General features: G+C 58.3%; 195 protein-coding genes and 1 pseudogene (1 of these 196 only partly in view). 131 read left to right on the forward strand and 65 right to left on the reverse strand.

From position 1 onward, the window contains the following. Together WMP96_RS00790 and WMP96_RS00795 are read right to left on the reverse strand one after the other, a co-directional pair. On the reverse strand, positions 1-401 hold the start of the coding sequence (locus WMP96_RS00790) for an ABC transporter substrate-binding protein (protein WP_301715613.1). It extends 661 nt beyond the left edge of the window; only the first 401 of its 1,062 coding nucleotides appear in the window; the start codon lies at positions 399-401; its stop codon lies off the left edge, out of view. Between the two features lie 9 nt (positions 402-410). Beyond that, positions 411-1,391 (reverse strand): ABC transporter ATP-binding protein, encoded by a 981-nt coding sequence (locus WMP96_RS00795; RefSeq protein WP_200288878.1) that lies wholly within the window; start codon positions 1,389-1,391, stop codon positions 411-413. Between the two features lie 158 nt (positions 1,392-1,549). On the opposite strand from WMP96_RS00795, the gene WMP96_RS00800 reads away from it, so the two are divergent. Continuing rightward, positions 1,550-2,938, forward strand: coding sequence for a DNA polymerase IV (locus WMP96_RS00800; RefSeq protein WP_301715614.1), 1,389 nt, complete (start codon positions 1,550-1,552; stop codon positions 2,936-2,938). A gap of 4 nt (positions 2,939-2,942) precedes the next feature. Here WMP96_RS00800 and WMP96_RS00805 read toward each other — a convergent pair whose 3' ends face one another. Next, positions 2,943-3,830, reverse strand: a complete 888-nt coding sequence (locus WMP96_RS00805) for an asparaginase (protein WP_301715615.1) — start codon at positions 3,828-3,830, stop codon at positions 2,943-2,945. Positions 3,831-3,938: 108 nt separating this feature from the next. Here WMP96_RS00805 and WMP96_RS00810 point away from each other — a divergent pair, with 108 nt between their 5' ends. After that, positions 3,939-4,589 carry a hypothetical protein gene (locus WMP96_RS00810; protein WP_301715616.1) on the forward strand — a complete coding sequence of 217 codons (651 nt, stop codon included), beginning with the start codon at positions 3,939-3,941 and terminating at the stop codon, positions 4,587-4,589. Here the strand turns inward: WMP96_RS00810 and WMP96_RS00815 are convergent, their stop codons facing one another. Further along, complete coding sequence (locus WMP96_RS00815; RefSeq protein ID WP_023021221.1) at positions 4,590-5,531, reverse strand: hypothetical protein; 942 nt, start codon at positions 5,529-5,531, stop codon at positions 4,590-4,592. 41 nt (positions 5,532-5,572) lie between these two features. Between WMP96_RS00815 and lspA the strand changes: the two genes are divergently transcribed. The 5 genes from lspA to WMP96_RS00840 are packed head-to-tail and all read left to right on the forward strand — an operon-like array spanning position 5,573 to position 8,893. Beyond that, positions 5,573-6,064, forward strand: a complete 492-nt coding sequence (lspA, locus tag WMP96_RS00820) for a signal peptidase II (RefSeq protein ID WP_034655419.1) — start codon at positions 5,573-5,575, stop codon at positions 6,062-6,064. Then, a complete protein-coding gene (locus WMP96_RS00825; RefSeq protein WP_301715617.1) occupies positions 6,057-6,983 on the forward strand; it encodes an RluA family pseudouridine synthase in 927 nt (308 codons plus the stop codon). The genes lspA and WMP96_RS00825 overlap by 8 nt, the downstream gene beginning before the upstream one ends. Then, positions 6,980-7,516, forward strand: a complete 537-nt coding sequence (locus tag WMP96_RS00830) for a hypothetical protein (protein ID WP_301715618.1) — start codon at positions 6,980-6,982, stop codon at positions 7,514-7,516. The genes WMP96_RS00825 and WMP96_RS00830 overlap by 4 nt, the downstream gene beginning before the upstream one ends. Positions 7,517-7,576: 60 nt before the next feature. After that, a complete protein-coding gene (locus WMP96_RS00835; RefSeq protein ID WP_301715619.1) occupies positions 7,577-8,599 on the forward strand; it encodes an HNH endonuclease signature motif containing protein in 1,023 nt (340 codons plus the stop codon). Positions 8,600-8,623: 24 nt separating this feature from the next. Then, entirely contained in the window at positions 8,624-8,893 is a 270-nt protein-coding gene (locus WMP96_RS00840) for a permease (RefSeq protein WP_301715620.1), read from the forward strand. On the opposite strand, the gene rarD is transcribed toward WMP96_RS00840, so the two are convergent. Continuing rightward, positions 8,880-9,749 (reverse strand): EamA family transporter RarD, encoded by an 870-nt coding sequence (rarD, locus tag WMP96_RS00845; protein ID WP_086587414.1) that lies wholly within the window; start codon positions 9,747-9,749, stop codon positions 8,880-8,882. The two genes, WMP96_RS00840 and rarD, sit on opposite strands and share 14 nt — an antisense overlap. Positions 9,750-9,776: 27 nt before the next feature. On the opposite strand from rarD, the gene dnaE reads away from it, so the two are divergent. Continuing rightward, the gene (dnaE, locus tag WMP96_RS00850; protein WP_049361254.1) at positions 9,777-13,349 is read left to right on the forward strand and encodes a DNA polymerase III subunit alpha; all 3,573 of its coding nucleotides are present in this window, start codon (positions 9,777-9,779) and stop codon (positions 13,347-13,349) included. A 72-nt stretch (positions 13,350-13,421) separates the two neighbouring features. Beyond that, entirely contained in the window at positions 13,422-14,612 is a 1,191-nt protein-coding gene (locus tag WMP96_RS00855) for a cobalamin-independent methionine synthase II family protein (RefSeq protein ID WP_023021229.1), read from the forward strand. A gap of 48 nt (positions 14,613-14,660) precedes the next feature. Here WMP96_RS00855 and WMP96_RS00860 read toward each other — a convergent pair whose 3' ends face one another. Continuing rightward, positions 14,661-15,458 carry a hypothetical protein gene (locus WMP96_RS00860; protein ID WP_301715622.1) on the reverse strand — a complete coding sequence of 266 codons (798 nt, stop codon included), beginning with the start codon at positions 15,456-15,458 and terminating at the stop codon, positions 14,661-14,663. A 99-nt stretch (positions 15,459-15,557) separates the two neighbouring features. On the opposite strand from WMP96_RS00860, the gene ilvA reads away from it, so the two are divergent. Genes ilvA through WMP96_RS00880 form a run of 4 tightly spaced genes read left to right on the forward strand, consistent with a single transcriptional unit; the run spans position 15,558 to position 18,096 of the window. Beyond that, entirely contained in the window at positions 15,558-16,826 is a 1,269-nt protein-coding gene (ilvA, locus tag WMP96_RS00865; protein WP_023021232.1) for a threonine ammonia-lyase IlvA, read from the forward strand. Continuing rightward, on the forward strand, positions 16,826-17,464 hold the full coding sequence (locus tag WMP96_RS00870) for a YigZ family protein (protein WP_239204322.1): 639 nt from the start codon (positions 16,826-16,828) through the stop codon (positions 17,462-17,464). The genes ilvA and WMP96_RS00870 overlap by 1 nt, the downstream gene beginning before the upstream one ends. A gap of 2 nt (positions 17,465-17,466) precedes the next feature. Next, positions 17,467-17,706, forward strand: coding sequence for a hypothetical protein (locus WMP96_RS00875; RefSeq protein WP_049361101.1), 240 nt, complete (start codon positions 17,467-17,469; stop codon positions 17,704-17,706). Next, the gene (locus WMP96_RS00880; RefSeq protein WP_023021235.1) at positions 17,707-18,096 is read left to right on the forward strand and encodes an RNA-binding S4 domain-containing protein; all 390 of its coding nucleotides are present in this window, start codon (positions 17,707-17,709) and stop codon (positions 18,094-18,096) included. A gap of 10 nt (positions 18,097-18,106) precedes the next feature. Here WMP96_RS00880 and WMP96_RS00885 read toward each other — a convergent pair whose 3' ends face one another. The 5 genes from WMP96_RS00885 to WMP96_RS00905 all read right to left on the reverse strand — a co-directional run bounded on the left by WMP96_RS00885 (position 18,107) and on the right by WMP96_RS00905 (position 23,914). Further along, on the reverse strand, positions 18,107-19,105 hold the full coding sequence (locus WMP96_RS00885) for a GTP pyrophosphokinase (RefSeq protein WP_239204320.1): 999 nt from the start codon (positions 19,103-19,105) through the stop codon (positions 18,107-18,109). 10 nt (positions 19,106-19,115) lie between these two features. Beyond that, the gene (locus WMP96_RS00890) at positions 19,116-19,733 is read right to left on the reverse strand and encodes a hypothetical protein (RefSeq protein WP_301715623.1); all 618 of its coding nucleotides are present in this window, start codon (positions 19,731-19,733) and stop codon (positions 19,116-19,118) included. Positions 19,734-19,809: 76 nt separating this feature from the next. Then, positions 19,810-21,141 (reverse strand): exonuclease domain-containing protein, encoded by a 1,332-nt coding sequence (locus WMP96_RS00895; RefSeq protein ID WP_239204318.1) that lies wholly within the window; start codon positions 21,139-21,141, stop codon positions 19,810-19,812. Between the two features lie 13 nt (positions 21,142-21,154). Continuing rightward, entirely contained in the window at positions 21,155-23,353 is a 2,199-nt protein-coding gene (gene glgX / locus WMP96_RS00900; protein WP_340431869.1) for a glycogen debranching protein GlgX, read from the reverse strand. Positions 23,354-23,374: 21 nt separating this feature from the next. Further along, positions 23,375-23,914, reverse strand: coding sequence for a TetR family transcriptional regulator (locus tag WMP96_RS00905; protein WP_023021240.1), 540 nt, complete (start codon positions 23,912-23,914; stop codon positions 23,375-23,377). A 161-nt stretch (positions 23,915-24,075) separates the two neighbouring features. On the opposite strand from WMP96_RS00905, the gene WMP96_RS00910 reads away from it, so the two are divergent. Then, a complete protein-coding gene (locus WMP96_RS00910) occupies positions 24,076-24,846 on the forward strand; it encodes a hypothetical protein (RefSeq protein ID WP_301715625.1) in 771 nt (256 codons plus the stop codon). Continuing rightward, the gene (locus tag WMP96_RS00915; protein WP_232212597.1) at positions 24,821-25,333 is read left to right on the forward strand and encodes a hypothetical protein; all 513 of its coding nucleotides are present in this window, start codon (positions 24,821-24,823) and stop codon (positions 25,331-25,333) included. The genes WMP96_RS00910 and WMP96_RS00915 overlap by 26 nt, the downstream gene beginning before the upstream one ends. Positions 25,334-25,342: 9 nt before the next feature. On the opposite strand, the gene WMP96_RS00920 is transcribed toward WMP96_RS00915, so the two are convergent. After that, positions 25,343-26,239 (reverse strand): hypothetical protein, encoded by an 897-nt coding sequence (locus WMP96_RS00920; protein WP_340431872.1) that lies wholly within the window; start codon positions 26,237-26,239, stop codon positions 25,343-25,345. A gap of 125 nt (positions 26,240-26,364) precedes the next feature. On the opposite strand from WMP96_RS00920, the gene hisD reads away from it, so the two are divergent. The 15 genes from hisD to WMP96_RS00995 all read left to right on the forward strand — a co-directional run bounded on the left by hisD (position 26,365) and on the right by WMP96_RS00995 (position 39,514). Further along, positions 26,365-27,675 carry a histidinol dehydrogenase gene (hisD, locus tag WMP96_RS00925; protein ID WP_301715627.1) on the forward strand — a complete coding sequence of 437 codons (1,311 nt, stop codon included), beginning with the start codon at positions 26,365-26,367 and terminating at the stop codon, positions 27,673-27,675. Beyond that, positions 27,676-28,806 carry a histidinol-phosphate transaminase gene (locus WMP96_RS00930; RefSeq protein WP_301715628.1) on the forward strand — a complete coding sequence of 377 codons (1,131 nt, stop codon included), beginning with the start codon at positions 27,676-27,678 and terminating at the stop codon, positions 28,804-28,806. Next, positions 28,803-29,405, forward strand: a complete 603-nt coding sequence (gene hisB / locus WMP96_RS00935; RefSeq protein ID WP_301715629.1) for an imidazoleglycerol-phosphate dehydratase HisB — start codon at positions 28,803-28,805, stop codon at positions 29,403-29,405. Before WMP96_RS00930 ends, hisB begins: the two co-directional genes overlap by 4 nt. Before the next feature lie 5 nt (positions 29,406-29,410). After that, on the forward strand, positions 29,411-29,578 hold the full coding sequence (locus tag WMP96_RS00940) for a hypothetical protein (protein ID WP_023021247.1): 168 nt from the start codon (positions 29,411-29,413) through the stop codon (positions 29,576-29,578). Then, positions 29,575-30,825 (forward strand): MFS transporter, encoded by a 1,251-nt coding sequence (locus WMP96_RS00945; RefSeq protein WP_023021248.1) that lies wholly within the window; start codon positions 29,575-29,577, stop codon positions 30,823-30,825. The genes WMP96_RS00940 and WMP96_RS00945 overlap by 4 nt, the downstream gene beginning before the upstream one ends. 3 nt (positions 30,826-30,828) lie before the next feature. Then, positions 30,829-31,461 carry an imidazole glycerol phosphate synthase subunit HisH gene (hisH, locus tag WMP96_RS00950; RefSeq protein ID WP_301715630.1) on the forward strand — a complete coding sequence of 211 codons (633 nt, stop codon included), beginning with the start codon at positions 30,829-30,831 and terminating at the stop codon, positions 31,459-31,461. A gap of 14 nt (positions 31,462-31,475) precedes the next feature. Further along, the gene (priA, locus tag WMP96_RS00955; protein ID WP_239204306.1) at positions 31,476-32,264 is read left to right on the forward strand and encodes a bifunctional 1-(5-phosphoribosyl)-5-((5-phosphoribosylamino)methylideneamino)imidazole-4-carboxamide isomerase/phosphoribosylanthranilate isomerase PriA; all 789 of its coding nucleotides are present in this window, start codon (positions 31,476-31,478) and stop codon (positions 32,262-32,264) included. A 3-nt stretch (positions 32,265-32,267) separates the two neighbouring features. Further along, on the forward strand, positions 32,268-33,050 hold the full coding sequence (locus WMP96_RS00960) for an inositol monophosphatase family protein (RefSeq protein ID WP_023021251.1): 783 nt from the start codon (positions 32,268-32,270) through the stop codon (positions 33,048-33,050). A 30-nt stretch (positions 33,051-33,080) separates the two neighbouring features. Then, positions 33,081-33,851, forward strand: a complete 771-nt coding sequence (hisF, locus tag WMP96_RS00965; protein WP_239204304.1) for an imidazole glycerol phosphate synthase subunit HisF — start codon at positions 33,081-33,083, stop codon at positions 33,849-33,851. Further along, positions 33,848-34,210 carry a phosphoribosyl-AMP cyclohydrolase gene (gene hisI / locus WMP96_RS00970; RefSeq protein ID WP_023021253.1) on the forward strand — a complete coding sequence of 121 codons (363 nt, stop codon included), beginning with the start codon at positions 33,848-33,850 and terminating at the stop codon, positions 34,208-34,210. Before hisF ends, hisI begins: the two co-directional genes overlap by 4 nt. Beyond that, positions 34,207-34,845 carry a TIGR02234 family membrane protein gene (locus WMP96_RS00975; protein WP_301731938.1) on the forward strand — a complete coding sequence of 213 codons (639 nt, stop codon included), beginning with the start codon at positions 34,207-34,209 and terminating at the stop codon, positions 34,843-34,845. The genes hisI and WMP96_RS00975 overlap by 4 nt, the downstream gene beginning before the upstream one ends. 84 nt (positions 34,846-34,929) lie before the next feature. Further along, positions 34,930-35,760: an indole-3-glycerol phosphate synthase TrpC gene (locus WMP96_RS00980; RefSeq protein ID WP_340431881.1), complete on the forward strand. Its 831-nt coding sequence runs from the start codon at positions 34,930-34,932 to the stop codon at positions 35,758-35,760. 45 nt (positions 35,761-35,805) lie between these two features. Further along, the gene (gene lgt / locus WMP96_RS00985) at positions 35,806-36,759 is read left to right on the forward strand and encodes a prolipoprotein diacylglyceryl transferase (RefSeq protein ID WP_301715632.1); all 954 of its coding nucleotides are present in this window, start codon (positions 35,806-35,808) and stop codon (positions 36,757-36,759) included. Positions 36,760-36,917: 158 nt separating this feature from the next. Beyond that, positions 36,918-38,333 (forward strand): pyruvate kinase, encoded by a 1,416-nt coding sequence (pyk, locus tag WMP96_RS00990; protein ID WP_301715781.1) that lies wholly within the window; start codon positions 36,918-36,920, stop codon positions 38,331-38,333. 290 nt (positions 38,334-38,623) lie between these two features. Then, positions 38,624-39,514 carry a cation diffusion facilitator family transporter gene (locus tag WMP96_RS00995; RefSeq protein ID WP_005328806.1) on the forward strand — a complete coding sequence of 297 codons (891 nt, stop codon included), beginning with the start codon at positions 38,624-38,626 and terminating at the stop codon, positions 39,512-39,514. A 7-nt stretch (positions 39,515-39,521) separates the two neighbouring features. On the opposite strand, the pseudogene WMP96_RS01000 reads toward WMP96_RS00995, so the two are convergent. Then, positions 39,522-40,273, reverse strand: a pseudogene (locus WMP96_RS01000) (IS1634 family transposase); the annotation flags it as partial. Between the two features lie 36 nt (positions 40,274-40,309). Next, positions 40,310-41,653, reverse strand: a complete 1,344-nt coding sequence (locus WMP96_RS01005; protein WP_239204294.1) for an IS256 family transposase — start codon at positions 41,651-41,653, stop codon at positions 40,310-40,312. Positions 41,654-41,669: 16 nt separating this feature from the next. On the opposite strand from WMP96_RS01005, the gene WMP96_RS01010 reads away from it, so the two are divergent. Together WMP96_RS01010 and WMP96_RS01015 are read left to right on the forward strand one after the other, a co-directional pair. Further along, entirely contained in the window at positions 41,670-41,984 is a 315-nt protein-coding gene (locus WMP96_RS01010) for a hypothetical protein (RefSeq protein ID WP_239204292.1), read from the forward strand. A gap of 36 nt (positions 41,985-42,020) precedes the next feature. After that, positions 42,021-42,812 (forward strand): alkaline phosphatase, encoded by a 792-nt coding sequence (locus WMP96_RS01015; protein WP_301731940.1) that lies wholly within the window; start codon positions 42,021-42,023, stop codon positions 42,810-42,812. A gap of 72 nt (positions 42,813-42,884) precedes the next feature. Here the strand turns inward: WMP96_RS01015 and WMP96_RS01020 are convergent, their stop codons facing one another. Further along, positions 42,885-45,275, reverse strand: coding sequence for a glycogen/starch/alpha-glucan phosphorylase (locus WMP96_RS01020; protein ID WP_340431887.1), 2,391 nt, complete (start codon positions 45,273-45,275; stop codon positions 42,885-42,887). A 100-nt stretch (positions 45,276-45,375) separates the two neighbouring features. After that, positions 45,376-46,581 (reverse strand): amidohydrolase, encoded by a 1,206-nt coding sequence (locus WMP96_RS01025; RefSeq protein ID WP_023021261.1) that lies wholly within the window; start codon positions 46,579-46,581, stop codon positions 45,376-45,378. A 36-nt stretch (positions 46,582-46,617) separates the two neighbouring features. On the opposite strand from WMP96_RS01025, the gene WMP96_RS01030 reads away from it, so the two are divergent. After that, positions 46,618-47,016 carry a hypothetical protein gene (locus WMP96_RS01030; RefSeq protein WP_023021262.1) on the forward strand — a complete coding sequence of 133 codons (399 nt, stop codon included), beginning with the start codon at positions 46,618-46,620 and terminating at the stop codon, positions 47,014-47,016. Here WMP96_RS01030 and WMP96_RS01035 read toward each other — a convergent pair. Further along, positions 47,013-48,095 (reverse strand): glycerate kinase family protein, encoded by a 1,083-nt coding sequence (locus WMP96_RS01035; RefSeq protein WP_239204286.1) that lies wholly within the window; start codon positions 48,093-48,095, stop codon positions 47,013-47,015. The two genes, WMP96_RS01030 and WMP96_RS01035, sit on opposite strands and share 4 nt — an antisense overlap. Positions 48,096-48,293: 198 nt before the next feature. On the opposite strand from WMP96_RS01035, the gene gdhA reads away from it, so the two are divergent. Both gdhA and WMP96_RS01045 read left to right on the forward strand, forming a co-directional pair. Then, positions 48,294-49,640, forward strand: coding sequence for an NADP-specific glutamate dehydrogenase (gene gdhA, locus WMP96_RS01040; protein ID WP_340431890.1), 1,347 nt, complete (start codon positions 48,294-48,296; stop codon positions 49,638-49,640). 199 nt (positions 49,641-49,839) lie between these two features. Then, positions 49,840-50,598: a DivIVA domain-containing protein gene (locus WMP96_RS01045; RefSeq protein ID WP_023021265.1), complete on the forward strand. Its 759-nt coding sequence runs from the start codon at positions 49,840-49,842 to the stop codon at positions 50,596-50,598. A gap of 184 nt (positions 50,599-50,782) precedes the next feature. Here the strand turns inward: WMP96_RS01045 and WMP96_RS01050 are convergent, their stop codons facing one another. Further along, entirely contained in the window at positions 50,783-51,430 is a 648-nt protein-coding gene (locus tag WMP96_RS01050) for a hypothetical protein (protein WP_340431892.1), read from the reverse strand. A gap of 150 nt (positions 51,431-51,580) precedes the next feature. On the opposite strand from WMP96_RS01050, the gene WMP96_RS01055 reads away from it, so the two are divergent. From WMP96_RS01055 to ffh, 16 genes are all read left to right on the forward strand, one after another. After that, positions 51,581-52,126 carry a YceD family protein gene (locus WMP96_RS01055; RefSeq protein ID WP_023021267.1) on the forward strand — a complete coding sequence of 182 codons (546 nt, stop codon included), beginning with the start codon at positions 51,581-51,583 and terminating at the stop codon, positions 52,124-52,126. Then, positions 52,123-52,893, forward strand: coding sequence for a ribonuclease III (gene rnc / locus WMP96_RS01060; protein WP_023021268.1), 771 nt, complete (start codon positions 52,123-52,125; stop codon positions 52,891-52,893). The genes WMP96_RS01055 and rnc overlap by 4 nt, the downstream gene beginning before the upstream one ends. A gap of 2 nt (positions 52,894-52,895) precedes the next feature. Continuing rightward, the gene (gene mutM, locus WMP96_RS01065; RefSeq protein WP_023021269.1) at positions 52,896-53,711 is read left to right on the forward strand and encodes a bifunctional DNA-formamidopyrimidine glycosylase/DNA-(apurinic or apyrimidinic site) lyase; all 816 of its coding nucleotides are present in this window, start codon (positions 52,896-52,898) and stop codon (positions 53,709-53,711) included. A 53-nt stretch (positions 53,712-53,764) separates the two neighbouring features. Then, on the forward strand, positions 53,765-55,264 hold the full coding sequence (locus tag WMP96_RS01070; RefSeq protein WP_200288901.1) for an alanine/glycine:cation symporter family protein: 1,500 nt from the start codon (positions 53,765-53,767) through the stop codon (positions 55,262-55,264). Between the two features lie 22 nt (positions 55,265-55,286). Then, complete coding sequence (locus tag WMP96_RS01075; RefSeq protein WP_301715636.1) at positions 55,287-55,565, forward strand: acylphosphatase; 279 nt, start codon at positions 55,287-55,289, stop codon at positions 55,563-55,565. A gap of 78 nt (positions 55,566-55,643) precedes the next feature. Beyond that, entirely contained in the window at positions 55,644-59,102 is a 3,459-nt protein-coding gene (gene smc / locus WMP96_RS01080) for a chromosome segregation protein SMC (protein WP_340431894.1), read from the forward strand. 153 nt (positions 59,103-59,255) lie between these two features. Then, positions 59,256-61,220 (forward strand): signal recognition particle-docking protein FtsY, encoded by a 1,965-nt coding sequence (gene ftsY, locus WMP96_RS01085; protein WP_239207557.1) that lies wholly within the window; start codon positions 59,256-59,258, stop codon positions 61,218-61,220. Positions 61,221-61,591: 371 nt separating this feature from the next. Continuing rightward, entirely contained in the window at positions 61,592-64,570 is a 2,979-nt protein-coding gene (locus WMP96_RS01090; RefSeq protein WP_239207558.1) for a DUF4040 family protein, read from the forward strand. Beyond that, positions 64,570-65,046 carry a sodium:proton antiporter gene (locus WMP96_RS01095; protein WP_023021275.1) on the forward strand — a complete coding sequence of 159 codons (477 nt, stop codon included), beginning with the start codon at positions 64,570-64,572 and terminating at the stop codon, positions 65,044-65,046. Before WMP96_RS01090 ends, WMP96_RS01095 begins: the two co-directional genes overlap by 1 nt. Continuing rightward, on the forward strand, positions 65,046-66,587 hold the full coding sequence (locus tag WMP96_RS01100; RefSeq protein WP_023021276.1) for a monovalent cation/H+ antiporter subunit D family protein: 1,542 nt from the start codon (positions 65,046-65,048) through the stop codon (positions 66,585-66,587). Before WMP96_RS01095 ends, WMP96_RS01100 begins: the two co-directional genes overlap by 1 nt. Then, positions 66,588-67,121: a monovalent cation/H+ antiporter subunit E gene (locus WMP96_RS01105; RefSeq protein WP_023021277.1), complete on the forward strand. Its 534-nt coding sequence runs from the start codon at positions 66,588-66,590 to the stop codon at positions 67,119-67,121. Next, entirely contained in the window at positions 67,118-67,408 is a 291-nt protein-coding gene (locus tag WMP96_RS01110; protein WP_023021278.1) for a hypothetical protein, read from the forward strand. The genes WMP96_RS01105 and WMP96_RS01110 overlap by 4 nt, the downstream gene beginning before the upstream one ends. Position 67,409: 1 nt before the next feature. Further along, positions 67,410-67,778, forward strand: coding sequence for a Na+/H+ antiporter subunit G (locus tag WMP96_RS01115; protein WP_340431899.1), 369 nt, complete (start codon positions 67,410-67,412; stop codon positions 67,776-67,778). A 222-nt stretch (positions 67,779-68,000) separates the two neighbouring features. Then, positions 68,001-68,339 carry a P-II family nitrogen regulator gene (locus tag WMP96_RS01120; protein WP_086587453.1) on the forward strand — a complete coding sequence of 113 codons (339 nt, stop codon included), beginning with the start codon at positions 68,001-68,003 and terminating at the stop codon, positions 68,337-68,339. Positions 68,340-68,346: 7 nt separating this feature from the next. Beyond that, positions 68,347-70,470 (forward strand): [protein-PII] uridylyltransferase, encoded by a 2,124-nt coding sequence (locus tag WMP96_RS01125; protein ID WP_239207559.1) that lies wholly within the window; start codon positions 68,347-68,349, stop codon positions 70,468-70,470. A 51-nt stretch (positions 70,471-70,521) separates the two neighbouring features. After that, positions 70,522-72,171: a signal recognition particle protein gene (gene ffh, locus WMP96_RS01130; protein WP_239207560.1), complete on the forward strand. Its 1,650-nt coding sequence runs from the start codon at positions 70,522-70,524 to the stop codon at positions 72,169-72,171. A gap of 137 nt (positions 72,172-72,308) precedes the next feature. Here the strand turns inward: ffh and WMP96_RS01135 are convergent, their stop codons facing one another. Next, positions 72,309-74,576 carry an acyltransferase family protein gene (locus WMP96_RS01135; RefSeq protein WP_239204266.1) on the reverse strand — a complete coding sequence of 756 codons (2,268 nt, stop codon included), beginning with the start codon at positions 74,574-74,576 and terminating at the stop codon, positions 72,309-72,311. Between the two features lie 352 nt (positions 74,577-74,928). On the opposite strand from WMP96_RS01135, the gene rpsP reads away from it, so the two are divergent. After that, positions 74,929-75,444 carry a 30S ribosomal protein S16 gene (gene rpsP / locus WMP96_RS01140; RefSeq protein ID WP_005325261.1) on the forward strand — a complete coding sequence of 172 codons (516 nt, stop codon included), beginning with the start codon at positions 74,929-74,931 and terminating at the stop codon, positions 75,442-75,444. A 226-nt stretch (positions 75,445-75,670) separates the two neighbouring features. Here rpsP and WMP96_RS01145 read toward each other — a convergent pair whose 3' ends face one another. Both WMP96_RS01145 and WMP96_RS01150 read right to left on the reverse strand, forming a co-directional pair. Then, positions 75,671-76,357, reverse strand: a complete 687-nt coding sequence (locus WMP96_RS01145; protein ID WP_239204264.1) for a TetR/AcrR family transcriptional regulator — start codon at positions 76,355-76,357, stop codon at positions 75,671-75,673. A 38-nt stretch (positions 76,358-76,395) separates the two neighbouring features. Further along, the gene (locus WMP96_RS01150; RefSeq protein WP_239204262.1) at positions 76,396-76,800 is read right to left on the reverse strand and encodes a cupin domain-containing protein; all 405 of its coding nucleotides are present in this window, start codon (positions 76,798-76,800) and stop codon (positions 76,396-76,398) included. A gap of 104 nt (positions 76,801-76,904) precedes the next feature. On the opposite strand from WMP96_RS01150, the gene rimM reads away from it, so the two are divergent. From rimM to WMP96_RS01215, 13 genes are all read left to right on the forward strand, one after another. Then, positions 76,905-77,402: a ribosome maturation factor RimM gene (gene rimM / locus WMP96_RS01155; protein ID WP_034655408.1), complete on the forward strand. Its 498-nt coding sequence runs from the start codon at positions 76,905-76,907 to the stop codon at positions 77,400-77,402. Further along, positions 77,399-78,271: a tRNA (guanosine(37)-N1)-methyltransferase TrmD gene (gene trmD / locus WMP96_RS01160; RefSeq protein WP_239207563.1), complete on the forward strand. Its 873-nt coding sequence runs from the start codon at positions 77,399-77,401 to the stop codon at positions 78,269-78,271. Before rimM ends, trmD begins: the two co-directional genes overlap by 4 nt. A 495-nt stretch (positions 78,272-78,766) precedes the next feature. Further along, a complete protein-coding gene (locus WMP96_RS01165) occupies positions 78,767-79,396 on the forward strand; it encodes a hypothetical protein (RefSeq protein ID WP_239204258.1) in 630 nt (209 codons plus the stop codon). Between the two features lie 144 nt (positions 79,397-79,540). After that, on the forward strand, positions 79,541-81,874 hold the full coding sequence (locus tag WMP96_RS01170; RefSeq protein WP_340431907.1) for a Tex family protein: 2,334 nt from the start codon (positions 79,541-79,543) through the stop codon (positions 81,872-81,874). 363 nt (positions 81,875-82,237) lie between these two features. Further along, positions 82,238-82,582 (forward strand): 50S ribosomal protein L19, encoded by a 345-nt coding sequence (rplS, locus tag WMP96_RS01175; RefSeq protein ID WP_005325245.1) that lies wholly within the window; start codon positions 82,238-82,240, stop codon positions 82,580-82,582. Between the two features lie 185 nt (positions 82,583-82,767). Next, a complete protein-coding gene (lepB, locus tag WMP96_RS01180) occupies positions 82,768-83,571 on the forward strand; it encodes a signal peptidase I (protein WP_284798386.1) in 804 nt (267 codons plus the stop codon). After that, entirely contained in the window at positions 83,549-84,286 is a 738-nt protein-coding gene (gene lepB / locus WMP96_RS01185) for a signal peptidase I (RefSeq protein WP_200288918.1), read from the forward strand. Before lepB (WMP96_RS01180) ends, lepB (WMP96_RS01185) begins: the two co-directional genes overlap by 23 nt. After that, on the forward strand, positions 84,273-84,914 hold the full coding sequence (locus tag WMP96_RS01190) for a ribonuclease HII (RefSeq protein ID WP_301715642.1): 642 nt from the start codon (positions 84,273-84,275) through the stop codon (positions 84,912-84,914). Before lepB (WMP96_RS01185) ends, WMP96_RS01190 begins: the two co-directional genes overlap by 14 nt. Positions 84,915-84,976: 62 nt before the next feature. Next, positions 84,977-85,282: a DUF2469 domain-containing protein gene (locus WMP96_RS01195; protein ID WP_005325239.1), complete on the forward strand. Its 306-nt coding sequence runs from the start codon at positions 84,977-84,979 to the stop codon at positions 85,280-85,282. 172 nt (positions 85,283-85,454) lie between these two features. Beyond that, the gene (locus tag WMP96_RS01200) at positions 85,455-85,853 is read left to right on the forward strand and encodes a YraN family protein (RefSeq protein WP_086587468.1); all 399 of its coding nucleotides are present in this window, start codon (positions 85,455-85,457) and stop codon (positions 85,851-85,853) included. Beyond that, positions 85,840-87,402, forward strand: coding sequence for a YifB family Mg chelatase-like AAA ATPase (locus WMP96_RS01205; RefSeq protein WP_301715643.1), 1,563 nt, complete (start codon positions 85,840-85,842; stop codon positions 87,400-87,402). The genes WMP96_RS01200 and WMP96_RS01205 overlap by 14 nt, the downstream gene beginning before the upstream one ends. Next, positions 87,399-88,580 (forward strand): DNA-processing protein DprA, encoded by a 1,182-nt coding sequence (gene dprA, locus WMP96_RS01210; RefSeq protein WP_340431913.1) that lies wholly within the window; start codon positions 87,399-87,401, stop codon positions 88,578-88,580. Before WMP96_RS01205 ends, dprA begins: the two co-directional genes overlap by 4 nt. Before the next feature lie 35 nt (positions 88,581-88,615). Beyond that, entirely contained in the window at positions 88,616-89,533 is a 918-nt protein-coding gene (locus WMP96_RS01215) for a tyrosine recombinase XerC (protein WP_023021298.1), read from the forward strand. On the opposite strand, the gene WMP96_RS01220 is transcribed toward WMP96_RS01215, so the two are convergent. Next, positions 89,530-90,051: a M23 family metallopeptidase gene (locus WMP96_RS01220; RefSeq protein WP_023021299.1), complete on the reverse strand. Its 522-nt coding sequence runs from the start codon at positions 90,049-90,051 to the stop codon at positions 89,530-89,532. The genes WMP96_RS01215 and WMP96_RS01220 overlap by 4 nt on opposite strands. A 378-nt stretch (positions 90,052-90,429) precedes the next feature. Here WMP96_RS01220 and rpsB point away from each other — a divergent pair, with 378 nt between their 5' ends. The 5 genes from rpsB to WMP96_RS01245 all read left to right on the forward strand — a co-directional run bounded on the left by rpsB (position 90,430) and on the right by WMP96_RS01245 (position 94,989). Next, on the forward strand, positions 90,430-91,263 hold the full coding sequence (rpsB, locus tag WMP96_RS01225) for a 30S ribosomal protein S2 (RefSeq protein ID WP_301715645.1): 834 nt from the start codon (positions 90,430-90,432) through the stop codon (positions 91,261-91,263). Between the two features lie 300 nt (positions 91,264-91,563). Further along, positions 91,564-92,376, forward strand: a complete 813-nt coding sequence (tsf, locus tag WMP96_RS01230) for a translation elongation factor Ts (protein WP_023021300.1) — start codon at positions 91,564-91,566, stop codon at positions 92,374-92,376. Positions 92,377-92,644: 268 nt separating this feature from the next. Further along, positions 92,645-93,331, forward strand: coding sequence for a UMP kinase (pyrH, locus tag WMP96_RS01235; RefSeq protein ID WP_023027755.1), 687 nt, complete (start codon positions 92,645-92,647; stop codon positions 93,329-93,331). Positions 93,332-93,402: 71 nt separating this feature from the next. Then, the gene (frr, locus tag WMP96_RS01240) at positions 93,403-93,960 is read left to right on the forward strand and encodes a ribosome recycling factor (protein ID WP_023021301.1); all 558 of its coding nucleotides are present in this window, start codon (positions 93,403-93,405) and stop codon (positions 93,958-93,960) included. 150 nt (positions 93,961-94,110) lie between these two features. Continuing rightward, a complete protein-coding gene (locus WMP96_RS01245) occupies positions 94,111-94,989 on the forward strand; it encodes a phosphatidate cytidylyltransferase (protein WP_340431916.1) in 879 nt (292 codons plus the stop codon). An 87-nt stretch (positions 94,990-95,076) separates the two neighbouring features. Here WMP96_RS01245 and WMP96_RS01250 read toward each other — a convergent pair whose 3' ends face one another. Then, the gene (locus tag WMP96_RS01250; RefSeq protein ID WP_200288924.1) at positions 95,077-95,484 is read right to left on the reverse strand and encodes a LapA family protein; all 408 of its coding nucleotides are present in this window, start codon (positions 95,482-95,484) and stop codon (positions 95,077-95,079) included. A gap of 82 nt (positions 95,485-95,566) precedes the next feature. On the opposite strand from WMP96_RS01250, the gene rlmN reads away from it, so the two are divergent. From rlmN to WMP96_RS01265, 3 genes are read left to right on the forward strand one after another with little or no spacing between them, the layout of a single operon-like run. After that, positions 95,567-96,691 (forward strand): 23S rRNA (adenine(2503)-C(2))-methyltransferase RlmN, encoded by a 1,125-nt coding sequence (gene rlmN, locus WMP96_RS01255; RefSeq protein WP_198010463.1) that lies wholly within the window; start codon positions 95,567-95,569, stop codon positions 96,689-96,691. Positions 96,692-96,709: 18 nt separating this feature from the next. Beyond that, positions 96,710-97,540, forward strand: coding sequence for an ABC transporter ATP-binding protein (locus tag WMP96_RS01260; RefSeq protein ID WP_023021305.1), 831 nt, complete (start codon positions 96,710-96,712; stop codon positions 97,538-97,540). Between the two features lie 5 nt (positions 97,541-97,545). Then, complete coding sequence (locus tag WMP96_RS01265) at positions 97,546-99,138, forward strand: hypothetical protein (protein ID WP_340431919.1); 1,593 nt, start codon at positions 97,546-97,548, stop codon at positions 99,136-99,138. A gap of 180 nt (positions 99,139-99,318) precedes the next feature. On the opposite strand, the gene WMP96_RS01270 is transcribed toward WMP96_RS01265, so the two are convergent. Next, on the reverse strand, positions 99,319-99,780 hold the full coding sequence (locus WMP96_RS01270) for a DUF2631 domain-containing protein (RefSeq protein ID WP_023021307.1): 462 nt from the start codon (positions 99,778-99,780) through the stop codon (positions 99,319-99,321). Between the two features lie 177 nt (positions 99,781-99,957). On the opposite strand from WMP96_RS01270, the gene dxr reads away from it, so the two are divergent. From dxr to map, 5 genes are all read left to right on the forward strand, one after another. Continuing rightward, positions 99,958-101,118 (forward strand): 1-deoxy-D-xylulose-5-phosphate reductoisomerase, encoded by a 1,161-nt coding sequence (gene dxr, locus WMP96_RS01275; RefSeq protein WP_200288927.1) that lies wholly within the window; start codon positions 99,958-99,960, stop codon positions 101,116-101,118. A 15-nt stretch (positions 101,119-101,133) separates the two neighbouring features. Further along, positions 101,134-102,342 carry a M50 family metallopeptidase gene (locus WMP96_RS01280; protein ID WP_340431921.1) on the forward strand — a complete coding sequence of 403 codons (1,209 nt, stop codon included), beginning with the start codon at positions 101,134-101,136 and terminating at the stop codon, positions 102,340-102,342. A gap of 106 nt (positions 102,343-102,448) precedes the next feature. Then, positions 102,449-103,612, forward strand: coding sequence for a flavodoxin-dependent (E)-4-hydroxy-3-methylbut-2-enyl-diphosphate synthase (gene ispG / locus WMP96_RS01285; RefSeq protein ID WP_023021310.1), 1,164 nt, complete (start codon positions 102,449-102,451; stop codon positions 103,610-103,612). Positions 103,613-103,693: 81 nt separating this feature from the next. Next, positions 103,694-105,547 carry a penicillin-binding transpeptidase domain-containing protein gene (locus WMP96_RS01290; RefSeq protein WP_023021311.1) on the forward strand — a complete coding sequence of 618 codons (1,854 nt, stop codon included), beginning with the start codon at positions 103,694-103,696 and terminating at the stop codon, positions 105,545-105,547. A gap of 78 nt (positions 105,548-105,625) precedes the next feature. Beyond that, positions 105,626-106,495 (forward strand): type I methionyl aminopeptidase, encoded by an 870-nt coding sequence (gene map, locus WMP96_RS01295; protein WP_340431923.1) that lies wholly within the window; start codon positions 105,626-105,628, stop codon positions 106,493-106,495. A gap of 190 nt (positions 106,496-106,685) precedes the next feature. On the opposite strand, the gene WMP96_RS01300 is transcribed toward map, so the two are convergent. The 5 genes from WMP96_RS01300 to WMP96_RS01320 form a co-directional block, all read right to left on the reverse strand. Next, positions 106,686-106,859, reverse strand: coding sequence for a hypothetical protein (locus tag WMP96_RS01300; RefSeq protein ID WP_284839552.1), 174 nt, complete (start codon positions 106,857-106,859; stop codon positions 106,686-106,688). A gap of 69 nt (positions 106,860-106,928) precedes the next feature. Further along, positions 106,929-107,084, reverse strand: a complete 156-nt coding sequence (locus WMP96_RS01305; RefSeq protein ID WP_301715648.1) for a hypothetical protein — start codon at positions 107,082-107,084, stop codon at positions 106,929-106,931. Between the two features lie 47 nt (positions 107,085-107,131). Further along, the gene (locus tag WMP96_RS01310; protein WP_239204239.1) at positions 107,132-107,518 is read right to left on the reverse strand and encodes a hypothetical protein; all 387 of its coding nucleotides are present in this window, start codon (positions 107,516-107,518) and stop codon (positions 107,132-107,134) included. Positions 107,519-107,834: 316 nt separating this feature from the next. After that, a complete protein-coding gene (mtr, locus tag WMP96_RS01315; protein ID WP_301715650.1) occupies positions 107,835-109,238 on the reverse strand; it encodes a mycothione reductase in 1,404 nt (467 codons plus the stop codon). A gap of 27 nt (positions 109,239-109,265) precedes the next feature. Further along, the gene (locus tag WMP96_RS01320) at positions 109,266-110,297 is read right to left on the reverse strand and encodes an alpha/beta hydrolase (RefSeq protein ID WP_301715651.1); all 1,032 of its coding nucleotides are present in this window, start codon (positions 110,295-110,297) and stop codon (positions 109,266-109,268) included. A 264-nt stretch (positions 110,298-110,561) separates the two neighbouring features. On the opposite strand from WMP96_RS01320, the gene mqo reads away from it, so the two are divergent. After that, positions 110,562-112,058: a malate dehydrogenase (quinone) gene (mqo, locus tag WMP96_RS01325; protein WP_340431930.1), complete on the forward strand. Its 1,497-nt coding sequence runs from the start codon at positions 110,562-110,564 to the stop codon at positions 112,056-112,058. Between the two features lie 82 nt (positions 112,059-112,140). On the opposite strand, the gene WMP96_RS01330 is transcribed toward mqo, so the two are convergent. Both WMP96_RS01330 and WMP96_RS01335 read right to left on the reverse strand, forming a co-directional pair. Beyond that, entirely contained in the window at positions 112,141-113,496 is a 1,356-nt protein-coding gene (locus WMP96_RS01330) for a protein adenylyltransferase SelO (RefSeq protein ID WP_340431932.1), read from the reverse strand. Further along, positions 113,497-114,318: a PhzF family phenazine biosynthesis protein gene (locus tag WMP96_RS01335; RefSeq protein ID WP_340431934.1), complete on the reverse strand. Its 822-nt coding sequence runs from the start codon at positions 114,316-114,318 to the stop codon at positions 113,497-113,499. Between the two features lie 67 nt (positions 114,319-114,385). Here WMP96_RS01335 and WMP96_RS01340 point away from each other — a divergent pair, with 67 nt between their 5' ends. The 5 genes from WMP96_RS01340 (at position 114,386) to WMP96_RS01360 (ending at position 119,414) form a co-directional block, all read left to right on the forward strand. Next, a complete protein-coding gene (locus WMP96_RS01340; protein WP_301715654.1) occupies positions 114,386-115,573 on the forward strand; it encodes a sensor histidine kinase in 1,188 nt (395 codons plus the stop codon). Then, positions 115,566-116,309 carry a response regulator gene (locus WMP96_RS01345; protein WP_239204225.1) on the forward strand — a complete coding sequence of 248 codons (744 nt, stop codon included), beginning with the start codon at positions 115,566-115,568 and terminating at the stop codon, positions 116,307-116,309. The genes WMP96_RS01340 and WMP96_RS01345 overlap by 8 nt, the downstream gene beginning before the upstream one ends. Before the next feature lie 66 nt (positions 116,310-116,375). Then, positions 116,376-117,275, forward strand: coding sequence for an ABC transporter ATP-binding protein (locus WMP96_RS01350; protein ID WP_034655868.1), 900 nt, complete (start codon positions 116,376-116,378; stop codon positions 117,273-117,275). 45 nt (positions 117,276-117,320) lie between these two features. After that, the gene (locus WMP96_RS01355; protein ID WP_023021324.1) at positions 117,321-118,073 is read left to right on the forward strand and encodes an ABC transporter permease; all 753 of its coding nucleotides are present in this window, start codon (positions 117,321-117,323) and stop codon (positions 118,071-118,073) included. A gap of 27 nt (positions 118,074-118,100) precedes the next feature. Further along, positions 118,101-119,414 (forward strand): DUF4921 family protein, encoded by a 1,314-nt coding sequence (locus WMP96_RS01360; protein ID WP_239204223.1) that lies wholly within the window; start codon positions 118,101-118,103, stop codon positions 119,412-119,414. A 30-nt stretch (positions 119,415-119,444) separates the two neighbouring features. On the opposite strand, the gene yaaA is transcribed toward WMP96_RS01360, so the two are convergent. Next, positions 119,445-120,167, reverse strand: a complete 723-nt coding sequence (yaaA, locus tag WMP96_RS01365; protein ID WP_301715655.1) for a peroxide stress protein YaaA — start codon at positions 120,165-120,167, stop codon at positions 119,445-119,447. 31 nt (positions 120,168-120,198) lie between these two features. Between yaaA and WMP96_RS01370 the strand changes: the two genes are divergently transcribed. Then, positions 120,199-121,968, forward strand: a complete 1,770-nt coding sequence (locus tag WMP96_RS01370; RefSeq protein ID WP_239207586.1) for a proline--tRNA ligase — start codon at positions 120,199-120,201, stop codon at positions 121,966-121,968. Between the two features lie 40 nt (positions 121,969-122,008). Continuing rightward, entirely contained in the window at positions 122,009-122,371 is a 363-nt protein-coding gene (locus WMP96_RS01375) for a DoxX family protein (protein ID WP_239207587.1), read from the forward strand. 126 nt (positions 122,372-122,497) lie between these two features. Here the strand turns inward: WMP96_RS01375 and WMP96_RS01380 are convergent, their stop codons facing one another. Beyond that, positions 122,498-122,827 (reverse strand): transglycosylase family protein, encoded by a 330-nt coding sequence (locus WMP96_RS01380; RefSeq protein ID WP_301715656.1) that lies wholly within the window; start codon positions 122,825-122,827, stop codon positions 122,498-122,500. Positions 122,828-122,996: 169 nt separating this feature from the next. Continuing rightward, entirely contained in the window at positions 122,997-123,848 is an 852-nt protein-coding gene (locus tag WMP96_RS01385) for a DUF4439 domain-containing protein (RefSeq protein ID WP_301715657.1), read from the reverse strand. 38 nt (positions 123,849-123,886) lie between these two features. Between WMP96_RS01385 and rimP the strand changes: the two genes are divergently transcribed. The 9 genes from rimP (at position 123,887) to WMP96_RS01430 (ending at position 133,321) form a co-directional block, all read left to right on the forward strand. After that, on the forward strand, positions 123,887-124,426 hold the full coding sequence (gene rimP, locus WMP96_RS01390) for a ribosome maturation factor RimP (RefSeq protein ID WP_284798428.1): 540 nt from the start codon (positions 123,887-123,889) through the stop codon (positions 124,424-124,426). Between the two features lie 23 nt (positions 124,427-124,449). Further along, a complete protein-coding gene (nusA, locus tag WMP96_RS01395; protein WP_239204211.1) occupies positions 124,450-125,466 on the forward strand; it encodes a transcription termination factor NusA in 1,017 nt (338 codons plus the stop codon). Between the two features lie 84 nt (positions 125,467-125,550). Then, a complete protein-coding gene (locus WMP96_RS01400) occupies positions 125,551-125,898 on the forward strand; it encodes a YlxR family protein (protein WP_239204209.1) in 348 nt (115 codons plus the stop codon). A 106-nt stretch (positions 125,899-126,004) separates the two neighbouring features. Further along, positions 126,005-128,743 carry a translation initiation factor IF-2 gene (infB, locus tag WMP96_RS01405; protein WP_340431959.1) on the forward strand — a complete coding sequence of 913 codons (2,739 nt, stop codon included), beginning with the start codon at positions 126,005-126,007 and terminating at the stop codon, positions 128,741-128,743. A 263-nt stretch (positions 128,744-129,006) separates the two neighbouring features. Then, positions 129,007-129,450, forward strand: a complete 444-nt coding sequence (rbfA, locus tag WMP96_RS01410; RefSeq protein WP_023021335.1) for a 30S ribosome-binding factor RbfA — start codon at positions 129,007-129,009, stop codon at positions 129,448-129,450. Continuing rightward, positions 129,451-130,413 carry a DHH family phosphoesterase gene (locus WMP96_RS01415; RefSeq protein WP_239204205.1) on the forward strand — a complete coding sequence of 321 codons (963 nt, stop codon included), beginning with the start codon at positions 129,451-129,453 and terminating at the stop codon, positions 130,411-130,413. After that, a complete protein-coding gene (locus WMP96_RS01420; protein WP_023021337.1) occupies positions 130,410-131,750 on the forward strand; it encodes an MATE family efflux transporter in 1,341 nt (446 codons plus the stop codon). Before WMP96_RS01415 ends, WMP96_RS01420 begins: the two co-directional genes overlap by 4 nt. Positions 131,751-131,834: 84 nt before the next feature. Beyond that, positions 131,835-132,650 carry a metallophosphoesterase family protein gene (locus WMP96_RS01425; protein ID WP_301715659.1) on the forward strand — a complete coding sequence of 272 codons (816 nt, stop codon included), beginning with the start codon at positions 131,835-131,837 and terminating at the stop codon, positions 132,648-132,650. After that, the gene (locus WMP96_RS01430) at positions 132,647-133,321 is read left to right on the forward strand and encodes a 4'-phosphopantetheinyl transferase family protein (RefSeq protein ID WP_301715660.1); all 675 of its coding nucleotides are present in this window, start codon (positions 132,647-132,649) and stop codon (positions 133,319-133,321) included. Before WMP96_RS01425 ends, WMP96_RS01430 begins: the two co-directional genes overlap by 4 nt. Here the strand turns inward: WMP96_RS01430 and truB are convergent. Next, positions 133,318-134,211, reverse strand: coding sequence for a tRNA pseudouridine(55) synthase TruB (gene truB, locus WMP96_RS01435; RefSeq protein WP_301715661.1), 894 nt, complete (start codon positions 134,209-134,211; stop codon positions 133,318-133,320). The two genes, WMP96_RS01430 and truB, sit on opposite strands and share 4 nt — an antisense overlap. Positions 134,212-134,234: 23 nt before the next feature. Between truB and WMP96_RS01440 the strand changes: the two genes are divergently transcribed. From WMP96_RS01440 to WMP96_RS01455, 4 genes are all read left to right on the forward strand, one after another. After that, positions 134,235-135,257: a bifunctional riboflavin kinase/FAD synthetase gene (locus tag WMP96_RS01440; protein WP_284835407.1), complete on the forward strand. Its 1,023-nt coding sequence runs from the start codon at positions 134,235-134,237 to the stop codon at positions 135,255-135,257. After that, a complete protein-coding gene (locus tag WMP96_RS01445; protein ID WP_301715662.1) occupies positions 135,258-136,190 on the forward strand; it encodes a nucleoside hydrolase in 933 nt (310 codons plus the stop codon). It begins immediately after the preceding gene. 170 nt (positions 136,191-136,360) lie between these two features. Next, a complete protein-coding gene (rpsO, locus tag WMP96_RS01450; RefSeq protein WP_005278802.1) occupies positions 136,361-136,630 on the forward strand; it encodes a 30S ribosomal protein S15 in 270 nt (89 codons plus the stop codon). 143 nt (positions 136,631-136,773) lie between these two features. Next, positions 136,774-139,020, forward strand: coding sequence for a polyribonucleotide nucleotidyltransferase (locus WMP96_RS01455; RefSeq protein WP_301715663.1), 2,247 nt, complete (start codon positions 136,774-136,776; stop codon positions 139,018-139,020). Between the two features lie 94 nt (positions 139,021-139,114). Here WMP96_RS01455 and WMP96_RS01460 read toward each other — a convergent pair whose 3' ends face one another. Together WMP96_RS01460 and WMP96_RS01465 are read right to left on the reverse strand one after the other, a co-directional pair. Then, complete coding sequence (locus tag WMP96_RS01460; RefSeq protein ID WP_436406949.1) at positions 139,115-139,810, reverse strand: AMIN-like domain-containing (lipo)protein; 696 nt, start codon at positions 139,808-139,810, stop codon at positions 139,115-139,117. 127 nt (positions 139,811-139,937) lie between these two features. Next, positions 139,938-140,327: a VOC family protein gene (locus WMP96_RS01465; protein ID WP_239204191.1), complete on the reverse strand. Its 390-nt coding sequence runs from the start codon at positions 140,325-140,327 to the stop codon at positions 139,938-139,940. 141 nt (positions 140,328-140,468) lie between these two features. On the opposite strand from WMP96_RS01465, the gene dapB reads away from it, so the two are divergent. The 7 genes from dapB to WMP96_RS01500 all read left to right on the forward strand — a co-directional run bounded on the left by dapB (position 140,469) and on the right by WMP96_RS01500 (position 150,602). After that, positions 140,469-141,215: a 4-hydroxy-tetrahydrodipicolinate reductase gene (gene dapB / locus WMP96_RS01470; protein WP_301715664.1), complete on the forward strand. Its 747-nt coding sequence runs from the start codon at positions 140,469-140,471 to the stop codon at positions 141,213-141,215. A gap of 3 nt (positions 141,216-141,218) precedes the next feature. After that, positions 141,219-141,965, forward strand: a complete 747-nt coding sequence (gene thyX, locus WMP96_RS01475) for an FAD-dependent thymidylate synthase (RefSeq protein ID WP_049361193.1) — start codon at positions 141,219-141,221, stop codon at positions 141,963-141,965. A gap of 56 nt (positions 141,966-142,021) precedes the next feature. Continuing rightward, positions 142,022-142,930: a 4-hydroxy-tetrahydrodipicolinate synthase gene (gene dapA / locus WMP96_RS01480; RefSeq protein WP_301715665.1), complete on the forward strand. Its 909-nt coding sequence runs from the start codon at positions 142,022-142,024 to the stop codon at positions 142,928-142,930. Positions 142,931-142,932: 2 nt separating this feature from the next. Next, on the forward strand, positions 142,933-145,062 hold the full coding sequence (locus tag WMP96_RS01485; protein WP_023021349.1) for a ribonuclease J: 2,130 nt from the start codon (positions 142,933-142,935) through the stop codon (positions 145,060-145,062). A gap of 57 nt (positions 145,063-145,119) precedes the next feature. Next, positions 145,120-145,755 (forward strand): TIGR03085 family metal-binding protein, encoded by a 636-nt coding sequence (locus tag WMP96_RS01490; protein ID WP_239204185.1) that lies wholly within the window; start codon positions 145,120-145,122, stop codon positions 145,753-145,755. Between the two features lie 217 nt (positions 145,756-145,972). Next, complete coding sequence (locus tag WMP96_RS01495) at positions 145,973-149,311, forward strand: DNA translocase FtsK 4TM domain-containing protein (RefSeq protein WP_436407005.1); 3,339 nt, start codon at positions 145,973-145,975, stop codon at positions 149,309-149,311. A gap of 169 nt (positions 149,312-149,480) precedes the next feature. Beyond that, entirely contained in the window at positions 149,481-150,602 is a 1,122-nt protein-coding gene (locus WMP96_RS01500) for a TerC family protein (protein ID WP_340431972.1), read from the forward strand. On the opposite strand, the gene WMP96_RS01505 is transcribed toward WMP96_RS01500, so the two are convergent. Continuing rightward, entirely contained in the window at positions 150,599-150,886 is a 288-nt protein-coding gene (locus tag WMP96_RS01505; RefSeq protein WP_301715668.1) for a YciI family protein, read from the reverse strand. The two genes, WMP96_RS01500 and WMP96_RS01505, sit on opposite strands and share 4 nt — an antisense overlap. Before the next feature lie 59 nt (positions 150,887-150,945). Between WMP96_RS01505 and pgsA the strand changes: the two genes are divergently transcribed. The 4 genes from pgsA (at position 150,946) to WMP96_RS01525 (ending at position 153,481) form a co-directional block, all read left to right on the forward strand. Next, positions 150,946-151,530 (forward strand): CDP-diacylglycerol--glycerol-3-phosphate 3-phosphatidyltransferase, encoded by a 585-nt coding sequence (pgsA, locus tag WMP96_RS01510; protein ID WP_301715669.1) that lies wholly within the window; start codon positions 150,946-150,948, stop codon positions 151,528-151,530. A 10-nt stretch (positions 151,531-151,540) separates the two neighbouring features. Next, a complete protein-coding gene (locus WMP96_RS01515; RefSeq protein ID WP_301715782.1) occupies positions 151,541-152,038 on the forward strand; it encodes a CinA family protein in 498 nt (165 codons plus the stop codon). A 26-nt stretch (positions 152,039-152,064) separates the two neighbouring features. After that, positions 152,065-152,427 carry a helix-turn-helix domain-containing protein gene (locus tag WMP96_RS01520; RefSeq protein ID WP_301715670.1) on the forward strand — a complete coding sequence of 121 codons (363 nt, stop codon included), beginning with the start codon at positions 152,065-152,067 and terminating at the stop codon, positions 152,425-152,427. A 193-nt stretch (positions 152,428-152,620) separates the two neighbouring features. Then, positions 152,621-153,481: a PspA/IM30 family protein gene (locus WMP96_RS01525; protein ID WP_086587517.1), complete on the forward strand. Its 861-nt coding sequence runs from the start codon at positions 152,621-152,623 to the stop codon at positions 153,479-153,481. Between the two features lie 76 nt (positions 153,482-153,557). Here WMP96_RS01525 and WMP96_RS01530 read toward each other — a convergent pair whose 3' ends face one another. From WMP96_RS01530 to WMP96_RS01540, 3 genes are read right to left on the reverse strand one after another with little or no spacing between them, the layout of a single operon-like run. After that, a complete protein-coding gene (locus tag WMP96_RS01530) occupies positions 153,558-154,178 on the reverse strand; it encodes an energy-coupling factor transporter transmembrane component T family protein (protein ID WP_340431973.1) in 621 nt (206 codons plus the stop codon). A gap of 11 nt (positions 154,179-154,189) precedes the next feature. Continuing rightward, a complete protein-coding gene (locus WMP96_RS01535; protein WP_301715672.1) occupies positions 154,190-154,882 on the reverse strand; it encodes an energy-coupling factor ABC transporter ATP-binding protein in 693 nt (230 codons plus the stop codon). Next, positions 154,882-155,445, reverse strand: a complete 564-nt coding sequence (locus WMP96_RS01540; protein WP_086587520.1) for a biotin transporter BioY — start codon at positions 155,443-155,445, stop codon at positions 154,882-154,884. The genes WMP96_RS01535 and WMP96_RS01540 overlap by 1 nt, the downstream gene beginning before the upstream one ends. 163 nt (positions 155,446-155,608) lie before the next feature. Between WMP96_RS01540 and WMP96_RS01545 the strand changes: the two genes are divergently transcribed. The 5 genes from WMP96_RS01545 (at position 155,609) to WMP96_RS01565 (ending at position 160,051) form a co-directional block, all read left to right on the forward strand. Further along, positions 155,609-155,824 carry a DUF3046 domain-containing protein gene (locus WMP96_RS01545; RefSeq protein WP_301715673.1) on the forward strand — a complete coding sequence of 72 codons (216 nt, stop codon included), beginning with the start codon at positions 155,609-155,611 and terminating at the stop codon, positions 155,822-155,824. A gap of 182 nt (positions 155,825-156,006) precedes the next feature. After that, on the forward strand, positions 156,007-157,140 hold the full coding sequence (recA, locus tag WMP96_RS01550; protein ID WP_248098724.1) for a recombinase RecA: 1,134 nt from the start codon (positions 156,007-156,009) through the stop codon (positions 157,138-157,140). Between the two features lie 51 nt (positions 157,141-157,191). Beyond that, entirely contained in the window at positions 157,192-157,794 is a 603-nt protein-coding gene (recX, locus tag WMP96_RS01555) for a recombination regulator RecX (protein ID WP_301715674.1), read from the forward strand. A gap of 45 nt (positions 157,795-157,839) precedes the next feature. Further along, the gene (gene miaB / locus WMP96_RS01560; RefSeq protein ID WP_200288945.1) at positions 157,840-159,402 is read left to right on the forward strand and encodes a tRNA (N6-isopentenyl adenosine(37)-C2)-methylthiotransferase MiaB; all 1,563 of its coding nucleotides are present in this window, start codon (positions 157,840-157,842) and stop codon (positions 159,400-159,402) included. Positions 159,403-159,424: 22 nt separating this feature from the next. After that, on the forward strand, positions 159,425-160,051 hold the full coding sequence (locus tag WMP96_RS01565) for an Rv2732c family membrane protein (protein WP_023021364.1): 627 nt from the start codon (positions 159,425-159,427) through the stop codon (positions 160,049-160,051). A 40-nt stretch (positions 160,052-160,091) separates the two neighbouring features. Here the strand turns inward: WMP96_RS01565 and WMP96_RS01570 are convergent, their stop codons facing one another. Together WMP96_RS01570 and WMP96_RS01575 are read right to left on the reverse strand one after the other, a co-directional pair. Next, positions 160,092-161,222 carry a GNAT family N-acetyltransferase gene (locus tag WMP96_RS01570; protein ID WP_301715675.1) on the reverse strand — a complete coding sequence of 377 codons (1,131 nt, stop codon included), beginning with the start codon at positions 161,220-161,222 and terminating at the stop codon, positions 160,092-160,094. Beyond that, complete coding sequence (locus WMP96_RS01575; protein ID WP_023021366.1) at positions 161,222-162,526, reverse strand: DUF349 domain-containing protein; 1,305 nt, start codon at positions 162,524-162,526, stop codon at positions 161,222-161,224. Before WMP96_RS01575 ends, WMP96_RS01570 begins: the two co-directional genes overlap by 1 nt. A gap of 136 nt (positions 162,527-162,662) precedes the next feature. Here WMP96_RS01575 and WMP96_RS01580 point away from each other — a divergent pair, with 136 nt between their 5' ends. From WMP96_RS01580 to dapF, 3 genes are read left to right on the forward strand one after another with little or no spacing between them, the layout of a single operon-like run. Next, positions 162,663-163,262 carry a hypothetical protein gene (locus WMP96_RS01580; protein ID WP_340431978.1) on the forward strand — a complete coding sequence of 200 codons (600 nt, stop codon included), beginning with the start codon at positions 162,663-162,665 and terminating at the stop codon, positions 163,260-163,262. Next, positions 163,262-164,158: a tRNA (adenosine(37)-N6)-dimethylallyltransferase MiaA gene (gene miaA, locus WMP96_RS01585; RefSeq protein WP_239207608.1), complete on the forward strand. Its 897-nt coding sequence runs from the start codon at positions 163,262-163,264 to the stop codon at positions 164,156-164,158. Before WMP96_RS01580 ends, miaA begins: the two co-directional genes overlap by 1 nt. Before the next feature lie 5 nt (positions 164,159-164,163). Next, a complete protein-coding gene (dapF, locus tag WMP96_RS01590) occupies positions 164,164-165,024 on the forward strand; it encodes a diaminopimelate epimerase (protein WP_239204174.1) in 861 nt (286 codons plus the stop codon). Between the two features lie 23 nt (positions 165,025-165,047). Here the strand turns inward: dapF and WMP96_RS01595 are convergent, their stop codons facing one another. Then, positions 165,048-165,653 carry a hypothetical protein gene (locus WMP96_RS01595; protein WP_301715677.1) on the reverse strand — a complete coding sequence of 202 codons (606 nt, stop codon included), beginning with the start codon at positions 165,651-165,653 and terminating at the stop codon, positions 165,048-165,050. A 35-nt stretch (positions 165,654-165,688) separates the two neighbouring features. After that, the gene (locus tag WMP96_RS01600; RefSeq protein ID WP_340431981.1) at positions 165,689-166,486 is read right to left on the reverse strand and encodes a hypothetical protein; all 798 of its coding nucleotides are present in this window, start codon (positions 166,484-166,486) and stop codon (positions 165,689-165,691) included. 75 nt (positions 166,487-166,561) lie between these two features. On the opposite strand from WMP96_RS01600, the gene hflX reads away from it, so the two are divergent. The 3 genes from hflX (at position 166,562) to WMP96_RS01615 (ending at position 170,487) form a co-directional block, all read left to right on the forward strand. Beyond that, positions 166,562-168,055 carry a GTPase HflX gene (hflX, locus tag WMP96_RS01605; protein WP_301715679.1) on the forward strand — a complete coding sequence of 498 codons (1,494 nt, stop codon included), beginning with the start codon at positions 166,562-166,564 and terminating at the stop codon, positions 168,053-168,055. Positions 168,056-168,085: 30 nt separating this feature from the next. Then, positions 168,086-169,366, forward strand: coding sequence for a uracil-xanthine permease family protein (locus tag WMP96_RS01610; protein WP_340431984.1), 1,281 nt, complete (start codon positions 168,086-168,088; stop codon positions 169,364-169,366). 131 nt (positions 169,367-169,497) lie between these two features. Then, positions 169,498-170,487: an HNH endonuclease signature motif containing protein gene (locus WMP96_RS01615; protein WP_301715681.1), complete on the forward strand. Its 990-nt coding sequence runs from the start codon at positions 169,498-169,500 to the stop codon at positions 170,485-170,487. A gap of 69 nt (positions 170,488-170,556) precedes the next feature. Here the strand turns inward: WMP96_RS01615 and WMP96_RS01620 are convergent, their stop codons facing one another. Genes WMP96_RS01620 through WMP96_RS01630 form a run of 3 tightly spaced genes read right to left on the reverse strand, consistent with a single transcriptional unit; the run spans position 170,557 to position 173,965 of the window. Then, entirely contained in the window at positions 170,557-170,826 is a 270-nt protein-coding gene (locus WMP96_RS01620) for an HPr family phosphocarrier protein (protein ID WP_023021375.1), read from the reverse strand. Positions 170,827-170,880: 54 nt separating this feature from the next. Next, the gene (locus WMP96_RS01625) at positions 170,881-172,986 is read right to left on the reverse strand and encodes a PTS fructose transporter subunit IIABC (RefSeq protein WP_340431986.1); all 2,106 of its coding nucleotides are present in this window, start codon (positions 172,984-172,986) and stop codon (positions 170,881-170,883) included. A 13-nt stretch (positions 172,987-172,999) separates the two neighbouring features. Then, on the reverse strand, positions 173,000-173,965 hold the full coding sequence (locus WMP96_RS01630; RefSeq protein ID WP_301715683.1) for a 1-phosphofructokinase family hexose kinase: 966 nt from the start codon (positions 173,963-173,965) through the stop codon (positions 173,000-173,002). Between the two features lie 194 nt (positions 173,966-174,159). Between WMP96_RS01630 and ptsP the strand changes: the two genes are divergently transcribed. Then, positions 174,160-175,848 carry a phosphoenolpyruvate--protein phosphotransferase gene (gene ptsP, locus WMP96_RS01635; RefSeq protein WP_340431990.1) on the forward strand — a complete coding sequence of 563 codons (1,689 nt, stop codon included), beginning with the start codon at positions 174,160-174,162 and terminating at the stop codon, positions 175,846-175,848. 21 nt (positions 175,849-175,869) lie between these two features. Here the strand turns inward: ptsP and WMP96_RS01640 are convergent, their stop codons facing one another. Together WMP96_RS01640 and lexA are read right to left on the reverse strand one after the other, a co-directional pair. Further along, complete coding sequence (locus WMP96_RS01640; RefSeq protein WP_023021379.1) at positions 175,870-176,652, reverse strand: DeoR/GlpR family DNA-binding transcription regulator; 783 nt, start codon at positions 176,650-176,652, stop codon at positions 175,870-175,872. Positions 176,653-177,007: 355 nt separating this feature from the next. Continuing rightward, on the reverse strand, positions 177,008-177,712 hold the full coding sequence (gene lexA / locus WMP96_RS01645; protein WP_340431992.1) for a transcriptional repressor LexA: 705 nt from the start codon (positions 177,710-177,712) through the stop codon (positions 177,008-177,010). A 725-nt stretch (positions 177,713-178,437) separates the two neighbouring features. Here lexA and nrdR point away from each other — a divergent pair. Continuing rightward, positions 178,438-178,896, forward strand: a complete 459-nt coding sequence (gene nrdR, locus WMP96_RS01650; RefSeq protein WP_049361220.1) for a transcriptional regulator NrdR — start codon at positions 178,438-178,440, stop codon at positions 178,894-178,896. Here nrdR and hrpA read toward each other — a convergent pair. Continuing rightward, entirely contained in the window at positions 178,893-182,780 is a 3,888-nt protein-coding gene (gene hrpA / locus WMP96_RS01655; protein ID WP_301715687.1) for an ATP-dependent RNA helicase HrpA, read from the reverse strand. The genes nrdR and hrpA overlap by 4 nt on opposite strands. 106 nt (positions 182,781-182,886) lie before the next feature. On the opposite strand from hrpA, the gene WMP96_RS01660 reads away from it, so the two are divergent. Continuing rightward, positions 182,887-183,795, forward strand: a complete 909-nt coding sequence (locus tag WMP96_RS01660) for a hypothetical protein (RefSeq protein WP_239204157.1) — start codon at positions 182,887-182,889, stop codon at positions 183,793-183,795. A gap of 87 nt (positions 183,796-183,882) precedes the next feature. On the opposite strand, the gene WMP96_RS01665 is transcribed toward WMP96_RS01660, so the two are convergent. Next, on the reverse strand, positions 183,883-184,827 hold the full coding sequence (locus tag WMP96_RS01665; protein ID WP_340431997.1) for a hydrogen peroxide-inducible genes activator: 945 nt from the start codon (positions 184,825-184,827) through the stop codon (positions 183,883-183,885). Positions 184,828-184,987: 160 nt separating this feature from the next. On the opposite strand from WMP96_RS01665, the gene WMP96_RS01670 reads away from it, so the two are divergent. Together WMP96_RS01670 and WMP96_RS01675 are read left to right on the forward strand one after the other, a co-directional pair. After that, complete coding sequence (locus tag WMP96_RS01670) at positions 184,988-185,581, forward strand: peroxiredoxin (RefSeq protein WP_301715689.1); 594 nt, start codon at positions 184,988-184,990, stop codon at positions 185,579-185,581. A 97-nt stretch (positions 185,582-185,678) separates the two neighbouring features. Further along, on the forward strand, positions 185,679-186,203 hold the full coding sequence (locus WMP96_RS01675; protein ID WP_301715690.1) for a carboxymuconolactone decarboxylase family protein: 525 nt from the start codon (positions 185,679-185,681) through the stop codon (positions 186,201-186,203). An 88-nt stretch (positions 186,204-186,291) separates the two neighbouring features. Here WMP96_RS01675 and WMP96_RS01680 read toward each other — a convergent pair whose 3' ends face one another. Both WMP96_RS01680 and WMP96_RS01685 read right to left on the reverse strand, forming a co-directional pair. Next, complete coding sequence (locus tag WMP96_RS01680; RefSeq protein WP_301715691.1) at positions 186,292-188,835, reverse strand: DEAD/DEAH box helicase; 2,544 nt, start codon at positions 188,833-188,835, stop codon at positions 186,292-186,294. Positions 188,836-188,869: 34 nt separating this feature from the next. Next, a complete protein-coding gene (locus WMP96_RS01685; protein ID WP_340432000.1) occupies positions 188,870-189,934 on the reverse strand; it encodes a proteasome assembly chaperone family protein in 1,065 nt (354 codons plus the stop codon). Between the two features lie 242 nt (positions 189,935-190,176). Here WMP96_RS01685 and WMP96_RS01690 point away from each other — a divergent pair, with 242 nt between their 5' ends. After that, positions 190,177-191,277: a DUF4192 domain-containing protein gene (locus WMP96_RS01690; RefSeq protein WP_301715693.1), complete on the forward strand. Its 1,101-nt coding sequence runs from the start codon at positions 190,177-190,179 to the stop codon at positions 191,275-191,277. Here WMP96_RS01690 and galE read toward each other — a convergent pair. From galE to WMP96_RS01735, 9 genes are all read right to left on the reverse strand, one after another. Further along, positions 191,274-192,260 (reverse strand): UDP-glucose 4-epimerase GalE, encoded by a 987-nt coding sequence (gene galE, locus WMP96_RS01695; RefSeq protein WP_023021390.1) that lies wholly within the window; start codon positions 192,258-192,260, stop codon positions 191,274-191,276. The genes WMP96_RS01690 and galE overlap by 4 nt on opposite strands. A gap of 2 nt (positions 192,261-192,262) precedes the next feature. After that, on the reverse strand, positions 192,263-192,940 hold the full coding sequence (locus tag WMP96_RS01700) for a metal-dependent transcriptional regulator (RefSeq protein WP_023021391.1): 678 nt from the start codon (positions 192,938-192,940) through the stop codon (positions 192,263-192,265). 223 nt (positions 192,941-193,163) lie between these two features. Then, a complete protein-coding gene (locus WMP96_RS01705) occupies positions 193,164-194,177 on the reverse strand; it encodes a sigma-70 family RNA polymerase sigma factor (protein ID WP_023021392.1) in 1,014 nt (337 codons plus the stop codon). Positions 194,178-194,358: 181 nt separating this feature from the next. Then, complete coding sequence (locus WMP96_RS01710; RefSeq protein WP_023021393.1) at positions 194,359-195,150, reverse strand: helix-turn-helix transcriptional regulator; 792 nt, start codon at positions 195,148-195,150, stop codon at positions 194,359-194,361. A 146-nt stretch (positions 195,151-195,296) separates the two neighbouring features. Then, a complete protein-coding gene (locus tag WMP96_RS01715) occupies positions 195,297-196,670 on the reverse strand; it encodes an L-serine ammonia-lyase (protein ID WP_023021394.1) in 1,374 nt (457 codons plus the stop codon). Positions 196,671-196,716: 46 nt separating this feature from the next. Then, a complete protein-coding gene (locus WMP96_RS01720; RefSeq protein WP_200288970.1) occupies positions 196,717-198,105 on the reverse strand; it encodes an HAAAP family serine/threonine permease in 1,389 nt (462 codons plus the stop codon). A gap of 356 nt (positions 198,106-198,461) precedes the next feature. Beyond that, positions 198,462-198,905 carry a D-aminoacyl-tRNA deacylase gene (dtd, locus tag WMP96_RS01725; protein WP_239204147.1) on the reverse strand — a complete coding sequence of 148 codons (444 nt, stop codon included), beginning with the start codon at positions 198,903-198,905 and terminating at the stop codon, positions 198,462-198,464. Positions 198,906-198,948: 43 nt separating this feature from the next. Continuing rightward, the gene (locus WMP96_RS01730; RefSeq protein ID WP_239204145.1) at positions 198,949-200,520 is read right to left on the reverse strand and encodes a DUF7782 domain-containing protein; all 1,572 of its coding nucleotides are present in this window, start codon (positions 200,518-200,520) and stop codon (positions 198,949-198,951) included. Positions 200,521-200,535: 15 nt separating this feature from the next. Then, complete coding sequence (locus WMP96_RS01735; protein ID WP_023021398.1) at positions 200,536-200,910, reverse strand: DUF3099 domain-containing protein; 375 nt, start codon at positions 200,908-200,910, stop codon at positions 200,536-200,538. 104 nt (positions 200,911-201,014) lie between these two features. Here WMP96_RS01735 and WMP96_RS01740 point away from each other — a divergent pair, with 104 nt between their 5' ends. Continuing rightward, complete coding sequence (locus WMP96_RS01740; protein WP_049361236.1) at positions 201,015-201,299, forward strand: DUF3039 domain-containing protein; 285 nt, start codon at positions 201,015-201,017, stop codon at positions 201,297-201,299. Then, positions 201,296-203,062: a DEAD/DEAH box helicase gene (locus WMP96_RS01745; RefSeq protein WP_023027865.1), complete on the forward strand. Its 1,767-nt coding sequence runs from the start codon at positions 201,296-201,298 to the stop codon at positions 203,060-203,062. Before WMP96_RS01740 ends, WMP96_RS01745 begins: the two co-directional genes overlap by 4 nt. Positions 203,063-203,144: 82 nt before the next feature. On the opposite strand, the gene WMP96_RS01750 is transcribed toward WMP96_RS01745, so the two are convergent. Together WMP96_RS01750 and ppgK are read right to left on the reverse strand one after the other, a co-directional pair. Continuing rightward, positions 203,145-204,617 (reverse strand): RNA polymerase sigma factor, encoded by a 1,473-nt coding sequence (locus tag WMP96_RS01750; protein WP_301715694.1) that lies wholly within the window; start codon positions 204,615-204,617, stop codon positions 203,145-203,147. A gap of 200 nt (positions 204,618-204,817) precedes the next feature. Continuing rightward, positions 204,818-205,576 (reverse strand): polyphosphate--glucose phosphotransferase, encoded by a 759-nt coding sequence (ppgK, locus tag WMP96_RS01755; RefSeq protein ID WP_239204135.1) that lies wholly within the window; start codon positions 205,574-205,576, stop codon positions 204,818-204,820. Here ppgK and WMP96_RS01760 point away from each other — a divergent pair. Both WMP96_RS01760 and WMP96_RS01765 read left to right on the forward strand, forming a co-directional pair. Continuing rightward, positions 205,575-206,462, forward strand: coding sequence for an inositol monophosphatase family protein (locus tag WMP96_RS01760; RefSeq protein ID WP_200288990.1), 888 nt, complete (start codon positions 205,575-205,577; stop codon positions 206,460-206,462). The two genes, ppgK and WMP96_RS01760, sit on opposite strands and share 2 nt — an antisense overlap. Positions 206,463-206,574: 112 nt before the next feature. Further along, positions 206,575-206,865 (forward strand): DUF4193 domain-containing protein, encoded by a 291-nt coding sequence (locus tag WMP96_RS01765; protein WP_023021404.1) that lies wholly within the window; start codon positions 206,575-206,577, stop codon positions 206,863-206,865. Positions 206,866-207,024: the final 159 nt, after the last annotated feature.

Here is a 207,024-nt window from a genome sequence, read left to right on the forward strand (position 1 = left end):
ATCTTGTCCGCTCCCTCCGGCGTGTACTTTTCAAGAGCGCCGGACTTGTCCTGCTTGCTAGCTGCCGCCCACGAGGCGAGGTAGACGACGTCAGCCTGCGGGTTTGCCTCCTCTGCCTTGAGCTTGGCGGTGATCTTTCCGGTGGTGTCGGCAAAAACATTGACGTGGACGTTGGTCTTTTCTTCGAAGGCCTCCACGAGGGCGTCGGTGAGACCCTGTGGGTTAGCGGAGTAGTAATCCACCTCGCCGGATAGACCTTCAGGCGCTTTCCACTTCTCAGCAGAAGAGGTGGACTCGTCGGTGGCGGTTTCGGTGCTGTCCTCAACGGACCCGCAACCGGTCAAGGCGAGCGCTCCAGCAGCGGTGGTAGCGATAGCGGCAGTAAACTTTTTGGTGAACATGTGTGGCTCCTATGCAGAAAGAGAAGATGGATAGTTGAGGTGGACGGTCTCGCCGCGAGCGATGCGGCGCGGTGAATATGCCACCCACGGCTCCTCGGCCCCGGGAACATTGCAGCGCAACTCGTAGCGCCCACCGATGTAGTGAGCGCCAAGAACCTGCGCCTCGACCCGGCGCGGGGAGGCGCCGGTGTCCTCCTCCGCAGTGGTGACGGTGAGATTTTCTGGACGTACGCTGGGTAGCTGTGGGTGGCGGTTCATGGTGCCTACGAAGCCAGCGATGAAATCGGTGGCCGGCTGTTCGTAAAGGGTGACTGGATCCGCGAATTGTTCGATATGGCCCTGAGTCATAACTACGACGCGATCCGACATGGCAAGTGCCTCGGCTTGGTCGTGCGTGACGTAGATGACCGTCAGCCCCAGCTCCTGTGCCAGCTGGGTGAGCTCTGCGCGGATTTGCACGCGCAGCGCGGCGTCGAGGGCGGACAGCGGCTCATCCATAAGCAGGACATCTGGATTAGAAACCAACGCGCGGGCGATGGCAACGCGCTGCTGTTGGCCACCGGAAAGTTGGTTTGGCCGCGCCTTCGCTTTGGAAGCGATACCCACCATGTCCATGCAGGCTCGGACCTTCTCGGCCCGTTGGCCTGCCGCCACCTTATTGCCTGGGGTGGTCAGCGGAAACTCGATGTTCTTTTCCACCGTCATGTGTGGCCACAGTGCGAGGTCCTGGAAGACCATCGAAAGCCGGCGCTTATTGACGGCTACGTTGGTTCGTGGGCCAAATACCTCCATCTCTCCGAAGGAGATGGTTCCCGCGTCAGGCGTTTCTAATCCGGCTATGCAACGCAGCAGGGTGGACTTGCCGCAGCCGGAAGGTCCGAGAATAGAGACGAATTCACCGCGGTTGATGCTCAGATCGGTCTCGTGGAGGCCCGTATTATCGGCGAATTCGCGCTTAACGCCGCGCAAGATGACGTGGGGTGAGTCCATAATCAGCGAAATACTTTCTTCAAGAAATAACCTCGAAAAAGATAAGGCCGTAATATTGCATGTGGGTGACGTGAAGATGGAAGGGGATTAAAGCTTTAATTAACGGCACGCAAACACCCAGGAGTGCATGTAGAGGTACGCCTATTAGACTGGGCCGCATGCAACGCTGGGTTTTACATATCGACATGGACGCGTTTTTCGCCTCCGTCGAGCAGCTGACCCGGCCTACGCTGCGGGGGCGTCCGGTTTTGGTGGGCGGAACCAGCGGACGCGGCGTGGTGGCAGGCGCCTCCTACGAGGCGCGCGTGTACGGTGCGCATTCGGCCATGCCGATGTACCGCGCGCAGCAGCTCGTTGGGCTCCGTGCGGTAGTGGTGCAGCCGCGCCGGGTGGTCTATTCGGCGGCCTCGCGCCGGGTATTCGACATCATCGCGCAACACGTGGAGGTCATCGAGCAACTTTCCATCGACGAGGCCTTTATGGAACCCGCCGCCCTGCAAGGCGCGAGCGCGGATGAGGTCAAGCGCTGGGCGGATGAATTGCGCGCGCTCATCCGTAAGGAAACGGGGCTGCCGTGCTCCATCGGTGCGGGTTCGGGTAAGCAATTTGCCAAGATTGGCTCAGGCGAGGCGAAACCCGATGGCACCTTCGTCATCCCGGCCGAGCGCCAGCTTGAGATGTTGCACCCGCTTGCGGTGAACAAGTTATGGGGAGTCGGCCCAGTGACCGGCGCGAAGCTGAATTCCATTGGGGTGGAAACCATTGGACAGCTCGCGGCGATGACGCGCAAGGAAGTGGAGATTTCTATCGGCAGCGTGGTAGGTCTGCAGCTGTGGCAGCTGGCCCGCGGTATTGATGACCGAGAGGTAGCGCCGCGCGCTATTTCTAAGCAGATTTCTACCGAGCACACCTACCCGAAGGATTTGCTAACCGTGCCGGAGGTCGATGCAGCTATAGCCCGCGCGGCGGAGGACGCGCACCGCCGGCTGCTTAAGGATGGGCGTGGCGCACGCACCGTGACGGTGAAGCTGCGCATGGCGGACTTTCACATTGAGTCACGCTCAACTACCTTGCCGTACGCGACTGACGACGCCGCCGTGCTCACCGCCGCCGCCTTCAAGCTCGCCCGCTATCCCGATGAGCTCGGGCCCATTCGCCTAGTGGGAGTGAGCTATTCCGGGTTAGAAACCGCCCGCCAGGACGTGCTCTTCCCGGAATTGGACCGCGAAATCGTGCGGCCCGCGCCGGCAGATACGGACTATGAAACCGGAGTGAGCGACGACGTTGCGCCGCCAGTACCGACACCGACGGTGACGGTGGAAGAAGAAACCGATAGCCAGTGGCACGCAACGCAAGACGTATTCCACCCCGAATACGGCCACGGCTGGATTCAGGGCGCCGGGCATGGGGTAGTGAGCGTGCGCTTTGAAACCCGTGCCACGGGGCCCGGCCGTACCAAGTCATTCGCGGCCGATGACCCCGCGCTCGCGCCGGCGGATCCGCTCGACTCGCTTGATTGGCAGGATTGGCTCACCACCGAAGACTAAGCATTTACTGTCGGAATAGCTCAGCTGGGTCGGTGTCAGTGGCCAGTGCCGCTGCCAGCAAGATTCGCGCCTGGCTCGGGCGGAAAGACCCGGCGTTAATAGCGCCCAGTTTCCCAAGGCTCGCGCCACCGCCGTCGCCGCCGTAGGCCAGCGCTGTTGGGCCGTAGGGCGTGCGGGTAGAAATGACGACGGGGAGGCCGGCGCGGAGGGCGTCGGCAAGCGCGCGGCCCATGTCCTCGCCCATATTGCCCGAGCCCATGGCCTCGATAATGAGGCCGCTGGCAGGGGAATTGGCGGCGGCATCAACCAGCAGGCGGCCAGCTCCCGGATAGGCTGGGATGATCTCCACCGGATGCGGCGCCAGCGGGGCAGGAGCTAGGCGCGGCGTGGTGCCAGGGATACCCAGAGACTCGAATCCGCGCAGGTCACTAGTGTGCCGCTTGCGCGCACCGCGCGCCGGAATGCTCGCACCGCCAAAGCAGATAAACACCCCGGCGCGCCCGCTGGCTGCAAGATCGCGGGCATCGCGCAGGTTGCTAGGGCCGTCCGCCGCGGGGTGATCGTAGGAACGCTGCGCCCCCGTGAGCACGATGGGCTTTGCACCGCTACAGAAAATCTCCAGTGCCAACGCGGTCTCTTCCATCGAGTCGGTGCCATGGGTGATGATTACACCGTCGATGTCCTCCCGCGACGTTTGGGAATTAACCACCGCGATGAGCTCATCGAGGTCCGCCAAAGTGATAGAGGAGGAGTCGAGTTGCCGAAACTCCACTACCTCGGCGTCGATATCGGCGGCTAGGGTCGCGCCGGAGACGGTGGGAACAAGGGAACCATCGGCTGTGGTGGTACACGCTATTGTGCCGCCGGTGGCGATCAAAGCAATTCGGGTCATGTACCTAAGGTTAAAGAAATCTGCGTCCACGCGGCGGGCGCAATCCGGAAAAGGGTGGTGCAGCTGTAAACTGATGGGAGTTTGGAACCCACACGTGAGGAGTTAGAATTGAAATTCCGCAAGTTTAGCGCCGCGTGCCTCGCACTGACCGCGGCTACCGCCCTGGCCGCCTGCTCTTCCGACGATGAGCAGGACAATTCCGCCGCCGCCAACACCGAGGCAAAGGAATCCGCTTCCTCGGACGGCGATTCCGCCGCCCCCGCGCTGCCGTCCCCGGCCGACCTAAACGCAATTTTGGCCAAGGCCACCGACCCCAATGCCTCCGAGCAAGAAAAGACCTCCACCGTGCAAGGCGGCGAGACCGCGCCGGAAATCTTTGACACCATGGCAAAATCCAAGGCGGAATCCGGCGCTGAATTCGAGGTCGTGGATCCTGTACTGCCGGGCTATGACCCGCAGTCCGTGCTTACCACCGTGAACTTCACCACCGCTGATGGTCAGCAGCAGACCGCAGACCAGGTGGAGTTTGTGTATGAAAATGGCACCTGGAAGCTTTCCAAGGCTTGGGCTTGCACGCTTATCCAAAACACGGTGCAGCCAGAGCAAGTTCCAGAAATGTGTGCGGACACTGGCGCCGGTGCCTCCGCACCTGCCCCGGCTCCGGCCGAGGGCGACGGTGCACCCGCGGAAGGCGATGCCCCCGCTGCTGGTGCCGAGCAGGCCCCGGCAGAGGCTCCTGTAGAAGCCCCGGCCGAGTAACTAGGAAAAGTTCAGCTCCGTCAGGCTCGACTGCACCACGCGCAGCTCCGAGCCGGCGGCACCATAAATGACCTTAGTGTCGAAGGACACGTCACCGTCTACGGGCAGCGGCTTGCTCAAATCCACCGTGATGCTGCCCTTGGATTTGGTGCTGGAATCTAAAACCTTGAGCTCTTTGTTCTCCAGCTCCGTGCCCTGGGCTTGGCCTTCAAAGGACAGTGCGCCTAGCGAGGGCCGCTGTTCTACCTCTACGTTTAGTTTCACTCGGTCGCCATCGATGGAATCGACCGTATAGCGCGTGGTCTGCAGCAGGGTAGACTCGCCGGTCACGCGCGAATCCACCGACCAGCTCGCGCCCTTGCCCACCTCCTCGGTAGGGAAAACTACGGGTAGGGCCGTCAGCTTCATAATCGCCTGTTCGACGGAGCCGCGGGCGTCATCCGTGGCATTCTGGGGCGCGGCTAAGCGCAGCGAATTCATCTGGCCGGTGTCCTGGCCACGCCAACCAAATTGGAATCCCTCCGCCGAGGAGACGTCTTTATCTCCGGTAGATTCTGGAGTTCCGGCCGTGACGAAGGCATTGCGGCTGGCTGGTAGCTGGTCTTCGACGTCCTCGCTGGCCTTTTCTACCTTGGCCGATAGCGGCAGGGTAGTAGTGGTGGAATCGACGTCGGCGGCCTGAAACTTCTCAGCTGCGGACTTTTTGAGCAGGTCCTGCGCAAAGCCCTCGGTAACGCGGTAGTTTAGGTCCTGCGTGGAGTCGATATCGCGGTATTCCAGGAGTTTTTTCTCTCCGGTTCCGGGATTATCCACGGTGACGCGCGGGGCGTCGATGGTCAGGCCTACGGGTTGTTCCACCGCCGGGCCTGGCTTTTCAGAGGAACACGCCGTAAGCGCTACGGCGGCTGTGGTCAGGGCTGCAAAAACTTTGACTCGAAACACGCTTACCAAAATACCGGACGCTCCCGTTTAGAATAGACCGGGTGAGTCAAAAACGAAGGAGCAAGACAGGACTTATCGCCGCAGTAGTCATTGCCGTGGCGCTGGTGGATCAAGCCGTGAAGCAGGTAATGCTCTCCATCCTTAACGAGGGCGAACCCCTGCCGGTGATTGGGGACTGGTTCCGTTTTACGCTGCTTTTTAATCCTGGTGCCGCCTTTTCCATGGGCGGGGAGGGATCTACGTGGCTGTTTACTACCATCCAATTGGTCTTTGTGCTCGGCGTGGCCGTAGCCGCCCCGCGCATTACCCACTCCGGTCAGGCAGTAGGCCTAGCGCTCATTGCTGGCGGTGCGCTGGGTAATTTTGCCGACCGCATCTTCCGCGCCCCCGGCTTCTGGTTCGGGCACGTGGTGGACTATATTTCGGTTGGCTCTTTCGCCGTGTTCAATATCGCAGATGCGGCTATCACCTGCGGAGTGGTGCTTTTCATTATCACCATGGTGCTGGAGGAAAGGAAGGCCGAGCATGAATAGGCAGATGCGCAGCTTCCCCATCCCCGAAGGGCTAGAAGGCATGCGTGCCGACGCCGCCCTGGCCAAGCTCCTTGGCCTTTCCCGCAGCGCCACCGCGCAGTTGTGCGCCGAGGGCAGCGTGACCATCGATTCCCAGGAGCTGGGCAAGTCCGAGCGTTTGATTTCCGGCAACGTGGTCTCCGTGCTCTTGCCGGAGCCAGAAAAGCCGCTGCTGCCGCGCGAAGAGCTGGTCGAGGGCATGGACGTGCTCTACAGCGATGCCGATATCATCTGCGTGCATAAGCCGGTGGGCGTGGCCGCGCACCCCAGCGTGGGTTGGGACGGGCCGACGGTGATCGGCGGGCTGCGCGCGGCCGGCTATACCGTGGCTTCGTCCGGGCCGACCGAGCGCCAGGGAATCGTGCACCGCCTCGATGTGGGTACATCTGGCGTGATGGTCGTGGCTTCCTCGGAGCGCGCCTACTCTGCGCTCAAGCATGCCTTTAAGTATCGGAGCGTGAAAAAGACTTACCACGCTGTGGTCCAAGGCCTGCCAGATCCCATTGAGGGCACCGTCGATGCGCCCATCGGCCGCCACCCCAAGTCGGGCTGGAAATTCGCCGTGCTTGACGACGGCAAAGCGGCCGTTACCCACTACAGCCTTATCGAGGCCTTCCGCGAGGCCAGCCTCATCGAAGTGCACCTGGAGACTGGCCGCACCCACCAGATCCGCGTGCACATGTCCGCCACCGGGCACCCGTGCGTGGGCGATCCCATGTACGGCTCCGATCCGAACCTGGCCAAGCGCCTTGGACTCGAGCGGCAGTGGCTCCACGCGGTAAAACTCGGCTTTACCCACCCCGGCACCGGAAAATGGTTCGAGATTCAGGCACCGTATCCAGCCGACCTCGACCATGCCTTGGAGGTGCTGCGGGGATGAGGGAGGTCTACCGGCGGCGTCGGCTAGCGGCGTTGGCGGTGCTCGCGGTGCTTTTTCTGGCAGTGTTCGCGCTCTTCGGCGCGTTGGGGACCCAGGCTACCTCGCAGGTGCAAGGAGACCAGCTAGGCCCCGATGGGGAAACGCGCGCGGAGTATATTGCGCGCGTGGCGGGCAGCGACATTCCCAATGAGCCTGCCTACGCCCTGGTTACCTTCGACGAGGATCTACCGCCCGTAGCCGCCGCGGCCGCCGTTGCAGCGGCCCCGCGCATGGATGCCATCCTCATTGGCTCCACCGCCCCCATCGACGTCCCCGAACCGAGCGCTGGTGAGGACCGGGCCGCCGTCATCCAGCGCGCCTTCGACCGCATCGATGCTTCCTATGGGCAGCGGCCCAGCACGGTAAGCGCAGTTGTGGTGTGGGGATCGGGCGCCCAGCTTGCCGACGTCGCCTCCACCCCCTCCGTTGCCGCCGTCGAACCCGCGCCTGCCGACGCCGCCTGGGGCAGCTTCGCTATCCGCCCTCCCAGCTAATTTCGCCTTCTGTGCTCCCGCAGCGCGCAGTGCCCCCGCAGCGCTTTTAGCATCAGGGGCATGGAACATATTCGGGCCTATATCGCGGCACTGAACTCGGCAATGGATATCCTCGCCGAGGCCGCCGCCGTTTCTGCTGCCGACCTTGCCGCCGCCGGCATGCCCGATGCCGCAGCGGACTCTATTGCGCAGCTCGCGCAGGTCTACTTCGGCCCCACCAGCTTTCGCCGCCGCCAACGGCGCGCGGTGGATGGGGCGCGGCGTAACAGGCATTCACTGCCGACGCTGGAGGTCATCGAAAAGCATGCGCGTCGCGCGCCCACCCAAGCTCGCGCCTGGGCCCTGCGCGCCGAGCTCACCCACCTTGCCTGCGATACGCGGGAGATGGAAAGGCGTGCCCGCACCAAGCTGCGCAGGATGCGCGCGCCACGCGAGCCCAAGCCTGGCGTGCGGCTGCGGCGCCGCGCCGCCGGAAAGCCGTGGACGCTTTCTATCACCGGTCCTTCCGCGCTCATTGCGGAACTTCACCAGCATGCCGGCTCGCTTGCCGACGTCGCCTCCCTCTTCCGCACCGGTGCCTCTACCTCTACCGTGCGCACTAATGTTGTGGTGCCACTAGATAAATTGGTCGGCGTGGCCCATGGCAGTGATGATGTGGTGCTGACTATGACCAACGGCGCGCAGATAACCGGTGCCGAATTGGCCCAGCGCGCGCTGGCAGAGGAGGGGTTTGTCACCCTGCTGCATCCCGTGGAAGGTCCGGTGAATCTGTACCGCATGCGCCGCGGGGCGACCTGGAAGCAGTTTATGATGGCTGCGGCGGAAAACCCCACCTGCCCGGTTAAGGGCTGCCACAAGCCTGCCGATGAGTGCCAAGTCCACCACATATTCAGCTGGGCCGGCGGCGGGTGGACGAACGCGAAGAACCTCACCACCGCCTGCGCTTATCACAATGGCCGCAATGACGATCATCGCACCGGCCCGCCGCGCAACGGTCGCTTCGAGCGCACGGCCCACGGCGTGCGCTGGGTCAACCCCTGGGAAGAGCCCCCGCCGGATCTGGTTGACACTAGCCCTACCTAGGCGCCTGCCGCGTAGGCTAGACCTATGTTCTCGCAGCAGCCTTTTTCGCAGTGGATGCCCAACTACAAGTTTGCTTATATCGCCGCCTGGGTTGCGGCGGTGGTCTCCGGCATCGCACTGCTTACTGGCCTCGTTACTGGCGGCACCCCGATGACGCTGGTGTTTTCCGCGATCGTTTGTGCTTATGGCATCTTCCTTATCGCAGCGATGCCGCGTTGGGCGCTGAAAGCCGAGGAGGAACAGGCCGCCCGACGCCGTGCTCGCGCTGCCCGCGAGGAACTCAAGCGCTCCTAGCCATGCGCACCAGGTCGACCACGTAGATTGCTACCGCTAAGCCGATAATGCCGAAGCCGATCCACCGGTGGGTCGAAAAGTGCTCGTGGGTGACGAAAAGCGCCCATAGCATTTGCATGATGGGGGTGAGGTATTGGAGCATGCCGATCGTCGATAAGCGTAGCGTCCGCGCGCCCTCTGCAAAGCAGAGAAGCGGCAGCGCGGTGATTAAGCCGGCGCTTACCAAAAGCAGCGCGTGGCCGGTGCCTTCGCTAGCGAAGGTGCCTTGGCCGCTACTTTCTAGCCACAGGATGTAGCCCACCGCTAGTGGTGACATCACGAGCGCCTCCGCTGCCACCGAGACGGCCGAGGATACCCGCACCTGTTTTTTGAGCAGCCCATAAATCCCGAAGCTGAAGGCCAATAACAGCGAAATATAGGGCGCCTGGCCGGTAAAGAACGTCAAATACAGCACCGCGATGGCCGCAACCCCCACCGCGCCGGCCTGCCACGGCCGCAGCCGCTCTTTCAAAAACACCATGCCGAGGGCAACTGATACGAGGGGATTGATGAAGTACCCCAGCGCCGCATCGGCTACGTGGTTGCTATTAATCGCTACCACGTAGGTGCCCCAATTGGCCGTGATAAATACTCCCGCGGCCGCGAGCCAGCCCCACGTGCGCTTGTCCATGCGCACTAACTCGCGCCATCGGCCGGCGAGGCACAATAATCCCGTGACCAAGACCGCGGTCCACAGCACGCGGTGGGCTAGGATTTCTAAAGGCGATGCCGGCAACAAGAGAGGGAAAAACGCGGGGAAAAATCCCCACATGATGTAGGCGGCCAGCGTGTAGAGCATCACAAAATAATAGCCCATTTTGACCGCCCCGCTATGATGAGCCGCATGGCCAAAAACTCCTCCTTCGTCCACCTGCACAACCACACCGAGTTTTCCATGCTGGACGGCATGGCCAAGGTCGATATGCTGGCAGACGAGGTGGTCCGCCAGAAAATGCCGGCCGTAGGCATGACCGACCACGGCAATATGTACGGCTCCGATGCCTTCTACCGCCGCATGACCGGCGCCGGTATCAAGCCCATTATCGGCATCGAGGCGTATATGGCACCGGAGTCTCGCTTCAATAAAAAGCGCGTGCTATGGGGCACACCGGACCAAAAGCGCGACGATGTCTCCGCTTCCGGCGCCTACCTCCACCAGACAATGATTGCGGAAAACGCCACCGGCCTGCGCAACCTTTTTACCCTGTCCTCGTTGGCCTCCTATGAGGGCCAGCTGGGCAAGTGGCCGCGCATGGATGCTGAGCTCATCGCGGAGCATGCTGACGGCATCATTGCCACCACCGGCTGTCCTTCGGGCGACGTCCAGACCCGCCTGCGCCTCGGCCAGTTCAATGAGGCGCTTGAGGCTGCGGCCATGTGGCAAGACATCTACGGCAAAGATAACTTCTTTTTGGAGTTGATGGACCATGGGCTGGACATCGAAAAGCGCACGCGCGATGGCCTATTAGAGATCGGCCGCAAGCTGGACCTGCCGCCGCTGGTGACTAATGACTGCCACTACGTTTTGGAATCCCAGGCGCCGGCGCATGAGGCGATGTTGTGCGTGCAGACCGGCAAGACCTTTATGGACCCTGATCGCTTCAAGTTCGGCGGCACCGGCTACTACATTAAATCGGCCGCGCAGATGCGCGAGACCTGGGACGATATGATTCCAGATGGCTGCGATAACACGCTGTGGATTGCCGAGCGTGTACAAGACTATGGCGAGATTTGGGAAGAACACACCCACGATCGCATGCCTATTGCCGACGTCCCCGAGGGCCACACCCCAACTTCCTGGCTCACCCACGAGGTTATGGAGGGCCTGCAAGCTCGCTTCCCCGGTCAGGATGTTCCGGAGGAGTACATCGAGCGCGCGAAGTATGAGATTTCCGTTATTGAGATGAAGGGATACCCGTCCTACTTCCTTATCGTGGCCGAGCTCATCAAGCACGCGCGCTCGGTGGGCATTCGTGTGGGGCCAGGCCGTGGTTCGGCGGCCGGCGCGCTTGTCGCTTACGCGCTGACCATTACCAATATCGACCCCCTGGAACATGATCTCCTCTTCGAGCGATTCTTGAATCCCGAGCGCCCGTCCGCCCCCGATATCGATATCGACTTCGATGACCGCCGCCGCGGCGAAATGATCACCTACGCGGCCGAGCGCTGGGGCGAGGACAAGGTGGCGCAGGTGATTACCTTCGGCACGGTGAAGACGAAGCAGGCCATTAAAGACTCCGCCAAGGTGCACTTTGGCCAGCCTGGCTTCCAGATGGCCGACCGCATCAACGCGGCGTTGCCACCTGCGATCATGGCCAAAGATATTCCGCTTAAGGGCATCACGGACCCGGATCACGAGCGTTATTCTGAGGCCACCGAGGTTCGCCAGATGGTGGAATCCGACCCGGATGTGAAAAAGATTTATGACACGGCTAGGGGCTTGGAAGGCGTCGTCAGGCAGGCGGGCGTGCACGCCTGTGCGGTGATTATGGCCTCGGTCCGCCTCATGGACCACATCCCCATGTGGAAGCGCCCGGCCGACGGCGCCTACATTACTGGTTGGGACTACCCGGCGTGTGAGGCCATTGGCCTGCTGAAGATGGACTTCCTGGGCCTGCGTAACCTCACCGTTATCGGCGATGCCATCGAAAACATCAAGCGCAACCGCGGCGAAGAAATCCACCTGGAGCAGCTGCATGCCGACGACCCCAAAGTCTCCAAGGTCTATGACCTGCTCTCGCGCGGCGATACGCTGGGCGTCTTCCAGCTCGACTCCGGCGGTATGCAAGAGCTGCTCAAACGCATGAAGCCAACCGGCTTTAAAGATATTGTCGCCTCCCTTGCGCTCTACCGCCCCGGCCCGATGGGCGTCAACGCCCACTGGGACTATGCGGATCGTAAGAACGGCCGGAAGGAAATCACCCCGATTCACCCGGAGCTGGAAGAGCCCCTGAAGGAAATCCTGGATGAGACCTACGGCCTCATCGTCTACCAGGAGCAGATCATGCGTATCTCGCAAAAAGTGGCCAACTACACGGCCGGCGAGGCAGATGGCTTCCGTAAGGCGATGGGTAAGAAAAAACCCGAAGTGTTGGCCCAGCAGTACGACAAGTTCTGGGGCGGCATGCAAGAAAACGGCTATTCAAAGTCCGCCATGGACGCGCTTTGGGGCACCATCGAGCCCTTCGCGTCCTACGCGTTTAATAAGTCCCACGCCGCGGGCTATGGCCTGGTGTCTTTCTGGACGGCCTACCTCAAGGCCTACTACGCACCGGAATACATGGCCGCGCTGTTGACCTCGGTGGGCGATAAGAAAGACAAGTCTGCCATCTATCTTTCGGACTGCCGCCACCTGGGCATTAAGGTGCTCCCGCCTTCCGTCAACGAGTCCGAAGAAGACTTCCAGGCGGTGGGAGAGGATATCCGCTTCGGCATGGGCGCTATCCGCAACGTCGGCTCGGAAGTGGTGGAATCCATCATTAAGTCGCGCCACGACAAGGGCGCGTTTACCTCGTTTGGTGACTACCTGGACAAGATCGAGCTGACCGCCTGCACTAAGCGCGTAACAGAAGCGCTCATCAAGGCCGGTGCCTTCGATGACTTGAACCACCCGCGCAAGGGTCTCATGCTCATTCATGAAGACGCGGTGGATGCGGTGCAAACCACCAAGAAGGCCGCGGATAAGGGCCAGTTCGATCTTTTCGCCGGAATCGGCGGAGGAGAAGATAACGAGGTCGCCAATGCCTTTGCCATGGATATCCCAGAAGATGAGTGGGACCGAAAGCACGAGCTTGCCCTCGAACGCGAGATGCTTGGCTTGTACGTGTCCGGCCACCCGCTCGATGGCTTCGAAGAGGCGCTGGCCGCGCAAACGGATACCCCGCTGACTAAGATCCTCAACGATGAGGTGCGCAACGGCCAAGAGCTCATCATCGGTGGCATCATCTCGGGCGTGGACCGCCGCTTCTCCAAGCGCGATGGCTCCCCATGGGCCATTGTCACGGTGGAAGACCACAACGGCGCACAGGTGGAAATCTTAGTATTCAACAAGGTCTACTCTCTCGTCGCCCCACAGATTGTGGAGGACAACATCATCTTGGCGCGCGTGAACGTCAAGATTCGCGATGAGCGGCGTTCCCTGTTCTGCTCCGATATTCGCGTCCCAGACCTCGGCCCAGGCGGGGGTGCGGGCCTGCCGCTGCGCCTGACTATGCGCACGGACCAGTGCACCATGGAAAATATTGCCCGGCTCAAGCAGGTTCTGCTCAAAAACCAGGGCGAGTCGGACGTGTATCTCGAGCTTGTCGACGGCTCCGAGTCCACCACCATGATCCTCGGCGACCACCTGCGCGTGGAACGCTCCGGCAACCTCATGGGCGATCTCAAAGCCACCATGGGCGCGGGCATCTTAGGCTGAATCTAATTTCGGTGGCCGGCGACCCCCTCCACTAATATAGACAGCACAGTCTATTTTGATGGAGGAAACCTGATGGTTGCTAAGATTCGCACTACCCATGTCGGCTCGCTGCCGCGCACCCCGGAGCTCCTGGAGGCCAACCTGAAGCGCGGGGAGCTGCCGGCCGCGGAGTTCCAGGGGATTTTGGAGGCTGCGGTGGCGGACGTCGTCAAGCGGCAGCTTGATCTGGGCCTCGATATCATTAACGAGGGCGAATACGGCCATATCACCTCGGGCGCTGTGGACTATGGCGCATGGTGGAATTACTCATTTAGCCGCCTAGGCGGGCTGACGATGACGGATACCGACCGCTGGGAATCGGCTGAGGTAGTGCGCTCCAAACCGGGGGAGCCGCGGCTGACGTCGTTCATTGATCGCCGCGACCGCGCGCTGTTTTCGGAGGCCTACAATGACCCGGATTCTGGCATCTTCACCGGCCGAGCCAAGGTGGCAAACCCAGAATTTACCGGCCCGGTAACCTACATTGGACAAGATGAGGTCGCCGCCGATGTCCGCCTGCTTGCCGACGCCCTACCTTCCGGAACCCCAGGCTTCATCGCCGCCCTTTCCCCCGGTTCGGCTGCGCGCCTTAACAATCGTTACTACGACGATGAGCACCAGCTGCTTGCCGACGTCGGCCGTGCCATGCGCACTGAATACCAAGCCATCACCGATGCCGGGCTCACTGTGCAATTCGATGCACCCGACCTGGCCGAGGCCTGGGACCAAATCAACCCGGAGCCAACCGTAGAGGACTTCCGTGGCTTCATTCGTGAGCGCATCGACGTCCTTAATGATTCCATCGCCGGCCTGCCCAAGGAACAAACGCGCCTGCACATCTGCTGGGGCTCCTGGCACGGCCCGCACGTAACCGACGTCCCATTTGCAGATATCATCGAGGAAATTTTGCGGGCCGAGGTCGGCGGATTCTCTTTCGAAGCCGCGTCACCGCGTCACGCGCACGAATGGCGCGTGTGGCAGGACCACGCGCTGCCGGAAGGCACCGTGATTTACCCAGGCGTGGTTTCGCACTCCACCAACGCGGTAGAGCATCCGCGCCTCGTGGCAGATCGCATCATCCAATTCGCCGAGGTAGTAGGCCCTGAAAATGTTATCGCGTCGACCGATTGCGGTTTGGGCGGTCGCCTGCACCCCCAGATTGCGTGGGCGAAGCTGCAATCTTTGGTAGAAGGCGCTGACATCGCTACCCGCGAACTGTTCTAAAACGCCGAAAGCCGCTCCGAAACTCCGGAGCGGCTTAATCTGTGGCGTTTAGAAGCGCACGCCCAGCTGCTTGAGGGCGTTCTTCATCGGCTCCAGCACAGCCGGGTTTACCGTGGCAACCATGTTGAAGGCCTGCAGCAGCGCAGCCACGAGGCTGGCGGCCACGGTCACCCAGCTCGTGACCTCGAGGAACTTTTCGGGGGTGGAAGAGCCCCAAATAGGCAGACGCTCAAGTGCCTCGATCTGGTGCTGCTCCGCCTCCTTGGCGACGCAGTCCGGCTCCTTGGGCATTCCGGAAGAACCGTAGCCATTGGCAAGGCCCTGCATAAGCTCCTGCGGGGTGCGAGCGGAAGATCCGAGCTCGCCGCTCTTGATCTTTTTGAGGTGCTCTTCCTTGTCCTTGTCGACCTCGGCCTGGCACTCAGCCGAAAGTTGCTTTGGCTGCTCTTCTGCGGCAGAAGCGGTAGCTGGTGCGACGAGGCCTGCTGCCACGGCGGTGGCGGCCAGGCCAACGGGGCGCGCGGACACAGAGTTAATCTCCCTGTTACCACCAGCGGAGATGGCGCCGATCTTGTGCGGGTGGGAGGGATCGGAACCATCTAAGATATCGACCTCGCCGGAGCGCGCATTGACGGTGAGGATGCGCTGGGACGCGGCGTGATAAGCGACGATTTCGGCGGCCGATTTGCCCAGCACACCCGATTCATGAGAACCGATGGGGTTAAGCTGCAGCGCAGCGGTGGGCGCGGAATGCTCCAGCACGTTATCCACGACGTGGGCATGCGCGGCAGGGGAGCAGGCGAGGACGAGCGAGGAGGTAACGCAGAGAGAGATGCGTTTGAGCATAGATATTCCTTTCTTGTGGTTATGTCCACTATTGCCTACGTAGGTAACGGTGCAACTAAAGGCCAGTGAATTTCCAGCGAATGGGTAGACTGTCAAGACATGACTGATTCGACCATCCATGCATCCGATATCCAGCAGGCTCAGGCACGGATTAGCTCGGAAATCGCCCCGACTCCGCTGCAGTATTGCGCCCGGCTTTCGGCCGAGACGGGCTGCGAGGTCTACCTCAAGCGGGAGGATCTGCAGGACGTGCGCTCCTATAAGATTCGTGGCGCGTTAAACGGGATGTCGAATCTGCCGCAAGAGCAGCGGCACCGGGGAATTGTTACGGCCTCGGCCGGCAATCATGCGCAGGGCGTGGCTTATGCCTGCCGCACAATGGGAATCGCCGGCAAGATTTTTGTGCCAGAGCCCACGCCAATGCAAAAGCGCGACCGCATCCTGGTTCACGGCGGCGACCAAGTAGAACTGGTGGTAGTTGGTTCCAACTTCGATGAGGCAGCCGCAGCCGCGCATGCCGACGCCGCCGAGCGCGACGCCGCCTTCATCGAGCCCTTCGACGCCCGCGATACCATCACCGGGCAGGGCACCGTAGCCGCAGAGGTTCTCGCGCAGCTTTCGGCCAAGGGCAAGTCGCCCGATGCCGTTGTCGTTCCCGTAGGAGGCGGTGGCCTGATTTCTGGCATCACCTCCTATCTGGCGGATATGGCACCGGATACTCGGGTGGTGGGCATGGAGCCGGAAGGGGCGGCGTCGCTAAGAGCGGCATTTGACCACGGGGGCCCAGTCACGCTGGATGCGGTCGACCCCTTCGTTGATGGCGCGGCCGTAAAGCGCTTGGGCGCGCTGCCCTATGAGATTTTGGACGCCAATCGCGAGCGCCTGAGCTTTGACACCGTGTCCGAAGGCGCGGTGTGCACGGACTTGCTCAACCTGTATCAAAATGAGGGCATCATTGCCGAGCCGGCCGGTGCATTGTCGGTGGCGGGCCTGCACCAGCTGGACCTGAAACCGGGCTCGACGGTGGTGTGCGTGATTTCCGGCGGCAATAATGACGTGCTGCGCTATGCGGAAATCATGGAGCGCTCCCTAGTCCACCGGGGCCTCAAGCACTACTTCCTGGTGAACTTCCCGCAGGAGCCCGGGCAGCTGCGCCACTTTTTGCACGAGATTTTGGGTCCGACCGATGACATCACACTCTTTGAGTATCTCAAGCGCAATAACCGGGAAACTGGTGCTGCGTTGGTAGGCTTGCAGCTTAGCCGCGCCGAGGACCTCGACGGCTTGCTGCAACGCATGGGTGAATCCAAGATTTCGGTGCAGTACCTCAAGCCCGGTACTCCCGAGTATGAATTCCTCGTAGCCTAATGCAGAATTCTTATCGTCGCCCAGTAGGCCAGGTTGAACACGACATTGAAATCAAGCGTTCCCGATTTATTACTTTGATCGGCCGCGTCACCAATGAGGAAGAGGCCCGCGCGTTTATCGACGCCGCCCGCACCCGCTTTCCCGACGCCCGTCACCATTGCTCCGCCTACGTCTATCACGTCGACGGCGCAAACCCGGTGGAGCGCTCCTCCGATGATGGCGAGCCCTCCGGCACTGCCGGAAAACCCATGTTGGATGTGGTCAAAGGCTCCGGCATGCTCGATGTCTGCGCAGTGGTAGTGCGCTACTTCGGTGGCATCAAGTTAGGCGCCGGCGGCCTCGTGCACGCCTATGGTGGCGCGGTGAGTGAGGCCATGGAAAAGGTGCGTGCGGTAACCCGGGCGCGCCGGGAGCTCTATGCCGTGGAGTGCCCACATGCAACGGCCGGGCGAGTGGAAGCTGATCTGCGCGGGCGCGGCTATGAGATAACCGATACCGCCTACGCGGCCGCTGTAACCTTTACTGTGGCCGTGCGCCCAGGCGGGCTGGAAGAGCTGGAAGCAACGCTGGCAGCGATCTCGCAGGGCCAGCTCGCGGCGGCAGAAGCTGGCAGCGCGTGGGTTGAGGTAGGATCCTGAACATGAGTATGCAGCAGCGACCGAATAACCCCATTGCGCAGCGCAAGCAGCAGGTGCGCAAGCACTCCCGCAACGCCGTTGTGTGCGTGGCTGGCGGCCTCGGCGTGGGCGCAGTGCTGGGTGCGCTATCGGCTAGTTTCTGGGCCTGGATGTTGGTGGGCGCCATCGTCGCCGTAGTCGGTGGCGGCTATAACTGGCTGAAGATCCAGAAAATCGTCAACGAGAACCACAACCAGTATTAGATGCCGGCACCGCAACCTAGCGGCCGCCCAGTCCGGATTGATGCCTGGGTGTGGGCCGTGCGCATGTTTAAGACCCGTTCGGCGGCCGCGACGGCCGTGCGCGCCGGGCATGTCAAGATAAATGGCGAGGCTGTCAAGCCCTCCCAGCAGGTGGTGCCGGGCGACCGTGTGCGCGTGTGGCGCAATCACCACGAGCATGACCTTGAGGTCTTAGCGACTGTGGCCAAGCGCGTGGGCGCACCCGTGGCGCGTACGTGCTACACGGACCATGCGCCGCCGCCGCCACCCAAGGAGTTTATGCCGTCGGTACCCGTGCGCCCACGCGGGGCGGGCCGACCGACGAAGAAGGAACGACGCGATATGGAGAAATTCCGCGGCGGTTTCCGATAATCAGCCGAAACTAGTGGGCAGCGCGCAAAGCTTTCAGGCGCGCACTAAGCCGACGCTTGCGGCCCGGGCGGTCGCCGGATTCGGCGGTGGCCTCGATATGCTGCTTGCCAAATTTGTTGAGCAGCAAGTCGTCGATAAGCCGCACCTGGCCGGGACGAAAGCGGTAGCGCATGGCGTCGTGGACGTGGGCAATGGCAGTATCGTCAAGCAGCTGCTCGAGCTGGCTCAAGTGGCGCACGCCGTTTTGCTCCAATAACTCCGCCAAGAATCGGTAGTGCTCCGAGCGCGAGAGCGGGAAACGGTTGCCCAGGATAATGGCCAGCACGCCCGGTAGGGTCTCGGCGGTAAGCTCGACGTCGCGATCGGTTTCCGTACCTGGGGCCTTGAGTGCAGCAATCTCGTCGAATTGCTGGTCCGCAAGCTCGATAAGCCCCGCGGCCAAGGTAAAGAGGCGGTCCACTTCAGGTGAGGGCGGGTTGGGCCCTTGCTTGTAGCGGATATCGTGCTCAAACTCTGCCCATGCGTGCTGCAGAACGGTGCGAATCTGCACTTCAAAGGTCCAACCTACGTAGTTCGCGAGCTCTTCCATTGCGGCAGCGCTATCTTCGGTCACGGTGAGCACGAGGTGGTGGGAGCCGTAGCCAAAGCCGCCGGAAATGCGGGTCTCGGCTGCTTTATCAACGGAACGCTCGACTTTAAACGATTCACCAAAAACGCTCAGCGCTTCTGGAATCGCGGTGGAGTGAAACAGCGTGACCCGCACCCCCATCACATCGTGGATCTCCTGCCACGGCTGGGGGTAGACAAAATCGCCGTTCTCGCGGCGCTTTTTGGCCTTTGCCTTAAGCGAGGGCCAAGTCTTGACGCGGGTAGAAACGCGGTCGAAGATGATGCCGGCGTCATTGAGGAGATCCTCGATGGCGGTGCGGAAGTCCCCCGCAGCGGTGGGGTGGTTGCGCGCCCAGTCGTGGTACTGGTTGCTTAGCCGCGACATCCTACTTTCCGGCATGGTGCTCCTTTCATAACTCCCGCGGGAATCCGTTAGACCATACTAGCGGGCGCGGGTGGAGCACGGTGCGATGGTAGGGCACGCGCGCGACGGCATCGGCAGCCAGCTGGCAGGCATAGGTGTCCGGAAGGCGGGCAAAAACGAAGAGGGTGGCGGAGTCTGGGACAAGGTAGGTCAGCGAGTGCGAACGCAGGAGGCGGCGCATGTGCTTGTCCAGCACAGTAAATGTTTCTGGGTGAGCGATCCAGGAGGAAATCGGTGCGCCGTGGGAGCGAACCTGTAGGCCCCCGAGGTGGGAGGCGGAAGGGAGCTCGCAGGCAGCCGGACGAGTCCAGAAACGCAGTCCCTGCGAATCGAGGGCGGCGCGTTGCAGGTTATGTGAGGCGTGGTTCCACGCCCGGCGCGTGGAAATGTCCATGTCTGCCAAGCCGCGGTGGCTTAGTCGGCGAAAGCTACGCTTGCCTGGAAAGACAAGCACCATGGACAGGCTAGGGGAGAGCTGGATGGTGGCAAGGGAATCGCAAAAGCCGTCGTCGGAAAGCCGCTGTTCTTTCAGCCAGGAACGGGCAAAGAGGGCAGGCAGCAGGTTTGCGGTGGTAGGACGCGGCGAACGCAGGGCGACGGTCACGACGGGGCTCTCCAGTGGGGTAGGGTGCAGTCGCCTTTATTGGACTGGAGAAACCGCCGTTTGGTTCCCGGGAAAATTAAAAGGGCGGCTCGGCGTCGAGTTGGAGTTCGGCAAAGAGCTTATCGGCCGGCCAGATGTCGATTTTTTGGCCCTTGGCCTGCAGTTCCTCCGCACGCTTTTCCTTGGAGGTTTTCTTGGCCCATTCGCCCACGATAAGCAGCGTGGTCTTTTTGGTGACGTTTTTGGCTACCTGGCCGCCGCGCTCGGCGATGCCCTGCCACAGCACCCCCTTGTCATAGGGCTCGAAATCACCGGTGAGGGTGACATGCTTGCCATAAAGTGCGCCTTCCGGATCAGCGTCTGGATTGGGCTCGGGGATAGTATCCGGCGTGGCGACAGACTGCCAGGGGGCGGGGCCACCGGACTTCTTTTTTGCCGAGCCGGCCGCACGGGTTTGGTCGCGGAAGTCGGTGCCTGCGCCGAGGTCGGCGCCGGAGGTCGGGGCCGTGTGGGCGCGCAGGACGGGAAGGACGGCCGTGGACTCGAGGCGGCCAAGGGTGAACTCGCGGGCGGTGAATAGATCGCGGATGCTGCCGGTGTGTCCGAAGCGCTCTGCCAAGCGGGCGATGATTTCGCCGGCTGCGCGGGCATCTTCGGTGGCGTCGTGATGGCTAAAATCCGGAGCGGAAAGGTGGGCTGCGACGGTGGGCAGCTTGTGATTGCGCACCGAAATTACCTTGGCTTTAGAGGCGTCGCGGGCTAGCGCGAGGGAGCATGCCAGCGGCACCGTGGGTACCTCGGCGCCGGAGGCAAGCAGGCCGGAGCGCAGTGCGGTGGAATCGAATTGGGCGTTGTGTGCGACAAGTACGTCGCCGCCGAGGAAGTCGAAGAGCTCCTTGGCGACGTCGGCAAAAGCTGGCGCCCCTTCCACATCGCTCGCGGTTATGCCGTGGATGGAGACGTTGATATCCGCAAAGTGCTCTAGGCCCGGCGGAGGGGTGCACAGCCAGGAACGGGAGTCGGTCTCTTGGCCATCGCGGAAGCGAACCGCGCCGATTTGGCAGATAGAGCCCCAGTTATCATTGGCCGTTTCTACATCCACGGCGGTGAAATCGAGCCCCGGGATGGTGGCGGTGGCGGAGGGGGCCTCGCCGCGCTGGGCGGCGGCGATGGCGCGGGCGACGGCCTGCGGGTCTTGGTGCGGGGCGAAAGCGATGGAACCGGCGGCGCCAAGGTCGAGGGCGCCAAAGCCGGTGGCGGTCGGTTCATTCACGCGCACAGTGTCGATGGAATCGAGCGGGATATCCTGCGTGGCGGGGGCGCCAAGGCTGGTGGCCAGCAGCGTGCGGTGGAGCACGAGTTTATCCGCTGTGACATCGATGAGTACGCCGTGCGCGGGAAATGACACGAGGGGCCTTTCTCTAGGAGTCAAAAACGGGCGGCTCAACCTGACGCAAGATCAGCGTTGAACGCGGTTGCACCGTGATCGTACCCTCTGCCTCAATGAGGGTTTCCTCCGCGGGGTAGCCGCCGGAATCGGCGGTATCGACCATCAGCCGCCAGGTGGCGCCGAGATCCTTGGTAGGCAGGGTGAACTCGATTTCGCCGTCGTGGGAGTTGAATATCATGATGAAGGAATCATCGGTGATACGTTCGCCGCGGGAGGTGGGCTCCGTGATGGCATTGCCATTGAGGTAGACCATAAGAGCGCGGCCGAAATCGTGGTCCCAGTCGTCTTGGGTCATCAGGCGACCAGAGGGGACCAGCCAGGCGATATCGCGTTCTTTTACATCCGCGCCTAGCGGGCCACCGGCCAAGAAGCGTTTGCGGCGGAATACGGGGTGGTGGTTGCGAATGGCCAGCACGCGCTTGGTAAATCCCAGCATCGCGGCGGACTTTTCCTCTTTCAGCATGGACCAGTCCATCCATGCCAGCTCGTTGTCCTGGCAGTAGACGTTATTATTTCCGTCTTGGGTGCGGCCGAACTCATCGCCGTGCGAGAGCATCGGAGTGCCTTGGGAGAGTAGGAGAGTGGTCAGGAAATTGCGTACTTGGCGGCGGCGCAGCTTGCGGATTTCTTCGTTATCGGTGGGGCCTTCTTCACCGCAGTTCCAGGAGCGGTTGAAGGACTCGCCGTCGCGGTTGTCCTCGCCATTGGCCTCGTTGTGCTTGTCGTTATAGGACACGAGGTCGCGCAGAGTAAAGCCATCGTGGGCGGTGATGAAGTTGATAGAAGCGGTGGGGCGGCGGTCATTATCGGCATAAAGATCCGAAGAGCCGGTCAGTCGGGAGGCGAATTCACCCAGGGTAGCGGGCTCACCGCGCCAGAAATCGCGGACGGTATCGCGGTACTTGCCGTTCCATTCGCTCCAAATAGGTGGGAAGTTGCCTACCTGGTAGCCATCGTGGCCAATGTCCCAGGGCTCGGCGATGAGCTTGACCTGGCTGACAATGGGGTCTTGTTGGACAAGGTCGAAGAAGGTAGCGAGCTTATCGACGTCGTCAAGCTCCCGCGCCAAAGTCGCCGCCAGGTCGAAGCGGAAGCCGTCGACTCGCATCTCCGTGACCCAGTAGCGCAGGGAATCCATAATCAGTTGCAGCGAGTGCGGGTTGCGGACATTGAGGGAATTGCCGGTGCCGGTGTAGTCCATGTAGTGGGCTTCATCGCCTTCGACGAGGCGATAGTAAGCGCCATTGTCAATGCCGCGGAAGGCAATGGTGGGCCCCATGTGGTTGCCTTCGGCGGTGTGGTTATAAACCACGTCGAGGATTACCTCGATGCCTGCCTCGTGGAAGGCACGGACCATGGTCTTGAATTCGGAGACCACCTCGCCTGGCTTTTTGGCATAGGCGTAGTCATGGTGCGGGGCGAAAAAGCCGAAGGTGTTATAGCCCCAGTAGTTGCGCAGGCCCAAGTTGCGCAGCCGATCGTCTTGCAAGAATTGGTGGACGGGCATGAGCTCGACGGTGGTGACGCCGAGCTCCTTGAAGTAGTCAATGATGGCGGGGTGCGCCATGCCGGCGTAGGTACCGCGCAGTTCTTCCGGCACGTCTGGGTGGGTCATAGTCATGCCCTTGACGTGGGTTTCGTAAATGACCTTCTCGTTGTCTGGAATGTGCGGGCGATGGTCGCTGCGCCAGTCAAAGAAAGGGTTGATGACCACGGAGAGCATGGTGTGGCCCAGCGAATCTTCTTCGTTGCGGCCGGTGCCAGGTTCTTCGGCGTGGATGTCATAGGAATATAGGGAGGCATCGCCGTCGAATTCGCCGTCGAAGGCGCGGGCATATGGATCTACGAGGAGCTTGGAAGGATCGCAGCGCAGGCCGTTTTCAGGTTCATAGGGGCCATAAACGCGGTAGCCATAGCGCTGGCCAGGGGTGACATTGGGGAGGTAGACATGCCACACATGGGCGGTGACCTCTGACATTTCTATGCGCTCTTCATTGCCTTCTTTGTCGATGAGGCAGAGCTCGACCTTGTCTGCAACCTCAGAAAATAGGGCAAAATTGGTGCCGGATCCGTCAAAGGTGGATCCCAGTGGGGTAGGTTTGCCAGGCCAGATTTGGCGGCCGTAGTGCTCGGTGGGCGTGGGGACTGCGTCCATGGCGGGAGTGTTCATGCCCACGAGCATAACCACTTTTTAGTCTCCAGTGCCGTGCGTAAGCCCAGCGTGAATAATGCGAATGCCGCGATGGAGGTCGTCGCGATAATTAGAGCCAGGAGCCTCGCCGGTGGTTTCTGCAAGCTGGCGTTGGGACTGTTCCATCAAGGTGGCACCGAGTACGAGGTGAATGGCCGATAGGGCGGCGGCGCGGTGGGTACTGTCGGCTTCATAGGCACCACGCGCTGCGGCAGAGCAAAAGACGGATAAGAGGTAGTCCCAGGCGGGGGCCTGAGGCAGGGAGAGACCGGCAATGACTACCTCAGCGCCGTCGCGGTGGGCAAGTAGCGCATCGCGCAGGCTGAGGCTGAGCTCCTCGAGCGACTCCCCAGAAACGGGGGAGATAATGTACTCAGCCAAAGCCGCAATGAGCGCCTGTTTATTGGCAATGTGCCAGTAAAGCGCGCCGGGGGCAACGCCGAGGGAGGATGCAACGCGGCGCATGGTGACGTCGCCCAGCCCATAGGTATCAAGCAAGGAAATAGCGGCGTCGATAATACTCTCGCGATTGATATGCACCTTGGTGATTGTACGGACTAGGACTAGCGGGGCGGTAGCTCACAGGTTCCTTTAATGGAGTATCAATGTCATTTCCATCGTGGTGTTGTTAGTCTTGCGAAGACAAAAAGAAGCTGCCTTAAGGCGCTTCACATTCGCAAGATTGATTCAGGAGTTTTCCCTTGTCCTTTTTGACCCCTGCTAAGAAGTCCCTTATCGCAGTAGCGCTGGTTGCCCCCTTGGCGCTGGCTGCATGTGGTTCGGATGACAACAACGACGATTCTAAGAAGGCTGCCGCCACCACTGCCTCCAAGTCTTCTGAGGATAAGTCTGCAGACAAGTCCCAGGACAAAGACGCCGATAAGGACAAGGACAAAAACAAGGATAAGGATAAAGACAAGGACGGCGAAAACAAGGACGGCGCTGCTGGTGCAGAGGGCCAAGACGGCGAGGGCCCAGATCAGATGGCCAACCCGCTAAATAATGGCGAGGATCCTTTCGCTGGGGCGAAGGACATCAAGCCGATTGAAGGTGGCCAGGACGCAAATGATGCTGACAAGCAGGCCATCGAGCAGCTGGTCCGCGGTCAGCACGAAATCGATAATGTGAAGGAATACTTCAACTACATGCCGCAGCACGCCTGCCAAGCCGTGCGTGAAGGCCAGGCCAAGGAGTTTAGCCAGTACCAGCAGTACGTCGATAGCCTGCCGAACGAGTCCTTCGCTGAGTACGCCAACTCCATGCGTCAGCAGGGCGGAGGCAACGGTGAGGTAGAGAAGTTCGCTAGCCAGCTGGAGTCCATCCCGCAGTCGACCAAGCTGCAGTCTGTTAACGACATTGTGGTCAACGGTGACGATGCTTCTGCAACCGTGAGCGTGTCCAACTCTGAGGGCAATGAGACCTCTACGGTTCGCTTCCGTCGCGAGAATGGCAACTGGACCTTCTGCAACTAAATTGTCTCTTTCCCAGCGCCGCTTACCCCGCACCCTAGGTTTTGGTGCGGGGTTACTCGCGTGTGCGCTCTTGGTCTTTGGCGTGGCAGGTGCGCTGTGGGGGCTTTTCCGTCCGACGCTTGCCGGCCATGAGGTAGACGATGGTGGTTATGCCATCGAAGCGATGGGCAGCGCCCAGTTCATCGCCTTCATTACCTTTGCCCTCATTACCGGCCTACTCGGACTGCTCTTGGGCTTGGGTGCGTATCTGCGACGGCAAGAGCGGGGCTTGTCGATGCTCTTGTGGGTCGGCGTGTGCGCCTTGGCAGGCGCGGCCTCGTTTTACGTATTTGGCGGGGTCACCGCCACACATCCGCCCGAAAACCCCGGAGAGTTCGTGGAATTTGCACCGAAATTCTCCCCGGCCATCTCTTGGGCGGTGGCGCCTTTTATGGCGATGTTTTCCTACTGGTCCACGGCTTTTGTGAGTTCCGATGATGATTGGTAAGCCGCGCGCCTAGGGCCATTCCACGGGGGAGGCGCCGGTGACTTCCTGCGCGATGTCATCGATTCCGTGCAGGATGTGTTTAAGGCCGCGGCCGATAGCGCTAAAGAGTTGGGGCCGCGTTAGGCCGGCGGCGGCAATGGTCGTGGCATCCATCCGCACCTGCAGGCCTTCGGCGGTGTGGTGGCAATATGCAACGGCGCCGTGATGGGCGCGATTCCAGTCATTGCAAATAAGGAATAGGCGGGTAAATTCCGCTTCCTCCAAGCTAGGGTCCCAATGTCCCTTGATGATAAGGCTGGGGCCGTTGTCTAGAGCGAAGGAAAAGAGAACATCATTGACCCACGCGTAGATAGCCGTGGCGCCGTCGCTTTGGAAGCGTTGGATTCCGATAAGCGGCAGGATTTCGGCCAAGCTATCGAGGGTGAAAGGCTCTAAGGGGGCGTCGGCAAGCGGGTCTAGCTCCGGTGAGGCTTCGCGCACGAGGCCGGGACGGGATTGGGCAAGCAAGTCCATGAGGACCTCGGCATTGTGCAGCGCCGGTAAGACAAACGCCGCGAGCTGTTCCTGGCTCGGGGAGTTATCCGCCGGCAGGTAACTATGACCGGATACGCTCACGCACTCAGGCTGGTCAAAATCAACCACTACCGCCGGTGAGAGGCAATCGTGGTTCCACTCGTTGGCCACATGCGCCAGTTCGGATATTTCGCTGAGATTTACGCCGCCGCGGGGGCTGGTGTGTAGGTGGAGTACCGGTTCTTCTAGCTGGTCTATAAAGATGAAGGTAGATCCGCCGGCTGAGTGGGGTACTAAAAGTTCGCCTGAGGGTAGCGCCCAGCAGGACAAGCCATGTTCGCGGGCGATGGCGCGGACATGCGCGAGCAGAAGGGAAGGATCACTCTCGCTCATCACTGCCACCACCTTAAAGCTGTGTTGAGTCCGAGTCTATCGTCCAAACCCGCCCCCTCGCTGGCATTTGGACATTAGGATATTGTTTAATAATAGAAATCCGATAAGAATAATGGGAGCCGGAAATGCTTCGGACCATCGATTTGCGCGGCACAAAGCTGCGCCCTGCCCAGCTGCGGCGAGTCCTGCCACGCGGCGGCACCGACGTCGCCGCTGTAGTGGACAAAGTGGCACCAATGGTTCATCGCGTCCGTCAAGAAGGCGCCGCGGCGGCACTGGACTACAGCGAACTTTTTGATGGCGTGCGCCCGCGCCACCTGCGGGTACCGCAAGCGGAATTGGACAAGGCCGTCGCTGGCTTAGATCCACAGGTGCGCCGAGCAATTGAGGCCTCGATTGAGCGCGTCCGCAAGGTCCACCTCGAACAAAAACCGACCGCACATACCACCGAACTGGCTCGGGGCGCCACGGTGACCGAGGTCTTTCGCCCCATCGAGCGCGTCGGTTTGTACGTGCCGGGAGGCAAGGCTGTCTATCCCTCGTCTGTGATCATGAACGCGGTGCCGGCGCAGGCGGCCGGCGCAGAAAGCTTAGTGGTGGCCTCGCCCCCGCAAAAGGAGTTCGGCGGTCTACCGCACCCCACGGTGCTAGCTGTGTGCCAGATGCTTGGCGTAGATGAGGTGTGGGCTATAGGCGGTGGCCAGGCTATTGCGCTTTTGGCCTACGGCGATGATGATGCCGAGCTGGCACCAGTAGACATGATTACGGGGCCGGGAAATATTTTCGTTACCGCAGCCAAGCGCTTGGTGCGCGGGGTAGTGGGGACAGATGCAGAAGCAGGTCCGACCGAAATTGCCATCATCGCCGATGACACCGCAAACCCCGTGTATGTGGCTTATGACCTTATCTCCCAGGCCGAGCATGATCCGATGGCAGCGAGTGTGCTTATAACGGAATCAGAAAGCCTCGCTCAGCGGGTGAACGCGGAGGTGGAGGCGCGCTACGGCGCTACCGCTAATGCGGAGCGGGCGGCCGCGGCCTTAGGCGGCGAGCAATCCGGCATTGTGGTGGTCGATTCCCTGGACGCAGCGATTGCGGTGGCTAATGCCTATGCTGCCGAGCACCTGGAGATCCACACCGCAGAACCCGGCACGGTAGCTGAGCGGATTAAGCACGCTGGTGCCATCTTTGTGGGGGACTTCGCCCCTGTGCCACTCGGGGACTACGCTGCCGGTTCCAATCACGTGCTGCCCACCTCCGGCACGGCGCGCTTTTCGGCTGGCCTGTCTACCCACACCTTTATGCGGCCGGTCAACCTCATTAACTATGACCGAGCTGCGCTGGAAGAAATTGCCCCGCAGGTCATCGCCTTTGCTAAGGCTGAGGGGCTGCCTGCCCACGGCGAAGCAATCCGCGCCCGATTCGAGGAGAACTAAATGACGCAATTGACAGATCTTCCCCTGCGCGAGGAATTGCGCGGCAAGTCCGCCTATGGTGCGCCGCAACTCACTGTGGCCTACCAACTCAATACCAATGAAAATCCCTATCCGCCCTCTCCAGCGCTCGTTGCTGATTTGGTGGCGGAGACTCAGCGCCTTGCCTCCACGCTCAATCGCTATCCGGAACGCGATGCCGTAGAGCTGCGTAAAGCCTTGGCCCATTACGTTTCCGAACAGACCGGGGTGGGGGTTAGTTATGAGCAGGTATGGGCGGCGAACGGATCGAATGAGATTTTGCAGCAGCTTCTACAGGCCTTTGGTGGTCCAGGCCGCAGCGTGCTCGGCTTTACGCCGTCTTATTCCATGCACCCCATCCTTGCGGACGGAACCTACACGCAGTTTGTGGAGTGCCCGCGGGACGAGGATTTCCGCATAGACATGGACCGGGCTCTGGCGGCCGTGGCGCGGCACCAGCCGGATATCATCTTTGTGACAACGCCGAATAACCCCACCGGCGGGGTGACTAGTCTGGACGATATTGCCGCGCTTGCCGACGCCGCGCCGGGAATCCTCATCGTCGATGAAGCCTACGGCGAATTCTCCTCTTCGCCCTCCGCAGTGACGCTGCTGGATAAATACCCCACAAAGTTGGTGGTCTCGCGCACCATGTCCAAGGCCTTCGACTTCGCCGGTGGCCGCCTTGGCTATTTTGTGGCAGATCCGGCCTTTGTAGAAGCCGTCATGTTAGTGCGACTTCCGTATCACCTGTCTGTGCTCTCCCAAGCTGCGGCGACAGTGGCGTTGCGCCATAGCGCGGATACGCTCGCCACCGTGGAAAAGATCGCCAGCGAGCGCGAGCGCGTGGCAGCTCGCTTGCGGGAACTGGGCTATACGGTCCTGCCTAGTGAATCCAATTTCCTCTTCTTCGGCCGCTTTGCTGACCAGCAGCGCGTATGGCAGCAGTTCTTGGATAAAGAAGTACTCATCCGGGATGTCGGGATTGCCGGGCACCTGCGCATGACCGTGGGCCTGCCGGAAGAAAACTCGGCCTTTTTGGCAGTAGCTGAGGACCTTGCGGATACAGTAGTAGCGGATAATCCGGTCGGAGGAGAAAGGAGCGAACCATGAGCAACCGTGTAGGACGCGCCCAGCGGTCTACCTCTGAATCGCAGATTTCCGTGGTCATCGACCTAGACGGCACGGGACGCCGCGATATTTCCACCGGCCTGCCCTTTTTCGATCATATGCTGACCTCGTTTGCCACCCACGGCAGCTTTGATCTCACCGTGCAGGCAGCGGGTGATACCGAGATCGATGCCCACCACACCGTGGAAGATACCGCCATCGTGCTCGGTACCGCACTGCGGGAAGCAGTGGGGGATAAGGCCGGCATTCGTCGTTTCGGATCCCAGCTACTGCCCATGGATGAAACGTTGGTTGAAGCGGTGGTGGATTTTTCTGGCCGCGCTTATTTCGTGATGAACGGCGAGCCAGAGCACCTGCAGTGGCACATAATTGGTGGCCACTACGCCACGGTGATTAACCGCCACTTTTTTGAAACGCTTGCTGCCCACGCTGCGATAACGCTGCACCTCAACGTGCGCTATGGGCGCGATCCGCACCACCTTACGGAGGCGGAGTTTAAAGCCGTGGCGCGTGCGCTGCGCGCTGCCGTGGAACCCGACCCCCGTCGGACTGGAATTCCTTCGACGAAGGGAGCACTCTAAAAAGCATGCATGTTATGATCTTGGTTCTTTTCCTCGTGGCAGGCATGTTAGTAGGCGGTGCATGGACTGCCTACCAACAGGGGTCGAAGGCAATGACAGTAGTAGCCTCCCTTTTGGCCGCAATTACCGTGGTAGCAGCAATTTCGTGGATGGTAGGAGCGTTTGGTAAGTGAGCAAAACCCAAGAGACTAATATTTGGAAGATCCCGGGCTATACCGCCACTATGATGGCCATTGCCGCCGCTTTCGGCGCTTGGTCCATCCTCCTTCCGGTGGTGCCGCTCGCTGTCATTGACTCCGGCGGCTCAGCTACCTTGGCAGGCTCATCCACCGGCATCTTCATGGCCTTTACCGTGCTTACGCAGATCATTTCCCCGTGGCTGCTGCGCCGTTGGGGCTATCGCCGCGTGATGGCACTTTCCGCCTTTACCTTGGGCGTCCCCGCCTTCGGACATCTTTTGGGAACAGATGCTTGGGTTGTCCTACTCTTTTCCGCTTTGCGCGGGGTGGGCTTTGGCGCGCTGACCGTTTCCGAGTCTGCGCTTATTGCCGAGTTGGCACCTGTTCGCCTTTTGGGCAAGGCCACCGGCATGATCGGTGTGTTTACGGGACTAGGCCAAATGGTCTTTTTGCCCTTGGGCTTGGTCATGGCGGAAAAGCTGGGTTATGCCTCGACGTATATCACTGCCGGCATCATTGGCTTCGTGGGCTTTGGTTTGTGCTTGCGCATTCCCAAGATAAAGGTCACGCTGGCTTCTGATACCGAAGACGAGCCCAACCTAATCCGCGTTCCCACGTGGAAGCTGGTGGCAGTGCCTGCACTAGCGTTAACGACTTTCTCCATGAGCTACGGCGCCGTGTCGTCCTTCCTGCCGCCGGCGGTGCAGGAACTAGATGCAGAGCGTGGCGCCAGCCTTGCCGGCATCATGCTGTCCATCGTGGGTGGCGCGGCCATGATTTTCCGCTACTTCGCTGGCATGGTGGCAGACCGCGTGGGCACTCCCGGCCGGTTGTATATCCCCAGCCAGATCATGGCCATTGTGGGTGTGCTCGCCATCGCCGTCCCGCTCTACCTCGACGGCTCCGTGTGGTGGCTTGTGCTGGGTGCCTTCCTATTCGGCGGGGCCTTTGGCATTGCCCAAAATGAAGCCCTGTTGTCGATGTTTGACCGTCTACCGCGCGAGCGTGTCTCGGAGGCTTCGGCCATTTGGAATATCTTCTATGATGGCGGCACCGGCTTGGGCTCGACCCTTTTGGGTGCGTTGGTTGCCGGCTACGGCTACGCGGGGGCGTTTGGCGCCGGTGTGGCTATCCTCGGCGTTGGCGTACTAATGACGCTGGCAGATTTTATCCTTGGGCGCACCCGCGTGAGTGAAACCAACGATATCCGAACGCGTCTGCGTCGCATGCGTAAGGTATAGCCCATGGCAAAGACGGTCGCATTATTGGATTACGGCGCGGGCAATGTGCGCTCGGCACAGCGCGCGCTGGAGCGAGTAGGCGCGGAAGTTGCCGTGACTGCGGATCCCAAAGCAGCGGTGGACGCAGACGGTCTGCTTGTCCCCGGCGTTGGCGCTTTTGACGCATGTATGCGCGGGCTAAACGCGGTTCAGGGGCCAAGGGTCATCGGCCAGCGCCTGGCAGGGGAGCGGCCAGTGCTGGGTATTTGCGTAGGTATGCAGGTGCTTTTCGACGTCGGGGTGGAGCACAACATCAATTCCACCGGCTGCGGCGAGTGGCCCGGCACCGTTGAAAAACTTCACTCTACAGTCCTGCCGCATATGGGGTGGAATACCGTTGCGGTTCCCGTCGGCAGCGATATGTTTGCAGGCTTGTCCGAAGACGAGCGGTTCTATTTTGTGCATTCCTATGGCGTCCGCCGCTGGGAGTTGGAAACGGAAATCACCCGTCCACCCTTGGTCAGCTGGGCCGAGCACGCGGGTGATAGGTTTGTCGCGGCGGTGGAAAATGGCGCTTTGTGGTCGACCCAATTCCACCCGGAAAAATCCGGGGACGCTGGCGCACAGCTTTTGGAAAACTGGATGCGCACGCTCTAGGTAGGATGATGACTATGACTTTTACCCTTTTGCCCGCAGTTGATGTCTCTCAAGGTCAAGCGGTGCGCTTGGACAAAGGCGAAGCAGGCACCGAAACCTCCTACGGCGCGCCGCGCGATGCCGCATTGAAGTGGCAGTCCCACGGCGCGCAATGGCTGCATTTTGTGGACTTGGATGCGGCATTCGGCCGCGGTTCCAACCACGAGCAGATGGCGAATATCACCGCAGAGCTGGGCATAAACGTGGAACTTAGTGGCGGCATCCGAGACGATGCCGCAGTAGAGCAAGCACTGGCTACCGGCGCGCAGCGCATTAATATTGGCACCGCTGCTCTTGAACAGCCGGAATGGATAGAAGATATCCTTGCGCGCTATGGCGATAAGGTTGCCGTGGATCTCGCCGTGCGCGAGGAAGGCGGCGAGTGGCGCACTGCGGGCAATGGTTGGGTTTCCGATGGCGGCGACCTGTGGGAGGTGCTCGAGCGCCTCGATGCTGCCGGATGCCAGCGCTTTGTGGTGACAGACGTATCTAAAGACGGCACGCTAAGCGGACCGAATATCGAGCTGTTGCGCGAGGTCGCCATGGCTACGGAAGCTAAAATCACCGCCTCCGGTGGTATCTCTAGCGTGGAAGACCTGCGCGAGCTTGCTCTCTATGAAAATGAGGGCATTGATTCCGCCATCATTGGAAAAGCCTTCTACGAGGGGAAATTCAGCCTCGAAGAAGCTCTCGCAGCAGTGGCCGAGGTAGAGCCGCTGCCGGCGGAAGAAACCATTGACCCGTTCGACCCTGAGGACAACTAAGCCATGATGGAACCCCGCGAGTTGGTGGCCTTCGCGGAGGCGGCCGTAGACCAAGTAGAACCCATTTTTCGTTCCGGCCTTGGTGCGCAGCCCGCCCGCTTTAAAGGGCAGGGAGATTTTGCCACCGAGGTAGATCTCGTCATCGAGCAACAGCTGCGGGATATTTTGACTCAAATGACCGGCATCCCGGTGTACGGAGAAGAATCCGGCGGCAGCGTGCTAGATACCGTGTGGGTGGTAGATCCGATTGATGGCACCGCAAATTACTCCGCTGGAAACCCTTTAGCCGGCATCTTGGTGGCGCTCATCCATAAGGGCGCACCTGTTGTAGCGGTGTCTGATTTCCCATTATTGGGGCGACGTTTGGTCACTTGCGATGGCTCTCCACTGCGCTCAGTAGGCGGGCCTGCTACTGGCTTCGGCGGTGGGGAGGACGCGATGGGCTTCGATGAAGCGCGCGGACACGTGGGCTGCTCTTCTCATCTGCCCACTGAGATCTTCCACGAGCTGCGCGAAACCGGCCTGCGCCCGCGGATGACCGGTTCAGTGGGGCTGGATAATGCCTTTGTTGCGCAGGGCGTATTTGATGGCGCGATTAACTTCTCCCCACACCCGTGGGATAACGCCGCTGGTGCACTGCAAATTCAAACCGCCGGCGGAGTAGTGACTGATCCGGAAGGAAATCCGTGGACTGCGCAGTCGCGTGGCTTGGTCGCAGGTACCCCGCAGGTCCATGCCACTATCGTGGACATCCTGTCCCGTCATAGCGGTTCCTTTCACCGCTAAGACTTCATTCTCACAAAGGAGGCGGCCGATATGGCTGTAGCCGTACGTGTTATCCCCTGCCTAGACGTGGACCAAGGCCGAGTGGTCAAGGGCGTTAACTTCGAAAACCTGCGCGATGCCGGCGACCCGGTGGAGTTGGCCGCGCGTTATGACTCCTTAGGCGCTGACGAGCTTACATTTTTGGATGTATCTGCCTCAAAGCAAGGGCGTTCAACCATGCTAGAGGTTGTACGCCGCACTGCGGACCAGGTATTTATCCCACTAACAGTTGGCGGCGGGGTACGCAGCGTCGACGACGTCCGGGAGCTACTGCGCGCCGGTGCAGATAAGGTTTCCGTAAATACGGCAGCGATTAAGAATCCGGAAGTGCTGCGCGAAATGGCCGAGGTTTTCGGGGCCCAATGCATCGTGCTGTCCGTTGATGCCCGCCGGTGCCGGGAGGAGTTTGCGCCCTCTGGTTACGAGGTCACCACGCATGGTGGCACGAAGTCGGCCGGAATAGACGCCATTGAGTGGGCTCGCCGTGGCGAGGAACTCGGAGTAGGGGAGATTCTCCTCAACTCGATGGATGGCGATGGCACCAAGCAAGGATTTGATGTGGACCTGCTGTATGCCGTGCGCGAGGCAGTGACTATTCCCATCATCGCTTCTGGCGGTGCGGGCAGCGCCGCGGATTTCCCACCGGCCGTTGCGGCCGGTGCCGATGCCGTTTTGGCCGCAAGCATTTTCCATTTTGGTGAGGTAGAAATTTGCGACGTAAAGGACACCCTAGACGCCGCAGGTTACGAGGTGCGCCGATGAGTAACCCGGCCGACTATGAACTAGATGGGGGCATCGCCAAGCAGCTCAAGCGCAATGACCAAGGCTTGGTGCCGGCCATTGCCCAGGCTGAGTCCGGTGAGGTACTGATGATGGCATGGATGGATGACCATGCTTTGGCGCATACCCTTGCCACGCGCAAGGCCACGTATTTTTCGCGCTCGCGCAATGAGTACTGGGTCAAGGGTGAGACTTCTGGCCACACCCAAGAGGTGCTGGGCGTTCGCCTTGACTGTGATGGAGATACTATCCTGCTGACCGTGCGGCAGCGTGGCGGCGCCTGCCATACCGGTGACCGCACGTGCTTTGACGCCACAGATCTCCTAGGAGGACAATCGTGAAGGCTAAACGCCTTGGACCGTTACTTATCGCTGTAGGAGCCATCGTATTGTGGCTGTCTTCCCGTGTCACGTGGGTGGTTGCTGCCAGCGAAGATGATAAGGCCGGCTCCGCCGCCAATGACATCATAGGTTCGGCATGGTCGCTAGAGATTATGGCCTTGACCCTTGTGTTGGTTGCCGGCGCCGTCGCGGGAATGGCTCTGCGCCGCATCGGTAGGCGCGTAGTGGGCATTATTTGTGCCCTCGCAGCAGCGGCCAGTGCATGGACCCCGGTTAGCTTGCTGACGGCGGGCGCGGATGCTGAGCGCGCACAGAAGATCTTGCAGGGTGCCTCGGCTAATAAGAATGCAGTAGATTCCGCGCAAATTTCTAAATGGGCCACAGTCATTTCCACCGAGGTGCATGCCTGGGGGCCGATTTTGGCTCTGGCAGGAGCGGCAATAGCCCTTTTTGGTGCGGTTATGCTAGCGCGCAACCCAGGCGAGGATAAAGTGAAGGCATCTAGCAAATACGAGACGCCGGCAGCGCGGCAAGCGAAATTGGAGGAGGATTTGGAAACCTCCTCTGATTCTGGCCGCGTGATGTGGGACGCGCTTGATAGTGATATCGATCCCACTGATATGGATAAAAAATAGCCCCGTAGCCTGTGCAATTTCCGCAACTGCACGGGAGCGGGTTAACCTAAGTGTGATTTCAATCGCCCGTGGAGGGAGGTGCTGATGCCTACGCCCATTGCTGTTGACCACCTAGTAGCAGGAGTCTTAGAGGACGTCGCTGCGCGGGAGTCCCGTGTGTCGTTCCAGGAAGTAAAGGCACGCTCGCGTGACATGGAATCTCCCCGGGATGTGCGCGCAGCTCTCTTGCGCCCCGGCTGCTCCGTTATCACGGAGCTCAAGCGTGCCGTTCCCTACGGCGGTGAGATTGCACATGTTGGCTCTGCGGAGCACATGGCGCAATGGGCCCGCACCTTTGAGGACTGCGGCGTACACCTTATGGCGTGCCAGACTGATTTCCGCCGCTTCCACGGTTCTTTGGAGGACATGGCGGCTGCCCGCGCCGCGATTGATGTGCCCATGATGTCACGAGATCTCATCGTGGATCCCTACCAAATTCATGAGGCCCGCTGTTATGGGGCTGATGCTATTCCGCTGCAAGTAGAGCTGCTGGAGCAGGCTCGCTTGGAGGCGCTACTAGACCGCGTGGAATCGCTTGGTATGACCGCCATCGTCGAGGTACGCAACTGTGCGGAGGTCGACCGCGCTATTAAGGCTGGAAGTAGCGTTATTTCCATCAATGCGTGGTCTTTAGCCTCGGACGCGATTAACCGTGACGCGTTCAACGATATTGCCCCGGGCCTGCCCGAATCCATCCTGCGCATTGCAGTAGGTGGGGTAAACAACGCGCGCAACCTTTTTCACTATGCTTCCCGGGGCGCCGATGCGGTGCTCGTCGGCGAATCAGTCATGGCGGCCCAAGATTCTACAGCGTTGGCTCGGTCGTTGGTGGCCGCCGGCCAGCACCCAGCGTGCCCCGCGCGCAAATTAGAGTAATACCCCGACTAGCTGGCGGGGTGGGGGATAAGGCACACTGGCTACGTGCACACAGAAATTCTTGCAAATATTCCGTCTCCGCCGCAGGGCGTGTGGCAGGTGGGGCCACTTCCCATCCGTGCGTACGCGCTGTGCATCATCGTGGGCATTATCGTCGGCCTGCGCATGACCTTGCGCCGATATACTGCTCGCGGCGGTAACCCAGACACAGTGTGGGATGCTGCCATCGTGGTTATCCCAGCCGGCATCATTGGCGGGCGGCTCTACCACGTCATCACCGATAATCAGAAGTACTTCTGCGGTGGTTGCAATCCCGCGGATGCGCTGAAGATTACCAATGGCGGCCTTGGCATCTGGGGCGCTGTTGCTCTCGGCGCGCTGGCCTTGTGGGTACTTTTCAAAGTGAAGAAGGTTCCACTCGGCCCCTTTGCTGATGCGGTGGCCCCGGGCCTGGTCCTCGCGCAGGCGATTGGGCGGCTAGGCAACTGGTTTAACCAAGAACTTTACGGGCGCCCGACCGACGTTCCATGGGCTTTAGATATTTACTACCGAGTCAATGACAACGGCGGTTATGCGCCGGTTTCCGGGCACTCCACGGGTGAGGTTATGACTTCGGTGCATCCGACCTTTCTCTACGAGCTGGTGTGGAACGTCCTTGTATGTCTATTCCTCTTGTGGGCGCACAAGGCATGGAAGTTGGGGCACGGACGAGTCTTTGCCCTCTACGTCATGGGCTATACGTTGGGCCGGTTCTTTATCGAAGGAATGCGTTCCGATGAAGCTACCCATATCTTCGGGCTGCGCGTGAATATCATCGTCTCCCTGGTGATTTTCATCATTTCTGCGGTCGTCTTTTTCTTGCTTGATAGGCGCCGCCAAGGCCCAGAGTCTCCCGCAGAGGTAGATCCTAAGTATTGGGCCGAGCGCCGCGATAGTAACGGGCGTGGCGATGGTAGCGCGGTACCTGAGGGGCAGCATCCGGACTCTGCAGCAACGTAGGTTCTACCCCAGTATTTCCGAATAGGTTTGATTGTGTGGGGGTTGGGGCATTTTTGAGTGTCCGTTCGGAAAATGGGGGTCCAAAATTGTGGCCGCAATCCATACGAAGGAGTAGGTTGGGGAGTGTTCAGTTTCCCCGACGGAATAGGCCAATAATGCTGGATAGAAGAACAAAGATTGTCTGTACTCTCGGCCCTGCCGTTGCTAGCGAGGATGGCATTTTGCGCCTCGTTCAAGACGGCATGGACGTTGCCCGCTTGAATATGTCTCACGGCGAGCACGCGGACCACGAGGCGAATTACAACTGGGTGCGCCAGGCTACTGATAAGACCGGCCGCGCCGTCGGTATTTTGGCGGACCTGCAGGGCCCCAAGATTCGCCTTGGCCGCTTTATTAACGGCGAGGAGCAGTGGGATAACGGTGAAATCGTCCGCATTACCGTGGACGATATCGAAGGCACCCACGACCGAGTATCTACCACTTATAAGGGCTTGGCCAAGGACGCCAAGCCGGGTGACCGCCTGCTTATCGACGACGGAAAGGTCGCCGTTGTCTGTAAGGAAGTCGACGGCAATGACGTCGTGTGTGAGGTTACCGAGGGTGGCCCGGTTTCTAATAACAAGGGCGTTTCCCTTCCTGGCATGGATATCTCCGTGCCGGCCCTGTCGGAGAAGGATATCGCTGACCTGCGCTTCGCTCTGAAGCTTGGCGTAGACCTTGTCGCGCTTTCCTTCGTTCGCTCCCCAGCTGACGTGGATAAGGTCCACGAGATTATGGATGAAGAAGGTCGCCGCGTTCCGGTTATTGCGAAGCTGGAAAAGCCGGAGGCAGTCGATGCCCTCGAGTCTATCGTGCTGGCCTTCGACGCCATCATGATTGCCCGTGGTGACCTCGGCGTTGAGGTGCCACTTGAGCGCGTGCCGCTGTTCCAGAAGCGCGCTATCCAGATTGCGCGTGAAAACGCTAAGCCGGTTATCGTGGCTACCCAGATGCTGGATTCGATGATTTCCAACCTGCGCCCGACCCGTGCAGAGGCATCCGACGTGGCCAACGCCGTGCTCGATGGTGCCGATGCTGTCATGCTCTCTGGTGAGACTTCCGTGGGCATTGACCCGCAGAACGTTGTGCGCACCATGTCCAAGATTGTGGCTAATGCTGAAGACGGCGGCAAGGTTCCACCGCTTACCCACGTTCCGCGCACCAAGCGTGGTGTGGTGTCCTACTCCGCTCGCGATATTGCAGAGCGCCTTAATGCTAAGGCCATCGTGGCCTTCACCACCTCCGGTGATACTGCCAAGCGTGTAGCCCGCCTGCATTCCCAGCTGCCGCTGTTGGCGTTTACCCCGAATCCGGCCGTGCGTTCCCAGCTGGCGTTGACCTGGGGCGCGGAGACTTTCTTGAGCCCGCACGTTAAGTCCACCGATGACATGATGGAAGCCATCGATGACGCATTGCTGGAGATGGACAAGTACGAGGAAGGCGACATGATTGTCGTCATTGCTGGTACGCCTCCAGGAATTGCCGGCAATACCAACATGATTCAGTGCCACTTGTTGGGTGAAACTAAGAAGTAATTTTCTTCGCATAAGCGCCGCGCCCCACCCCTTAACACGTTCCACGGGGCGCGGCGCTTTCGGCTATTTATACAAATGTAGATTTATATTTACCTCGAGTACACTCAGCGGTTGCTTTCCTGACATGCGGCTGCAGTACTTTTTGGTTGTTCATGTTTCAGCTTCTCTACGCATTCAAAGGACAACTGCACAATGACCTAAATCAGGCCGACTTGGCCTCAGTGGCTGCGCTTACCGCCATCTATTTTCATTTAATTGTCAATAAGCGTCGACGGGGATAGGCTGAGTGCATGGCACACGAGCACCACGACCACGATCACTCCAGCACGCCGCTGCGCGCACTCTTGATTGCGCTAGGCATTACCGGCACCGTCTTCTTCGCGGAGCTGATCGGCGGCTGGTTGGCGGGTTCGATGGCGCTGATGGCGGATGCGATGCACATGCTTTCCGACGCTGCGGGGTTGATCATCGCGGTGTTAGCGGTGTTGGTTGGGCGCCGACAAGCATCGGCTCAGGCCACGTACGGCTACCGACGAGTGGAGGTGCTTGCTGCACTGGCGAACGCAGTGATGGTGCTGGCGATCTCGGTGTGGATTGTCGTCGAGGCGGTGCGCCGCCTGCAGAGCCCGGCCGAAGTGCAGGGAAAAACGATGCTGATCATCGCGGTGATCGGCCTGGTGGCGAATGCGCTATCGGCGTGGGTTCTGCACCGGCACCGCAAATCCTCGATCAACGTGGAGGGCGCGTTCTTGCACGTGTTAGTGGATATGCTCGGCTCGGTCGCAGTAATCGTGGCCGGCATCGTGGTACTGACCACGGGGTTTGTGGCGGCGGACGTGATCGCCTCCCTAGCGATCGCGGCGATGGTGCTGCCGCGCGCCTGGCAGCTCATGCGGCTTTCGGCGAGCGTGCTGCTCGAGCAAGTCCCGGCGGACTTCGACGCCAGTGCGATCGAGCCCGCGCTGCGGCAGGTCGAGGGCGTTGCTGACATCCACGACCTGCACCTGTGGAGCCTGGACGGCGTGAACGTGCTCACGACCGTGCATATCGTGCGCGACGGCACCGTCGGCACCGGCCCGCTGTTGGATGCCGCCCAGCAGGCCCTGCGCGAACACGGTATCGAGCACTCCACCATCCAGATTGAGCACCCAGAGCACGAATCCCACGAGACGGTGTGCTGATTCCCTTCTAACCTGACTTAGGCCAATTTTTGTGCGGAAGTTCGCGGCCGGTGATTACTTGGATGGTGGCAGTGAGGTCGGGCGGGAATGGTACGGCGGCGTGAATGGTTTCGCCGCCAACGACGAGTTGAAAGCTGCGGTATTTCTTGAGTGTTCTCACGAGGCGTTTGATGAAGTGACCACTGCGGGTCTCCATCAGGTGGGTCACGGCTAGTGCTGCCATCACAATATTGAGATGTGCTGTGATCGAGTTTTGTTTCCTCGCATAGATTGGGCGTGCTTTCAGGTCTGATTTCGACATCCGATACGACATTTTCAATGTGGAATAGCCTGCGGTAATGCCCGATAACCTCCAGGGCGGGAAGAGCGGTCAGGTCGGTTTCATAGCCTTTAATTCCGGCTAGGGCTCGGTGTTTGGCAGCAAGAGCGTAGTTGACCTTCTTGTTCGGGGTGGAAAGATCGAAATAGCGGTTGCGCTTAATGGCGATTTCGCCGTCAACAGCGCGTTTGGCTTTTGCGACTTGCTCTTTGATTCCGCGCAGGCCGCGTCTGGCCCGATCATAGGAGTACTGGAAGTGGGTCACCGTATTCGGGGCTGTGTGTTTGCGCGCATCGCTTGCCGAGGCTTGTGTCCAGATCCGGCCGTGGGCGTAGGCTTCACCAGGGATTTCCCGCCGCCAGGTTTCAATCACCTCAGGCACGGTGGGGTTTCACCGACAAAATGTAGTGCAGACCTGCATCTATCAATGCTTGCTTGTTCGGAGGGTGTCAAGTTGTTTGTGTGTGGGGCTAGGTTTATAGGTATTTGTCGAAGCTGTCGGGGTAGGCCACGGCCATTTGGTTAATGGCTTGTTTCCAGCCGGAAACTCGGGTCCCTTCCATGAGTCTGCCGGTTGTCGCTGAGACTCGTTTGCCCTGCTTCGCTCTCTTGGCAGCTCGTCTGTCTTCGATATTGCAGATCATCAACCATAGCGTCTTGAGCGCTGATTCATTGTTAGTGAACTGCACCCTGTTGCGGGTAGCTTTCCGCAGTTCATTGTTGAATGATTCAATCGAATTCTTCGTGTAAATGACCTTGCTGGCTGCTGGTGGGAACTGGAGAAACGGTACGAAACGCGCCCATGCATCTTGCCAGACTTTGACTGAGCGTGGATACTCTTCTGCCAATTCAGAGGCTTCAAATTCGTCTAAGGCAGCCTTAGCTGTGGACTCGTCCGTGGCGGTGTAAATCTTTTTCAACGCGGCCGATACGCCCCGGCGATCCCTGTAGGCTACCCATCGGTTAGCGGCACGAATCAGGTGCACGATACAGGTTTGCACCATAGAGTTCGGCCAGGTTGCCTTTACTTCTTCCGGCAAGCCTTTGAACCCGTTACAGCAAACGATAAAGACGTCTTTAACCCCACGGTTAGAAAGATTGGCGCATACTTGCGCCCAGGATGAAGCGCTTTCTTCTTTGGCAATCCACGATTCCAAAAAGTGCTTGATACCGTCGAGAGCCACGCCGATTGCCATGTACGCGGACTTATTGACCACTAGGCCGCCATCGCGGATTTTAATGCGCAGCGCGTCCAGGAAAATGACCGGGTAGAACTCGTCTAGCTGGCGGTTTTGCCAGACCATGACCTCATCGAGGACGGCATCGGTGACTGCGGAAATCGTCTCATGGGAAATATCAACACGCATCGCCGTTGCCATATGGTGCTGGATGTCCCTAATTGTCATCCCACCGGCGTACAAGCTAACGGTCATGTCATCGACATCGGTCAATCTCCTCGAGCCTTTAGGGACCATAGTCAGCAAGAATGTGCCAGCCCTATCCCTCGGCACATCAACGGTAACTGGCCCGTAGTTAGAATCCACGGTCTTTGGATACGACCCGTTGCGGTGATTGTCTGTTCTAGCTGCAGCTTTAGCGCTCCTGTCGCCAGACTCGTAGCCCAGGTGGGCATCCATTTCAGCGTTGAGTCCCCTGGTAATCGAGGCTTGCAACATGCCGCGAACCAGGTCGTTGGCATCCGTTGTAGACGTGCCTAGGTCATCAATCAGCTTCGCGATTTCAGGGTTAGCAAGAAGCTTCTTTTCAATCGCATCAATCTTGGCCTTATCAGCCGGATCTCGTCTCGCCACAGTAGTCATTCTGGTCCATCTCCTCATGCAGGTTAGGTACCCACACAAACCATCAGACACTCTCTATTCCGAAGCCTCTCCGGCGGCGTGGGCCGCGCACAACAAGGACCGCGATAAGCTGCAGGACATTAGCCGTGAGATGCTCGGCAGCGCCTTCGACTTGGTCATGGCCGCTGGCCACCCGTTCTACGATAATGACCACCAGAAGGTCGATACTCCCGACTATAGCTTCATGTACGAGGACGACTACGCCAAGCTTTCCGGAGGCGAGACCGACTGGAATTACTTCGAGTCCAACGATGACTTCAAGAAGATGGCGCAAGGTGACGTCAAGCCGTAGCAGAAGTATTGGGGTATCGCGCAGGTAGGTTCCACGTTGCAGAACTCCCGCTCGGGCGAGGCAAAGGCACCGTACTCTGACCCGCTTAACGACGTCGTGGATCTTCCCACCATGACCACCGGAGCGCTCAATGCTTTGGGGCAGGATGAGGATGGTTTCTCCGTCATGATTGAAGGCGGTGCCATTGACTGGGCCGGCCACGGCAATAACCCGGTGCGCGATATCGAGGAGACCCAGGATTTCAATAAGTCGGTTGACGCCGCCATTAAGTGGGTGGAGGAAAACTCCTCGTGGGAAGATACTCTGCTCGTTGTCACCGCGGACCACGAGACTGGCTATCTCTCCGGTGCGAATGAGGTGCCGACAGAAGACAACCCTGAAGCGGACAACCGCTTCAATGCTATGGAAGGTGAGAAGGGCAAGGTTGCCCGCCACGGTTGGTACTCCGGGCAGCACACTAACCAGCTAGTGCCGTTCTTCTTCAAGGGGGCCGGCTCGGAGGACATTATGGCCCGTACCTCTGGTACCGATTCGGTGCGCGGTGAATACATCGACAACACTTTGGTGGCCAATTTGGTCTTTGACGAGTGGTGGAACGATGGCACCGATTCCGCTGGTGACCCAGAACAGCCGGGAGATACTGCTAATCCCTCGGATGGCGAAGGCAAGGACGGTAGTAGCAAGGGCTTTGCCGCAGGCCTCGCTACCGGCCTAGGAATCCTGGGGGCCGTCGTCGGTGGACTCGGCTTCCTGGCTACGCAAATGGGTGTGCTCACTATTGACTTGCAACCTATTTATGAGCAGCTAAAGCGCATGGGCCTGCGCTAAACAGAATTGAGCACAGCGCCTTGCCAAAAAAATCCTGTCCTTCGCCACGAAAGCGAAGGACAGGACCTTTTCTTAGCGTGAGGAAATCGGGGTGGGCTGGATCTTCCACACCTCGTTCGCGTAGTCCGCGATGGTCCGGTCAGAGGAGAAGCGGCCGGAATAGCAGATATTGAGCCACGCCTTCTTAGCCCAAGCAAAGTTGTCTTCCTCATAGTCCGCAGCCATGCGGTCTCGAGTAGCGCGGTAGTCGGCGAAGTCACCGAGGACGTAGTACTGGTCCTGGGCGTGCTCCCCGTAACCATCGAGAAGCGAGGAGTGCAGGTCGCCGAAGATGCCGGCATTTTCGGCGCCCAAGGTGCCGTCGACAAGCGCATCAAGCACGCGGGCTAAGCCTGGCACGCTCTGGTAAAGCTCGCCCGGGTTGTACTCGGCGCGCAGCGCAGGAAGCTCCTCGTTGCGGGCGCCAAAGATATAGGCGTTGTCCTCACCGACTGCCTCTACGATTTCTACGTTGGCACCATCCATGGTCCCCAAAGTCAGCGCGCCATTCATCATGAACTTCATATTGGACGTACCGGAGGCTTCTTTGCCGGCTACAGAGATCTGCTCTGAGATATCAGCGGCGGGGATGATGTGCTCGGCAGGGGAGACGTTGTAGTTCTCCACAAAAACGACGCGGATGATGTCCTTGGTATCTGGGTCGTTATTGACTAGCTCCGCGATGCTGTTGATGAGCTTAATAATCGCCTTGGCGCGCTCGTAGCCCGGTGCGGCCTTTGCGCCAAAGATGAAGGTGCGCTTCGGCACCGTCTCGCCCTGGTCTTTGATGCGGAAGTAGAGGTCGAGGACGTAGAGGGCATTCATCAGCTGGCGCTTGTACTCGTGCAAGCGCTTAATCTGTACATCAAAGATGGAGTCGGGATTAACCTCGGCGCCTTGGTGGTCTTTTACCCAGTTAGCAAAGTCGCGCTTGTTGGCCTGCTTGATGGCGATGAGTTCGCGAAGCAGGTTCTTATCCTCGGCCTTATCAGCGAGGTTGGCCAGTTGGGTGAGGTCAGTGACCCAAGCATCGGAGCCAGCCTGCTGCGTGAGCAGTTCTGCTAAGCGGGGGTTGCACATCTTGAGCCAGCGGCGCGGGGTGACGCCATTGGTCTTGTTATTGAATTTCTCCGGCCAGAGTTCGTGCCATTCGGCCAACGTATCGGCCTTGATGATTTCCGTGTGCAGGGCGGCGACACCATTGATGGAGTAGGCGGCATAGCAGGCGATCCAGGCCATATGCACGTGGCCGTTGGATACCGGCGCCATGTAGTCGATGCGGCCCTGATCCAGACCGCGGTGGGCCATATCTTCGCGGAAGCGGCGGTCGATTTCCTCCACCAACTGCCAAATGCGCCAAAACAGCTTCTGGAAGATGGACACCTCCCAGCTCTCCAGCGCCTCCGCCAGCACGGTGTGGTTGGTGTAGGCGAAGGTTTCGGTGACGATCTTCCAGGCTGCATCCCAGCTCAGACCATGCTCATCGAGCAGGATGCGCAGCAGCTCCGGGATGGCAAGTACGGGGTGGGTGTCATTGAGCTGGATGGAGTTATACTTCGCAAACCCGGTGAGGTCTTCGCCGTGCTGGTCAATGTAGTTATCCACCATGGTCTGCAGGGAGGCAGAGACAAAGAAGTACTGCTGGCGCACGCGCAGTACCTTGCCTTCGTACGTGGTGTCATTGGGGTAGAGCACGCGGCAGATGTCCATAACACGCTCGCGCTCGACGATGGCCTCGGTAAAGCGCTGGGAGTTAAAGGCATCGTAATCGAAGTCATCGATGGGCTCGGACTTCCATAGGCGCAGGGTGCCTACGTTATCGGTCCCGTAGCCGGTGATAGGCATGTCATAGGGAATTGCGCGCACGTCCATGTCATCGAAGTGGACGCGGCGCTGTTCAGAGGCACGGCGAATGACAAAGTCATAGCCGTTTTCCATCCACGCATCTGGCTGTTCCTTCTGGAAGCCATCCCCAAAGGACTGTCGGAAAAGGCCGTAGCGGTAGAGAAGGCCATAGCCGGTTACGGGGTAGTCCTGAGTGACAGCGGAATCGAGGAAGCAGGCGGCAAGGCGTCCGAGGCCGCCGTTGCCGAGCGCGGCATCATGCTCGGCTTCGAGGACATCGCTTAGCTCGTGATCGGTTGCCTTGGCCGCAGCCTTGGCATCGTCAACAAGACCCAAGTTGGTGAGGTTATTGAGCAGCGCGCGTCCCTGCAGGAATTCCGCAGAGAAGTAGTGCTGTTGGCGCGTTTCCGCGTAGGCAGCACGGGTGCGCTCCCAATTATCGGCAATCTGCTCCATGACGGCACCGGAGAGGCCCGACCAGAACTTACGGTTGGAAGCGCTGTGCGGGCTCACGCCAGAGGCCGCGCGGACATGGGAGGGAACAGTGGATTCGAAAGCAGAATGCCGTGGCTGGCTCATTTTCAACCTTAAGTTTGTGGGGAGTCACGAAACGCCTGCCAGCTTAATAGCATTGGCCCTGCGCCGCAGGCGGGGGAATGAGAATACGCGTCTCGGGCACCTAGGGCGTGGCCAAGTAGGTCATTGCCGCACCATATGCCGCCCGGGTGGAGGCATAAACGGTGGGGGCATAGTCAGGCAGGAAGGTTGCTTGGTGGTTGACCGGAGGATCCTGCAACTCATCTTCCGGGGTGCAGCCGATGTGCCAAAAGACATAAGGTACCCCCCACGCCTGCGGCAGGTAGCAAAAGTCCTCGGAGGCGGTGGAGGGGGCCGCGATGACTGAGTCGGAGCCAAAAGCGGCGTCGAAAACCTCGCCTACTGGGGCATGGGCAGCGGCGTCATTATCGGTGACCTCGCCGTGGGCGTAGTACTCAAAAATAGGGTCCTGCTCGCTTCCGGAGGCGACACACTCGGCCTTAACCATGCGTTCGAGGGAGTGGTAGACCTTTTCTGCCAACGCGGGATCATAGTAGCGAGTATTGAGTACCAGCTCGGCGGAGTCGGGGATGATGTTGTTTTTATCGCCGGAGTGAAGCTCGCCTACGGAGATGACAAAGAACTCGTGCGGGGCGACCTCGCGGCCCACAATGGCTTGGAGGCGGGTGACGATCATAGCCGCGATGTAGGTCGGGTCGATGGAGTTATGGGGCATGGAGGCGTGGGCGGATTTGCCAAAGACGCGGATACGCAGGGAGTCGCATCCGGCCATGATCGGGCCGGCGGTGTGGCGAACCGTGCCGGCGCGGCCGGGCATGATGTGCTGGCCAAGGCAAATATCGGGGCGCGGGACGCGTTCAATGAGGTTATCGGCCAGCATGAATTTAGCCCCCATGGAGGATTCTTCGGCCGGTTGGAAAAGGGCGAGGAAGGTGCCGGACCAGGAACTACGGGAGGCGTCGAGAAGCGCGCAGGCACCTAGCAGCGCGGTGGTGTGCATGTCGTGTCCGCAGGCGTGCATATTTCCATTGGCAGCGGAATAGGAAACACCGGTGGCCTCCTCTACCGGCAGACCATCGAAATCCGCGCGCAGCAAAGCGGTGGGTCCATCGCCATTGCGGAAGATGGCGACCATCCCATAACCCCCGATGTTCTCTACTACCTCGCAGTCAAAATCGGCGAGCTTGGCGCGGATGCGACCGGCGGTTCGCTCTTCCTCGTGGGAAAGCTCGGGGTGGCGGTGCAGGTCCTCATAAAAGTCCTGCTGCCACTCCAGATCGGCCTGCTGGGAAGTGACGAGCTGGGCGATGCGGGCAGAATCAGACATGGTTTCACACCTTAGGAATTGGGTAGGGTTAGCGCTATGCCGGTTATTCAATTTGATGTTTTGGTTCCCAACGCACAAGCAGAGCGCGTCGCGGATATCTTTACCACTGCCACCGACAAGTTGGTAGAAAGCGGTTCATTAGCCTCCGCTGAGGTTACTCGCCCCGATGCGCCGCAGTTTCCAGAGGGGTTGGAAGAACAGCTGCGGCAAAATTATCGCGATGAGCATGAGGACCGCGACCTTGAGGACGCGAGCGTGTACCGCTACGACATTGCGGTAACAGGGGTGAGCGGCTCGGTTAACCAACTAGGCATGGTGCTCTCGCGCCTTCTTACCCCGCATGCAGTGCTGCCGAAAGACCACGTCTTGCTGGAAGATGAGCTGGCGCATGAGCAGCCAGCTATCTTCCCGTGGTCGCTGTCTATCCGGCCTTAGAGCTGCTTGACGATGTCCCTGGCGGCCGCCGCCAGCTGTTGCGCCAGGGGGCCTTCTTGGCTAAGCGATGCGCAGTAGGCGTCCATGTCATGCTCGAAGGAACCGGCGATAATGCCCATAGGCGTGCCTGCGTCCTGGGCGAGACCCGCAATGGTTCCGACGGCCTTTCCGGTCAAAGATTGCTCGTCAAACCGGCCCTCGCCGGTAATGACGAGATCGGCGGAGGATATTTTTTCTGGCAGCCCGAGTGCAGTGGCGACATGTGCGCCGCCGGATAAGACGCGAATATGCTCATCTGAGCCCCAGAGCGTGCGAGAAAGCCAGTGCAGGCCGATGGGAAGGCCACCCGCGGCACCGAAAAATTCGGAGTCCGCATCTGCGCCGGTGACTTCGCATGTTTGCAACATGGCACCGGCCAGCAGGGCTACCTGCTCGCCTTGCGCTCCTTTTTGGGGGCCGTACATGGTTGCCGCCTGTACTGGAGTAGCGCGGGTATCTGCCAGCAATGTGAAATCAAGCATGCCCGCCTTGATATTGAGCTGCGCGGTGTCAATGTGATCGAGCTGAACTAGGGGAGCGCCGCCCTTGGGCAGGGCGTAGCCGCGGGCGTCGTGCGCGGCAGCGCCGAGCGCGGTAAGGATGCCCATACCGGCGTCGATGCTGGCAGTTCCTCCCAATCCGAGCACAATCGAGGTGGCGCCGCGTGTTTCTGCATCCGCAATCAGCACGCCGGTGCCATAAGAATCGGCGTGCAGCGGATCAAGGCTGTCCTGCACTGCGGGTAGGCCGGTGGCAGAGGCGACGTCGATAAACGCAGTGGTTCCGGCCAGAGCATAGCTTGCCTGAGTCAAGCGGCCTATGGCGTCGGTGGTAGGCAGGGTGATGTTTTCGACGGATTGTCCGCCGGCCGCGGCCGCTTGTGCGAGGACGGCGGCGGTTCCCTCGCCACCATCGGCCATGGGCAGGGTGGTAACCGTGGCCTCGGGAAGAACCTGGCGCACCCCCATAGCAATGGCTGCTGCGGCCTCGGGCGCGGAGGCGGTGCCTTTAAACGAGTCTGGCGCGACGACAATATGCATGCCCGTGATTATAAAGCCCGCCTGCGAAAGGAGTCTGTGCAGCTGAAGATCCGAACGTTCTACAGAAAATATTTTACTTTATTGTCGCTGGTAAAGACGGTTCGGATCTATGCAAGGTCTAGAAACTGCTTGCTTTATCGGTAGTTTGATAGGAAACTGGTATCTGTTCTTATACGTCCACAGAATGGAATGCACGCCATGTCAGTAGATAGCCAAATTTCTGAGTACTACGACAAATTGCTCAAGCGCAATGCGGGAGAACCAGAATTCCACCAAGCGGTTTCTGAGGTTCTGGACTCGCTGAAGATTGTCCTAGAAAAAGACCCGCAGTACGCGGACTACGGCTTGGTGGAGCGTCTCTGTGAACCTGAGCGCCAGCTCATCTTCCGCGTGCCGTGGATCGATGACAATGGTGATATCCAAGTCAATCGCGGTTTTCGCGTCCAGTTCAATTCTGCGCTCGGCCCCTACAAGGGCGGACTGCGTTTCCATCCTTCGGTCAACCTGGGCATCATTAAGTTCCTCGGTTTTGAGCAGATCTTCAAAAATTCCCTGACCGGCCTGCCCATTGGCGGTGGCAAGGGCGGTTCTGACTTTGATCCCAAGGGCAGGTCCGAGGTGGAAATCATGCGCTTCTGCCAGTCTTTCATGACGGAGTTGCACCGCCACATCGGAGAATACCGCGATGTTCCAGCTGGTGATATTGGCGTCGGCGGCCGCGAGATCGGCTTCCTCTTTGGTCAGTACCGCCGCCTGACTACCCAGCATGAATCCGGTGTCCTTACTGGCAAAGGCCTGACCTGGGGCGGTTCCCTGGTTCGTACCGAGGCCACAGGCTTTGGCACGGTCTATTTCACCAATGAAATGATGAAGACCCATGGCGAGTCCTTTGATGGTGCCAAGGTCATTGTCTCTGGCTCGGGCAATGTTGCCATCTACGCCGCAGCGAAGGCCCAAGAACTGGGCGCCACCGTGGTGGCCATGTCCGATTCTTCCGGCTATATCACCACCCCACAAGGCGTGGACATCGAGCTTCTCAAGAACGTCAAAGAAACTCGTCGTGAGCGTATTTCCACTTATGCACAAGAGGCTGGCAGCGGCGTGGAATTCCATGAGGGCGGAAATATCTGGGAAGTAGGGGCGGACGTGGCACTGCCGTGTGCTACCCAAAATGAGCTGGACGGCGACTCGGCCAAAAAGCTTGTGGAAGGCGGCGTGCGCTACGTGGCCGAAGGTGCCAATATGCCGTCCACCCCGGAGGCCGTCCACATATTCCAAGAATCCAAGATCAACTTCGCGCCGGGCAAGGCCGCTAATGCTGGTGGTGTTGCTACCTCCGCGCTGGAAATGCAGCAAAATGCGTCCCGTGATTCTTGGTCCTTTGACTACACCGATGACCGCCTCCACGCGATCATGTCTACTATCTTTAAAAACATCGACAACACGGCGAAGGAATACGACCGCGAAGGCGATTACGTAGCCGGCGCAAATATCGCCGGCTTCAAGAAGGTAGCGGATGCCATGCTGGCACAGGGCGTCATCTAAAAATCGGCGTTTATTCAAGCTCCCCTTTTGCGCCACAGAGCGTGGCGGCAAAAGGGGCGCTTGTTCTTGTATATGCGTGCCATAAATTCTGTATGTGTGGGCGCGGACTGGCAAGACCGGTTGTGGAAGTAAAATCTGCAGTACACACTCGGTGCGTGGCCTCCACGCATGGCGGGTGAGGGTATGTAAAATTCGCGGTATGTACCGTGTCTTTGAGTCTCTAGATGAATTAGTTCAGCACTTGGAGGGGGCCCATGGCTTCCCCATGACCTCTAATTGCGTAGTTCCGCGCCATGAAATGCTCGCGCTTCTCGACGACCTCCGTAACGCGCTGCCCGTTGAGATTGATGACGCGCAGGATGTCTTGGATAAGCAGGATGAAATCCTGCACGGCGCTGAAGAGCGCGCGGACCAAACCATCAATGATGCTAATGCCCAGGCAGATGACATTGTGGGCCACGCCCGCGAGGAAGCAGATGCCACGGTGTCCCATGCAGAACAGCATGCCGCCAAGCTGGTGGCTGATGCTGAAGCTCGCGCTCAGTCCATGGTGGAGCAGGCCCGCGCGGAAGCAGACCGTACTATCGCTCAGGCGAATGATGAATATGAGCGTTCCGTCGCTGAAGGCCGCGCAGAGCAAGAGCGTCTGGTTTCGGAATCAGAAGTTGTTCGCCGCGCCGATGAAGAAGCACATCGCATTGTGGAATCCGCCCACACCGAATCTAACCGTCTGCGCAGTGAATGCGATGAATTTGTGGATGGCAAGCTAAGCGAATTTGAAACCACCCTTAATGGTCTGCTGCGTACAGTAAACTCCGACCGCTCTGCCCTGCGCGGCGGTGCCGGAGTGCGCTCCCGTGGCGGCGACTATTCGGCTCCGGGACGCGCCGGCGGCGCCGCAAGCAACACACGTTACGCGGAAGGCGAGACCTATGAGCGCCGCTATAACGAGCGCTAAAATTTTAGTTTCTTTATCGGCCTTAAGCTCTATGGTTCGGTGCACACCGGGCCGTAGAGTAAGGGGCTAGGAAAGACCTATACACTAGGCACGGCCAAAGGCCCTATTTGGTGAGCAGGCGGTTCGTCGTACACCGTCTACTCACCAAATAGGGCCTTTATTCATCGCCGCTGGTCTGAGTAAATTAGGTGGTGGCACGAGTGCGAGGTTGCTTAGCGGCAATGGCCTTTCCTTTTTCATGGGGAGTAGGCGTTATGTGGGTGTGTAGGGGAACGGAGATGTCTTCCTGCTGCGGGAGAAGGTGTGCAGGCGCGGCGGATTGGACGGCCATGCATGCTGCAATAATCGCGGTTACCAAGCCTGGAAAAAGGAACGCAACGAGTGCAGTGAAGAAATAGGAAGACAATGATGTCAAGGGATTATCACTGAAATTTTGTGGAAAGCACACGGCACACACGCTAAGGAGCACACCGGTAGCTAGCACCATCGTGCCCACAGAAATGAGCGCGGTAGGAATGGTCGCGCGGGAGAACCAAGTAATAGCACCTGCGCTTAGGGAAAAGATGAGCGCGCCGGTAAGGACCGAAAGGTCCATGCCGGTGGGCAATACTAAAATGGCACCGGCTACCAAACCGGCAACGACGCTACAGATGAGTGCGGTAAAGAGGCGAATGCCACGCGCGCCGTACATGCCTGAACGGTCCGGGCGTGGAGTGGCGTGAACGAGCATACCGGCAGTAGCTAACACCGCAGCGGGAAGACAGCTAAACACGGTGAAACCGAGCGCTATGCTGCGTAGATCCGTGGAGGCTAGTGCCAAGTGGTAGGTCATGCTTCCAGACTAAGGACGGCTTTCGCTCGGGAAAAGGCTAATCCGCAAAGGCATATGTCCTTTTACATTAAACGCCAGATTCTTGACAGAAACTTTCCTCGCGCGGGCCGCTAGGCGGAGTTTGCGGGGCAAGGTAGACTACCTAGTGTTATGACATCACCATTGAAGTTCGATGTGGGCGAATTGTTGAACGCCCAAGGCGCTGACGCACTGCCGGAACAACGCACCCAAACCGGCCCCTCACCTGAGAGGATCGGCGTGGAGATGATCGCCATCCCGCAGGGCGAAGAGCTCACCGTAGACGCTACCTTGACCCCTCTTGGTGCAGGTGTCTTAGTGGATGCCAACGTATCCGGACAGCTGACCGGGGAATGCGCTCGCTGCTTGAAGGAATTGCACCCACAGTTGGACTTGCACGTCACACAGGTCTTTGCAGCCGACGAATCCTTTGTCTCGGGAGATACCCCTTCAGACGGTGACGAAGGATCCGGAGATGAGATTCCAGAGATTGAAGATGATGAGCTGGATCTTTTGCAGGCCGTGATCGATGAGGCAGGCCTTAATCTTCCCTTTGCCCCGGTATGCGAAGATGGCTGCGAGATTGACACGCCTGAGGGCGTGACCACGGGTATCTCTGGCGAAGAGGACGAAGAAAAGGTCGATCCCCGTTGGGCTGGTTTGGAGAAGTTCCTATGAGCCGCAAGAAGAAGCTAACTGGGGAAGAGGCACTGGCTGCCGAGTTCGCTGCAGTAGACCATTCCCCGTTGTTGGAATCGCTCGGTGTGGAATTGCAACCAGAGCACCTGTGCCTAGCATTGACCCACCGTTCATTTGCTAATGAAAATGGGCACTTGCCAAACAACGAGCGCTTGGAGTTCTTGGGCGATGCGGTGCTGGGCCTCTCGGTAGCCTCTCAGCTCTACATCACCTACCCGTCCCGTCCGGAATCGGATATTTCCAAGATGCGCGCATCGATTGTCTCGCGCTACGGCCTGTCTGATATCGCCCGGGAAATAAACCTAGGACCGCACATTTTGTTGGGTAAGGGCGAGCAGTCCACCGGTGGCCGCGATAAAGATTCCATTCTTGCGGATACCACTGAGGCAATCTTTGGTGCCATTTACCGCGAGCATGGTTTTGAAACGGCGCGTGACGTCATCTTGCGCTTATTTGCGGAAAAGATCGAAAATGCGACTGTGAGCGGGCGCCACTTGGATTGGAAGACCACTTTGCAGGAGCTGTGCGCGGAGCTAAAGGCGCCGATGCCGGTTTATTCGGCTACTTCCACCGGACCAGAGCATGACCAGACCTTTAATGCAGTAGCTACTGTGGCTGGTCTGACCGTAGGAAATGGTGTGGGCCACAATAAAAAGTTGGCCGAGCAGCAGGCAGCTCAGGAGGCCTGCCAGACCCTGCGCGAAACTCCGCTTTTGGTGCAAGGCACTGCACATAAAGAGGGCTGAGCATGCCGGAATTGCCGGAAGTCGAGTCCGTCCGCCGTGGCCTTGCACCACACGTGGTGGGACGGACTTTTGAGTCTGTAGAGGTGTTACACCCGCGTTCCAATCGTGGCCAAGATGAGCCGCTTTCCGGTCTCCTTGAGGGCAAAGAGATCTCTGCGGTGGCCAGGCGCGGGAAGTTTATGTGGCTGGAATTTGTGGGCGAAGATGCCATGGACCCCCACCGTGACGTCCTCTTTATCCACCTAGGTATGTCGGGTCAGATCCGAATAGGTGCCACCGAATCTTCGCACCTTCGCATTACCGCCCAGCTGAGCGGTGGGGTAGAGGTGTGCTTTGTTGACCAGCGCACCTTTGGGTATTGGTTGTATGCGCCGTGGGACAAGATTGCGCACATTGGCATTGACCCGCTGGAACCGGATTTCGATAGTGCGGCTACAGCACGGCGCCTGCGTGCGAAGAGGACCGCAGTGAAGACCGCGCTTTTGGATCAAACGCTGACCTCTGGAATCGGCAATATTTACGCTGATGAATCCCTGTGGGCCGCGCAAATCTCACCCCGCAAGAAAGCCTCGACCTTGCGGCAAAAAGATGCTGTTGCTCTGCTTTCGGCAGCTCAGGAGGTCATGACAGCGGCCCTAAAAGTGGGTGGCACGAGTTTTGATTCCCTGTACGTAAATGTGAACGGCGAATCGGGGTATTTTTCGCGTTCCTTGGCCGCGTATGGGCGTGCTGGCCAGCCCTGTCTGCGGTGTGGAACGCCCTTGGAGCGCTGCATAATTTCAGGGCGGTCCACCCATTTTTGCCCCCATTGTCAATAATTTATGGCGCATGGGGTTCACGTTGTGAACCTTAAGGCAGTAAATTATTCTGCATGGATTTTCTTGAAAATGTCGTAACGACATTTAATGACGGCGTGTGGTCGTGGATTTTGCCGTGGCTGCTGATTGCTGCGGGCCTATTCTTCGGCATCCGTACTGCTTTGGTGCAAGTGCGCATGGTGCCGGATATGTTCCGCGCCGTCGTCGAGCGCCCCAAGGGGGAGGGCCGCGATGAGGACGAAGACTATGGCGGAATCTCCGCGTTTAAGGCCTTCACCATTTCAGCTGCTTCCCGCGTTGGCACCGGTAACGTTGCCGGCGTGGCAGTGGCCATTTCCGTTGGCGGCCCAGGTGCCGTCTTCTGGATGTGGCTGATTGCCATCCTGGGTGGCGCTACTGCGTTCATCGAGTCAACCTTGGCCCAGCTGTGGAAGGTCCGCGATGGCAATGGGTACCGCGGTGGTCCGGCGTATTATATGAAGCGCGGTTTGGGGTGGGGACCGCTCGGCGTGCTTTTCTCCATCGCCATCGCCTTTACCTTTGGCTTGGTATATAACGCCTTCCAGACCAACGCCATTGCGGATGCGGTGTCCTTTTCCTTTGACCGCGATGACACGATGTTCCGCTCCATTATCGGCATTGTTATCGCCGTGGTTGCGGGTCTTATCATCTTTGGCGGTGTGAACCGCATTGCCAATATCACCCAGGTCATCGTGCCATTTATGGCGGTGGCTTACCTGCTCATCGGTGGTTTTGTCGTCATTACCAATTTTGACAAGGTACCGGGAATGATTGGCGATATCGTCGGTCACGCCCTAGGAATCAAGGAAATTGCGGGAGCTGGTCTTGGCGCGGCCATGATGAAGGGTATTCAGCGCGGTCTGTTTTCAAATGAGGCCGGCGAAGGCTCTGCCCCTAACGCGGCGGCAACTGCGGCCGTATCTCACCCAGTCAAGCAAGGCTTGGTGCAGACCCTCGGCGTGTACTTTGACACCTTGGTGGTATGTACCATCACCGCTTTCATTATCTTGCTGGGACCAGAGATTGCCTATGGTGCAGAAGCAGAAGGCGTGTCCTTGACCCAGGCAGCCCTATCTTCTGAGGTGGGCGAGTGGGGAATCCACTTCGTCAGCTTTATCCTCTTCTTCCTGGCCTTCTCTTCCATCCTGGGCAATTACTACTTGGCGGAGTCTAACCTGGAGTACCTCACCCAGAGCAAGCCTGCGCTGGTGATTTTCCGCCTCGTCGTACTTTTCTTTGTCTGGTTCGGTGCGGTGGGCTCCTTGCCGCTGGTCTTTGCCTTGGCCGATACCGGCGCGGCAACCATGGTTATCCTCAATATCCTCGCCATCGTGCCGCTATCCGGGGTGGCCATCAAACTGCTCAAGAACTACAACGAGCAGCGCAGCCATGGCATAGACCCGGTATTCCACCGCGATATGCTGCCGGAGCTTAAAGGCGTGGAGTGCTGGGACGGCTCCGACCCCGTCACTCGTCGCAGCGAAGAGGACCGCCGCGTCCTGCGCGATAAGGGTCAACAAGATCACTACTAGGAGCTAGGGAGGCCGCTTGACCATGGAAAGAATGACCGCTTTTGTCCACGGGCACGTCCAAGGCGTGGGCTTTCGATGGTGGACGCGCTCCCGTGCCCTCGAGCTAGGCTTGAAGGGGCATGCTACTAATTTGGCCGACGGTCGGGTTCAGGTTGTAGCCGAGGGACCGCGGGAGAATTGTGAAGAATTGCTAGGACTCCTCAAAGAACAGCCCAGTATGACTCGCCGGCCAGGAACGGTGGACCTAGTAGTCGAGCAGTGGGCTGCCCCCAAGGGAGAGTCTGGCTTCATTGAACGCTAATGCATAGCATACGCCCGCAGTTTCGAGCCTTGAGGCTCGGCTGGGCAGGCGTGCTCTAAGCTTGCTAAACTAACCCAAATGCACCTGAAATCGCTGACGCTCAAAGGCTTTAAATCATTTGCGTCGGCGACGTCTCTGAAATTTGAGCCGGGCATTTGCGCTGTTGTCGGACCGAATGGTTCCGGCAAGTCCAATGTGGTCGATGCGCTAGCTTGGGTCATGGGCGAGGGAAGCGCCAAGACGCTGCGTGGCGGAAAGATGCAAGACGTCATTTTCGCCGGCGCCGGCGATCGCAAAGCCTTGGGCCGCGCCGAGGTAACTCTCACCATCGATAATGCGGACGGCGCGCTGCCGATCGAGTATTCGGAAGTTTCGGTCACCCGCCGAATGTTCCGTGACGGTGCCAGCGAATACGAAATCAATGGTGCCAAAGCGCGCCTCATGGATATCCAGGAGCTGCTCTCTGATTCGGGCATTGGCCGCGAGATGCATATTATCGTCGGCCAAGGCAAGCTTTCTGAAATCCTCGAATCGCGGCCCGAAGATCGGCGCTCTTATATCGAAGAGGCAGCGGGTGTGCTCAAACACCGCCGCCGCAAGGAAAAGGCGCAGCGAAAGCTCACTGGCATGCAGGCCAATTTGGATCGCCTGCAGGACCTTACGGATGAGCTAGGAAAGCAGCTTAAGCCTTTGGCCCGCCAGGCCGAGGCCGCGCAGCGTGCGGCCACGGTGCAAGCTGATCTGCGCGATGCCCGCCTGCGCTTAGCCGGCGATAGGGTAGTGCGGCTGCGCAGCAAGTTTCAGGAGGCCGAGCGCACAGCCGAAGTTCTCGCCGAGCAGGTTGAAGAAGTTACGGCGCAGCTGGAAGAAGCGACAGGCTCCCAGCTAGAGGTAGAAGCCCAACTAGAAGAAATAAGCCCCAAGGCAGATGCCGCCCAAAAACTATGGTTCGATCTGTCTACGCTTTCTGAGCGCATTTCCGCCACGCAGCGCATCGCGGAAGAGCGAGCGGCCAATGCTGGTGCGCAGGTGGCTTATTCTGGCCAAGATCCGGAGGACCTAGAGGCACGGGCCACCCGTGCAGATGAGGAGCATGCGGAGCTTCTCGCCGCGGCGGAAGAAGCTGCAGAACGCCTGGAAGCGATCCGCGAAGAGGTAGCAGAGCACCGCGAAGCCTTCGAGGCGGCCGAGCGCGAACACATGGCCCAGCTGCGCGCCATTGCTGATAGGCGCGAGGGCGTAGTCCGCCTTATCGCGGCGGAGGAAAAGGCGGCAGGCCAGGTTACTTCGGCGGAAGAGGAGCTAGCGCGGCAAGAAGAAACCCTTGCTTCTACCAGTCAGCGCACTCAATCTGCCCAGGCAGAGGCGGATGAGGTGGCGGATAAACTGCAATCTTTGGCTGGCGAGCGCGAGCCGCTCGAGGAGGCACATGTGCGCGCGGCCAGTGAATCGGGTGCGGCTGATAAGCGCTTGGAACAGCTGCGCGATGAGCAGCGCGAACGCGAGCGCGCCGTGTACACGTTGCACTCCCGCATCGATACCTTGGCCCAGACCGCACCAGAAAAAATCGATGTAGGTGAGCAGTTCCAGCCGCTGGCCACATTCATCAGCACCTCATATGAGACAGCGGTTGCTGCCGCATTGGGCGCCTTCGCTGAGGCTCAGGCCGGCGAGATTTCCGTTCAGCTCATTGCGGACCTGGAAAAAGGTACGCGTTCCGCGCTTATCGATGTCTCCGTGGCCGCCCCCGCCACTTCCTGGCGCGTGGATGCAACTTTGCCCACCGGAACCTCGTGGTTGCTCGACCACATTGCTGTGGTTCCGGAGGTATCCGCCGCGCTGCACCGCCTCCTTGCGGATGTCGTGCTCGTTCCCGATTTCGCGGCGGCGAAAAAATTGGTGGCAGAGGATCCTCGCCTGCGCGCCGTTACCGAATCGGGCGTGGTGCTGGGCGAAGGTTGGGTAGAAGTAGGCACCGGTGCCTCGTCTACCGTAGAGGTCACCGCTCGCATCGCAGAGGCAGAGGAACAGCTGGAATCTGCGACGCAGGAGCTAGAAGAGCTATCCGGCACGCTTGAAGGTGCAAAGATTGCAGCAGAAGATGCCCGCGTGACCGCCGCTTCGGCGAAGGCTGCTTTGCGCGAACACGATACCGAGGTTGACGCGTGGAAGCGTGATCATCAGCGCCTGCTTAAGCAATACGAGGCCAATAAATCGGAACACGAAAAGGCCGCTGCGCGGGCGACCGAGATTGAGGTAAAGATCGCAGAAGCCCGCAAGCAGCTTGCCGACGCCCGCGATAGGCTCGCCCGCGTCGATGCGGACGAGCAGCCAGATGAGCCTTCTTCGGCGGAACGTGATGAGGCTTCGGCCGCATTAGAACAGGTTAAGTCGATGGAGATGGAGGCGCAGGTTGCAGCCCGCTCTGCTCAAGACCAGGTGGGTCAGGTAGCGGGGAAGGGCGAGGCATTGCGTCGCCAAGCGCAGCATGAGCGCCAAGCCAAGGCTCGCCATGAGCAGGCCATGGCCCGGCGCAAAGCGCAAGGGGAATTGGCCGGTGCAGTGGCAAGGCATTCGCGTGATTTGGCCGCGCGCGCCACGCAATTGCTAGAGCGCGCCACCGCTGAGCGCGATGACTACTTTGCGCAGCGCACCTCCTTGAACGCGCAGCTGCAGCAAGTAAAACAACAGGTCTCGGCCGCGCGACAGCAGCTGGACCGGTTGACGAACCGCGCTCATGACTCAGAAATTGCTCGCTCGCAGGCACAGGTGCGCGTCGATGAAGCAGAAGCCAAGATTGTGGAGCAGCTCGGCATTGCGATTTCGGACCTTTTGCAGGACTACACCCCGGGCGAGGATTTCGATCGCGGGGCGGAAAATGCGCGCCTGAAGCAAGCAGAAAAGGACTTGAATTCTTTGGGCAAGGTTAATCCGCTTGCGTTGGAAGAATATAAGGCTTTGGAGGAACGTTATTCCTTCCTGTCCACCCAGTTGGAAGATGTCATCCAAGCCCGCAAGGATCTTGCCGGGGTGATCGAGGACGTGGATGCGCAGATTTTACAGCTTTTCACCGATGCCTGGCATGACGTGGAAGCGGAATTCCCCAAGGTCTTCCAGACCCTTTTCCCTGGTGGCGAGGGCCGCCTCATCCTCACGGAGCCGGAGGACATGCTTACCACCGGTATCGAGGTGGAAGCGCGCCCACCGGGCAAGAAGGTCAAGCGCCTGTCCTTGCTTTCTGGTGGTGAGAAGTCGCTCACCGCGCTGGCAATGCTGGTAGCAATCTTCCGCGCCCGCCCCAGCCCGTTCTACGTCATGGATGAGGTTGAGGCAGCGCTTGATGATGTCAACCTGCGCCGCCTCATCGCCCTTTTTGAAGAGTTGCGCAAGGATTCGCAGCTTATCGTCATTACGCACCAAAAGCCGACGATGGATGTAGCTAACGTGCTGTATGGCGTGACCATGCGCGGCGACGGTATCACCCGTGTTATTTCGCAGCGCATGAATCCCGCAGGTAGTGCCCCTGGAACAGAGTAAGCCAGCGAGGACGCTACCCGCCTGGGCGTTGATGCTCCACGGGGCGACTAGCCAGGGTGGTAGCCGCGGGCGTCGCCTGCCGGTAGGCCCCTCTATCCGGGATAGGAGGGGGTTTGGCGTGCCGCGAGCCCGCAAGACTGGCACTATAGAGACATGAATTCTTTATGGTTATGGATCGGCATTGCGATCGTCGTCATTGTGCTGATTATTCTTCTCGTAGTAATCGGCAAAAAACGCGGCGACGCCAAGAAGGTGTCCTTTGACAAGCCCACTGAGGAAGAACCGAAGCAGCTTACTCAGGAGCAAAAGTCCGGCAATTATCAAGCTAAGTCCGGCTTTAACTTCGCTCCTGCCGGTAGTGCCAAGGAAAAGCAGAAAAGCCCGGTGCAAGCGGAAAAGCCCGTGAAGAACCAGCCAGCTGCGGATAAGTCAGCTCCGGCACATCAGGAGGCAAAGGCAGAGCCTAATGCTACCGACATTGCCAACGAGCAGCTTAGCGGCAAGACCCCACAACCACAGGCCAAGCCGCAAGCACCTGCGGACAAGCCACAGCCTGCTCAGGCTAAGACCGATGCTGCGGCCGACAAGCCCGCGGTAGAGCAACCAAAGGAAAATAAGCCGGCACCACAACAGCAGGCAAAGCCGGCAGAAACCAATAAAGCTACTGAGACCAATAAGCCGGCAGATGTCAAAGAGCAGCCGACTGACTCTCTCCCAGATAAGTCCGAAAAGAACCCGTCCACGGGCGCTGGAGCCACGGCGGCAACCGCTGCCGGTGCAGCAGGGATAGCGGGTACGGCAGCTGCGGCTGCAGAAAGTAAAGAAACGCCTGCGGATAATGTCGCAGAGTCGGTCGAGCAGCCAGAAGCAACATCCGAGCCGAAGGAGCCAGCGACGCCGCAGGCAGATAAGTCAGCGGAGGAGGCTTCGCCAGCTGCTGAAAAGGCAGAAGCTCCTGAAGATACCGTCGATGTGAAAGACGCCGCAGCAGCAGAGGAATCCCCAGTCTTTGACGAGGTCGTTGAAGACAAGAACGCGGAAGACATTGAAGAGCGCGTCGATGACCGCGAGGAGGCCGAAGAGGCTGCGGCTGCAGCCGAGGCACAAACCGGCGCGGCCGAAGCAGCCAAGGAGCAGACCGAAGTTCCAGAGGGAGAGCCGGCCCCAGCGCCAGCACCACAGGAAGACATCGCCCCCGCAGGTGGGCGCCTTGGGCGTTTGCGTGGACGCCTGTCCCGTTCGCAAAATGCCATCGGCCAGGGACTTATGGGAATTCTTTCCGCAGGCGATCTGGATGAAGATGCCTGGGAGGAAGTAGAAGATACTCTCATCATGGCGGACCTAGGCACCAAGTCCACTATGAAAGTGACTGACTCCCTGCGCGAGAAAATTGCTGAGCGCGGCGTCTCCAGCGAGGACGAGGCCCGTGCCATGCTGCGTGAATGCCTCATCGAGGCAGGCCACCCAGAGATGGACCGTTCCATTAAGGCCATGCCGAATGAGGGTAAGCCAGCCATCGTTATGGTTGTCGGCGTTAACGGCACCGGCAAAACCACCACCACGGGCAAGCTTGCCCGTGTGCTTGTAGCCATGGGTCATAAGGTACTTCTGGGCGCGGCGGATACTTTCCGTGCTGCGGCCGCTGATCAGCTCGAGACATGGGGTCGCCGCGTTGGCGCCGATACCGTGCGCGGCAAGGAGGGCGCTGACCCAGCATCGGTCGCCTTCGACGCGGTAGCTCGCGGTGTAGAACAGCAAGTAGATGTGGTCTTGGTAGATACCGCAGGCCGCCTGCATACCTCCACAGACTTGATGGACCAGTTGGGCAAGGTCAAGCGCGTGGTGGAAAAGAAGACCGATGTGGACGAGGTTCTGCTGGTACTGGACGCTACCGTGGGACAAAATGGTCTGACTCAGGCCCGCATATTCCGCGAGGTAGTAGATATCACCGGCGTCGTCCTAACCAAGCTGGATGGTACTGCCAAGGGCGGAATCGTCTTCCAGGTGCAAGAGGAATTGGGCGTTCCGGTCAAGCTTGTGGGCTTGGGCGAAGGCGCCGATGATCTCGCACCGTTTGAGGTCGAAGGCTTTGTCGACGCTCTCTTGGGCGAGAAATAACGCCTAACTTCAAAGCTCCCCCTGCATATCGGGAAGCGCGAGCGTGCGCCACGGTGTGCTGGGGGAGTTCTTCGTTTTCCTGGCTGAGTTCCAGCGTGTACCTTGCTCGCGAATTCTTTTCGTCGATTTGGGATCACCACTTCGCAAACTATGCGGAATGGGCAATTCAATTGCTATGGAAGAATGTCCTGCTAAGTGCCTGTGGTTTTTCTGACTATAAGCGTATTTGGGGCGGTTGTGCTCGCCTTTTATCAGTCGCCAGGGAATGCTGCAATGTGGTTTGGCCTTGGTGGGAATGGTAGCCTGAAGGGGCTGTATTTAATGCGAAATTCGCATTAAACCTAGACCAAGGTTCGTGAGGCAAGTATTTCGTGACGCTACTTTATGCAGTCCTCCTCGCGGCGCTGGCAGTGATCTTGGCACCGGTAACCGTAAAGGTTATTGACCGAAAGGCAGGCTATCTACTAGCTGGCCTTTTTGTTATTGCAGCGGTCCTTATTGCCAAGGAATTTCCTGCCATTGCAGCCGGGGAGGAATTGAGTTTCCACGCCACTTGGGTGCGCGATTTTATCGCACCGGGCGCCGACGTAAGTTTTGCTCTCCGCGGGGATGCGTTGAGTATTTTCTTTGCTATGTTGGCGCTGGTCATTGGTGCCGTCGTCTTTACGTATTCGGCGGCTTATCTGCCTAAGAATGAGGGTAATACCAGCTTCTACACCTTGATGACAGCGTTTACGCTGTCCATTTTATTGCTGGTTTTGGCCAATGACGTTGTGGTTTTGTTCCTTGCCTGGGAGCTAGTCTCCTTGGCTTCCTTTATGCTGATTGCGCGCTCCGGTTCGGGCGGCGAAGCTGGTTCGCAGCGCACCTTGATCCTGACCTTCGTTGGTGGATTGACCCTGCTGACCGGGTTGGGTATTGCTGCGACAGTGACCGGATCGACTGCGGTATCTGAGATTCTGGCGTCGCCGGTATGGACACAGCGCCCCAGTGTAACAGCGGCCGTAGCCGTGTTGATCGCGGCGTCTGCATTTACCAAATCGGCGCAATTCCCATTCCACTTTTGGCTTCCTGAGGCTATGGCCGCCGCCACTCCGGTTTCGGCTTTCCTTCACGCAGCCGCAGTGGTCAAGGCTGGCGTGTACCTGCTGATTCGCTTTTCCACGATCTTCCACGATGTGGCGGTATGGAATTGGCTGCTCATCGTGGTTGGAATGGGTACCGCGGTAATGTCCGCGGTCTTTGCAGTGCAAAAGACGGATTTGAAGAAGCTCACGGCTTATTCGACCGTCTCCCATTTGGGCTGGATTGTCGCCACCATTGGTGTGGGAACCCCATTCGCTATCGCCGCAGCGTTGGTACACACGTTGGCGCACGCGCTATTTAAGTCCTCGCTGTTTATGCTTATTGGCGTCATCGACCACGAGGCCGGTTCGCGCGATATTCGCCGCCTCGGACCACTGTGGAATAAGATGCCGTGGACATTTGGCTCGGTAGTCATCGGCGCGGCCTCTATGGCCGCAGTACCACCGCTTTTGGGCTTTGTATCCAAGGAAGGCATGCTCACTGCGTTTGAAGACGCCCCGATTGGTGGCACTGGTCAGGTCATCTTGCTCATCGTTGCCGCCATCGGCGCCTTCTTTACCTTTACCTACTCCGCCAAGATCGTTTTCGGCGCCTTCTTTGATGGACCTCGCGATATGGGACATGTCCATGAGGCTCCGGTTTCCCTGTGGCTGCCTGCCGCACTACCGGGCTTTATGTCCCTGCCGCTGGTATTTGTACTCGGAATCTTTAATAACCCGATTGACCATGCAGTGGCTGCTGTTGGTCTAGAGCACCATTCGCACCTTGCCCTCTGGCACGGGCTTAATGTTCCTTTCCTTATCTCGCTCGTGGTCCTTATCGCCGGTATCGCCGGTATCTTTGCCCGCAAGAAGATGTGGGCAAGCTTTGAGGACAGGGAGTTTATGCCGCGCAGCGGCAATGATTTGTTGTATTCCCTGATGAAGGGTTGCTCCCAGTTGGGGCGCGTCCTGGGCAAGATGTCCGATTCGCATAATCCGTCCCGCCACATGGTGCCCATTGTCATTTTGATTATCGTGTTGGCCGCGACCACCCTCATCCGCGATGGCGTCGATGGGGTAGCGCTGCAGCCGAGGGTAGATGGTCTGGATAACCCATGGGATCTGCTGCCATTGGGAATCATCGCGCTGGCCATGTTTGGTTTGGTGCGAACTCAGAACCGCTTGACCGGTGCCATCATGATCGGCATTGCCGGCACTGGTGTAACCCTGCAGATGTTCCTGCTCGGGGCGCCGGACGTAGCTTTGACCCAGTTTATGGTGGAAGCCCTATCCGTCATCGTTATGATGATGGTGCTGCGCTACCTGCCGGAAACCTTCCAACCGGTGAAGAATAAATCCCGCAAGACCGGCTCTATTATCATCGCAGTTTTGGCCGGTGTTGCTGCATTCTTGGGCGTGTGGGGCCTCATGGGCCGACACGAGCGTTCGGATCTGGCCATGTGGTATCTCGATAATGCGCCGGATATTACCGGCGGCGATAACGTCGTGGCTACCATCATCGTGGAATTCCGTGCGCTCGATACATTGGGCGAGCTTTCCGTGCTGGGCATGGCTGCAGTGGTTATCGCAGCCATTACTACAACGTTGCCGCGGTTCCCATTCAAGTCAGGTACACGTCCCGCGCCATTTGGCCAGTCACAGCTGAACTCTGTGCCATTGCGTAAGGGCGTAAACGCGGTGATCCCGTTGCTAGTAATCATGTCTGTCATCGTTTTCTTCCGCGGCCATAATGCCACTGGTGGTGGCTTCCCGGCAGCATTGATTATGGGCGCAGCAATCGGGCTTATCTACCTGTCCCGAGGATCTGATGAAATCGTCTTTGGCCGCATGACTCCGATTCACTTGACTGGTATCGGTATTATCACAGCCTTGGCTGCAGGCTTCGTGGGCTACTTGCACCACGGCCTTGGCAACGGTGGCTTCCTCGCGGCCATCCACGCCGAGGCCTTTGGTCAGCACTGGACTACCTCGCTCATCTTCGATTTGGGCATCTACCTCGCGGTGTTGGGCATGTTGACCATGGCGATTAATGCCCTGGGCGGTTACCTGCGCCCTGGCACGGAGCGTGACTTCCTACCGTGGATTCATGATGATAATTCCGCGCTGCCAACCACGCCGCGCATTTCGCTTGAGGATGTCGACGATCCGTATCCGGACCCGATTAACCCCTCGACCGATCCTCTGGCTTTGCTGACGCCATCGGAAGCAAGGACGAAGAGGAAAAATAAACGGTCCATGCCTAAACGGGGAGGAGAGAAGTAATGATCCTTGCATTGACTATTGCTTTGCTCATAGGCAGTGCCGTCTACCTCATCCAGCAGCGCGGTTTGGTGCGCATCGTGTTGGGCATGATGGCCTTCGGACACGGAGCAAACCTAATGCTGCTGGCGACGGGCGTGTACTCCTACCGCGGCGAGTCCTTCCCCTCCCAGGTTCCACACGACCAGATGGCAGATCCGCTGCCGCAGGCCTTCGTGTTGACCGCGGTGGTTATTTCCATGGCAACCTCGACCATCCTGTTGACGATGGCGGCAATGGGCAAGAACGACGACACCGATGTGGTGGAGCCGGTTGATGACAACACCATCGACCATGCCTTTTCAACCTTGGGCCGTGACGCCCAAAATCGCCAGATTCTGGAAGAATCCACCAACCAACTTGACCGTATCGGTCAGGTGGACCACGACACTCCCGTAGCAGAGCGCGGGGCAGCTGAACAGAAGGAGGATGATAAATAATGACTGACGCTGTAGCTCAACTCCTTCCGCTCTTCCCAGCGGTCCCGCTGATTGCAGCAGCCTTTGCACTGCTAGCACCGTGGCGTGCGGTGCGCGATTCCATCATGTTGATCATCCCGGGCATGGGAATCTTCGCTGGCCTGGGGCTGCTGATGTACACCATGAATAACGGGGTAGTTGCCCACACAGTGGGCCTATACCAAGGCAATGTGGGTATCCCGTTTGCTGCGGATGCTTTCTCCGCGTTGATGATCATCACCACGATGATTGTCGCTTTTGGTGCCAACTGGTTTGCCATTGCGGGCGGGGAGACCAAGTCTCGCTTTTATCCATCGCTCACCTTGATTTTGATTACCGGTGTCTGCGGTGCGTTGCTTACTGCTGACCTCTTTAACTTCTTCGTCTTTATTGAGGTTATGCTTCTGCCGTCTTATGGCCTTATCACCATGTCTGGTACTTGGTCGCGTCTGGCGGCCGGACGTGCCTTCGTCTTGGTGAACCTTTTCGCCTCCACCTTGCTGGTCGTTGGCGTGGGTTATATGTATTCGGTTACCGGCGCGGTTAACCTTGGCGCATTGAAGGGTGCGGCAGCAGGTAACGGGCCCGTCACCGTCGCCGCGGGTTTGATTCTCATTGCAATCACCGCCAAGGCCGGCGTATTCCCTGTGCAGTCGTGGTTGCCTCGCACTTACCCGGGGACCTCAGCTGCGGTGATGGGCCTGTTTTCCGGCCTGCACACCAAGGTGGCCGTGTACATGCTCTATCGCCTCTACGTGCAGCTATTCGGTCTGGATCAGCGCTGGAATGTGTTGATCATCGTGATCATGATCATCTCCATGATGATCGGTGCCTTTGGCGGCCTAGCGGAGAACTCCATTCGCCGCGTGCTCGGCTATCAGATGCTCAACGGCATGCCTTTCATCTTGGTAATGCTTGCTTTTACCTCTGATGACCCACGCCGCGCACTAGCAGCCGGCATTATGTACACGATTCACCACATGTTGACTGTTGGTTCGCTGATCTTGGCTTCTGGCGCCATTGAGGAAACCTACGGCACGGGCCTGCTAACCAAGCTGTCCGGTCTCGCTCGTCGGGACCCCATTATCGCGTGGATTTTCGCTGCCGGTGCGTTCTCCGTCGTAGGTTTCCCGCCGTTCTCCGGAATGTGGGGCAAGCTGATGATCGTCTTCGAGATTGCCCGGGTAGGAGGCGCGTGGGCGTGGATCGCTATCGCGGCTATTATCATTGCCTCCTTTGCCGCCTTCTTGGCCATGCTGCGGGTATGGCGCAAGGTTTTCTGGGGCAAGGGCTTGCCGGAAGATAAGGTTCCGGATGAACTGATCATCCGCAAAAAGCTCATGGCCCCCTCTGCCGCACTCATCCTTGGTTCTCTGTGCATGTTCATTTTCTCTGGAATCGTTCTGGACGTTGTGGATAGCGCCTCGGAGCAGCTGCTTGATACCACCGCTTATACTGAAACCGTCTTGGGAGACGAGCCGATTGCAGTTCCCAATATCGATGAAATTCAGGAGGGCCGTTAAATGAACGCAGTGGTGTATGCATTGTGGCTCATTAAGGAAATCTTTGTGGCCGGCATTAGCCTGGCGATGGCGGCCTTTAAGCCAGATAACGAATACCACCCGGTTATCATTCGTTATCCACTGCGTGTGACTGGCGCATGGGAGATCTTCTGGTTTACTTCTTCCATCACCGCAACGCCAGGAACGCTTTCGTTGGGTTTGCGCGAGCCACCCCGCAAGGGGCTGCCGCGCATCGTGCTGGTGCAGGCAGTTCAGGGATCTGACCCGGCGGCAATCGTGGCTGACTTGGCTGATATGGAGCAACGCCTTGCCCCACGGGTGAAAGACATCGACTACGGCGTCCCAGGCCAAGGAGAGACGACGGAATTGGATGAGGCATTCTACGAGTATCCCCTCGAATCTGTCGGTCGCTTTATGCGCTCGCCTGACTTGGCGCGGGCGGAGGACACTCCGCTTTCAGAAAGCGAAGCGGACGTCGAAAAGCCGAAGCGTCATGCCCGGAACATAAAACGCAGGAAGGAGACCGAGCGATGATTGATTTTGCCACACTGTCCCCGTTCGGCTGGGTCGTATTTGTATGCGTATTCATCATTGGCATCGCCACATGGTGCGGCGTGCTGCTTGCACTGCGCACACGCGATGAGCTCACTCGCGCAATTACGTCTGACATCGTGTTCTACGGCATGATCTGCATGTACTTGGCATGGTCGATGACCAATAACGCCCCGATGGCCTACTACATTGCACTCCTCGGTGCCATTGCCGCGGGCGTGCTGCCCACGCTATCTATGGCCCGCATTATCTCGAAGGGCAGGCGATAAAATGGCTATTTCTGAGGTTATCGCCTCGGTGCTACTTATTATCGCCACCATTTTGGTGGTCGCGACGGTTATATCCCTGTGGCGGGCGCCCGACGCATTGACGCGCGCTAACCTGCTGGGGCCGACCGTGGGTCTTGCGGTACCGCTGATTATCGTGGCCAAACTAGTTGTAGATTTTGGCCGCGATGGCTTTTCCCTGTGGCTACTCATTCAAGCACTGATCGCCTGCTTCGGCGTGTGGATTATCAGTTCAGTAGGTTCCTTCTACCTGGGACGTTCCATCTACGGCGTAACAGTTACTGACGTCAAACACGCCAAGCATAACCACAAAAAAGTCCAAACCGTGCAAGCCAAGGAAGACGATATCTAGTCACCCTCAGCGCCTTCTGGCGGCGAGTCTTATCTGCAATAGCGCTCAATGGCGGAAATGCAGACGAGCTCGCCGCCTTTTGGTTTTACTGGATTGTGGCATTCACCGGACCCTAGATTCATGACGCGAAAATAGTGCACAGCAACTGCCGTGCTCGGGCTAGAATGGATGCACACTATTCGGTGCTTCTAGCCCGCCCCGAAGAGAAAACAAGGAGTAACAATGAAACTCATCACGGCCATCGTTAAGCCCTTTACCCTGCCGGAAATCCGTCAGGCGCTAGAGCAGCAGGAAGTACGCGGTCTCACTGTTACTGAAAGCCAGGGCTTTGGGCAGCAGCGAGGGCATAGCGAGGTATATCGCGGAGCAGAATACGCCACCGATTTTGTGCCTAAGGTCAAGCTGGAAGTAGTAGCGGCGGATGACCACGCTGAAGACATCATCAATGCCATTGTGGATGCTGCCTACACTGGCAAAATCGGCGATGGCAAGCTGTGGGTAACCCCAGTAGAAGATGCCATTCGTGTACGCACCGGGGAGCGCGGCGAGGCGGCATTGTAAAACCAGTATGCTTACCGCCGCACAGATTCGCGCCGAGGCCCATGCCTCGGCGCTTCGTGTATTGCGCAGCCTCGAGCTCCCAGTGGGGACTGCGCTCGCTGCCACCGGGTCCTTCGCCCGCAATGAGATGACCCCGCAATCGGATATTGACGTCATCCTTATCTATCCGGAAGGCCACGATCCAGACCCAGCGCTGGTGGAGAAGTTGTGGTTGCCCGTATGGGATGCCAAGTATCGCCTAGATTATGCTTTGCGCACCCCGCGGGAGTGTGCGGCAATAGCTGCAGAGGATGCTTCTGCTGGCTTTGCACAGTTGGACTTGGCCTTTGTCGCAGGGCGCAAGATATTAGTGGATGAGGCGCGGGCACAGCTGCTCGCAGCGTGGCGACGCCAGCTGCAGCGCGGCTTTGATGACTTTGTGGATACCGCGATTATTCGCTGGAAGCGCTCGGGCGCGGTAGCAGCAATGACGAATCCAGACTTGAAAAATGGCCGTGGGGGACTGCGCGATATTCAGCTTCTGCGCGCGATGGCTTTGGGTAACCTGTGCGACTTTCCTGATCTAGACGTCGAAAAGCAGCTGCTTCTCGACGTCCGCACACTCCTGCATGTCAAAGCCCGACGCCACCGCGATATCTTAGACCCCGAGTTCGCCGCGGACGTGGCTGCGGATTTGGGCTTTGAAAACCGATATGCCTTAACCGCCGCTTTGGTAGGCGCTGCAGCCACTGTTAATAAGGCCGTAGAACGCGGCCTGGCCACCGCCCGAGGGGTGCTGGGGAGAAATGCGCTGGCGGCGGGCCGCGGGCAGCGCCGTCCACTCGATGTGGACGTGGTGGCAGAGGGCGGCGTTATCTACCTTTCGCGCAAACCGAATGTGGAGGATCCGTGGTTGCTTACGCGCGTGGCAGCTGCCGCGGCGCGCACGGGATATACCATCGCCGAGACCACCTGGCACCAGCTCCAAAAATTGCCGAATCTGCCGCCACGCTGGCCGCGAGCAGCGGTGGATGATTTCTTCGCCATTTTGTCGTCCCCGCAATATACGCCGCGGGTTATTCAGGATTTGGACCGCTATGGCTTGTGGGAACGTCTAGTGCCGGAATGGGGGCATGTGCGCGGTTTGTTGCCGCGCGAGCGCAGCCACGTCAGAGCGGTGGACCATCATCTCATTGCGACGGTTACTCGGTGCGCGGAGGTGCGCACCTCGGTAGCTCGCCCTGATCTATTATTGCTGGCCGCGCTTTACCATGACATTGGTAAGGGCTACGAGCGCCCCCACGCTCAGGTAGGCGCGGAAATGATAGCTCGCCAGGCAGCCCGCATGCGGTTGAGCGTGGCCGATAGGTCGCGTGCTCAAATTCTGGTGGCAGAGCATACCACCTTAGCGCGGCTAGCTGCGACAATGGACCCGTTCTCCGATGCCGCTCGCGACGCATTGTTGGCCGCAGCGCATTACGATCCGCTGATTATTTCGCTGCTGGCGGTATTGGCTAAGGCTGATGCACAATCGACAGGGCCTAGCGTCTGGACACCGCGGGTAGAGCAAGCGCAGAAGCTTATCGTCTCGCGCGCTCTGGAAGCACTCAAACCAGGCGTCCTTCAGCGCCCCGCGGTGCACGTGCCGCTATCTACTGAGGGCGTTGCGCTTACGGTGGATTGGGAAGACCAAGAAGTTACTGTGTCCTGGTGTGGCTCCTCCAAAGGGGAGCTCAAGCGCATTTTTGCCTTGCTGTCCGCTTTGGGGTGGACCATCGTGCGGGCCAATATCGTCAAAGAGGATGACGGTACTTATAAGGCGGAGTTTTTCATCCGCACCGTACAACAGACCCTCAAGGAAGCGGCCCAGGAGATAAGGTTTATCCAGTCTTATAACTCCCGTACCTATACGGAGCTGCCAGATATCGAGGGAGAAGTAACCACCGCGGCTTTTGATGTGGGCGGCATCTTGGTGATCCGTACCGTCGAGCGCATTGGTGCTTTGGGGCACTTGATAGAGGCATTGCCAGACTTTGTGTGGCTGCGCCATGAGATTATGGGCGCGACAATGATCGTCAATGTCTTCCTTGCCGGGGAGGCTTCCCGCGCTACGGTGGTGGGGAATGTGACCAGGGCCCTGGCAAGGGACTAAGATTAAATAGTTGAACTTTAGATCGATCTAAATTAAGGGAGCGCATCCGTAGTGTTTGACTCACTATCAGACCGCCTACAGTCAGCCCTGGCGGGCCTGCGCGGTAAGGGCAAACTGACCGAGGCTGACATTAATGCCACCGCCCGCGAGATCCGCCTCGCGCTGCTGGAAGCTGACGTGTCTTTGACCGTCGTCCGTGGCTTTATCAAGCGCATCAAGGAACGTGCCCGTGGCGCGGAAGTCTCTGAGGCGCTCAACCCAGCCCAACAGGTAGTTAAGATCGTCAATGAAGAGCTCATTGAGATCCTCGGCGGCGAAACTCGCCGCCTGAACCTAGCGAAGAACCCGCCGACAGTGATCATGCTCGCCGGTTTGCAGGGTGCCGGTAAGACCACGTTGGCCGGCAAGCTGGCCAAGCACCTGGCCAAGCAAGGGCATACCCCGATGCTGGTGGCCTGTGACTTGCAGCGCCCAGGTGCGGTGCAGCAGCTACAGATCGTCGGCGAGCGCGCCGAGGTGCCGACCTTCGCGCCAGATCCGGGTACCTCCCTGGACTCCAATGAGCATGAAATGGGTACCTCCCACGGTGATCCGGTGGACGTCGCCAAGCGCGGTATTGCTGAAGCCAAACAGAAACAGCACGATGTGGTCATCATCGATACCGCCGGCCGCTTGGGCATTGATGAGACACTGATGACGCAGGCGCGCAATATCCGCGATGCCGTGAACCCAGACGAAGTCCTCTTTGTCATCGACTCCATGATCGGCCAAGATGCCGTTCAGACTGCCGAGGCTTTCCGCGATGGCGTGGACTTTACCGGTGTGGTTCTCACCAAGTTGGACGGTGATGCCCGCGGTGGCGCGGCCCTGTCTATTCGTGAGGTCACCGGCAAGCCTATTATGTATGCCTCTACCGGTGAGAAGCTCGATGATTTCGATGTCTTCCACCCCGAGCGCATGTCCAGCCGCATTTTGGGCATGGGTGACTTGCTTTCCCTCATCGAGCAGGCCGAGGCCACCTTGGATCATCAGAAAGCCGAGGAGGCCGCCTCCAAGCTTGGTTCTGGCGAGCTGACGCTGAATGACTTCCTTGAGCAGATGCTGATGATCCGCAAGATGGGGCCCATCGGCAACCTGCTGAAGATGATGCCCGGCGGCAAGCAGATGAATGAGATGGCCGCCATGGTGGATGAAAAGCAGCTGGACCGCATCCAGGCCATCATCCGTGGTATGACTCCGCAGGAGCGTGAGGATCCGAAGATCCTCAATGCTTCGCGCCGCAAGCGTATTGCTAATGGCTCTGGCGTGAGCGTTTCTGAGGTCAACCAGCTCATCGAGCGCTTCAACCAAGCTAAGAAGATGATGTCTAAGATGGCTGGCCAATTCGGCATGGGTGGTATGGGTGGCCGCTCTGCTACCAAGAAGAAGCCGAAGGGCCGCAAGGGTAAAAACGGCAAGCGCAAGAAGGGCAAGGGCGGCGGCGGAAACCGCGGCCCGAAGATGCCGGGCGGAATGCCGGGCATGGGCGGAATGCCAGGTATGCCCGGTGGTGGCGGCATGCCGTCCATGGAAGAACTGCAAAAACTCCAGCAGCAAATGGGCGGCGGCGGCATGCCGGGGATGCCGGGCATGCCAAAGATGCCGAAGGGAATGGAAAATATTGATCTCAACAACTTGGACTTTGGCAAGGGCAAAAAGTAGCGTGCCCCAGTCTTAAGGCATAGCAAAGGAGGCTCCCACGTTATTGTGGGAGCCTCCTTCGTTCTATGCAGGCAGTTGGGTGCCTTATCCCCAGCGCCCGTGCTCGTAGGCGTTGGCGCGTGTTCGCGCGCTATGGCCTAGACGGCGTCGTCGTGCACAGTGTTGGGGTAGGGGACTGGGTTGGCATGTGGCTTGCCGGCGTCGGTAGGTGCGGCGGGTGCCGGCTCCACAGCTGCTGCGGCCTGCTCCGGGGGGATATCAGGGGCTTGCTGTTGGACCTTTTCCCCGTTGAGGAATGGCTTCAGGGCCTCTCGAATCATGGGCATAGCCGATTCCGCGAAGGCATTGGTGATGTGGTGCATGTCGCGGTAGACCATCGTATTGCCGATGATGACTGGGCAGTCACCATTGTCATCGCAGAACCACGGGGCGGTATCTACCGAGAGCATATTCTGGTACTTCGAGAGCACTACTGCACCGGGGTCATAGGGCTGGTAGACCTGCTCAAAGCGCATGCCGCAACCATAGGCATCTTCGGTGGCTACATAGCACTCATCGAACTCGCGCGGACGGCCTTCCTCATCGAAGCCCCACGGGTTATCGCGGAAGCCCAAGAAGGGGATATCGCGCTCGGCTAATTCATCCCAAAATGCCTGGTAGCCAGCGGGAACAGCATCGGGGCCCGTGCCGTACTCATTTTGCGGGCGCGTGGTATTTGAAATCACCAAGGCTGGGTTTGCTTCTTCGATGCGATCCATCACCAGTTTGCCCCATTCGGCGCACTCAGGGGTCACGGTGACATCGTCACCCAGCTCGATGGGGCAACCTTGGCGTAGCAGCGGAACCAATTTAAAGCCCATTTCCTTGCCCAAGCGGTCAAGCGCGGAAGAATACTGTTCCGCGTGGGAGCCGCCTACCAAATAGACTTCCTTTTCTGCGTTTGTGTCACCGAAAATGCACGGAGTTTTGCCGTCTTTGCGGGTTTCGAAGAAGAAATCAGCGGGCTGGCTATCCGGAACAAAGCACCAATTAGCAGCCACTGGTGGCTGGATGCCGCCGGCCAGAATTGGGTCAGGCTTAATCTCTACATTATCCGGTGGGGTGAGGTGATTGATGAACGTCGTCGCACCGGGGTAGAGGGAAGGATTCAGAAGTTCTGCGTCGGCATCATCAAGCGTGCGCATCCACAGCGGCTGAATGGCCAGAAGGCCGACAACGGCCGCAGCAACCACGACACCACCGACGCCGCGAGCAGCGCCTGCCGGCTTCCGCAATGTCGATAGGCCCTTGCGTACCGGCAGATCCTCGGCGGTGGGGCGCTTGCGATGCTGGCGCAGTGGCCGCTCCAAAAAGCGGTGCGTGAGGTCCGCCAGCACCAGTGAAATGGCGATAATGATAACGCCCAGCCACCACGATGGGGTTTCTTGACCCAAATAAGAGGTGGACAGGATAAGCAGAGGCCAGTGCCATAGGTAGAGCGGATAGGCTACATCGCCCAGCCAGCGGGCCTGTTTGGAGGCCATGGCCTTGGAAATCTTGCCACCGCCACCCAAGATGATGAGCACGGCGCCGCCCAGCGGCAAGAGCGAAAGCGGGCCAGGATACGCGGTGGTATCGGCGATGATGGCACCGGTAAAGATGAGCATCACAAGGCCCAAACCCGTAAAGAGGTCATAAAGGCGGGGCGGAATCTTCCAGGCGGAACCGTAGATGGCTAGGACAGCACCCAAGGTCAACTCCCAAGCGCGTGACCAGGTGGAGTAGTAGTTCTCCGGGGTGCCGTAGAGGCCGTGGCGTGAAGCATAGGCGAAGGAGGCAATGGTGGCCACAATGAGGATCGGGCCCGCAATCTGGTTGACTGTGGGGAAGCTGCGCTTACCCAGTGGTTGGTGCTTCGGCCGGAACTTCATGATGGCTGCCAAGATGATCGCAAAGGCAATGCCCATGATGTAGAACTGGCCCTGTACGGCCATGGACCACATGTGCTGCAGCGGGGAGGTATCCGCTGCGGCCGCCGTGTAGTCGGCGTTTTGTTCCGCTAACTCCCAGTTTTGGTAGTACAGCATGGTGGCGGTGATCTGCTGGGTGAGCTCGGTGCGCATGAGCTGCGGGGTGAAAATGCGCACCAGAATGTAGGTCACGCCAATGACCAAAACTAAGCTGGGTACCAAACGTCGCAGGGTGCGCCAGATGGGCCACCAAGGGTTTAAAGAAGCGTTGGGCTTGCTGGCGTAGCGCAGCTGGGAGCCCAAGAAGAAGTAGCCGGATAGCAGCAAGAATACGTCCACGCCGCCGGAAACGCGTCCAACGAAGACGTGGTAGATAACTACTAGGCCGATGGCAATACCGCGTAGACCATCAAGGTCATAGCGGTACCGGAAATTTCGCGGTGATTCTTTAGTCATAAACTGTCTTTTCGTGCGTCAACGCCTTTACAGTGAGGCAGAAAGCGCGCCATACATATGGAACCAAATGTCTATATTCGGCCCTTAAGGCTACTCTGCTTTAGCATCGATGGCATAACGAACCTGCGTGAGTGGCGTCGTGATTTTAAAATTGCAGATACTCGCGCTAAAATACTTCAGGTTATCTACTCGGATACTCCGGGCTAGGTAATCCACAGAACGTAATATTCTGCGTAGCACCGTTCCCGTCTACGGTCGGCCGGTATGTCACGCGCAGATTAAATCCAAGGGTTGAACCGGCGCACTACCTGGTGCGCGTCTGTACTGCCCAGTGACTAGAAAAGGAGCCGTCATGGCTGTCAAGATTAAGCTGCAGCGTTTGGGCAAGGTCCGCGCTGCTGAGTACCGCGTTGTTATTGCTGATGCCCGCACCCGTCGTAACGGCAAGGTAATCGAGAACATTGGTATTTACCACCCGAAGGAAGAGCCTTCCCTCATCCAGATCGATTCTGAGCGTGCGCAGCACTGGCTGTCCGTCGGCGCGCAGCCAACCGAGCCGGTTCTTGCTCTGTTGAAGGTCACCGGTGACTGGCAGAAGCACAAGGGTCTGCCTGGTGCAGAAGGCACCCTGAAGGTTGCTGAGGAGAAGAAGTCCAAGCTGGAGATCTTCAACGAGGCACTGGCTGAGGCTAACAACGGTCCGACCATCGAGGCCATCACCGAAAAGAAGAAGAAGGCCAAGGAAGAGGCTGAGAAGAAGGCCGCTGAGGAAGCTGCTGCTGCAGAGGCTGCCGCTGCTGCTGCCGGCGAAGCTGATGCCGAGGCCGAGGAGAAGGCTGAGGAAGCTTCCGAGGAGTCTGCAGAGTAATCTGCCTTCCTTTGCTAAACGCGCAGCGCTTCTAACTTCGGGCCCTGCCTACACCACTGTGCAAGTTGTGTAGGCGGGGCCTTTGTGTTGTGTGGATGAAATCAACCGGCCCAAAGAGATGACCGCGCACGCATGTCCTTGGTGGAGGTGCGTGCGCGGTCATTTTTAGAAAAGGTACGTTGAAACCCTGCAAGCTACAACGGGTGGGGGAGGGTGAATGTTTCCCTTAGCTCTGTGGCTTGTAGTCGGCATAGCGACTGTAGACATTAGACGGATCTTTAAAGTCCATGCCACGCAGGCCGCCGGCAACAACCGGAGCAAAAAGTTCTAGGATTTGCTCGCGTGGTAGCTGTGACATGGGGCCGTTGACGGCAAGAACGGTAAAGCCATGGATGGTAGACCATGCCAAAAGGGCGTTCTGCATGAAATATGTGGGGTCAGTAGTATTGTCCAAAGCTTGCGCGTGTCGGGCGAGAAGGGCGAAGAAATCGCGAATCTGCTGAAGGTGATCCATCTTCGGATCATCTTCGGTGTGTGGATCCACACCGAGCATGAAGCGCAGCGCCTTCCATTCCAACATGCAACGGAAGAAATTGGTCTCATCCAAGGCAAACTCGAGGTAAGCGTAACCGATTTGCACCAAGTGCTCTGGAAAATCCAAGTGCCCGGCAGCCTCAGTAGTCTCATGCAGGCGCCGGACCAGTTCGTCGGTGGCAAGCTCTGCTACCTTATCGTGTAGTTCTTCTTGATCCTTGAAGTGGCGGTAGGCGGAGGTAGGGGATACTCCGGCTTCGCGGGTAACGGCACGGACCGTGATGGCATTGGGGCCGCTTCGCTTGCCTAGCTGGACTGCGATGCGGAGCAGCTCATCGTGGAGGTTTCCATGATGGTAAGGCTTATTATGCGATTCCATGAGAGTCATTTTATCACCGAAACTTATTTTCCTATAAACTATTTTGTCAGCATAGTGAGCAACAAAATTGCGGGGGTAGAGGTACCGGAATCCGCAGCTGCAGCCTCGACTTTATGCACCTCATATGCAGGAAGATGCACGATCGTGTCTGGCGTAAGGGTGACGGTTTCTTCACCATAAGTGAAGTTGAGCTGCCCGCGGAGCGTCTGCACGATAATGGGATGAGCGGCCTTGTGGTCCGGTAGGGACTGTCCTGGTGCAAAGCTAAAGAGAATTAGATTAGCGCCATCGGTGCTCAAGACGCGCTGCACGCCTGGGCGGGGCCGCTGCGGATCCGTATCCGGTGCGATATCGAGCAAATTAAGTGTAGTCATAGCGGAAGCAGTGCCCAGATGGGAAGCCGCGCCAAAAGTATCCGGGGAATTGGTAGGTAAATCGCTCATGTGCCTACTTTAACGACAATGAGCCCCAGAAACTGGAACTTTTTCGAAGTAGCTGAAAACCCATCACTGACAAGGGAAAAGGCTCGTGCTGTAGAATTTCCGCTATGGAATTGATGATTGGTCGCGTGATTAAATCGCACGGCGTGAAGGGTGAAGTAGTAATCGAGGCCACTACTGACGAACCGGAGGTGCGCTTTGCGGTGGGGGAAGCGCTCCATGGCACGCAGGGCAAAAAAGAGCACACGCTAACTATCAAGGCAGTCCGCACTCACAAGGGAAGGCTGCTCGTTACCTTCGAAGAAGTAAAAGACCGCAATGTGGCGGATAGCCTGCGCGGCACGAAGTTTTTCGCCGCGCCGCTCGATAACGATGATGGCGGTTTTTATGACCATGAGCTGGAAGGACTACGCGTACTTCTGGCGGGCAAGAACATTGGTGAGGTTACGTCGGTCATCCACGGTGGAAGCCAAGATTTGCTAGAGGTAAATCTCGACACTGGCAAGGAAGCACTCATTCCTTTCGTGCATGCCATTGTTCCTGACGTGGACCTTGCAGCAGGGACGTGCACCATTGACCCGCCGGAAGGATTGCTGGACCTATGAGGCTTGATGTTGTCACCATCTTTCCGGAGTACTTGGAGCCGTTGCGGCATGCACTTTTAGGAAAAGCCATTGAACAAGGTCGCCTTGAAGTAGGCGTACATGATCTGCGGCAGTGGGCGACTGATGCGCATAAGTCTGTCGATGATTCGCCGGTCGGCGGTGGCCCTGGCATGGTTATGAAGCCGGAAGTATGGGGGCCGGCACTCGATAGTGTTGCTGCTCAGGAAAGTGCACCGAACCTAGAATCGGCCCTTCCGCACTTGAACCGTCCCCGCCACGATGAGCTTGAAGGAGTAGAGGCGCACGCCTATGCGGTTGACGCCCAGCCCGAGGAGGATAGTGACCTCCCACTGCTCATTGTGCCTACCCCAACGGGACAGCCGTTTAGTCAAGCGGATGCGCGTGCGTGGTCGACTGAGGAGCATATCGTCTTTGCTTGCGGGCGTTATGAGGGAATCGATCAGCGTGTGGTGGATGATGCCGCGCGTCGCTACCGCGTCCGCGAGGTATCCATCGGTGATTATGTGTTGATCGGTGGGGAAGTAGCGACGTTGGTAATTGCAGAGGCCGTCGTGCGACTCATTCCAGGCGTGCTGGGCAATAAGCGCTCCCATGAAGAGGATTCCTTTTCTGATGGTCTCTTGGAGGGCCCGAGCTATACCAAGCCGCGAGAGTGGCGGGGTCTGGCCGTACCGGACGTTTTGACCTCGGGAAACCACGCCTTGGTGGATAAGTGGCGGCGCGAACAAGCATTATTGCGCACCTGGCAGCGCCGTCCCGAGCTGCTGGAAGTAGCAGAGCTAGACAAGGATGATAGGGCTTTCATTGCGCAATTGGAGCAGGAAGCTAAGGCTAAGGGTGAAGGCTAATGGAGGTTAGTGCTGATCTTTCCGTGCTTCTAGGAACTCGAGAGAATGAGGATTGCCTCGCAGGACTGCCTGACAGGCTACGTGCTCAGGGCTTTCATCCAGCTAGCATTTTCGTCATTCAGGTAGCGGAATCATGCCCGGAGAGCAGCCCGTTAGCGCAGGAATACCGTTTCAGGTTTGGTCAGCGACCGCAGGGAATTCCGGTGTGGCGGCTTATAGTTAACGGTGAGACCGCACACCCCTTAGCCACCGTGGCCCCCACTGTGGCGGAATGTTTGCCCCCGGAAGCGCTGTGGTTGGGGAGCGCGGAAATCGGTTTTACAGAGATGGGGCTTGGTACCCCAGCGGTATGGCGAGCGGAAGCTGCGTAATAGGCGCCGACGAGGAAATTAATTGCCGCATTTTCACGCTAAATCTGCAGCGCTTAGGCCGTCTGGGGTTATAGTTAGGGGGACATTCCCTCCAATTTTCTATTCCCAAGGTGGTCCCTAAACCATGACGGCTCCCAATGGCAATAATTACGGTGGATTTAACCAGCAGCCGCCCCAGTACAACCAACAGTATTATCCCCAGCAGAACAATGGCGGCGTCAGCGGTGCCACGATCGCTGCGATTATCGCAGCCATTGTGGCGGTAATCGCGGTGGCTGCCATGGTTATTATGTTCGTGACCAATAACCAGAGCGATTCTACGGATAGCGCTGCAGGGGATAGCCAATTCCAGCAGGCGGATGCGAATAGCGGATCCGGAACTGGGTCGGGGTCCGGCAAGAAGTCCGGTTCCTCCAAGGATTCTGCAGAGGATGAGGACTCCAGCCCGGTCACGGTGACCGAGACCAAGGAAGCCCCGGCACCAGCACCGGCACAGGCTGGTTCCGCTGGCTCCAGCAATGGACATTCCTGGGGTGATTACCCTAACTATTATGCGACTGGCCCGACTTCCAGTCCTTTTGCTCGCAACGTCTACACCGCTTTTATGAATAACTGGGTTGCGGGTGGCGGCACCAACGTCACCTTGAGTGTCTATTCGCCGAGCACCGGTCGTACCTACACCATGTACTGCTCCGGCAGCTCCGCCCGGGTTACTTGCACCGGCGGCAAGAACGCCCGCGTGGTTATCCACTAGGCACGCGCCGCACCTTCCTCCTTTCCTTGCTGGAAAGGAGGTTTTGCGTTGAGGGGGGCGTCGGCAAGCGAAGGCGGTGAAGGGGCAGTGCGGTAAATTGGGTGGGTCTAATCCCAAACCTCGAGAAAAGAGTGAGGAGACCACGTGAATACTGCGGCAACCATCGCCGCCGAGCTCAACGTAAAGGAAACGCAGATTTCCACCGCGTTGCAGCTGCTTGCGGAGGGCAATACTGTGCCTTTTATTGCCCGCTACCGCAAGGAGGCCACCGGCGGGCTGGATGACTCCCAGCTGCGCACTATTGAAGAGCGCGCGAACTACCTGAAGGAATTGCAGGAGCGTAAGGAGACCATCCTTGCGGCGATTGAGGAACAGGGCAAGCTTAGCGACGCCCTGAAGGAACAAATCCTTGCCTGCGAAACCAAGGCGCGCTTGGAGGACCTGTACCTGCCGTATAAGAAGCGCCGTAAAACTAAGGCGGATATTGCCCGCGAGGCCGGCCTAGAAGAGCTGACCGATAAGCTCATCGCGGATCCTCACGCCACCCCAGAAGATCTAGCGCAGGCCTTCCTTTGCGAGGGCTTTGAAGATACAAAGAAAGCCCTCGACGGCGCCCGCGCCATCCTGGTGGATCGCTTCGCACTGGACGCTGACCTGGTGGGTGAGGTGCGAGAGCGCATGTTTACTAAGGGTGTTATGGGCGCGCACGTCATTGAGGGCAAGGAAGCAGAAGGGGCGAAGTTTAAGGATTACTTCTCCTTCAACGAGCCTTTCCACACATTGCCCTCGCACCGCATTTTGGCGCTCCTGCGGGGCGAGAATGAAGGCGTATTGCAATTGCAGCTTGATGCTGGCGATGACGCGGACTATGAGGACGTTATTGCCTCCCGTTTCGAACTGGATCGCTCCTCCAAGTGGCTTGCTGACGCCGTCCATTGGGGCTGGCGCACCAAGCTTTATATTTCCTCCAGCCTGGATGTACGTATGCGCCTGAAAGAAGTGGCAGAGGAAGGTGCGCTCAAGATTTTTGCCACCAATTTGCGGGACGTGCTACTTGCTGCGCCGGCAGGACAGCGTGCCACCATTGGCCTGGATCCGGGATATCGCAATGGCGTCAAGTGTGCGGTTGTAGACAAAACCGGCAAAGTGCTCGATACCACTATCGTCTACCCGCACCAGCCGCAGAATCAGTGGAGCCAGGCGCTACAGACCTTGTCTACCTTGTGCGCCAAGCATTCGGTGGACCTTATGGCCATCGGAAATGGTACTGCCTCCCGTGAGACCGAGAAGCTCGCCCAGGAGATTGCGGACCTCATCAAACAGGCCGGAGGCCAGAGTCCCACACCCGTCGTAGTCTCAGAGTCCGGCGCTTCGGTGTATTCTGCCTCGCAGCTGGCGGCGGAGGAATTCCCCGATATGGATGTCTCGCTGCGTGGTGCAGTCTCCATCGCTCGTCGTTTGCAGGATCCTCTGGCGGAGCTGGTAAAGATCGATCCGAAGGCTATTGGGGTGGGGCAGTATCAGCACGACGTTAACCAGACCGCGCTCGCTCGCACCCTTGATGGTGTGGTGGAAAGTGCCGTGAACGGCGTGGGCGTAGATCTCAACACTGCTTCCGTCCCGCTGCTGGAGCGGGTGGCTGGCGTTAATTTCACCATCGCTGCCAATATTGTGGCTTACCGCAATGAAAACGGCTCCTTTGCTTCCCGCAAGGAACTGAAGAAGGTGCCGCGTCTCGGGCCGAAGGCTTTTGAGCAGTCCGCCGGCTTCCTTCGCATCAATGGCGGCACCGATCCGTTGGATGCCTCCGCCGTGCACCCTGAGGCTTATCCAGTTGTCTCCCGCATTGCGGAAAAGACCGGTCTGGGCATTTCCGAGCTTATTGGCAATACCCGCGTACTTTCCAAGCTTGCGCCAGCAGATTTTGCAGATGAGACCTTTGGTATCCCTACGGTGACCGATATCATCGCTGAGCTGGATAAACCCGGCCGTGACCCGCGTCCGGAATTTAAGACCGCAACCTTTAAAGAGGGGGTACATAAGGTCTCCGATCTCACCCCGGGAATGATCCTTGAGGGCACAGTTACCAACGTGGCGGCCTTTGGCGCCTTTGTGGACGTTGGAGTACATCAGGACGGGCTCGTCCATGTTTCTGCCATGAGCCACAAGTTCGTCTCTGATCCGCACGAGGTCGTGCGCTCTGGCCAAGTGGTCAAGGTAAAAGTCATGGAGGTCGACGTTGAGCGGCAGCGCATCGGCTTGTCATTGCGCCTAGATGATGAACCGGGGCAGCAGGCTCCCAAGCGCCGTGGCGATGCGCAACATGCCGCAAACTCTGGTGGCAGGGGAGAAGGGAAGCGCTCCGGACACAAATCCGGGCGCGGTTCCCGGGGTGGCTCGCGCGGCCGCACTGGCGGTCGAGGTGGCTCCGGCGGTGGTGGCGCCATGGCCGATGCCCTGAAGAAGGCAGGCTTCTAACCGCCGTGGTCTAGTGTTTTGCCTGCTGCTTTAGCTCCCATCGTTGCGTACGGTGGGAGCTTTTGCAGTCCGGAGGGAGGATTCTGCCACGATGTTGTCGGAACCATGATGCGGGCGAGGTGGAACCCATCCAATCACCTGCGCAAACTTCACCTAGCGGTGGTGGGGACGGCCGCTTAGCAGTTTCCCTCCTAAGCTGCGGCGGCGTAGCTTGGGCGGGGGAGAGAAAGAAGTGCTGGGAAGGAAATTTGGTTCCTGCAGGTACATATGGAAAAATAGTGCACCGTTCTATGTAACGGGCACGAACCGGTTAGGCTTCACGCCGCTAGGGTCCTCTGTCCCAAACTGAAAAGGAATATTGGCATGTCCAACATTATTGACAAGGTCGATGCAGCACAGCTGCGCGACGATATCCCGTCCTTTCGCCCAGGCGATACCCTCGACGTTAACGTAAAGGTTATCGAGGGTAACAACGAGCGTGCACAGCTGTTCAAGGGCATCTGCATCCGTCGTCAGGGTTCCGGCATCCGTGAGACCTTCACTGTCCGTAAGGTCTCCTTCGGTATCGGCGTTGAGCGTACCTTCCCGGTTCACTCCCCGAACCTGGAGTCCATCAAGGTCTCCCGCCGCGGCCGCGTTCGCCGTGCGAAGCTGTACTACCTGCGCGATCTGCGCGGTAAGAAGGCTCGCATCAAGGAGCGTCGCTAGTAGTAGTGCGCTGCGCGCCACCATCCCCCTTGCACCCTTGTGGGTGTAAGGGGGATTTTTGTGCCTATTGCCAGCTATTTCCTGGTGTCAGCCGGCAGGCTTTAACCGGATAGTTGCCTGTGAATTCTCCAGCCGCGAGGGGGATAAGGCGGGAACCGGGACGTGGGGTTGCTAGGATTTAGCGCGTGAATAAAGACAGCATCTCGCAGGAACAGTCGCCTGAAGGTGAGGGGGCCAACCCCGTAGAGGGGATCGCCTCCCCGCAAGGCGAAGGGGCAACCAAGAAAAAAGACATGCCATGGCTGCTGGAAACCCTTCTGGTCGTGGCAACGGTCCTTGTTATCGTGGGCCTTTTCCAGAACTTTATCGGACGGCAGTATGTGATCCCTTCCGGCTCGATGGAGCCGACACTGCATGGCTGCGAGGGCTGTACGAATGACCGTATCTTTACGGAAAAGATCTCCTATTACGGCGATGGAGAGCCAGAACCAGGCGATGTTGTCGTCTTCAAAGGCACCGAGGACTGGAATTCCAGCTATGTCTCGCCGCGCTCGTCCAACCCGGTAATCCACGGGGTGCAGGATGCGTTGAGCTTTGTATCCTTGGCGCCGCCCGATGAAAATACCCTGGTTAAGCGCGTGATTGCCACCGGTGGGCAGACAGTGTCTTGCCAGGAGGGTGATTCTGCAATCATGGTTGATGGCAAGCCCATCGAGCAAGACTACGTGCAAGACCCGCCAACGTACCCGGTAGATAAGTCGACAGGCTCGGAAGCTTGTGGAGGCCCGTACTTTGGTCCCGTGGAAGTACCGGAGGGCAATATCTGGGTCATGGGTGATAATCGCACGGCCTCGGCAGATTCTCGCTATCACATGACCGATAAATTCCACGGCACAGTACCGGTGGAAAATGTCCGCGGCAAGGTGAAGTTCGTCTTCTGGCCGTTTACCCGCATCGGTGGCATCGATGACCCGGACATCCAGGAATAAACCTTCTTCCCAACGCCTGCGCACCCGGGATTTTTTCTTCCCCGTGGTGGCAGGTTTTGTCCTGCTGGTGCTCTTACAAGCATTGGTGGGACGGATGTATGTCATTCCTTCTGCGTCGATGGAACCTACCCTGCATGGTTGTCCCGGCTGCGAAAACGATCGCATCGCAGTGCAGAAGGTCAGCTATTACTTCACAGACCCACAACCTGGGGAGGTGGTTGTCTTCGAAGGGCCGGAGTCGTGGAATAACGAGTTTCAGGTCACACGCTCGCGCAATATTATTGTGCGAGGTGCGCAGAATGCTTTGGCGGCAGTTGGGCTTTTGCCCAACGGGGAAAATATCCTCGTCAAGCGGGTAATTGCTACCGGCGGACAAACGGTGAGCTGTGAGGCTGGTGATCCTTCGGTGATGGTGGATGGTCAGCCGATTGATCAATCATTCGTGCTTGATCCACCGGAGATTCCCGTAGACCCCGGTGTTGGCTCCCAGGAGTGTGGCGGCGAGTACTTCGGCCCCGTCACCGTCCCGGAGGGGCATCTCTGGGTAATGGGAGATAATCGCACCAACTCCCTCGATTCGCGTGCGCACTTGGGCGATAACCTACAAGGCACCGTGCCAGTGGACAATATTCGCGGCCGAGTTGAGGCTGTCATCTTGCCTCTGTCGCGGTGGGGTGGGGTGGAACACCCAGAGATTTCGCATGCGGCGGCTTAAGCAACGACGCACCTATGAGCTGGCGTTGAGCAAGGCTGGGCTCGGGCCGGTGGCTGGAGTGGATGAAGCCGGGCGCGGCGCGTGTTGCGGGCCAATCACCATCGCGGCCTGCATTATGCCTAATCGCCCGATCAAGGAGCTGGCGGAGCTTAGCGATTCCAAAAAACTGACTCCCCGGCAGCGCGAGCGGCTCTTTCCATTCATTAAGGACAAGGCTGTGGACTGGTCTGTGGTGCACATTAGCGCGGGGGACATCGATAAGCGCGGCATCCAGCACGCTAATATTTCCGGTATGCGCAGGGCGGTAGCACGCCTGGATGTCCGCCCAGGCTATGTGCTTAGCGACGCCCTCTTTATCCCCGGCCTTACCCAACCCCAGCTGCCCATCATCGGCGGCGATGCAGCCGCGCGGTGTATCGCCGCGGCAAGTGTCTTGGCAAAAGTGAGTCGCGACCACCTGATGCGCGACCTTGATGCGCGCTATCCCGGCTATGAATTGGCCAAGCACAAAGGCTATGGGACTAAGGCACACGAGGCTGCAATTTCGGCGCTTGGAGCGTGCCCGGAACACCGGATGAGCTATGACAATGTCCGCCGCGCTCATGCGGAGTTCGCCGCGCGTGCCTAGCTAGAATCTAGCCTCCTGCGCGCTAAGCTTAAGCGAGCTAACCCACAACCTGGAGGTCCATCGTGAGTGCAGAGGAACTCGATAACTACGAGGCTGAGGTAGAGCTGTCCCTCTACCGCGAGTACCGAGACGTTGTCAGTCAGTTTTCCTATGTCGTTGAAACTGAGCGGCGCTTTTACCTGGCTAATGCGGTAGAGCTCATTCCGCATACCTCTGGACCTGATGTGTACTACGAGGTGCGCATGTCCGATGCTTGGGTATGGGATATGTACCGCTCCGCCCGCTTTGTGCGCTATGTTCGCGTCATTACCTACAAGGACGTCAATATCGAAGAGCTGGATAAGCCTGAATTCATGATGCCGGAGTAATTTTGTCAACTCGGCACTACAAGCGTTGTGCCCTGGCTGTGGATAACAGTGCCTCGAAGCATAGTTATCCACAGCCTGGGCACTTTCCGTTTTGTACACCTTGTGCACCCCATGCTAGCTGCGGTGTTCTGTGCAGGCCGAAGAATTTCACGACGCACAAGGATAAACTGCAATGCAATTTAGTTCAGAACACCACCTAGCCACTAAGAAGCCTCGCCATAAGCAAGTCTTAGGGAAAAGGGGAGAAGCCTTCGCCGCGCGCTACCTCCGTGAACGCGGGGCCGAAATTATTGCCGCTAATGTCTCTTATAGGGTAGGAGAAATTGACCTCATCGCGCGCGAGGCGGACGGAACCATCGTCTTTGTTGAGGTTAAAACGCGCGCCACTCCCAGCTTCGGGGTAGCAGAAGCCGTAACCCCGCAGAAGCTAGCGCGCCTTCGCAAGGCTGCAGCGCAGTGGCTCGATGGAAAGCCACTGTCTTCGGTGCGATTCGACGTTATAACGTTGTTGGAGCGCGGGCAGGGATTTGCGTTAGAACACTTCAAGGGGGTTGAAGATGGCTCTAGGTAATTGCTTGACGATGTCCCTCAACGGAGTTCTAGCACAGTTAGTCGATGTAGAAGCGAACGTTGGCCACGGCCTGCCAGGGATACATGTTGTGGGTCAGACGGATACCGCGATCTCTGAATCGCGGGATAGGATCAAGACTGCAGCCTTTAACTCCCACCTTCCTTGGCCCAAGACCAAAGTGGTCGTCTCGATGTCTCCAGCGTCGCTTCCCAAATCCGGTTCCCACTTTGACTTACCCATAGCGCTCGCGATCTTGGCTGCACAGGCAGAAAGTGACTTTCCGCGCTTTGGCAACTCGCCTTCGCCCGCGAGGCGGCTGCAGCGCACCTTGGTTTTGGGAGAACTCGGCCTCGACGGATCCGTTCGGCCCGTCGCAGGTATTATTCCGGCCCTTCTAGCCGCAAGAGAGCAGGGAATATCAACTCTTATCGTGCCGCCGGGTAACGCAGCCGAGGCAACCTTGGTGCCGGATTTAGACGTACTCGTTGCGGCTTCTTTGAAGGAAGCGTTCAGCTGGGCGTGTGGAAACCGTGGGTTACCGCAGGCGGCGAGTTTTCCTGGATCGCCCGACCCCGCGCGCGCAGCTGCAGCACGCCCGGATTTTTGCGATATCGCGGGCCAAGCTAATGCAAAATGGGCCGCCGAGGTTGCTGCGGCCGGCGGGCACCACCTTATGATGATCGGTCCTCCAGGGGCGGGAAAGTCCATGATTGCTTCCCGCCTGCCCACCATCCTGCCTACACTTACCCCGGATCAGCAGGTAGAGACCACCGCGATTCATTCGCTTACCGGAACGCCAGGTGAGGTCATTGAGCATGCTCCGTTTATCGCCCCGCATGCCTCGGTTACTCGGGCCGCGCTACTAGGCGGCGGCTCCGGGCATCCGCGCCCAGGAGCGGTAAGTCTGGCCCACAATGGTGTGCTCTTCCTCGACGAGGTCAGCGAGGTTGCCGCACCGGTACTCGATGGCCTGCGTGCCCCGTTGGAAGAAGGACAAGTACGGCTAGCGCGCTCGCGCCGAGAAGTTATCTATCCCGCTCGCTTCCAACTGGTCATGGCAGCAAACCCGTGTAGGTGCTCGGCAGAAGATCCTTCGCAGTGCAGGTGTAACCCGCACGAGCGCATGAATTATCTGTCCAACCTCTCCGGTCCGCTCCGGGACCGTCTAGATATGGTGGTCACCTTAAGTGGGCAGGCGGCGACGATCAACGCGGAGGGCGAAGAAGACTCCGCAGTCATTGCCGAGCGAGTTGCCGCTGCCCGCGAGCGTGCCGCTGCGCGGTGGTGGGCGGATGGCATTTCCGCGCGGACCAATGGCGAGGTCCCTTCGTCCTACTTGCGCCGAAAGCGACCGGCTGCAGATGCTGCAATGGTCATGTTGTCCGCCTACCTGGCGGAAGGCGAAATTTCCCAGCGCGGGGTGGACCGTGTGCTCAGGCTTTCGTGGACCTTAGCTGATTTAGCAGGAAAGATGCAGCCGGACTTGGATGAGGTGGGACGCGCACTCGACCTGCGTGGCTCCATCAACGTGGGAAGGCTCGCGGCATGAGCGAATTAGATCTCTCCACCCCTTATGTCACCTGGGTATACCTCAACCGCGTGGTAGAAGGCCCTTCCGCTGCCTTGCAGGCCCTGCTTACGCAGTATCCGGCCGAGGAAATCGCCCATGGAATCTACCATCGTGCCGAATGGATAGGACCGCTGCTTGCGCGCACGGCCTCCCGTTATGATTGGCTGCGTCAAGCGGAGGATATGGCAGCAGCAGAACGCGTTGGGGCTCGGCTCATCACGGCAGAAAGCCCAGAATGGCCAACGGAGGAGTTTGATTCCGCATTCGGCTTTTATCAAAACAGCGGGGAAGCCCCAGCTACCTTTGATGACCAAGCACTGCCGCCGCACAGCCTCTGGGTGCGTGGCGCCCCTGTGAAACAGGAGGTTGCTCAGGCTGTAGCGATTGTTGGCACTCGCGCCATTTCTCGCTATGGCTGGCAGGCAACCCAAAACGTAGTGTCCGGATTGGTTCAACACGAATGGACTCCTATATCTGGCGGCGCCCTAGGCGTTGATACCGTGGCGCATGAAACTGCTTTGCACAACAACGGGCACACGGTAGCTATAGCAGCGTGCGGCATCGATAGGGACTATCCGGCTCGCAATGCCAACCTATTTGCCAAGATCGCGGATAACGGGTGCGTTATTTCTGAATTCGCACCGGAAACCGCACCGAAGCGACACCGGTTCCTAACGCGCAATCGTTTAGTAGCAGCACTCAGTCACGGCACCGTAGTTATGGAGGCGGCTTTTCGATCCGGCGCACTTAATACTCTCAACTGGGCAGAAGCGCTAGGACGCGTGGCCATGGCTGTACCGGGGCCGATAACCACTAGCGGCTCGCTGGGCTGTCACCAGCGCATTCAGGAAGGCCGTGCACAGTTGGTCACCAGCGCCGATGAAATTCGCGCCTTAGTCAGCCGCACCGGGGAAGTAGATCCAGGTGCACAATATGAAATCAATTTTGCGGCAACAATGACACAACGTCTCTCCCGCAATGAGTTGCGAGTCTTTGATGCAACACCGCCGCCAGGCCAAGAAAAAGCTACGGCAGAGGACATTGCCCGCGACGCGGGATTTCGTCTGCCGTTGACAGTTCACCTTTTATTGGCGTTAGAGAAGATGTGTGTCGTTGTCCGCCACGGCAATACCTGGGCGCGCAGGGAAACGGAATAGATAACCCCAGCGAAAGGCGAGTACACTGCTGTGATATGAGTGAAGATGGAGTTTCCGCGAAAGCGCCGGATATTCAAGGGCAGATGGCTGAGGCTATCGAGGATTTCGTGGATTTCCAACTGCACGTGAAAGGCCGTGCGGAGGCAACGGTACGTGGGTATCGCTCAGATCTGCGCGACCTTGCTCGCAGCGTTCCTACCTTTGCGGAATTTAACCTCAACAACCTGCGCCAATGGCTGGCAGAGGCCGTGGCGGAAGGAAAGTCGCGCTCCACCTTGGCGCGGCGCACCGCAGCGGTCAAAGGATTTTCCACTTGGGCAGTGCGCGAAGGGCACCTCGAGCGAGATGTAGCCGCACGGCTGGTCACGCCCAAGGTGGGCCGTCACCTACCGACGGTTCTATCCCCCGAGCAGGCCGGTGAGCTCATGGGCAATGCGGTTTCTGCAGACGAAGCTCACTTCCTGCGCGATAGTGCCATCTTGGAGTTGCTGTATGCCTCCGGGATGCGCGTGGCGGAGCTGGTGCGCCTAGACCTGAGCGATATTGATTTTCATCGCGGCACCTTGCACGTAACCGGTAAGGGAGATAAGCAGCGCGTGGTGCCTTTTGGTCATGCGGCGGACGACGCCTTGCGGCAGTGGATAGAAAAGGGCCGTGGACAACTCGCTGAGGAAGGAACTAAAGCCGTATTCGTAGGCAGCAGGGGAGGGCGCATTGACCAGCGCCAGGTGCGGCGCATTGTGGATAGGGCCGCCAAAGTTAGCGGTGCACAAGGGCTTACCCCGCACGGAGTGCGGCACTCGGCTGCCACCCACCTCCTAGAAGGCGGGGCAGATTTGCGGGTTGTGCAAGAACTATTGGGGCATTCCTCGCTTAATACCACGCAGATCTATACCCACGTATCTGCGCAAAGATTGCAACGCGTATATAACCAGGCGCATCCTCGAGCTTAAAGTGGCTTGAGGCGTATCACTGGCATATCCAGCAAGGTTAAAGGATCGATATAGGTATCTTTTGCAATGAGGGCGCCCCAGTGCAGGCCGGGATAGCCATCGACGGGATTGCCCAAGCGGCCAATGACTTGTCCTTCGCGAACTTCTTGGCCTTGTTTTACGGTGCCGTGTACGGGCTGATAAGTCGTCCTTACCCCGTCTGCATGGGTGATGGAAACGACCGGTTTTCCTGCCACCGTGCCGACAAACGCGACAACGCCATCTTCAGCGGCTACCACCGGAGAACCCACGGCAAGGGCCATGTCTACACCGCGGTGGCCGGGACTCCACTTTTGTTCGGGAGCTTCAAACCCGCGCAAAACCCGCGCCGGGTTTGGCTTACCCGAGGCAGGATCAACGTAGGCCGTGGCCGGCGGGCAGCACAGTAGTAGGAGGGAAGAAACGACGAGGAAGGCAGTGGTGGTGAAGGTGGGGCGTCGGAAAGCGGGCTTTGAAAAAGACACAGAAAAATGGCTCATGGGAAAAGCATTAACCAGAGGTGAGCTGTCAGAAAACCCTTGCCTGTGGGGCTGTGGATTACGAGTAGCGGATGGTCCAATTGGGGTGAATGTGGCGCATGATGCTTAGCAGCTTCGACCCTAGTGTGAATAAGTTGTATTCGGTTTGGAAAAACCAGCGTAGAGGGATTATTCTTTGAGGCAGCAGTGTGTCCACCGTGTGGAGGCATTGACTACGCGCGGCGAAGTTGTCGCTTCCTGCTGGAAGGAAGAGACAGCCTAGCGGCTGACGTGGTCCTTGGAAACAAGGTGTCAGCGGGGCCTTCGTTGCTAGGGTGCGGAATAAAACACCGCACAATTGGAAAACCGAAAGACAAGATAAAAGAAAGCGAGCGAATCATGGCAGTTGTAACCATGCGCGAGCTCCTCGACGCTGGTGTGCACTTTGGCCACCAGACCCGTCGCTGGAATCCGAAGATGCGTCGTTTCATCTTCACTGACCGTAACGGCATCTACATCATCGACCTGCAGCAGACGCTGACCTACATTGACGAGGCTTATGAGTTCGTCAAGGAAACCGTTGCACACGGCGGCACCATCCTGTTCGTTGGTACCAAGAAGCAGGCTCAGGAAGCAGTTGCTGAGGAAGCAACCCGCGTCGGTATGCCTTACGTAAACCACCGCTGGTTGGGCGGCATGCTCACCAACTTCCAGACCGTGTCCAAGCGTCTGAAGCGCATGAAGGAGCTTCAGGCAATGGACGAGCGTGAGGACGGCTACAAGGGCCGCACCAAGAAGGAAGTTCTCATGCTCAACCGTGAGCGCGCCAAGCTCGAGCGCGTTCTGGGCGGCATCTCCGATATGGCTAAGACCCCGTCTGCTCTGTGGATTGTTGATACCAACAAGGAGCACATCGCGGTCAAGGAAGCTCACAAGCTGAACATCCCAGTTGTTGCCATCTTGGACACCAACTGCGACCCGGACGACGTTGACTTCCCGATTCCGGGCAACGACGACGCTATCCGTTCCACCAAGCTGCTTTCTGGCATCGTTGCTTCCGCTGTAGAGGAAGGCAAGAAGGCTCGTGAGGAGCGTCAGCTGGCTGCAGCCAAGGAAGCTGCCGGCGACTCTGCTGAAAAGGAAAAGCGTGACGCTGAGGCGGCTGCCGCAGCTTCCGATCCGGCTTCCGCAGAAAATTCTGAGGAAGCATCCGCAGACAAGGCCGAGAAGTAATCGTACTTTCTTGGTAGGAACCTTCCTTACCTGCGTTTAACTGAATACCCCACGCACTTTTGGTGTGGGGCAGCAAGGGAGTAATACCTGCCCAAGGCTGTTTACCAACCCCCGCCACCGTGCTCAAACGGCGGCGGGGGTTGGTTTTATCTATGCTGGGTGCTGCTGAAGCCAGCTCCACCTTCATGCATAGGTGAGAAAAGGGGTGGTTTCTGCCACCCTAAAGCGGCGCGATTTCACCGCGTCGACTACGCTGTTTGAACGAACACTGTTTGATTTTCAAGGAGGATCGCCCCAACTATGGCGAACTACACTGCTGCAGACGTCAAGGCACTGCGCGAAGCTACCGGCTCCGGCATGCTCGATTGCAAGAAGGCTCTGGAAGAGTCCAACGGCGACTACGATAAGGCCGTTGAGTACCTGCGCATCAAGGGCGCTAAGAACGTCTCCAAGCGCGCTGACCGCGAGGCAACCGAAGGCCTGATTGCTGTTTCTGGCAACACTATGGTCGAGATCAACTGTGAGACCGACTTCGTTGCTAAGAACGAGGCTTTCAAGACCTTCGCAGCCAAGATTGCTGACGCTGCCGCTGAGGCCAAGGCAAACTCCGCAGACGAACTCAACAACATTGAGATCGACGGCAAGAAGGTTTCCGAGGTAGTGGACGAGGAGTCCGCTAAGACCGGTGAGAAGCTGCAGGCACGCCGTGCAGTTACCGTAGAGGGTGACAACATTGCTGTTTACCTGCACCAGCGTTCCGCTGATCTGCCGCCGGCAGTGGGCGTTCTGGTTTCCTACGAGGGCAACGAGGAAGGCGCTCACGCTGCCGCCCTGCAGATTGCTGCAATGAACGCTGAGTACCTCACCCGCGAAGACGTTCCTGCAGAGATCGTCGAAAAGGAGCGCGAGATCGCTGAGGCCACTACTCGTGAGGAGGGCAAGCCGGAGGCAGCCCTGCCGAAGATCGTGGAAGGCCGCCTGAACGGCTTCTTCAAGTCCATCGTTCTGCTGGAGCAGGCTTCCTTGTCTGATAACAAGAAGACCGTAAAGCAGGTTGCGGAAGAGGCTGGCACCACCATCACTGGCTTCGTTCGCTACGAGGTTGGCGCTTAAGCACGCTCTCGCTTTTAAAACCTAGCCCACAAAGGACCGTCCTTTGTGGGCTTTGTTGTGCGCTAATGGGGTGACCGGCGCGAGGTTCTCTCTTCTCTAGGTGCCTTTTTGATGCCTAGCTTAAACCCACCGGGCTGCATCGGCAGGTGGTGTGAGGATGCGAAAGATATATGGGTAAGATGGGGCGGAGATTGAAACTGCCCCGCGTTAAGGAGACGAAGTAGGCGTGACTGCTGCAGATATTAAGCGAACCGGATATAAGCGAGTAATGCTGAAGCTGGGCGGTGAGATGTTCGGCGGCGGTAAGGTCGGTATCGATCCGGATGTGGTTGAAAACGTTGCCCGCCAAATCGCCGAGGTCTCCCGCCAAGGAATCGAGATTGCAGTGGTGATTGGCGGCGGAAACTTCTTCCGCGGCGCGGAGCTATCCCAGCGCGGTATGGACCGGGCACGCTCGGATTACATGGGCATGCTCGGCACGGTAATGAATTCCCTCGCACTGCAGGATTTCCTCAAGCAGCAAGGTGTTGATTGCCGCGTACAGACCTCCATCAACATGGCGCAGATTGCTGAGCCGTACCTGCCGCTGCGTGCTGACCGCCATTTGGAAAAGGGCCGCGTAGTTATCTTCGGCGCTGGCATGGGTATGCCGTACTTCTCCACGGATACCACCGCCGCGCAGCGCGCCTTGGAAATTGGCGCCGAGGTTCTCTTCCTAGCCAAGGCAGTCGACGGAGTCTATTCGGATGACCCGCGCACCAATCCGGATGCGGAGTTGTACTCCGAAATTACCCCGCGTGAGGTCATTGAAAAAGGCCTAAAGGTGGCAGATGCAACGGCCTTTAGCCTGTGCATGGACAATGATATGCCGATTTTGGTCTTTAACCTGCTGGAGGAGGGCAATATTGCCCGCGCAGCTGGCGGTGAAGTTATCGGCACGCTGGTGCAGTCCTAATACTGTAGCGGCTGCGAACCTGCTACCTTTTTATACAGCCACCCCTATTCGTTTAAGGATGATTTAGCCTCATGATCGATGAGATTCAGCTCGAAGCAGAAGAGCACATGACCGCTTCCGTCGAGCACACCCGCGAGCAGCTGGTGACCATTCGTACCGGCCGCGCGAACCCCGCCATGTTCAACGGCTTGGTAGCCGAATACTACGGTGTTCCCACCCCGATTACCCAAATGGCTACCATCTCCGTACCAGAGCCGCGCATGCTGCTCATCAAGCCTTATGAGCAGTCCATGATCCATGAGATTGAAAATTCCATCCGCAACTCGGATTTGGGCGTCAATCCCACCAACGATGGTCAGGTTCTTCGCGTGACTGTCCCGCAGTTGACGGAGGAACGCCGTAAAGAAATGGTGAAGCTGGCTAAGAGCAAGGGTGAGGATGGCAAGATCGCTATCCGTAATATTCGCCGCAAGGCCATGGAGCAGTTGAAGAAGCTGCAAAAGGACGGCGATGCCGGCGAGGACGAAGTCATCGCAGCAGAAAAGGAAATGGAAAAGATTACCTCCGGCTACATCGAGCAGGTAGACAGCTTGGTAGAGAATAAGGAAAACGAGCTGATGGAGGTCTAGGACCTCCGCTTTGTTGCCGCCGTGCCTGTCTCCCCGGCCGGCGGCGCTTTTTCTGTTCCAAGGCCCGCCGCTCCCACAACGGGGCAGAGCCGGCGGAACTGAGCAAGTTAGCCGGGGAATCACACAAGACAGCGAAAGGAGCCGGTCACGGTGAGTGACGCCATAAACCGCCGATTGCCACAGCCAAAGAATGGTGCAGGCCGCGACTTGCCGGCCGCTATCGGTGTTGGCGTGGGGCTCGGCGCTCTTGTGGTGCTTGCCGTGTGGGCTGGTCCGCTGGCTTGGTATGCGGTCGTAGCGCTTGCAGTAGGCGTTGCCATGTGGGAGGTCCTCAGCCGCCTGCGGGAGCATTCCTACTATGTTCCGCGTACGCTGCTTATCATTCTGGGCCAAGCCATGGTGTGGATCTCATGGCCCCTGGGGGCGCCGGGCTTGGTAGCAGTCTATGTCACCGCGGTGCTGGCACTTATGTTTGGCCGCCTTTTCCATAACGGTCGTCATCGTCCGCCTATCAACTACTTGCGCGATATGTCCGTCGGTATTTTTGTGCTGACGTGGATTCCGCTTTTTGCCACCTTCGCAGCCATGTTGTCGCTGGTGTCGATTCCATTTTCCAGTGGGGCTGCCTCCATCGTCGTCTTTATGCTGTGCGTTGTGGCTTCCGATACCGGCGGATATGTTGCGGGCGTGATGTTTGGTTCGCACCCCATGGCACCTGCGGTGAGCCCTAAAAAATCGTGGGAGGGGTTTTGTGGGTCCATCATCTTCGGCGTGGTGACCGGTGCGCTCACGGTGAAATTTCTGCTCCATCACGATGCCTGGGTGGGTGGCCTGATGGGGCTCGGTCTAGTTATCTGTGCCACCTTGGGAGACTTGGTGGAATCCCAATTTAAGCGCGAGCTGGGTATTAAAGACATGTCGGCATTATTGCCCGGCCACGGCGGCCTCATGGACCGTTTGGATGGCATGCTACCTTCTGCCATGGTCACCTGGGTAGCGATTAGCTTCCTGTCTACGTTTACACCATAGGAACATCAGACAAACAAAAGCCGCCTCTCCCGTATAAACTGCCCGAAAAAGACGGCAGAACAGGGGAGAGGCGGCTTTTATATAGATTTATACCTGCTGCGCTTGCTTGCGTAGCTGGCGACGCAACTCAAACATGCGCCAGCCACCGACTAGCGCCATGATGAGTGCGCCGCCGATAGCAAAAATGAGGAAAGCAATTCCGGCGGGGAACTCGCCAGACCAGCCCAGGAAGTTCATAGGAACCTCGTGCTGGTTTTGCATGATGAACACAATGAGGACAATCAGCAGCAGGAATCCTACGATAAGCGCCATCCACGTGCTGGCCGCGAAAGATCCCTTCGCCTTGCCAGAGGGCTGGGTGGAGTGAGAAGTAGAGTCAGAAACGGCTGGTTCTAGGTCAGAACTAGTCTCCGGTTCAGAAGCGTTCAGCTCCGCCGAGGAGAGGTCTGCGTCGGAAGAAGAAAAATCATCTGCAGGATAATTTGGATTTGTCATGTATCCATTATTTCTTTAATCCTGTCGATTATGCCACTTGGCGCGGCCTTCAATTGGAAAATCCCACGCAGACCGTGGAATGATGGGCAATATTATGGCTCAACCAGTGAAACTTAACTTTTCCGCCCCACGCCGCGGACTTCCCCCGAAACATTTCGCGGACCTGACCGAAGACGAGCGCATTGACAAGCTCGCAGAAATTGGCCTGCCTAAATTCCGTGCGAAGCAGCTGGCTAAGCACTATTACGAGCACTACACCGACAATGTCGAGGATATGACCGATATCCCCGCCGGCAAGCGCGAAGCAGTCAAGGAAGCCTTCTTCCCTGAGCTGATGAAACCCATCCGGACCACCTCCACGGACGACGGCGAGACCACTAAGTCCCTGTGGCGGTTGCACGACGGCACGCTACTGGAATCAGTGCTGATGCGCTACCCAGGTCGCGCTACTTTGTGTATTTCTTCCCAGGCAGGGTGCGGCATGGCCTGCCCGTTCTGCGCTACTGGCCAGGGCGGCCTTGATCGTAACTTGTCCACGGGCGAGATTGTCGAGCAATTCCGCCACGCTGCGTCCGCCATGGCTGCAGAAGGTGGGCGTTTGTCCAACGTTGTCTTTATGGGCATGGGTGAGCCGCTGGCCAACTATAAGCGCGTGGTCCAGGCCGTACGTCAGATTACTGGCCAGGATGGTACGGGTTTTGGCCTTTCCCAGCGCAACGTGACCGTCTCCACCGTGGGCTTGGCTCCGGCAATTCGCAAGCTTGCGGACGAAGACTTGGCCTGCACTCTGGCCGTTTCCTTGCACACTCCGGACGATGAGCTGCGTGACGGTCTAGTGCCGGTCAACAACCGGTGGTCTGTTGATGAGGTGCTGGATGCCGCGCGCTACTATGCGGATAAGTCCGCCCGCCGCGTGTCCATTGAGTACGCCCTGATTCGCGATAAGAATGACCAGGATTTCCGCGCCGATATGCTGGGGCGCAAGCTGCACCAGAAGTTGGGCTCCAAGGTCCACGTTAATGTTATTCCGCTGAACCCCACGCCGGGCTCAGAGTGGGATGCGGCCCCGCAAGACCGCCAGGACGAGTTCGTGCGTCGCGTGCAAGCCCAAGGCGTTCCCTGCACGGTGCGCGATACAAAGGGCGATGAGATTGCGGCGGCTTGTGGTCAGCTTGCAGCGGATGAGCGGGAAGATAAGTCAGCCTAACTGATAAGATTGGCGGACATGATTGTTCCGAATTATCCGCCACTTGCAGATGATCCGACCACGCAGGCCTTTGCCGTGCGCGGTCTGAACAAAATTTTCGCTGGACGCCCCGTGGTGTCGAATTTGAGCCTCGACATCCCGCGGGGCTCTATTTATGGCATCGTTGGCCCCAATGGCGCGGGCAAAACCACCATGTTGACCATGGCGTGTGGCCTCCTGCGCCCAAATAGCGGCGAGGCCTTTATCGCCGGGCACAATACCTGGCAGGAGCCACTGCCAGCCAAGGCGGCCATGGGCCTGCTTGTCGACGGCGCTCCGGTCTTCGACCGTTTATCGGGCCCAGAGTACTTGTTCTATCTCGGCGCATTGCGCCGCATGAATCAAGCCGAAGTCGAGCACCGCAGCGCACAGCTTTTGGATGCCTTGCAGCTTGCCGACGCCGCCGATAAACCCATCGCGGACTACTCCGCCGGCATGACTAAAAAGATACTTCTGGCGGGCGCGCTCCTGCATAACCCAGAGGTCGTGATACTAGATGAGCCCCTAGAGGCAGTGGATCCCGTTTCGGGGCAGCTTATTCAAGAGATCCTGCGCGCCTATGTCGCCCGCGGAGGCACAGTAATCCTGTCTTCACATGTTATGCAATTAGTGGAAGGCTTATGCGATCACGTAGCCATCATCGCCGGTGGCCAGGTGCTCTCCGCCGGCCACGTGGAAGATGTGCGCCAAGGCGGCAGCCTGACGGATGCCTTCATTCACTTCGCCGGCGGAAGTGAATTTGATGCGGACTCTTTCGAGTGGTTGCGCAGCGAAGGCAGCACAACGCAGCGCGGGGAAGGGGAGTTGTAGACGCAATGACTTCGACGCTTCTCAAGCTGCACCGCACACTATGGGTGCGAAGCCTTAAAGCGAATGCTGCAGCGGTTATGATCCCGATCTGCCTTTTGCTCTATGGACTCATCGGGCTAGCATCGCTCGCCGCTCTTGCTGCGGCAGATATTTCCACCGGAACTGGGAACGTGCAAGCCTTAACCGTGGCCCCTGGTCTTGGCACGCTGGCTTTCATCGTTATCACCCTCATCATGCCCAGCGGAGAGAACCAGCTATCTGCCCGCGAGCTTTCCGCGTTTCCGCTGCGGCTGAAAGACATCACACCGGCACTCGCTATCGCCTCGGTGCTTAATCTGCGTGCCCCGGTCTCAGTCTTGCTGTCCATTGCTTATGCGGTGGCCGGAAGCGTGATCCTGGCGGCAAACGGGAAGGCATTGTTCATCTTGCCTTTCTGTCTAGGAATGCTTTTCGCCCTTGTACTGACGCTGGTGCTGGTGGATCTTGCGGTTCATGTCGGGGCAACTGTCGCGGAGCTTAGTTCCACGAAGCTTAAGGCCTTGGGCTCGGTGGCGGTGTTCGTGCTTATCTTCGGCTCGACTAAACTTTCTTCCCTCGCGGGCTCTGACTTCCCTTTGGGAACGGTAGGTGAAGGATTAGCGTGGACGCCTGTTGGAGCACCGGTGGGTTGGGCGCTTGCGCTTGCTCAGGGCGAAATGGTGGAAGCCTGCGCACAATTTCTCATCGCCGTAGTAACGCTGGGCGTAGCTGTGTGGGCGTGGCATCAATTGCTGCGGCGGCAATTCGAGCACCGTACGGTTTCCCCGTCGGCACGCAATCACCGTGAGAAGTCCAAGGGGATAAGCCGCTTTTCCCTTGGTTCCTTTTCCTATAGCAGCCCTGCTGCCATGGAATTTACGCGCTCGCTGCGCTATATTTTCCGTGACTCCCGCCTTATTGGCAGCATTATCATGCAGCCAATTCTGGCAGTCGTCTTGATTATCCAGGGCTTTGCTACTGACTCCGATTTATCTTCAGTAGGTTTGTTATTCCTCGGGCTGATAGGCGGAATCGTCGCCACCAATGATTTTGGTTATGACGGTCCAAGCCTGTGGGTAAAGATGGCCGCCCCAGTTCGTCCGCGCACGCTGCTCTACGCGCGGCACTGGGCGCACGTGGTGCTTTCAGCCATAATTGTTGTGCTCACGGCGATGCTGCTTTTTGCGCTAAGTGCGGATAAAGCTCTCACTGCCTGTTTGGTGGTTGCTGCCCTGGGAATCTTCATTTCTTCCGCCGGATTGTCATTGCTGCTCACCACCTTTAATCCCTTTGCCACCGCGCGGCCTGGCGGGAATATGTGGGCGGATAAATCCGGCTACTCGGCTAGCGCCTTCTTAAGCGCTATTTTGAGTTTGTTTATTGGCTGGACGCCCATCATCCCAGGCGTCATCCCAATGGCTATCGGCTACGGCTCGAACATGGTGCTGGTCGCGCTGGGGTTTGTACTCGTCATAGCCGTGCCTGTTGCGTGTTATGTCCTCGCACTGCGGGTCAGTGGCAAGCGCGTCGATAACACCCTGCCCGAGATCTACGCCAAGGTGGGCCACTGGGTGTCTTAAAACTCGGGCGCTTCTTAGCAAGTATCGCCCACACCGCGCTCTTGCTAAGGGTGGGTGTGGGCAGGGCGGCACCCAGCAGAGTGAGCGCTGAGTAAGGGGAGAGGCGTCGGCAAGCGGAGGCAAAAAGAAACCGCCGACCTTCGCGGGGAAGGGCGGCGGTAGCTAAAGTGTGCTGAAAGCTTAGAGCGCGTGCTTGCTGGAGGAAACCGGGGTGGCGTTGTTAGTGCCTGGCTCAACGCGCAGGTGAGAAACGCGGGAAGGCTCGATATTCAGCGCGCGCAGCTGGGAATCGCTCAGCTCGGCGTACACACCGGTGTTGGTCTTTTGGTCGTAGACCCAGTCTGGCTCCTGGTGGCCCACCGGCTGGTTGCGGGCGGTCACGGTGCGCACCTGGTGCAGCTTAGGCTGGAAAGCATGAATGAGCAGGCCGATTACCAGCAGGACAGTCAGTACGACGAGCCAGACAGTCTCAACGTGGCCCTTGTGATTACCAAAGTGGTAGGCGATCAAGAAGAGAACGGAAATCCAACCGGCGATCTGCACGCCCGAGCGGCTGATGCGGGACCAACCGAATCCTGCGGATGGGACGTCCTCAGTAGAAACACCGTCATATACCTGCGGTACCGGCTTGTGGGAAGACACTTGCTCTCCTTCGCTTCTGCGTATGCCCGTCTGCGCGATGGGCGTGCGGGCACACCAATGCCATTTGTCTGCTACACATTCTAAATCATCGCGCCTTAGATGGCGATTAAACACCCCCGCCGCAGTACTGGTTACCTGCCATGCCCACCCCGTGGTGATGGGCGCTAGGGTGGAAGGGTGACTACACAGCGAATACTCATTCTTGGTTCCACCGGTTCAATCGGCACGCAGGCTCTGGAAGTTATTGCGGATAATCCCGATAAATTCGAGGTAGTGGGAATCGCGGCGGGCGGCTCCAACCCGCAGCTCATCATTGAACAGGCTCGTCGCCTCAACCTTTCGTTTGACCACGTTGCAGTGGCTAAAGAGGATGCTGCTGCCGAGGTTTCCGCTGCCTTAGGCGGTTCGGTATTAAGTGGCGCCGATGCTGCAGAGAACCTAGTGCGTTCGACTCCGGCCGATACTGTGCTCAATGCTCTAGTGGGATCCCTCGGCCTTAAAGCCACTCTAGCGACGCTGGAGATGGGGGAGTACTTGGCCTTGGCCAATAAGGAATCCCTCGTCGCCGGTGGCACGCTCGTCACCCAGGCCGCGCGCCCTGGTCAAATCATTCCCGTCGATTCGGAACATTCCGCCATGGCGCAGTGTCTGCGCGCCGGCGAGGAAGGGGAGCTGGATAAGCTTGTTCTTACCGCCTCAGGCGGTCCCTTCCGTGGTTGGTCGCGCGAAGAGATGTGGGACGTGACCCCAGAGCAGGCGGCGCAGCACCCGACCTGGTCTATGGGCCAGATGAATACCCTCAATTCAGCAACGCTCATGAATAAAGGTCTGGAGCTCATTGAGGCGACGCTGCTCTTTGACATCGACCCTGAGCGTATCGATGTCACCGTGCATCCACAGTCCATTATTCACTCTATGGCTACTTTCAAAGATGGCTGCACCATCGCCCAAGTTTCGCCGCCGTCGATGAAGCTGCCGATTTCGCTGGCGCTGAATTGGCCGCACCGCGTGCCGGGTGCGCAGCCTTCCTTAGATTTTGCGCAGGCGCATGAGTGGCGCTTTGAGCCGCTTGACGATGCCGCCTTTCCCGCCGTCGATCTCGCCCGGCGCGCCGCGGCCGAGGGAACGGGGGTCATTTATAACGCGGCCAATGAGGAAGCGGCGGCCGCATTTTTATCCAGGCGTATCCATTTTCCAGAAATCGTGGACGTAGTGGGCAAGGTCCTTGATTCCGCTTCTGAGTTTGCTGGTGTAGTCTCTAGCCTCGATGAAATCCTCGCAGTAGAAGGCGAGGCGCGCAGGCGCGCGAACGCGCTGATTGATTCGCTGGCTGACTAGAAAGCTTTTCACACCATGGCAAATTTGCTGGGCATTGTGTTTTTCGCCCTTGGCATCGGGCTTACCGTAGCGCTGCATGAAGCAGGCCATATGCTTAGCGCGCGTGCCTTTGGTATGCGCGTGCGCCGCTACTTTATCGGCTTTGGTCCGCGCGTATTTTCCTTCCGGAAGGGGCACACGGAATACGGGCTGGCGGCCTTCCCTGTGGGCGGCTTTTGCGATATCGCCGGAATGACTGCCCAGGATGAATTCCTCACCGAGGACGAAGAACCCCACGCCATGTATAAAAAGCCATGGTGGCAGCGCATCATTGTGATGGCAGGCGGTATTGTCGTCAACCTGATTTTGGGCTTTGTCATTCTCTATTTTGTCGCGATGTCGGCTGGCCTGCCCAACCCGGATGCCGATGTGCGCCCCCGCGTAGGCGAGGTGACCTGCTCGGCCAATCAGAAGCCGAACCAAGAGCTGGAAAAGTGTACGGGTCCAGGCCCCGCCGGAAAGGCCGGTGTGCGGGAGGGCGATATCATCGTCGCCTTCGAGGGCCAGAAGATAGACTCTTTTACCCAGCTGCGCGATGAGGTAATGCAGCGTCCTGGTGACACCATCACGCTGACAGTTGAGCGCGATGGAAAAGATAAAGACATCCCAGTCCACCTGGATACCGTTAAGCGGCTCAATAAGGACGGAGAACTTATAGATGCCGGCTCTATCGGGTTGAGCAATCAGCTTATCGACGTCGTCGAAAAGCACGGCCCTGTTGACGCGCTACCAGCAACGTGGCGGTTTAGTACCTACTCGTTGGAAGCAACGGTAGATGGCCTCAAGCAATTTCCTGGCAAGGTGCCGGGCGTGGTGGCCTCCATCTTTGGCCACGAACGCGAAGCTGACGGCCCGATGTCCGTTGTCGGCGCTTCCCGTGTGGGCGGCGAATTGGCGGAGCGTTCCCTGTGGTCGATGTTCTTTATGATGCTGGCAACGCTGAACTTCTTCCTCGCTCTATTTAACCTAGTTCCGTTGCCGCCTTTCGACGGCGGGCATATCGCCGTCATCATCTATGAAAAGCTGCGCGATGGTATCCGCAAGCTCGCGGGCAAGCCGGCCTTGGGCCCGGCCGATTACACCAAGTTGATGCCGGTGACCTATGTGATGGCCGCACTGCTGATGGGCGTCGGCGTCATCGTTATCGTCGCCGATGTAGTTAACCCTATCCGGCTATTTGGTTAGCAGCCGTGTCCCCACAGCGCGCACTTCAGGCATAAAGCAAGCAGTGCTAGAGTGGGGGCGTTAATCACCCACCTTATAAATTTCTGTGCTTCAACAAGGAGAATTCATGTCGACCCCCATCGGTCTAGGAATCCCAGACGGCCCGCCACCAGTACTGCACCCGCGCCGTAAGACTCGGCAGTTGCAGGTGGGCCCGGTCGGTGTCGGCTCTGACTCACCAATTTCGGTGCAGTCGATGACCAATACGAAGACGCACGACATCAATGGCACACTGCAGCAGATTGCGCAGCTGACCGCTTCCGGCTGCGATATCGTGCGTGTGGCTTGTCCTAAGCCCATCGATGCGGAAGCACTTCCGGCCATTGCTAAGAAGTCGCCCATCCCGGTGATTGCGGATATCCACTTCCAGCCTAAGTACATCTTCCAAGCCATCGATGCCGGCTGTGCCGCCATCCGTGTTAACCCGGGCAATATCCGCGAGTTCGACGGTCGCGTGAAGGAAGTTGCAAAGGCTGCAGGCGATGCCGGCATTCCTATCCGCATCGGCGTTAATGGTGGTTCTTTGGATAAGCGCCTGCTGGAAAAGTACGGCAAAGCCACCCCGGAGGCACTCGTCGAGTCCGCCATTTGGGAAGCTGGCCTGTTTGAGGAGCACGGCTACGGCGATATCGCTATTTCCGTCAAGCACTCCGACCCTGTCCTGATGGTGGAGGCGTACCGCCAGCTGGCGGAAAAGACTGACTATCCGTTGCACTTGGGTGTGACCGAGGCAGGCCCGAAGTTCATGGGAACCATCAAGTCCTCGGTTGCCTTCGGCGCGCTACTGGCAGAGGGCATTGGCGATACCATTCGCGTGTCCTTGTCCGCGCCGCCAGTAGAGGAGATCAAGGTAGGCGACCAGATCTTGCAGTCGCTCAATTTGCGCCCGCGCAAGTTGGAGATCGTGTCCTGCCCTTCCTGCGGCCGCGCTCAGGTGGACGTCTACAAGCTGGCAGAGGAAGTTACCGCTGGCTTGGAGGGCATGGAGTTCCCGCTGCGCGTTGCCGTTATGGGTTGCGTTGTCAACGGTCCGGGCGAGGCACGCGATGCTGACCTCGGCGTTGCTTCCGGCAATGGTAAGGGCCAGATCTTTGTCAAGGGCGAGGTCGTTCGCACCGTGCCGGAAGACAAGATTGTAGAAACCCTCATTGAAGAAGCCATGCGCATTGCCGATGAGCAGGGCATGGAGGCCGTGGAAGGCGCTAAGGCTGAGGTTCGCGTAACCCAGTAATCCACCCACATTAAGTAGACTGCCCCGCACTTCGGTGTGGGGCAGTCTTTTTTAACTCTTGCGCTGCTAGAGTGCCAAGACATGAAGAAGTTGGTCGCGCTGGTTGCAACTATCACGCTCGCTTCCACCAGCGTGGTTGCTTGTACCCCGAAGCCGGTATCTGCAGAACCGGTGGCGGAGGAATTCCTCGAAGGGATGGAATCTCGCAATAACGACGGTTTGGCCGCGCTTACCGATTCCCCCTCTGACGCCACCGCCGCCCTGGACGCCACCTACTCCGGCCTGCAGGCCGAGGGGCTCGATATTGAGCTAGAAGGTGTCGATCAAGACGAGAACCTCGCTACGGCGAACTACAAGGTCACCTGGGATCTGCCCAAGGAACGCACCTTGAGCTATGACACGCAGATGACGCTTACTAAGACCGAGGATGAGTGGACGGTGCGCTGGAAGCCGAGCCTTATCCACCCAGACTTGGGCGCAAACCAGCACTTGGAACTGCGCGCATTGGAGGCAAAGCGTGCCAGCGTGGTCTCTTCCAATGGAGTGGAATTGATGAGCCCAGGGCTGAACTACCGGCTGGTGGTAGATACCAGTTCCTTGGAGGATGTGCGCCCTACCGCGGCAAAGATTAGCGGTGCGTTGGCAGCTGCCCATCGTCAGGATGATTCAATTGCAGAGATTGATGCCAAGGATTTGGCCAAGAAATTGGAGGATGCGGATGGTTCTTTCTCCGTAACTATGTTCACAGAAGACCAAGCCAAGGCTGTGCGTCCCAAGGTGGAAGGCATGGACGGTGTACGCCTCAACGAGGAGCCAGCCTTGGTTACCCGCGACCGCGGTCTTGCGCCCGATCTCATGTCGCGCGTGCGTTCTGCGGTCCAAGACGAGGTCGATGGTCAAACTGGCTGGTCCATTTCCGTGGTCAATGAAAATGGTGCGGCACTCTCGGACGTCGAAAAGCATGATCCCAATGCTGCGCCATCGATCAAGGTTGGTCTCGATTACGATGTGCAGCGCGCCGCGCAAGAAGCGGTAAACGAGCGTGCCGATTCGCAGGCAATGCTCGTAGCCATCCGACCTTCCAATGGCGATATTTTGGCCGTAGCGCAAACCGAGAAGGCTGATGAGGACGGCGACGTCGCCCTCCAAGGCCAGTACCCACCCGGTTCTGTTTTCAAAATTCTCACCGCCGCGGCTGGCGTGGACAAACAGGGCCTAAATACCGATACCATCGTTCCGTGCCCGGGCACTATGGATATCTATGGCCGCGTAGTGACCAACTACAATTCCTTTTCTTTGGGCAGTGTTCCGCTTAGCCAAGCCTTCGCGCAGTCCTGTAACACCACCTTTGCGGATATCTCCACCAAGCTCAAGCCTGGTGAGTTGAAGGATATGGGCAAGAAGTTTGGCTTCGGCGTTGAGTACGACATCCCCGGGTTGACGACCATCACTGGCTCTATTCCAGACGGAAAGGAGCCATTGGAACGCACTGAATCCGGATATGGTCAGGGCTACGACTTGGCAAGTCCTTTTGGCATGGCCCTTGTTTCTGCCACGGTTGCCAACGGCAAAACGCCCACACCGACGCTTATCGAGGGGCACAAGACCAAAGCATCCGATAAACCGCAGCAGATTCCCAAGCCCGTGCTGGACAATGTCCGTGCCATGATGCGCCAAGTGGTCACCAGCGGTACCGCGCGCAGCATGGCTGCTGGCGGCACCATTTATGGCAAGACCGGTGAGGCGGAAATCAATGAAGGCTCGCACGCCTGGTTTACCGGCTACCGGGAAGAAGATGATATTGCCTTTGCCACCCTCGTGGTTTTGGGTGGCGGCTCCGATGCCTCGGTCAATATCACCAGCAATTTCTTGCAGAAGGTCGATGCCTACCGCTCCGGTCCGCACGAAGGTGCAGCGCCGCCGGCCGAGGGATAGTCGCCGCGCTGCGTCTGCAACCCCGCCGCAGGACCCCGGCTCCCGCGTTAGCGGTGGAGAGGACTACCATGGGAAACCATGAGTAAGAGAGGAAAGCTAAAGCCAGGCAAGCCCACTCCGATCCTCACCGTTCCGGAAAGCATTGAGCGCCCAGAGTACGTGTGGAAGGACGAGGTACAAGAGGGCATTGGCGAGCCCTATGTCCAGTCCCCAGAGGTCATTGAGAAGATGCGCGAGGCCTGCAAGATTGCGGCCAACGCCCTCAAGGAGGCTGGAAAGGCCGTTAAGCCGGGGGTAACTACTGATTATGTAGACCGCGTGGCACACGAATACATGTGTGACCACGGCGCTTACCCTTCTACGCTGGGGTACCGCGGCTTCCCTAAGTCCAGCTGCGTATCCCTTAATGAGATTGTCTGCCACGGCATCCCAGACACCACCGTGATTGAAGATGGTGACATCGTCAATATCGATATCACCGCGTATAAGAACGGGGTGCACGGCGATAATAACGCTACCTTCCTTGCCGGCGATGTCTCCGAGGAGCACCGCCTGCTGGTAGAGCGCACGAAAGAGGCCACGATGCGCGGCATTAAGGCTGCAAAGCCTGGCCGTGAGATTAACGTTATCGGCCGCGTTATTGAGTCTTATGCCAAGCGTTTTGGCTACAACGTCGTGCGTGACTTCACCGGCCACGGCGTTGGCCCGACCTTCCACAACGGGCTCGTAGTGCTGCACCATGACTCGACCGTCTACCGCGATATCCTCGAGCCGGGTATGACGCTTACCGTCGAGCCGATGATTAATCTTGGCTCGCTGGATTACGAGATCTGGGATGATGACTGGACCGTCCAAAACACGGACGGCAAGTTCACCGCCCAGTTTGAGCACACCCTCGTCATTACTGAGGACGGCAACGAAATCCTTACCATCCCCGATGAGGACTAAGCTTCGCTAACGAAGGCCGCCTCCACGACCCCAAGCGGGGAAGTGGAGGCGGCCTTTTGCGTACTTTGCTTGCCGACGTCCCGCGCAAGGCATCAGCACTCAGCACGTAGCTGCACATAGCAAAGGGGCCCCGTTCTTAAAACGGGGCCCTGCAAGCCCTAGCTATCTAGAGCCAATCTGCGGCTAATAATTAGCGGCGGAAGATTGGGTCCAAGATGTGCTGCGGGACGATGCCGGTGTAAACGGCGTAGTTGTAAGCGCCGATGATTGCGCCGACGATGGAGGTGATGCCCAGTGCGGTAGCACCCTTCTTCCAGTTGGAAGCCCACTCCGGGATGTTTTCGGAGGTTTCGGTGCCGAACATGTCCTCGCCGGTGACCTGGTTGTCAGGAGTTACGACAGGCTTGCCGTCCTCGCCCTCGGTCCATGCGCCTCAGTCCTTGCCCAGCTGGGTGAGGGAGCTGGAAGAAGAGGAGGAGGTGGTGTTCTCGTTGGTGGAGGGGGTCTCTGCAGAAGCAACTGCGGTGCCGCCGAAAGCTACGGTGACTGCGGTAGCAGCAGCAACGGCTGCGGTGCGGAAGTTACGCATTGTGAAAATACCTTTCGGAATTTTTGATTGAGCCGAGTGGCTGTTGCTTAGAAGGAAGGGCCGTGTACGAAGAAGTTGTAAACAGGGCCGATGATGCCGCCGAGCAGGGCGCCAACGCCTGCTAGAACGGTAGCACCGTAGAAGACCTTTGCCCATGCTGGCTGGCCGGAGAAGTCCTTGGAAGAACCGAAGATGCCAACGCCGTTAGCTGCCTTGTCACCTTCAAGCTTGTGGCCAAGCTCGGAGGACAGGGAGCCGCCGGACTTGCCGTTGTCGTCGTCGCCGCCCTTTGCGGTGTTGGATGGGTTCTGCGGCTGGACGGTGATTTCGTTGCCGTTCTGGTTGACGGTCTCGTCAGCGGAAGCAACGGTGGTGCCACCAAAGGCAACGGCGAGAGCGGTTGCGCCAGCGATAGCTGCATTGCGGATACGCATATCAAAATTCCTTAAAAGTCGTACTTGCAAGGCTTCCACACTGGGAAACCAAAGTGTTATTGAATGTAAAGGGAACATACAGAAACACGCGGTAGCCATGTTCGTATCGGCTCGAGCCGGTGTCCCCAGTGAATCTAGTAAAACTCTTGTCCTTTTGCGCGTCAAAGACCGGAATTTCATCCATTAAATTAACGTGCGCGCCTAAATGGTGGTGAATTTCCTGCAGTCACGAATGTGACTTCCTTGGCGTGAAATGGGAATATGCCCTGGAAGCTGGGAAAAATCTGGGTATGTGTGAGAAAGGTTACGTAACAATTTACTTTTGCCACTCCAGTCCCAAAAGGGCGTTTTCCACTACTTCTGGTAGCGCGGGGTGAATCCAATATTGGTTGCGGGTGAACTCCCGCATGTCCAACGAGTAGGCCATCGCGGTAATCAATTGCTGGATGAGGGTAGAAGCCTGCGGTCCCATCAAGTGAGCTCCGAGAAGCTGCCCGGTAGCGCGATCTGCCACTAGCTTGCATATACCGGTTTTATCTTCCATGGCCCAGCCGTAGGCAACATCGCCAAAGTTCTGCACCTTGACGGTTACATCGAAGCCTTCCTCGCGAGCCTGCTTTTCGGTCCGGCCCACCGTTGCGATCTGCGGGTGGGTAAAGACGGCGGCAGGGACATTGTCATGGGGGAGCGGGCGGAGGTCTTCTGGGTGCAGCAGGTTGTGCTGTACGGAGCGCATCTCGGCATTGGCTACGTGCTTGAGCATGTACGGCGAAGAGGCGTCGCCAAGCGCCCATACGCCCTCGGCAGTGGTGCGGCCGAACTCATCGGTTTTTACGCAGCCGTCGGCAAGCAGCTCAATGCCTGCCTTATCCACATCCATCTGATCGCCATTGGGGGTGCGCCCAGTGGCAACCAGAATGGCCTCTGCCTCAATAGAGGTGCCATCATCTAGCTCCAACCGCACTCCCTTGTCAGTCTTCTCGAGCTGGGTGCCATTGGCAATGCGGACGTCGAAGCGGTCGCGAGCAATCTGATTGAAGCGACTAGATAGATCATCATCAAGGTGGCGCAGCAAAGTCTCGGAGCGATTGACCACGGTGACCTCCGTGCCGAGCCCGTCAAAGACATGGGCAAACTCCATGGCGATATAGCCACCGCCCACCACAATGAGGCTTTGTGGCTGATGGTCCATGCGCATGATGTCTTCATTGGTGTAGTACTTCACGCCAGAATTGGCATAGACCTCTGGAATGACCGGGCGGGAGCCGGCCGCGATGACGATTTGCTCGCCAGTGATGAGATGTTCGCCGGTCTGAATAGTCTTCGGGCCAATAAAGCGGGCGTGCTCGTCAAATACGGTGATATTTGGGGTTTCCTCCCCGCGGCGGTACTGCTCGCCGCCCCTGGCAATCTGGTCGATGCGGTTGGTGAAGACGCGGTCCACGATGGAATCCCAATCCACGCTATTGACCTGAGCATCTAGGCCTAGACGGCCGGCCTCGCGCGCGGCCACGGCGATATCGGCGGCATAGACATACATTTTAGTGGGAATGCAGCCCACGTTGAGGCAGGTACCGCCAAAAGTACCCTTTTCAATGATGGCGATCTTTTGGTCATCAAACTCCGGGCTAGGGATGGAGTTTCCGGAGCCGGTGCCGATGATGATGAGGTCAAAATGTTCCTCGGCCGCGGGCGTATGGTTCTGGTGTGAAGAAGTCACGTTTATTCCTTATATATAGGGACTAAATTACTGGACGGGTTTAGCGGAATCTAAGACGGTGGGCAACCACTCATCGCAGGCGTTGAAGGCCTCTTGCAGCGGATCTGGAAGGGATAGAAAAACATCGTGCCTAGCGCCCTTGATGGGGTGCAAGGTGTAGTGGGCGCTTAGTTCCTTTGCCCAGCGGCGCGTTTGGGCAACGTCGATGATGACATCCGCGTGGTTCGCGCTATCGGAATAAGGCCGGCCCAGTTGAGTGCGAGTGGACTGCAGCGTCAAAATTGGTACGCCGGCATCGATACGACCGCTATGGATGGCATCAAAGCCATGGAATACTGCGGCTAGCCAGCCAACATACTTCTTATGGCCAGCCAGTGGCTTAAAGCGGAGGTCAAAAGCCCACTCGCCGTAGAAATCTTGGTGAACAGACTCGCCGTAGGCGGTGAAGTTGCCACCGGGCAGGGGAGTCCTGGGGGCGATGCGGCCAAGTGCGTGCAACAGCGGTTTGAGCGGGGTAAGAACCTGGCCGGGCACGCCCATCATGTCGAGCCACGGGCTATTGAGGATGAGCCCCTTCAAGCGCTGGTGGCGTTCGAAGTCGGTTCGGCGCAGATGATCCATCCATAGCGGGGCGATGAGGCCACCGGTGGAGTGAGCGATGAAGATAACCTCATCATTAGGGATGGCATCGAGTGCAGCGGTGAGGTCAGCAAAGTAGAACGCCAAGTCCGATACATAGTGCCATGACTGGCCGGAGCGGCGCGAGCGACCACACTTGCGCAGATCGACAGCGTAAAAGTCATAACCTTGGGCGGCAAAGTGCTCGGCTACGTGGGTGTGGAAGAAGTAGTCGGTCATACCGTGTAGCCACACCAAAGCCGGGCGCGATGAGGCAGCGGATGGTTCGCGTGCCGCATCGCCCGCCTGCTGGGGCGCGTAGTGCACCAGCGTGGTGACCACGTTGCCCTCGCCGTCGGGGTCTGCGCCCAAGTCAATGGTGGCAGCTTCATAGTCGGGGCCGAGTTTGTCTGGGCCCCATACCGGGGAGTGTGTAACCATGCCTCGATTCTAGGTGTAATAAAGGATTTATGGTGCTGGTGCTGGGGTGTAGATAGTGGGGGCGGAAATTCCCACATTTTTGTCACTGGTCTGGGGGAGAAATCCCAAATTGCATAAGAAAAGCGTAGAGTAAGGCCTTAACGCGTGACGCACTGCCAGGTTGTCTTAGTGCAACGATGGTGGCGCGGGGCGCTAAGCGCTATAAGTCAAGGCGTAGACCGCGCCGATGGATATCTATTTTCAATTCGAAGAGGTAATAACAGAGTGTCCTCCGCTAAGAAGACAGCACAGGTTGTAGACGAGGTCGACGTAGCACTTATTGGTGCCGGCATCATGAGCGCCACCTTGGGCGCAATGCTCCGCGAGCTGGAGCCTAGCTGGACCCAGATGGTCTTTGAGCGTCTCGACGGCCCCGCATTGGAGTCCTCCTCCCCGTGGAATAACGCCGGCACCGGCCACTCCGCACTGTGCGAGCTGAACTACACCCCGGAGAAGAATGGTCGCATTGATATCTCCAAGGCTCTGGGGATTAATGAGAAGTTCCAGAAGTCTCGCCAGTTCTGGTCTCACCAGCTCAACAACGGTATTCTTACCGACCCGAGCGAATTTATTAACCCGGTTCCGCACGTGTCCTTCGCACAGGGCGAAATTCAGGTTGACTACCTTAAGCGTCGCTATGACGTTTTGAGCGAGAAGCACATGTTCCCAGGCATGCAGTTCTCCGCTGATGATTCTGTCTTTGCGGAAAAGCTGCCGTTGATGGCACAGGGCCGTGACCTCTCCAATAAGGTAGCCATCTCTTGGACCGATGCCGGCACTGACGTTAACTTCGGCGCGCTGACCAAGCAGTTCCTGACCGCAGCTAAGGCCTCCGGCACCGAGATCCGCTACGGCCATGAGGTCATCGACATCAAGCGCGATGGCTCTTCCTGGAAGGTCTATTCCAAGAACAAGCACACCAGTGACATCACGGTGGTCAAGGCTAAGTTCGTCTTCGTGGGTGCCGGCGGCTATGCCTTGGACCTGCTGCGCAAGGCCAAGGTTAAGGAAGTTGCCGGTTACGCAGGCTTCCCAGTATCCGGTCTGTGGCTGCGTTCCAAGAACCCAGAGCTTATCGAGCAGCACCAGGCGAAGGTCTACGGCAAGGCTGCTGTGGGCGCCCCACCAATGTCCGTGCCGCACCTGGATACCCGCGTTATCGACGGCGAGAAGGGCCTGCTATTCGGTCCCTACGGCGGCTGGAGCCCCAAGTTCCTGAAGAAGGGCAGCTACCTGGACCTATTTAAGTCCATCCGTCCGGATAACATCACTTCTTACCTTGGCGTTGCCGTCCAGGAGTTCGGCCTGACCAAGTACTTGGTAGACGAGGTACGCAAGAACTTCTCCGACCGCGTTGAGACCCTGCGCGAGTACGTCCCGGAGGCAAAGGAAAGCGACTGGGAGACCGTCATCGCCGGCCAGCGCGTCCAGGTGATCAAGCCTGCAGGTGCCCCGCAGTTCGGCTCCCTCGAGTTCGGTACCACCCTGGTCAATAACCAGGAGGGCAATATCGCCGGCCTGCTCGGTGCATCCCCGGGCGCATCCATTACCCCTGCCGTCATGTTGGAGCTGCTGGAGCGTTGCTTCGGCGAGCACATGATCGATTGGGCGGATAAGATCCGCGAGATGGTTCCGTCTTATGGCATCAAGCTGCGCAACGATGAAAAGCTCTATGACGAGATGTGGGAGTACACCCAGAAGACCTTGAAGCTAGACCGCTAGAACCAGCTTCTTCCTAGATAACCCCCTGTACCGCACCGAGACGGTACAGGGGGTTATTCGGTCTGGGCTCGGTGAACAGCAGCTAGGTGCCACAGTAGGTGAGGTATCCCTCCAAGCCATTGGGGTCCGGCGTTTCGAATGAGGGGTTGGGCTCCCACGGGTGGGTTACCGCGTGGAGGAGTTCTTGATAGGGGCTCATGTCCCCGCGTTCTGCAGCGTTAAGGGCAGCTTCCACCGCGAGGTTGCGCGGGATAACCCGCGGCATCGCGCTATTAACGCGGGATGGATCGGGCGAGGACGCTAGGTACTCATCCAAAAAGTCTCCCTCGGGCAAAAGCTCACGGGCGGGGGTGGGGTGGCCCGCGGCGGCGTCGGCAAGAGCGCGGTGGGCCAGCGTAATATCTGGGCCGTTGAGCTGCATAGCAGCGGAATAAGCAGAGAGGATGTCTGGAGAGGCATCCAATGCTGCTTCCATGTCTGCCTTGCGCTGGGCCTCGAAGCGATCTGCAAAGCCATTTATTGTCTCTTGAGCAAAATCCATGGCCTTATTCAAATCCAAGTCAAAGAGCGGCAGGAGGGACTCCGCCAAGCGCGCTAGATTCCAGCCCAGGATGGAGGGTTGATTGCCAAAGGCATAGCGGCCTTGGGTATCGATGCTGGAAAATACCGTGCTCTGGGAATAGGACTCCATGAAGGCACACGGTCCATAGTCAATCGTCTCGCCGGAGATGGTGGTGTTATCCGTATTCATCACGCCATGGATGAAGCCTAAGCGCATCCACTGGGATACAGTGCGAATTTGTGCATCCATCAGCTGGAGGAAAAAGTCCCGGTAGTCGCACCCAGGATAGTGGCGGGCGATGGCGTAGTCGGCGAGTTGGCGGGTGTAATCCGTCTGCGCGGCCAGGTGGAAAGTGCCCACCCGGATATGGCTCGCAGCCACACGCACCACAATTCCGGCGGGCTGTACGTGGCCGCGCTGGATGGGCCGGCCGGTGGAGATGACCGCTAGTGCCCGAGTGGTGGGCACGCCCAAGGCATGCATGGCTTCGGAAACTAGGTATTCGCGCAACATGGAAGAAAGCGTTCCGCGGCCATCAGAGCCTGGGCGGGAAAAGGGGGTCAGCCCAGTTCCCTTGGCATGGAGATCCCACAGCTGGCCGTCATTTTCCACCTCGCCTAAAAGCATGGCGCGGCCGTCTCCCATCTGCGGATTAAACGCCCCGAATTGGAAGCCAGAATAGGCCATGGCGTGTCCGCCCGCGCGACCCGTGAGGAACTCGATTCCCTCGGAGGAGCGCAGCCAGTCCGGGTCAAAGCCCAACTGCCTGGCCAGTTCCTCGTTTAGGATGACCATCTCTGGGTTCGGCTGCTCTTCGCCCTCGGTAGGGCGAACCAAGTGGGGAAGGCGTTGGGCAAAATCGTGGTGTAGCTGCATTTAAACCTCCAGTGTTCCGCGCACGCGAATATGGGCGCGCCCGCCTACCCAGATATCCGTGCCGTCATCGTTGATAAATACTTCGCCCGCTCGGCCTATCTGGCTGCCTTGTGTTGCGGTATAACGCGTTGGCACCAGGTTTCGCGCGCGCATAAACTGCGCGGCGCCGCCATTGAAAGAACCGGTGACTGGGTCTTCGAATTGCGTGGTAAAGGCCCGAACCTCATAGGCCGACTCGCCCTCTGCGGCGTTGGGATTAAGGCCCACTACGCCGACCTTGGGGCGCTCGCCATGGGGCTTAACCGCACGCACCGCCTCGGCATCGCGCAATTGGAGCAGGCGCCAGCCCGGGCCATTGTCCACCCAGCCGTGGTCCACAATATCCGCGCTATCTAGCCCCAGCCCACCGCAGGCCTCCTTCAGATCCGCCGGGCTTAGCGGTTCTTCGCGGCGCAGCGGCGGGGTAGCAAAGGACAAGACTTCGCCCTCTTCGCGGACGGTTACCAAGCCCACGCCGCATTCTTGGACGATGGTTCCCTCTGTCTGCGGGTTATTGCCTAGCGCCCGCCACGCGGCAGCGCTGCCCAATGTGGGGTGGCCGGCAAAATCTAACTCTTCGTACGGGGTGAAAATGCGCACGCGGTAGTCCGCGCGGGCGTCGTTAGGTTCGAGCAAAAAGGTAGTCTCAGAAAAGTTGGTCCAGTTCGCGATTGCTTGCATCTGCTCGGTACTTAGGCCGTCGGCGCTCGCAATCACCGCCAAGGCATTGCCATTAAAGGCACCCGTGGCAAAAACATCGACCTCAAAGAACTCGTGGTGCATGCCAGCCAGTCTAGTCAGCCCCAGGGATGAGGACTATGGCCTAGAGCCTGCGCTAGCCTAGAAAGCCATGAAGAAGCTATGGCCCGATGCACTTCGAGCGTGGGTAGGCCCACCGTGGAGAATTGTCATTCCACTGTTTTTCTGGGTTTCTTCGGTGCCGGCGGCAGAAGGCGCCATTGATAGATCCTCGCCTTTCCAGAAGTTGGTCCTCGTGCTTTATGCAGTCGGTATTCCACTAGCATTGTGGCTACACCCCAAGCTCAAGGAATACGCCATCGGCTTCATGGCAGTAACACTAACGGTGTGTATCTTTACCCCGCTGGCTGCCATGGGTAACGCTCACTTCTTCCCAGTGGCATACTGCGTATTTCTTATAGGTGCACATTCGCCCAAGCGGTTACAACGGATCTGGATAGGGTGGATTGCCTTAGGTACCTTGGCGGCCACTGCAGCGTCGCTCTACGGGCGGAGGGTTTTCGGCGGCATCGACTTTGGCCTTGAGGATTCTACTAGCATCGGCCCGCTGCCTGCTTTTGGGTCCGTCATCGTCATGGCGTGGCCGGTCATGGGCTTTTTCTACTTGCTTGGCACCAATGATCGTAAAAAGCGCGAGGACCAGCAGCTGCTGATTGAACGTGCGGAAATGGCTGGCGCGGTAGAGCGCAACCGCATTGCCCGCGAGATGCATGACATTGTGGCGCATAATTTAGCGGGCGTTATTGCCCTTGCCGACGGCGCCCGGTTCGCCGCCGCCAAAAATCCCGCAGCGGCCACAGAAGCCTTGGAGACCATCGCCTCTACCTCCCGCGATTCCCTCAAACAGATGCGCGGTTTGCTCTCCGTGCTGCGAGATGGTGATTCCCGCGCCGATACCAAGGCACCCGGTGCCAGCGATATCGCAGGACTCATCTCGGAAGCCCGCCGCAGCGGCTTCGATATCACCGTGCACGGGCTGGAGGACCTGCCGACCGAAAGCGACGAACTCTACCAATTCACCGTCTACCGCGTGGTGCAAGAAATTTTGACCAATATGCTCAAGCATTCCCGCGATAAAAGGGGAGTGCTGCGCTTCCGCTCTATTGGAAACGGCCTAGTATTGAGTGCCGAAAATCCGGCCGCACGCATGCCGGATAATCACAAGCCCGGCTACGGACTTATTGGAATGAGCGAGCGTGTCAAGGCCTATGGCGGCAGCGTTGCTACCCGCACCGAGGACGGACACTTCTTTATTACCGTGGAGGTACCCAATGACTAACCCTGAGCAGCCAACAGGTGCGCCCGCTGGCCCCATCCGTATCGGCCTAGTCGATGATCAGCCCCTCGTGCGCGCCGGGTTCGCCATGCTTCTTGGCTCCCAAGAGGACTTAGAAGTTATCTGGCAAGCATCCGACGGTGATGAGGTGCTCGAGCTTGCCCGCGCGCAGCCGGCGGATATTGTGCTTATGGATGTACAGATGGCCCGCGTCAATGGCATCGCCGCCACAGAAAGGCTGCTGCCGGAATTCCCGGACACCCAGGTCATTATGCTAACCACCTTCGATGACCAGAATTTTGTCCACGGAGCAATTTCCGCTGGGGCCTCCGGTTTTCTGCTGAAAGATGTAGAACCCGAAGAGCTCCTTTCTGCCATTCGCACCGTGTATTCGGGAGAGGCTGTGCTCTCGCCGCGCATTACCGCCCAGGTGCTGCAACAACTGCGCAGCGAGCAGTCTGTAGCACAGCCCGATTCACATGCCACCCCCGTTGCGGCAGCAGCTACCGCCCCTCCGGCCGAAGATCTCACGCCACGCGAGCTGGACGTCCTCAAGCTGATGGCACTGGGGTATTCGAATACCGAAATCGCGGAGTGCGAGTTCGTGTCCATGGCCACGGTCAAGACCCACGTGCGCCATATTCTTACTAAGACCAGCTCGCGCGACCGTGTGCATGCCGTGCTCTACGCCCTAACTCATGGCGTGGTCTCGGTGGAGGAGCTGCTGTCTCATCCCTAGGTATGACCTGCTAAATCACTCCCGAGGATGGTTACTTCGTGCTGGTCAGGCGGCACGATGGAAACCATGCTCAAAGTTTCACACCTTTCTAAGAATTTCCGTTCCTTTAAAGCAGTAGATGACCTCTCCTTTGAGGTCCCAGACGGTCAAGTCACCGGCTTCCTCGGACCGAATGGTTCTGGCAAATCAACCACCATGCGCATGTGCGTGGGGTTGGAGAATCCGACTTCCGGCACCGCGACTTTTGATGGCACGCCCTTCCGCGGGCTGTCCAATCCTGCTACCACGGTGGGCACCTTGTTGGACGCCACCTGGTTCCACCCGGGCCGCAGCGCCCGTGCTCACCTGGGCTACATGGCCGCGTTGCAGGGCGTGTCCATGAACCACGTGGATGACACCCTGGACCGCGTCGGCCTTACCCAGGTAGCCACCAAGCGCGTGGGCGGCTATTCGCTAGGCATGAAGCAGCGCCTGGGCCTTGCTTGTGCGCTCATCGGCGAGCCGAAGCACTTGCTTCTTGACGAACCCGTCAACGGCCTCGACCCCGAAGGCGTGCACTGGATGCGTGCCCGCATCCGCGAATTCGCCGAGGCCGGCTGCTCCGTGTTGGTTTCCTCCCACCTGCTTTCGGAGATGCAGCTCACCGCAGACCGCCTCGTGGTCATCGGCAAGGGCAAGTTGCTGGGCGAGGGCACCGTGGAGGAGTTTGTCAATGGCACGGGAGGCGCAAGCCTCGAAGTGATTGTGGACCAGCCCGATGCACTCCTGCGGCTGTTGCACGGCACCGATGCGGAGACCTCCTTTGACGGGGAAGTCCTGCGCGTGCGCGGTCTCGAAGGCTCCGACATCGGCCGCATCTGTCTGGATAACCGCATTCTCATCTCCAGCTTGGAACGCAAGCAGCCCTCCCTGGAAGAGGCCTACCTCGGCGCGACAGCCGACCACGTGGCCTACCGCTCTGCATAGTTTTTCACCTGCACAACACGCTCCATCTGCAAAGGATAGATTCACATGAACGCTCTGATTTCTGAATCCCGGAAACTATTTTCGCTCCGCTCTACTTGGATATACCTCGCCGTAGTTTCAGCTGGCATGGCTGCCGGCGCTGTCTTGTTGGCTTGGGCGAATGACTTCAATGGAACGGTCGACGGCAAGTTCGAGGCTGTCGATGTGTCTATTTCCGGTTCACTCGCCATTGTCGTGATGGTGTTTGCTGCCGCCATGATGGTAGGCGGCGACCAAAGTAAAGGAACAGTTTCATGGTCATACCTCTCATCAAATCGCCGCGTAGGTATAGTGCTGAGCCAATTTTTCATCATCACCTTTTCGCTACTGCTCGCGGCCACACTGGGCATGGTGGTAGCCACGCTGTTGATTACTGCCTTCGGAGGTGATTTCAATTTTGACAGCTTTATGCATTGGCCGGATAACAATGGGTTCATCCTTGCCTACGTTGAGTGGACTGTCTTTATCCTGTTAGCTACCAGCTTGGCCTACCTTTTGCGCAGTGGTGCATTCGCAGCGATGATTCTCGTGGCAGAGTATTTCGTCATTGAAACCGCCCTCGATGCCGTTAGCGCTCCTTGGGCTAAGGCTATCCTCCGCGTGCTACCTGATGCCAACGCTTGGGGGCTAGTAATGGGCGCCAACCGCAGTGGTGATGAGCAATCTCGAGCTGTCGCCGCTGTCGTTCTAATCGTGATGATCGTGCTCACCGTTGGTGGGTCCTGTGCGGTGGCGCGTCGTCGCTCTGTTGCGAAATAGGTACTAGGCGTTACTACCCTAGTGGGCATGAGTGATGCACTTTTTGCCCGCATTGAGCCCATCCAAACCATGCGGGATGGCACGGTCAAACAGGTCAACCCGTTCTCGGGAACCGAGGTATGGACCGTGCCAGGCCGCGGCAACCGCCCGCTGTCTGTACCAGTAGCTAACCCGCAGCCACTGCAAGAGGAAGACTTTAGCCATCGCTGCGCCTTTTGCTCTGGGCGCTTGACCGATACCCCGCCGGAAAAGGCACGCATTCTGCCTTCCGGCGGGATTGTGCGTGGATTGCCCTTGCAGGAATACGATCACACAGTGCCGGCCTTTCGGCGCATCCCCAATCTGTTTGAAATCGTCTCTTATGACTATTGGCATGCCAATTACGGCTTTGAGATGGATGCCGAAACCCGCCAGCGCATGGACAACTACCTTAGCGATCCGGCCGGCCGGGAACATGTGCTCAAGATAGTGCGCACGAAGCGCAAAGCAGCGCACTTGCCTGAGACAAGCGAAGAAGAACTGGTGGACCAGGCTGCTGGATTCTTCGCCGGCGGTCACGACGTCATCGTGGCTGGCCGCCATTTTGAGCGCGGCGCACAGGATGATTCTCAGTTGGCATCTTCGGGCACGCTAAGCGCTGAAGAACACCTGCTCTTTATGCAGCTGACTATCGACGCCATGCGGGATCTCTACGAGCGCAACCGCTACGCCCCGTACGTGGTGGCATTCCAAAACTGGTTGCAGCCAGCCGGTGCTTCCTTCGAGCACCTGCACAAGCAGCTCGTGGCCATTGATGATCGCGGTATGGCTTCTCACCGAGAGGTCCAGATGCTGCGCAGCAATATGAACATGTACAACGAGTGGGCGGTGGATTATGCCGCTAGCCGCAATCTCGTCATCGCGGAAAACGACCATGCTGTCCTCTTCGCCGGCTTCGGACACCGTTATCCCACATTGGAGGTGTACTCCAAGTCCGCAACCTGCGAGCCGTGGCTGCAGTCGGAAGAAGAAATTCGTGCCATGAGCGATCTAGTCCACGCTGCCCACGCCGCAGTAGGCCGCGAGGTGCCCTGCAATGAGGAATGGCACCACAAGCCCGCCGACGTCGATGTTGCCCAACCATGGCGCATTCTTATCAAGTTACGTATTTCTACGCTCGCTGGATTCGAAGGCGGTACCAAGATTTACCTCAACACCATTTCGCCCTGGGACCTGCGCGATAGGGTAGTAGGCCAGCTTTACCCCCTGCGCGAATCCGGACATGTTTCCGGCTCAATACGCGTGGCGACGGAGTGCTCGGTGCAACGCAATAGCCTGCTATATAACCCGCAGCTGCGCTAAACAGACCGCGCTGGGCAAACGGTGGTCGGCTCAGCGCCTGACCAGGAGCGTGAGCTCGCACGAACCCGGCCGCGGTTCTTCAACGGTCATACCTGCGGCGCGCGCGATAGCAGCAACGTCGGCGGCGCTATAGGCATCGGCAGGAGAGAGCGCTAGCTCGCGGGCGAGGAGGCCCTTGTAGTGCTTATTAAAGTGGCTGACTACCTTGCGCGAGCCATCTTCTTGCATGCTTTCTACCCGCACCGTTACCGCGTCTTTCACCCGGCCCAATTGTTGGTACGTACCCGAGCGCAGATCAACAATAAGCTCGTCTACCCCCTCGAGAGTCTGCGTAATCTGCTTGCCCCAGTGCGATTTCATGGTGCGCCCGCTAAGTTTTGTCCCGCCCGAAAGCCGGTAATGGGGGATGGGATCGCTGGCGCGGAGGATGCCAAAAAGGGCGTCGCCAATGGCAAGGCGATCCCATGTGGGGAGGGTGGGAGCGTCTAGGGCATCAAAAAGCACGCCGGTATAACGCAACACGGCCGGCATGGTGGGGGTGGTAAAAAGACCCTGGTTGGACTCGGCTTCACCGCGCAGCTTTTCTGAGAGTTTCAGCACCTTCATTGCCTCATCTACCGAAAGAGACTGCAGCTCAGCTGCAATTTCGCGCCGGGTTTCGTTTAGTCCCGGAAAGGAAAGCTGCGCGAAATCAAGCGCGTGTCCTGTGCCGCCGTGATCCTTAGTTTCTGAAGGAGGGAGGATAATGAGCATATATACACAGTAGCGGGGTATATTTTTGACCATGATTACCCGCCTTTCTGAACTATTTCTCCGTACCCTTCGTGAGGACCCGGCTGATGCTGAGGTCCCCAGCCACAAGCTGCTCGTGCGCGCCGGCTATGTCCGCCGCGTTGCGCCGGGCGTTTATACCTGGCTGCCGTTGGGCCTGCGCACGCTGCGCAAGATTGAAGACGTAGTCCGTCAGGAAATGGATGCTATTGGCGGTCAGGAAATGCTTTTTCCTGCTTTGTTGCCGCGCGAGCCTTATGAAAAGACCAACCGTTGGGTTGAATACGGCGATAATCTCTTCCGCTTGAAGGACCGCAAGAACGCAGACATGCTACTCGGCCCTACCCACGAGGAGATGTTTGCCAGCGCCGTAAAGGACATGTACTCCTCTTATAAGGATTTTCCGGTTACGCTGTATCAGATTCAGACCAAGTATCGCGATGAGGAACGCCCCCGCGCCGGTGTGCTGCGCGGCCGCGAGTTCACCATGAAGGACTCATACTCCTTCGACATGACCGATGAAGGATTGGATGAGTCCTATGGCCGCCACCGGAAGGCGTATCAAAATATTTTCAACCGTCTAGAGATTGATTACGCCATTTGTAAGGCCACCTCTGGCGCGATGGGTGGTTCTGCCTCGGAGGAGTTCCTCGCCGTCTCTGAAGTCGGTGAAGATACCTTCGTGCGCTCTACTGAAGGCGACTATGCTGCCAACGTGGAAGCCGTAGTTACCCCAGCACCAGCGGAGAAGGACATCGAGGGCCAGCCAGAGGCGCAGGAATACGACACCCCGAATGCAGAGAGCATTGATTCACTCGTTTCCTGGGCAAAGCAAGCAGGCATTACTATCGACGGCCGCGAGGCAACGGCCGCAGATACCCTCAAATGCATGATGGTAAAGCTCTTCCACCCAGCTGCTGAGAGCGAAAAGCGCGAGTCCGAGTTGGCCGCCGTGCTCATCCCGGGCGATCGTGAACTGGATGAAAAGCGCCTCGAGGCTGCACTCGAGCCGGTGGAATTTGAATTGGCCGGGGACAAGGACTTTGCTGACAATGACTTCCTAGTCAAGGGCTATGTTGGACCGCGCGTATTGAACGCCAATGACATTAAAGTCTTGGCCGATCCGCGCGTGGTCAAGGGCACAGCGTGGATTACCGGCGCTGACGCAAGCGAGCGCCACGTGGTTGGTTGCGTGGCTGGCCGCGATTTCACCGTGGATGAGTTCATTGAGGCCGCAGAGGTCAAGGAAGGCGATCTTGCCCCGGATAACCAGGGCACGTTGACCTTGGAGCGCGGCATCGAGCTGGGCCACATCTTCCAGCTGGGCCGCAAATACACCGAGGCCTTCGACGTCCAGATTTTGGATGAAAACGGCAAGCGTGCGGTTCCCACCATGGGGTCTTATGGCATCGGCATCACTCGTATGCTGGCTGTGCTAGCCGAGCAGCGCCATGATGACAAGGGCCTTAACTGGCCGGTAGCTGTCGCGCCGTACCAGGTCCATGTGGCAGTGGCTAATAAGGACGCCGCAGCCATGGAGGCCGGCGACACATTGGTGGAAGAGCTGTCCGCCAAGGGGATCGAGGTGCTTTTTGATGACCGCCCGAAGGTCTCCCCAGGCGTGAAGTTCAAGGATGCAGAGCTGCTAGGCATGCCATTTGTGGCAGTCCTAGGCCGTGCCTTCAAGGAAGGCAAGATAGAGCTGCGCATCCGCGGCGGAGAGACCCTAGAGGTCCCGGCGGAGGAAATCGTGGACAAGATTCTTGAGCTGGTTCGCGGTTAGAGAAGCGCGCAATGATTCGCGTCGGGGTACCGTGGAAGGCATGAATTTCCAAAAGAATGGACTTTCCACGGTGCTTTCCGCCATGGGCGTATTGCACTTTGTGAAGGCGCAAACTTTCGAATCCATCGTTCCGCCGCAGCTGCCCGGCCCCGCACGGTTTTATAACTTTGCTTCTGGTCTCTGGGAGATAGTCACTGGCGCGTTGCTGCGGCGCCGCGCTACCCGTGGGTTCGGCGGTGCTTCTGCGCTTGCGCTCTTTGCCGCTGTATGGCCAGCCAATATGTACCACGCCTGGATTGAGCGCAAGGCAGGATGGCCGAAAAAGTTCTACCACATCATCCGTCAGCCGCTGCAGGTGCTGCTTATGATGTATGCCTGGAATATCGCCAAGCATGAGGCTTAAAGGAATTGACATTGCTGCGCGCTAGCTAGGTAGACGCAGCAGAAAAGCCGGCCCCGTCCTCAACCCCGCGGAAACGCCGCAGGGTGGGGAGGGGCCGGCTTTCTCTTTCGTGCCGGAGCCTATGATTTAGCCGGCAACTGGGCCGCCGCAGTTAGGCCATGCGCCAGCGCCCTGGGCGGCCAAAACGTTTTCGGCCACGGCAATCTGCTGCTCTCGCGTTGCCTGGTTAGCGGTTGCAGCGTACTGGGTGCCGCCATTGGCAGCCCAGGTTTGCGCGTTGAACTGCAGGCCACCCTGGTAACCGTTTCCGGTATTGATATGCCAGTCACCGCCGGACTCGCAGGCAGCAACCTGATCCCAAGCGCTAGCCGGTGCGGCAGTAGCGGCAGGGGCGGCAAGGCCAGCAAGGCCCAGTGCGGCGGCGGATACAGTCAAAATGGTCTTCTTAGAACGCATTGAGAGGAAACTCCTTCTCTTTGTGTCTTTTAGGCTCGCGGTATCTCCTGCAAGCTCATGGTGTACCAACCTACGCACGCTTGTAGAGCAGAAGCAATGCATAGCGTCGTAGAGCTCGCTACATTTTCACTGTCCGGCGTTCAGGGGATTGACAGACAGGCGTCGCGTTCTAGCGTATGCCGTGGGATTCGGCCGCGATGCCGATAAGCCAGGTGATCCAGTCTTGATCTGGTGATTCTTCTTGCGCCGCCTGCGCAGCGGCGGCGGACCATTTCCGGCCGTCCTGTTCGGCGAGGCCGCCTAAAAAGTTCAGCGCAGATGCGGAATCATGGGGAAGTTCTTGGTCGCCGGAAGAATAAGCCGGCTCGGGTTGCGGCACGGTGCCATACCGGCCTAAGGCCTCCTGCAGGGCATCGATGCGGCGGTGGTGGACCTCTAGGCGGTGGTCCACGTTGCCCTCGTGCTCTGCGCCGACGTAGGCCCGGGCGAAATCCAGCGCATAAACCTGCTCATACTCCCAGGCAAGGAGATCGGCAGCACTTTTTTGCTCTGGTTGGGAAAGTTCTGGGATAGCGGGAGCATCGCCTGGCAGCCAAGCATTGAGCGCGATGGCTTGCTCGGTCACCAGGGTGCGCGATTCAACGGTGACTTCATCGGCTGCCGCTGTCGTAGCAGAGGCGGCATTTTCCATAACCTCGGAAGAATCCGCGGCGCGGTTAGCTTTAGTGGGGCGCTCTACCTCACACGAGCGTGGGGGATTGCCGGCATCGTCGGTACCGCAGAGGCGCGTAATTTCGGCATAGAGGGCATCGGCCTGGGAACTGCGGATCTCCGCGGCGTGATCGTCGACGCCGTTTAAAGCAAGGGCGTCGGTTGCGGCGGCGTCGGCAAGCGCGAGCAGCCTATTTTCCGGCCGGGGGCCGAAATAGTCGACGACGGAATCAACTGCCTGGCACCCGGTTAAGGCGGGCAGGGTGGCGGTTGTGGCTACGAGAATCAAAGCTATACGTCGGCGGTTCACGCAAAAGACTGTACCCGGTAGCACGTAGGCTAGTGGGCATGGCTTTCCCAGATGCACAACAATTGACCGAACTCTTGCAGCCAAAGCTAGCTGAGCGGGGATTGGATGTAGAAGACATTAAGACCACCAAGGCGGGGAAGAAATCCCAGGTGGTTATCCGTATTGATGGTGATAAGCGCCCTAGCTCGGACGTGCTGGAGGAAGTATCTAATGAGATTTCTGCTTTCTTTGACGCCAAGGAAGAAGCAGGCGAGCTCAATTTTGGTGCCGGCTACACCCTGGAGGTTTCCACCCCCGGAGTGGATTTGCCGTTGACCGCCCCACGCCACTGGCGCCGCAATCGGGGGCGCAAGGTTTCCTTCGACCTTGGCGATGGCAAGTCTCAGACAGCTCGGATTGGCGCGCTTAACGACGCCGCCGATGCCGTAATCCTCATCACGGCAAATAAAGAGGACGTGCAGACGCGCGCAGAGCGATTGGAAAACATTGCCCGGGCAGTGGTAGAAATTGAATTTGCGCAGCCGTCCGAACAGGAAATAGAGGCAGTGCACAAGACGTTTGAAGAAGCCGAGAATTAACCGGCAACCGAGAGGAATGACAAGTGAATATTGATCTGCAGGCACTTCGCACCATCGAATCCGAACGCAACGTCCCGGTAAAGGACTTGCTGGAAGCGATTGCGGGTGCCTTGTTGTATTCCTACCTGGATTACCGCGAGTCTAATGCTGGCGGCAAGGTAGAAGGTGCCAAGTCCCGCGTCGATATCGATACCACCACTGGTGCCGTCAGCGTCATCGTCTCGGAGCGCGACCCGGAAACTGGGGAAGTAACCACCGAATACGATGACACCCCAGAGAACTTTGGCCGCGTAGGCGCACAGGCCGTGCGCGAGGCCATCTTGCGCAAGCTGCGCGAGGCGGAGGCAGAGCGCACCTATGATTCCTACTCGGGGCTTACCGGCCGCGTGATCAGTGGCATCGTCCAGCGCGATGCCCGCGCTAATGCCCGCGGCATCGTCGTGGTCCAGTTGGGCTCTGAGCTGGAATCCCAGGACGGCATTCTACTGCCTGCCGAGCAGATTCCCGGTGAAAAGCTGGAGCACGGTGACCGCATTAAGGCCTACGTTGTCGGCGTGAATCGCAATGGTGCCCAGGTGCAGATCAACCTCTCGCGTACCCACCCTGAATTGGTGCGTGGCCTTTTCGAGTTGGAAGTTCCAGAGGTTGCCGATGAAACCGTAGAAATGATTGCCATCGCCCGCGAGGCGGGGCACCGCTCCAAGGTGGCGGTTGTGGGCCACGCGAAGGGCCTGAACGCGAAGGGCGCTTGCATCGGGCCACGCGGCCAGCGCGTCAACAACATCATGCGTCAGCTCGGCGGTGAGAAGATTGACATCATTGACTTCAGTGAGGACCCCACGGTCTATGTGGGCAATGCGCTAGCCCCCTCAAAGGTGGTTAAGGTCACCGTCGTGGACAACGAGGCGCAGGTCGCCCGTGTGGTAGTGCCGGATTACCAGCTCTCCCTGGCCATTGGTAAAGAGGGGCAAAATGCCCGACTAGCTGCTCGTTTGACCGGTTGGAAGATTGATATTCACTCGGACGCTGACGCTAATTAAGGATCTGCGCGGTTGTAGCGTAGTCTAGTAAACGGCCCAGTTGCAGAATGGGGCATAGTGGCGACGCGAAAAGTAAGGAGTTGAATGTCTGAGAGGCTAAGACTCCGGACCTGCATTGCTACTCGCCGCCGCCTGCCAGATACGGACTTGCTACGAGTGGTTATCGACCGAGATGATCCGCATGGCCGCCGTCTGGTAGCAGATCCCCACCGCCGGCTTCCCGGTCGTGGGGCGTGGATTAGCCCCACCCTTTCTGCACTCGAGCTGGCGGAGCGCAAACGTGCTTTCAAGCGCGCGCTTCGCACGTCCGCACCCGTGGACACAGGTCAGGTACGTCAATACTTGGAAGCGCAGAGCGGACAAGTAGCTAAGGCGGAAGACACCGCGTTAGATTCGTACAAACCAGAGTTACAAAGGAAGACCGAACACTGATGAGCGCACAACGATGAAGCATCAGCGATGAACGTCCAACAAACCTAACTAGGGGTCAGGCCAGTTTCCGTGGCCTTGGCTCCTAGTCGATACCAAGAGGAGACAAGTGCCCGGAAAGCTACGTGTTCACGAGCTAGCAAAGCAGCTCGGAGTAACCAGCAAGGAACTGCTCGCCACCCTGAAAGAACAGGGTGAGTTTGTAAAGACTGCTTCTTCCACCATCGAACCGCCGGTGGTTAAGAAGATGCGAGCTCATTATGAAGCACAGTCCGGTGGCGATGAGTCCGCCGAGAAGAAGCAAGACAAAAAGCCTGCCAAGGGCGCTGCTAAGAGCACTGCCAAGGCAAGTGCTCCTAAGCCAGGGGCGCAGTCCGCTGCGGCCAAGCCCGGGGCAAAGGCTGCCGCACCGAAGCCGGGCGCACAGGCTCCGAAGCCGGGGGCCAAGCCTGCCGCACCAAAACCCGGCCAGGGCGCGCCTAAGCCCGGCCAGGCTGGTGGCAAGAAGACGGGCGAGCGCCCGACCCCAGGCAATTCCATGCCTCGCCCGATGCCGAAGCCAGGCGGTACCCGCCGCGTAGCCAATAACCCGTTCTCCACGGGCGGCGGCGATAGCCGGCCGGGCCCACGTCCAGGCGGCTCTAAGGGCCCGCGTGGCGGCAATAAGCCAGATAACCGCGGCAAGCGCGGCGGTCAAAACGAGGGCGGAAATAACCGCCAGGGCGGCAATAGCCAGGGTGGCGGCGGTCGCCGTCCATCCCCAGCGATGATGCCTTCCCATCCAAACCCTGCATCGATGCCGTCTAAGGCACCGAGCGGTGGTGGACGCGGTGGCCGTGGCCGTGGTGGTCACGGAGGACCAGGCGGCGGTCGGCCAGGTGGCGGCCGTCCAGGCGGTTTCCGTGGCGGCGGACGCGGCGGACGTCGCGGTGGCACCGCAGGTGCATTTGGCCGTCCAGGTGGCGCTCCACGCAAGGGCAAGAAGTCTAAGCGTCAGAAGCGCCATGAATACGAAGAGCAGCAGAAGCATGTCGTAGGCGGCGTGCGCTTGCCAGATGGCAAGGGCAAGACCGTCCGCCTGCGTCGCGGCGCTTCCCTTTCGGACTTCGCTGAGAAGATCGGTGCGGATCCAGCAGCACTGGTGCAGGCGCTGTTTAACCTTGGCGAAATGGTGACGGCAACCGCTTCTGTATCGGAAGATACACTGCAGCTGCTCGGCTCCGAGATCAACTACAACGTCGAGGTCGTCTCCCCTGAGGATGAGGACCGCGAGCTCCTCGAGTCCTTCGACCTGCAGTTCGGTGAGGACGAAGGCGGCGAGGAAGCGCTGGAGAATCGTCCTCCAGTCGTCTCCGTCATGGGTCACGTTGACCACGGTAAGACCCGCCTGTTGGACGCCATCCGCAAGACCAACGAGGGCGCCCGCGAGGAAGGCGGCATCACCCAGGGCATTGGTGCATACCAGACCACGGTAGACGTGGACGGCGAACGCACCATTACCTTCCTGGATACCCCGGGTCACGAGGCCTTTACCGCCATGCGTGCCCGTGGTGCTAAGTCCACCGACTTGGCTATCCTCGTGGTTGCTGCCGATGACGGCGTCATGCCACAGACCGTAGAGGCCATCAACCACGCCAAGGCTGCGGATATTCCGGTAGTCGTGGCAGTCAACAAGGTGGATAAGCCGGAAGCTCAGCCGGATAAGATCCGTGGCCAGCTCACCGAATACGGCTTGGTTCCGGAGGAATACGGTGGCGACACCATGTTCGTGGACATCTCCGCGAAGCAGGGTAAGAACATCGATCAGCTGCTCGAGTCCGTCATCCTGACCGCGGATGCGGCCTTGGAGCTGACCGCTAACCCAGATATGGACGCACAGGGTGTGGCAATTGAGGCACACCTCGACCGCGGCCGTGGTCCGGTTGCTACCGTCATTGTCCAGCGCGGTACCTTGCACGTGGGCGATTCCATCGTCGTGGGCGATGCACACGGCCGTGTGCGCCGCATGCTCGATGAATTCGGCGGCGACGTCGAAGAGGCCGGTCCATCCCGCCCGGTTCAGGTCCAAGGCCTGTCTGGTGTGCCTGGCGCTGGCGATAACCTGCTCGTGGTGGAAGACGACCGCGTTGCCCGCCAGATTGCCAATCAGCGTGACGCCCGCAAGCGCTCTGCCCTGCAGGCCAAGCAGCGCAAGCGCGTCTCCTTGGAGGATCTGGACAAGGTATTGCAGGAGACTTCGACCCTCAACCTCATCCTCAAGGGCGACAATGCCGGTTCCGTCGAGGCACTGGAAGACGCCTTGCTGGATATCAAGACCGAGGACGAAGTCGAGCTCAACATCATCGACCGTGGTGTGGGCGCTGTGACCGAGACCAACGTCTCCCTGGCTGCGGCTTCCGACGCCGTTATCATTGCCTTCAACACTCGTGCGGAAGGCAAGGCGACGGAGATGGCCACCCAAGAGGGCGTGGATATTCGTTACTACACGATCATCTACAAGGCCATCGAAGAGGTCGAGGCTGCGCTTAAGGGCATGCTCAAGCCGATTTACGAGGAACGCGACACCGGTGCGGCCGAGATCCGTGCCCTGTTTAAGTCCTCCGCAGTGGGTACCATCGCCGGCTGCATGGTCACCGAGGGCAAGGTTGTCCGCAACGGCAAGGTTCGCTTGCTGCGCGATAACAACGTCATCACTGCCGACGCCAAGATTGAGTCCCTGCGTCACGAGAAGGACGACGCAACCGAGATCAAGGCCGGCTATGAGTGCGGTATGGTGCTCTCTTACCCGGATATCCAGGTAGGCGACATCATCCAGGCCTACGAAGAGGTCGAGGTTCCGCGCGACTAAATGACGCCGCCGCAAGGCCCACTTCTACACTTACCGTCTCTCCACTGAATGTGCTTCCAGCACACAGGTGGGGAGGATTGGGGAGAGTGGAAGTGGGCCTTTGCTTTAGCAGCTTGTTTATAGCGATGATTTTGCATGGCCCACTTCGTACCTGTGCAAGCGGTACGGGTTTTCATTGTCCGGTATTGCGCACTAAACTGGTGGGTTCTATACCGGTTGGCGGTAATTTTAAAGATGGATTCTTTTTGAGCTGGGAGGTTCACATGGTTGATCACGCACGCGCAGCGCGTATGGCCAAGCGCATTCAGGAAATCGTGGCAAGCGCCATCGAACGCCAGATTAAGGATCGCCGCCTTGAGTTGGTGACCATCACGGATACTCGAGTCACAGGCGACCTGCACGATGCCACCGTTTTTTATACCGTGCGCGGAAAAGACATTGACTCCGAGCCGGATTTCCAGCAAGCAGAAGAAGCTCTCAAGCGCGCTAAGGGGCAGCTGCGCAAGATTGTAGGAGATCAACTCTCCGTGCGCTTTACCCCGACGCTGACCTTCGAGGTCGATACCGTCCCAGAAGCTTCAGCTCATATGGAAGAACTATTAGCTCGTGCCCGTGCCCGCGACGAGGAGTTGGCGAAGCTGAAGGAAAACGCCCAGCCCGCAGGGGACGCAAACCCATATAAGACCTCCGATGAAGACGAGGCTTAAGTGACTAAAAAGCAATACCAGCCGGCCGTTGCTGCCCTGCAGGATGCCCACAGCATCTGCATTGTCACGCATCTGCGGCCGGACGCCGATGCTATCGGTTCTGCTGCGGCGTTGCTGCTCGCGTTGCGGCAACAGGGCAAAGACGTGTGCGCCGTCGTGGGCCAAGATCGGGAAATCTCCCGGAACTTATACACCATTCCCGGTGCCGAGGACGTCATCGTCAGCCGCGAACTGCCCGAAGGCTACGACCTTTATGTCACCGTTGATTGTGGTTCCTTGGACCGGACGGGATTTTTTGCAGACCACATTGAGCAGCTAGCCCAGCAGGGCCGGGTTCTGTGCATTGACCACCATTCTTCTAATCCAGGATTCGGTGCCATCAATGTGGTGGATACCGAATGTGAATCCACCACCGTGGTCTTGCTGAGCATTTTGGATTCTCTAGAAATTCAAGTTGACCGCCATATCGCGCACTGCCTTTATGCTGGTTTGATGACTGATACCGGCAGCTTCCGCTGGGGTAGGCCGGCAATGCATGATATTGCCACCCGCCTTATGCATTACGATCTCGATACCAAGCAGATCGCCGCTGACCTCTTGGATTCCATCACACCGGACGATCTACAGATGATTGGTAGGGTACTGGCTGGTCTGCGTATTGAGGAAGCAGGGGAGCACACCCTAGGCATCCTTGTCGCGCGAAGGGATGATATCCACGGCCACTCAGATTCGGCCGTGGAGTCACTGGTGGAATTCGTCCGTGCGCTAGAAGGAACCACCATAGGCGTGGTGTTTAAAGAGCAGGCTCCGGAGGTATGGGCGGTATCCTTGCGTTCCTCTCGGATTGATTGCTCCTCCGTTGCGCTTAACTTTGGCGGCGGCGGGCATGTTCCAGCCGCAGGGTATACCGCTCACGGAGCTCCAGAAGAAATCATTAAGGAATTGGTGGCCGCTATTCAATGAGTACAGGGCAGACGGATGGATTGAACACCCAGGATCGCTCCACCGCCGGCACAGTAACCGCACGCGAGGTCTTTGGCCTCGCGTTTCCTGCGCTTGGCGTGCTAGCGGCGATGCCGCTCTATCTTCTGTTGGATACTGCGGTGGTCGGCCGCCTTGGCGCGCAAGAGCTAGCTTCTCTGGCCGCAGCGACCACGATTCACTCCGTGGTGACTACGCAGTTGACATTTTTGTCCTACGGCACGACCGCTCGCTCTGCTCGCCTCTTTGGCTCCGGAAAACGCGAGGCTGCGGTTGCTGAGGGCGTACAAGCTACCTATGTGGCCTTGGGAGTAGGCGGGCTTCTCGCGGTTATCATGTGGATTTTCGGCGGCGTATTTGCTCGTGCTTTAACTGGTGATCCCGCCACGGCTGCCGGAACGGCGTTGTGGCTGCGCATCGCGGCACTTGCCATTCCCGTTACATTGGTGGAAATGGCTGGCAACGGGTGGATGCGCGGAGTCCAAGATACAAAGAAACCGCTGTATTTCACCTTGGCTGGCATGATTCCCGGCGCGATTGCAGTGCCCATCTTTGTCCATTTCTGGGGGCTGGCCGGCTCCGCTATAGCCACGGTACTGGGCATGAGCATTATTGCTGCGCTATTTGTCCGCGAATTACACAAGGAACATACCGGCTCTTGGCACATTCAATGGCATGTAATACGGGAGCAGTTGATTTTGGGCCGCGATCTTATTCTGCGCTCGGCTAGCTTCCAGGTGGCCTTCCTCACCGCCACGGCCGTGGTCTCCCGGGTGGGTACCGCTTCTCTGGCCGGTCACCAGATCATGATGCAGTTGTGGAACTTTATGTCCCTCATCTTGGATTCTTTGGCCATTGCCGCACAATCTTTGACGGGAGCGGCCCTAGGCGCTGGCTCTGCTAAGCATGCACGCGGTGTAGGCAGCAAGGTCGTGTTGTACTCTACGATTTTTTCGGGACTGCTGGCCGCTGTTTTCGCTGCCGGCGCGGGAATTATTCCACGCATCTTTACCTCCGCTCCGGAGGTACTCGATGCCATTGGCCAGCCGTGGTGGATCTTGGTAGCCATGGTCATTGGCGGTGGCGTAGTCTTCGCGCTCGATGGCGTACTGCTTGGCGCCGGCGATGCAGCCTTCTTGCGCACACTGACTATTTCTTCGGTTCTGGTGGGATTTTTGCCAGGCGTCATCTTGGCGCATTTTATGGGCACAGGGTTGACTGGCGTGTGGTGCGGCCTTGCTGCATTCATTGCTTTCCGTATGGTGGGCGTGGTCTACCGGTTCCGATCCATGAAATGGGCCGTAGTACAAGAGAACTAGCTGCGCTAAAGTGGGCGTATTGATATTCGCGGGTGATGCACGTCTCCGTGCAGTGCGCAGTTGTTTGGAAGGCAGGTAGAACCTATGCCAACAGTGTGGGCGGTTTCTGACCTGCATGGTGCGGTAAGCGCCAATAGTGAGCGCATTGCTCAGCTCACGCCGCCAGATCCCGCGGATTGGCTCATCGTGGCTGGAGATGTAGCAGAGCGCACCGATCTCATCATTCGTATTCTGCGCCAGCTCAAAGACCGCTATGCCAGAGTCATCTGGGTGCCTGGCAATCATGAACTTTTCTCGCGCTCACAAGAGCAATATCAAGGCCGAGACAAATACACGCACCTGGTAGATAGGTGTAGGGAAATCGGAGTTATCACTCCCGAAGACCCGTATCCGGTATTCCACGGGACTACTATCGTGCCGCTTTTTACGTTGTATGACTATAGCTTCCGTCCACATGGTCTTAGCGTGGACCAAGCTATTGCAGCGGCACGTGCAAAGCAACTGATGATGACGGATGAGTTCGCCATTGCCCCCTTTGTAGACATTCGGGCGTGGTGCTGGGATAGATTGGCCTATTCCATTAAACGTCTTTCCCGCGTGAATGGTCCTACGGTGCTGGTCAACCATTGGCCGTTGGTGCAAGAGCCGACGATGCTGTTGCGCTTTCCCGAGATTGCCTTATGGTGCGGAACGCGGCATACACGGTCGTGGCCGCGCCGCTATAGCGCCGAATCCGTAATCTATGGACACTTGCACATGCCCTCCCGCATCAATGTGGACGGCGTGGACCACATAGAGACATCGTTGGGGTATCCCCGAGAGTGGCAGGGCCGCGAGACCGCCCAGGCGTGGCCCTATCCGGTACTGCGTTTCCTTGAGAAGGAGGAGGGGACACCGTGATGTATCCAGAGCTATTTCCTGACAGTGCGCGATATTGCTATGTGCGAACGGATTCGAGCTACGCGGATTTGGCCAATTTTGAACAGCTCGCGGCCGAAGAAAAGTCACTCGTTTCCCAGGCAGTTGATGTACGCAAGGCGGAGTTCGGCGATGCGAGGTGGTGCGCGCACCGAGCCTTACAAGAATTGGGTGCTAACCCGACGACGCCGATTTTGCGCGGCGAGCGGGGCATGCCGCTATGGCCAGAAGGCTTTATCGGATCGATGACGCATACTGAGGGAATGCGGGCCGCGGTGGTTGCTCCAACCTCCGCCCTAAAATCTGTCGGCTTGGACGCAGAACCCGCCGAACCGCTGCCGGATCACGTTCTTGCCATGATTGCCCGAGCCGGGGAGATGCCGCAGCTCTTGCGGCTAAGTAAGGCGGGGATTAACTGCCCAGACCGATTGCTCTTCTGCGCCAAGGAAGCCACGTATAAGTCGTGGTTTCCCATGACCTCCCGCTGGCTCGACTTTGACCAAGCAGAAATTGATCTGCGCGAGGATGGCACGCTCATTTCCTATATTTTGGCCCGGCCCACTCCGGTGCCGTTTATCACTGGGCGCTGGGTGATTCGCGATGGCTACGTCATCGTGTCCACATCGGTTCCGGCCCTAGACTTTAGCCATTAAAGGGTAGAGGGCCGTGCGACAAACACGGTGGCTAGGCGCTTGCCCTTTTCCTTGATGAGCGCGACCGCCTGACCATTGGGAGCCACGGCAGCATGCACGCCTTTAAGCCCGCGGGGTTCGAGCCATTTGCCCATAGCTAGAGCCGCCGCCTCATCCTCGGTGACGGATAGAACCGGGAAGCAGCGAGCCAAGGCTTCGTCCAAGCTCAAGGAAAGGCGCGGGGAATCGGCAAGGTCGTCGAGCGAGAGGGCGTCGGCAAGCGTAAAAGGGCCCACCTTTGTGCGGCGCAAAGCAGTAAGGTGCCCGCCTACCTGAAGCGCCTCGCCCAAATCACGGGCCAGGGAGCGGATATAGGTGCCAGAGGAGCAATCTACCGTGACATCTAAGTCGATATAGTCGCCCTCGCGGCGCTGTGCGAGAACGTCGAATGTATCCACCGTTACCGGACGCGCGGGAATGTCTACCTCGTGGCCCTCGCGTACGAGCTCATGGGCGCGGCGGCCATTAATCTTAATGGCTGATACGGCCGCGGGCTTTTGCATGATATCGCCAGTGAGCTTGGTAATTTCAGCGTCAACTGCAGGGCGGTCAACGCCTGCAGCGCTAGCGCCCCAGGAGTATTCCCCCTCGGCGTCATCGGTGGTGGTCGCGGCGCCGAGCCGGATAGTGGCGTCGTAGGACTTAGTGGAGGCAACCATGTGGGCCAAAAACTTGGTGCCCCGCTCCAGGCCAAGGACAAGCACGCCGGTGGCCATGGGATCCAAGGTGCCGGCATGGCCCACCTTTTTGGTGTGAAAATACCTGCGTAGGCGGCCGACAACATCGTGGGAGGTCATACCGGCGGGTTTGTCTACGATGACGAGGCCGGAGTTTGCGAGCACATCAGTCATAGCCTCTAAGTCTATGCTCTACGATGGTCTGCGTGGATATTTGGTACGGAATCGATGACATCCCTGCGGAAGTAGGCCCAACGTCAGTAACAATCGGCGTCTTTGATGGCCTACATCGCGGCCATCAGCAGCTCATTTCCGCCTGTGTGGAGCACGCTCGCGCCAGTGGTGAGCGCGCTGTCATGGTAACCTTTGACCCGCACCCGGTGTCGGTATTCTTACCGGAGCGTGCCCCACTGGCGGTGCTCAGCTTTGAGCGCCGGCTGGAATTGGCCGAGGAGCTAGGCATTGAAGCCGTGCTTGTCATCGACTTCACCAAAGACCTAGCCGGCGTGGAGCCGCGGCCCTACGTGGAAGAATTATTGGTGGGAAAGCTCAATGCGCAGCACATAGTGGTGGGGGAGAACTTTACCTTTGGCGCGGGTGCCACCGGAACCGCCCGGGCCATGCAAGATTTTGGTGCCGAGTTTGGCTTTAGCGTGGATATCGTCCCGTTGCTGGATGATGCGGGCGTGCGTATTTGTTCTACCCATATTCGCGAGTGTCTTGCAAACGGGGACATTGAATCCGCTAATTGGGCGCTCGGCCGCCATTTCACCGTGACCGGGCCCGTGGTACGCGGCGCGGGTCGGGGAGGAAAGGAACTGGGATTTCCTACGGCCAATCAGTACTTCCCGGATACGGTGGCCATCCCGGCCGATGGCGTTTATGCAGGGTGGTTTATTGTCTACTCTGACGCTTCCATAGACGGCGACATGCGCCCTGGCGTGGCCTACGCGGCTGCTATTTCCGTGGGCACCAACCCCACTTTTGGTGACGAGGAGCGCTCCATCGAGTCCTTCGTGCTCGACCGCGATGCGGATCTGTATGGATATGAGGCCACGGTGCATTTCGTCGGTCACCTTCGCGATATGGTGAAGTTCAATTCCGTGGATGAGCTGCTAGAGGCCATGGCCAATGACGTAGCCAAGGCCCGCCAGGTGCTTGCCGCCGATGCTAAGGCACAAGGCTGGACCGCCAAAGACTATTTCCTACGGGAGAAATAAATGAAGGCCATTCTCGATCTCGATACCGGCATTGATGATGCCTTGGCGCTGGCGTATGCCATAGCCCATCCAGACTTGGAACTAATCGGTGTGACCTGTACGTACGGCAACGTGACTGTGCCCTTGGCCGTGCGCAATACACTTGCCCTCCTGGAGCTGCTGGGCAAAGGTGATATTCCGGTTTTTGCCGGCCCCAGCCCGGATGGCTTTCGGCCGAGCGATATTTCCTCCTTTATCCATGGCCGCAACGGCGTAGGCGAGGTCCTCCTGCCGCCGGCAACCGGGCAGGTCCAGTCTCAACCCGCGGCAGATTTCCTCATCCAAGCAGTCCACGAGCATGGCGCTGATTTGGTCATCATTCCTACCGGTCCTTCCACCACTATTGCGGCCGCAATGCGCCAAGACCCCAGTTTTGCCGCGAACGCGCACCTGGTGATGATGGGCGGGGCGCTCACAGTACCTGGAAATGTCACGCCGTGGTCTGAGGCTAATATTTCCCAGGATCCGGAGGCTACCGATTACCTATTCCGCCATGCCGGCGATATCACCATGGTGGGCCTGGATGTCACTTTGCGCACGTTGTTGACTGCGGAGGAATCCGCTCGTTGGCGCGCTTCAGGTACCCGTGCCGGCCGTATCTTTGCGGACATGGTCGATTATTATATTGGTGCCTATGCCACTACGTCGCCGTATTTGGGCGGTTGCGGCCTGCACGATCCACTGGCCGTGGCGGTGGCGGCAGATGCCTCGCTTGTCGACGTCCTTTCGATAAACCTCAAGACCGATACCACCGGCCCTACCCGCGGTCGGACAATCGCAGACGAAACGCGGCTTTCGACACCGGCAACCGCGAAAGTAGCTGTGGGTGTAGATAGCGAGCGCTTTGTGCGGGAGTTTGTAGAACTACTGGAAACCCTCTTTAGCGAGCTCTAGCAGGCCAGACTTAAGGGCCAGGGAGTTTTGATTTTCTGTGTCCGAACGCTGTAAGGTGTTTCCTTGGCTTAGCGACTGCGGTTCACAGCAGTTGCGGCACGTACAAGTCCCGCGCACCGCGCAGGCTTATGCGTCACGATAATGTGGACTGAAATAAAGGAGAAATACTCATGGCTTTGACCACTGAGAAGAAGGCTGAAATCCTCAAGGAGTACGGCCTGCACGAAACCGATACCGGTTCCCCTGAGGCACAGGTTGCCCTGCTGACCTCCCGCATCAATACCTTGACCGAGCACCTGAAGTTCCACAAGCACGATCACCACTCCCGTCGTGGTCTGCTGCTGATGGTTGGTCGCCGTCGTGGCCTGCTGAAGTACCTGGCTGAGAACAACGTCGATCGCTACCGTGATCTGATCTCTCGCTTGGGCCTGCGTCGTTAATTTCGGCTCAGCTTTGGCCCTCTCGCCCCGCCCTTAGGCGGGGCTTTTGTGGTTTTTCTGTTAGAATTTGACAGCGTTGTCGTAGACAAAATTAACCAGGCGGCACCGACGATCGCCTAAACCACTCAAGGAGACATTTTTTAATGAGCGTTCAGAACTCCGTCGAGTTCAACATTGACGAGGACTTCGGCATTACCGAAGCCATTGCCACGCTAGACAATGGTGACTTTGGTACCCGCACGTTGCGCTTTGAAACCGGCCAGCTAGCCCGCCAGGCAGACGGCTCCGTGACCACCTACTTGGACGATGACACCATGTTGTTGGCCACCACCACCGCTTCTAACCAGCCGCGCGAGGGATTCGACTTCTTCCCCTTGACCGTTGACGTAGAAGAACGAATGTACGCCGCTGGCAAGATTCCGGGCTCCTTCTTCCGCCGAGAGGGACGCCCTTCTTCTGAGGCAATCCTGGCCTGCCGTCTCATCGACCGCCCGCTGCGCCCGACCTTTGTCAAGGGCCTGCGCAATGAGGTCCAGGTTGTCGTCACCGTCATGTCCCAGGATCCGGAAGAGTACTACGACGTCGTTGCCATCAACGGTGCTTCCGCCGCTACCCAGCTGTCTGGCTTGCCCGTCTCTGGTGCTGTAGGCGGCGTCCGCATGGCTCTTATCGCCGACGATAAGCACCCGGAAGGCCAGTGGGTGGCTTTCCCGAACCACGAGCAGCACGAGCGCGCGCTCTTTGAGATGGTTGTTGCCGGCCGCATGGTTAAGAAGGGCCGCAAGGACGACGTGGCCATCATGATGGTCGAGGCTGGTGCCGGCACCAACGTTGCAGAGCGCATTGCTGAAGGCGCTCCTGCGCCGCAGGAAGCAACCGTTGCTGAAGGCTTGGAAGCAGCAAAGCCATTCATTAAGACCTTGTGCGAAGCCCAGAACGGTCTCGCGGAGCGTGCCGCCAAGGAAACCCAGGAGTTCCCACTCTTCCCGGCATACGGCGATGATGTCTTCGCGGCAGTGGAAAAGGCTGCTAGCAAGAAGCTAGAGAAGCTGCTGACCATTCCGGGCAAGCAGGAACGTGACGACGCCACCAATGAATACATGGAGCAGGTCGAAGAAAAGCTCTTGGACCAGTTCGAGGACTTGGAAGAGGCCGATGCGTCTAAGCAGATTCGCGGCGCTTATAACGCTTTGATGAAGCAGATCGTGCGCCAGAAGATCCTCTCTGAGGGCTTCCGCATTGATGGCCGCGGCGTTACCGATATCCGTGACCTTTCCGTCGAGGTGGATTTGGTGCCACGCGCGCACGGTTCCTCCCTATTTGAGCGCGGAGAAACTCAGATTTTGGGCGTTACCACCCTAGACATGCTCAAGATGGAGCAGCAGATTGATTCCCTGACCCCAGTGGAATCCAAGCGCTATATGCACCACTACAATTTCCCGCCATACTCCACCGGTGAAACCGGCCGTGTAGGTTCCCCGAAGCGCCGCGAGATTGGTCACGGTGCACTAGCCGAGCGCGCCCTGCTTCCGGTCATCCCCTCCCGCGAGGACTTCCCGTACGCCATCCGCCAAGTCTCTGAGGCCTTGGGCTCCAATGGCTCGACCTCTATGGGCTCTGTGTGTGCCTCCACCTTGTCCCTCTACAACGCCGGTGTTCCGCTCAAGGCACCCGTAGCCGGCATCGCAATGGGCTTGGTTTCCGGTGAGGTCAACGGTAAGGAGAAGTTTGTCGCCCTGACCGATATCCTCGGTGCCGAGGACGCCTTTGGCGATATGGACTTCAAGGTCGCAGGTACTTCCGAGTACATCACCGCCCTGCAGCTAGACACCAAGCTGGATGGTATCCCGTCTAAGGTCTTGGCTCAGGCATTGGAGCAGGCTCGTGATGCCCGCTCTACCATCCTGGAAACCATGGCTGAGGTCATCGATACGCCGGATGAGATGTCTGGCCTCGCCCCGAAGATCACCTCTGTGAAGATCCCGGTCAATAAGATTGGTGAGCTCATTGGGCCAAAGGGCAAGACCATCAACCAGATCACCGAGGAGACCGGCGCAGATGTCTCCATCGAAGATGACGGAACCGTCTATGTTTCCGCTGCTACCGGTGAAGCCGCAGATGCTGCCATCGAAAAGGTCAATTCCATTGCTAACCCGCAGCTGCCGAAGGTAGGAGAGCGCTTCCTAGGCACCGTGGTAAAGACCGTTCCGTTCGGCGCATTCGTTTCCCTGACCCCGGGTCGCGACGGTCTGATTCACATTTCCAACCTGGGTGGCGATGAGCGCATCGAAAAGGTGGAAGACGTCATCAACGTTGGCGATAAGGTTCAGGTAGAAATCGCTGACATCGATAACCGCGGCAAGATTTCCCTGGTTCCGGTTGAGGATTAATCCTCAAGCCTAAAAGGCCCTGAGCTCCAGTTCACCCACTGGAAGTCAGGGCCTTTCTTGATTTTTGCGTACCCCGAGCGGTGATGTCAGAACTTTAATTCTGGAAATCAATCACCACGCGCGATGGCTCTTGCAGAAAAGTCACCGAGTAGGGAGTCTTTTTCTTAAGGCCGATAATGAGCTGGGTTTGTGCCTCAAATGTGGTGGCGTAGTTGATTTCGCTCACCACCCCGGCACCCGGAGTAGTGCCTGGGGACATGTATTTTTCCTTGAGCTCAGGGGTTGAAGGCCATGGCGTTCCCTCAATGCCTAGGTTTAGAAAGGTAGTGCCCTGAACCTCAACTGGCTTGCCGGATGCCTGTTGGGCGGGGGCATCAGTATAGGAGGTAAACCACCCCGGTTCACCTTCGCCCTCCAAGTCGATAACAACGCGCGTAAACCCATCATGAGCTCCCACTCGCACACCCGTGGGGATGAGGTTTCCAAGTCCTTCCGGCATATGCTGTTGGTCCTCGAGCGAGGCTGTGCCCATGCCCGCAAACGCAACTGGGGACGCGACTTGTGGGATTGATTGCTGGCCAGCATCCGCCGCTGAGGTACTTTGCGGGGCGGAAGTAGTAGGTGGGGTGGTGCTGGCTGCGGCCTCAGCCGTGTCGACAGTTGACTGAACCTCGCTAAGCGCCGGTGAGCTTTGCTGCGTGGAGTCCTCTGCGGAACAAGCGGCAAGCGCTAATGCGCAACCTGCGCTGGTGGCTAGGGCGAGAGTGCGAGAGAAAATTGAACGAGACAAGTTCATCACTTCCTTGGTGCTTACCGTGCTATAAGCCCCATCCTACTGAGGCTGATGAGGCAGGGGATAGAAAGTGATCCAATTGTTAAACGGCCTAAGAGGCGCGTTGCGGAAGCGGGAAGTAGGCCTACTTCTTTAACTGCACGAGCTGAATAAGGTTTCCCACGGTGTCATCAAAAGCGGCAATGATGGAGGGGCCAACATCGGTGGGCTCCATGGTAAAGTGCACGCCCTTGTCGCTGAGCTCCTTGTATTCGCTTTCAATGTCCGTGGAGAGAAATTGGGTGACCGGAATTCCATCGGCCTTTAGCGCCGCGGCATAGTCTTTTGCTGCGGGGTGGCCTTTCGGCTCGAGAAGTAGCTCGGTGTCTCCCTCGCCATCAGCATTGGTGACGGTAAGCCACCGGAAATCGCCGTGGGTAACGTCATCCTTAACGCGGAATCCTAGCGTGTTGACATAGAAATCGTGAGCGCGTGCAACGTCATCTACGGGAACGGAAGCGATATATATCTGCATGCAGGCCATCCTAGTGATGAAGCTCGGGCACCGTTTAGGAGAACACGTTCTTTGCAGCAGGCGAGGAATTGCGCAGCTATCATGCGCGTTAGGATGGGGAGAAAAGTATTAACGATGTGGCTGAAATAAGGAGAACACACCATGGCTATCAAGGTTGGCGTACTAGGTGCTCACGGGCGCGTGGGTCAAGCAATCGTCGAAGGTGTAAACGCAGAAGATGATCTAGAGCTGGTGGCAGAAATCAACCGCGGTGATGATTTGCAGCAGCTTGTCGACGCCCACGCGGAGGTCATCGTGGACTTTACTCAGCCGGACTCCGTCATGGGAAATCTGGAATTCTGCATTGCCCAAGGCATTCACTGTGTGGTGGGGACCACTGGCTTTGATAAGGAACGCTTGGGGCAGGTAGAGGAGTGGACTAAGCAAGACGGTGCTGGCAATGTCCTGATTGCGCCGAATTTTGCCATCTCCGCTGTGCTCACCATGGTGTTGGCAAAGCAGGCCGCTAAGTTCTTTGAAACTGCAGAGGTCATTGAATTCCACCACCCGACAAAGCTGGATGCGCCGTCCGGTACCGCCATCCATACCGCTGAAGGGATTGCAGCAGCTCGCAAGGAGGCAGGCTTAGGCGAGATGCCGGATGCCACGGAAAAGCAACTGGACGGTGCACGCGGAGCCAATGTTGACGGCATTCCGGTACACGCGGTACGCACTCGCGGCATGGTCGCACACGAAGAGGTTATTTTCGGTGCCCAAGGTCAGTCTCTGACTATTCGCCAAGATTCTTATGACCGTGCGTCATTTACCCCGGGCGTACTGGTGGGCGTGCGCCAGATTGCGCAACACCCAGGTTTGGTCGTCGGCCTAGATAAGTACTTGGGGCTTTAAGCTATGGCTAAAGCAAGTGAGCTAGACATTCAGCTCATTGCCGCAACGCAATTTCACGCCCCGCGCACTGTGGACTGGACCGCGGATGATTCGGCCTCAGATGGGGAAGCACTAGTCGAGTTTGCTGGAAGAGCGTGCTACGAGTCTTTTGACAAACCAAATCCCCGCACGGCAACGAATGAAGCCTATCTGCACCACATCATGGAGGTAGGTCATACCGCATTGCTTGAGCATGCCACAGCAACGATGTACATCACGGGGCTGTCGCGTTCGGCGAGCCATGAGCTTGTACGCCACCGGCACTTTTCCTTCTCGCAGCTTTCCCAGCGCTTTGTCCACCCAGATGAAACTGAAGTGGTTTTGCCTAAATTGGTGGCCGAAGACGAGCAGCTTAGCCGGTTGGTCATGCAGGCTGTAGATGAAACTCGCTTTGTCTATGACGAGCTGCTTAGCGCGCTCGAAGAGAAACTGGATGAGCCTAATGCACTCCTGCGTAAAAAGCAGGCTCGCCAGGCGGCCCGTGCCGTGCTTCCCAACGCAACAGAAACCCGCATCGTTGTCACCGGCAATTATCGCGCGTGGCGGCATTTTATCGGTGCACGTGCCGCGGAACAGGCCGATGAAGAGCTGCGCCACGTCGCGGTAGAGTGCTTGAAGTTGCTGCAGAGCAAGGCGCCGGTGCTCTTTAACGACTTCAATATCACCACGTTGGCTGATGGCACCCAGATGGCGGCAAGCCCCTACGCCTAACACGCGCGAGACCCCGATGCGGCTAATTGTTAGCCAAAAGGGTAATCTTGACGCCTATGAGCACAGGTATGACAGCAAAGACTGGCGTCGACACCTTCGGACGCATCGGCGTCGCCATGGTTACCCCGTTTGACCGTGACGGTGCGCTGGACGTTGCAGCAGGTCGTCGCCTAGCGGCTCATCTCGTAGACAATGGCGTTGATTCGCTCATCCTAGGTGGAACCACGGGCGAATCACCGACCACGTCGGTTGAAGAGAAGCTGGAGCTGCTCAAAGCCGTAAAGGAAGAAGTCGGAGACCGCGCAAAGCTATGCGCCGGTGCCGGAACGAATGACACCGCAGCTTCCATCAAGCTGGCCAAGGCCACCGCGGATGCGGGGGCAGATAGCCTATTGGTGGTGACTCCGTACTACTCGAAGCCCTCCCAAAAGGGTGTTTATGAGCACTTCGCCGCAGTCGCGCAAGCCACGGATCTACCAATCTGTGTCTATGACATTCCTGGCCGCTCGGGCATCCCAGTGGCGCCGGATACCCTCCGCCGCCTTGCGGATTTGCCGAATATTCAAGCCGTGAAGGACGCCAAGGGCGACCTTCCTGCGGCCGCAGAACTGATCCAAGAAACCGGCCTGGCCTGGTATTCCGGTGATGATCCGATTAACCTGCCGTGGCTTTCCCTCGGCGCTTCTGGTTTCATCTCCGTCATCGGCCATGTTGTGCCGCGTGCCTTGGTAGAACTTTATGAAGCTTTCGACGCGGGCGATATGGCCCGCGCCCGAGAAATCAATACCACAACGCTCCTTCCGCTTACCCGGGCACAAGCACGGTTGGGCGGAGCGACGTTTGCAAAGGAAGCCCTGCGCCTGCAGGGCATCGAAGTTGGCGATACCCGTCTTCCTGTTACCGCTGCGAGCGAGGAGGAACGCGAGGTACTTCGCCGTGATCTGGAACAATCTGGAGCCCTTTAAGAATGAATGAACCCCGTAACCGTTCCCGCAAGGTGACCCGCAAGGCGGGCCCACCGGCGGAAAACGAAACCGCCTCCAACGAGGCGGCTTCGCCAGTTTTCCAAGCCCCAGCTACTGATGCTGGCAATTCCGCACAGGATAAGCCGGCTAAGGGCGATAAGGACAACTCTGGCAAAAAGAATTCTTCCGATAACCACCATGATGGCGGCGGTAACAACCGCCGCTCCCGTTCCCGTGGTAGCCGCGGCCGTGGCCGTGGTGGTAACGGCAACGGCAATAACCATGGTGGAAATAATAACCATGGCGGCAACAACAAAAATGGCAACGGTAAGGGCCGCGGCCGCAATAACCGTGGTCGCCGCAACGTGCCCAAGTCGATGCAGGGTGCGGATCTAACCAAGCGTTTGCCAGAGCCACCAAAGCAGCCGAAGGATGCACTTCGCATTTATGCTTTGGGCGGAATCTCGGAGATCGGCCGCAATATGACCGTCTTCGAGTATGGTGATGACCTCCTCATCATTGACTGCGGTGTGCTCTTCCCGTCTTCCGGTGAGCCGGGCGTGGATCTTATCCTGCCTGACTTTGGCCCCATTGAGAAGAAGATCCACAAGGTCAAGGCCCTCGTCGTTACTCACGCGCACGAGGATCACATCGGAGCTATTCCGTGGCTGCTGAAGCTGCGCCCGGATATCCCTATTGTTGCTTCTCGCTTCACCATCGCGCTCATTGCCGCGAAGTGTAAGGAACATCGTCAGAAGCCGAAGTTCGTCGAGGTTAATGAAAAATCCGACGTGACTTATGGACCATTCCGGGTTCGCTTCTGGGCAGTTAACCACTCCGTACCGGACGCCTTGGGCATCATGTTGGGAACCCCAGCGGGCAATATCATCCATACCGGTGATATCAAGCTGGATCAGACCCCACTGGATAATCGTCCAACCGATCTGCCAGCCCTGTCTCGTTACGGTGATGAGGGCGTCGACCTCATGCTGTGTGATTCCACCAATGCCACCGTGCCTGGTGTATCTGCATCTGAGGGTGATATCCCCGCCAACTTTAAGCGTCTCGTTGCCGGCGCGAAGCAGCGCGTTATCTTGGCTTCCTTCGCATCCAACGTCTACCGCGTGCAGGCTGCTATCGACGCTGCCGTGGCAAATGGCCGCAAGGTGGCTTTCAACGGCCGTTCGATGATGCGCAACATGGAAATCGCGGAAAAGATGGGCTTTTTGAAGGTCCCTCGCGGCACCATTATCCCCATTGATGAGGCTGCCAAGATGGCTCCGCACAAGACCATGCTCATTACCACCGGTACGCAGGGTGAGCCAATGGCCGCTCTATCGCGCATGGCTCGTCGCGAGCACCGCCAAATTACCGTACGTGATGGCGATACCATCATCTTCTCCTCCTCGCTTATCCCGGGCAATGAGGAAGCGGTCTACGGCGTGATTAATATGCTGTCTCAGATTGGTGCCAACGTCATTACTAACCAAGACGTCAAGGTGCACGCCTCGGGCCACGGTTATGCCGGTGAGCTGCTATTCCTGTACAACGCAGCGCGCCCGCGCAACGCTATGCCGGTGCACGGCGAGTGGCGCCACCTACGTGCCAATAAGGAACTGGCCATTTCCACCGGTGTGGACCGCGATCGTACGGTGCTGGCGCAAAACGGCGTCGTCGTGGATTTGCGCAAGGGCCGCGCCGAGGTCGTAGGCCAGATGCAGGTGGGCAACCTCTACGTCGATGGTGTGTCCATGGGCGATGTGGATGCCGATACCTTGGCCGACCGCACCAACCTGGGAACTGGTGGCGTGGTATCTATCACGTGCGTGATTGATAACCGCACCTCGCGCCTATTGGAGCACCCAACGGTATCTACCACAGGCTTTTCCGATGATGACCGCGGCATCGTGCCGGAGGTCGCAGAAATGGTAGAAAACACCATGAATGATCTCGCCGCCGAGGGCGAGAACGATACCTACCGCATGGTGCAGAAACTGCGCCGCAAGGTATCTAAACTTATGGATTCGAAGTACAAGCGCGAGCCGGTCATTCTGCCGACCATCGTGCCGACCAACTCCGGCCCATTGGTTACCGATGATGAAGACGTAGATGCTTCTCGTGAGTCCCTGTAAATAGCAGGGTTCTTCGTATAAAGGCAGACGCAGCCCCAGCATGCCAGCTAGCTCGGTATGCTGGGGCCTATGTCGTTTTGTTCTGCTGAGCGCGCCAAAATGGTCGCGCTATTTCATAAGCTTGGTCCTGATGCCCCTACTTTGTGCGAGGGTTGGACTACCCGTGACCTAGCCGTACATCTGTGGGTGCGGGAAAATCGCCCCGATGCAGCCGCTGGAATTTTTGTCAAGGCATTGTCCGGCCACCTAGAAAAGGAATCGCGCAAGGTTTCCGAACGCGACTTTGATGAGCTCGTTGATGACTGGGGGAGGGGACCGGCTACCTATAACCCCGTTCGTTTCGTGGATGCACAGCAAAACTTTGTAGAGCATTTTGTTCACCACGAGGACATTCGCCGGGCTAATGGCATGGGTCCGCGAGATTTCTCGGCACGAATCAAACAGCAGATGCATAGCTACCTGAAGCTCTTAGCTAAGGTGGCCCTGCGAAACTCGACTCGCCCGGTCATTATGCAGCCCGAAGGATTACCGCGCATTGTCGCCGCAGATAAGCACGGCGTAGCAGATAAGGGAGATGCCGTAGTCCGAGTATCGGGGGAGGTAGGCGAACTGATTCTGTGGTCCTTCGGACGTGACGCTGCCGAAGTCACGCTCGAGGGAGATGCCAAACCCGCCGTACGGTCAACTCTCTAGCCTTGAATTAGTACTATTATCGCAATCGTCGTGCGCCGTTGGGGGTGTGACTTTAGATTATGACCCTAGGCCTCGGGGGAAACGCGTGTGGCTAATGTGATTTATGGGGTGTCACGGTTAAGGTAGAGGCATGTCTGTCAAAAATGCCTCTTCGCGCGGGACGCGCCGAAAGACGAATCGTTCACGGCCATCTGGCCGCAGCCGGTCCGGTGCTGGCATGCCGGAAACCTTGGCTATGACGTCCTCGCATCGGCGTGCTGCAGCGACCTCACAGGAGCGCACTGGTAGTGCGTTCCGGGCCGTCGGCAAGGGCTTGGGCGCAGTGTTTGGTGCCACGGCGCGCGGCATGGGAAACATGGCGCGAGGTGTAAGCCATGGAATGACCGGGCTGAAGCCGAGCGAAGACGTATATGACACCGAGGAGTACGAGACGACGAGGGAGCCGGAAGAAATTTCTGCACGCGGGGAGAATAAAAAGAAAAGCAAGGTTACTCGTGCCAATGATGAAGCAGCGGAAGAACACCCTTCGACCATGGAATTGGGTGAGTCGGAGTCGCGCGGCATTCAGGTGAAAAATCCCGATGCGGTGGCACTCGTGCTCATCGGTATTGCCATCGTGCTCGCGGCTACGGTCTGGTTCGGTGTCGCTGGCCAAGTAGGTGCCTGGGTGGGCAATATCGTGCGCTATGTCATTGGTGCGGGCGCATGGGTGCTGCCAGTGGCCTTAGTGGCTTTGGCCATTGCCTTGATGATGGATATCTCCGGCCCGGCGGGGCATTTTAAGCCGCGCATTGTGGGCGGAATTAGCGTCATTGTATTGGCCATGCTCAGCTTGATCCATATCTTTGCTGGCACCCCTGAACTTGGCTTTACCCCGGAAAGTGCCGGTGGCGCGGGCGGAGTAATCGGCTATGCCATTGGTGGCCTGTTGGAGACTGCCTTTACCTCCTTCGTTGCAGTGCCGTTGCTTTTCCTCGTCATTATCTACGGCGCCCTTTTGGTCACCGGAATCACCATCCGCGAGGCTTATGAGTTGGTGGCTGATGCCATCGCTGCAGCTTTCTCTCGCTTTGGCGGTGCGGATGAAGATTATTACGAAGACGAAGGCGATGACCTCTATGGACACGTCACCGGCGATATCGATGATATTGCGGAAGGGCGTGAGCGCAGCACCCGCCCGGCCCGACCTGCAGCCAAGCGCCGAACCTCTGAACGCGGTGGAAGCCTGCGCGCTTTCCGAGGCCGCACTGAAGGCCCCTCTCCGCGTGGTTCCTCTTATCCCACAGAGTCCCCCGCTGCGGCGGAGGAGGACGAAGCAACCCGTACCTTTAGCGCGCCAACGCGTGGCGGCTTTCAGTCCGTGTCCACTCCGGCGGAGAAGCCAGTTTCGCGCGATATTGAGGATACCGATGAGATTCCAGTCGTAGAAGGTCCTGCTGCGTCTTCGCCGGCCCAGCCAGACTCCGTAGACTCGGAGCCGACCCGCGTTCTGGGCACCGCTGGCCAGCGCTCCGCATTTGACTCTGCTCGCTCTGCTTCAGCAGCGGGTACCGCCGCCGGTTCCGCTGTGGGATCGGCTGCGGGGGCAGCCGCTGGCGCTGCGGGAGCTGCAGGGGCGGCACGTGGCGCAGCTAAGGCTGCAGGTGCCGGTGCTGCCGGAGCCGCTGGAGCCGCGGTAGCAGGTGCTGCCGCAGGTGCCGCTGGGTCCGCTGCACAAGGAGGCGCGGATGCAGTATCGTCCGCGCACGAGAAGGCTCGCCAGCTCTTCCGTGAACGTTCTGGACGCGATGCAACGACCGGCGCGCAGGTGGATAGCTCTCAACCGACGGCCGAACCAGGAGCGGGAACGGGTAGTGCCGGTGCGCCCGCGCCAGCTGAGGCGCCCGCCGCCGCGCCCGCCGCACAGTTTGGCAACGAGAATTACGCGGTTCCTTCTACGGATTTGTTGACTCCGGGAACCCCAGCCAAGGAGCGCACCGAGATTAATGACCGCATTATCGAGGCCATTACTGATGTCTTTGAAGAGTTCAAGGTGGATGCGCAAGTCACCGGTTTCAGCCGTGGTCCAACAGTGACCCGTTATGAAATCGAGCTGGGGCCAGGCGTCAAGGTATCCAAGATTACGAATTTGCAGTCCAATCTCGCCTACGCCGTAGCCACGGACAACCTGCGCTTGCTGACGCCTATCCCCGGCAAGTCAGCTGTTGGCATTGAGGTTCCCAACCCAGACCGCGAGATGGTACACCTGCGTGAGGTGCTTGATGCGCCCAGCATGACCAGCTCTCCTGACCCGATGCTTATTGGATTGGGCAAGGATATCGAAGGCGAATACACCTCGTTCTCGGTACAAAAGATGCCGCACTTGCTGGTCGCCGGTGCTACCGGTTCCGGTAAGTCCGCTTTCGTCAACTCCATGTTGGTCTCGCTGCTAACCCGAGCCACCCCTGAGCAGGTTCGCCTCATCCTGGTGGACCCGAAGATGGTGGAACTTACCCCGTACGAGGGCATTCCGCACCTGATCACGCCCATCATTACCCAGCCGAAGAAGGCCGCAGCAGCCCTGCAATGGCTGGTGGAGGAGATGGAGCAGCGCTACATGGATATGAAGGCTGCTCGCGTGCGCAAGATTGAGGACTATAACCGCAAGGTGGTCTCCGGCGAATACCAGGCACCAGCAGGGTCCGAACGCGAGGTTCGCCCGTACCCGTACATCGTCTGCGTCGTCGATGAGCTGGCAGACCTGATGATGACCGCACCGAAGGAGATTGAAGACTCCATTGTCCGCATCACTCAGAAGGCGCGTGCCGCTGGTATTCACCTAGTACTGGCAACCCAGCGCCCGTCCGTGGATGTGGTCACCGGTCTGATTAAGACCAACGTTCCATCGCGTTTGGCCTTCGCAACGTCCTCGCTGACGGACTCGCGCGTCATCTTGGACCAAGGTGGTGCTGAAAAGCTTATTGGCATGGGCGATGGCCTCTTTATCCCGCAGGGCAAGCGTCCAGTGCGTATGCAGGGTGCATTCGTCTCAGATGATGAGGTTATGGCCGTCGTCGATGCCGCCAAGTCCCAGGCCGCACCGAACTATACCGAGGGCGTGACTGAGGAAAAGCAGTCCGAGGCCAAGAAGGAAATCGATGAGGAAATTGGCAAGGATATGGATGACCTCCTCGAAGCCGTCGAGTTGGTTGTCACCGCCCAGTTGGGCTCTACTTCCATGTTGCAGCGCAAGCTGCGCATTGGCTTTGCCAAGGCCGGCCGCCTGATGGATCTCATGGAATCCCGCGGCGTTGTTGGTCCATCCGAAGGATCTAAGGCTCGCGAGGTCCTCGTGAAGCCGGAAGAGCTTGATACCATCATCTGGATGATCAAAGGAGCCGACCCTGCCGAGGCCCCCAAGGAAGTCCAGGAGGAGATGCAGCAGCAGGAACACGATGATGCCGCAGCTTCCTCCGACGCCGAGTCCACCGCAAACGCTGAGCCTGCTTCGCCGAGCGAGGCCGGTGATACCCGTACCGTACAGGCAACATATAACCCTTCGGCAGGCGCTTTCTAAGATCGTGTAAACTTAGGCAAGTCTTGGAGGGGAGTACCCCATCCTGCGGCACCGATCGTCAGCACGGAAGCGACACGCTCCCGGTCGTGCCGGCCCGGTTCCCTGAGGAGAATCGGGCGGGGGAGACCTCCGGTCATTTTGTTGTATCTTCGACCGGAGGGATGTTCCAATGCATGTGCCATTGTGGATCTGGGCGATTTCCATCGTCGTTATTCTTGGATTTTTTGTTTTCGATTTCTACTCCCATGTGCGGACCCCGCACGAGCCGACGCTCAAAGAATCAGGGTTCTGGACCCTGTTCTACGTCGGCATTGCTCTCCTTTTCGGTGCCGGCGTATGGGCCATCTGGGACCATGAACACGGCATTCAATACCTCACGGGCTATGTGACAGAAAAAGCGCTGTCAGTAGATAACCTCTTCGTGTTCGCGCTCATCATGGGCGCATTCAAAATCCCGCGTAAGTATCAGCAAAAAGTGTTGCTCATCGGTATTGTCATCGCCCTGGCATGCCGGCTGGTATTCATCCTTTTGGGCGCAGCGGTCATTTCCGCATGGTCCGATATCTTCTACCTGTTTGCGGTTTTCCTCCTCTACACGGCAATCAAGCTCATCATTGATGAGGTTAGGGATGCCCCCGAAACCGATCCCAACGACATGGGCATCATCAAGCTAATTCGCAAGGTAGTTCACGTCACCCCGCGTTACCACGGCGATAGGCTCACGCACCGCGTGGAGGATTCCTCTGGCAAGCGCAAGTTTGCCTTTACTCCGCTGTTTATCGCGTTGGTGTCTATCGGCTTAATCGACGTGATGTTTGCCTTCGATTCCATTCCGGCCATCTACGGCATTACCGCAGAAGCGTTCTTGGTCTTTACCACCAATGCGTTCTCCCTCATGGGTTTGCGCCAGATGTACTTCCTGCTGGACGGTTTGCTAGATCGCCTCGTGTACCTGCCTTATGGCCTAGGCGTCATCCTGGGCTTTATTGGCGTGAAGCTGCTGTTCCACGCGTTGCATGAGAATAACTTGCCGTTTGTCAACGGCGGCGAAAACGTAGAGTCCATCCCAGAATTTTCCACCATCACCTCACTCATAGTGATTGTGGGGGTACTGGTTATTACGGTGATTGCCTCGATCATCAAAAACAAGCGGGATGAAAACCAAGGCGGAGTGCCGGTATCGCATAATCACTTCGACTGGGACGAGGAAGGCAATAAGATCGTCCGTAATAAAAAGGGCGAATTCCTGGGCAAGGCCGATGACCTGCCCAAGGAAGAGCTGCCGTACTAAAAGCGCGCGTTGACCGGACTCCATTCGCGGAAACTACGGCCGGTGATGCAACCGGCCTGGTAGAAGGGGTCATTGTCCATGAGGGCGATTGCATCAGCAACCTCTGCGTCGTCGCCAAGCCCCACGATGATAAGCGCGCCGCCTTTGGTATCCGTCAAGGGGCCGGTGGCAATGATGGTGCCCTCCTCAAAAAGTTGCGCGGTAAACTCGCGGTGCGCGGGGCGAGCCTTAGCAATCTCAGGATTATTGGGGTTGTAGTCGTAGCTAACAGCAAAATACTTCATGCTTCGCATTTTAAAATGCAGGGGCATCCAAGCGCAGGTGCTTGGTGCTAACAGGTAGTATGTATAACGTGAATCAACCCGGAACACAGTCAGCGCAATCCTCGGATGTGAATCCGCAGGTGTCCAATTGGAACCTGCCAAATATTCTCACCAGCCTGCGCATTCTTTTCATTCCGGTTTTCGCATGGCTGGTCATTGCCGGCCATGAATGGTGGGCTTTTGGCCTATTCACGGCCTTAATGCTCACAGATAAGCTCGACGGGGACATCGCACGTGCCCGTGGCCTTATCACCAATTTTGGCAAGATTGCTGATCCCATCGCGGACAAAGCGCTTATGACTACCGCACTGGTATGCCTCAACATTATTGGGGCACTGCCAGTGTGGATTACCGTGGTCATTCTCATCCGTGAGTTCGGTATCACCATCTGGCGTATGGTGTTGTTGCGCCGCGGCAAGGTGGTACCTGCTTCGAAGGGCGGCAAGCTGAAGACGGTACTGCAATCCCTGGCCGTTGGATTGTACTTGTGGCCGTTGCCTGAGTGGATGAACGTACCGACCTTTGTAGTCATGCTGGTGGCGGCAGTTGTTACCGTGGTTACCGGCGTGCAGTATCTCATAGACGGCAAGAAGCAGAATAGCTAGGTGGTCTTCCATTAATACTGCTGCGGCCAGGCTTGTATCCGGTCTCACCGAGCGCGGTGAAACCTTGTCCTTCTGTGAGTCTTTAACGGCTGGGTTGGCCAGTGCTACGGTGGCGTCAGTTCCTGGGGCATCGGCTGTGTTGCGTGGCGGGTTGGTTACCTATGTCACCGAGGTTAAATCCCATTTCTTGCACCAACCTGTGGCCGAAATTGAGGCTGCCGGTGTCGTTTCTGAGGAGACTGCCCTTGCCATGGCGCGCGCTGCGGTGGCAGAAACCGCAGCGGACTGGGGGATAGGCCTTACTGGAGTGGCCGGACCTGACCTACAGGAAGGCAAACCGGCGGGTACGGTCTATATCGGAATTTACTCGCCCGGTAGGGTTGCTTTCTCCCAATTACTATCCGGGTTGGGTACAGAGCGAAATGAAATCAGGGAAGCCACGGTTGCAGCCTCTTTGCGGCTCCTCGGCACAATTTTGGAAGAAAACCCGCTGCGGCGGGAACAATAATGAGATAAGGGGCGTTGACCATAGTGATGAACACTTCAACTGCAGTCCTCGAACACTCGGTACCTGGCGCCTCCGCATCAGCAGCGCCCACCACTGCGCGTACTCCCGAGCCGCTCTTGCGTGAAGCACTTGGATTGACTCTGCGAGCCTTCCGCGCGGATAGGGGAGTCACCCTGCGTGAACTGGCTGGGGTGGCACGCGTTTCGCCGGGCTACCTCTCGGAGCTCGAACGCGGCCGCAAGGAGGTCTCCTCTGAGCTTCTCGCGTCTGTATGTCATGCGCTGGATTGCTCGGTGTCTGATGTGCTGATTGAAGCCGCAGGTTACATGGCGCTTCCGTCCATGGATGAAGAGCTCGCCCATACGGCACCTGCCGCTTCAGAGCTTTAAGCCGCTGCGGAAATTACTTATAACTTCAGTCGGTCTTGTCCTGCAGAGGAAGGCCGGCTGTGGTGATTATAGGAAGCCCGCGGCAAGCGCCCGCGACCTCGGGGAGCGCAAGCGGTGGAAACGGCGCTTCGCTACTATAAATAGCAGAACAATACGCACATATATATTTAACCTAGAAAGGTTGAAGCACACCATGGCGAACCCATTTGTTAAGGCCTGGAAATACCTTATGGCCCTCTTCGACAACAAAATCGAGGAAAACGCCGATCCGAAGGTACAGATAGAGCAGGCTATTGAGGAAGCGCAGCGCCAGCATCAGGAGCTTTCTCAGCAGGCGGCCGCCGTTATTGGTAACCAGCGTCAGCTGGAAATGCAGCTCAACCGCCGCCTAGCAGAGGTAGAAAAGCTGCAGGGCAATGCTCGCCAGGCTTTGGAATTGGCGGACCAGGCCCGTGCCCAAGGCGATGAAAACAAGGCTGTAGAATACGAAAATGCAGCCGAGGCTTTCGCCGCCCAGCTGGTGACCGCGGAAGAATCCGTGGAAGATACCAAGAAGCTGCACGACCAGGCACTGCAGCAGGCAGAAAAGGCCAAGAATGCAGTTCAGCGCAACAATGCTGCACTGCGTGAGAAGGTCAATGAGCGCTCCAAGCTGCTTTCCCAGCTGGAGCAGGCAAAGATGCAGGAAAAGGTTTCCGAGTCTTTGAACTCCATGAACGAGTTGACTGCCAATGGCAATACCCCATCTCTGGATTCCGTGCGCGATAAGATTGAGCGCCGCTATTCCAAGGCATTGGGGCAAGCTGAGCTCGCGGAGAACTCGGTGGAAAACCGCATGGCCGAGGTACAGCAAGCCGGCGTGCAGATGGCTGGGCACTCCCGCTTGGAGCAAATTCGCAGCGAAATGAACGCTTCCAAGTCTGTGGAAAGCAATAAAGCCCAGGCTATTGAAGGAAACAAGGCCTCTGGGTCCGCTGCGGACAACGCCGCTCAGCCCGGCGCTGCCAGCGATGATGCAGTGCAGGCTCGCCTGCGTGAGCTGCGCGGGGAATAAATCAGCCACCACTGCCTAGCGCAGTTGCCGCCTACGTTGACCAACAGATGTGGGTCAACGGGACGGTATTTTTGTTTTAGTCGCCAACGCCGCGAGCCTGTAGTGCTTCGCCCATCGCGCGCGCACGCCGGATGGAGCGAATTATGACCGGGGTGCCAAAGGCCAGCGGGGACATGCCGGCGCCGCGCGCCTTGCGGGCATCAAGCACCTCGTAGACGGTTTCAAACATGAGCGGGATAAGGCGAATAGTCAATGCCATAGCAAGGCTGACGTTTTCTACCGGTACGCCCAGTCGCTTGAGCGGGTGTAGTGATTCTTCTAATGACTCCATGATGGCGTCTACCGTGGAGGTAAGTGTCAGCAGGAAGGCGGCCAACATGGCGGCGAAAATATTGAGAAACATCACCGCTGCATAGTCGAAGTCCTTTGCCCACCATTGGAATCCTGCCAAGGGGACCAGGAAGAAAAGTGGTGGCCATATCTGGCTCCACGCAATACCGAGCGGAATGCGGGCACAAACATAGAGAAGGACCACGAAAATGACACCGCCTGCTGCCCACGGAAGAGATGTGAAGAAGATGCTGCTGACCAAAATGAAGACTAAAAGGAAAGCGATTTTCCAGCTGGGCTTAATTCGGTGAATGAAGCTTGTTCCATCAACGTAAACCGATAGTGGAAGATTTGTGCGTCGCTGCATGATATCTCCCCCTACAACGGTCGCTGGGACATGAGCTCTTGGTAGAACTTTATGACCTCTGCGGGCTTTCCGTCTGCGGCGATGCGATGATTATCGATGCAGATGACGCGATCAAAATCGCGCAGAAAATCCAGATCATGCGTCACTACAATTAGTTGCTGTTCCAGGCTGGAAAATTCCCGTTTGATCCGGTCGCGGTTGCGCAGGTCCAGCAGGGTAGTAGGCTCATCGGCGATAATGAGTATCGGATCAATAACCATGACCGATGCCAGCGCGAGGAGCTGCTTTTGTCCGCCGGAAAGCGTGTGCGGTGAGCGCTCAGCAAACTCGGCGAGCCCAAAGCGTTCGAGGGTGGCATCTACTAGGGCAGCGCGCTCGTGTTTGGGCAGTTTAAAGCGGCGTAGTGAAAATGCCACGTCATCGCGCACATTGGGCATGACAATTTGATTTTCGGCATCCGAAAAGACGAAACCAACCTTTTCGCGTACTTTTTTGCCCTGCTTGGCGACGTCCATGTGGTCCACCGTCACCGTGCCCTTACTGGGTTCCCCTAAGCCATTAATGAGCCTGGTTAAGGTGGATTTTCCGCCGCCGTTTTGGCCGATAATACCAATGCGCTGTTCAGTGAGTTTAAGGTTGATGTCCTCGAGAACCACGGTGTCATCAAAGGCCACTGTGACCGAGGAAAACTCGATAGTGGGCACTAGGAAGCCTTTCGTCCCATGAGATCTGGGAAGGCTGCATGGACACCGAGGGCGATGATGACGGCTACCACAAGCTTTCCTGCATCCACGGGAATGAAGGGCAGCTGAGCTGCGAAGGCCGGTCCAATCTCCAATCCGGAGCGGATCATGAGGCCAAAGGCGCCGCAAATGTATTGGATAGCAAGGCCGCACACGGCAGCGATGGCAAGTACTGCAGTCATACCGGCCTTATTTTTGGGAGAGCGGTAGGCAATTGCTCCAGCAACGGCCGGCGACAGCACGTAGCCGATGATGTAGCCCGCAGTCGGGCCTGCCAGTGCACGCAGCGTAGTTCCGCCACCGGCTAGAACGGGTAGGGCAAGGCCCAGGAACAAGAAGAGGAGACCCACATATCCGCCGCGTTTGCTGCCCAAGATCAAACCGGCGAGGATGAGCGCTGCATTTTGTAGCACGATGGGCACGCCAGCGGAACCGACGGGGATCGAGACGAAGGCGAGGACGATGACGAGGGCGGTAAAGACGGCAACATAGGCAATGGTGGCTGCCAGAGAGTTCTTCTTCATTCTCAAGAGATTAGCACTGCATAAAACCTGCAGACAATCGAATGTTTTGAACATTGTTTAACGGGGAGCAGAAGGAGGGCAGTTGAGCTAGTGCGGTGGGTGGTCAAGCGACCCCTACTAGCCTGCTGGCGCGGCCTCTTGCGTGCTGAGTAGGATGGCGCGCATGAGATTGACCGAGTATCACCAGCTCATTGTGGATGAATTTGGCGAGTCCAAAGGTAAGTGGATTAGCCACTCTCATGTCTTGCCTGACCTAGGGGCGACGCCGGATGAACTTATCGAACGCGGCGTCGATCTGCGAAAAGTTTGGCTGAGTCTGTGCAATGACTTTGATGTACCACAAGGACGCAGGTTGGGGGTAGATTATCCAAGCAAATAGCGCCATTTTGAGCTGAGTATCGGTATGCCCGCTTTCGACATTCGAACAGATGTATGTAGAATAGCGGTAGTGTCGGTGCAGTCGTCTACAGTGGGATGGCGTTGACGGAGGGAACCATCTGTGTTCCGCGACAGTCTAATTATGCGTTAGTACATCGTCGTTAAAGATAAGGATGAAAAGTAATGGCAACCAAAAAGAAGTCTTCTTCCGCAGCTAAGGGAGATGACCGCCAGAAGGCGCTCGATGCCGCCATGGCCATGATTGAGAAGGATTATGGCAAGGGCGCTGTTATGCGCTTGGGCGATGATAATCGTCCGCCCATTAAGGCCATTTCTTCGGGTAATACCGCAATCGATGTTGCCCTGGGGATTGGTGGTTTCCCACGAGGACGCATCGTGGAGATTTATGGACCAGAGTCTTCTGGTAAGACCACCGTCGCGCTGCACGCCATCGCATCTGCGCAAAAGGAGGGCGGCATTGCCGCCTTTATTGATGCCGAGCACGCCCTTGACCCACAGTATGCTCGCCTGCTTGGTGTAGATACTGATAACCTCTTGGTCTCCCAGCCTGATACCGGCGAACAGGCTTTGGAAATCGCTGATATGTTGGTGCGCTCTGGCGCTATTGACATCATCGTGGTCGACTCCGTGGCGGCTTTGACCCCGAAGGCGGAAATTGAAGGTGAGATGGGCGATAGCCACGTCGGCCTCCAGGCCCGCCTGATGTCACAGGCGCTGCGCAAGATGACCGGTGCTCTATACAACTCTGGTACCACCGCCATCTTCATTAACCAGCTGCGTGAAAAGATCGGCGTGATGTTCGGCTCACCAGAGACCACCACAGGCGGTAAGGCACTCAAGTTCTACTCTTCTGTGCGCTGCGATATTCGCCGCATCCAGACGTTGAAGGATGGACAAGATGCGATTGGTAACCGAACCAAGCTCAAAGTGGTAAAGAACAAGGTTTCCCCACCATTTAAGATTGCCGAGTTCGACATCATGTATGGCGAAGGCATCTCCCGCGAATCTTCCATTATTGACCTTGGCGTCGAGAACGGATTTATCCGTAAATCTGGTTCCTGGTTTACTTATGAAGGAGATCAGCTGGGTCAAGGTAAGGAAAAGGCCCGTAACTTCCTGAAGGATAATCCGGACCTTGCCAATGAAATCGAGCAAAAGATCTTCCAAAAGCTTGGCATCGGCGAGGCTGCGGCCGAGGGTGAAGAGGCTGCCGCGATGGATGTTCCTGGCGCCGATGACCCATTGACCGATGAGTCCGTCGATCTCGTTCCAAACGTCGACTTTGACGACGACTAAAGTCGCTTCACCCTGCACCTGCGCTATCCACGTCCCACCTGAACCTGCATTATGAATCAGCCCGCCCCCGAAAAACTCGCTCAACTCCGTCAGGCCCTAGAGGCCTATGAGAGCGGTGCGGTAGGGGGCGGGCTTTTTGATCGGGAGGCAGAAGAAGCCAAGGCTAAAGTCCGCTCTCGTGCACTGCGCCTTTTGGATCAGCGGTCTAGGTCCCGGAAGGAGCTTTATGACCGCTTATTAAAAGCGGAATTCGAGCCAGAACTCATTGAAGATGTGCTGGATGATCTAGCCCACGCGGGGTTGGTCGATGACGGCGCTTTTGCCCAAGAATGGGTACGGCAGCGCCATAAGCGCCGCGGGAAATCTAGTTCGGCGCTTAATAGGGAATTGCGTGAGAAAGGCGTGAGCGAGGCCGACCGTGCTGAAGCCCTCGAGCAGATTGACCCTGCCGATGAAGAAGCGATGGCACAGACCCTTGCGCAAAAGAAAGCCCGCTCCATTAAAGCCATTCCGTCGGATCGCAGGGAACGCGATAAGGCCCTACGGCGTATCGTGGGTGTTCTTGCGCGCCGTGGTTTCAATGAAGGGATGTCACTGCAGATTGCGATCGCAACGCTTGAGGCGCGGTGCGCTGAATTACGCGCTGCGGAATGATTCGGCAGTGCGCAGGTTGTCTCCACGTAGCTAGGTCCGGCAGTTATGAGATGCCTAACTACATGGCTAAACTATGCCGACGTGGAGCAGACAATCGCAGATACCCGTACTTATGAAGTCCGAACCTTCGGCTGCCAGATGAATGTGCATGATTCCGAGCGCATCTCTGGCCTTTTGGAGGAGGCAGGCTACTCGGCCGCCGGCGAAGGTGTAGAGCCAGACCTTATCGTCTTTAATACCTGCGCCGTGCGTGAGAATGCCGATAAGCGGCTCTATGGCACCTTGGGCGCTTTGAAGAAAACCAAGGAAAACCACCCAGGCATGCAGATTGCCGTGGGCGGTTGCCTGGCGCAAAAGGACAAGGACACTGTCCTTGATAATGCACCGTGGGTCGATGCCGTCTTTGGCACCCACAACATGGCGGCTCTTCCGACCCTGCTAGAGCGCGCTCGCCACAACGATGAAGCCCAAGTGGAGATTGTCGATTCCCTCGAGGCGTTTCCGTCCGTCTTGCCGGCCAAGCGTGAGTCTGCCTATGCCGGCTGGGTTTCTGTTTCAGTAGGCTGCAATAACACCTGTACCTTCTGCATCGTTCCTTCCCTGCGCGGTAAAGAAGAGGACCGTCGGCCGGGCGACATTTTGGCCGAAGTCCAAGCGCTGGTGGATCAGGGCGTATCTGAGGTCACCTTGCTGGGACAAAACGTTAATGCCTATGGCGTTAATTTCGCCGATCCGGAGATGCCGCGCGACCGCTTCGCTTTCTCTAAGCTGCTGCGCGAGGTAGGCAAGATCGAAGGCCTTGAGCGCCTGCGGTTTACCTCCCCGCACCCGGCGGAGTTTACTTCTGATGTTATTGACGCCATGGCGGAGACCCCGTCCGTGTGCCCGCAGTTGCACATGCCGCTGCAGTCCGGCTCCGACAAGGTTCTCAAGGACATGCGCCGTTCCTACCGCACGAAGAAATTCCTACGGATTTTGGATGAGGTACGGGAGAAGATTCCGCACGCCGCGATTACCACGGATATCATCGTGGGCTTCCCAGGCGAGACCGAGGAAGACTTCCAAGACACGATGGAATTGGTGCGCCGCGCCCGCTTTGCCTCTGCCTTTACCTTCCAGTATTCGCCGCGCCCAGGCACCCCGGCCGCGGAAATGGAGGACCAGATTCCCAAGGACGTCGTCCAAGATCGCTTCGAGCGCCTCGTTGCTTTGCAAGATAGCATCCAGGCCGAGGAGAACAAGAAGCTCATCGGCACAGACGTTGAACTTTTGGTCCAGGCAGAGGGCGGCCGCAAGAACGATGAGACCCACCGCATGACTGGTCGCGCTCGTGATGGGCGCTTGGTGCACTTCACCCCGGTTGATTCTGACGGCGCGGACATCTCCACCGCGATTCGCCCGGGCGATGTGGTCCATACTCAGGTCACCGGTGCGGGTTCTTTCTTCTTGCTTGCCGACGCCGCCGTTACCTCCCACACCCGCACCAAGGCCGGCGACATGTCGGCCGCCGGTGAGACCCCGACGACGGCGCCCATCGGCGTGGGTCTGGGATTGCCGTCTATTGGAAAGCCAGCGGCCGCTGAATCCGGCGATTCTTGCGGTTGCTAAGAGGGGAGTAGGCTAGGGACCCATGACTGAGGAAAAGCCCACCACCGCCGCCCAGAAAGCAGCTACCGCGGAGCGCCGCGCAGCACAAACAATGGACCTCGGCGGCCACAAAGTCACACTGTGCATCGCGGTGGTGGCTTATATCCTCTACCTGGTTTTGCCCTACGCCGGCCCCTCACACGGTTGGGAAGCGTTGACCTTCGGTACCACGTCCAGCGGAGTCAGAATATCCCTCATGGAAACCGTCTCCGCGTGGCTCGCTCTCCTTGGATTGGGCGTTCTCACCCCGGTGACACTGTTCACCCGCCGAGCTACGCCTGGACTTGTCGCTTGGATGCTGGTGACTGTGTCCTTCTTCGCCAACCTGTGGGGTTTCTGGTTCCGCGGGTCTACCGCTGACGGGGCATCGCTGGGAATGTGGGTAGGAATGCTGGCTACCTTCCTCGCATTTTTGGCCTATTGCTTAGTGGCGTTGCGCCGCAGCCCAGAGCAAAAGGCTGCCGAGGCTCAAGTGCGTGCCACCGCCGGACAGCTCGATGAGGTGGGCGAATTCCAACCTGCTATTAACGCGGCGCCGCGGCAGGTGCCAATTGTGGATAATCGCCGCAAGCAAGCTGCTGAGCGTCACCGCGCCCAACGCGGCGAGTAAAAAGCGCGCCGCCGCGCCTTTATCTGTGACGCCTGCGGCTCTAGTCTCGCAATCGCAACTCCCATGCACAAGAGCGGGAAAGCTCTCGGGCACCCAATCTACGGTAGATGGCATTCATCGCTTCGTCTTTGTCCGCCACGGAGCCGTAGCAACGACGTACTTGTGGCCAATGGCGTGCAACGGCGTGAAGCGCCGTGAGCTTGGCTAATTGCGCGAGTCCGCGGCGCCGGTGCGGACGATCGGTGACGGTCAAAGTCCACTCGGCTACCTCGGGATTCGCATCCTCGTGCCTGGCTACTTCTGCCAGCGCGAGGATTTTCCCCTCTTCGCTGGTGAGTGCGATAAGTAACGTATGTCCGCGGCGAGAACGCAGCCGGCTGTGGGCTTCGCGCAACCGCGTGCGAGTCCAGACGATGGGCTCCACCGTCAAATCCCCGGTCTCCGCGTCTTGGGAGGCTAGGGTAAGCAGCCGCATGACCTCGTCGAGGTGGCTTTCTGGGATGTCGTAATCAGCCCACGCTTGCGAGGTGATTCCCGCTGGAAGCAGTGCCGCCACGGGGCTTTCGGGGATGTCCATCACGAGTTGGTGTTCTGCATGCCGGTGCTTAAACCCCAGCTGGCGGTAGACGCTTCCCATGACATCGTAGTCTGGGTCCGTCCCCGGTGGATGCAGAAGACCGACGTGCGCAATGGTGCGGCCGAGCTTCCGGGCAAGCTCCAGCGCCTTTATGCCCATCCACTCGGCTACTTTCTGCCCTTCCTCCTCGAGTTCTTGCCCAGGGAGAGGCAGATCGCACAGCACGCATTCGATCTCGGCGGTTTCGCGCTCTTCTAAAAGCGGCAGGCTGAGGTGGATGAATCCGAGGTAGTCCAGCTCTGGGCTGGGCTCCACCGCAGGTATTAGCGGCAGCCCAAGCTCAGAGACCTCGCCCAGGGTGGAGTCGCCGTCCACTACGGCAAAGAGATGGGTCTGTGATTCGCTAGAACCCTGCAGGCGCTGGACCACGCGGCCCGGTGACGTCGATGCCGCGGCATCGCCGCTTGCTTCTTGGGCCGCCAAGTTGGCCCAAAAGACGAAGCTGCGAATGCAATCCGCTGGTTCGCCGGGCCGTGCGTCTACGGGAGATGCGTGCGGTGGCCGCGGTGGACGCGCAATGTGGACGAGGTGCACTACTTATCGTTGACGGCGTTAGCGGCGGCGTCGGCAAAAGCCTGCCATTGCTCGGCCTGAGCGCGCAGATCAGCGGCTTTCTTTGCATTGCCCTTGGCTTCAGCCGCCTCGGCCTGAGACTTAAACTCATCGACTTTCGCCTGGAATTGTGCCACACGTGCCTGCGCCTCTGGGTCGGTGCGGCGCCATTCAGATTTCTCCGCATCGGTTACGCGCTGCTCCAGCGCCGCGATCTTGGACTCGTATTCGCGCACCTGCTTGCGGGGAACGAAGCCGATCTCTTCCCACTTTTCCTGCAACTCGCGCAGCTTGGCCTTGGCTCCCTCGATTCCCTTAGCAGGATCGATTTGACCGTCGTATTCCGCAATCAAGGCGTCTTTGGCCTTGGCATTTTCTGCGAATTCGCGGTCGCGCTCGTCATTGACGGCATTGCGAGCATTGAAGAACTTGTCCTGGGCGGCGCGGAAGCGGGCCCAGAGTTTATCGTCCACCTCGCGTGGAGCGCGGCCGGCGGCCTTCCATTCGGTCATCAAATCGCGGTAGGCGCGGGCGGTGGGACCCCAATCGGTAGAATCCTGGATGGCCTCGGCTCGCTCGACGAGCTCCTCTTTCTTTTTGCGGGCAACCGCACGGGCGCGGTCCAGCTCAGCAAAGTGGGAGCCGCGGCGGCGGTTGAAGGAATCGCGGGCGCGAGAGTAGCGCTTCCACAGGGCATCATCGGTCTTACGGTCGATACCCTTAATCTGCTTCCACTCCTCCAAGATGGCGCGGATGCGGTCGCCAGCGGCCTTCCACTCGGTGGAGTTTTCAGCAATTTCTTCTGCTTCAGCCGCCAGCTTTTCCTTGGCAGCGATTGCTTCTTCGCGGCGACGCTCCTTATCGGCCTGCGCCTGCTCGCCGGCTTCTACCGAGTGTTCAATCACCGCGCTAAGGCGCCGATCCAAGGCAGCGATGTCTCCGATGACCGAAGCAGTAGCTAGGGTTTCGCGCAACTGCGCTGCGGTCTTTTTAATGCCGACGGCCTCATCAGGATTGGCGCGTAGGCGTGCCTCGAGCAGCTCGATTTCGGTAGATAGATCGTCATAACGCGCGCCGTAGTGCTTAAGGCCCTCCTCGGGGGTACCGGCTTTCCACTCGCCGATCTTGCGTTCGCCCTCTGGAGCAGAAACGAAGACGGAACCATCTGCGTCGACCCGGCCCCACTTGGCCGGGTCATTGTTGCGTGGGGCCTGAACGGGAACAGGCTTTGCGGTGGGGCGAGGGCCCTTTTTGGGCATGGAACCTGGGGTAGGGATGGGAGACATGACAAGCCCTCCTATGCATAGATCGCCGCGCGTCACGGCTGCCGGATAAAATCATTGGATACATTACCGCGAATATCTCGCGCGCGCCCAGATTCTATTTAATTACCTCCACTTGGGTAGATAGTATGGAGAAATAATGTTCAATCTCATGGTAATGCCAGCCTCACCAGCGCTGGCCGTGGAGCTTTCCGCTCATGACGCTGCCTCTCGCGCACTGCTCGCCGCTGCTCGCTCCCTTGCGGTGGAGGCTGCCGCGGCCGGTATCACAGCCGTGGATATCGTTGGCAGCCAAGACCAGCGCTGGTATACCGCCCATACCGGCAGTTTACAGGCCTGGGGAGCAGCCACGGACCTGGGCGGCGGCAATTTTTTTCCCGAGATAATGGCGCGCTACGTACTACACAGCGTGCCGCAGCTTAGCGTCCGCGGTAGTCGGGAGGCTATCGGCCAGCCGGATCCAGCGGCGCTGACCATCGTCGTGGCAGATGGCAGTGCAGGCCTAACCGATCGCGCCCCCTTGTCGCTTGTTCCAGACGCCCAGGCGGCGCACGAGTGGTGCGAGGAGGTGCTGATGGGGGCGTCGGCAAGCAGGGCAGGTAAGTGGCTTTCCCAGCGCGGCGTCATAGAACCCGCACTGTGGGAGGAATTGGCGGGCTTGCGGCCAAAGAAAGCACAGCTTTTGGCCACCGATGCCACCTTGGGCGTTGGCCGCTATGTCGCAGGATGGGAGGTCTAATGCACCCGATTGCAGTCTTTGGTCCCACTGCCTCCGGAAAATCTGCCTTAGGTCTGGCGCTTGCGCATGAACTAGACGGAGAGGTGGTCAACGTCGATTCCATGCAGTTATATCGCGGCATGGATATTGGCACCGCCAAGCTCACCCCGGCCGAGCGCGAGGGGATCCCGCACCATCAGCTCGATGTGTGGGAGGTGACCGAGACCGCTTCCGTGGCGCGCTACCAGCGCGATGCTATCGCGGACGTGGAAGGTATCATGGACCGCGGCAAAACGCCTATTCTGGTCGGTGGCTCCATGCTCTATGCCCAAGCGCTTGTCGACGACTGGCAGTTCCCACCCACCGACCCCGCCGTGCGCGCCAAGTACGAGGCACGGCGCGTGGAAATCGGTACCGATGCCCTGCATGAGGAGCTGGCGCAGGTGGATCCGGCCGCAGCCGCCATTATCGAGGATAAGGATCCGCGCCGTACCGTCCGCGCGCTCGAGGTCATTGAACTAACCGGCAAGCCCTTTAAAGCCAGCCAGCCGCCGAAGGATGCCCCGCCGCGGTGGGGAACCCGCCTCTTGGGGCTGCGCACCACCGCGGACTGGTTGAATCCGCGCATTGAACTGCGCACGCGCCAGATGTTTGCACGTGGGCTCATCGAGGAAGTGGAGAATCTCCAAGGACAAGGCTTGGTGGCTGATTCCACCGCTGGCCGCGCCATCGGCTATGCCCAGGTTTTTCAAGCCCAGCGCGGCGAACTCACGTGGGATGAGGCTGTAGAGCGCACCATTACCGGGACGCGGCGGTATGTGCGCCGTCAGCGCTCCTGGTTCAACCGCGATAAGCGCATTACATGGCTGGATGCTGCAGGCGATACGGCCGCCCAGGCGTTGCGCGCGCTAGGGTAGGGAACATGAAATTTGCCAAGGGTCATGGAACTGAAAATGACTTCGTCATCGTGGAAGACCACGCGGCTGCCACGCCGCTTAGTCCCGAGCGCGTAGCGGCGCTGTGCGATCGCCGCGCCGGTATCGGAGGCGATGGTTTGCTGCGCGTCGTGCGCGCCGATGCTTTGCTCGCAGCAGGTGAAATCGCCGAACTGGCCGAGGGCATTGCGCCCTATGATTGGTTCATGGATTACCGCAACGCCGATGGCTCCGTGGCCGAAATGTGCGGCAACGGCACCCGCGTATTCGCCCACTGGCTGCGCTCGCGAGGCCTAGTGGACGAAGATAAGTTCACCATCGGCACTCGGGCGGGCGCCAAGCTCGTTACTGTCCATTCGTGTGATGCACACGCGGCCGAGGTCACGGTGGAGATGGGCCCGGCCGAAGTAATTGGCGTGTCCACCGCATCCATGGCGGGGGAAAAATATGCCGGTTTGGGCGTAGACATGGGAAATCCCCACCTGGCGGCCGTGTTGCCGGGGCTGGAGGCTAAGGAGCTCGCGGCAAAGACGCTGGAGCAACCCGTTGTCGATGCGGCTTTCTTCCCGGATGGCGTAAACGTCGAGCTGGTGACTCCACTGTGCGACGGCCACGTGCACATGCGTGTCTTCGAGCGCGGAGTAGGAGAGACTCGCTCCTGCGGCACCGGCACTGTGGCGGCAGCGACCGCCGCGCTTGCCGACGCCGCCGTTGACCACACCAGCACCCCCCACGGCACCGTGCACGTACACGTACCGGGCGGGGAAGTTATCGTCGATATTTACGAGGGCGGCTCGCGCTTGACCGGACCTTCCGCGATCGTCGCTACCGGCGAGACCTCGCTGTAGACCGCCTCGTGTCTGGCTAGTGTTTAGGCGCTGCGCCCTTCGCCTTCCTCGAAGGCTTGCTCTTCGAGTTCTTGGCGGCGCAGCGCGCGATTTTCTACTTCGTTCTTTTCATACTTCGGCCCGAGCGCGAAGGCAGCACGGCGGGCAGACAACCACGTTTCTTTCAGTTCGCGGGCGCGCTCATCGGTGACCCTGAGCAAAGATTCCAACTCGTTGGTGCTAATTTCTTCCGCATTAACGCGCAAGTTCAACCGACGCAGGAACCGCCGGGCGCCGGAAAGCTCGTAATGGAAGGCTTGGATGGTGGGGTCGGAACAATCCAAATCTAAAAGCGCCGGCCGGTAGAGCGTGCGGTCCGCCATTTTTTCGGCGGCCGCGGAGGAGCGGAAGTCCTCGTATTCCGCCAGGACGTCTTCGATGTCTTCCGCCGAAAGGCGAATAGAACTGCGCAGTGCTGTCTGCTCCGAGGCATCCGGCCGGGTATGCAGCATAAGCAGTGCCGCCGCGATGAGCAGCGCTGCAATGAAAACCCCGGGGACTTTCAGGGTTGCCACAACCGCCACTGATCCCACCAGGATCAGCACGAGAACCATTACCCGCCGGTTCCTCGCATTTTCAGGGAAGGGCATCCACACAGCTATTTCACCAGGCCTTTATGTCCGTTCTAATGGCCGCCGCAGCCGCAGCCACCGGAGCCACAACCGCAGCCAGCGCCATCGCCGCAACCGCCGCTGGGCAGCTCAATAGACGCCGTAAGCATCGCGGTACCGGCCACGATAGAGTCCTTCGCCGGCAGCTCGCCGGCTCCCACTGGCAGGCAGAGGTCGAAGGGGAATAGTCCATCCATGACGAGGTGAGCGAATTTCTCCCCGGTCAGCTCGCTGGTGCGCCACTCAGATTCCATGACGCGTGCGGCAAAGGAGGCGGCAGGGGTCGGGACCTTGGCACCGGAGCCGGAGGAAATAACCTTGGCCCCCGCGGATTCGAAGAGCGCGGGGAACTCGCCCTCGGCCGCCTCATAGGCAGCGGCGGAATCGTAGGTGCGCACATCCAGCCCCATGGCGGTTAGGGAAATTTGCTGCCACTGCTGCAAGGGTTCGTCGACAAGCAAAGGCCCCTGCGCCAGGTTTGCGGTGGCCTGGGCGATGGTGGTGCCGAAAGGATCGATGATTTCCAGCAGGGCCAGGACATCGTTGACCATCTCCACGTGGGCAAACCCTTGCGTGACGGCATCGAAGCCGATGAAGGTGGCAAAAGGCTCTACCGCGAGGATATTAAGCTGCGCGCCCGACGGATCGGTGAACTGAATGAGCTGGCCACCGCGCACCTCACCGGTAACGGCTAAGCGGTCGCTGGCGATGGCCGCCTCGACCGCATCCTGCCAGCGCTCGAAATTGAGGCCAATGGCCTGCATCTCGGTATTCTGCTTCACCCCAGTGTCCTTAACGTTCATGCCCGCCATTGTATCGCCTTGTCCACCCAGCTAAGAATCCGAAATTCCCGCTTTCGGCCGCAACATGCAAAAATGAAAGGTAGTATGACCGAATTTTCCCAGCATAATAACGACGATCTCCTCGCCCGCGCCTTTCGCGATAACGACGCCCCGGCCACGCCGGAGGCGACGCCCACCACCGGTGACCTCGATCTGGCAGAGCGCAATGCCTTCCGCCGCGTTACCCGTGAGACCACCATCCGCGCCGAGGACACTACCGATGGCTACGAGGTGGAGTACCGAAAGCTGCGCCTCGAGCGAGTCATTTTGGTCGGCGTGTGGACCGAAGGCACCGTGGCCGAAGTGGAAGCCACCATGGACGAGCTGGCCGCGCTAACCGAAACCGCCGGCGCCGAAGTAGTAGAGATGATTTACCAAAAGCGCGATAAGCCGGACTCCGGCACCTACATCGGCTCCGGCAAGGTGAAGGAATTGCGCGATATCGTCGAGGCCACCGGTGCCGATACCGTGGTCTGCGATGGTGAGCTTAACCCCGGCCAGCTCACCGCACTCGAGCGTGCGCTAAACACCAAGGTCATTGACCGCACCATGCTCATCCTTGACATCTTTGCCCAGCATGCGAAATCAAAAGAGGGTAAGGCCCAAGTCTCATTGGCGCAGTTGGAATACCTGTATACGCATACCCGTGGTTGGGGTGGCAACCTCTCGCGCCAGGCAGGCGGTCGCGCCGGTTCCAACGGCGGCGTGGGCCTGCGTGGTCCCGGTGAGACCAAAATTGAGACAGACCGCCGCCGTATCCGTACGGAGATGGCCCGCCTGCGCAAGGAACTGCGCGCCATGAAGACCGCACGTGAGGTCAAGCGCTCCAAGCGCCAACGCTCAACCATTGCGCAGATAGCTATTGCGGGCTACACCAATGCCGGAAAGTCCTCCCTCATTAACGCTATGACCGGCGCCGGGGTATTGGTGGAAGACGCGCTCTTTGCCACATTGGACCCCACCACTCGCCGTGCCACGCTTGCCGACGGCCGCCAGGTCGTCTTCACCGATACCGTCGGCTTCGTCCGCCACCTGCCTACGCAGCTGGTTGAGGCCTTTAAATCCACCCTGGAAGAAGTACTAGCCGCCGATATTATGTTGCACGTGGTCGATGGCTCAGACCCGTTCCCACTAAAGCAGATTGAGGCGGTCAATCAGGTCATCTATGACATCGTCTCTGAGACAGGGGAGCAGGCCCCGCCCGAAATTATCGTGATCAATAAGATCGACCAGGCCGATCCGTTGGTGCTTGCTGAGCTGCGCCACGTCCTTGACCATGAGGACGTCGTCTATGTATCTGCCCGTACCGGTGAGGGAATCGACGAGCTTACCGCGCGTGTGGAACTCTTCCTCAACTCCCGCGATAGTCACGTTAAGCTGCAGGTTCCCTTCACGCGCGGGGATGTGGTGGCACGCGTGCACGCCGAGGGCACGGTGCGCCATGAGGAGTATACGGCCGATGGCACGCTTGTCGACGTCCGCCTTCCCGCACCCACCGCCCGTGAACTCGCTGAATTCATCGTGGAGGAAGTTTCCTAAACTAGCTCAGGTGATCCATAATTAAGGCTCGTGAGCTTAAAAGGTTGGACCGTCCACGGAGACGGTAAAAAGATTGCCCCAGGCGCGGTGGTGGCGCCGGAAGAACGACTCAGCTGGGGCCGCACCATCGGCATCGGTATGCAGCACGTGGTGGCCATGTTCGGCGCCACGCTGCTAGTTCCCACCCTGACCGGATTCCCAGTCAACACGACGCTACTTTTCTCCGGCCTGGGAACCATTTTGTTCCTACTTATTACCCGCAACCGATTGCCGTCCTACCTCGGTTCCTCCTTCGCGTTCATCGCCCCGCTTTCTGCTTCGCAGCAGTACGGTATCGCCGCGCAGGCCGGCTCCATTTTGGTTACTGGCCTTGTCCTTGCCGCGGTGGGCGTCGCCGTAAAGTTCGCCGGCCGCCGCGTGTTGGACGCCGTCATGCCGCCGGCCGTGACCGGTGCGATTGTGGCACTTATCGGCCTGAATTTGGCGCCGAATGCGGCCGAGAACTTCGCCTCCCAGCCGCTCGTGGCGGCGGTGACGCTGATGGTAATCCTGCTGGCCACCGTCGCCGGCCGCGGCATGGTTTCGCGCCTGTCCATTCTCCTCGGCGTGGTCGTGGGCTGGATTTTCGCCGCTCTCACCGGCAACCTCGGCGATGACGCCGTCGCGGCCATTGATGCCGCCCCGTGGGTGGGCCTGCCGCAATTCCACGCACCTTCCTTCAACGTCTCCGCCATTGCCGTCGCGCTTCCCGTGCTGGTGGTCCTCGTCGCGGAAAACGTCGGCCATGTCAAGGCCGTTTCCGAGATGACCAAGCGCGACTTGGATGACTTGGCCGGTGACGCTCTTATCGCCGATGGCCTCGCATCCACCCTCGCTGGCGGCTTCGGCGGCTCTGGCACCACGACCTATGCTGAAAATATTGGCGTGATGGCCGCTACCCGCGTCTATTCCACCGCCGCGTACTGGGTAGCAGCCTTTACCGCCATCCTTCTGGCTTTCGTGCCGAAGTTTGGCGCGCTGATTTTCACCATTCCTACCGGCGTTCTCGGTGGGGCCTGCATCGTCCTTTACGGGCTCATCGGCATGTTGGGTGTGCGCATTTGGATGGACAATAAGGTCAATTTCAATAACCCGGTTAACCTGACCGCGGCCGCAGTGGCGCTCATCGCGGGCATCGGCAACCTGACTCTCAGCGTTGGTGGGGTTTCCCTGGAAGGCATCGCGTGGGGTTCAGTGGGCATTATCGTCGCCTATCCGATCATGAAGAAGCTATACGCTTCCGTCGGCGAAGGCTACGCCGCCAAGTACTAATTTTTCTGCTGTGGATAATTGCCCGCCGCGCGCCCGCGGCGGGCAATTTTGTTGACGGGGCAACGCGGGTTATCCACACCGCTCCTGTGCCTGGCTCGCGTGGGCTTGCGCAGGCTGTTTAACTCAGCGGCATGACCGCATTGGACGCATACTTAAACGCCATGAGCGCCGGAATGGACATCGTCGCCGCCGCTCAAGGGCTCAGTGATCGCGAGCTCATCGCGCAAGGTGCTTCCGACATTGCCGCGCGTGACCTGCTACGACTGTGCGATACTTACTTTGGCAAGTGCGGCTTTTCTGCCAAACAGCGAGCAGCGCGACAGACTACTCATTCCCTCGACGTGCTGCTGCTCATTGAAAAATACGCCCTGCGCTTGCCGACGCAGCGAGATGCCTGGACCCTACGCTGCGAACTGTGTGCCTTTCGCGGCAGTGCTACAGCACTAGAAAAGCGTGCTCGGGCCTTGGTCCGCGAGCTGTGCCCGCGCCGCACACCGGAAAAAGGCGTGCGCATTACCCGTCGTTCCGGTGGCCCGTGGTCGCTGACCATTACTGGGGATTCAGCCGATGTAGCAGATATGCACGCCGCATTGGATGCCAATAAGCCGCTGGAATCTGCCAAAGACCTCTTTTTCGGGAAAGCGAATGCGGCACGCACCACGGTAACGACACAGGTAGTGCTCACCCTCGATGAGCTCGACCGAATAGTCGACGGTGGGGGCGAGGAAATTACCCTGCAGCTGACCAATGGCGCTCAAATGACGGGAGCGGAGCTCGTGGCGCGGACACTAAGCGATCACGGCTATGTCACACTCGTTCACCCGCATGAGGGGCCGGTAAACCTTTATCGAACCTCGCGGCTAGCCAACGACAAGCAGCGGCTGATGGCGGCTGCGCTAAACCCGGTGTGCCCGTGGGAGAGCTGTAATTTTCCCGCGGATGAATGCCAAGTCCACCACCTGAAGGCTTGGAAGCACGGCGGTGAGACTAACGCTGCGAACCTCGCGACTTGTTGTCCCTACCATAATGGAGTCAATGACGATGACCCCAATGCCCCACCTCGCAGAGGACGGCTGGCCCGGATAAACGGGCAGGTGAGCTGGGTGCCACCGTGGGGATAGGTGGCGTCGGCAAGCGAAAAGCTCCCCACCACACAGGCGGGGAGCTTTAAAGCGAACCGTTTTTAGGGCTTAGGAAGCGTCTAGGTCCTTTTCGATGAGGGCAGCAATCTTTTCTACCGCTTCTTCGTTGTCGGAAGTAACAGTAACCTCATCGCCCTGCTCTGCACCAAGAGCCATAATCATCAAAGAAGAGGCCGCATCGGTCTCATCTTCATCGTCATCGCCAACGAGGTTGAGGAAGATGTCTTCGTCGAACTCGCCAGCTGCGTCCGCGATAATGGAGGCGGGACGTGCGTGCAGGCCTACAGAGGAACCTACCTTTACAGTCTTGGAAGCCATGGAAAAGATCCTTTCTTATGGGGATTGTTGCAATCCAGTGTACGAGTGTTTGGTTTATGCCGCCACGTTCTGAGCAGCTTCTTCGACGGCTTTATTAGGCCAGAACTGCTTCATTGCCAGCACCGCTGCGGTCGAGACAACCACACCGGCCGCGATGGCGACGAGATAGCCCCAGAACGGGTCGATGGCGAAGAAGACGAACACACCGCCGTGTGGAGCTCGGGAGCCGACCGACAAGGCCATCGAAACCGCACCTGTCACCGCGCCGCCGGCCATCATCGAAGGGATAACGCGGAAGGGGTCGGCCGCGGCGAACGGGATGGCACCCTCCGAGACGAAGGACAGGCCCAGCAACCAAGCGGACTTGCCGTTTTCCTGCTCGGCCGGAGTAAACAGCGACTTGCGGATGAACGTGGCCAGGGAGAGCGCAATCGGTGCAACCATGCCGGAGGCCATAACCGCGGCCATAATCTGCATGGAGGACTCGTCGCCGGTAGAAAGTCCGGCCGTAGCGAAGAGATAAGCCGCCTTATTGACAGGGCCGCCCAAATCAAAGCACATCATCAAGCCGAGGATGATTCCTATGAGCACGGCCGAGGAACCGGACATCGACGAAAGCCAATTCTGCAGGCCATCCATGATGGCTGCCAGCGGTGCGCCCAGCAGTAGGTACATCGCAAGGCCGACGACGAGCGAGGTCAGTAGTGGGATGATGACAACTGGCATAAGCGAGCCCAGCCAGCGTGGTACCTTCCAATTGCCAATCCACAAAGCGACGAAGCCCGCCAGAAGACCAGTTACCAGGCCACCGATAAAACCAGCACCTAGGGTAACCGCGATCGCGCCGCCCGCGAAGCCTGGGGCGATGCCTGGACGGCCGGCGAGCGCGTAGGCGATATAACCGGAAAGAGCAGCAACGATAAAGCCCATCGCTGCTTGGCCAATGGCGAAAAGAACAGCGCCGAGATACAGCAAGAACCCGGAGCGCTCGAAATGCATAAGTTCGCCGTCCACGGTTACGTCATGACCAGGAAGATTGCCTAGTGAAAAGTCCGTCGACAGTGCCTGCCAACCGTTTGCCATATCGGCGCCGCCAAAAAGGAAGCCGAGGGCAAGCAGAAGACCACCGGCCGCGACGAATGGAACCATATAGGATACGCCGGTCATGATGGCCTGCTGGATGCGCTTGCCCCAACCGAGAGATTTTCCCTCTTCTTCCGCATCGGCCCGGGTAGCGGTGCCGGATACCTTGTGCGCGTGGGGGTTTCGGGCGGCGGCGATGGCCTCGTCGAGCATGGTGTCAGGCTCGTTGATGGCGCGCTTGACACCAGACTCAATTACCGGCTTGCCAGCGAATCGCTCCCGGTCGCGTACGCCAACGTCCGTGGCGAAGATGACCGCATCGGCCGCATCGATGGCGGCTTGGGAGACGGACTCATTATTCGACGAACCTTGCGTTTCTACGGTCAGCGCTACGTCATCGCGTTCGGCCGCGGTCTGTGTGAGGGCGTCGGCCGCCATGTAGGTGTGGGCGATGCCGGTAGGGCAGGCGGTGATGGCCACGATGCGGGTGACGTTGTCCGAAGAATCCGCGGTAGTTGGGGTCGCGGCCGAGGACGAGCCGTTGGAGGCGGCGGAGGAGCCTGTACCGGCGGCACCAGCGGCGGGGGCAGCCGACTCGGTGGCCGGTTTCTTCTTTGGCTTTTCTGCGTTGACTACATCCAAGACAAGGCGAACGATTTCTTCCTTGGTGGGGGCGCTGCGCAGTGCCTCGAGGAAGTCTTTTCGGACAAGGGCGCGGGCTAGCTTGGACAAAATCTTTAGGTGAGCCTTGCCGCCACCGGCCGGAGCGGCGATGAGGAAGACCAACTGGGCGTCTCCATCAGGACCGGAGAAATCTACACCGCGGCCTAGGCGGGCGAATGCGAGGGTTGGTTCGGTGACAGCCTCGGAACGGCAGTGCGGGATGGCAACACCGCCGGGTACGCCGGTGCCGGCTTTAGTCTCGCGGTCGATGGCGGGTTGGGCCAATCCGGCGACGTCGGTGGCTCGGCCGGTGTCGTGGACTAGCGTGGCTAGGTTGGTAATGACGGAGTCAACACTGTCGCCAAAGTCGGCGTCAAGGGCGACAAGTTCCGTAGTAATGAGTTCGGAAGCCATTTTGGGGCGCTCCTTAGGCCAGCGAGTTAACGGTGGTATTAGCGATATCTATTTCTTCAGGGCGAGGAAATTGCGTGCCTTGCTTGGATGCAGCCGCGGTCCCGTAGGCCACGGATCGGGCAAGGCTTGCGGCCGGAGATTTACCAGCGGAGCGGCCGATTAGGTATCCGGCGAGCGCTGCGTCTCCAGCACCTACGGTGGATTTCACGGTGGCTGGAGGGGGAGTGGCAGCCCATGCTCCTTCAGCCGTAACCAGTACGGCACCGGCGCCACCGAGGGTGACGAGCACTTCTGCGATGCCTCGCTTGACGACGTCGCGTGCCGCGCTAACCACTCCCGAATAGTCACCGCGGGCGGCTTGTGTTTCCAGCTCGCGGCCGTCGGTGCCGGTGAGTTGACCGAGCTCTAGACCATTGGGCTTTATAAGATCGGGTGCCGAAGACTCGAGATTTTTCCCGATGGCCAGCATCGGAGCATCGGAGGTATCTACCGCGATGCGGGCCTGTGGTGCGGCCGCACGGATAGCGGAGATGAGCTCGCAATACCAATCGGTATCCACGCCGCGCGGCAAGGAACCTGCCAGCACCACCCAGTCGGCCGCGAGGGCGCGGGCGGTGAGGGCGGAGGTAATGGCTTGGGCATCGGCGTCGGAAAGCGCGGGGCCTGGGCCGTTGACCTTGGTGGTGGTGCCGTCGGGCTCGGTGATGGTGGTGTTGACGCGAATGGAGCCGTCCATAGCAGTAGCCGAAGAAGGCAATCCGGCCGCGTGGATGAGATTCAGGAAGGAATCGGAGTCGTGGGACGGAAAAAGTGCCAGGGTTTGCTCGCCGGCCAAGTGCACGGCATGGGTGACGTTTACGCCCTTGCCGCCTGCAACCTGTGTGACCTCGCTGGCACGGTGGACATCACCGGAAGTTAAAGGCTCGCTGAGTACGAGGGTGGCGTCGATACTGGGATTGGGGGTCAGCGTGAGAATCAAGTTGTCCCTTTCGCAGGTTATATATTGGGGCCGAACGCCGCGGGAGAGAACCTTTGGGAATGGCCCGCCCTTAATGTTGATTCTTGTCCGGATGTGTCCGAAAGTCAACAGAAAACTGTGGTATACATTGCTTTTCTATCCGATTTGTGGTGTTCTGGAAGTCAATATCCGCTATCTTCGAAGGAAGTATGCTCATGGAAAACGCGTCTGAGTCCACAATCAAAGGCACCGGTGTCGTTGCCGGAGTCGCCTACGCCGAAGCCGTGTGGGTCCGCCCTCGCCCGGCCCTGCCTATCGAGGGAAGCATTGACCCAGAGCAAGCAAGTGAATCCGAGTACAATCGCTTTCTTGCGGCCGTGGATACGGTTGCTAATCGATTGGAGAAGCGCGCGGCAGCCGCAGAGGGCCAAGCGGCCCAGGTTCTCACTGCAACCGCCGGTATGGTCAAGGACCGTGGCTGGCACAAAGCAGTACGCAAGAATATCCGCACCGGTAGGAACGCGGAATTTGCCACCGTTGGCGCGACTGACAAGTTTGTCACCATGTTCGAAGCCGCTGGTGGCGTGATGGCCGAGCGCACGACCGACTTGAAGGACGTACGCGACCGCGTCATCGCTGAGCTACGTGGTGAAGATGAGCCAGGCCTGCCTTTGGTAGATGGCGAGGCCGTCTTGTTTGCAGATGATTTGGCCCCGGCCGATACCGCAACGCTAGATACCAAACACATTAAAGCCCTTGTTACGCAGCTCGGTGGCCCCACTAGCCATACGGCCATCATCGCGCGCCAATTGGACATTCCGTGCATCGTGGCGGTGGGCGCTTCGCTTAGCGACATTGAAAGCGGCACGCTGGTATTTGTCGATGGCGCAGTAGGAACCGTGACTTGTGGTGCCGATGCGGAGACCTCCACCAAGGCCGTTGCTGAATACCGTGAGCGTGCAGCACGCGTTGCTCAGTGGCGCGGACCAGCTAAGACCAAGGACGGTCACAGCGTGCAGCTGCTGGCAAATGTTGCTGATGGCAATGCCGCCCGCATCGCTTCGGAGTCTCAGGCAGAAGGCATCGGCCTGTATCGCACGGAGTTGTCCTTCCTTTCGGCCAGCGAAGAACCCAGCGTGGAGGAACAAGCAAAGATCTACGGAAAGGTTTTCAAGGCCTTCCCCGAATCCAAGGTAGTTGTGCGCACATTGGACGCAGGCTCCGATAAGCCAATTTCTTATGCCACGCTAAGCTCTGAGGAAAACCCGGCATTGGGCGTTCGCGGTCTGCGTATCGCGCGAGATAATGAAGCTTTGCTGACCCGCCAGCTTGATGCAATTGCGCAGGCTGCCGAAGCCCGTGATGATAAAGCCTCTACGTGGGTGATGGCTCCCATGGTTGCCACTTCTACCGAAGCGCAGTGGTTTGCCAACTTGTGTCGTGAACGCGGCCTGACTGCTGGCGCTATGATTGAGGTTCCCGCCGCAGCGCTTATGGCGGATAAAATCATGCCGCACCTCGACTTCGTATCCATCGGTACCAATGACCTGACTCAGTACACGATGGCTGCAGACCGTCTGTCCCCGCAGTTGGCCTACCTGACCGACCCGTGGCAGCCGGCCGTGCTGCGACTTATCCAGCACACCTGCATTGTGGGCCAGGCCAATAACGTTGCAGTAGGCGTATGCGGAGAAGCAGCGGCCGACCCCATGCTGGCCTGCGTGCTTACGGGCTTGGGCGTGAATTCGCTGTCCGCAGCATCTACTGCAGTAGCAGGCGTAGGCGCACAGTTGGCAGAAATTACCTTGGAACAGTGCCAACAGCTCGCTGAGGTGGCATTGGATGCGGAAAGCCCTGATGCCGCCCGTACTGCAGTGGTAGAAACCATGGCATCCTTCGCCTAGCTTGAGGCGAAGGAGCGGGATTTATTCGCTGGCGAGTACGACTTCAATTTCGTGCTCGCGCAGCGCCTCCACAAAGGAATCGGGGGCTGCGGCGTCAGTGATGACGACATCGATATCAGCGGCGGGGGCGAAGCTTACCAAGTAGTCATTGCCTAGTTTGCTGGAATCGCACATCACTACGACCTTGTGGGCGTTGGTGACAAAGGCAGACTTGATGGCTGCTTCTTGGGGATCGGCCGTGGAAAGCCCGTGATCCAGGGTCAGGGCATTGGTTCCGATGAAGGCGACGTCGGCGCGCATGAGCGCTAGCGTGCGCAGGGCGGTGTCGCCGACGACAGCTTGGGTGATCGCGCGAACCGTGCCGCCAAGCAGCTGGACGTCCGGTACTCCGCTGCCTGCCAAGGACAAGGCGATGGGCAGACTATTGGAGACGATGTTGAACTGGCCTTGGGGGTATTGCTGTCCTATCAGCTCAGCAAATGCATTAATCGTAGTGCCCGCGTCGAGGAAAATGCTGCCGCCGCCGTGGGGTAGAAAATCCAGCGCAGCTCGGGCGATGGCGGCTTTCGCGCCGGAGGCGGAACGCTGCCGAGTGTCTAGGGTAAGTTCCGCAGTTTGAAAGGACTGGGATGCTACTGCGCCGCCATGCACGCGATGGACGACGCCCTCTCGATCCAACACCGCTAGATCGCGTCGAATGGTTTCGGCCGTGACTTCGAAGCGCTCGGATAGCTCAGTGACGTTGACGCGACCTTCAACGGCGGTGAGAGACGCTATCTGGCGGCGCCGCTCTTCTGCGTACATTATTCCTCCTTGGACTTAAGCACACCGCGGGGAGTAGCGGGGGTAAAAATTCCCGGATTCTGTGGATAGGAAAGTCCCGCGATGTTGTTTTTCTTAGTCCATTGTCTCAAAAATCGGGAAAAACCGGACTAAAGCAAAAATTTGCACAGCTATCACCGCGCTACGAAGTACGAAAATAACTGGTCAGGGCAAAAATTGGCAAAGTGGGATTTTCTTCTCCTTTGCTGTCTGGGTCCAAAATGGCGCCAAAATGGGGGTGGCTGGCGGAGAAGCTATATTAATGAGAAATGCGCACAAATAAGCCCCGCACGGCCTGGGGCGGCCGTTGCGGGGCGGAGTGATGCTGGGTGAGTGTTTAAAGTTTGCGGAACACGGATACAACCTTGCCCATAATTTCTGCATCATCGCCATTAATGGGCGAGTAAGCATCGTTGTGGGGAAGTAGCCATACGCCCGACGAGTCGCGGTGGAATTCCTTAACCGTGGCCTCAGAATCGTCCAGCAGCGCTGCGACAAACTCGCCTTCCTCAGCAACGGACTGGGAGCGAATAATCACCCAGTCACCGTCGAGAATCCCTGCATCCTTCATTGAATCGCCGACTACCTGCAGCATATAAAGGTCGCCGCTGCCGACAACCTCGTCAGGCATGGGGAAGTACGTGTCGACGTTTTCCTCAGCGGTAATGGGTGCTCCCGCAGCGATGCGACCGACCACAGGAATATAAGACACAGCGCCTGCGTCTTCGGGAATCTGCTGTTCGGGCTTAGCGGGCTTGCGGCCAGGCTTCTTGGTGCCTTCGTCTGTGTTGAGATGTCGAACATCTACGGCACGCGGCTTATTTGGGTCGCGCCGGAGAAATCCCTTTTCTTCCAATTGCTTCAGCTGATAGGCAACTGAGGATGTGGACTGCAGGCCTGCTGCATCGCCGATTTCGCGAATGCTTGGTGGGTAGCCACGCAGCATGACGGCGTCACTAATGACATTGAGGATTCGTCGTTGGCGGTCGGATAGGGATGCGTAATCGGTCTTCTCGGCGGACTTTTTTGGCTTGCGGCCCATTGCTGGCTCCTACGTAGGGTCGGGTGACTTCGTTGTCGGTCTATTAGTGGGCGGATTTAGAGTGCCACAAGTCATTTGTAGCACGAAAAGTACAGATGTTCGAGATTTGTGTCCACGGGTGGACAAGTATTCGAAGCGGTGCTATAAATCGAACGTACCAACTAAATCGAACATTATGGCGACTGTTTCAAATTAAGTGTCCAGTGGGATGCCTATGGTGAGTTCGGTCGTCGAAAGGAAAAACATGTCTCTACTTATTAATTCTCGAAATAACCTGGCAAAGCGTAATTCTGCAGACGCTCTAGTGGTTTCTCCCGCATCTATATGGGACGTGGATCGATATGCCTCTCGCGCGGCGCGAGGGAGCGGTGATTCGCGGTATGTTCGAACTCTCCGCGTGGAGGATCGAACGACATATCGTTCGAATCGAGTGAAATCTGGCGGGGGCGACGGTCTTTCACAGAGAGCTCAACGTAGCGCGGTGAAGTCGAACACAGGTAACTACGTTTTAGGTGGCGTGTTTGGAATCGCGGTCTTTTTGGGCACGCTCCTAGGCGGATTGGGAGGGGCGGAAGGAAGTAGTGCACCGCAACCGCCGACCTCAGACATTCAACAGGTCGAGGCTGCTGTAGTGCATTAGTGAGGCGGTGGCCTTATGCTCGGTGGTTGGGCGGACTGCTGGGCGAGTAAACTACTGGGGTAACAACGTCAGTGAAAGGACCTCTGTGTATTGCCCCTTCTGCCATAATGAGCAATCCCGTGTCATTGACTCCCGCGTCGTCGATGCTGGAGCGTCGATTCGGCGCCGGCGTGAGTGTGCTTCGTGTAAGGGGCGTTTTACCACGGTCGAAAAGGCCGTGTTGTTGGTGGTCAAGCGGAACGGACTCGCGGAACCTTTTAGTCGAGATAAACTGATTCGCGGCGTACGGCGCGCCTGTCAGGGGCGAGATGTGGGTGACGATGCCCTGAAAAAACTGGCGCAAGAAGTGGAAGAAACCGTACGCGGGCATGGTTCCTCTCAGGTCAACGCGAATGAGATTGGCCTGGCCATCTTGGAACCGCTTCGCGATCTTGATGAGGTGGCCTATCTGCGTTTTGCCTCGGTCTACAAGTCCTTTGAAAGCGCTGATGATTTCGAATCTGAAATTCGTCTCATGCGAAGACGCGACCGAGAGGATTTCTAGCGCAATTTGTCAACGGCCTTCTGGATGCGGCGGAGTGACACTGCGTGAGCGGTGCCGAGGCGTTGGGCGAATAGTGAAACGCGAAGTTCCTCCACCATCCAGCGTATGTCTTTGACTTCGCGCGTCTTTTCGCGGCCAGGTGGTAAGCTGCGCAGCCGGTTGGCTAGGTAGGCCTTAGCGTTATCGACCTCGGACTGGCGGTCCGCGTCGCGGTCAGGGTCAAGGTTCATGTCCTCCAAGCGAATGCGCATGGCTTGGATATAGCGCGGTAGATGACGCAGGTGGGACATGCCATGGATTGTGATGGCATTACGGGGTAGGAGGAACTCCAATTGCTCGCGCATGTCATCGATGGCCGCGCCGTCCCAGTGGGCAAGTTCGGCTCGCAGGTTGGAGTACTCGGCGAGTCCTGGGGCGATAGCCACCACCGCTTGACGCACACGGCCCGGAACCTGGGGCTTGATGACGTCTTTGAGCTTCTGGAAAGCGGAAGGAGTGCGGACCGGTCCGCCGGCCTCTAGCATCAGATCGCGTATGGCAGCGACGCGGGCGTCGTTGACCAGGCCATCGGCGCCGCCGTGGGGATAGGAATCGACGGCGACGCGTTGTTGCAGCGGCAGGCCCTTGACCATTTGCGCAGTATTGACCGCAATATCGCGCATAAGCAGGGTAAGGGTGGTGGTAACCATAGCGGCATCGGCTGCGGCTTTGGTGGGATGTACCTTGAGTTCAACGCCGTCCTTTGTGGCGACGAGGGCGGGGTAAGCCGTGACTTCGTGGCCGTCGACGGTGGTGGTGACCGTGTCATCGATGGCACCTAGAGTATCGTCGGTCCACTCGCTGACGGCGGTGGACTCAGCGGTGCGAGAGACGCGGGACACAGAGGATTTGATATGCCCGGCCTGGCGGCGGATAAGCGCTGCGAGGTCGCGGTCGGAGTCGACGATCTTGCCGCGCTTGTCGATGGCCCCGTAGTTCATCCGCAGGTGCATCGGCAGCTTGCTGGGCTGGAAGTCGGTGGCGTTGATGCCTTGGCCGCCGAGTTCATGGAGGACGTCGGCAAGCTGCTGGGTGATGGTGCCTTCATAAGGGACGAGGCGGTCGATGGCGCGCTCAGCGAATTCGGGCGCGGGAACAACGGTGCGGCGCAGGGCCTTGGGCAAGCTGCGGATGAGTTCGGTTACGAGCTCGAGACGCAGGCCAGGGACGAGCCAATCGAAGCCTTCGGTATCTAAGCCGGCGAGCATGGGGATGGGTACCATCACGGTAACGCCATCGAGTGGATCGCCGGGTTCAAATTTATAGGTTAGTTCGTAGTCGATGGAACCCTTTCTCCAGTGGTCGGGGAAGGATTCTTCGGTGACCTCGTGGGAGTCATCGATGAGCTTTGTCGGATCAAAATCCAGCAATTCAGGGTTGCGACGGCGTTCTTTTTTCCACCACGAGTCGAAATGACGGCCGGTTGTTACATTTGCTGGGATGCGCTGGTCATAAAAGTCGAAGAGGGTGTCTTCGTCTACGATGAGGCCGCGGCGGCGGGCTTTTTCTTCGTATGCGGCGGCGTCGTCAAGCGCTTGGGCATTGGTTTTGAAGAAGGCGTGGTGGGTATTCCAGTCGCCGGCAACGAGCGCGTTGCGGATGAACATATCGCGCGCGGCGGTGGGATCGACGCGGTGGTAGGGCACGGTGCGGTCGGCCACAATGGGTACACCGTAGAGTGTGGACTTCTGGTGAGCGATGGCGGCGGCGCGTTTGCGGGACCAGGTGGGCTCGGAATAGTTGTGCTTGAGCAGGTCTGCGCCCAGCTTTTCTACCCAGGCGGGATCGATGGTGGCGACGTCGCGTGCCCAGAGGCGGGAAGTTTCCACCAGCTCGGCGGCCATGAGGAACTCCGGCGGCTTTTTGGCCAAGGCGGAGCCAGGAAATACCAGGAATCGGGTGTTGCGCGCGCCTTGGAATTCTTTGGAGTTGCCATCGCGGGCGCCGATATTGGATAGCAAGCCTGACAGGAGTGACATGTGGATATCATCGGCGCGGCGCTCGGTACCTTCCTGGTATGTCCAGCCCAGCTGCTTGGCGACGTCCTTGAGCTGGCGTACCAGGTCAAACCACTCGCGAATGCGCATGTAATGGAGAAACTCCTGCTTCATGCGTTTGCGGAATTTATTGCCGGATTGCTCGTTGCGGGTTTGTTTAATGTAATCCCAGAGCTTAAGCATGGACAAGAAATCCGAGGATTTGTCCTTGAAGCGGGCGTGGGCTTGGTCGGCCTGGGCCTGGAAATCAAGGGGGCGTTCGCGAACGTCCTGGATGGTCATGGCGGCGACGATGACCATGACATCATCCAGGCATCCGTTGGTATTGGCCTCAATGAGCATGCGTGCCATACGCGGATCTAGCGGGATGCGCGCTAGGTCGCGGCCAGTAGCGGTCAGCGTGGGCTTATCCTGCTTGTCGTGGAGAGCGCCGAGCTCGTGCAGGAGGTTAAGGCCATCGCGGATGGCCTTGTGCTCGGGCGGTTGGATGAACGGGAATTGTTCGATGTCGCCTAGCTTGAGCGATACCATCTGCAAGATGACGCTGGCGAGGTTGGTGCGCAGAATTTCTGGGTCGGTGAATTCGGAGCGGCTTTCAAAGTCCTGTTCGCTATAGAGACGGATGGCGATGCCATCAGCGACGCGGCCGCAGCGGCCGGAGCGCTGGTTGGCGGAGGCCTGCGAGATGGGCTCAATAGGCAGGCGCTGGACCTTGGTGCGCGTGGAATAGCGCGAGATACGGGCAGTGCCGGTATCAACCACATAGCGGATGCCGGGCACAGTAAGCGAGGTTTCTGCAATATTCGTGGCCAGCACGATGCGGCGGCCACGGTGTTCGCTGAAAACGCGATGCTGTTCTTGATTAGATAAGCGGCCAAAGAGGGGAGTGACCTCGACGTTTTTCCACTTCTTGCCTTCGATGGCCTCCATGGCATCGCGGATATCGCGTTCGCCAGGGAAGAAGCAAAGGATATCGCCGTCGCCTTCGTGCATCAGCTCTTCGATTGCCTCGGTCAAACCGTCGAGCGGGTCTTGGTCCACCACCTTTCCGCCGGCCTCGAACTCGAGGGGCCGGTAACGGATTTCTACCGGGTAGGTGCGGCCGGAGACCTCGATAATGGGGGCAGGGTTTCCGTCGGCGTCGGCAAAATGGGCAGCGAAGCTTTCCGGATCGATGGTTGCGGAGGTAATGATGACCTTGAGATCGGGGCGCTTGGGCAAAAGACGCTTGAGATAGCCCAATAAAAAGTCGATGTTGAGGGAGCGCTCGTGGGCCTCATCGATGATGATGGTGTCGTACTTGTTGAGGAAGCGGTCACGCTGCATCTCGGCGAGTAGGATGCCATCGGTCATGAGTTTCACCGCGGTGGTCTCAGAGACGCGATCATCAAAGCGGATGGCGTAGCCGACGGATTCGCCAATCTTTTGGTCCAGTTCTGAGGCGATGCGTTCGGCCACGGTGCGTGCTGCAATGCGGCGTGGCTGGGTATGTCCGATTAGTCCGCGGCGGCCGCGGCCCAGATCAAGACAGATTTTTGGGATCTGTGTGGTCTTACCGGAGCCGGTCTCGCCGGCAATGATGACTACCTGGTTATCCCGGATGGCCTCGGCAATGTCGTCCTTACGGGCTGTGACGGGGAGGGCGTCGGGGTAGGTGATGGTGGGGACGGCGGCGTCGGTAAGCGCGACGCGCTCAGCCGCAGCGTGGATTTCAGCGCCGATTTCTTGGAGCGCTTTCGGGGCACGGGCCTTTTTCAGGCGGCGGCGGAAGGAGCGGGCTTCGGCCAAGGTGACATTTTCGAGTGCGGCGAAAAGCTCGTCGCGGGAAGGGGTTTCATTCATAGTCATGACTAGGCACAGAGTTTACCTGCCCGCCTGAAATGAGGAAAAAGTTGTTAAAGTGGCAATACTTATTCATGCACTGATTGGCATTCCTTAAGGAGGAGCCCCGGTTATGACGAACCCGTATTCGGGCGGAAATGATGATTTTCCGCGCTACGAACCGACAGATCACCCCGAAGACCGACCCAACTATGGCCAGCTTCCGTCTTATGACGGCAGCCACGAAGAAAACACCCGGGGCTATGTGGGCTACCAAGCCGGCCAGCGCCCATATACCGGCAAGGTCTCTGCCGTAGACGCCGTTTCTTGGGCGTTTAGGACCGTCTTTAGCAATTGGAAGCTATGGATTTTGGGATCCCTAGCGCTTTTTGCGCTAGGCATTGTTTTTGTTGTTATTGCAGCTGGCATCAATGCTGCGGGCGACTCCGGAACGGGTCAGGCAACCGCGGGCTCTTTGGTCTCTCAACTCATTTCGACTGTCCTAAGCCTTGTTTTGTCGCTGGTAGTTATGCGCCTGGCGCTTTTCCAGATTGATGACTCTCGCACCGGTTGGGGCTACCTGTTTAAGAACGTGCGTTGGTGGCAGCCGCTGGTCATCATGCTCGTCATCGGGGCGGTGTCGATGTTCATTGTATTCTCTGTAGTAGGTGGAACCGTCACTGGGCTGCTTGGTGACGCCGAGAATCTCACGGAGGAAGAAGCAGTTGCGGCAGTATTAAGCGTCATGGGCATCATGGGCGTACTTTTGGTGATTAGTTTCTTTATTCAACCACTTTTCTCACTGATGCAGTGGTTTGCGGCTGACGGCGATGGCGTTGGCGAAGCAGTAAAGAATGGCTTTAAGGCAGGCAAGGACAACTATGGCCAGATGTTGCTGCTTGCCATTTTGAACTTTTTCATCATTGTTGCCGGCTTCTTGCTTTTGGGCATCGGCCTTATCGTGGCGTATCCGGTTACGCTCTTGGCACAGGCGCACATGTTCCGCCAGTGCGCGGGGCGCAATACTCTCCCGCAGGCGTAGCGCACCACAGTTAAAGGCCACCGTTCCAGTTAGGGGCGGTGGCCTTTGGTGTGCTTGGCGACGCCCCGTGGGGCTTGCCGTGAACGATTACTGCCGGGAGCGCTCAATCGCCTTGTTATAGGCGGCGGTGATGAGCGTGCCGAATTCGCGGAATTCCTCGGCGCGGGCGGCGGAGGAACGGAACACGAGGCCCACCTCGCGTTCGGCGGTGACATCGGAGGCGAAGTGAGCTATGGTGACGTCCTTGCCATGGCATTCGGTGGCTAGGGCGGATTCGGGGACAAGGGTGCAGCCCAGCCCGCCCATGACCAGCTGCATGATGGTGGTCAGGGAGGAGGCGCGGGTGACCGAATTGGTGGCCTCGGCCGGGTTGATATTGGCGTGGCGGCAAAGGTCGACTACCTGGTCGCGCAAGCAGTGGCCGTCGTCAAGCAGCAGCAAATCCAGGTCCTTGAGTTCCGCAAGCTCGACGTCCTCACGGCCGGCGATGGGGCGATCAGGCGGGCAGACAATGGAGAATTTCTCGGTGTAAAGCGGGCTATCGACCATGCCGGTGGCCTCGGAAGGAAGGGCCATGATGGCTAGGTCCAGGTTGCCGTTGCGCAGGCGGGTGATGAGGTGTTGGGTTTGCTCCTCGACGAAGCGCGGCTGGAGATCCGGGTAGGCCTCGGCAAGCATGGAGAGCAGATCGGGGAGGATGTAGGGGGCGATGGTGGGGATAACGCCGATCGTTAGTGGGCCGGCAAGGGTGCCGTTGGCGCCGCGAGCGTGGGCGAGGAAGGTATCGGCTGCTTCAAGCGTTGCCTTGGCGTAGGGGAGGAGGGTCTCACCAGCCGAGGTGACGATGACCTTGCGGGTGGAGCGCTCAATAAGCTGCAGGCCCAAGCCCTGCTCGAGGGCAACGAGGCCCTGGGAGAGGGAGGGCTGGGAAATTTCGAGCTTGGCGGCTGCGGTACCAAAGTGCTTGTTTTCCGCAACGGTGACGAAGGTACGCAGCTGAGCAAGTGTAGGGCGATACTCTTTATTATGCATGCCTATCACTCTAACACTTACCTATAGGATTTGCTATTGACGCGAGCCGAAAAAATGGTATAACTGATCGTGTTGGGCCGGACACGGTCCGGCCCCGCTGCTTGTACGCCAAGCGGCAGGAAACTTAGAGGAAAAGCCTTTGCTAAAGGAGTTGAAGACTATGCCTATTTTGACCGTCGGCGAGAAGTTCCCAGAGTTCAACCTCACTGCCCTGACCGGTGGCGATCTGCACGACGTCAACGCTAACCAGCCGGAGGACTACTTCGAGCAGGTATCCCTGGACAAGTACGAGGGCAAGTGGAAGGTCGTCTTCTTCTACCCGAAGGACTTCACCTTCGTCTGCCCGACCGAGATCGCTGCCTTTGGCAAGCTGGACGAGGAGTTCCAGGACCGCGATACCCAGATCCTCGGCGGCTCCACCGATAACGAGTTCGCTCACTTCAACTGGCGCGCAACCCACCCGGAGCTGAAGGAAGTTCCTTTCCCGATGTTCTCTGACGTGCGCCACGACCTCATCCGCGCACTGGGCGTAGAAAACGCTGATGGTGTTGCTGACCGCGCTACCTTCATCATCGACCCGGATGGTGTTATCCAGTTCGTCTCCGTTACCCCGGATGCTGTCGGCCGCAATGTAGACGAGGTTCTGCGCGTGCTTGACGCTCTGCAGTCCGAAGAGGTCTGCGCTTGCAACTGGGAGAGGAACGACCCCACCAAGAATATCAACAAGATGGACGTCGTTCAGTCCGCGCTCTAAATCTCACTGAGATGCAGGTTTACCCCGCTTTCGTGGCGGGGTTTCCTTTTAAATCCAGCACAGCAAATTCCTATCAAAATCCCAAAGGAGAAAAGCTATGTCTATTGATAATCTGAAGTCTTCCCTGCCGGAGTACGCCAAGGACCAGAAGCTCAACCTCGGTGCGCTGACCCGTTCCAAGGACTTGGACGAAGAGCAGCTGTGGGGCTGCCTGCTGGCATCGGCCGCAGCAACCCGCAATGACACCGTGCTGGCAGAAATCGCTGAGGAAGCAAAAGAGCACCTCTCCGAGGAGGCTATCGAGGCAGCCTACGGCGCAGCCACCGTCATGGCGATGAATAACGTTGCTTACCGCGCCAAGGGCTGGTTGGGCGATGACTACGCACAGGTAAAGTTTGGCCTGCGCATGAACATCATCTCCAAGCCGGGCGTAGACAAGGCTAATTTCGAGCTGTGGAATACCGCAGTTTCTGCCATCAATGGCTGCGAGCACTGCCTGGGTGCTCACGCTCACGAGCTCAACGAGGCTGGTCTGAGCAAGGAGCAGGTCTGGGAGGCCGTCAAGGTCGCTGCCGTAGTTCAGGCTGTGGCACAGGCTGTCCAGATTGAGGCCGCACGCTAAAATAGCCGGCCTTTAGCCGCCCTCGTGCTTGCCGACGTCCCCTTACTTCGGGGCGAGGCAGCCAGGGCGGCTTTGTCGTTTTGGCTGGCTAGTACTCCACGCGCAGGTCCGACAGTCGGACTTCGCCAGCCTCATCGGAGGCATCGAGATCTACCGTAGCGACGAACTGGTAGGCGTGGTCGCCGTCTGGGTCCTTGATGATCTGGCGCACGGACCACGCACGCGAGTCAGTATCGCCTAGACGGAAAAACTCCGGGCCGCGGGCCTCGGGGCCGGAATCGATGTCATCATACTCATCGAAGTAATCATCTAGGATAGCGCCGAAGTCCGGTACCTCGTCCAGATAATCAAGCAGCTCCGCCAAGCGGTCTTCCTTTTCCAAAGCAAAGAGCTGCACCAAGCGGAACATGTAATTGCGCACCATGATGGTAAAGGCGCGGCGATTCGCCGTGAGCGCGGAGGGGTCCTCCACGCCAAAGGCCAGCTCGCGGTCCACTGTGTCTTGGTCGATGGGGGAGTCTTCGCCGGCCATCTGCGCCCATTCGTCGACAAGCGAGGAATCCACCTGGCGGATAAGCTCACCCAGCCAGATGACGATGTCCTCGAGCTCCGGGGTGTTGTACTCATCGGGGATGGATTGTTTGAGGGTACGCCAGGCATCGGTCAAGTAACGCAAAATCACGCCCTCGGAGCGGGCCAAGCCGTAGGTGGCGACCAAATCCGAGAAGGTCATTGCATTCTCGAGCATGTCGCGCACCACGGACTTGGGTCGCAGCTCAAACTCCTTGACCCACGCATTGCTCTCAGCGAAAGTGTCGTAGGCCTGCTCCAATAGCTCCTCGAGCGGCTTCGGCCAGGTGATATCCTCCACGATATTCATGCGGTCGGTGTAGTCCACTCCATCCGCCTTCAGCGCGGCAATTTCCTCGCCACGGCGCTGTTTCTGCTGGGCGATGAGCACCTGACGCGGGTCATCCAGGATGGACTCGAATACGGAAATAACGTCCAAGTTATAAGTGTCCGCCTCCGGATCCAGCAGCGAGAGCGCGGCTAGGGCGAATGGTCCCAGCGGTTGGTTAAGCGCGAAATCGCGGGGGAGTTCTCGCACCAAATGATAGGGTCGGCCGTAGATATCCAAGCCCTTGGTGGATTTTTGCACTACGCCAGAATCCACCAGCCCGCGGAAAAGGTCGAGGGCTGTGAGAATGTCCTTATTCTGCTTGCTGCGATTATCGTGGTTGTCCCGCAGCAGATGGCGCATGTGTTCATAGCCGTTGCCATGCCGCGCCAATACATTAAGCAGCATCGAGTTAGAGACGCGGAATTGAGACGTCAGCTGCTCAGGCTCAGCCTCAGTAAGGCGCGCAAAGGTCTTTTCGGACCACGAAACCTCGCCCTCTCGAGCGGACTTTTTCTTTAGCTTCTTCAAGCGCTTGGGGTCATCACCGATGCGGCGGCGTTCCTTAGCGTTTTCGATCTCGTGCTCGGGGGCCTCGACCACCACGGTGCCCTCGGTGTCATAGCCGGCGCGGCCGGCGCGGCCGGCAATCTGGTGGAATTCGCGCGACTTGAGGATGCGTTGGCGCTGTCCATCGAACTTAGCCAGCCCCGTCATCAGTACGGTACGGATGGGCACGTTAATGCCCACCCCCAGGGTATCGGTGCCGCAAATGACCTTAAGCAGGCCCTTTTGTGCCAGGCGCTCTACTAAACGGCGGTATTTGGGCAGCATGCCCGCGTGGTGGATGCCGATGCCCTTGCGCAGCAACTTAGATAGATCCTTGCCAAAGGCAGTGGTGAAACGGAAGCCGCCGATTTCTTGGGCAATGGCCTCTTTTTCTTCTTTGGTGATTATCCCCGAAAGCGAGGTGAGCGCCTGGGCGCGCTCGGCGGCCTCCCGCTGGGAAAAGTGCACTACGTAGATGGGGGCCTTCTTATCGGCCAAGAGCTCTTCGATGGTCTCGTGTACCGCACTAAAGACATAGGAAAAATCCAGCGGCACGGGGCGCGTGGTACCAGCAACCAGGTCGGTAGCGCGGCCGGTACGACGGCTAAGGTCTTCTTCCAACCATGTGGTATCGCCCAGGGTGGCGGACATAAGCAAGAACTGCGCGTTGGACAATTCCAGCAGCGGCACCTGCCAGGCCCAGCCGCGGTCCGGTTCGGAGTAGTAGTGGAACTCGTCCATCACCACCTGGTCGATATTGGCCTCGGCGCCATCGCGAAGCGCAATATTAGCCACAATCTCAGCCGTAGCGGCGATTATGGGGGCATTGCCGTTGACGGTGGCGTCACCAGTCATCATGCCCACATTTTCCGCGCCAAAGATATCGCAGAGAGCAAAGAACTTCTCACTTACTAGAGCCTTGATGGGTGCCGTATAAAAACTGCGCTGGCCACGGGCCAAGGCGATAAAGTGTGCGGCATTGGCCACCATGGACTTTCCGGAGCCAGTCGGGGTAGCGAGGATGACATTATCGCCGGCCAAGATCCCCAGCGAGGCCTCCTCCTGCGCTGGATACAAATTAATGCCCCGGCCGGTGGTCCACGAGGTAAAGGTATCCCAGATTGCCTCATCTACGAGGGACTCGGGCACTTCCGATAAATCTGGCAGCAGCTGAGATAAGTTCACCCCCACCACCTTAGCGGTGATGAGGGTAGGTTAGTTAGATATCGTCACCTAAGTCGCCATCGCCCTGAGCGGAATCTGGATCACCCTTGCCGTTATCGGCTTGAGAGCCCTCGCCATCGGCGGAATCTTCGCGGTCATCTATGTCAGAGTTAATGATCTGCTGGCTTTCTTCCTTATCCAAAGAAGCCAAGAAGGCTTGGAACTCCTCGCTGATTTCCTCGCCGGTAGGCACAGCTTCCTCGCCGGGCATGATAGCCTGCGGGTGTTCCTTGCGGTAGCGCTCCATATAGGCGTCATACTGCTGCTCGAGTTGCTGAACCACGCTTTCTATCTCATCCGAGCCACCAACTTGTTCTTCCAGTTGGTTTTCTACGCGGGAAATATCAGCCTCGATGCTGCCCAAAGGAATATTGAGGTGCGCGGCCCGAGCTACCGAATCCAATAACTGGAACGTGGCTTGCGGGTAGGGCGAAGCCGCAAGATAATGCGGCACGTGGACGGTATATCCGGCTACGGTGCGCTGCTTATCCGCCAGTGCTTTTTCCAGATACAGTGCAGCAGAGCCTGGGACCATCATGGTGGAATCCATCGACAACATATGCTCAGTCAGACGGGAGGAAGTGCCATGCGCCGTGACCACCGTGGGGCGGGTGTGCGGAACCGGCATAGGTGCTGCATAGAGCATGATGGTGTCATTGATATTGAACTTTTCCACCAGCTTGACCACAGCAGTGGTAAAAGCCTCCCAGCGCATGTCGGGCTCTGGGCCAGACAGCAGTAGGAAGGTTTTGCCGGAATTATCGCGCAGGACCTTGATACCCAGGTCCATCGATTCAATTTCTAGCGCCCGATCCTTATCGATGGTGACGGCTGGCCGGCGCGAGCGGTAATCAATCAGCTCATCAGAGTTAAACGAGGCCAGTTGGCGGCCTTCCAAAGCTGCCTTCAAATGGTCCGCACTAGCCTCGATGGCCTGGCCGGCGTCTGCATAGCCGTGCATGGCAACAATCATGGTGGGGCCTTGTCCGTCACCGGAATCATCCCTAATCACCGGGGCTGGATACTCCAGCTCATACATGCGGCGATCTTCTTCGTGCATGTTGTGTTACCTCCTTGCTTTCTTACCTACCCCAACGCCGCAGGCGGGCTCAGTATTCCCGCGCGCACTGGGAGGTTAAATAACTGATTGTGCCCCAAATCGCCGCACATTGCCAGCGCAATCCCGGGCGGGGTGTGGACAAGCCGCCTGCCGACGCTCTCTCACCCCGCCTATCCCCAGATTCTTACCACTTCTCGATGCTTGTCCTATACATGGTTGCGCGCGTGGCTGAAGCTGGGGCCATGAACATCTCAACACCAACTCAGCCCATTCGTACGCCCGGCGATATCCTCGCCAATATCCCAGGAATTCTCGGATTCTTCCCTTCCGAATCAGTCATCCTCATCTCCATCCAGCCCAGCCCACGCGGATACAGTATGGGGCCGGTAGCCCGCCTCAATCTGAACGATGTCCCTGCCGCCTTGCAAGAAGTGATGGATGCATTTCACTGCGGCAACCCCGAAAGCATCTTTGGTTTCGTTCTCTCTCAACGCCAAGAAGAAGATCTATGGGATATCATGCACTCCCTCTACCGCTTTCAGGATCGCTCTGGTGTGGGCATTGACGCCTGTTGGCTGGCCGAAGAGCTATCTACTGATACCGCCTACGACCTCATTTTTGGCCACGCGTCCGAGGACGGCGAGGGCCCGCTGCAGAATTGGATGGAAGGAACCATTCCCGCCATATCGACGAGCCACTCCATGCGTGAGTGCGTGAATAATGGCATGCTTCCTGAACTCAGCCGCAATGACTTGGTTCAGCGTTTTAAGGACCACAACCCATACTTTGGGAAAGAAGAAATTAGCGCAATGGAGCGATGCTGCAGAGAAATCGCCCGCCAACTGCGCGCCGGGCGCGGTTACCAAACTTCAGAACCAGTGCAGGTGGTCAAGCGCCTTATCGCTGATGTCCGGTTCGTGCTCAGTGAGGTGGAATCGCTGGAGGAGACTTTGGAAAATGAGGAATTGCTGTGCGCAGCAGCCACGTGGATGTCTACCACGTGGACCCGTGACTTGGTCATCACAGAGCTGGTGTCTGCGCCGCGGGAAGCAGGGGACCTCCTTCTAGCGGTGGCACGTACATTCCAGGGGTCCATCCGCTATAACGCCCTAGCCTTATACGCAGCTAGCCAGGTATCCCATGAATTCGGAATTTATGCGGGTCCGGCGCTTTCTGTACTAGTAGAAGAGGCGCCCCATCATAATTTGGGGCGCCTCATAGCGCAGGGGTATCGCAGCGGCATGGGAAGGCGGTTGGTCACGAGCCTCTGCCATGGCTGTGAGTTAGCCCGCGAAGCGGCGGGGCTCGGCGCCGATGCCCCGCAAAGTAGCTTCGGAGGCTAGGCCCGCTTCGCTGAATGTGCCTTATCGCCTAGTTGGCGGGTGAAATTCCATGCATCGGTAACGATCGTTTCCAGATCCGTGCGGGTGGGGTTCCATCCGAGCTCCCGCTTGATTTTCTCTGAGGAAGCGATGAGGGTGGCGGGGTCGCCTGCGCGGCGCGGAGCCACCTCAGCAGGAATGTCGTGGCCGGTGACCTTGCGGCACATCTCAATGACCTGCTTGACGGAGTAGCCATCACCAGAACCCAGATTGTAAATGCGGTGACTACCAGATTCATTGGATTCGAGAGCAAGCACATGGGCATCGGCCAGATCGCGGATATGGATATAGTCACGCACTGGGGTGCCGTCTGCGGTATCCCAGTCATCACCGAACATGAAGATCTTATCGCGGTGGCCCAAGGCCACCTGCAACACGATGGGGATGAGGTGGGTTTCTACCTCGCGGTTCTCACCGATGTTTCCGTAGGCTCCAGCCACATTGAAGTAGCGCAGGGAGGTCGCCCCCAATCCATAGGCGTGGGCGAAAGAGGTGATCATGTAGTCGATGGCAAGCTTGGTTGCACCATAGGGATTGGTGGGCTGGGTTGGCATATCCTCTGTAATCGGCACTTGGTCCGGCTCACCGTAGGTTGCAGCGGTGGAGGAGAAGACGAGATTTTTGACCTCGTTATCCCGCATGGCATTGAGCAGCGTCAGGGTAGTAACGACATTGTGCTGCCAATACTCATCGGGCTTTTCCACGGATTCGCCCACCAACGAGCGCGCCGCGAAGTGGATGACACCCTCGAAACCACCTTCTCCCAGGACCTCGGCGGCCTTATCCGCCACGTCGCCCTCGACGACGCGGGCTGTTTCTGGAACGGCTTCGCGGTTTCCGGTGGAGAAATTGTCAATGATGGTTACATCATGGCCTTGTTCGACCAATACAGCGGCGCACACGCTGCCGACATAGCCGGCGCCACCGGTGACAAGAAGTTTCATGGTTATACCTCCACGCGCACTGCGTGCGCCAAGTCGTCGGAAAGCACGACGCTGCCGCCATCCGGTGTCGACAACGTAATCGTGCCGCTGTTATTGACTACCGATACCTTTGCTCCCACGCGGATTCCGGCAGCGGTGAGTTCCTGGAAGGTGCCATCATCAACCTGCAAAATCTCATTGACCTGGATGACGGTGGCGGAGACCTCCTCACCATTGGGGAGATCGACTGCGCGGGTGCCCTGGTCCGGCTGCGGAGCATCGAAGCCCAGTGCAGACAGCGCCGGGATAGGGTTGCCGAATGGTGACCGGGTTGGATCATCGAGAACCGCGACCATGCGTTTTTCTACTTCTTCGCTCATCACATGCTCCCAACGGCAGGCCTCGTCGTGAACTTTTGCGATGTCGAGCCCGAGGACGTCGGTAAGCAAACGCTCTGCCAAACGGTGCTTGCGCATGACTGCGGTAGCCAGGTCGCGGCCCTTGTCCGTGAGATCCAAACTGCGGTCGGTACGCACGTGCAAAAGGCCGTCGCGTTCCATGCGAGCTACAGTTTGAGAAACCGTAGGCCCAGACTGCTCCAAACGCTCCGCGATGCGGGCGCGAAGGGGAGTAATACCTTCTTCCTCTAGCTCGTAGATGGTGCGTAGATACATCTCCGTTGTATCAACTAGGTCCCTCACGTGGGCATACCTTTCTGTGTGAATACAGTTTCGCGGCTAATCTCCCGACCAAGGACGGGAAAGCGCTTTCTAGACTCTGCAGTCCAGATTAGCCTACCTAAGCCCTTGCTCGCCGCGTCGAACTAAGCCGCTGCCTTTCTAACGCCAAACCCCGAGCCCGTGGCAGTATTGTGCCGAATGGACTCGGGGAGGGGGACTGGGCGCGGAGCGCTGCCAGCCCAGATTAAAGAGCGTACTCGCGCAGGCGATCGGCGCGGTTGCCATCGCGCAGCTTTGCCATAACTTCGCGCTCAATTTGGCGTACACGTTCGCGCGAAAGACCGAAGCGGCGACCAATCTGATCCAAGGTGCGCGGAACACCATCATCGAGGCCGTAGCGCAGACGAATTACGTCCTGCTCGCGCTTTTCCAAGGTGTCAATCACTCCGCGAATATCGGAATGGCGCATGGAGGCTACGACCGCGGTTTCTGCATCGGTAGCTTCGGCGTCTTCAATGAAGTCACCCAAAGGAGCTTCTTCATCGGTACCTACCGGCATATCGAGAGAGACTGGGTCGCGCGACTGGCGCAGCAGCATCTCAATCTTGTTTTCGTCAATGCCTGATTCCTCCGAAAGCTCTTCATTGGTAGCTTCACGGCCCAGGGATTGATACATCTCGCGCTTAATGCGGGACAGCTTGTTGACCTGTTCTACCAAGTGGACTGGGAGGCGAATGGTGCGAGACTGGTCAGCCATGCCGCGGGTAATTGCCTGGCGGATCCACCACGTGGCATAGGTGGAGAATTTAAAGCCCTTGGCGTAATCGAACTTTTCCATCGCGCGGATGAGGCCGAGGTTTCCCTCCTGGATGAGATCCAGCAATGGCATACCGCGGCCGGTGTAGCGCTTTGCCAGCGAGACCACGAGGCGCAGGTTGGCTTCAAGCAGGTGGGAGCGTGCCTTTTTGCCTTCACGGGCGAGGATTTTAAGGTCACGCTTTTCTGCACGGGTGAGCTTTTCAGCGTTATTGAGCTTGTACTCCGCGTACAGTCCAACTTCGATGGCCTGAGCGAGTTCTACCTCATCTTCCGCGCTGAGCAGTGCGGTCTTGCCAATGCCGTTGAGATAAACACGAACGAGGTCGGCAGAGGGGTTGTCGTTGGTTTGGTTGCGGCGAGATCCGCGATCTACTTCCTGTTCTTCATTAGTAGTGGCAGCTGAAGCGCCCTTGGCGGTGGTGGCAGATGTCTTCGTCATAGTGAAGCCTCCTGAATTTGTCGCCGGTTTCACAAAGTACAACGGAGTCTTTAGAGATTTAGTTCCCAATGTGGAAAGAATTGATAAAACGCGGCGTTCCCCGTGGTACGACTCCACCTTTTCGGGGGAGATGTGCCACGGAGAACGCCGCGCTCTGCGATGGGGCAGGTACGTAGGAGTACTATCCGCGTACCTGTACGAGATAGCGGTAAATGGTGGGTTCGGAAACACCTAGCCGCTCTGCCGCTGCGGCAATTCCTCCCTTAAGAAGGAAGAATCCCGCATCCTCCAAATCTGAGACCACCTCGAGGCGCTCCTCGCGCTGCATGCGAGGGGCAGGGGTGTTTTGGTTAGAAATGGCGGAGTCCAACATTGAGTCCAGAAGGTGTTCCACGTTGGAACGCAAAGACTCGCTGACTCCTTCCTTGTCCGCTTCTTCCTCTACCGGTTCCTTATCTGGAACTGGGTCTGGTACTGCAACGGGGCGGTTGGGTAGCTCAGTTTCACCTGGGTAGCCGCCGAAAGCCTTTGACTTATCGAATGCGGGATCATCGGCCTTGCCGATGAGTGCTGCGGCCGCATCGCGAATGTGTACTAATTCGGATACATCAACATTGATGCACAGCATGCCGCGCATATGCCCGGAGTCGTCTCGGATGAAGTAGCTAGAGGAGCGGCAAATCTTGCCTTCCGCATTGACGGCGCGGTAGCCGGTCATCATGGGGATTGCTGCGGCATCGCCCTGTTTCATAAACCATAGAGCGAAGTCGGTCACCGGGCCGCCAAGTTGCCGGCCGGAGATGTGCCCATTGGCGATGGCCATGATGGATTTATCGGGAACGTCGAGATCGTGGAGGACGATTTCGGTGTTGGGGCCCATTGCCTTACCGAGGAATTCGACGAGGGGAATATACTGCTCGAGGAAGTTTTCTTCGGAGGCACTGCCGCTAGGAAAATTCATTAGCTGAAGCATGTCCTTTAATTCCTGTCAGGTTATAGCGAAGGTACCACATGGAAGCGACTCGGTGGAAGAAAGGGAATAGTCCGAAGAAAGCCGGGTGAACACTAGCGGCTTAGCGCTGTGCTCACCCGGCTCATCGCTTCATTACAGGGTGTTCTTTATCCACACACCGGGACTGGTGGGTGAACTGCTAGGGCCAGACCACCTTGTGAGGTCTCCCTGTACTTGGCATTCATATCCTTACCAGTCTTGTACATGGTCCAGATGACTTCGTCCAAAGAAACACACGGCTTGCTCTCACGCTCTAGCGCCATGCGAGCACTGGTGATGGAGTCGACCGCAGCAACGGCGTTACGCTCAATGCAGGGTACCTGAACCTGTCCGAGGACTGGGTCACAGGTCAAGCCAAGCTTGTGTTCCATGCCAATCTCAGCTGCGATGCATACCTGCTCTGGGGTAGCGCCCATGAGCTGGGCGAGTCCGCCGGCAGCCATGGAGCACGCCACACCAACTTCACCTTGGCAGCCGACCTCAGCGCCAGAGATGGAAGCGTTCATCTTGTACAGGGAAGCAATCTGGTTGCAGGCGAAGATGTAGTCAGCGAACATCTCCGTGGTAACTGGCTCGACAAACTTGTCGTAGTAAGCCAGGACTGCGGGGACGACACCACAGGCGCCGTTCGTAGGAGCGGTAACAACGCGGCCGCAGGCTGCATTCTCTTCGGAGATAGCCAGTGCAAACATGTTTACCCAGCTGAGGATGTTCAAACCATCGTGCGGTTCGGACTGCTCAAGACGACGCTTAAGGGCAGCCGCGCGACGCGGAACGAGCAGGGAACCAGGCAGCGGACCATCGGTGGAGGAACCGCGCTTGATGCCGGTGTACATGACATCGCGAACCTTGCGCAGGTGCTCATTGACCTCATTTTCAGAGCGCAGTGCCAATTCGTTGGCCAAGCCCAGCTCGGGGAGGGTCATATCGTTCTTTTCGCACAGTTCGAGCATTTCTGCAGCGCTGGCATATGGGAAGGGGATATCAACCTTGACGTCCTGCCGCTTTGCAAAGTCTTCCTGCTTGACGATGAAACCGCCGCCGACCGAGTAGTAGGTCTTGTGCAGGATGTTTTCTTCGCCGGCGAAGGCGATAAGACACATACCATTTTCGTGCATCGGGAGGTATTCGTCGTGGAAGAAGAAGCCGCCGTCCTTGGGGAATTCTACCTCGTGGGTGCCGCCCAGCATGAGCTTCTCGCTGCTGCGGACGTTCTTCATGAATTCGGAGATGCCGTCGATATCAACGGTCTCTGGCTCTTCACCGGCCAAGCCGAGGAGGATGGCCTTGTCGGTGGAGTGGCCGATACCCGTGAGGGAGAGGGAACCGTAGACATTTGCCTGCACTCGAGTGACCTTGTCAAAGAGGTCTTTTTCCTTGAGCTCGTCTACGAAAGCCTTGCCGGCCTTCATTGGCCCTAGGGTGTGTGAGCTTGAGGGGCCGATACCAATCTTGAACATATCGAAGATGCTGATGAACATTGTTCTTTCCTTGAATCCTCTGCGAATTTCTCGTCTACGGCGGTGCTTAGAAGGCGTGGACGATGGAGTAGATGATGGTTGCTAGGGCGACGAGGCCCATGAAGAAGACGAAGTAGTTGGAAGCCTTGCCCTTGTAGCGCTGGAGAGCAGGAACCTTGTGGATAGCGACCATCGGGATGATGAAGAGCATGATGGCAATCGTTGGACCACACAGGGTTTCAATCATGCCCAGGATGGACGGGTCAGCCCAAGCGACGAGCCAAGCGGTAACCAGCATGAAGATGAGGGTGATGGTGTCGAGCTTGTGAGCCGACTGTGCGTCATCCTTGCTTGCGTTCTTGCTGCCCTTGACGATGAGACCCTCGAAGCCTTCGGCTGCGCCGAGGTAGTGGCCAAGGAAGGACTTAGCAACTGCAATCATGGCGATGATAGGAGCAATCCACTGGATAAGTGGGGTATCGAAGTGGTTGGCCAGGTAGGACAAGATGGTGATGTTTTGTGCCTTAGCTTCTGCCATATCAGCCGGGGAGAGGCTCAGGGCGCAGGAGAAGACGAAGAACATAACCACGACGACCATGAGGATCTCAGCGCGGAGCAGGGTCTTGCGGGACTTGGCTTCTGCGAACTTGCCGTAGGTCTGGCGGCGGTCAACGGCGAAGGAAGAAATCATCGGGGAGTGGTTGAAGGAGAAGACCATAACCGGAACCAAGAGCATCAGGGTAACGCCCATGCCGTGACCAGAGGCTTCGCGAGCAACGTTTAGGTCAAAGGAATCGAAGAGTGCGGTGTTCCACTTCGGGATGAGGTAAAGGGAAAGGAGAACCAGGATGCCGATGAACGGGTATACCAGGTAGGACATGACGTGAACCACGACGTCCTTGCCCATGCGGACAATCAAGATGAGTCCACCAACGAGCAAGAGAGAGGTTAGCCAGCGGTGCGGCGGGGTAACGCCGAGCTGGTGCTCCAGGAAAGAGTTGACCGTGTTGGTGATGGTGACTGAGTAAACCAGCAGGATGGGGTAGACCGACAGGAAGTACAGGATGTTCATGAGAACACCGGCCTTCTTGCCAAAGTGCTCTTCGACGACGTCCGTGAGGTCACCGTCTGGCTTGGAGCTGGACAGTACCAAGCGGGTCATTCCGCGGTGAGCCCAGTAGGTCATAGGCAGTGCTACGACCGTCATGATGAGCAGCGGGATGATACCGCCGATACCGGCGTTGATGGGGAGGAAGAGGACGCCGGCGCCGATGGCGGTGCCGAACAGGGAGAGCATCCATACGGTGTCTTCCTTATTCCACTTCGGTGCGCCCTTCTGGCCATCGAAGGGGGTGTCGATGCCAGGAGCCGGTGCGGCTGTCTTGGGGGTTTCGGGCATTTCTGCCCTGTTTTCTGGGTGCTGGGCTGAATTGCGCCGCTTGAGTGAGTGGGACATTTTCTTTCCTACATCTAGTTGGTCGGCCGAAGCGTTTGGGCTTCTGCAACCGTGACTGAGAAAAGGATTCTCATTCAACTTTGCGTTAGTAGGACCTTGAGAAAAGTTCTCTCATCCTGCTTGTCCAGCCCTTTTGCTTCGCTGTGCCTTCAGTATAGAACAGAAACTTGCAGGATGATAATAAATTATTGCACTACAGGTAGGGCATTTATCACTCTCGAAAAATTTGCAATCTGCCGTTCTTTATGGCTTGTTCCATATAATTTCACCGAGAGTGGCACCAGTCACAAGTGCTCTAATGAAAGTACTGCTTAATACGTTTTGAGGATCGTTGGGGCGGGAGAAGGGCGCGCAAATTACGTCTCAACTAAAACGGTGAAAGGGCCTTCATTTACAGAGGAGACGCGCATTTTAGCCCCGAATTGGCCTGTTTCTACTGACACGCCGCGTTCCTTGAGGTGGTTGATAATCGTTGAAACAACCGGCTCAGCTTCCGGACCTGGCGCGGCATCCGCCCATGAAGGGCGTCGCCCCTTGGCAGTGCGACCATACAAAGTAAATTGGCTCACTACTAGTACCGGAGCTGCGGCATCGATCACCGAGACCTCGCCGTCAAGAATGCGCAGTTCTGCAATTTTGCGCGCCATTTTCTCTGCTCGAGGCTGCCAATCATCCATATCCTCGCGCGAGACGCCGACGAGCGCGAGAAGACCGCCGGTATCGGGACAATCAATGGCCCCGACGGTCTCTCCATCGACGGTTACTGTGGCCTCTGAAACTCGAGTCAAAACTGCGCGCACCGCTTACTTCTCCTTATCTATCCAGTGGGTTGAAAATGCGGTATCAGCTAAGGTTCGTTGAACCGGTGTCCAAGAGGAGATCTGCTGGGATAAGCAGACCGTGGCGGACCATATCGATGACTGCGGGGAGGGCAGCGGCGGTGAGTTCTTCCTCATCGAATCCGTGCGCCGCCGCATACAGCCCAATTGTCTCTTCTAGGTTCAGACCCTGTGGGTTGAGACCAGCGACAATTGCGGCAATGTGTTCATCTACCTCGTGGCTCCAACGCGGGCCGTCTGTGCGGGTTAGGCGCAAGGCGGCGCGGGTGAATCCCTGTCCCAAATCTTCATCTGGGGTGCCGATATCTTCGCGTGCCAAGCCGGGCCTTACTTGGAAGTGCTTTCCCTGCAGTTCTCCCGGCACAAGATCGCGCAGCCACGCCACACGGGCAAAGTATTCTTCTACTTCGGGGCCAAGCGGATCGCTGAAGGCCTGCGGCATTTCTTCGGCCAAGATATCTGCAGGCTCATCGTCACCGATGCGTTGAATAGCTACGAAACCAAAACCAATGCCGTTTACTTCGTGTTTCTGGAAATGTTCGAGCCAGGCGCGAGAGCGCTCTTGCCCCTCAGGGCAGCGAATATCGAGGGATTCATCTTCGAGCCAGGTGGACACATAAAGTGCGGGATCGGCAACGTCGCGCTGAATGACCCAGGCGGCGATCCCTTTATCCGGCAACCAGGAAGCAACGCGTTGCTGCCATGTTTCGCCACTGGTGTGTACCCATGCAGCCAGAAGGTGAGCGGTTCCGCCGGGCGTCAGGTGATCGGTGGCTTGAGAGACAACCAATTCACTGGCTCCGTCGAGGTTTAATCCGGAATCGCGGTAGACGTGGCCCACTTCGGGAAGGCCTACAACAAAAGGCGGGTTAGCTACTAGACGGTCAAAGCGGCGACCAGCTACGGGCTCAAACCATGACCCAGGGAGCAATTCCACTTTGTCGCCCTCACCAGCGGCCGCGATGGTGGCCGTGGCCAAATCCAAGGCACGCTCATGCACATCGGTCGCGGTGATTTTTTCTGCGCATTCGATTTGCCCCAGCAATTGAACACCCGAGCCGGTGCCCAGATCGAGAACGCTGCTGACTGGACTTACTGGCGTGGACTGCAGCAAAGAGAGACTCGCCGCGCCTACTCCCAGCACATGGTCAGGGCCGGGTACGTGATCCACGAGGGAGGCATCGACGTCGGAGAAGATGAGCCGGTTAGCGCCCACGATGGTGTGGGGGCGGATGTCGAGGGCAATGTAGGCCATGCCGTGGGCGTCGGCAAGCGCAACCTTGGCATCCAGCAACTGGGTAGCCAGGCGCGCTCCTACGGCCTCACCCAAAAGCGTGGCAGGCAGGTGCTCGTGCAGGAGGAAAAAGCGGATCAACAAGTCCATCTGAGATTCGCTGTGCGCGGCTAGCGAAACAGGTGCCGGCTCGCCGCGGAATAGGGCTTCAGTAACCTCCGGCCCTAGGTACCCGGCCACGCCATCGGTGGTAAAGCCTGCGGCGGTAAAGACGTCCGCAAGTTCAGGGGCCAACGTGGCCAGTGCCGCGGCATCGAAATCGGGTCCAAAAGTAGTCGTCATGTGGGCAGGATTCCTTTACTCTTCTTCGTGGTCGATGATGTCGTGTTTAGCCTCAATCGGCCGCGCCGTGCCGCTGGAGACCTGTGGTGCGTGTGTCTGGCCATAAAGCTGCCGATTTACGGCTGGCTTGTACACATTCTTTTCGCGCTTATCCTTCTTTTCTCCTCGGCCGTTCCCAATTACCACGGCGATCCACGGGAGGGGAAAAGTCACGCCCACAACGATTGCGGCTAGCAGCCACCAATGCATATAGAGGAAAAAGCCGGCGATGAGCAAGGAAGGAACGCGCAAGAACTGGAAGATTCCGTACTGAATTTCGCGGCGCTTACGGTCCTGGCCAGGCGTGAGCTTGGCATCTGTGATGAGGTAGCGCTCTTTTTTGCCAAACAACCTAAACTCGGCTCCCCTCGCGCGCGGTAGTCATCCCTCGATATGGGGAAAGGGGCGCAGTGGCTGGCGTGCATGAGGTGTCCATGTTCTCCAAGGGTAGACGCATGACTCGCAAAGTTCGATGCCGATGCGGCAAAATAGAGGGCGTGACTACGACTACGAAGACAATTGAACGGCCAGATATTCGTGAAGACACTTCGACGACGGATAATGACACGCCGAAGTTCTTCCATTACGTCAAAAAGGATCACATCCTCGATTCCGCGGTCAACGGCAAGTATGTCGTTGCCCTATGCGGCGAGACCTTCCCGGTGACCAAGCAGGCAAAGCCGGGTTCTCCGGTATGCCCCGATTGTGAGCGTGTGTATAAGGGTCTGCGCCGCAAGTGAGGACTTTTAAAAAGACTAACCTTCGCGCTTGGCAGCAATCCGCCCTTGATAAATTCCTCGCCACTAAGCCGCAGGATTTTATGGCGGTGGCGACTCCGGGCGCCGGCAAAACTACCTTCGCGCTGCGCATCGCAACCGAGCTTATGGAAGACCGCACGGTCGAACGCGTTATCGTGGTGGTGCCTACCGAACACCTCAAGACCCAGTGGTCTAGCGCTGCCGCGCGAGTAGGTTTAGCGTTGGATCCTGCGTTTAGCAATTCTTCTGCTGTCAATCCCTCGATGGATGGCATTGTGGTGACCTATGCGCAGGTAGGAATGCACCCCTTCAAGCACCGCGCGGTGGCCTCTGCCCGGCGCACTTTGGTGATCCTGGATGAGATTCACCACGCCGGTGATGCCAAGAGCTGGGGTGATGGTGTCAAGGAGGCCTACGATGACGTTAACCATCGCTTGGCGCTGACGGGTACGCCGTTTCGTTCCGATGACTCGCCCATTCCCTTTGTTCAGTATGTAGACGACGGGGAGGGACACAAGGTCTCTCGCTCGGACCATACCTATGGCTATGGCGATGCGCTTGCCGACGGCGTCGTGCGCCCCGTTGTTTTCCTCTCTTACTCCGGCGAGGCCCGCTGGCGGGATTCGGCTGGCGAGGAACATGCCGCGCGCTTGGGTGACATTATGAATGCGGAGCAAACCGCCCGTGCGTGGCGCACCGCGTTGGACCCCAAGGGCGAATGGATCCCTGCAGTGCTGCAGGCAGCGCATACCCGGCTCATGCAAATGCGGCGCAATATGCCGGATGCCGGTGGCCTCGTGTTGGCATCGGATACGACGACCGCACGCGCGTACGCCAAGATCCTCAAACAGCTGTCCAATACTCCGGTGTCGGTGATTTTGTCTGATGATCCCGGCTCCTCTGATCGCATTCAGGAGTTTTCTGAGTCCACCGATGAGTGGATGGTGGCTGTGCGCATGGTGTCCGAGGGAGTGGACGTCCCGCGCCTAGCAGTGGGCGTGTATGCGACGTCCGCATCGACCCCACTATTTTTCGCCCAAGCCATTGGCCGTTTCGTGCGCTCGCGCATGCCGGGTGAGACGGCGTCCGTTTTCCTTCCCTCGGTGCCTGTCTTGCTGGGCTTGGCCGAAAATATGGAAAAGTCCCGCGATCACGTTTTGGGTGAGGAAAAGCCGGACAAGGAGGGCTGGGACGATGAGCTGCTAGAGCAAGCGAATCAGAAGAAGACCGAACCGGACATGCTGGAGAAGTCTTATGAGTCGCTTGGTGCCGAGGCAGAGTTCTCAGGCCTGCTTTATAACGGTTCTCAGTTCAACACTGGGGACATGACCACGGATGAAGAAGCCGACTTCCTTGGTATTCCCGGATTGCTCGATGCGGAACAAGTCAAGGACCTGCTGCGCAAGAAGCAATCTGAGGAAATGGACCGCCGCGAGGCGGAGGAAAAGGCGCGGCGCGCGGCTGAGGCCGAGGAGGCTCACCGTCGCAAGCTCTATGGCATGGACTATGCCCCGGCCTCGCGGAAAAAGGCTGTGGAAGCTGAGTCAAGCGATACCGGAGTCGTCGATGAGCTAGGCCAGCTGCGCAAGGAGCTCAACACGGTGGTTTCTATCGCCGCCCAACGCTCTGGCCGCCCCCACGGTGCTATTCACACCGAGGTCCGCAAGGCCTGCGGTGGACCGCCCACCGCGCTGTGCAACGCTGAGCAGCTACGCGAGCGCATCGAATACCTGCGCAAGTGGTAGTTTGGCCACAACCGCCTGAGGGCAGCTACGCAAAAGCCCGCACCAGAAAGGTGCGGGCTTTGTTCTTGTCCACGTAAAACGATTAGTCGAGATAATCGCGCAATACCTGGGAGCGAGAGGGGTGGCGCAGCTTCGACATGGTCTTGGATTCGATCTGGCGAATGCGCTCGCGGGTAACGCCGTAGACTTGGCCGATTTCGTCTAAAGTGCGCGGCATGCCGTCGGTCAAGCCAAAGCGGAGGCGAACCACGCCGGCTTCGCGCTCGGACAGGGTAGTCAGCACGTCTTGGAGCTGATCCTGCAGCAAGGTGAAGGATACGGCGTCGACCGCAATGACGGCCTCGGAGTCCTCGATGAAGTCACCCAACTGGGAATCGCCTTCGTCACCGATGGTCTGATCCAAGGAAATGGGCTCGCGGGCGTACTGCTGGATTTCGAGCACCTTTTCCTCGGTGATATCCATCTCCTTCGCGAGCTCCTGCGGGGTAGGCTCGCGGCCCAAGTCCTGCAAGAGTTCGCGCTGGATGCGGCCCAGCTTGTTGATGACTTCCACCATGTGAACCGGGATGCGGATGGTACGAGCCTGGTCCGCCATGGCGCGGGTAATCGCCTGGCGGATCCACCACGTGGCGTAGGTGGAGAACTTGTAGCCCTTGGTGTAGTCGAACTTCTCCACGGCGCGGATAAGGCCCAAGTTGCCTTCCTGAATGAGGTCCAAGAAAGCCATGCCACGGCCGGTGTAGCGCTTGGCTAAGGAAACCACCAGACGCAGGTTGGCCTCCAGTAGGTGGTTTTTGGCCTTGCGGCCATCGCGGGCGATGCTGCGCAGGTCGCGCTTTTCCATGGGGGAGAGCTTGGCGGCCTTATCGCCTTCGGCGCGGGCCTTTTCCATCTCATCCATGCGGTGCTGTGCGTACAGGCCAGCCTCGATGCGCTTGGCCAGGGAAACCTCTTGCTCGGCGTTGAGCAGGGCGACCTTACCAATCTGCTTGAGGTAGGCGCGGACGGAGTCAGCAGAGGCGGTTAACTGCGCATCCTTGCGTGCTTGGCGCAGCGCAGCGGACTCTTCCTCGTCCCAGACGGAAGAGGTGTCTTCCTCTTCTTCCTCATCGTCGTCGTCCAAGTCCTCTTCGAGGTCATCGTCTTCGAGGTCTTCGCCGGCGTCGAAGTCATCATCGTCTTCGATGCCCGCATTGGTGGGATCGAAGTCGACGTCTTCGTCGTGCTCGTCCTCCTCGAGCTCCTCTTCTGCTTCCGGCTGTGCCTGCTTTTCGGACTCGGCTGGGGATTCCTGCTTTTTTGCCGCGGATTTGCGGACCGTCTTCTTAGTGGCCTTTTTCGCAGACTTCTTAGTGGTCTTCTTGGCCGACTTCTTAGCGGTCTTTTTCGCAGTCTTTTTGGCTGTTTTCTTAGCGGTCTTCTTGGCCGTCTTTTTAGCCGTCTTCTTCGCGGTTTTCTTTGCCGTCTTCTTGGCGGTCTTCTTTGCAGGAGTAGATGCCCCGGCGGCGTTTTCGCCCTCGCCGAGTGCCTGGTCTGAAGATTCAGTGGCTGCCACGTACGCCCTTTCGACTTACTTCTTGATTAAAACAGCTCAGTGCGCCCTAGCTGGGCGCTCGTCCATCACTGTGATGTTAACGCGCTGTGGCCTTATGCAGGCCAGACACGCCTTAGAGCTATTTAACTTAGGATCGACCGCCCAGTATAGAGGATCTTTCTACTCTGCCGGTGGATAGGGGCACCAGCAGTGCATAAATTTTATGGTTTCAAGCCCTCTACCGCCGCCATTGCGGCACCAACAATCCCTGCACGATTGCGCAATTGTGCAGGCCTGACGGGGGTGGCAATGTCAAGGTGCGGGCCCCACTTTTCAAACTTGCGCGAGATACCACCCCCAATGAGGAAAGCCTGCGGGTTAAACAGCTTTTCATACTCCGCAAGGACCTTATTTAACCGCTTAGCCCAGTGCTTGTACTTGAGCCCTTCGCGGTCCTTGACGGCCGAAGATGCAATCCTTTCGGCTTCATCATCGCCCACCAGCATGTGCCCTAGCTCGGTATTGGGAAAGAGCTGACCATTCAAGAAGAAGGCCGAACCAATGCCGGTCCCCAGAGTCAAAAAGATTACGGAGCCCTGCTTGGCGATGTCCTCTCCGTAGGCAACCTCGGCTAGTCCCGCCGCGTCGGCGTCGTTAAGCACGGCAAAATCCGCATCCAAGTAATCAGCGAATAGCTCTGTAGCATTAATGCCAATCCATTCCTTGGAAATATTCGCTGCCGTTTCTACCTCTTGGTTGCGGACAACGGAAGGCAGGGTAATGCCTACTGGGCCTTCCCACTGCTTTTCCTGGATGATCTGGGCTACCACCTTGGCAACATCGTGCGGAGTCGATGGCTGCGGCGTGGCGATTTTCATACGCTCGCCCACGAATTCGCCGGTGGCAAGGTCCACCTCTGCGCCCTTAATGCCCGAACCGCCGACATCGACGCCAAAAGAATGTCCAGAAAGAGTAGTCATGCCCGACAGTGTAGAAGAAGGCACAATAGTTGGCATGACTGAGCACATCGATTTTCTCCAATTGCGGGATTTTGCCGTCTCTACCGCCACGCGAGCGGCCGAACTAATTGCCGCCCGGCGCGCAGAGCTTGTCGCCGGTGATGGCATCGCGGCGCATACCAGCACCAAGTCCAGTGATGTGGATCCGGTAACTGAGGTCGACACCGCCACAGAGGAATTCATTGCCACCACCATTCGTACCCAACGCCCAGGGGATGGAATCTTTGGGGAAGAAGGCGCCAATGTGGAATCCACCAGCGGTGTTACCTGGATAGTGGATCCGATTGATGGCACCGTAAATTTCCTCTACGGGGTGCCGGATTTTGCAGTTTCTATCGGTGCGGAATATCAGGGGCGCCTGGTAGCTGGCGCGGTGGTTAACGTGGCCCGCGGGCGCACTTATGCAGCCGCGGCCGGTCAGGGCGCCACGGTCACCGGCCCGGACGGGAAGGCGCACCCATTGCAGTGCGCCCACACCAAAAATCCCGCGTTGGCACTGGTAGCCACTGGCTTCGGATACGATGCCCAACGGAGAGCAGCGCAAGCCGAGCTGCTCACCAAGCTCTTGCCCCAGGTACGAGATATTCGCCGCATCGGTGCTGCCGCGCTGGATTTATGTCGCGTAGCTGAGGGCACGGTTGATGCCTACTTTGAGCACGGCATCAATGCTTGGGATTTTGCCGCCGGGGCAATTATTGCCCGCGAAGCAGGCGCGGTGGTGCACCATCCAGGCTTTGAGAAGGGGTCTGCTCAGGGCGAACTTACCTGGGCCGCGGGGGCAGATTTGGCCCCCGCCTTTGAGGAACTTTTGGCAGCACACAACGCCACAGGCGCGTTGCGGGGGTAATAGTTTTCCACGCTAACGGCCGGTGAGATGACATCTAGCCATTTGTGCTTTACTATGCGCGATCGATAATTACCCATTCCTTAAAGCAATTTGACCATTAGGGGCGTGCATTATGGCCACCGATTATGACGCACCGCGCCGGCGCGCGGAAGATGAACTCGAAACTGACTCCCTAGAGGGGCTCAAAGCCGCTGAAAGCGACAACAACGGCATGGACGATGACGGAGAAATCGTCGAATCGTTCCAGCCGCCAACAGTTGACCTTACCGGTGAGGAGCTCAATGTTGAGGTAGTTCCCCGCCAAGAAGACGAGTTTACTTGCGGCTCTTGTTTCCTAGTGCAGTCCAATAAGCGCTATTCCCACGATGAGGATGGCCAGCCTATCTGTAAGGACTGTGCTTAAAGGAAGTCGCAGCAGTAAAGAAACCCCGCACACGGCAACTTGCTTAAAGCCGAGTGCGGGGTTTGGTGTTGTGGCCGCCTCGCTTGATTTCTAGTGGTCGTGGAAACACCTGACATGGGTTAGGTGATTGTGTGGAGTCGAAATGGGTTCCGGATTCTG

The sequence above is a fragment of the Corynebacterium sp. KPL4035 genome (genome assembly GCF_037908325.1).
Taxonomy (GTDB): Bacteria; Actinomycetota; Actinomycetes; order Mycobacteriales; family Mycobacteriaceae; genus Corynebacterium; species Corynebacterium kefirresidentii.

Excerpts from the sequence above, each read along its gene's own strand:
- WMP96_RS00795 (WP_200288878.1), bottom strand. The coding sequence starts at position 1,391 with ATGGACTCACCCCACGTCATCTTGCGCGGCGTTAAGCGCGAATTCGCC.
- WMP96_RS00800 (WP_301715614.1), top strand. The coding sequence starts at position 1,550 with ATGCAACGCTGGGTTTTACATATCGACATGGACGCGTTTTTCGCCTCC.
- WMP96_RS00805 (WP_301715615.1), bottom strand. The coding sequence starts at position 3,830 with ATGACCCGAATTGCTTTGATCGCCACCGGCGGCACAATAGCGTGTACC.
- WMP96_RS00825 (WP_301715617.1), top strand. The coding sequence starts at position 6,057 with ATGAATAGGCAGATGCGCAGCTTCCCCATCCCCGAAGGGCTAGAAGGC.
- WMP96_RS00830 (WP_301715618.1), top strand. The coding sequence starts at position 6,980 with ATGAGGGAGGTCTACCGGCGGCGTCGGCTAGCGGCGTTGGCGGTGCTC.
- WMP96_RS00835 (WP_301715619.1), top strand. The coding sequence starts at position 7,577 with ATGGAACATATTCGGGCCTATATCGCGGCACTGAACTCGGCAATGGAT.
- WMP96_RS00840 (WP_301715620.1), top strand. The coding sequence starts at position 8,624 with ATGTTCTCGCAGCAGCCTTTTTCGCAGTGGATGCCCAACTACAAGTTT.
- rarD (WP_086587414.1), bottom strand. The coding sequence starts at position 9,749 with ATGGGCTATTATTTTGTGATGCTCTACACGCTGGCCGCCTACATCATG.
- dnaE (WP_049361254.1), top strand. The coding sequence starts at position 9,777 with ATGGCCAAAAACTCCTCCTTCGTCCACCTGCACAACCACACCGAGTTT.
- WMP96_RS00855 (WP_023021229.1), top strand. The coding sequence starts at position 13,422 with ATGGTTGCTAAGATTCGCACTACCCATGTCGGCTCGCTGCCGCGCACC.
- WMP96_RS00860 (WP_301715622.1), bottom strand. The coding sequence starts at position 15,458 with ATGCTCAAACGCATCTCTCTCTGCGTTACCTCCTCGCTCGTCCTCGCC.
- ilvA (WP_023021232.1), top strand. The coding sequence starts at position 15,558 with ATGACTGATTCGACCATCCATGCATCCGATATCCAGCAGGCTCAGGCA.
- WMP96_RS00870 (WP_239204322.1), top strand. The coding sequence starts at position 16,826 with ATGCAGAATTCTTATCGTCGCCCAGTAGGCCAGGTTGAACACGACATT.
- WMP96_RS00875 (WP_049361101.1), top strand. The coding sequence starts at position 17,467 with ATGAGTATGCAGCAGCGACCGAATAACCCCATTGCGCAGCGCAAGCAG.
- WMP96_RS00880 (WP_023021235.1), top strand. The coding sequence starts at position 17,707 with ATGCCGGCACCGCAACCTAGCGGCCGCCCAGTCCGGATTGATGCCTGG.
- WMP96_RS00885 (WP_239204320.1), bottom strand. The coding sequence starts at position 19,105 with ATGCCGGAAAGTAGGATGTCGCGGCTAAGCAACCAGTACCACGACTGG.
- glgX (WP_340431869.1), bottom strand. The coding sequence starts at position 23,353 with ATGAACACTCCCGCCATGGACGCAGTCCCCACGCCCACCGAGCACTAC.
- WMP96_RS00915 (WP_232212597.1), top strand. The coding sequence starts at position 24,821 with ATGGCAACTGGACCTTCTGCAACTAAATTGTCTCTTTCCCAGCGCCGC.
- WMP96_RS00920 (WP_340431872.1), bottom strand. The coding sequence starts at position 26,239 with ATGAGCGAGAGTGATCCTTCCCTTCTGCTCGCGCATGTCCGCGCCATC.
- hisD (WP_301715627.1), top strand. The coding sequence starts at position 26,365 with ATGCTTCGGACCATCGATTTGCGCGGCACAAAGCTGCGCCCTGCCCAG.
- WMP96_RS00930 (WP_301715628.1), top strand. The coding sequence starts at position 27,676 with ATGACGCAATTGACAGATCTTCCCCTGCGCGAGGAATTGCGCGGCAAG.
- hisB (WP_301715629.1), top strand. The coding sequence starts at position 28,803 with ATGAGCAACCGTGTAGGACGCGCCCAGCGGTCTACCTCTGAATCGCAG.
- WMP96_RS00940 (WP_023021247.1), top strand. The coding sequence starts at position 29,411 with ATGCATGTTATGATCTTGGTTCTTTTCCTCGTGGCAGGCATGTTAGTA.
- hisH (WP_301715630.1), top strand. The coding sequence starts at position 30,829 with ATGGCAAAGACGGTCGCATTATTGGATTACGGCGCGGGCAATGTGCGC.
- priA (WP_239204306.1), top strand. The coding sequence starts at position 31,476 with ATGACTTTTACCCTTTTGCCCGCAGTTGATGTCTCTCAAGGTCAAGCG.
- WMP96_RS00960 (WP_023021251.1), top strand. The coding sequence starts at position 32,268 with ATGATGGAACCCCGCGAGTTGGTGGCCTTCGCGGAGGCGGCCGTAGAC.
- hisF (WP_239204304.1), top strand. The coding sequence starts at position 33,081 with ATGGCTGTAGCCGTACGTGTTATCCCCTGCCTAGACGTGGACCAAGGC.
- hisI (WP_023021253.1), top strand. The coding sequence starts at position 33,848 with ATGAGTAACCCGGCCGACTATGAACTAGATGGGGGCATCGCCAAGCAG.
- WMP96_RS00980 (WP_340431881.1), top strand. The coding sequence starts at position 34,930 with ATGCCTACGCCCATTGCTGTTGACCACCTAGTAGCAGGAGTCTTAGAG.
- WMP96_RS00995 (WP_005328806.1), top strand. The coding sequence starts at position 38,624 with ATGGCACACGAGCACCACGACCACGATCACTCCAGCACGCCGCTGCGC.
- WMP96_RS01005 (WP_239204294.1), bottom strand. The coding sequence starts at position 41,653 with ATGACTACTGTGGCGAGACGAGATCCGGCTGATAAGGCCAAGATTGAT.
- WMP96_RS01010 (WP_239204292.1), top strand. The coding sequence starts at position 41,670 with ATGCAGGTTAGGTACCCACACAAACCATCAGACACTCTCTATTCCGAA.
- WMP96_RS01020 (WP_340431887.1), bottom strand. The coding sequence starts at position 45,275 with ATGAGCCAGCCACGGCATTCTGCTTTCGAATCCACTGTTCCCTCCCAT.
- WMP96_RS01025 (WP_023021261.1), bottom strand. The coding sequence starts at position 46,581 with ATGTCTGATTCTGCCCGCATCGCCCAGCTCGTCACTTCCCAGCAGGCC.
- WMP96_RS01030 (WP_023021262.1), top strand. The coding sequence starts at position 46,618 with ATGCCGGTTATTCAATTTGATGTTTTGGTTCCCAACGCACAAGCAGAG.
- WMP96_RS01035 (WP_239204286.1), bottom strand. The coding sequence starts at position 48,095 with ATGCATATTGTCGTCGCGCCAGACTCGTTTAAAGGCACCGCCTCCGCG.
- gdhA (WP_340431890.1), top strand. The coding sequence starts at position 48,294 with ATGTCAGTAGATAGCCAAATTTCTGAGTACTACGACAAATTGCTCAAG.
- WMP96_RS01045 (WP_023021265.1), top strand. The coding sequence starts at position 49,840 with ATGTACCGTGTCTTTGAGTCTCTAGATGAATTAGTTCAGCACTTGGAG.
- WMP96_RS01050 (WP_340431892.1), bottom strand. The coding sequence starts at position 51,430 with ATGACCTACCACTTGGCACTAGCCTCCACGGATCTACGCAGCATAGCG.
- WMP96_RS01055 (WP_023021267.1), top strand. The coding sequence starts at position 51,581 with ATGACATCACCATTGAAGTTCGATGTGGGCGAATTGTTGAACGCCCAA.
- rnc (WP_023021268.1), top strand. The coding sequence starts at position 52,123 with ATGAGCCGCAAGAAGAAGCTAACTGGGGAAGAGGCACTGGCTGCCGAG.
- mutM (WP_023021269.1), top strand. The coding sequence starts at position 52,896 with ATGCCGGAATTGCCGGAAGTCGAGTCCGTCCGCCGTGGCCTTGCACCA.
- WMP96_RS01070 (WP_200288901.1), top strand. The coding sequence starts at position 53,765 with ATGGATTTTCTTGAAAATGTCGTAACGACATTTAATGACGGCGTGTGG.
- WMP96_RS01075 (WP_301715636.1), top strand. The coding sequence starts at position 55,287 with ATGGAAAGAATGACCGCTTTTGTCCACGGGCACGTCCAAGGCGTGGGC.
- smc (WP_340431894.1), top strand. The coding sequence starts at position 55,644 with ATGCACCTGAAATCGCTGACGCTCAAAGGCTTTAAATCATTTGCGTCG.
- ftsY (WP_239207557.1), top strand. The coding sequence starts at position 59,256 with ATGAATTCTTTATGGTTATGGATCGGCATTGCGATCGTCGTCATTGTG.
- WMP96_RS01095 (WP_023021275.1), top strand. The coding sequence starts at position 64,570 with ATGATCCTTGCATTGACTATTGCTTTGCTCATAGGCAGTGCCGTCTAC.
- WMP96_RS01100 (WP_023021276.1), top strand. The coding sequence starts at position 65,046 with ATGACTGACGCTGTAGCTCAACTCCTTCCGCTCTTCCCAGCGGTCCCG.
- WMP96_RS01105 (WP_023021277.1), top strand. The coding sequence starts at position 66,588 with ATGAACGCAGTGGTGTATGCATTGTGGCTCATTAAGGAAATCTTTGTG.
- WMP96_RS01110 (WP_023021278.1), top strand. The coding sequence starts at position 67,118 with ATGATTGATTTTGCCACACTGTCCCCGTTCGGCTGGGTCGTATTTGTA.
- WMP96_RS01115 (WP_340431899.1), top strand. The coding sequence starts at position 67,410 with ATGGCTATTTCTGAGGTTATCGCCTCGGTGCTACTTATTATCGCCACC.
- WMP96_RS01120 (WP_086587453.1), top strand. The coding sequence starts at position 68,001 with ATGAAACTCATCACGGCCATCGTTAAGCCCTTTACCCTGCCGGAAATC.
- WMP96_RS01125 (WP_239207559.1), top strand. The coding sequence starts at position 68,347 with ATGCTTACCGCCGCACAGATTCGCGCCGAGGCCCATGCCTCGGCGCTT.
- WMP96_RS01135 (WP_239204266.1), bottom strand. The coding sequence starts at position 74,576 with ATGACTAAAGAATCACCGCGAAATTTCCGGTACCGCTATGACCTTGAT.
- rpsP (WP_005325261.1), top strand. The coding sequence starts at position 74,929 with ATGGCTGTCAAGATTAAGCTGCAGCGTTTGGGCAAGGTCCGCGCTGCT.
- WMP96_RS01145 (WP_239204264.1), bottom strand. The coding sequence starts at position 76,357 with ATGGAATCGCATAATAAGCCTTACCATCATGGAAACCTCCACGATGAG.
- WMP96_RS01150 (WP_239204262.1), bottom strand. The coding sequence starts at position 76,800 with ATGAGCGATTTACCTACCAATTCCCCGGATACTTTTGGCGCGGCTTCC.
- rimM (WP_034655408.1), top strand. The coding sequence starts at position 76,905 with ATGGAATTGATGATTGGTCGCGTGATTAAATCGCACGGCGTGAAGGGT.
- trmD (WP_239207563.1), top strand. The coding sequence starts at position 77,399 with ATGAGGCTTGATGTTGTCACCATCTTTCCGGAGTACTTGGAGCCGTTG.
- WMP96_RS01165 (WP_239204258.1), top strand. The coding sequence starts at position 78,767 with ATGACGGCTCCCAATGGCAATAATTACGGTGGATTTAACCAGCAGCCG.
- rplS (WP_005325245.1), top strand. The coding sequence starts at position 82,238 with ATGTCCAACATTATTGACAAGGTCGATGCAGCACAGCTGCGCGACGAT.
- lepB (WP_200288918.1), top strand. The coding sequence starts at position 83,549 with ATGACCCGGACATCCAGGAATAAACCTTCTTCCCAACGCCTGCGCACC.
- WMP96_RS01190 (WP_301715642.1), top strand. The coding sequence starts at position 84,273 with ATGCGGCGGCTTAAGCAACGACGCACCTATGAGCTGGCGTTGAGCAAG.
- WMP96_RS01200 (WP_086587468.1), top strand. The coding sequence starts at position 85,455 with ATGCAATTTAGTTCAGAACACCACCTAGCCACTAAGAAGCCTCGCCAT.
- WMP96_RS01205 (WP_301715643.1), top strand. The coding sequence starts at position 85,840 with ATGGCTCTAGGTAATTGCTTGACGATGTCCCTCAACGGAGTTCTAGCA.
- dprA (WP_340431913.1), top strand. The coding sequence starts at position 87,399 with ATGAGCGAATTAGATCTCTCCACCCCTTATGTCACCTGGGTATACCTC.
- WMP96_RS01215 (WP_023021298.1), top strand. The coding sequence starts at position 88,616 with ATGAGTGAAGATGGAGTTTCCGCGAAAGCGCCGGATATTCAAGGGCAG.
- WMP96_RS01220 (WP_023021299.1), bottom strand. The coding sequence starts at position 90,051 with ATGAGCCATTTTTCTGTGTCTTTTTCAAAGCCCGCTTTCCGACGCCCC.
- rpsB (WP_301715645.1), top strand. The coding sequence starts at position 90,430 with ATGGCAGTTGTAACCATGCGCGAGCTCCTCGACGCTGGTGTGCACTTT.
- tsf (WP_023021300.1), top strand. The coding sequence starts at position 91,564 with ATGGCGAACTACACTGCTGCAGACGTCAAGGCACTGCGCGAAGCTACC.
- pyrH (WP_023027755.1), top strand. The coding sequence starts at position 92,645 with ATGCTGAAGCTGGGCGGTGAGATGTTCGGCGGCGGTAAGGTCGGTATC.
- frr (WP_023021301.1), top strand. The coding sequence starts at position 93,403 with ATGATCGATGAGATTCAGCTCGAAGCAGAAGAGCACATGACCGCTTCC.
- WMP96_RS01250 (WP_200288924.1), bottom strand. The coding sequence starts at position 95,484 with ATGACAAATCCAAATTATCCTGCAGATGATTTTTCTTCTTCCGACGCA.
- rlmN (WP_198010463.1), top strand. The coding sequence starts at position 95,567 with ATGGGCAATATTATGGCTCAACCAGTGAAACTTAACTTTTCCGCCCCA.
- WMP96_RS01260 (WP_023021305.1), top strand. The coding sequence starts at position 96,710 with ATGATTGTTCCGAATTATCCGCCACTTGCAGATGATCCGACCACGCAG.
- WMP96_RS01265 (WP_340431919.1), top strand. The coding sequence starts at position 97,546 with ATGACTTCGACGCTTCTCAAGCTGCACCGCACACTATGGGTGCGAAGC.
- WMP96_RS01280 (WP_340431921.1), top strand. The coding sequence starts at position 101,134 with ATGGCAAATTTGCTGGGCATTGTGTTTTTCGCCCTTGGCATCGGGCTT.
- ispG (WP_023021310.1), top strand. The coding sequence starts at position 102,449 with ATGTCGACCCCCATCGGTCTAGGAATCCCAGACGGCCCGCCACCAGTA.
- WMP96_RS01290 (WP_023021311.1), top strand. The coding sequence starts at position 103,694 with ATGAAGAAGTTGGTCGCGCTGGTTGCAACTATCACGCTCGCTTCCACC.
- map (WP_340431923.1), top strand. The coding sequence starts at position 105,626 with ATGAGTAAGAGAGGAAAGCTAAAGCCAGGCAAGCCCACTCCGATCCTC.
- WMP96_RS01300 (WP_284839552.1), bottom strand. The coding sequence starts at position 106,859 with ATGTTCGGCACCGAAACCTCCGAAAACATCCCGGAGTGGGCTTCCAAC.
- WMP96_RS01305 (WP_301715648.1), bottom strand. The coding sequence starts at position 107,084 with ATGCGTAACTTCCGCACCGCAGCCGTTGCTGCTGCTACCGCAGTCACC.
- WMP96_RS01310 (WP_239204239.1), bottom strand. The coding sequence starts at position 107,518 with ATGCGTATCCGCAATGCAGCTATCGCTGGCGCAACCGCTCTCGCCGTT.
- WMP96_RS01320 (WP_301715651.1), bottom strand. The coding sequence starts at position 110,297 with ATGGTTACACACTCCCCGGTATGGGGCCCAGACAAACTCGGCCCCGAC.
- WMP96_RS01330 (WP_340431932.1), bottom strand. The coding sequence starts at position 113,496 with ATGCAGCTACACCACGATTTTGCCCAACGCCTTCCCCACTTGGTTCGC.
- WMP96_RS01335 (WP_340431934.1), bottom strand. The coding sequence starts at position 114,318 with ATGCACCACGAGTTCTTTGAGGTCGATGTTTTTGCCACGGGTGCCTTT.
- WMP96_RS01340 (WP_301715654.1), top strand. The coding sequence starts at position 114,386 with ATGAAGAAGCTATGGCCCGATGCACTTCGAGCGTGGGTAGGCCCACCG.
- WMP96_RS01345 (WP_239204225.1), top strand. The coding sequence starts at position 115,566 with ATGACTAACCCTGAGCAGCCAACAGGTGCGCCCGCTGGCCCCATCCGT.
- WMP96_RS01350 (WP_034655868.1), top strand. The coding sequence starts at position 116,376 with ATGCTCAAAGTTTCACACCTTTCTAAGAATTTCCGTTCCTTTAAAGCA.
- WMP96_RS01355 (WP_023021324.1), top strand. The coding sequence starts at position 117,321 with ATGAACGCTCTGATTTCTGAATCCCGGAAACTATTTTCGCTCCGCTCT.
- WMP96_RS01360 (WP_239204223.1), top strand. The coding sequence starts at position 118,101 with ATGAGTGATGCACTTTTTGCCCGCATTGAGCCCATCCAAACCATGCGG.
- yaaA (WP_301715655.1), bottom strand. The coding sequence starts at position 120,167 with ATGCTCATTATCCTCCCTCCTTCAGAAACTAAGGATCACGGCGGCACA.
- WMP96_RS01370 (WP_239207586.1), top strand. The coding sequence starts at position 120,199 with ATGATTACCCGCCTTTCTGAACTATTTCTCCGTACCCTTCGTGAGGAC.
- WMP96_RS01375 (WP_239207587.1), top strand. The coding sequence starts at position 122,009 with ATGAATTTCCAAAAGAATGGACTTTCCACGGTGCTTTCCGCCATGGGC.
- WMP96_RS01380 (WP_301715656.1), bottom strand. The coding sequence starts at position 122,827 with ATGCGTTCTAAGAAGACCATTTTGACTGTATCCGCCGCCGCACTGGGC.
- rimP (WP_284798428.1), top strand. The coding sequence starts at position 123,887 with ATGGCTTTCCCAGATGCACAACAATTGACCGAACTCTTGCAGCCAAAG.
- WMP96_RS01400 (WP_239204209.1), top strand. The coding sequence starts at position 125,551 with ATGTCTGAGAGGCTAAGACTCCGGACCTGCATTGCTACTCGCCGCCGC.
- rbfA (WP_023021335.1), top strand. The coding sequence starts at position 129,007 with ATGGTTGATCACGCACGCGCAGCGCGTATGGCCAAGCGCATTCAGGAA.
- WMP96_RS01420 (WP_023021337.1), top strand. The coding sequence starts at position 130,410 with ATGAGTACAGGGCAGACGGATGGATTGAACACCCAGGATCGCTCCACC.
- WMP96_RS01425 (WP_301715659.1), top strand. The coding sequence starts at position 131,835 with ATGCCAACAGTGTGGGCGGTTTCTGACCTGCATGGTGCGGTAAGCGCC.
- truB (WP_301715661.1), bottom strand. The coding sequence starts at position 134,211 with ATGACTGATGTGCTCGCAAACTCCGGCCTCGTCATCGTAGACAAACCC.
- WMP96_RS01440 (WP_284835407.1), top strand. The coding sequence starts at position 134,235 with ATGGTCTGCGTGGATATTTGGTACGGAATCGATGACATCCCTGCGGAA.
- WMP96_RS01445 (WP_301715662.1), top strand. The coding sequence starts at position 135,258 with ATGAAGGCCATTCTCGATCTCGATACCGGCATTGATGATGCCTTGGCG.
- rpsO (WP_005278802.1), top strand. The coding sequence starts at position 136,361 with ATGGCTTTGACCACTGAGAAGAAGGCTGAAATCCTCAAGGAGTACGGC.
- WMP96_RS01455 (WP_301715663.1), top strand. The coding sequence starts at position 136,774 with ATGAGCGTTCAGAACTCCGTCGAGTTCAACATTGACGAGGACTTCGGC.
- WMP96_RS01465 (WP_239204191.1), bottom strand. The coding sequence starts at position 140,327 with ATGCAGATATATATCGCTTCCGTTCCCGTAGATGACGTTGCACGCGCT.
- dapB (WP_301715664.1), top strand. The coding sequence starts at position 140,469 with ATGGCTATCAAGGTTGGCGTACTAGGTGCTCACGGGCGCGTGGGTCAA.
- thyX (WP_049361193.1), top strand. The coding sequence starts at position 141,219 with ATGGCTAAAGCAAGTGAGCTAGACATTCAGCTCATTGCCGCAACGCAA.
- dapA (WP_301715665.1), top strand. The coding sequence starts at position 142,022 with ATGAGCACAGGTATGACAGCAAAGACTGGCGTCGACACCTTCGGACGC.
- WMP96_RS01485 (WP_023021349.1), top strand. The coding sequence starts at position 142,933 with ATGAATGAACCCCGTAACCGTTCCCGCAAGGTGACCCGCAAGGCGGGC.
- WMP96_RS01490 (WP_239204185.1), top strand. The coding sequence starts at position 145,120 with ATGCTGGGGCCTATGTCGTTTTGTTCTGCTGAGCGCGCCAAAATGGTC.
- WMP96_RS01495 (WP_436407005.1), top strand. The coding sequence starts at position 145,973 with ATGCCGGAAACCTTGGCTATGACGTCCTCGCATCGGCGTGCTGCAGCG.
- WMP96_RS01500 (WP_340431972.1), top strand. The coding sequence starts at position 149,481 with ATGCATGTGCCATTGTGGATCTGGGCGATTTCCATCGTCGTTATTCTT.
- WMP96_RS01505 (WP_301715668.1), bottom strand. The coding sequence starts at position 150,886 with ATGAAGTATTTTGCTGTTAGCTACGACTACAACCCCAATAATCCTGAG.
- pgsA (WP_301715669.1), top strand. The coding sequence starts at position 150,946 with ATGTATAACGTGAATCAACCCGGAACACAGTCAGCGCAATCCTCGGAT.
- WMP96_RS01520 (WP_301715670.1), top strand. The coding sequence starts at position 152,065 with ATGAACACTTCAACTGCAGTCCTCGAACACTCGGTACCTGGCGCCTCC.
- WMP96_RS01525 (WP_086587517.1), top strand. The coding sequence starts at position 152,621 with ATGGCGAACCCATTTGTTAAGGCCTGGAAATACCTTATGGCCCTCTTC.
- WMP96_RS01530 (WP_340431973.1), bottom strand. The coding sequence starts at position 154,178 with ATGCAGCGACGCACAAATCTTCCACTATCGGTTTACGTTGATGGAACA.
- WMP96_RS01540 (WP_086587520.1), bottom strand. The coding sequence starts at position 155,445 with ATGAAGAAGAACTCTCTGGCAGCCACCATTGCCTATGTTGCCGTCTTT.
- WMP96_RS01545 (WP_301715673.1), top strand. The coding sequence starts at position 155,609 with ATGAGATTGACCGAGTATCACCAGCTCATTGTGGATGAATTTGGCGAG.
- recA (WP_248098724.1), top strand. The coding sequence starts at position 156,007 with ATGGCAACCAAAAAGAAGTCTTCTTCCGCAGCTAAGGGAGATGACCGC.
- recX (WP_301715674.1), top strand. The coding sequence starts at position 157,192 with ATGAATCAGCCCGCCCCCGAAAAACTCGCTCAACTCCGTCAGGCCCTA.
- miaB (WP_200288945.1), top strand. The coding sequence starts at position 157,840 with ATGAGATGCCTAACTACATGGCTAAACTATGCCGACGTGGAGCAGACA.
- WMP96_RS01565 (WP_023021364.1), top strand. The coding sequence starts at position 159,425 with ATGACTGAGGAAAAGCCCACCACCGCCGCCCAGAAAGCAGCTACCGCG.
- WMP96_RS01575 (WP_023021366.1), bottom strand. The coding sequence starts at position 162,526 with ATGTCTCCCATCCCTACCCCAGGTTCCATGCCCAAAAAGGGCCCTCGC.
- WMP96_RS01580 (WP_340431978.1), top strand. The coding sequence starts at position 162,663 with ATGTTCAATCTCATGGTAATGCCAGCCTCACCAGCGCTGGCCGTGGAG.
- miaA (WP_239207608.1), top strand. The coding sequence starts at position 163,262 with ATGCACCCGATTGCAGTCTTTGGTCCCACTGCCTCCGGAAAATCTGCC.
- dapF (WP_239204174.1), top strand. The coding sequence starts at position 164,164 with ATGAAATTTGCCAAGGGTCATGGAACTGAAAATGACTTCGTCATCGTG.
- WMP96_RS01595 (WP_301715677.1), bottom strand. The coding sequence starts at position 165,653 with ATGCCCTTCCCTGAAAATGCGAGGAACCGGCGGGTAATGGTTCTCGTG.
- WMP96_RS01600 (WP_340431981.1), bottom strand. The coding sequence starts at position 166,486 with ATGGCGGGCATGAACGTTAAGGACACTGGGGTGAAGCAGAATACCGAG.
- hflX (WP_301715679.1), top strand. The coding sequence starts at position 166,562 with ATGACCGAATTTTCCCAGCATAATAACGACGATCTCCTCGCCCGCGCC.
- WMP96_RS01615 (WP_301715681.1), top strand. The coding sequence starts at position 169,498 with ATGACCGCATTGGACGCATACTTAAACGCCATGAGCGCCGGAATGGAC.
- WMP96_RS01620 (WP_023021375.1), bottom strand. The coding sequence starts at position 170,826 with ATGGCTTCCAAGACTGTAAAGGTAGGTTCCTCTGTAGGCCTGCACGCA.
- WMP96_RS01625 (WP_340431986.1), bottom strand. The coding sequence starts at position 172,986 with ATGGCTTCCGAACTCATTACTACGGAACTTGTCGCCCTTGACGCCGAC.
- ptsP (WP_340431990.1), top strand. The coding sequence starts at position 174,160 with ATGGAAAACGCGTCTGAGTCCACAATCAAAGGCACCGGTGTCGTTGCC.
- WMP96_RS01640 (WP_023021379.1), bottom strand. The coding sequence starts at position 176,652 with ATGTACGCAGAAGAGCGGCGCCGCCAGATAGCGTCTCTCACCGCCGTT.
- lexA (WP_340431992.1), bottom strand. The coding sequence starts at position 177,712 with ATGGGCCGCAAGCCAAAAAAGTCCGCCGAGAAGACCGATTACGCATCC.
- hrpA (WP_301715687.1), bottom strand. The coding sequence starts at position 182,780 with ATGACTATGAATGAAACCCCTTCCCGCGACGAGCTTTTCGCCGCACTC.
- WMP96_RS01660 (WP_239204157.1), top strand. The coding sequence starts at position 182,887 with ATGACGAACCCGTATTCGGGCGGAAATGATGATTTTCCGCGCTACGAA.
- WMP96_RS01665 (WP_340431997.1), bottom strand. The coding sequence starts at position 184,827 with ATGCATAATAAAGAGTATCGCCCTACACTTGCTCAGCTGCGTACCTTC.
- WMP96_RS01670 (WP_301715689.1), top strand. The coding sequence starts at position 184,988 with ATGCCTATTTTGACCGTCGGCGAGAAGTTCCCAGAGTTCAACCTCACT.
- WMP96_RS01675 (WP_301715690.1), top strand. The coding sequence starts at position 185,679 with ATGTCTATTGATAATCTGAAGTCTTCCCTGCCGGAGTACGCCAAGGAC.
- WMP96_RS01685 (WP_340432000.1), bottom strand. The coding sequence starts at position 189,934 with ATGCACGAAGAAGATCGCCGCATGTATGAGCTGGAGTATCCAGCCCCG.
- WMP96_RS01690 (WP_301715693.1), top strand. The coding sequence starts at position 190,177 with ATGAACATCTCAACACCAACTCAGCCCATTCGTACGCCCGGCGATATC.
- galE (WP_023021390.1), bottom strand. The coding sequence starts at position 192,260 with ATGAAACTTCTTGTCACCGGTGGCGCCGGCTATGTCGGCAGCGTGTGC.
- WMP96_RS01705 (WP_023021392.1), bottom strand. The coding sequence starts at position 194,177 with ATGACGAAGACATCTGCCACCACCGCCAAGGGCGCTTCAGCTGCCACT.
- WMP96_RS01710 (WP_023021393.1), bottom strand. The coding sequence starts at position 195,150 with ATGCTTCAGCTAATGAATTTTCCTAGCGGCAGTGCCTCCGAAGAAAAC.
- WMP96_RS01715 (WP_023021394.1), bottom strand. The coding sequence starts at position 196,670 with ATGTTCATCAGCATCTTCGATATGTTCAAGATTGGTATCGGCCCCTCA.
- WMP96_RS01720 (WP_200288970.1), bottom strand. The coding sequence starts at position 198,105 with ATGTCCCACTCACTCAAGCGGCGCAATTCAGCCCAGCACCCAGAAAAC.
- WMP96_RS01730 (WP_239204145.1), bottom strand. The coding sequence starts at position 200,520 with ATGACGACTACTTTTGGACCCGATTTCGATGCCGCGGCACTGGCCACG.
- WMP96_RS01740 (WP_049361236.1), top strand. The coding sequence starts at position 201,015 with ATGACTCGCAAAGTTCGATGCCGATGCGGCAAAATAGAGGGCGTGACT.
- WMP96_RS01760 (WP_200288990.1), top strand. The coding sequence starts at position 205,575 with ATGCCCGACAGTGTAGAAGAAGGCACAATAGTTGGCATGACTGAGCAC.
- ppgK (WP_239204135.1), bottom strand. The coding sequence starts at position 205,576 with ATGACTACTCTTTCTGGACATTCTTTTGGCGTCGATGTCGGCGGTTCG.
- WMP96_RS01765 (WP_023021404.1), top strand. The coding sequence starts at position 206,575 with ATGGCCACCGATTATGACGCACCGCGCCGGCGCGCGGAAGATGAACTC.